We start from the raw sequence: 185,520 nt of genomic DNA on the forward strand, positions 1-185,520 counted from the left end.
CTCCCCCCCTCACCCCCCCCCTCCTCCCCCCCCCCCCCCCCCCTCCCTCCCCCCCCCCCCCCCCCCCCCCCCCCCCCCCCCCGGCACGGGTTCGTCCCGGTGCTCAGGTCACGTCGTCGTAGCCGTTGACCCGCTCCGTGCTCGTCTGCCCGGGCAGCGCCCGGCTCGGGGCCACCGGCTCGACCTCGCCGATGTACTCGGGGGTGAGATCCAGTTGTGAGGCCTCGTCGTCGGCGGGACCCAGGGCGTCCCGGCGGCGCCTGCGGCGGTCGTTCAGCAGGGAGAACGCGGTCGCGAAGAAGTAGAGGATCCAGATCGGCCCGGCGAGCGCCAGCATGGTCAGCGGGTCGGTGCTGGGCGTGGCCACGGCAGCGAAGACGGTGATGCCCATGATCATGCCGCGCCACCAGCTCATCATGCGCCGGCCGGTCAGGACACCGGTCAGGTTGAGCATGATCAGCAGCAGCGGCAGCTCGAAGGAGAGACCGAAGACGAGCACCATGCGGACGATGAGGTCGAGCAGGTCGTCCAACGGCAGCTGGTTGTCCAGATCCGCCGGTGAGAACTCGAGGAGCACCTTGGCCATCGTCGGCAGCGTCTTGTACGCGAAGAAGGCGCCGCCGATGAACAGCGGTACGCCGGTGCCGACGAACGCGTAGGCGTACTTGCGCTCGTGCTTGTGCAGGCCCGGGGCGACGAAACCCCACAACTGGTAGAGCCAGACCGGCGACGCGAAGATCACACCCGCCATCAGGGAGACCTTCAGGGCGAGCGTGAACGGGGTGAGCAGACCGTTCAGAACGATGCGGGCGCAGTTGCCGCTGCGCTGTTGCGCCAGCTCCGAGAAGGTGGAATCGCACCCCACCGCGGTCAGGATCGGGTTCGTGAAGAACTCGATGATGTCCTTGTAGAAGAAGGCGGCGACGATCGTCACGACGACGATGGCCAGCAATGCCTTCGCGAGCCGGTTGCGCAGCTCACGAAGGTGCTCCGCGAGGGGCATCCGCCCCTCTGGGTCCTTCTCCTTCTTGCGGGCAGACTTGAGCAACCCACGTTCCCATCTCGTGCGGCGGGCCGGAGGTCACCGGCCCTGCGTCAGCGCTTGGTCGAATCCGTGGGCTCACTGACCGGGCGCGAGCTGGTCACGTCGCCGGGGGAGGCCTGGATGGTGCGCTGAGCGGGGGGCTGCTCGCCGTCGTTGGGCGGGCCGGCCGGGGTGGCCGTGCTGTTGCCCTCGTCCTTCATGGCCTTCGCCTCGCTCTTGAGGATGCGAGCGGACTTGCCGAGCGAGCGCGCCATGTCCGGAAGCTTCTTCGCGCCGAACAGCAGGATGATGACGACGAGGATGAGAATGATCTCGGGGGCGCCGAGCCTTCCGAACATAAGTCTTTACCTTCTCACCGAGGCGGCTGGGTGGGACTGCTGTCCGACCGGCCGGACAGCAGTCCGAACGATCGTGCTGACAGCGATCGTAACGCTCAGGGGTAAACGTGAGGCAATCCCCGTGCGTACTCCCGGTCCGCGTTCCGGGCCTCGTTCTCCGGACCGCGACCAGCAGCGTACCTGTCCGAACCACCGCGACGGGAGGGCGAAGTGACCCAAAGCGCATTCCTCGGGACTCACAGGACGGCCCCGGCGGTGTTCACAGGGTGTCCACGGCCCGGGCCGCGCTCAGGGACGCCCGCTCCAGCTCCTCGGCGGCCCGGTTGATGCGGTGCGCGGAATCCGAGACCTGCCGGCCGAGGCGCTGCGCCTCCAGGAAGACCCGGACGGCGAACGCCCCGAGGACGGCGAGACCCAGAAAACCCGCGGCTACCGCGAACATCGGCCAGAACATGACGCCGAGCCTAGACCTTTCTACGGCGTGTGCAGCCGCAGGGTCCTGACCCCGCCCCCGGTGAGCAGCTCGACGACCCGCTCACCGGCCGGCTTGCGCACGGCGGCGCCGCAGTCGGGACAGGTGAAGGAGTAGAACGTGGTGCGGCTGGAGGCACCGATGGCCAGGCGCAGCGCCCCGGCGGCGAGTTCGAACCGGCCGCGGCAGTCCGGGCACCCGGCCCTGAAGACCACCGGGGCCACGTTCCTCATCCCCGCGAACGCCGAGGCCACCGAGATGCCCCGCGCCCCGGAGGTCGTCGCCGACTCGCTCACAGCTGCCGCTCCCGCCCGTCGACAAGCCCCCGCACCTGCTCGGCACGCTCCGCACCGCCCCGCCCGCCGGCGGGGTCCGGCGCCCTGCCGTAACCCCCGGCGCCCTCGGCCTCCACCCCGTCGTACGCGGCCAGTGCCTCGCGGGCGGCGCGGCGGGCGCTGTCGGCGAGATCCTTCGGCGAGACGATGCGGCCGTCGCGGCCGAGCCGCAGGGCCAGTCGCCGCAGCGAGGCCGGCTCGGGCGTGCGCAGGGTGATGCGCAAGCCGCCGTCCGGAAGTTCCTCGGCGCTGTCGTGCGGGTAGTACTCGGCGACCCAGCGCCCGCCGGGTCCCACCTCGACGACGACCTCCGGGTCCTCGGCGGCGGGCTGGACCAGGCCTTCCGACAGATCCCGCAGTTCGACCTCGGGCGGCGCGGCGGGCTCGTCGAGGATCCTGATCTCGGCGACCCGGTCGAGGCGGAAGGTGCGGCGCGCCTCGGAGCGGCGGCACCAGGCCTCCACGTAGGTGTGCCCGACGCTGACGAGGCGGATGGGGTCGATCTCGCGCTCGGTGACCTCGTCGCGGGCGGGCGAGTAGTAGCGGATCCACAGCCGGCGGCGCTCGGAGATCGCCCGGTCGACGTCGGCGAAGACGCCGCCCTCGGACTCGAAGGTCACCGACAGGCGGGAACTGGCGCCCGCCGCCTCCCCGGCCGCGGTCTCCACCTTGGCGGTGGCGCGCAGCAGTGCCTGGCGGTCGCTCTCGCGCAGGCCAGGCAGGGTCGCCACCGCGCGGGCGGCCACCAGCAGCGCGGTCGCCTCGTCGGCGGCCAGCCGCAGCGGCTCGGCGGCGTCCGCGCCGAGGGCGGCCGGGTTGTGCCACCAGATCCGCTCGCCGTCGGTGTCGATGTCGAGCAGGTCGCCGCCGCGGAAGCTGGTGCCGCACATGGGCAGCACGTCGAGGTCGGAGACCAGCTCGTCCTCGGTGATCCCGAAGGCGCGCGCCACGTCCTCGATGCGCGCTCCGGGGCGCTCCCGCAGATACGTCACCAGGGAGAGCATCCGCCGGGTCTGGTCGATCGCGTTCGCCGGCCTGACCGGTTTGCCTGCCACTGTGTTGCTCGCTCCCCCTCAGCCCTTGGCCACGGCGCGCAGCCGGTCCACCACGTCGGCCCGCAGCTCCGCGGGCTCCAGCACCACCACGTCCGGCCCGAATTCCACCAGCCAGGCGTCCAGCCCGTGTCCGTACGGAATCTGCAACTCGTCCCAGCCGTCGCCCAGTTCCCGCACGGCCGTGGCCCTCGCCCGCAAGGGGTACCCGCAGCCGCCGCGCAACCGGATCAGCGCGCTGCGGTCCGCGGTCTCCCCCGCCCAGCCGGCGACGGTCTCACGGACGGTGACGACATCGGGCACGGGCGCCGTGAACGCCGTACCGCGCGAGCGCACCTTGCCGGTGATCCGGGACAGCCTGAAGACGCGCTCGGCGCCCCGGTCGCGGTCCCAGCCGGCGAGGTACCAGTGGCCGCGCCAGCACTCCAGGGCCCACGGCTCGACGTGCCGGGCCTCGGGGCGGGCGGCGGTGGCCTTGCGGTAGTCGAAGACGACGGGCCGGCGATCGCGGCAGGCCAGCATCAGGGGCTCGAACGCGGCCTCGTGCACGGGGATGCGTGGTTCCAGGGCGCTGTGCGGCTCGTACGGGTCGACGTCCTCGGGCAGTCCGGCCGCGCGCAGTTTCTGAAGGGCACCACTGGCCGCGCCGGCGAGCCTGGCCTGCTGCCACACCTTGGCGGCCAGCCCCAGGGCCGCGGCCTCCTCGGCGTCGAGGGTGATGGCCGGCAGGCGGTTGCTGTCACGGCGGGCGAGGTAGCCGATCTCGCCGTCCAGACTCTCGACGGTCTCGATGACGAGGCCCAGCTCACGCAGGTCGTCCTTGTCCCGCTCGAACATGCGGTTGAAGGAGTCGTCCGAGCCGGCCGCGCCCCTGCCCGGACCGAACGCCTCGACATAGGCCTCGATGGAGTCACGCAGCTCGCGCTTGCTGAGCGGTCGTCGCGTCCCGAGCAGACACAGCGCCAGGTTCATCAGCCGCTCTGCCTTGGCAATGGCCATCGACGCCCTTCGCCTTCCCTGTGGTGCTTCCGACGGATGACCGTACCGCTCCGCGGCGTCCGGGCAAAAGCCGAAGGCCCATGCCCGGACAGGCATGGGCCCCGGCTGATCGAGACCGGTCGTACGACGATCAGACCCCGAGCAGGTCGACCACGAAGATCAGCGTCTCGCCCGGCTTGATCGCCGGGGTCGGGCTCTGGTTGCCGTAGGCGAGGTGGGCCGGGATGGTCAGCTGGCGACGGCCGCCGACCTTCATGCCCTGCACGCCCTGGTCCCAGCCCTTGATGACCCGGCCGCCGCCCAGCGGGAAGCGGAACGGGGTGCCGCGGTTCCAGCTGGCGTCGAACTCCTCGCCGGTGCTGAAGGCGACACCGACGTAGTGCACTGAGACGGTCTGGCCCGCCTGCGCCACCTCACCGTCGCCCTCCCAGATGTCCTTGATCTCGAGGTCCGCCGGGGGCTCGCCGCCCGGGAAGTCGATCTCGGGCTTCTCGATGCTCACGTCTTACGCTCCTGCTTGTTCGCGGAAAGGCAACAGACACAGTCTTACATCACGGCGGCGTCACATCTTCGCGAGGATGTCCACCGTGAAGACCATCGTGGAGTCCTTCTCGATGCCGCTGCCGGCCGGGGGCTGGTCGCCGTATCCCAGGGCGGGCGGGATGACGATGACGACGCGGCTGCCGACCTTCTTGCCGGTGAGTCCCTGTCCCCAGCCCTTGACGACCTGCTGGAGGGAGAACGAGGTCAGCGCGGACCGCTTGTACGTCGAGTCGAACTCCTTGCCGGTGTCCCAGATGACGCCCTTGTACTGCACGAGGACGGTGTTGTCGGCCGCGACCACCTCGCCGTCGCCCTCGATGACGTAGTTCGCCACGAGCTTCTTCGGCGGATCGGTCTTGGGGATCTCGACGGAGGGCGCCTTGCCGTCGGTGTTGGTCCCCACGGTCGGCAGGGCGGCGTCGTCCTGGGGGACGTCCTTGCCCTTGGCCGAACTCCTGGCGTTGAAGGTGTCCTGGATGTCGAACACGAACACCAGAGTGTCGGTGCCCTTGACGCCCGCCTCCGCGTTGCCCCCCTTGCCGAAGCCCCAGGTGGGCGGGACGGCGAACTCCACTCGGCTGCCGGCCTTCTTGCCGGTGAGGGCGTAGCGCCAGCCCTCCATGGTGCTGCCCTGCGCGATCTGGGTGAGCAGGGGCGACTTGCGCTCGTAGGAGTTGTCGAGGACCTTGCCGGTGTTCCAGACCTGGCCGAGGTAGTGGGCCTGGATGTAGTCGCCCTCCGCGACGGTCCGACCGCCGCCCGCGATGACCGTCCTGACGGCGAGCTGGTCGGAGGGCTCGCCACTGCCCTTGGCGACGGTGGGCTTCTCCCCGAACTTCGTGCCCGCGGTGATGGCCGGCAGCGGCCCGTCGACGATCTTGGGAGCAGGCGCGGCGGAGGGGGCCGAGGCGGAGGGCGACGCGCTGCTGTCCACCTTGCTCGACGAGTCGGACTTGTCGTCCCCGCATCCGGCGAGTGTGACCAGTCCTGCGGGGACGGCGGCGAGAATGAGTGAGCGTCGGCGCACGGTGGGGGCCTCGTAATCGGTTGATCTTGCTGATGGCGTGCGCGCAACTCTACGACGTGAGAAGGGCGCCGTACGGGGAACGTACGGCGCCCGTGTTGCGTTCCGCCATAACCGGGGAACGCGTTGCCCGGTCACATTCCGGCGATCAGCTTCTCCACCCGGTCGTCCACCGAACGGAACGGGTCCTTGCACAACACGGTGCGCTGCGCCTGGTCGTTGAGCTTGAGGTGAACCCAGTCGACGGTGAAGTCCCGCCGCTGTTCCTGGGCGCGGCGGATGAAATCGCCGCGCAGCCGCGCCCGAGTGGTCTGCGGGGGAACCGACTTGCCTTCGAAGATCTTCAAGTCGTTGCAGATCCGGGCGGCTTGTCCCTTGCGCTCCAGCAGGTAGTAGAGACCACGCCGGCGGTGGATGTCGTGGTACGCGAGGTCTATCTGCGCCACGCGCGGGTGCGACATGGTCATGTTGTGCTTGGCCCGGTACCGCTCGATGAGCTTGTACTTCATGACCCAGTCGATCTCGGTGCCGATGCGGTCGAGGTCCTCGGCCTCGATCGCGTCCAGCGTGCGGCCCCACAGCTCCAGGACCTGGTCGACGGTGCCGGTGCGGATGCCGCGCCGCTCGACGAAGTCCACGGCCTTCTCGTAGTACTCCCGCTGCACCTCCAGCGCGGAGGCCTCACGGCCGCTGGCCAGGCGCACCTTGCGTCGGCCGGTGATGTCGTGGCTGACCTCGCGGATCGCCCGGATCGGGTTCTCCAGGGTGAGGTCGCGCATCACGGTGCCCGCCTCGATCATGCGCAGCACCAGGTCGGTGGCGCCGACCTTGAGCAGCATGGTCGTCTCGGACATGTTCGAGTCGCCCACGATGACGTGCAGCCGGCGGTAGCGCTCGGCATCGGCGTGCGGTTCGTCGCGGGTGTTGATGATGGGGCGCGAGCGGGTGGTCGCCGAGGAGACGCCCTCCCAGATGTGCTCGGCCCGCTGACTGACGCAGTAGACGGCCCCGCGGGGCGTCTGGAGCACCTTGCCGGCGCCGCACAGCAGCTGCCGGGTCACCAGGAAGGGGATGAGGATGTCCGCGAGCCGGGAGAACTCCCCGTGCCGGGCCACCAGGTAGTTCTCGTGGCAACCGTAGGAGTTGCCCGCCGAGTCGGTGTTGTTCTTGAAGAGGTAGACGTCGCCCGCGATTCCTTCCTCGTGCAGGCGTCGCTCCGCGTCCACCAGGAGTCCTTCGAGAATGCGCTCGCCGGCCTTGTCGTGGGTGACCAGTTCGGTCACGTTGTCACATTCGGGTGTCGCGTATTCCGGATGCGATCCCACGTCGAGATAGAGGCGGGCGCCGTTCCGCAGAAAGACATTGCTGCTTCGGCCCCATGACACGACACGGCGGAAGAGGTACCGCGCCACCTCGTCAGGCGACAGGCGGCGCTGTCCCCTGAACGTGCACGTGACGCCGTACTCGTTCTCCAGCCCGAAAATGCGGCGGTCCATGAGTGAACATTACGCCCGATCCCCTGAACTGAAACGGGGTTCGGCCGCACGGTTCGGATCATTTTCCGATGAAGCCGCAACAACCCCGCTTCCGGCGGGAACCGCCATTACCCGCCCGGTGGCCAGCAAAACCACCAGGGCCACGGCGCCCGCCGCACTCGGTACGGCGAAACCCCACTGGGCGCCCCCCGCCTCGACGACCGGACCCGCGACCGCAGTCCCGAGCGAGTGGCCGACCGTGAAGGTGGTCACCAGCCAGGAGAACGCCTCGGTGACCGTGCCGCGCGGCGCGTGCCGGTCGATGAGGACGAAGGCGCAGGCGAGAGCGGGCGCCAGGAACACCCCGGCGAGCGCGGTGAGCGCCACCATGGCGACCGCTCCCGGCATCAGCGTGAGCGGCAGGTAACACACCGCGAGGAACGCCACGAGGACCCGCAGTCGCCGCTCCGGCACGCCCACCCACCGTCGCGCCCCGTACGCCACCCCGCCGACGAGCGCGCCGAGCCCCAGGGCGGCCATGAGCCAGCCGTACACCACGTCACCGCCGTGGTCGTCGGCGTACGGCACGGAGGCCACCGTGATGGAGCCGAGGGCGATGCCGACGAACAGGAAGGCGCCGAGCAGCACGAGCAGGCCGGGCGAGCGCAGGGCACCGAGCCAGTGCGCCTCGCGCGGGGCGGACCGCCACGCGCGCGAGGGCGGTGAGATCACCACGGTCAGCGCGCCGAGCACGCCTAGCGCGTTCAGGATCAGCAGTGCGGCCTGCGCCGACCAGAGCGAGGTGCACAGAGTCACCAGCAGCGGTCCGACGGTGAACATCACCTCCTGGGCCACCGCGTCCATGGCGTACGCGGTGTGCACCTGGTCCTCCCGGCGCAGCACCGACGGCCACAGCGCCCGCAGGCCGCCTTCCAGCGGCGGGGTGAACAGCCCGGCGGCCGCGACGGCGACGTAGGCGAGCGGGAGCGGGGCGATGCCCGTGAAGGCGAAGACGCCCATGGCGAGGGCCGCGGCGAGCGCGGCGGGCAACTGCACGCGGGGCTGGCCGCGCAGGTCCACGAGGCGGCCGAGCAGGGGCTGACCGACGGCGTTGGCGACCCCGTACACGGCCGCCAGCGCGCCCGCGAGGGTGTAGCTGCCGCCCTCGGCGCGCACGAACAGCACGATCGCGATGGCGCCCGTGGCGTTGGGCAGCCGTCCCACGAGGGTGCCGACGAGGAGCCGGGCCGCGTGTCGCGCCCTGAGGATCTCCAGGTATCCCGCGGTCATGTCCGCCTCCGTCGGCTCACCCGAGGCGGCCGGAGCCGCTCAGGTTTTACGTATAACGTGTCTCGGTCATACGTACCATGTGCGCTGTTCACGCGTCCAGACGAAAGAGCAGGCCCACGGTGGCACCAGGTAGCACGCGCCCGACGAGTCGCGACGTCGCCCGGGCCGCGGGGGTGTCCCAGGCCGCCGTCTCGCTGGTGCTCGGCGACAAGTGGCGCGGCCGGGTCTCCGAGGCCACGGCGGAACGGGTACGCCGGACCGCGCGGGACCTCGGCTACCGGCCCAACCTGGCGGCCCGCAACCTGCGCCTGGGCCGCACCCGCACGATCCTGCTCGTGGTCCCGGAGCTGACCACGGAGTTCTTCGCCGGCGTCTACACGGGCGCGGCCCGGCTCGCCGCCGCCCACGGCTTCGGCGTGGTGCTGTACCCCTCCCCCGAGGGCATCGGCCCCGCCCCGGACCCCTTCGCCTCCGCCCCGGCCGCCCTGGACGGCGTGCTGGCCTCCTCCATGGCCGCCGACGCCCTGACCGCCATCCGCGGCGACCAGCTGCCCCTCGTCATGCTCGACAGCGACCCCGACGGCAGTCTCGGGGCGGCCACGGTCAACCTGGACATCGCCGACGGCGCCCGCCGGGTCGCCGAGCACCTGCTGGGCCTCGGCCACCGGCACTTCCTGCACCTGGCGTCCGACGTGCCGTCCTGGACCTTCGAAGTACGCGCGCGGGAGCTTGCCGCGCGCCTGGGCGCCGTGCCCGGCACCTCCCTGCGGACCGCCCCCACCCCGATGACCATCCAGGGCGCCCTCACGGCCACGGAGACCGCACTGGAGGCCCCCGGCCCCCGTCCCACCGCCGTCGTCTGCGACGACGACAAGCTCGCCGCCGGCGTCTACAAGGCCGTACGGCGCCGCGGGCTGCGGATTCCCGACGACGTCTCCGTCACCGGCGTGGACGACATCGCGCTGGCCGCCGCGCTCGACCCCGAGCTGACGACCGTGCGGCTGGACGCCGAACTCTTCGGGGAGCGGGGCATGAGGGCCCTGCTGGCGGTCCTGGACGGCCGTACCCCCGAGGCCGGGGAGATTCCGGTCGAGCTGGTCGTGCGGGGCTCCACGGCCCCGCCCAGGGCCTGAGAGGACAGCTGTGCCCCGCCGTGGAACCGGCCGGGGCACAGGCGGGGCGGGTCGGGCTACTTCTCGTCGGGTTCCTCGGCGCTCTCCGCCTCGGTCGACGCTCCGCCGGCCTCCAGCAGCCGCCCCAGCTGCCCGCCGACGATCCGCTTGAACTTGCGCGACTGCGGGCGCGTACGGTCCAGCACCGCGACCTCCAGGCGCTCGGCGGGGATCTCCCGCTGCGTGCCGTTGGTGTCGCGGGACAGGGCCTGGACGGCGAGCTTGAGGGCCTCGGCGAGACTCATGCCGTCCTGGTGGCGCTGGTCCAGGTAGCTGCTGATCTGTTCGGCGTTGCCGCCGACCGCGACCGAGCCGTGCTCGTCCACGATCGACCCGTCGTGCGGCAGCCGGTAGATCTGGTCGCCCTCCGGCGTCTCACCGACCTCCGCCACGACCAGCTCCACCTCGTACGGCTTCTCGCCCGCCGAGGAGAAGATGGTGCCGAGCGTCTGGGCGTACACGTTGGCGAGACCGCGGGCGGTCACGTCGTCCCGGTCGTAGGTGTAGCCGCGCAGGTCCGCGTAGCGCACGCCGCCGATGCGGAGGTTCTCGTACTCGTTGTACTTGCCGGCCGCGGCGAAGCCGATCCGGTCGTAGATCTCGCTGAACTTGTGCAGCGCGCGGGACGGGTTCTCGCCGACGAACACGATGCCGTCGGCGTACTGGAGCACGACCAGGCTGCGGCCACGGGCGATGCCCTTGCGCGCGTACTCCGCGCGGTCGGCCATCGCCTGCTGGGGTGAGACATAGAACGGCGTCGACACCGGTTATCCGTCCCTTTCTGTGGAAGTCACTCGATCACCTTGCCGGGGGGCGGCCGGCTACAGCAGCGCGGCCCGCGGACCGTCCGGCTGCTCGAGACGGCGCGCCAGCACCGAGCGGGCGATCTCGGAGGACTCGTCGTCGGTGAGCCGGCGGAAGCCGTCGTCGGTGATCACGGTGACGATGGGGTAGATCCGGCGGGCGACATCGGGACCGCCGGTCGCCGAGTCGTCGTCTGCCGCGTCGTAGAGCGCCTGGACCACGAGCGTCGTGGCGTCCTCCTCGCTCAGGTCGCGGCGGTAGAGCTTCTTCATGGCTCCGCGCGCGAAGACCGAGCCCGAGCCGGTCGCCGCGAAGTTGTGCTCCTCCGAGCGGCCGCCGGTGACGTCGTAGGAGAAGATCCGGCCCTTGCCGCGGTCCACGTCGAACCCGGCGAAGAGCGGGACGACGGCCAGGCCCTGCATGGCCATGCCGAGGTTGGAACGGATCATCGTCGACAGCCGGTTCGCCTTGCCCTCCAGCGACAGCTGGGCGCCCTCGACCTTCTCGAAGTGCTCCAGCTCCAGTTGGAAGAGCTTGACCATCTCGACGGCCAGGCCGGCGGTGCCGGCGATGCCGACGGCCGAGTACTCGTCGGCGGGGAAGACCTTCTCGATGTCGCGCTGTGCGATGACGTTGCCCATGGTGGCGCGGCGGTCACCGGCGAGCACCACGCCGCCGGGGAAGGTCACGGCCACGATCGTCGTGCCGTGCGGCGCCTCGATCACGCCCTGCATGGGAGGAAGCTGCCGGTTGCCGGGCAGCAGCTCCGGCTGGTGGTCCGACAGGAAGTCCATGAACGAGGAGGACCCGGGCGTCAGGAAGGCTGCTGGCAGACGCCCGATGCCAAGGGAGTTGGCTTCCACGAGGTTCCTTCCGGATAGGCCGAATTCACAGGTGAAGCATCGGTATGCCAGGGACCTTACCCGGCTCGCGGCGGTGATCCACATGTCGCGTGGAACGCTTCCGACGGATCACGCGCCACCCCGTGGGAGCGCGGGGACCGGTGGGCCCGCGACAGGTGGCGGGCCCACCGGGCGGCTCACACCCCGCACCCTTGAACCTTCCGTTCGAAGGCAGGGACGGCCTACTGCCCGCCCTTTTGCACGAAGGAGCGGACGAAGTCCTCCGCGTTCTCCTCGAGCACGTCGTCGATCTCGTCGAGAACCGAGTCCACGTCGTCGCTCAGCTTCTCCTGACGCTCCTTGAGGTCCTCCGAAGCCTGCGTCTCCGCCGCCTGCTCCTCGACCTCCTCGGTGGAGCGCGTCGCCTTCTGCTGGCCGCCGCCGGTGTCCTTGGTCGCCATAACCGTCACCCCGCTCAGTTCGCCCGACATGGTCGACAGGTCGGCATCCTGCCGATCGGTGATGATCAGACCCTACAAGCCGGGTCCGACATCGGCCCCGCAGTTGCCACAACGTGCGGGAGCCACCTCGATGATTCCCGGACTCGGGGGTTTCCACCCCGGCCGTCCGGGCCGGGCCGAGTACCCGTTCAGCCGCCGGACAAGACCCTGACCAGGTCTTCCGCCGTACGGCAGCGGTCCAGCAGCGCCTTGACGTGATTTCGCGTTCCGCGAAGCGGTTCCAGGGTTGGAACCCGCTGGAGGCTGTCGCGGCCCGGCAGATCGAAGATCACCGAGTCCCAGGAGGCCGCCGCGACGTCGTCGGCGTACTGCTCCAGACAGCGGCCGCGGAAGTACGCGCGGGTGTCCTCCGGGGGCTTGCCCACGGCCCGCTCCACCTCCGCCTCGTCCAGGAGCCGCTTCACGCGCCCGCGGGCCACCAGACGGTTGTACAGGCCCTTGTCGGGCCGTACGTCGGCGTACTGGAGGTCGACCAGGTGGAGGCGGGCGGCGTCCCAGTCGAGGCTGTCGCGGCGCCGGTAGCCCTCCATCAGCTCGCGCTTGGCCACCCAGTCCAGCTCGCCGGCCAGGCTCATCGGGTCGTGCTCCAGGCGCGTGAGGGTGTCCTCCCAGCGCGCCAGGACGTCCTTGGTCTGCTCGTCGGCGTCGGCGCCGTAACGCTCCTCCACGTACTTGCGCGACAGTTCGAAGTACTCCATCTGCAACTGGACCGCGGTGAGTGTGCGGCCGCTGCGCAGTGTGACCAGACGTTTGAGGGTGGGGTCGTGCGACACCTGGTGGAGGGTGCGGACGGGCTGGTCCACCGCCAGGTCGACGGCGATGAAGCCGTCCTCGATCATCGACAGCACCAGGGCCGTGGTGCCGAGCTTGAGGTAGGTGGAGATCTCCGAGAGGTTCGCGTCGCCGATGATCACGTGGAGGCGGCGGTACTTCTCGGCGTCGGCGTGCGGCTCGTCGCGGGTGTTGATGATCGGGCGCTTGAGCGTCGTCTCCAGCCCGACCTCGACCTCGAAGTAGTCCGCGCGCTGGCTGAGCTGGAAGCCGTGTTCGTGGCCGTCCTGACCGATGCCGACCCGGCCCGCGCCGGCGAAGACCTGGCGGGAGACGAAGAAGGGCGTGAGGTGGCGCACGATGTCCGAGAAGGCGGTCTCCCGCTTCATCAGGTAGTTCTCGTGCGTGCCGTAGGAGGCGCCCTTGTTGTCGGTGTTGTTCTTGTAGAGGTGGATCGGCTGGGCGCCCGGGAGCGCCGCGGCCCGCTCGGCCGCTTCGGCCATGATCCGCTCGCCCGCCTTGTCCCACAGGACGGCGTCACGCGGACTGGTGACCTCGGGAGAGCTGTACTCGGGGTGGGCGTGGTCGACGTAGAGACGGGCGCCGTTGGTGAGGATCACGTTGGCGAGCCCGATGTCCTCGTCGGTGAGCTGGCTGGAGTCGGCGACCTCACGGGCGAGGTCGAATCCCCGCGCGTCCCGCAGCGGGTTCTCCTCCTCGAAGTCCCAGCGGGCCCGGCGGGCCCGGTGCATCGCCGCCGCGTAGGCGTTGACGATCTGGGACGAGGTGAGCATGGCATTGGCGTTCGGGTGACCGGGGACGGAGATCCCGTACTCCGTCTCGATGCCCATTACTCGCCGTACGGTCATGCGGCCCTCCTTGCCCGGCGGCACCCTCGGTCGTGGGCGCCGCTCAAGTACCGCGGGTGCTCCGGTGCGTGTGCGGTGCCCGTCCCCGCACTGCGCCCGGCGGTACGCAAGAGCCTAGAACGCCTCTGCGCTGGTGGGGAGATCATTTGCGTCATTGCCTGCTCCAGCCGTGGCCCGAAAAGCAGTCGGCTGCGGGTACCCCGAAAAGGGCACCCGCAGCCGCCCTGTTTCTACAGGTACTGTCCGGTGTTCGCCACCGTGTCGATGGAGCGCCCGGTGTCGGACCCCTGCTTTCCGGTGATCAGGGTGCGGATGTAGACGATCCGCTCGCCCTTCTTGCCGGAGATCCGGGCCCAGTCGTCCGGGTTGGTGGTGTTCGGCAGGTCCTCGTTCTCCTTGAACTCGTCCACGCAGGCCTGGAGGAGATGGGAGACGCGAAGGCCCTTCTGGTCCTTCTCCAGGAAGTCCTTGATCGCCATCTTCTTGGCCCGGCCCACGATGTTCTCGATCATGGCGCCGGAGTTGAAGTCCTTGAAGTACAGGACTTCCTTGTCGCCGTTGGCGTAGGTGACCTCCAGGAAACGGTTTTCCTCGGATTCGGCGTACATGTGTTCCACTGCCGTCTGGATCATGCTCTGGACGGTGATGGTGCGGTCGTCGCCGTGCTCGCCGAGGTCGTCCGAGTGGAGCGGCAGACGCTCGGTGAGGTACTTGCCGAAGATGTCCTTGGCCGCCTCGGCGTCCGGACGCTCGATCTTGATCTTCACGTCGAGCCGGCCGGGTCGCAGGATGGCCGGGTCGATCATGTCCTCACGGTTGGAGGCACCGATCACGACCACGTTCTGGAGGCCCTCCACGCCGTCGATCTCGGCGAGCAGCTGCGGGACGATGGTGTTCTCCACGTCCGAGCTGACACCGGAACCGCGGGTGCGGAACAGGGACTCCATCTCGTCGAAGAAGACGATGACGGGCGTGCCCTCGCTGGCCTTCTCACGAGCACGCTGGAAGACCAGGCGGATCTGCCGCTCGGTCTCGCCGACGTACTTGTTCAGCAGCTCGGGACCCTTGATGTTGAGGAAGAAGCTCTTGCCGGTGGCCTGTCCGGTCACCTCGGCGACCTTCTTGGCCAGCGAGTTGGCGACGGCCTTGGCGATCAGCGTCTTGCCGCATCCGGGGGGCCCGTACAGCAGCACGCCCTTGGGCGGCCGCAGCTCGTGCTCCTTGAACAGGTCCGGGTAGAGGTACGGCAGCTCGACCGCGTCGCGGATGGCCTCGATCTGGCCGCCGAGACCGCCGATCTGCTCGTAGCCGATGTCGGGGACCTCTTCGAGGACGAGTTCCTCGACCTCGCTCTTGGGGACGACCTCGTAGACGTAGCCGGAGCGGGGTTCGAGCAGCAGGGCGTCGCCGGGCCGGATGGTGACGTCCAGCAGCGGCTCGGCGAGCCGTACCACTCGCTCCTCGTCGGTGTGCCCGACCACCAGGGCGCGCTCACCGTCCTCGAGGATCTCCTTGAGGGTGACGATGTCGCCGACGCTCTCGTACTCCATGGCCTCGACCACGTTGAGCGCTTCGTTGAGCATCAGTTCCTGGCCGCGTCGCAGCTCGTCAAGCTCGACGCTGGGGCTCACGTTCACGCGGAGTTTCCGGCCTCCGGTGAAGATGTCGGCGGTGCCGTCCTCGTTCGCCTGAAGGAAGACACCGAAGCCGGCCGGCGGCTGTGCGAGCCGGTCGACCTCCTCCTTGAGGGCCACGATCTGGTCGCGGGCCTCACGGAGCGTGTTGGCCAGTCTCTCGTTCTGGGCGGACACGCCGGCCAGATTGGTCTGCAGCTCGACGATCCGCTCTTCGAGAATCCTCGTGTGTCGCGGAGAGTCGGCGAGCTTGCGTCGCAGGACGGCGATCTCCTGCTCAAGGTAGGCAATCTGCCCGGCGGGGTCGTCGGACCCTCGTCCCGGGCGGATGCCGCGGTTCATGTCGTCGTCGTGGGCTGCCACGGTCCTCACCTCCTCCAAGGGGAGCTGGACGCTTCCAGACCCTACCTGGGTGGGTGTCGATTGAAACCCCTAGATCACAAAGACTGTCGGGGTGCGTCCGATCTTCACCCTTGCGCTCTCCCTCACGCCAGGGGAATACCCACCGAACATGATTGGAAAGCTGCCGGAGGTAGGGTCGAAGTGTTCAACACCCGTCAGAGCCCGCATCGTTCCCGCAGGGCTCGGCAGAACGAACGGCAGGAGATATGGGCGTACAGCAGGAAGCCGGTGTCGGCGGCGAGGCACTGGAGGTCTGGATCGACCAGGACCTCTGTACCGGCGACGGCATCTGCGCGCAGTACGCGCCGGAGGTGTTCGAGCTGGACATCGACGGTCTGGCGTACGTGAAGACCCCTGATGACGAGCTTCTCCAGGACAAGGGCGCCACGACGCCGGTCCCACTGCCGCTGTTGACGGACGTGGTCGACTCCGCGCGGGAGTGTCCGGGCGACTGCATCCATGTGCGGAGGGTTTCGGACCGGGTCGAGATCTACGGGCCGGACGCCGAGTGAGCCGTCATTTACGCGCCGTGACGGCTGTCTGATTCCTCACAGCTCTCCGACGGCCTGATTCAGACGCTGTGGGCGCCGACCGGCGCCGAGCGGACGAACGCGTCGTCCTTCCACCGCCACTTGGCGCTCTCCTTCACGTCCGGGCAGCAACTGGGCACGTCGGCCGAGGAGTAGCCGAGGTAGTCGGCGAGGACCGCGCCGTCGTCGACCGACAGGGCGGTGACGGTACGACGGTCCTCGGGGTCGACGAGGGTGGCCACGACCCGCGGACTCGTCGCGTCGGCGGCCTGGGTGAGGACGTAGACGCCGTCGGGCGGGGTGCCCATCGGGGCGTCGCAGTGGACCACCGCGACGGTTTCCGGCCTGCCGTCGCCGTCCAGGTCCCCGGCGGCCTTCCTGATCACCAGGGCCTTCACCGGACCGCACTCGAGCGGGAAGTCGACGTCCGTGGTGGCCGGGGCGGCCGCGGTCACCGGCGCGGGCGGCGCGCCCGGACCGCTCACCTGGGCCGCGGTCGCCGGACCGGGCTGGAGCACCGAGGAGAGGGCCACGACGCCGGCCACGGCGGTGGCCGTCGCGACCCAGTGGATCGGCCGGGTGTGAGTGTGTGCCAGTTCCGGGACGGCGGATTGCTGCACGAGGAGCGTCTCCTGTGAGGGCTGTGCCGGTGGGGGTGGCCTGCATCGTGCCACACGTCACAGTGCGGGGGAACAGCGGGGTCCGGGATCCCGAACAGCGAGCCCGGAGCCCCGTGCCCAACAGGACGACGCCGTGGCCGAGTTCCCGTGAGGTGACGGGAACTCGGCCACGGCGTCGGTTCGTTCATGCGGCACGGAGCCGCTCGGAGCCGCGGCCGGCGGACCGGCTCTAGCGGGTTCCCCCGTCGGCGTTGGGACCGGTGTAGTCCTCGCCGTAGGCGCCCTTGGCGGGGCGGCGGCGGCGCATGGGCGGCTCGACGCCGTCGGCCAGGCGGCGGGCGGTGAGGAGGAAGCCGGTGTGGCCGATCATCCGGTGGTCCGGGCGGACGGCCAGGCCCTCGACGTGCCAGTTGCGGATCATCGTCTCCCAGGAGGTCGGCTCGTTGAAGGAGCCGATCTCGCGGATGGACTCGACGGTCCGCGCGAGCTGGGTGGTGGTCGCCACGTAGCAGCACAGGATGCCGCCGGGGACGAGCGCCTTGGAGACGACCTCCAGGCACTCCCAGGGGGCGAGCATGTCGAGGATGACGCGGTCCACGTCGGTGTCGCTCAGGTTGTCCTGGAGGTCGCCGACGGTGAGCTGCCAGGCGGGGTGCGGGCCACCGAAGTAGCGCTCCACGTTCTGCTGGGCGATCTCCGCGAAGTCCTCGCGGCGCTCGTAGCTGTGCAGCATGCCCTGGTCGCCGATGGCGCGCAACAGGAAGCTGCTGAGCGAGCCGGAGCCGACGCCCGCCTCCACGACGCGGGCGCCGGGGAAGATGTCGGCGAAGGCGAGGATCTGCCCCGCGTCCTTGGGGTAGACCACGGCGGCACCGCGGGGCATGGACAGGACGTAGTCGGGGAGCAGGGGGCGCAGCGCGAGGTAGGCGACGTTCCCGGTGGTGCGGACAACGCTGCCCTCGGGAGCACCGATCAGTTCGTCGTGCGGGAAGGAACCCTTGTGGGTGTGGAAATTCTTCCCGGCCTCGAGCGTGAACGTGTAGTGGCGGCCCTTGGGGTCGGTCAGCTGAACCTGGTCCCCGACCTTGAAGGGCCCGCGCCTGCGGGCGGCACCGGTCGGTTCGGACATGTGAACAGCCTACCGGGGTTTGTGCGGGGCACCGACCACCGGGGCCGACCGCTACGAGGGCCTGGCCATGGCCTTCACGAAGGCGCGCTCGACGTCGGCCGCGGAGAGGACGCCGTAGATCTCGCCGGTCTCCTCGACCACCAGGTACTCGGTGGCGGGGGTGGCGCGCAGGGCGTCCAGGAGGTCCTCGCCGGCGAGTTCGGCGGAGACGCGCATGCCGTCGGTGAGATCCTGGGCGAGGCCGCTGACCGCGACCCAGGGGCGGCGGTGCTCGGGTACGCCGACGATGGCGGCCTCGCGGACCAGGGAGACGGGTTCGCCGTGGGCGTCGACGACGACCAGCGCGCGGGCGCCCGCGTCGTTGGCGCGGCGCAGCGCCTCGGAGAGCGGGGTGTTCGTCTCGACCGGGACGGCGCGGCGGGTGAGGTTGCGGGCGCGCAGTTCGGGGAGGTGCTCGCGCAGGCGGGCCATGCGCAGGCTGTTGCCGGCGCCGGTCCAGATGATGGCGGCGAGGATGGCGGCGAGCAGGGCGTCCAGGACGGTGTCCATGCCGACGCCGTCCACGGCCTGGGAGCCGAGCGCCCCGGACTGGGTGAGCAGCGGAAGGCCGATCAGGACCGAGACGGCGAGGGCGCGGCCGACCCAGGCGGCGGCGATGGTGCCGGTCATGGGCTTGCCGGTGATCTTCCACACGACGGCGCGGAGCATACGGCCGCCGTCGAGCGGCAGTCCGGGCAGGAGGTTGAAGATCGCCACGATGAGGTTGGAGACCATCAGCCCGGCCAGCAGGACACCGGGGACGGTGCCGGGCTCGACGGTCTGCATGGCGAGGTAGAACAGACCGGCCAGGACCAGGGAGAGCAAGGGGCCGACGAAGGCCAGCACGAACTCCCGGCCGGGGGTCTCGGCCTCCTTCTCGATCTCGGAGACGCCGCCGAAGAACTGGAGCTGGATGCGGCGGACCGGCAGCTTGAAGCGGAGGGCGGCGAGGGTGTGCGCCAGCTCGTGGACGAGCACGGACGCGTAGAAGGCGACCGCGAAGAAGAGGGCGACGAGATAGCGGGCGGCGCCCAGCTCGGGCAGCACGCGGTCGAGCTGGCCGCCGAACACCCAGGTGATCAGGGCGGCGACCAGGAACCAGCTGGGGGCCACGTAGACGGGCACGCCGAAGGGGCGGCCCATCAGCAGGCCGCCGCGGGACTCCGGGGGACGCCGCGGGGGGCGGCGGCCCTTGGCCGGAGAGGGGGCGTCGCCGAGGGCGGGGGTGCCGTGGGCGCGGGGGCGGTCGGGGTGCGGGTCGGAGGTGTCCGGGTCCGGGCGGGCCGGCGCGTCCGGGGCGCTCACCGGCTCCGTCCCGGCCGCCTCGGTCCGCTGCCGCTCCGTGTCCTGTCGCCCTGTCTCGTTCGCCGTGTCCTTCGCCGTGTCCTTCGGGGGGTCGTCCTGCTTCCGCGCGGAGGTTGCGGAGACCTCGGGAGAGGTGTCCTCGGGAGCGGCCGGGGGCGCGGGTGTCACGTGGTGCTCGGCCGACTCTTCGCTGTCCGGCCGCGGCCGCCCGCTCCCGCCGCTTTCCACCACGGTGTCCCCTCGTTAGTCTGCGACTCCCGCTCCTGCCGGGCGGAAGGGTCTGGGACCGATGGTATGCGTCCGTCGGGACGCGTTCCGCCCCGCACCCCCTGGGTTTTCCCGGCTGTCGCCCCGGCCGCGGGCGGGGTGGGGTCGCTGTCGGTGGCGGGCCGTAAGGTCTGTGGGCATGGAGAGCAGCAGCGAGGGTGTCGCCGGGTCCGGCGACGAGGACGGCGTGGGGAGCCCGCCGGGGGCGGCGGTCGAGGAGACGGCCGTGGCGTCGGTGGAGGCCGCCGGCGAGAAGGCCGTCACCGCGACGGCGCCCGCCTCGCTGTCTCCCTCGCGCGCCGGCGACTTCATGCAGTGCCCGCTGCTGTACCGGTTCCGGGTGATCGACCGGCTGCCGGAGAAGCCGAGCGCGGCGGCCACCAGGGGAACGCTGGTGCACGCGGTGCTGGAGCGTCTCTTCGACGCGCCGGCCGCGGAGCGGACCGCGCCGCGGGCCAGGTCGCTGGTTCCCGGCCAGTGGGACCGGTTGCGCGAGTCCCGGCCCGAGGTCGTGGAGCTGTTCGCCGACGATCCCGAGGGCGAGCGGCTGGCCGGCTGGCTGTCCGAGGCCGAGCAGCTGGTCGAGCGGTGGTTCACGCTGGAGGACCCGACCCGGCTGGAGCCCGCCGAGCGGGAGCTGTTCGTGGAGACCGAGCTGGAGTCGGGGCTGAGACTGCGCGGGATCATCGACCGGGTCGACGTGGCCCCCACCGGTGAGGTGCGGATCGTCGACTACAAGACGGGCAAGGCGCCCCGGCCCGAGTACGCCGAGGGTGCGCTGTTCCAGATGAAGTTCTACGCGCTCGTGGTCTGGCGGCTGAAGAACGTGATCCCCCGGCGTCTCCAACTGGTCTACCTGGGCAGCGGTGACGTGCTGACGTACGACCCGGTCCTCGCCGATCTGGAGCGGGTCGAGCGCAAGCTGCTCGCGCTGTGGGAGGCGATCCGGCTGGCGACGGAGACGGGCGACTGGCGGCCTCGTCCCACGAAGCTGTGCGGCTGGTGCGACCACCAGGCGCACTGCCCGGAGTTCGGCGGCACTCCCCCGCCGTATCCGCTGCCGGTGCGACCGGCCGGGACGCCGTCGGCCGCGGGCGAGGGGACGGCCCCCGCGTAGGCGGCCGGTGAGGGCGGCCGAGTCCGGCGCGGTCGCGCAGGGCAGAATGGGGCCGGACTACCGAAGGAGACTTACGTGGCCATCCGCGTCCTACTGGTCGACGACCAGCCGCTGCTGCGTACCGGCTTCCGGATGATCCTGGAGGCGGAGCAGGACATCGCGGTGGTCGGTGAGGCCGGCGACGGCCTCCAGGCCCTCGACCAGGTGCGGGCCCTCCAGCCCGATGTGGTTCTGATGGACATCCGTATGCCCCGCATGGACGGGGTGGAGGCGACGCGGCAGATCACCGGGCCGGGCCGGGACGGACCGGCGAAGGTGCTGGTGCTGACGACCTTCGACCTCGACGAGTACGTGGTGGAGGCGTTGCGCGCGGGGGCGAGCGGGTTCCTGCTCAAGGATGCGCCCGCCAACGAGCTGGTGCAGGCGATCCGGGTGGTGGCCGCCGGCGAGGCGATGCTCGCGCCGAGCATCACCCGGCGGCTGCTCGACAAGTACGCCACGCATCTGCCGTCGGGCGACGAACCCGTGCCGGACACCCTGCACACGCTCACCGACCGTGAGGTCGAGGTGCTGAAACTGGTGGCGCGAGGCCTGTCGAACGCGGAGATCGCCGCCGACCTGTTCGTCAGCGAGACGACCGTGAAGACGCATGTCGGGCATGTGCTGACCAAGCTCGGCCTGCGCGACCGGGTCCAGGCCGCGGTGTACGCCTACGAGAGCGGTCTGGTGCGTCCCGGAGCGCAGTAGCCGGGCGTGGACCCACCCGGTACGGCGCGGAGGGCGCCCCTGCCCGGCCAGGGGCGCCCTCCGCGTTCGTGGGGACCGGCCCTCCACGTTCGTGCGGACTCTCAGCCCTCTCCAGCTCCCAGAAGCGGAAGGCGGTGGAGGCGTCGAGGCAGTTCTCCAGGCCGTGGACGTCCTCGTGGACGAGGGCGTACTGCTTGGCCTGCCAGACCGGGAGGACGGGTACCTCCTCGGCGACGATGTCCTGGAGGCGGCCGTAGTCGCGTACTGCCGGTGGTCGACGGTGGAGCCGGCACCTGAGGCGATCTTGCTGGGGAAGGTGGCGTCGGGGGCCTTCAGCTTGAAGACGACCGTCCTCTCGTCAGGCGTCTCGACCTTGTCGAGCATGGGGAACATGATCGCGGGGCCGGCGGGCATCGTCGATGTCCCGCACGCGGTCGAAGGAGAACTTGACGTCCTCGGAGGTGAGGGTGTCGCCGTTGCTGAACTTCAGGCCGTCCTCGAGCGAGCGTGCAGGTGTAGACCTTGCTCTGCGTGTCGCTGAAGCCGCAGTCTTTCGCGGCGTCCGTTTCGGGTTCCGTGCCACCCTTGGGGAAGCTCAGCAGCGACTGGAAGACGTCGTCGGACAACAACCAGGAGCCGGGGTCTTACCCGGACGCGGGGTCCGTGGCCAGGACGTCGTCGGACATCCCGATGACCACCGAGGAGCCGTCGCTCCCGGCGCCTGCCGTCTGCGAGCCGCAGCCGGTCGACAGGCCGGAGGCCGGTCCCGCCACGATGGGCAGGACCGGCCACTGGTTGCGCATGTTCACGTACGAGTGCCTCGTCGTCGTTCTCGCCCGGAGCCGTCGTACGCGGCCCCGGGACGCGGGGTCCGTCAGCCGCTGACGCCGCGGGACAGCTCCCAGAGCTGGAGGGTGGCGGCGGAGTTCAGCACGTAGGACGTGCCGGTGACGTTGTCACGGGAGGCGACGTACTGCTTGCCCTGCCACAGCGGCAGCACCGGGACGTCCTCGGCGACGATGTCCTGAATCTCCGTCAGCGTCTTGCCCGCGGACAGGCGGTCGGCCTCGCGGCGGGACTCCGGGATCAGCTTGTCGATGATCTCGCGGTTCTGGTACGGCGACTTGAGGAAGTTGTCCTTGTCGAGGAACGGCGCGATGAAGCTGTCGCCGTCGGCGAAGTCGGGGAACCAGCCCATGCCCCAGACGTCGTACTCACCCTTGCGCTCGGCCGGGACGAAGGCGTCCCACGTGGCGCCCTCGAGGGAGACGTCGAACAGGCCGCTGCCGTTGAGCTGCTTCTGGAGCAGCTCGAACTCCTTCTTCGTGGCCGGACCGTAGTGGTCGGTCGTGTAATGCAGCGTCAGCTTCACCGGGGTGGTGATGTCGGCCTTGGAGAGCAGGTTCTTGGCCTTGGCGACGTTGGCGTCGCCGTACTTGTTGAAGAACGAGTTGGAGTGGCCGGTGACCGAGGCCGGGACGAGCGAGTAGAGCGGCTCGGCCTGGGAGCCGTACACGTCCGTGACCAGCTCGCCGCGGTTGACGACCTGGGCCATCGCCTGACGGACCGCCTTGTCCTTCACCGACGGGGCGGCGGTGTTGAAGGCGAGGTAGCGGATCTCGAGGCCGGCCAGTTCGACGAGGTCGACGCCGTCGTCGGTGGAGCCCTCGGAGAGCTTCTGGATCTGCTCGGGCGACATGGTGCGGGTCATCACGTCGATGTCGCCCTTGTCGAGGGCGGTGCCCATCTCGTCGGCGTCCGCGTAGGAGACCATCTCGACCTTGTCGTTCTTCACCTCGAGGGCCCCCTTGTAGGCGGGGTTCTTGGTGAAGACGGCCTTCGTCATCTCGTCGCCGTCGGTCTTGGCCTCGAGGGTGTACGGGCCGGAGCCGTCGACCGCGAAGCCGTCGCGCAGTTTGCCCTTGTCGTAGTCGGCGGGGTTGACGATGCCGGCGACCGGCGTCGACAGCTTGAACGGGAAGGTGGCGTCGGCGGTGTTGAGGTGGAAGATGACTTCGTTGTCACCCTTCGCCTCGACCGTGTCGATCGTCGACAGCAGGGCGAAGACGCCGGAGTCGGCCTTGATCGCGCGTGCCCGGTCGATGGAGAACTTGACGTCCTCGGCGGTGATGGCGTCGCCGTTGGCGAACTTCAGGTCCTTGCGGAGCTTGCAGGCGTAACGCTCGTTGCCGGTGTCGGTGAAGCCACAGCTCTCGGCCGCCTCCGGGACGGGGTCGCCCTCCCCCTTGGGCTGGATCATCAGGGTCTGCACGGTCTGACGCAGGATGTTCCAGCTGCCGACGTCGTAGGCGTACGCCGGGTCGAGGGGCGCCGGGGCGTCCTTGGTGGCGGTGAACCGGTCGGTGGTGCCCACGACGATGGCGTCGCCGCTGCCGCTGCCGCTGTCGGACCCGCCACAGGCGGCGAGCACGGGCGCGAGCAGACCTGCCACGGCCGGCAGCACCAAAGTCTTGCGGTTCATGCTCGAGTTTCTCCAGAGCTGTCAGGTCCGTGTACCCGGCATGCAGGGGTGTCGCGGCCGATCACGGGGGTAAGGGCGATGTTCTCGCGACGAGATTAGTCCGCACCTGCACGAGGGTTCACAGCCACCGGAGTTGAAAGCCCATCACGCAGCGAAACCGGGCGTGGACGCACCGAAAACCCGACAGCGGAATGATTCGTGCAGCGTCCCATGAAACGGGACACAAGGGCACCTCCGCACGGCCCGAACGGGGGGGAACTACACACGGAACCGCGCCTGTCGAGCACCTTCGGCGTGGCGAAGGTCACAGGTTCGACGAGGGGGCGCGCAGAACGGAATTCGACCCCTGCGGCGGCGAGAATTCACCCTGCGCACCCGCGCCGAATTCGCCGGCTATCGGCGGTGCACGCTGGGTGAACGGCTATCGCATTCCGTCATCAGGCGGTCACGTCGATCTCCGCGGTGATCATTCGAGCGGCATGAGAGCACGCAGAAATGTCAGGTCGACCTGTTCCAGGGAGGACACGACGGTCCGCCGACGGGCCGGGGCGATGGGCGCCACGGAGGGCACGGCGACGACATGGCAGCCCGCCGCCTCGGCCGCGGCGACTCCGGTCGCGGTGTCCTCGACGACGGCGCATCTGGCCGGATCCACCCCCAGGCCGGCGGCGGCGAACAGATAGGGGTCGGGGTGCGGCTTGGTGCGCGACACCTCGTCGCCGGCCACCGTCAGCGCGAAGTGCTGGGGGCCCAGCGAGGTGAGGACGCGGTCGATGATGCGCCGGTGCGAGGCGGAGACGAGAGCCGTCGGGATCTCGTGCGCCGCGAGCTCCGCGAGCAGCCGGGCGGCTCCCGGCATGAGGGGCAAGTCGCGTCCGATGCGCTCCTCGAACCCCTCGTTGAGCAGGACGCTGAGTTCGTCGAAGGTGATGTCGGCGCCGGTCGCCTCGATCAGGAACCCGGCGCTGCGGCTCATGGGGCCGCCGACCACGACATGGCGCCAGGAGTCGTCGAGGGTGTGGCCGAGCCCGGCGAAGACCTCGGCCTCGACGTCCCACCAGAAGCCCTCGGTGTCCACCAGGGTTCCGTCCATGTCGAGGAGCACCGCCTCCAGGGCCGAGCCTTCGGCCGTCCGGGTTCCGAGCGCGGGGACCGTACTGGTCATCCACGTACCTCCTTGAGGGACGTGCAGGCCGGTTCCCGCGCGGGAACCGGCCTGCAATGGACCGACCAGTGTACGACTTGTCCGATCAATGTGCCGAACGGGACGCACCGCTGTGTGCGTGGGGCCTCACCGTGCGTTGAAGTACTTCGCCTCCGGATGGTGGATCACGATGGCGTCCGTGGACTGCTCGGGATGCAGCTGGAACTCCTCGGAGAGGTGGACGCCGATCCGCTCGGGCCGCAGCAGGTCGGCGATCTTGGCGCGGTCCTCCAGGTCGGGACAGGCGCCGTAGCCGAGGGAGAAGCGGGCGCCGCGGTACTTCAGGGCGAACATCTCCTCGATGTCGGCCGGGTCCTCACCGGCGTATCCCAGTTCCGAGCGCACGCGCGCGTGCCAGTACTCGGCGAGGGCCTCGGCCAGCTGGACGGACAGGCCGTGCAGTTCGAGGTAGTCACGGTAGGAGTTCGACTCGAAGAGCTTGGCGGTCTCCTCGCCGATGCGCGAGCCGACGGTGACGACCTGGAGGCCGACCACGTCGGTCTCCCCCGACTCCTCCGGGCGGAAGAAGTCCGCCAGGCACAGCCGGCGGCCGCGGCGCTGGCGGGGGAAGGTGAAGCGGGTCCGCTCGTTGCCCTGCTCGTCCAGGATGATCAGGTCGTCGTCCTTGGACACACAGGGGAAGTAGCCGTAGACGACGGCGGCTTCGAGCAGGTTCTCCGTCTGGAGCTTGTCCAGCAGCCCGCGCAGCCGCGGCCTGCCCTCGGTCTCGACGAGCTCCTCGTACGTCGGGCCGGCGCCGGTGCGCGCCTGCTTGAGGCCCCACTGGCCCTTGAAGAGAGCGCCCTCGTCCAGCCAGGAGGCGTACTCCTTGAGCTGGATGCCCTTGATGACGCGGCTGTCCCAGAACGGCGGCGTCGGTACGGGGTTGTCGGTGGCGACGTCGGAGCGCACGTGCCCTTCCTCGGGGCGCTCCTCGACCTCGACGGCGGCGGCGCTCGCGCGGACCCGGCGCTGCCTCAGCTCGGGCAGTGCCGCGCCGGGCACGCCCCGCTTGACGCCGATGAGCGCGTCCATCAGACGCAGGCCCTCGAAGGCGTCGCGGGCGTAGCGGACCTCTCCCTCGTAGACCTCGTGCAGGTCCTGCTCGACGTAGGCGCGGGTCAGGGCGGCGCCGCCGAGGATCACGGGGTAGTTCGCCGCCAGGCCGCGCTGGTTCAGCTCCTCCAGGTTCTCCTTCATGATCACCGTGGACTTGACCAGGAGCCCGGACATGCCGATGACGTCGGCGCGGTGCTCCTCGGCGGCCTCGAGGATCGCGGAGACCGGCTGCTTGATGCCGAGGTTGACGACGTTGTAGCCGTTGTTGGAGAGGATGATGTCGACGAGGTTCTTGCCGATGTCGTGGACGTCGCCGCGGACGGTGGCCAGCACGATGGTGCCCTTGCCCTCCTCGCCCTCGACCTTCTCCATGTGGGGTTCGAGGTAGGCGACCGCGGTCTTCATGACCTCGGCGGACTGGAGGACGAACGGCAGCTGCATCTGGCCGGAGCCGAACAGCTCGCCGACGACCTTCATGCCGTCCAGGAGGGTCTCGTTGACGATCTCCAGGGCGGGGCGGGCCGCGAGGGCCTCGTCGAGGTCCGCCTCCAGGCCGTTGCGCTCGCCGTCGATGATGCGGCGCTTGAGGCGCTCGTCCAGTGGCAGAGCGGCCAGTTCCTCGGCCCGGCCGGCCTTGAGGGACTTGGTGGTGGCGCCCTCGAACAGGGCCATGAGCTTCTGGAGGGGGTCGTAGCCCTCCCTGCGGCGGTCGTGGATGAGGTCGAGGGCGGTGTTGACCTCTTCCTCGGTGAAGCGGGCGATCGGCAGGATCTTCGACGCGTGCACGATCGCCGAGTCCAGGCCCGCCTTGACGCACTCGTCGAGGAAGACCGAGTTGAGCAGGACGCGGGCGGCCGGGTTGAGGCCGAAGGAGATGTTCGACAGACCCAGTGTGGTCTGGACGTCGGGGTGGCGGCGCTTCAGCTCGCGGATCGCCTCGATGGTGGCCACACCGTCCCCACGCGACTCCTCCTGACCGGTACAGATGGTGAAGGTCAGGGTGTCGATGAGGATGTCCTCCTCGCGGATGCCCCAGTTGCCGGTGAGGTCGTCGATGAGCCGTTCGGCGATCTCGACCTTCTTCTCCGGGGTACGGGCCTGGCCCTCCTCGTCGATGGTGAGGGCGATCAGCGCGGCGCCGTGCTCCTGGGCCAGCCGGGTGACCTTGGCGAAGCGGGACTCGGGGCCGTCGCCGTCCTCGTAGTTGACGGAGTTGATGACCGCGCGGCCGCCGAGCTTCTCCAGGCCGGCCCGGATGACCTCGACCTCGGTGGAGTCCAGGACGATCGGCAGGGTGGAGGCGGTGGCGAAGCGGCCGGCGAGTTCCTCCATGTCGGCCACGCCGTCACGGCCGACGTAGTCCACGCACAGGTCGAGCATGTGGGCGCCTTCGCGGATCTGCTCACGGGCGATCTCCACACAGTCGTCCCAGCGGCCCTCCAGCATGGCCTCGCGGAACTTCCTGGAGCCGTTGGCGTTGGTGCGCTCACCGATGGCCAGGTAGGCGGTGTCCTGGCGGAACGGCACGTTCTGGTAGAGCGAGGCGGCGCCCGGCTCGGGGCGCGGGTCGCGCTCGGCGGGGGCGAGGCCGCGGACGCGCTCGACGACCTGGCGCAGATGTTCGGGGGTGGTGCCGCAGCAGCCGCCGATCAGAGAGAGGCCGTAGTCGCGGACGAAGTTCTCCTGGGCGTCCGCCAGCTCGGGGGCCGTCAGCGGGTAGCTGGCGCCGTCCTTGCCGAGGACCGGCAGGCCCGCGTTCGGCATGCAGGCCAGCGGGATGCGGGCGTTGCGGGCCAGGTAACGCAGGTGCTCGCTCATCTCGGCGGGGCCGGTGGCGCAGTTCATGCCGATCACGTCGATGCCGAGCGGCTCCAGAGCCGTCAGGGCGGCGCCGATCTCCGAGCCGAGCAGCATGGTGCCGGTGGTCTCGACGGTGACGGAGACAATCAGGGGCACGTCCAGGCCGGCGTTGCGACGCGCGCGCTGGGCGCCGAGCACGGCGGCCTTGGTCTGGAGCAGGTCCTGGGTGGTCTCGACGATCAGGGCGTCGGCACCGCCGGCGATGAGGCCCTCGGCGTTCTCCTGGTAGGCGTCGCGCAGGGTCGTGTAGGCGACGTGCCCGAGGGTGGGGAGCCTGGTGCCGGGGCCGATCGAGCCGAGCACCCAGCGGGTCCGGCCGTCACGTGCCGCGAAGGAGTCCGCCGTCTCGCGGGCGATGCGGGCGCCCGCCTCGGACAGTTCGTGGACCCGCTCCGGGATGTCGTACTCGGCCATGGCGGCGAAGTTCGCGCCGAAGGTGTTCGTCTCGACGCAGTCCACTCCGGCGGCGAAGTACTCCTCGTGCACCGAGCGCACGATGTCGGGCCGGGTGACGTTGAGGATCTCGTTGCAGCCCTCGAGGTTCTCGAAGTCCTCGAGGGTGGGGTCCTGGGCCTGGAGCATCGTGCCCATCGCTCCGTCGGCCACCACCACTCGGGTGGCGAGGGCCTCGCGTAGCGCGGACACACGGGTCCGGCTGTCGGCGGAAGGGGTCGGCGGCACAGAGGCCATGTATGGGCTCCCTCGGGTGCGACGGCTGTCGGCTTCACGGCGCCCGCGGTCGCTCCCGGACCGTCCCTGGGGACCGGCCCTGGAGCGTCCCGTGGAGGGCGCTCGCCGCCAGACTAGCCGGGACCGGGGGCTTATGGTCAGGGCGTCCACGGGACGGACCGGGATGTCCCGTGTGTCACCTCCGTGGGACGAGTGACGTAACAGGAATCGACCGACCATTAGCGGGAGGTCGGCATGGACCGGTAGTGTTCGACAATGCCGAACGACGGCAGCACTGGCTGCGCGTGGACGGCCCAAGGGGACGGAGGCGGAACGGCGATGGCACGGAACATCCAGTCGCTCGAACGGGCGGCCGCGATGCTGCGACTGCTCGCGGGCGGCGAGCGGCGGCTGGGCCTGTCGGACATCGCCTCGGCCCTGGGCCTGGCCAAGGGCACCGCCCACGGCATTCTGCGCACCCTCCAGCAGGAGGGGTTCGTCGAACAGGACGACGCCTCCGGCCGCTACCAGCTGGGCGCGGAGCTGCTGCGTCTGGGCACCACCTATCTGGACGTGCACGAGCTGCGCGCGCGTGCCCTGGTGTGGACCGACGACCTGGCCCGCTCCAGCGGCGAGAGCGTCCACCTGGGCGTGCTGCACCAGCAGGGCGTGCTGATCGTGCACCACGTCTTCCGGCCCGACGACAGCCGGCAGGTCCTGGAGATCGGGGCCATGCAGCCACTGCACTCCACGGCCCTGGGCAAGGTGCTGTCGGCCTACGACCCGGTCGCGCACAGCGAGGCCATGGAGGCCGACCGGAAGCCCTTCACGGAACGCACGGTGTGCGAACTGGAGGACTTCGAGCATCTCCTCGACCTCACGCGCGCGCGGGGGTACGCGGCGGACGTCGAGGAGACCTGGGAGGGCGTCGCGTCGATCGCCGCGCCCATCCACGACCGGCGGCGCATGCCCGTGGGGGCCGTCGGCATCACCGGCGCGGTGGAGCGCGTGTGCCCGGACGGCGAGGTACGTCCCGAGCTGATCGCTGCCGTACGCGACTGCGCCCGCGCCGTCTCGCGGGACCTGGGCGCCGGGCGGTTCTGAGGCCCCCACGCAGGCAACCGGGACGTCGGCACGGCGTTCCGGGTCTCGTCGTACCGGGACAGCGGCATTCAGGGCGGGACGGCCACTCCCCCCGCGCGGAGAGCCGGTCGCCCGGACCGATCGGCGACAGCGATCAATAACGATCGTGCTTTCGATAACAGAACTCTTGACGCACCCATAACGCCAGAGCAAGACTCCCGTCCATCGGTCGGCATTGTCGAACACCTACCGGCAATACGCGCTAGAGTGTGACAACGCCAAGGGCCGGCATCGCTCTCACCCCGAGGGCAGCTCGAACTCCCGGAGGGACCCGGGGTTCGGTCCCCTGGACGAAGGACAAAGGAGTCGCGGGTGTCCAGCTCCGACATCTTCATCGGCGAGACCATCGGTACCGCCATACTCATCCTGCTCGGCGGCGGAGTCTGCGCCGCCGTCACGCTGAAGGCCTCCAAGGCCCGAAACGCCGGCTGGCTCGCCATCACCTTCGGGTGGGGCTTCGCCGTTCTCACGGCGGTCTACACCTCGGCGCCGCTGTCCGGTGCCCACCTGAACCCGGCCGTGACCCTCGCGCTCGCGATCAAGGACGGCGACTGGAAGAACGTCCCGGTGTACTGGGCCGGTCAGCTGGTCGGCGCCGCCATCGGCGCGACCCTGGTGTGGGTCGCCTACTACGGCCAGTTCCACGCGCACCTCACCGACAGGGAGATCGTCGGCGGCCCGGGCGCGCAGGCCACGACGGCCAAGGCCGTGGAGGCGCGGGAGAAGGGCGCCGGCCCGGTGCTCGGCGTCTTCTCCACCGGCCCGGAGATCCGCAACGCGGTGCAGAACCTCGCCACGGAGATCATCGGCACCGTCGTCCTGGTGCTCGCCGTCCTCACGCAGGGCCTGAACGACAAGGGCAACGGCCTCGGCACCCTGGGCGCGCTCGTCACCGCGCTGGTGGTCGTCTCGATCGGTCTGTCCCTCGGCGGTCCGACGGGCTACGCGATCAACCCGGCCCGTGACCTCGGTCCGCGCATCGTGCACGCGCTCCTGCCCCTGCCCAACAAGGGTGGCTCCGACTGGGGCTACGCCTGGATCCCGGTGGTCGGTCCGCTGATCGGCGGAGCGATCGCGGCAGGCATCTACAACGTCGCATTCGCTTAGGAACAGGCTCGGAACGATGAGCTTCACGTTGCACACCGAGCACGCGCCGTACGTACCGCCCCTCAACCACGGAATCCCCGGGAGCACACTGTGACCGACGCCCACACCGCCGGCCCGTTCATCGCCGCGATCGACCAGGGCACCACCTCCTCGCGCTGCATCGTCTTCGACCGCGACGGCCGGATCGTCTCCGTCGACCAGAAGGAGCACGAGCAGATCTTCCCGAAGCCGGGCTGGGTCGAGCACGACGCGACCGAGATCTGGACCAACGTCGAGGAGGTCGTCGCCTCCGCCATCGCGAAGGCCGGCATCACCCGCGACGACATCAAGGCCATCGGCATCACCAACCAGCGCGAGACCACCCTCCTGTGGGACAAGAACACCGGTGAGCCCGTCCACAACGCGATCGTCTGGCAGGACACCCGCACCGACGCGCTGTGCCGGGAGCTGGGCCGCAACGTCGGCCAGGACCGCTTCCGCCGCGAGACCGGCCTGCCGCTGGCCTCGTACTTCGCCGGGCCGAAGGCCCGCTGGCTGCTCGACAACGTCGAGGGCCTGCGCGAGCGCGCCGAGGCCGGGGACATCCTCTTCGGCACCATGGACAGCTGGGTCATCTGGAACCTGACCGGCGGCGTCAACGGCGGCCGGCACGTCACCGACGTCACCAACGCCTCGCGCACCATGCTGATGAACCTCCACACGCTGGAGTGGGACCCGAAGATCGCCGAGTCCATCGGCGTGCCGCTCGCGATGCTCCCCGAGATCCGCTCCTCCGCCGAGATCTACGGCGAGATCACCGGCGGCAAGCTGGGAGACCTGCTCGGCGGCATCCCGGTCGCCTCCGCGCTGGGCGACCAGCAGGCGGCCCTGTTCGGCCAGACCTGTTTCGCGGAGGGCGAGGCCAAGTCGACGTACGGCACCGGCACGTTCATGCTGATGAACACCGGTGACAAGATCATCAACTCGTACTCCGGCCTGCTGACCACCGTGGGTTACCGCATCGGTGAGAACAAGCCGGTCTACGCCCTGGAAGGCTCCATCGCCGTCACCGGTTCGCTGGTGCAGTGGATGCGCGACCAGATGGGCCTGATCTCCACCGCCGCCGAGATCGAGACCCTCGCGCTGTCGGTCGAGGACAACGGCGGCGCGTACTTCGTGCCGGCCTTCTCCGGACTGTTCGCCCCCTACTGGCGGCCGGACGCCCGCGGAGTGATCGCCGGCCTCACCCGGTACGTCACCAAGGCGCACCTCGCGCGCGCCGTCCTGGAGGCGACCGCCTGGCAGACCCGCGAGATCAGCGACGCCATGACCAAGGACTCCGGCGTCGAGCTGGCGGCCCTCAAGGTCGACGGCGGCATGACCTCCAACAACCTGCTGATGCAGACGCTCTCGGACTTCCTGGACGCGCCGGTCGTGCGTCCGATGGTCGCCGAGACGACCTGCCTCGGCGCCGCCTACGCCGCCGGCCTCGCCGTCGGCTTCTGGACGAGCACCGACGACCTGCGCGCCAACTGGCGACGGGCCGCCGAGTGGACCCCCCGCATGGACGCGGAGACCCGCGACCGTGAGTACAAGAGCTGGCTCAAGGCCGTCGAGCGGACCATGGGCTGGCTCGAGGACGAGGAGTAAGAACCGCAATGACCACTGAGTCCACCCTGAAGTCCGTGCCTGCCCTGGGTACGCGCCCGGCCTTCGGCTCGAACCCGAGCCGTGCCGAGACCCGGGAGCAGCTCGCCAAGGCGTCGTACGACCTCCTCGTGATCGGCGGCGGCATTCTGGGCATCTCCACCGCCTGGCATGCCGCGCAGTCCGGCCTCAGGGTGGCAGTGGTCGACGCCGGCGACTTCGCCGGCGCCACCTCCTCCGCCTCCTCCAAGCTGCTCCACGGCGGTCTGCGCTACTTGCAGACCGGCGCGGTGAAGCTGGTGGCGGAGAACCACTTCGAGCGCCGTGCGGTCTCCCGTCAGGTGGCCCCCCACCTGGCGAACCCGCTGACCTTCTACCTCCCCGTGTACAAGGGCGGGCCGCACGGCGCGGCGAAGCTCGGGGCCGGCGTCTTCGCCTACTCCGCCCTGTCGGCCTTCGGCGACGGCGTGGGCCACCTGCTGTCACCGGCCAAGGCCCAGCGGGACGTGCCCGAGCTGCGAACCGAGAACCTCAAGGCCGTGGCCGTGTACGGCGACGACCAGATGAACGACGCCCGGATGGCGCTGATGACGGTCCGGGCGGCCGTCGAGGCGGGCGCGGTGGTGCTCAACCACGCCGAGGTGACCGGACTGCGCTTCACGAAGGGCCGGGTGACCGGTGCCGAGCTGCGCGACCGTCTCTCCGGTGACGAGTTCGGCGTCAACGCCCGGCTCGTGCTCAACGCGACCGGACCGTGGGTGGACCACCTGCGCCGCATGGAGGACCCCGGCGCCGCCCCGTCGATCCGGCTGTCGAAGGGCGCGCACCTGGTCCTGAAGCGGACGTCCCCGTGGAAGGCGGCGCTGGCGACCCCGATCGACAAGTACCGGATCACCTTCGCCCTCCCCTGGGAGGACATGCTGCTGCTCGGCACCACCGACGAGGTCTACGAGGGCGACCCGGCGGATGTCGCGGTCACCGAGAAGGACACCGCCCAGATACTCGACGAGGCCGCGTTCTCCATCCGTGACCAGCAGCTCGACCGTGATCTGATCACGTACGCGTTCGCCGGGCTGCGGGTGCTGCCGGGCGGCCCCGGCGACACGGCGAAGGCCAAGCGGGAGACGGTGGTGACCGAGGGCAAGGGCGGGATGCTGTCGGTCGCGGGCGGCAAGTGGACGACCTTCCGGCACATCGGGCGGACGGTCATGCAGAAGCTGGAGGCGCTGCCGGGCCATCCGCTCGGCGACGACCTCGAGCCGATCTCCTCGCTGCCGAAGAAGCTGCCGCTGCCGGGTGTCGCCAACCCGCGCGCGGTCGCCCACCGGCTGCTGGTCGACCACCCGACGTCGGGTCCGCGGATGGCGGCCGACACCGCCCGGCACCTGGCCACGCACTACGGCTCGCTGGCCTTCGACATCGCCCGCCTGGCGAACGAGAACCCGGAGCTGGGCGAGCGCGTCCACCCCGACGCCCCGGAGATCTGGGCGCAGGTCGTGTACGCCCGCGACAACGAGTGGGCCCAGACGCAGGACGACGTGCTGCGCCGCCGCACGACCCTGACGATCCGCGGCCTGGCCACGGACGAGGTCCGCGCGAAGGTGCAGGACCTGCTCGACAAGAAGTAGCAGGCCACGACCGGAAGGGGACGGCTCCTCGACGAGGGGCCGTCCCCTTCGCGCGGGGGGCGCGCGCGACCGCGATTTCTCCTGCTGGAGCGGACCGCGCCGATCCGGGCCCGCGCGTCGGCTCCGGACGGACCGTCGAGTCGGCTGCACAGCACCGGGTCGCCGCCGCGCACGATCCCGCGGTGGAACTCCGGGTCGCCGGCGACGAGTTCCCCTGCCGGGGGTGCGGCGCCGTGCTCGTCCGACCGGGCGTCGAGCGTGTCCGGCTGGTGCCCGCTGATGCCCGGGGCCGCCGTCGCCGTGGCGCCCGACTCCAGGACGCGGCGCACCGCCAGGACTCCAGGACCGTGGCGTGGCGGTGGAGGTCGACGCGGAAGCTCTGTGTCTCCGGCGGCAGTTGGGGATCGAGGCCGGTCGCACACGTGTGGGCGTCGCCCCTCCCCCCGTCCGGGATCCGGATCGGCGGCGGGCACTCGCCGACTCGCGCGGGGAGTTGCGGGACGGGCCCGGCTCGGCAGCCGGTGCGCTCCCTGAGGAGCCGGTCGCCCGGGGCGCCGCGCGACCGGGGCGCGGAAGCGGTGAGAGGGCGGGCGCCGGTGTCCACCGCGAGCGGGGAAACAGCGGCCGGGGTCGAGCCGTTGAGCGGCTTCGGGCGAAGGGTGTCCGGGGGCGGTGAACGGGGCAGTGATCCGTTCACCGCCCCCTGCGAGGGGGCTGCGGACGCCCCCGCCGGACGCCGTAAGGTTGGGTGGTCAGGCGAGGGCACGTCGGAAGGAGGCGCTGGGTGATCGAGCTCGAGGGGGTTCCCGAGCTGATCGACCCGGTCATGGTGGCCGCGTTCGAGGGCTGGAACGATGCCGGCGACGCCGCCTCCACCGCGGTCGCGCATCTGGAGCGGGAGTGGAAGGGCGAGGTGTTCGCGGCGCTGGACGCCGAGGACTACTACGACTTCCAGGTGAACCGGCCCACGGTGTGGTTGGACGCAGGAGTGCGCAAGATCACGTGGCCGACGACAAGGTTGTCGGTGGTGCGTGTCGGCGGGGAGAAACCGCGCGACCTCGTGCTCGTCCGCGGCATCGAACCGTCCATGCGCTGGCGCTCGTTCTGCAACGAGCTGCTCGGCTTCGCGCACGAACTCGGCGTGGAGCTGGTCGTCATCCTGGGCGCCCTGCTGGGCGACACCCCGCACACCCGCCCGGTCCCGATCAGCGGGACCACGTCCGACGCCGACCTGGCCCAGCGCATGGACCTGGAGGAGACCAAGTACGAGGGCCCCACGGGCATCGTCGGAGTCCTCCAGGAGGCGTGCACGCACGCGGGTGTGCCGGCGGTCAGCCTCTGGGCGGCCGTACCGCACTACGTGTCGCAGCCGCCGAATCCGAAGGCGACGCTGGCCCTCCTCAACCGGCTGGAGGACCTGATCGACGTGCGCATCCCGCTCGGCGAGCTGCCCGAGGACGCCCGCGCCTGGCAGGTCGGCGTGGACCAGTTGGCCGCGGAGGACAGCGAGGTCGCCGAGTACGTCCAGACGCTGGAGGAGGCCCGCGACACCGCGGAGCTGCCGGAGGCCTCGGGCGAGGCGATCGCCCGGGAGTTCGAGCGCTATCTGCGGCGCCGGGACGGCGGCGGCCCGCCCGGCCCCGGCGAGCGGACCCGGCCCCCGAAGCCGCCGAAGCCGAGCGGGGAGAACGCCGACGAGGACGATTCGCCGGAGGACTGACTCGAAGTCTCGCGAAGGGGGCGGTGCGCCGAGCGCACCGCCCCCTTCCCGTCCGCTCGCGCCCCGTCCACCCCCGTCGCACAGCGGGGCCGCCCGAGCCGAACACAGGAGCGGGGCGCTTCCTCGCGAGGAGGAAGCGCCCCGCTCCTCGAGGCTCCCGCCGGCTACAGCGCCACGCCGAGCAGCGCGTCCACCGTCCGCGACACCACGCCGGGCGCCCCGATGTCCGTGCCGCCCCGCTCCTGCTGGAGCGCGGCCCAGCGGTCGACGGCGGCCAGCGCGGCCGGGGCGTCCAGGTCGTTCGTCAGGGCCGCGCGGATCTCCTCCACGAGGCCGTCGGCGGGCGGTCCGTCGGGCCGGGAGACGGCGGCGCGCCAGCGTCCGAGCCGGTCCAGGGCGTCCTGGAGCACCTGGTCGGTCCACTCCCAGTCGGCCCGGTAGTGGTGGGCGAGGAGGGTGAGCCGGATCGCCGCGGGGTCGACGCCGTCGCGGCGCAGCTGGGAGACGAAGACGAGGTTGCCCTTGGACTTGGACATCTTCTCGCCGTCCAGCGCGACCATGCCGGCGTGGACGTACGCCTTGGCCATGGGGAACTCGCCGGTGAGCACCTGGGCGTGCGAGGCGCCCATCTCGTGGTGCGGGAAGGCGAGGTCGGAGCCGCCGCCCTGCACGTCGAAGCCCATGCCCAGGTGGTCCAGGGCGATGGCGACGCACTCGATGTGCCAGCCCGGCCGGCCGAGGCCCAGTGAGCCGCCGTCCCAGCTGGGCTCGCCCTCGCGGGCCGCCATCCACAGCATCGGGTCGAGCGGGTTCTTCTTGCCCGGTCGGTCCGGGTCCCCGCCGCGCTCCGCGGACAGCAGCCGCATGGCGGCGGCGTCCAGGCCCGAGACCTTGCCGAAGTCCGGGTCGGACTCGACGGAGAAGTAGATGTCCCCCTCGATGTCGTAGGCGGCGCCGAGGTCCCGCAGTCGCTCGACGAGCGGGACGATGCCTGGTATGGCCTCGACGGCGCCTATGTAGTGCCGCGGCGGCAGCATCCGCAGGGCCGTCATGTCCTCGCGGAAGAGGGCCGTCTCCTTCTCGGCGAGGGCGACCCAGTCGAGGCCGTCCCGCTGGGCGCGCTCCAGGAGCGGATCGTCGACGTCGGTGACGTTCTGGACGTAGTGAACCTGCCGCTTGGTGTCGAGCCACACGCGCTGGACCAGGTCGAACGCGTTGTAGGTCGCCGCGTGACCTATGTGGGTCGCGTCGTAGGGCGTGATGCCGCAGACGTAGATACGGGCGACGGGACCGGGGTCGAGGGTGACGAGGCCGCCGGTCGCGGTGTCGTGGATCCTCAGGTCGCGGCCATGACCAGGCAGGGCGGGGACCTCGGAAGCGGGCCAGGCATGCATGTCATGAGCCTAACCGGAGGGATCTCCCGGATACGAACCGGAGCGGGCGGGATGACCGGGAAGACACCGTTGCGCGGCTCCGGCCGACGTGCCGGGAACCGCCCGGACGGGACGTGAGCGGCCCGAGGGGGACCTGACTAGACCGGCGGCCAGGGAATGGCCGGCCAGTCGCCGCCGGGCTCCGGGTGTCTGCCGGACTCCAGCAGTGCGCCGACCCGCGCGCGGGTGGCGTCGATCTCGGCCGGGGTGATGAGCGCGGCCAGGGTGGCGGCGAGCGTCCCGCCCGGCGCCAGGGCGCCCCGGAGCCCCTGGAGCACCTCGACGGCCTCCCCGGTCAGCGGCTCCCCCGCCCAGCCCCACAGGAGGGTGCGCAGTTTGTCCTCGGCGTTGAAGGTGACGCCGTGGTCGATGCCGTAGAGCCGCCCGTCGGCGGTGGGCAGCAGGTGGCCACCCTTGCGGTCGGCGTTGTTGATGACGGCGTCGAGGACGGCGAGGCGGCGCAGCCGCTCGTCGTCGGCGTGCACCAGCAGCGCGGACCGCCCCTCGCCGACCTCGGCGAAACCGATCGCCTTCCAGCCCGGCTCCGGCTCCTCGGCGTCGACCAGGGCCAGCAGCTCGGCCTCCGGCGACACCTCGATCCACAGCTGGCACATGCCCTCGCCGTACGGCCCGTCGCGCAACACCGTGGGCGGGACGAGCCCCCAGCCGGTCGCCTCGGACACCGCGTACGCGGCGACCTCCCGCTGGGCGAGGGTGCCGTCGGGGAAGTCCCACAGGGGCCTCTCCCCGGCGACCGGTTTGTAGACACAGGCGGCCTCGCGGCCCTCGTGCGCGACGGTGCAGTACAGGGCCGCGTTGGAGGCCTCGCGGATGCCGCCGCGCACGGTCAGCTCGCCCTGCGCGAGGAGGTCGGCGTCGGCCTTGTCGGTGGTCGTCACGCCCCGCGGCGGTATCCGTTCTGGCGCGGACATACGTGTCCTTCCGGGTCGAGCGGCAGACTGCACAGCGGGCACGGCGGCCGGCCGGCGTTGACGACGTCGAGGGCGCGCTTGGCGAAGGCTCTGGCCTGCGCGCCGGTGAGCCGGACCCGCAGCATCGGGGGCCCGTTCTCCTCGTCCTGGAGCAGCCGTTCCTCGGCCTCGGCGAGGTCCTCGTCGGTCTCGGCGTCGAGTTCCACGAGGGCCTGCGCCTCGACGATCATGCGTTGTTCCTCGCCGTCCCAGGCGAGGGCCATCGTGCCGACCCGGAACTCCTCCTCGACGGGGGCCTCGAGGGGGGCGGAGTCGGCGATCTCGGTGGGCGCGACGGCGGGCACCGCGGCGCTTCCGCCGCTACGGCGTACCACCTCGTCCAGCAGTTCGTCCATGCGTTCGGCGAGCGCGGCGACCTGGGTCTTCTCCAGAGCCACACTGGTCACGCGGGAGCCGGCCGTGGCCTGGAGGAAGAAGGTACGGCGCCCGGGCAGTCCGACCGTACCGGCCACGAAGCGGTCCGGGGGGTCGTAGAGGAACACCTGACGGGACACGTCCTGTCTCCATGGGAATCGTGGGTACGGAACGTCCATGCCTGAACGCGCGTATGCGGACCGCTTCACCCTACTGCGGCCGACGATCACGGTGCGCCCGCATCGCCCCCGACCGTGGCGTCCTGCTGCGGAGGCTCCTCGCGCGGCAGGAGAGAGGCGAAGTCCCCGGTGTCGCCGAGGCGCACGAGGAAGGGCCGAAGGCGGGTGTAGCGGATCACCGTGACGGAGCAGGGTTCGACGGAGATGCGCTGGAAGAGGTCGAGATGCAGTCCCAGCGCGTCCGCCACGAGCGACTTGATGATGTCGCCGTGCGAGCACATGAGGTAGACGGCGTCGGGGCCGTGGTCGCGCTCCACGCGCGCGTTCCACTCGCGGACCGCCTCGGCGGCGCGGGTCTGCATGGCCCGCATGGACTCGCCGCCGGGGAAGGCGGCCGCCGAGGGATGCGCCTGGACGATCTCCATCAACGGATCGTCGTTCAGCTCGGCGAGCTTGCGTCCGGACCAGTCGCCGTAGTGGGCCTCCCCGATCCGCTCGTCGGAGTGGACGGACAGGTCCGGGCGGGCCTCCATGAGGGGCCGGATCGTCTCCTGACAGCGTTGCAGCGGGCTCGCGACGACCTCGGCGATCGGCAGTCCACGGAGCCTCCCCGGCAGCGCGGCGGCCTGCTCGGCGCCGCGCTCGTCGAGGGCGACGCCGGGCGTCCAGCCGGCGAGCACTCCGGAGGTGTTGGCGGTGGACCGACCGTGCCGGACCAGGATCAGCGTGGGCATGCCGCCCAGGGTAGGGGTACTCCTGGCCGCACGGGGCACGGGGCACGGGAACGGTGGAAGGGAGAATGGGCTTCGTGATCGTCGACTGTGCCATCTATCGCGACGGGCGCCGGAGGGAGGGGCCGGAGGACTTCTCGGACGCGCTGGACGACGCGCGTGCCGCGGGCGGCTTCGTCTGGATCGGGCTGCACGAGCCCTCGGAGGAGGAGTTCGCCCATGTCACGCAGGAGTTCGCGCTGCACCCTCTGGCGGTGGAGGACGCCCTCAAGGCCCATCAGCGGCCCAAGCTGGAGGTGTACGACGACTCGCTGTTCCTGGTGCTGAAACCGGTGGTGTACGAACCGGAGAGCGACACGGTGTCCTCCGGCGAGGTCATGGTCTTCCTCGGCGACTCCTTCGTGCTGACCGTCCGGCACGGCGAGGGCGCGCCCCTCAAGGCGGTCCGGCAGCGGCTCGAGCGCGAGCCGGAGATGCTGGCGAAGGGACCCACCGCGGTGGTCTACGCGATCGCCGACGCCACCGTCGACCACTACCTGGACGTGGCGACCGAGTTGCAGACCGACCTGGAGGAGCTGGAGGCGGAGGTGTTCTCGCCGGACGGCGGCGGCTCACGGAACACGGCGTCCCGGATCTACACCTTCAAGCGGCAGGTCCTGGAGTTCCGCCGGGCGACCGTCCCGCTGACGCCCCCGGTGTCCTGGCTGGCCGGCACCGGCGGCCACGGGGCGGCCCTGCCGTTCGTCAACGACAAGGCGCGGCCGTTCTTCCGCGACGTCGGCGACCATCTCGCGCGCGTGAACGAGTCCGTGGAAGGTCTGGACCGGCTCGTGTCGGACATCCTCTCGGCGCACCTGGCGCAGATGAGCGTCCGGCAGAACGACGACATGCGGAAGATCTCCGCGTGGGCGGCCATGGCGGCGATCCCCACGATGATCGCGGGGATCTACGGCATGAACTTCGAGCACATGCCGGAGCTGCGCTGGACGTGGTCGTATCCCGCGGTGATCGCGCTCATGGCCGCCCTGGAGGTGGTCCTGTACCGGATGTTCAAGCAGCGGGGCTGGTTGTAGCGGCGCCACCCGCACGCATGCGTGCGACTCGGGGTCCACGCCCGTGCGGCGGACTCGGGTCCACCCCCATGCGGCGGACTCGGGATCCATTGGCGGTGCGGCTGACGGGGGTCCACGCCCGCGTGCCGCGGGCCGAGGCTCCGCGCGCGTGGGTGCCGCGCCGCCACGGCCCGAGGGACCCCGGCGGCGGTCGAGGCTCCGTGCCCAGGCGGCGGCGACCGGTTCGCATGGGCCCTCGGCGCGCGGGAAGGCCGCTCAGACGAACTCGGGAGCCGGTGTGGCCGGGCCGCCCAGGGCGTCGCGGCGCTCGGGCATCCTCAGGGTGACCATGCGGCGCCAGCCCGCGAGCCGCTCCCACGCGTACAAGGCGTGGATGCCGCCGGCGAGAAGGGCCGCCTTGGGCCGGGACCAGCCGAGGATACGGCCCATACGGGACATCACGGCGAGGCTGACGTCGCGGTAGACGCGGATCTCCGCGAGCGCGGCCTCGCGCAGTGTCCGCTGGATGGCGCGGCCGTGCCCCGCGCGCGCGAAGCGCAGCAACTCCTCGTGGCAGTAGGCGAGGTGGTTGTCCTCGTCGTGGGAGATCATCCGCACCGCGCGGCCCAGGTCGGGGTGGTCGGTGAAGTGCCTGCGCAGCAGCTTCATCTGCTCGGAGGCGCGCTGCTCGGTGACCCGGCTGTGGGCGAGGTAGGTGACGACGTCCTGCACGGTCAGCGGCCTGTCGGCCTTGAGCTTGTCGTGCGCCAGGCCGATCCCGCCCCGCTCCAGGAGCATCGTGTAGTCGGTGTCGGGCGGAACCGGGACGGGCTGGAGGCCACGCTTCTTCAACAGGGCGTTGAAGATCCGCCCGTGCTTGTCCTCGTCCGCGCCGTGCCGTGTGATCTTGGGGGCGAGATCGCGCTGGTCGGGCGGGACGAGCGCGGCGATCCGGGCGTTCTCCCAGCCGCCCTGCGACTCCCCGCTCGCGGCGATGGAACAGAACAGCCGGAAGGACTCGTCGTTGTCCAGGATCTCCTGGAACAGACTCTTGGCCGAAAGCATCGTGAGACACCTCTCCGCAGCGCGGGGAATTCCGCGGGTTCCGCGAAGAACGAGTCAAGTGCGCGACGGGAGGCACTGCAACAGGTGCGTCGGACGACTCCGCCGAACGGATGACCCGAGAAGCTCGCGGCGAAGGCGTAACCGCGCGCCCGCCGACGCGTTGTTCCCGGTGACGGCCGTGGCGGGGAAGACCCCCGAGCCCCCACCACGGCCGCTGAAAAGCTCCCTCCCCGCTACCAGAGGCCCTACGCGAGTCCGGCCAGCTCCAGCGCTTCCGCGCCCGCCCGCAGCGAGGCGAGCCGCTCGTCGAGGGTGAAGCCCGCGGGTGCGAGGGTGAGGGTGGTGACACCGGCCGCCGCGTAGGCCTTCATCCGGTCGGCGATCCGCTCCCTGGAACCCAGCAGCGTGGTCCGGTCGATCAGCTCGTGCGGTACGGCGGCCGCGGCGCCCTGCTTGTCGCCGGAGAGGTACTTGTCCTGGATCTCGTCGGCGGCCTGCTCGTAACCCATGCGCCGCGCGAGCTGGTTGTAGAAGTTCTGCTTGCGGCTGCCCATCCCGCCGACGTACAGCGCGGTGTAGGGGCGGAAGGTGTCCGCGAGCTGCTCGACGTCCTTGTCGGCGCCGACGGCCAGCGGCAGCGTCGGGCAGACGTCGAAGCCGTCCAGCGACTTGCCGGCCTTCTCGCGTCCCGAGCGCAGGTGCTTGATCGCGGTGTCCTCGATGTGGTCGGCGGACGGGAAGATCAGCAGGGCGCCGTCGGCGATCTCGCCGGTCTGTTCCAGGTTCTTCGGGCCGATGGCGGCGATGTAGAGCGGGATGTGCTCGCGTTCCGGGTGCACGGTCAGCTTGATCGGCTTGCCCGGACCGCCCGGCAGCGGCAGCGTCCAGTGCTCGCCCTCGTACGACAGCCGCTCGCGCGTCATCGCCTTGCGGACGATCTCGACGTACTCGCGCGTGCGGGACAGCGGCTTGTCGAACTTGACGCCGTACCAGCCCTCGGAGACCTGCGGGCCGGAGACACCGAGGCCGAGGCGGAAGCGGCCGCCCGACAGCGAGTCGAGGGTGGCTGCGGTCATCGCGGTCATCGCCGGCTGGCGGGCCGGGATCTGGAAGATGGCCGAGCCGACGTCGATCCGCTCGGTCTGGGCGGCGACCCAGGTGAGCACGGTGGCGGCGTCCGAGCCGTAGGCCTCCGCGGCCCAGCAGACGGCGTACCCGAGCCGGTCGGCCTCCTGTGCCACGGCCAGGTTGTCCCCGTCCATTCCGGCACCCCAGTAGCCGAGGTTGATCCCGAGCTGCATGGCCGATTCCCCTTACTGATCAGTAACGACGCTGTTCCGGAGACAGTAGCGCGGGGGTGGCCCCCGGGGGAGGGCGCTGTGGCGAGGGTCGCGTCGGCCCGCGGGGCCCCCGGCCTGCCGCGGGCCGGTCGCGACCGGCCCGGAACTCGGTTGTCCACAGGCAACCCACGGCCCAGTTCCGGCCAGTAATCTCGGCGTCCATGGAGCAGAGGCATCTCGGCCGCACCGGCCTGCGCGTGTCCCGCATCGGGCTCGGCACCCTGACCTGGGGCCGCGACACCGACGAGCACGACGCCGCGGACCTCTTGAAGACGTTCTGGGAGGCGGGCGGCACCCTCGTCGACACGGCGGACGTGTACGGCGACGGAGAGGCCGAGTATCTGCTGGGGCGGCTCATGGAAGGCCTGGTGCCGCGCCGGGACCTGATCATCTCCACGAAGGCCGGCGGCGTGCCCGACCCGGACCGGCGCTTCGACTGCTCCCGCGGCCATCTCCTCGCGGCCCTGGACGCCTCGCTCGGCCGGCTCGGGACGGACCACGTCGACGTGTGGCACGTGCACGCCTTCGACCCGGACACCCCGCTGGAGGAGACTCTCCAGGCCCTCGACATCGCGGTCGCCAGCGGCCGCGCCCGGTATGTGGGAATCGCCGGGTTCTCCGGCTGGCAGCTCGCCAAGGCCGCCACCTGGCAGCTCGCGGCGCCGGGCACACGCACCCGGCTGGCCAGCACGCAGATGGAGTACTCCCTGCTCCAGCGCGGAGTGGAGCGCGAGGTGCTGCCGGCCGCGCTCGACCTGGGCATCGGCCTGCTGCCGGCCTCCCCGCTCGGCCGGGGCGTCCTCACCGGCAAGTACCGGAGCGACGCCCTGCCGCCGGACTCCCGCGCCGCCTCGGACCACCTCGCGCCGTTCGTCGAGCCCTACCTCGACGACACCGCGAGCCGCATCGTGGACGCCGTCGCGACCGCGGCGGACGGGCTCGCGGTGACCCCGCTCCAGGTCGCCCTGGCCTGGGTCCGCGACCGGCCCGGAGTGGCCGCCCCGATCATCGGCGCGCGCAACGCGCAGCAGCTCACGGCGGCATTGTCAGTGGAGGCCCTTAGTCTTCCTGACGAGATCTGCCGGGCGCTCGACGACGTGTCGGCGCCCGTGCACCGTTATCCCGATCCCGACTGGAGCACGCTGTGAGCACGGAGCCGGAGCCCCCCAGCACCATGGAGAACACCGGGCCGGGCACCCCGGACGAGGCCCCGCCCGCCGAGGACTCACCGGAGAACGGCTCCGTGCCGGCCGCGGCCGACGCGACGACGGCCCGGTCCGCGGCCGGTGAGTCCGCGCCGGCCGACGCGGCCGTGCCGGAGTCCACGGCCGACGAGACCGCCCGCAAGCTCTCCGAGGCCGAGGCGGAACTCGCCGCTCAGAAGCTGGAGCGTGAGCGGATCGAGCGGCGCAAGGCCGAGAAGCAGGGTCCCATCCCCGCCGGGACCAAGCTCAGCGGCAGGGCCGCCGACCTCCTCGCGGCCGTACGGGCCGTGGAGAGCGGGGAGAAGCCCACCGCCACCGTGTTCGCCGATCCGGAGCCCGCCCCACGCCGCGCCGCGCCGGAGCCCGTGCGGCGCCCACAGCCGGTCGCCGCGGAGCCCCTCGCCACGGCACCGACACCGGACACCGTCGAGGCCGTACGCCGTGTGCTGGCCGGTGGCGGTGCTCCCGAGACGCTGGCGCCGCAGGTCGCCACGGCTCTCGGCGAGGTCGCCGCGGAGGCCCTGGGCGAGGACCCCTGGCAGTTGCTGCGCGTCCCCGGCGTACGGCCCGAGCAGGCCGACGGTTTCGCGCGGGCGCTGCTCGGCGCGGAGTGCGCCCCGGACGACGAGCGGCGGGGCCGGGCGGTCACGGTATGGCTGCTGGAGCAGGCCGCCCTGGCCGGGCACACCGCCCTGGAACTGCCGGCGTTGACGGCCGCGCTCGCCCAGCGGGGCGTACCGGACGCGGACGAGGCCGTGCAGAGCACCCTCGCCGAGGGCGAGGCCCTCGCCTTCCAGGACGCCCTGGACGAACCCGGAACCCCCGCGGCCGCGGCCGCCACGACCGAGACGTCCGAGGAGGAGGACGACGGGGAGGAGAGCGGCCCGGTCCGGGTCCTCGTCGGCCTGGAGCGGTACGCGCTCGCGGAGGAGAGCCTCGCCGACGGTCTGGCCCGCGTGGCCAATTCCCTGGCCAAGGAGACCTCGGCGCGGTGGGAGTCCGCCGCCGCCTCGGCGTCCGGCAGCACCGCCGAGCTGATCCGCGCGGTCGCCGGGCACGGTCTGGTCCTGCACACCGGTGGCGAGGCCGCCCGCGCCGAACCGGCCGCCCTGCTCGCCGCCGCCCGGTCCCTGGGCCTGCGCGCGGTCGCCGCCTGCCACACACCCGACGGGCGGCACCGGCTCGCGGCACACCTGGCTACGGCGGACGCGGGGGACGGATCCGTCGTCACCCTCCCCGGTCTGCTGGCCGGCGCCGAGGGCCCCGGCCGGGACGCCGAGGGCGCCTTCGCCCTCGACCTGCTGGTCCTGCTGGACGCGCCGCAGCTGGACGTGGAGACCGCCGCGATGGTCGTGGAGTCGCTCCCGGACGGCGCCCGGCTGGTGCTCAGCGGCGACCCGGCGCTGCTCTGGTCGGCCGGGCCCGGCCGGGTCTTCGCCGACCTGCTCGCCGCCCGCGTGTGCCCCCAGGTCGCCTCTCGCACGCCCGATCCGGGGCCGCTCGGCGAGCTGGTTTCCGGGGTCGGCATCGGTGAGCTGAACCAGGTCGACGCGCCCGGCAAGGAGATCGTGATCGTGCCCGTGCGGGACGCCGGGGAGGCGGTGCACCGGACGGTGCAGCTCGTCGCGGACTCCGTGCCGCGGGCCTTCGGCATCGCCGCCGAGCAGACGGTGGTCGTCACCCCGGGCCACGGCGGCGCCGCCGGCACCCGCGCGCTGAACGCCGCGTTGAAGGAGCGCCTCAACCCCGGCCCCGGCCGCTTCGGCGGCTTCGACCCCGGTGACCGGATCGCCTACTCCCCCGCCCCGGGCCGTACGGTGCCGGGCCGGGTGGTGACGGCCGACGCGGAGGGGCTGCACCTTTCCTGCGCGGGTGCCGCCGTGGTCGTACCGAGGGAGCGGGTGGAGCAGTCCGTCCGGCACGGGTGGGCGCTGACGGCGCACCAGGCGGCGGGGAGCCGGTGGCCTGCGGCGGTCGTGGTGCTGCCCGGGGACGCCGCGCAGGTCCTCTCCCGACCCTGGGTCTACACGGCCTTCAGCCGGGCGGAGCGCCACCTGTCCGTGGTCCACGGGGTCGAGCAGGCGCTGCCCCGAGCGGTCGCCGAGGTCCTGGCGAAGCCCCGCACGACCCGGTTGCCGGCCCTGCTGCGCACGCAGGTGCCGACGGCGGGCTGACGTCCGGGGACAGGCGAACGGCGGCGGGGCTCGGCGGGGGGATCGTTTCCCCGCCGAGCCCCGCCTCTCACCGCCTACCGCCTGCCGCCGTCCACCGGCCTGTCCGGGGCGTCCAACGGCTCCAGGTCTTCCTCCTCGTCCTCCTCGTCATCCGTCAGTCCGCCCTCGATGTCGTCGTCGAAGACCGAGCTGACGTCGAAGCGGCACACCACCTGCTGCGGGTCCGGCAGCTCGAAGGGCGTCTCCAGCCACTCGCCCGGCTCGGCGGGCTCGTCGGCCGCCAGTACCCACAGGGTGGAGTCGCCCTCCTCCAGGCCGAACTCCTTGTGCCGGGAGGCGATCTCGTCGGGCTCGAACTCGCCGAAGAGCAGGCCCAGCGCGCCGTGAACGGTCCCGGAGGCCTCCGCGTCCACGACGTCCTCGAACTCCGCCGCCTCGACCCGCTGGGCCTGCGCCAGCAGCCGCTGCGGTTCCACCACGGCGTAGTCGCGGCGGATCAGCACGCTCAGGGCATTGGGCTCCTCGGGGCCCGCGTAGGGCGGCAGCGAGTCCTCCGCGCCAGGGATCTCGAAAGGGGTGACCTCGTCATAGCGGTCGTAGAGCAGCTCGTCGTACGCCTCCGCGGCCGCGGCCAGCTCGTTGAACGCCTCGTAGACGGCCGGGTCGTCCTCACCCGTCCTGCGTTCGACCGCAGCCAGGTGGCGGTCGAGCGCGGTCTTGACCGCCTCGGCGGCGGCGCGTACCTCGGCAGCGGTGGGCTGCGCAGCATCAGACATAGTGCAGACGCTATCCGTACCGGGCCCCAGCCCGCACAATAGATGCGATGCCGGAATACGAATTTGTCGACGTGTACGTACCGCGCGGTGTCTCCCGTAAGGACGCGACACGTCTGCTGACCGACCATGCGGAGTACGGACACTGGGAGTTGGACCGTCTGAGCCTGCTGCGGGACGGCAGCCGACGAGTGCGGCTGCGTCGGCGGATCATCCGTCAGGTACGCGCCACGTGGTGAGCTGAACATGACGGAAACGGAGCGGGCCCCGCCGAGGCGGGGCCCGCTCCGTTGTGCGATGCCAGAGGGCTCTCACACCGAGGCACGTGCCTTGCGGTAGAGGACCGCGCCCGCGAGCAGCGCTCCCGCGCCGACCGGGAGGGCGAGGCTCAGCGGCAGGTCGCTGCCGGTCTGCGCGAGCTGCGGGGAGTGGACGGCGGAGGCGCCGGCCGGGGTCATGTGACCCGGCTTGGAGGGGCCCCCGACCTCGGAGTGGCTGGACTTTCCGGGGCCGGCCGGCTTGCCGGGGCCCTCGCCGCCCGGCGCGCCGGGCGTCTCCTCCTGGCCGCCGGGAGGAGTGCCGTACTCGCGGCCGGGGCCGCTGACGTTGGCGCAGTCGTTGCCCGTGGCCGGGTTGAGGATCCCGACGATGTCGACGCTGTTGCCGCAGACGTTGACCGGCACGTGCACCGGCACCTGGATGTTGTTGCCGGAGCCGAGGCCGGGCGAACCGGCGGTGTGGCCGACCGCCTGCGCACCCCCGGAGCCGCCCTGCGAGCCGGAGCCGCCCTGCGAGTGGGAGCCGCCGCGGCTGCCGCCGTACCCGGTGTCGCTGTCGCCGCCGCTGGGGCCCGTGCTGCGGTTGGCACAGGAGTTGCCCATGGCCGGATTGAGGACGCCGACGACGTCGACGGTGTTGCCGCAGACGTTGACCGGCACGTGCACCGGCACCTGGATGTTGTTGCCGGACAGAACGCCGGGCGAGTTGGAGGCGAAGCCGGTCGCACCGGAGTCGGCGTGGGCGTACCCTCCGGCGGCCGCCATCACGCCCGTCGCCGCCGCCATGGTCATGAGGCCTTTACGGGTGACCTGTCGCATTCCTGAATCCCTGCTTTCGATCTCGTCCCGAATTGCTCGCATCCTTCCAGCAGCGCGAGGCCTCCGGGTCCCATTACTTCTTCGGCTTTCCTTTCTCACTCCCTCGACTTTCGTGCGAAGGGACATGAGAAAAGACCCGACGGCCCCGGAGCGCATGGCGTGCACTCCGGGGCCGACGGTGGACGACCCCTCAGCGGGTCGACGTCACTTGTTGACGCAGGCGTTGCCGAAGGCGGGGTTCAGCAGCCCGATCACCGAGATCGTGTTGCCGCAGACGTTCACCGGGACGTGGACCGGCACCTGGATCACGTTGCCGGAAACGACGCCCGGGGACTGCACGGCGGCACCCTGGGCACCCGAATCGGCGACGGCCATGCCCGCACCCGCGAGAACCAGACCACCGGTGGCAGCCGCCGCAGCGACGATCTTCTTGATCATTATTCCTCCTTGTTGGCAATGCGATCCCAAGCAACGGATCGCACCAGCAGTAACGAGGAGGGAGTAATGGGGCTACGTGCTTATCGTCGCATTCACCCATCTCAGTGATGCCCGCACAGGATGGCGAATACGGGCCCTACCGATCAGGAAGCGTCGATGAAGCGGTCGAGCACGCGGACGCCGAACTGGAGGCCGTCCACGGGCACCCGCTCGTCGACGCCGTGGAACATGCCGGCGAAGTCCAGCTCCGGCGGCAGCTTCAGCGGGGCGAAGCCGAAGCCGCGGATGCCGAGGTCGTCGAAGGACTTGGCGTCGGTACCCCCGGAGAGCATGTACGGGATCGCCTTGGCGGTGGGGTCCTCGGCGAGCAGCGCGGACTGCATGGCCTCCACCAGCGGCCCGTCGAAGGAGGTCTCCAGCGCCTTGTCGGAGTGCACGTCCTCGCGGCGCACCTTCGGGCCGAGGATCCGGTCCAGGTCGGTGAGGAACTCCTCCTCGTGCCCCGGCAGGAAGCGCCCGTCGACGTTGGCGGTGGCCTCGCCGGGGATGACGTTGACCTTGTATCCGGCGTTCAGCTGGGTGGGGTTGGCCGTGTTGCTCAGGGTGGCGCCGATCAGCTTGGCGATGCCGCCGAGCCGGGCCAGGGTGGACTCCATGTCCTCGGGGTCCAGCGGGGTGCCGAGCGCGTCGCCCAGTTCGTCGAGGAAGGCCCGGGTGGTCTTGGTGACCCGGACCGGGAACGTGTGGCGGCCGAGCCGGGCCACCGCCTCGGAAAGTTCCGTGATCGCGTTGTCCCGGTGGATCATCGAGCCGTGCCCGGCGGTGCCGGCCACGGTCAGCTTCATCCAGTGCATGCCCTTCTCGGCCGTCTGGATCAGGTAGAGCCGCCGCTCCTCGCTCACCGTGAAGGAGAACCCGCCCACCTCGCTGATCGCCTCTGTGACGCCGTCGAAGAGGTCGGGGTGGCGGTCGACGAGGTGCCGGGCGCCGTAGGTGCCACCCGCCTCCTCGTCGGCGAGGAAGGCGAGGACGATGTCGCGCGGCGGCCTGCGTCCGGAGCGCAGCCGGTCACGGACCACTGCCAGGGTCATCGCGTCCATGTCCTTCATGTCGACCGCGCCCCGGCCCCACACGCATCCGTCGGCGACCTCGCCGGAGAAGGGGTCGTGGGTCCAGTCGGCCGCGTTGGCGGGGACGACGTCGAGGTGGCCGTGGATGAGCAGCGCGGGCCGGGACGGATCCGTGCCCTCGATGCGGGCCACGGTGGAGGCACGCCCCGGGTGCGACTCGTAGATCTTCGCTTCGAGTCCGACCTCGGCGAGCTTCTCGGCGACGTACTCGGCCGCCTTGCGCTCGCCGGGACCCGAGTGGTCGCCGTAGTTGCTGGTGTCGAACCGGATCAGCTCGCGGCAGAGGTCCACGACCTCGTCCTCGCCGGTGACGCTCCTGGCCCTGTCGTCCGTCGCGCTCACGCTGGTTCCTCCCGCTGTCACTGCTGCTGGTCCCCCTCATCCTCCCCCTCCCCGCCGCCCGCGCCCAAGACCGGTCCCGGCCCGTCACACGCCGTTCGCGGCCGCTGCGGCGGACGACGGACGGACAGCAGTCGGACGACGGACGCACGGCAGTCGGGCTGTGATCGGGCACCTCGGAAAGCCTGGTAATGTTTGCGTCGTCGCCGCAGGGGAGACCCGCGCGACAGACACCTTGTCCGGGTGGCGGAATGGCAGACGCGCTAGCTTGAGGTGCTAGTGCCCTTTATCGGGCGTGGGGGTTCAAGTCCCCCCTCGGACACGTGAGATGAGCGAGGGCCCCGACCGTGAGGTCGGGGCCCTCGCTCGTTGGTGTGGGGCATCTCTCCCCCGTCCGAAGATCACCAGGTCACGGCACCCCCGCGACCGCTCGGCGGCCGTCCCGGGCCGGCCGACGGCAGGGCTCGACCCTGGCGTCGTACTAAAATTTCCGGCTTGTCACGGGCTGGAACCACCGGCTTGTCACGGGCTGGAGCCGGACAACCCCAGGCGGACCTGCGGGCCCGCCAGCGCCCCGGAGGTCTCCGGGCACGAGACGCGAGGACCCCATGGCAGCCATAGACGAGAGCAGCGCTCTCGGCCTGCTCGACGAAGAGACCCGCGGACGACTCGGCGACACGGCGTGTTTCTCCGGCGGTCCGGCCCCCTCGCCACGCACCCTCGTCGACGTCCTCGACGCGTCCGTGCGCTCGTACCCCGACGAGCCGGCCCTGGACGACGGCACCACCCAACTGACCTACCGCGAGCTGGCCGTGGAGGTCGAGCGGCTGCGCCGTCGGCTGGCCGGCGCCGGGGTCGGCCTCGGCGACCGGGTGGGGGTCCGGGTGCCGTCCGGGACCAACGACCTGTACGTCGCGATCCTCGCCGTCCTGGCCGCCGGGGCGGCGTATGTGCCCGTCGACGCCGAGGACCCCGACGAACGGGCCGAGCTGGTGTTCCGGGAGGCCGAGGTCAGGGCCGTCGTCGGTGCCGGGCACGAGCTGACCGTCCACGGCCGCTCCGACGTGCCGGCCGCGCGGCCCGGCGCCGGAGACGACGCGTGGATCATCTTCACCTCCGGCTCCACCGGGAAGCCCAAGGGCGTCGCCGTCAGCCATCGCAGCGCGGCCGCGTTCGTCGACGCCGAGGCCGCGCTGTTCCTCACCGAGGAGCCGATCGGGCCGGGCGACCGGGTGATGGCGGGGCTGTCCGTCGCCTTCGACGCCTCCTGCGAGGAGATGTGGCTGGCCTGGCGGTACGGCGCCTGCCTGGTGCCGGTGCCGCGTGTGCAGGTCAGGAGCGGTACCGACCTGGGGCCCTGGCTGGTGGAACAGGAGATCACCGTCGTCTCGACCGTGCCCACGCTCGCCGCGCTGTGGGAGCCCGAGACCCTCAACGACGTGCGTCTGCTGATCTTCGGCGGGGAGGCCTGCCCGCCCGAGCTGGCGCAGCGGCTGGTGACCGAGGGACGCGAGGTCTGGAACACCTACGGGCCGACCGAGGCGACCGTGGTGGCCTGTGCCTCGCTGATGAGCGGGGCCGAGCCGATCCGGATCGGGCTGCCGCTGCGCGGCTGGGAGCTGGCCGTCGTGGACGAGGCCGGTGCCCCGGTGCCGATGGGCGGCAGCGGGCAGCTGGTGATCGGCGGCGTGGGGCTCGCCCGGTACCTGGACGCCGAGAAGGACGCGGAGAAGTACGCGCCGCTGGAGTCGTTGGGCTGGGAGCGGGCGTACCGCAGCGGTGACCTGGTGAAGGCGGAGCCCGAGGGGCTGGTCTTCCTCGGGCGGGCCGACGAGCAGATCAAGCTCGGCGGGCGACGGATCGAGCTGGGCGAGGTCGACTCGGCGCTCCAGGCGTTGCCCGGGGTCGCGAGCGCGGCCGCCGCCGTGCGCACGGCGCGCAGCGGCAACCAGCTCCTCGTCGGGTACGTCGTCGTCCAGGACGGCTGGGACCAGGCCGCGGCCGTGGCCAGGCTCCGTGCCGAGCTGCCCGCCGCGCTCGTGCCGCTGCTGGCGCCGGTGGCCGACCTGCCGACCCGGACGTCGGGCAAGGTGGACCGGGCCGCGCTGCCGTGGCCGCTGGAGGGCCTGGAGACGGGCGGGCCGGCCGAGCCGCTCTACGGCACCGAGGCATGGCTCGCCGAACAGTGGACGGAAATCCTCGGCATCCCGGTCGGCGGCGCCCGTGACGACTTCTTCGCGATCGGTGGCAGCAGCCTCGCCGCCGCGCAGCTGACGACGCGGCTGCGCACCCGTTATCCGAGCGCCGCCGTCGTCGACGTCTACCAGCGGCCGACGCTGCGCAAGCTGGCCCGGCACCTGGAGGAGTCCGCGCAGGACGACGGTTCCCGGCGCACCGTCGCGCCGGTGCCGCGCCGCGCCCAGCTGGCGCAGGTTCTGCTGCTGCTGCCCCTCTTCACCCTGCTCGGGCTGCGCTGGACGCTGGTCCTGGCCGCCGCCGGCAATGTCCTGCCCGCCTACGGCCGGCTGCCGACCGCGCCCTGGTGGGTCCTGGTCGCGGGGGCCCTGCTGTTCTTCAGCCCGCCGGGCCGGCTCGCGCTCGGCGCGGGCGGGGCACGGCTGCTGCTGCGGGGGGTGAAGCCCGGCCGTCATCCGCGCGGCGGCGGGGTGCATGTGCGGCTGTGGGCCGCCGAGCGGCTCGTCGAGTTCACGGGGGCGACCTCGCTGACCGGCTCCTGGCTGGAGCGGTACGCCCGCGCCCTGGGCGCCAAGATCGGTCCGGACGCGGATCTGCACGCCCTGCCGCCGGTCACCGGCATGCTGAGGCTGGGCCGGGGTGCGGCCGTCGAGTCCGAGGTGGACCTCTCCGGCTGGTGGCTGGACGGCGACCGGCTGGAGATCGGCCCGGTCAGGATCGGTGCGCATGCCGTCGTCGGTACGCGCAGCATCCTTTTCCCGGGCGCCCGCGTCGGCAAGCGGGCCGAGGTGGCACCGGGTTCGGCCGTCACCGGCCAGGTCCCGACCGGACAGCGCTGGGCGGGCGCCCCGGCGGGCAAGCTCGGCAAGGCCAAGCGGAACTGGCCCAAGGAGCGGCCGGCCCGGGGTCGGGTGTGGCGACTGATGTACGGGGTCGCGGGGGCCGGGCTGACGCTGTTGCCGGTGCCGGCCGCCGGAGCCGCGCTGCTGGTGGGGTACGCCCTCGTCCCGCCGGACGCCCCGTCGACGGGTGCCGCCCTGGCCCTGGTCCCGGCCACGCTCGCCTACGGGCTGACGTACGCGCTGCTGATCCTGGTCGCCGTGCGGCTGCTGAGTCTGGGGCTGCGGGAGGGCACGCATCCGACGCACAGCCGGGTCGGCTGGCAGGCCTGGACGGTCACGCAGCTGATGGACCGCTCGCGAGAGACGCTCTTCCCGCTGTACGCGGGGCTGGCCACGCCGGTGTGGCTGCGGCTGCTGGGGATGCGGATCGGGAAGGGCGCCGAGGTGTCGACCGTGCTCGCACTGCCCAGCCTCACGACGGTCGGTGAGGGCGCGTTCCTGGCGGACGACACGCTGACCGCGCCGTACGAACTGGGCGGCGGCTGGATGCGGATCGGGCGGGCGCAGATCGGGCGGCGGGCCTTCCTCGGGAACTCGGGGATGACCGGGCCGGGGCGGAGCGTTCCGGACGGCGGCCTCGTCGGGGTGCTGTCGGCGACGCCGAAGAAGGCCAAGAAGGGCAGCTCCTATCTGGGACTGCCGCCGGTGAAGCTGCCGCGGGCGGCGGCCGGCGGCGACCAGAGCCGGACGTACGAGCCGCCGGCGCGGCTGCTGTGGGCGCGCGCGCTGGTGGAGCTGTGCCGGATCGTGCCGGTGTTCTGCTCGGCCGGTCTCGCGGTGCTGACCGTGGCCGCGCTGTGCGCGCTGGGGACGTGGGCGCCCCTGCTGTCCGGCCTGGTGCTGCTCGGGGCGGGCGGGGCGGCGGCCCTGGTGTCGATCGCCGCGAAGTGGCTGCTCGTGGGGCGACACCGCAGCGGGGAGCACCCGCTGTGGAGCGGTTTCGTGTGGCGCAACGAGCTGGCGGACACCTTCGTCGAGGTGGTGGCCGTGCCGTGGCTGGCCGGTTCGGTGCCGGGTACGCCGGTGCTGTCGGCGTGGCTGCGCGGGCTGGGCGCGCACATCGGCCGGGGCGTGTGGGTGGAGAGCTACTGGCTGCCGGAGACGGACCTGGTGACGCTGGAGGACGCGGCGACGGTCAACCGGGGCTGTGTGCTCCAGACTCACCTCTTCCACGACCGGATCCTGCGGACGGATACTGTGGTCCTCCGTGAGGGTGCCACGCTGGGCCCTGGCGGGATCGTGCTGCCCGGCAGCACGATCGGGGCCCGGACGACCCTGGGTCCGGCGTCGCTCGTGATGGCCGCGGAGTCCGTCCCGGACGACACCCGCTGGCTCGGCAACCCGATCGAAGCGTGGCGTCCCTGAACGCCGGCCGCTCGGACCCGGACGAGGGCACACCGGCGGGCAGTGGCAGCACGGCGCAGGGAGCGGACGCGGAAGTGGCAGTTCAGCATGCAGGTGGGTCGGACCCGTACTTCCCGGCCAACGGTGATCCCCGGTACCGGGTGCATCGCTACGAGCTGACGCTGGACTACCGGCCCGGACCGAACCGGCTCTCGGGGACGGCCCGGATCAACGCCATAGCCGGGCGCTCGCCGCTCGCCGAGTTCCAGCTCAACCTGGCCGACTTCAAGATCGGACGGGTCCGGGTCGACGGCCGGCAGGCGCACTACACGCACCGCGGCGGCAGACTGCGTGTGCGCCCCGCCAAGCCGCTGCGGGCCGGGGCCGCGTTCACCGTCGAGGTGCACTGGGCGGGCAACCCCACGCCGGTCAGCAGCCCCTGGGGCGGGATCGGCTGGGAGGAACTGGGCGACGGGGCGCTGGTGGCGAGCCAGCCCGTCGGTGCCCCCTCCTGGTACCCGTGCAACGACCGGCCCGCGGACAAGGCGTCGTACCAGATCTCGGTCACGACACCGTCCGCGTACTCGGTGGTGGCGGGTGGCCGGCTGCTGACACGGACGACGAAGGCGTCCACCACGACCTGGGTGTACGAGCAGTCCGCGCCGACGTCGAGCTACCTGGTCGGGCTGTCGATCGGCAAGTACCAGACGGTACTGCTCGGCGATCCGGGACTCGGCGGGGTGCCGCAGCACGGGCACATCCCGGCGGACCTGCTGCCGCGGTTCTCGCGGGACTTCGCGCGCCAGCCTGGCATGATGCACCTCTTCCAACAGCTCTTCGGACCGTATCCGTTCGACGAGTACGCGGTCGTGGTGACCGAGGAGGAACTCGATGTCCCCGTCGAGGCCCAGGGGTTGTCGCTGTTCGGCGCCAACCATGTGGACGGGGCGCGGGGTTCGGAGCGGCTCGTGGCGCACGAGCTGGCGCACCAGTGGTTCGGCAACAGCGTGTCCATCGCCGACTGGCGGCACATCTGGCTGAACGAGGGCTTCGCCAAGTACGCGGAGTGGCTGTGGTCGGAGCGCTCGGGCGGCCGTACGGCGCAGCGACTGGCCGCCGCCGCGCACCGGTCGCTGTCCGCCCTGCCGCAGGACCTGAGGCTGGCGGATCCCGGACGCAAGTCGATGTTCGACGACCGCGTCTACGAGCGGGGTGGACTCACCGTGCACGCGCTGCGCTGCGCGCTGGGCGACGACGCGTTCTTCCGGATGCTGCGCGCCTGGCTCGGTCTGCACCGCGGCGGGGCGGTCACGACCTCCGCCTTCACGGCACACGCGGCACGGTTCGCGGCCGAGCCGCTGGACGACCTCTTCGACACGTGGCTGTACGGGACGGCGCTGCCGCCGCTGCCGCCGCCGCAGACGCGGACGGCCGTCTAGGGTGTGTTTCCAGCGGTACGACCGCTGAGCGTGCGTGCCGGGCGTCGCGGGGGCAGACGGGACTCCCGAAAGACGCCTAGCACAATGGCGGACATGACCATGCGTTCCTGCCCCTGTGGGCTGCCCGAGCCGTACGAGGGGTGCTGCGGCCGTTTCCACACCGGCGCCGCCGCGCCGACCGCCGAGGCGTTGATGCGGTCGCGGTACTGCGCCTTCGTGCAGGGGGACGCGGGGTATCTGCTGCGGACCTGGCATCCGCGGACCCGGCCGGAGCGGCTGGACCTCGATCCGCGGATGCGGTGGACGGGGCTCGAGATCCTCGACACGGTCGACGGGTCCGGGTTCCACGCCAGGGGGATCGTGGAGTTCCGGGCGTCCTACCGGGGCGGCGCGCTGCGGGAGCGGAGCCGCTTCGAGCGGGTGGAAGGGGCGTGGGTGTACGTGGACGGGAAGTTTCCGCAGCAGTAGGGCGCGGGCTACGGCGCCAGGATGTCCAGTTCCTCGAGGGCGCCGACCGTGATCTCGCGGGTCAGCTTCTCCGCGCGGTCCGCGTCGCCCTCACGGACCGCCTCGGCGAGCCGCACGTGCAGGCTGACGGCGGTCGGGTCGGGGTCCTCGAACATGACCTCGTGATGGGTGCGGCCCGCGAGGACCTCCGCGACGACGTCGCCGAGGCGGGCGAACATCTCGTTGCCGGAGGCCGTGAGGATCACGCGGTGGAAGGCGACGTCGTGGACGAGGTAGCCCTCCAGCTGGTGGCCGCGGGAGTTGGCCACCATGCCGAGCGCGCACTCGGTCAGTTCGGCGCACTGCTCCGCCGTGGCGTTGCGTGCCGCCAGGCCCGCCGCGACCGGCTCGATCGCCGAACGCAGGACGGTGAGCGAGCGCAACTGGTGGGGGCGGTCGGCGCCGGCCAGCCGCCAGCGGATGACCTGCGGGTCGTAGACGTTCCACTCGGCCTTCGGGCGCACCGTCACGCCCACCCGGCGGCGGGACTGGACCAGGTGCATCGACTCCAGGACCCGGACCGCCTCGCGCATCACGGAACGGGAGACGTCGAAGCGCTGGGCGAGTTCGTCGGTGCGCAGGACGCTGCCCGGAGGGCACTCGCCCGCGGTGATCGCGGGGCCGAGGGTGTCGAGTACATGGCCGTGCAGACCCCGGCCCGGAGTGGTCATGCACTCAGCGTACTGGGGCGGATCACCGAGCCGTAAAGTCAGACTTATTTGTCACAGACTCTTGAATTCGTCGTACCTAATGGGTTTCAGTGTCGTCGACATCAGGTGTCGACGAAGACAGCGAGGCAGAGATGCGTACCCCCCATGTCGTCGTGGTGATGGGCGTCGCCGGCACGGGCAAGACCACGATCGGTCCCCTGCTCGCCGCCCGGCTGGGCGTTCCCTACGCGGAGGGCGACGACTTCCACCCGCCGGCCAACATCGCCAAGATGTCGGCCGGCACCCCGCTCGACGACGCCGACAGGGGGCCGTGGCTCGACGCCATCGGCGACTGGGCGCACGGGCGGGCCGGGCTGGGCGGGGTCGTCAGCTGCTCGGCGCTGAAGCGGTCGTACCGCGACCGGCTCAGAGCCGCCGCCCCCGAGATCGTGTTCGTGCACCTCGCGGGCGACCGCTCGCTGATCGAGGACCGGATGGCGCACCGGCAGGGTCACTTCATGCCGACCGCACTGCTGGACTCCCAGTTCGCCACGCTCCAGCCGCTCGGAGCGGACGAGACGGGGGTCGCGGTCGACGTGACCGGGACGCCCGAGGAGATCACCGCACGGGCCGCGAAGGCACTCGACGGGCTTCCCGACGCCCGGCGGTAGCCGCTCCGCTCCGGCGGCGGTCCCCGGGCATGCACCCGCAGTACCACCCCGCTCCCGCGGCGGCTCCGCGGCAGCGCCCGCAGTACCCCACAGCGGTGCGCCACCGCAGCACCCGCGGTCCGCCACAGCAGTGGCCCCCCGCAGTACCCGCAGTACCCCTCTCCCCATCCCCCGTACGTGTAAGGGACCCCCGTGACCAGACTCAGCGTCGAGATGCTGGCGGCGGACAGTGTCGAGCCGATCACCTCGGCCGGCCATGCCCAGTTGGGCATCGCCGTGCTGGCGGGTATCGCCGTCATCGTCCTGCTCATCACCAAGTTCAAGCTTCACGCCTTCCTGGCGCTGACCATCGGCTCGCTCGCGCTGGGCGCGTTCGCCGGGGCGCCCCTCGACAAGGCGATCGCCAGTTTCACCACCGGTCTCGGCGCCACGGTCGCCAGTGTGGGCGTGCTCATCGCGCTCGGCGCGATCCTCGGCAGGCTGCTGGCAGACTCCGGCGGCGCCGACCAGATCGTGGACACGATCCTCGACAGGGCGGGCGGCCGCTCGATGCCGTGGGCGATGGTGCTGATCGCCTCGGTGATCGGTCTGCCCCTGTTCTTCGAGGTCGGCGTCGTCCTGCTGATCCCCGTCGTCCTGATGGTCGCCAAGCGCGGCAACTACTCACTGATGCGCATCGGCATCCCGGCGCTGGCCGGTCTGTCCGTGATGCACGGCCTGGTCCCGCCGCACCCCGGCCCGCTGGTCGCGATCGACGCCGTGGACGCCAACCTGGGCGTGACGCTCGCGCTGGGCGTGCTGGTCGCCATCCCGACGGTGATCATCGCCGGTCCGGTGTTCTCCCGGTTCGCCGCCCGCTGGGTGGACGTCCCGGCCCCGGACCGGATGATCCCGCAGCGACCCTCGCAGGACCTGGCACGGCGTCCGGGCTTCGGCGTCACCCTGGTGACGATCCTGCTGCCCGTCGTGATGATGCTGGCCAAGGCGCTCGTCGACATCGTCGTGGACGACCCCGAGGCCACCGTGCAACGCGTGTTCGACGTCGTCGGCTCCCCGCTGATCGCCCTGCTCACCGCCGTCGTCGTCGGTATGTTCACCCTCGGCCGGGCGGCCGGCTTCACCAGGTCGCGGATCTCCTCCACCGTCGACAAGTCCCTCGCTCCCATCGCCGGAATCCTGCTGATCGTCGGCGCGGGCGGTGGCTTCAAGCAGACGCTGATCGACTCCGGTGTGGGTCAGATGGTCCTGGAGATCTCCGAGGACTGGTCGATCCCGGCCCTGCTGCTGGCCTGGCTGATCGCGGTGGCGATCCGGCTGGCGACCGGTTCGGCGACCGTGGCGACGATCTCGGCCGCCGGTCTGGTCGCGCCGCTCGCCGCCGACATGTCGACCGCCCACACCGCCCTGCTGGTCCTGGCGATCGGCGCGGGCTCGCTGTTCTTCAGCCATGTCAACGACGCCGGCTTCTGGCTGGTGAAGGAGTACTTCGGCCTCACCGTCGGCCAGAACATCAAGACCTGGTCGGTGATGGAGACCCTCATCTCGGTGGTCGCCGGCGGTCTGGTCCTGCTGCTCTCCCTAGTCATATAGAAGTACTCGGATGACGCACCCGCTGTTCGGAAGGTGCTGTCGGCCTTCGGCACGTCCTCGGTCGGCACGTTCCGCCCTCCGGTTCGCCGCTCAGCGGCGCCACAGCGGGTGCTCCCGGTCCGCCCAGTCGGGGCGCACCGATCCGGTGCGCATGCCCCGGCGGGCCTCCGGGTCGCCCAGGGCCATGCCGATGTGGCCGGCCAGGACGATGCCGACGGTCAGGGCCAGCCAGTCGTGGACGAAGGTCGCGCTGGTCCGCCACATGATCGGGGTGAGGTGGGTGAACCACATGAGCAGTCCGGTGCCCAGCATCACCAGGGTCGCCCCGGCGATCCACGCCGCGTAGACCTTCTGACCCGCGTTGAACTTGCCGGCCTGCCTGGACCCCCTTCGCTCGGCCCGGCGCAGCGCGGCGCGCAGCCAGCGGCGGTCGTGCGGGCCGAAGCGGTTGAGCTGGCCGAGGTCGGCGCGGAACGCGCGGGAGGCGAGTCCCGCCAGGACGGGGGCGGGCAGTGCGAGGCCGGCCCACTCGTGGACCCGGACGACCAGCTCACGGCGGCCGACGAGCTGCGCGAGCTGGGGGACGTAGAGGAAGGCCGCCGTCAGCACGCACACGCCCATGAGCTGGGCGGTCGTGCGGTGCACCCACCGTTCGGCCCGGCTGAAGCGGCGGATCCGGGTGGGGGCGGGCGGGCCGTCAGCTCGTGGGCTCATCGTCCCGCCCGTTCGAACGGCCCACCCAGGCGTCGACGTCGTAGCCGCGCCTCTCCCAGTAGCCGGTCTCCACCTTCTCCGTGACGGTGATGCCCGAGAGCCACTTGGCGGACTTGTAGAAGTACATGGGTGCCACGTACAGGCGGACCGGGCCGCCGTGGTCGTGGCCGAGGTCCTCGTCCCGCATGCGCAGGGCCACCAGGACGTCGGAGCGGCGGGCCTGGGCGAGGGTGAGGCTCTCGGTGTAGGTGCCGTCGAAGCAGGTGAAGCGGACGGCGCCGGCCCGCGCGCGCACCCCGGCCGCGTCGAGCAGGGCGGACAGTCGCACGCCTTCGAAGGGGGTCTCGGGCACGCGCCAGCCGGTGACGCACTGGACGTCCTCGACCATGCGGGTCTGGGGCAGCGCCCGCAGGTCGGCCAGGGTGTAGGCGCCGGGGTGGTCGACCAGGCCGTCGACGGTGAGGCGGTAGGTCTCGGCGTTCCTGTGCGGTACGGAGGAGGCCACCGAGTAGTAACGGAAGCCGCCCCCGTTGGGGAGCAGGCCGGTGAGGCCGGTGGGGTCCTTGTCCGCGGTGCCGCCGAGGAAGTCCTCCAGACCGCGCTGGAGGACGGGGGCGGCGACGACGCCGAGGGCGCCCAGGCCGAGCGTGCCGAGGAGGACGCGGCGGCCGACGGGGGCGCCGCGTTCCTCGGGCGGTTCCGATGTCACGCACCCATTCGAACACTCGGGGCGCGGGCGGGACCAGGGGTCCGGGGCGGCCGTCGGGATTCCGTCACCACGTCACGCGCTCCCGCGCACGTGATCCCCCGGTGGCGCTTCGCCTCACTCCACCGGCTACTCGTGGCCGAGCGCCGCCCTCCGGGCCGCGTGGAAGGCGGTGTACGGGTCGCGGTCCGGGTAGGACCAGGGGGCCGGGGTGACGTGCTCGCCGATGCGGTGGAACAGGGTGGCGGCCTCGGCGGGCCGGCCCTCGCAGAACGTGGCGTGGGCGAGGAAGTTCAGGTCGACCAGGCGGCGGGGGTGGCCGTCGTGCTCCCACTCCAGCCACCAGTCGAAGGCCGCCCTCAGCACGTCGGCGGCCCCGTGGTCGCGCCAGTGCAGGGCGGTCGTCGGGTCGGCGGGGGCGTGGCCGCGGACGGCCAGGGCACGGTAGCGCTCGGCGTGCGCGACGATCGGGAGGATGGCCAGCGGGGAGTCGGCGGGCGCCCGCTCGGCCGCCCAGGCGGCGAATTCGTAGACCTCGTGCAGCGGGTCCGGGCCGGCGTCGGCGCGGCGCTCGGCGAGCAGGGCGACCATCAGGTGGTGGGCGTGGTGGTGGTCCCGGTGGCGGGCCCGGATTTCCTCGAAGATCCGGACGGCGTCAGGGGTGCCCTCGCGCTCCAGCATGAGCAGACCGAGCCAGGGCGTCGGGTCGGCGGGTGCGGCCGCGGCGGCGTCCCGGCAGGCCGCGCGGGCGGTGTCGGGGGTCTCCCTGCCGCGCAGGGCGCGCCGGACCTGGGCCATGGCGAGCAGGACGGCGGCGTCGCCGGAGCCGGGTTCGGCGACCAGCCACGCCCGTGCCCAGCCGGCGGCGCACGGTTCGAGGGCCAGGACGGTGATCCGGTGTCCGCGCCGGTCCCAGTCGTCGCCGGTGTTGGCGAGCAGCGAGCGGGCGGCCTGCCGACGGCCCTGGACCAGCGCGGCGCGGGCGCCGGCCAGCGCGGTGTCGTCGAGCGCGGCGTCGACGGGCGGGGCGTCGACGGGCGGGGCGTCGAGGGTCACGGCCGGACGCTCCGGGCTCCGGGCCGCAGACAACGGGGGTGGGGGCACCGCGGGACTTCCTCATCCTCCTCGGTGACGGGCCGGGCAGGGGCCGCGTACGTCTCGGCGGCGGGCTCGTCATCGGCCCGCAATCGACCGATCACCCACAGCAAACCCTCAGCCGACGCTCACCGTCAAGCGCCGAGGTCACATGACAGGGATCAAGTACCGCCTCGCGAGAGGCACTTGGCCCACCCAGCGGCTGGTCGGGGCGGGTCCGCGCGAGTGAATGTGGCGTACGCCATGGCGCGGCCGCGCGCCGTCCCGCAGCATGGCCGTACGGTCGCTCCGCGCCGCCCCCGGTGCCGCGACCGCGTCAGGCGCCTGAAACCGGGGACCCCCGAGGCGCATTCTCCGGGCACTTGCTGGGGCGTTCGAGCGCGCCAGGAGGCCACAGTCGGCCACTATCCACCCGTGGCCCGACCCGATCATCGAGGTACGCAGCGTGTCGGTTCTGGTCCTGGTTCTCGCCGTGAGCGCCGCCTGCTGCCTGGGCTTCGGATTCGTCGTCCAGCAGAGCGTGGCCCAGAAGGCTCCCCTCGGCGACTTCCTCTCGCCCCGGCTGCTGCTCGACCTGATGCGCGTGCCTCGTTGGCTCGGGGGCATCGGGCTGATGGTGGCCGGCATGGCACTCGGCGCGATCGCCCTCGGCCAGGGTCAGGTGTCCCTGGTCGAGCCGCTGCTCGCGACGAACCTCCTGTTCGCCCTCGCCCTCTCCCGCCGCCTGACCGGCCAGCCGCTGGGGCGCCAGGGCTGGGCGGGCCTGCTGCTGCTCGCGGGCGGGGTGAGCGCGTTCATCGTGGCGGGCGAGCCGCGCGGCGGCACGGCAGTCGCCGACCCGCTGCGGCACTGGCTGATCATCGGCGGGATGGTCGGACTGGCCCTGCTGCTCACCGCGTACGCCAGACGCTCCCGGCTGTCCTCGGGCCCGGTGCTGCTCGCCCTCGCGGCCGGGCTGCTCTACGGCGTCCAGGACGCCCTGACCCGGGTCAGCGGGGAACGCTTCTCGGACGGCGGCCTCGTCGAGCTGCTCACCGGCTGGCAGCCGTACGCCGTGCTGGCACTCGGGGTGACCGGCCTGGTGCTGGTGCAGAGCGCCTTCGAGACGGCTTCGCTGCGGATGTCGCTGCCCGCGCTGACCGCCGCCCAGCCGCTGGCCGGGATCATCTGCGGAGTGGGCTTCCTCGGGGACCGGCTGCGCACCGACGCGGGCGCGCTGGCCTGGGAGGCGGCGGGGCTCGCGGCGGTCGTCCTGGGCATCGTGCTGCTCGGGCTGCATCCGGCGATGCCGCAGGGCGCGGCGCCGCGCGAGCGGGTGCCCGCCCTCCTGCCGCGCTGACCTCCAGCCGCGCCGACCTCTCCACGGAACCGACCTCTCCGCCGCGCTGGGCTCCGGCCGGCCGCCCGGCCCTGGTTGGATGGGCGGATGAGCGCTGCTGACGAGATCCTCGACGTCGTCGACGAACACGACCGGGTCGTGGCACGGCTCCCGCGCGGGCAGGTGTACGCCGAGAGCCTGCGCCACCGCTGCGTCTTCGTCCGGGCCAGGGATGCCGAGGGCCGCCTCTTCGTCCACCGCCGCACCCCCACCAAGCTGGTCTTCCCCTCGCTCCACGACATGTTCGTCGGCGGGGTGGTCGGCGCGGGCGAGAGCTACGACGACGCGGCCCTGCGCGAGGCCGAGGAGGAACTCGGCGTGAGCGGGCTGCCGCGTCCGGAGTTCCTCTTCAAGTTCCTCTACGACGGCGGCGCCCGCGGGAGCTGGTGGTCGGCCGTGTACGAGGTGCGCTGCGAGCTGCCGGTGAGCCCCCAGGCGGAGGAGGTCGCCTGGCACGCCTTTCTCACGGAGGAGGAGGTCGAGAGCCACCTGAGCGACTGGGATTGGGTGCCGGACGGCCTCGCCGCGTACGAACGGCTGCGGGCGCTGCGGGCCGCGGACTGAGCGCGTCGGGCAGGCGGACGGACGCCGGGTAGGGTCCGGGACGTGAGCGAGTTCGTGCGGAACGTCCGGTTGTGGTTCGCGCCCGAAGGGGTCCGGCAGGAAGGGGTGACGCCCGACTACCGGTTCTCGCTGGCCAACGAACGCACCTTCCTGGCCTGGCTGCGGACCGCCCTCGCGCTGATCGGAGGCGGGTTCGCGGTGGACCAGTTCCTGCCGGACCTGCGCTGGGGCTGGCGGGTGGGTCTGGCCCTCGCGCTGCTGGCGGCGGGCGTGCTGTGCTCCCTGCGGGCGGTGAACCACTGGGTGCGCTGCGAGCGGGCCATGCGGCGGGGCGAGGACCTGCCCGTCTCGCGCTTCCCCGCGCTGCTCGGCGTCGTCGTCGCCGTGGTCGCCGTCGCGATGGTCGTCGTGGTGCTGGCCGGGTGGGAGGGGTGAGCGGCGACCGCGATCCGGGGCTCCAGCCGGAGCGGACCCGGCTCGCGTGGCGGCGTACGACGCTGTCGGGCACCGTGGCCGCCGTGCTGGGCGTGAAGGCGGCACTGCACGGCGGTGTGTCGACGCCCGCGATCGCGGCGTGCGTGGCGTGCTGCGCGCTCTGGCTGGGATTCCTCGTCCTCGCCCACCACCGCATCCGCGTCCTCGCCTCGACGCCGGTACCCCCGGTCCTGCCGGCCGGGCGCGCCACCGCGGCGGTGCTGTGCACGGTGGCGCTGGCGGTGTGTGCGGCGACACTGGTGGTCTAGCGTCTCGTCACCGCCGCGGGTGTCACTCCGCCTCGTCCGGCCAGTCCACCGTGACCGCGATCTTTCCGCGGGTGCGGCCCTCCTCGCTTCGCCGGTGGGCGTCCGCCGCCCGTTCCAGGGGGAAGGTGTCCGACACGTGGACCGACACCACGCCTTCTTCGGCCAGTTCGGCCAGGCGGGTGAGGTCCTCGGCGTCGGGGCGGACGAAGGAGTAGCGGCCGCCGTAGTCGACGACGTCGCTGTCGGCGATCGACACCAGCCGCCCCTCGGGGGCCAGCAGGTTGGCGGAGATCTTCAGGGTGTCGCCGCCGATCGTGTCGAAGACCGCGTCCACGCCCTCGGGGGCCAGCCCGCGCACCCGTTCGGTCAGGCCGTCGCCGTAGGTCACGGGCTCGCCGCCCAGGGACCGTACGAAGTCGTGGTTGGCCTCGCTCGCCGTGCCGATCACGCGGGCACCCAGATGGCGGGCGAGCTGTACGGCGATGGAGCCCACGCCGCCGGCGGCCGCGTGGATCAGTACGGTCTCGCCGCGCTTGACCTGGAGGGCCTTGTGGAGGACCTGGTGGGCGGTGAGGCCGGCCAGCGGCAGGCCCGCGGCCTCCTCCCAGGTGAGGTTGCGCGGCTTGCGGGCGAGCGTGCGCACCGGGGCGGCGACGTACTCGGCGAAGGTGCCGCGGGAGAGGAAGTCCTCGCGGACGTAGCCGATCACCTCGTCGCCGACCGAGAACTCGGTGACGGACGCGCCCGGCTGCACAACGACGCCGGAGACGTCCCAGCCGGGGATCACCGGGAAGACCGCGTCGAGGGCACCGTCGAGATAGCCCGCGCGGCACTTCCAGTCGACGGGGTTGACGGCCGCCGCCCGCACCTTGACCAGCACGGAGTCGGGGCCGACCTTGGGGTCGCGGACCTCGCCGTACTCGAGGACCTCGGGACCCCCGTACCGGCTGTAGCTGATGCCCTTCATGCGACCGACCCTCCGGGGTGCTCGTTCGCCACGCAAGCCGGATGCCCGGATGTGCGCCGGTTCGCGTGGCCGCCTGTCCGACGTCATGCCCGTACCCCCGAAGGCGAGCGGCATGACCACCCTTCACCAGGAGCACCCCGCCCCGCACACGTCCGGGAGACGTGCTCCACCGGTCTTCGACGGCTCCCCGGGGCAAGTCCGGGGAGCCGCCGTCCTAGGGTGGCCCCGATCACTTTGGGTGCCCCCTCTGGACGTACATACCGACCGGTCGGCATCATAGGCGGGTTACCGTTCACCCGTCCGTAGGAGCGATGATGACCCCCGACCACCCGCCCGGACTCGACCTCGACCGGCTGCGCGCCCTGCTCGACCGGGAGCGCCCCGGTCTGGTCGACGGCCCCCTCACCGGTCGGTTGATCGAGGGCGGACGGTCGAACCTGACCTACGCGGTGACCGACGGCGCCTCCCGGTTGGTCGTCCGGCGGCCCCCGCTCGGCCACGTCCTGGCCACCGCGCACGACATGCGGCGCGAACACCGGGTGATCGACGCCCTGCACCCGACCAGTGTGCCGGTGCCGCGCCCGGTGCTGCTGTGCGAGGACGAGGAGGTGCTGGGGGCACCCTTCTACGTCATGGAGTTCGTCGAGGGCACGCCCTACCGCACGGCCGACCAGCTGCTCCCACTCGGCCCGGAGCGCACCCGAGGCGCGGTGCTGTCCCTCGTGGACACCCTGGTGGAGCTGCACGCGGTGGACCCGGCCGAGGTGGGCCTCGCCGACTTCGGTCGCCCCGACGGCTTCCTCGACCGGCAACTGCGCCGCTGGGGCAAGCAGCTCGACGCCTCCCGCAGCCGCGACCTGGCCGGCATCGACGAGCTGCACGCCGCGCTCGGCCGGTCGCTGCCCTCCTCCCCCGCCCCGGCGGTCGTGCACGGCGACTACCGGCTCGACAACGTCCTGATCGGCGAGGACGACACGATCAGGGCGATCCTCGACTGGGAGATGTCGACGCTCGGCGACCCGCTGACCGACCTGGGCCTGCTGGTGATGTACAGCGTGCCGCTGGAAATCCCGGACTCCCCCGTCTCCACCACCGCCTCGGCCCCCGGCCACCCGACGCCGGCCGAGCTGGTCGAGCGGTACGCCGCACGCTCGGGGCGCGACGTGTCGGCTGTCTCCTGGTACACGGCGTTCGCCTGGTTCAAGCTCGCCGTGATCCTGGAGGGCATCCACTACCGCTACACGCTGGGCCGGACGGTGGGCCGCGGCTTCGACCGCATCGGTGAGCTGGTCCCCGTCTTCATCCACCACGGACTGACGACCCTTCAGGAAGGCTGACGCCATGGACTTCGCGTTCGACGCGCGCACCGAGGAACTGCGTGCCAAGCTGCTCGCCTTCATGGACGAGTACGTGTACCCGGCCGAGCCGGTCGCCGAGGAGCAGCGCGCCCGGCTCGCCTCGCCGTGGGACACCCCCGCGGTCGTGGAGGAGCTGAAGGCCGAGGCCCGCCGCCAGGGACTGTGGAACCTCTTCCTGCCCGACTCCGAGTACGGCGCCGGCCTCACCAACCTCCAGTACGCGCCGCTGGCCGAGATCACCGGCCGCTCCCCGCAGCTGGCACCGACCGCGCTGAACTGCGCCGCCCCGGACACCGGCAACATGGAGGTGCTCTCGCAGTTCGGCAGCGAGCAGCAGAAGAAGCAGTGGCTGGAGCCGCTGCTCGCGGGTGAGATCCGCTCGGCGTTCGCGATGACCGAGCCGGAGGTGGCCTCCTCCGACGCCACGAACATCACCACCCTCATCGAGCGGGACGGCGACGACTACCTCGTCACCGGGCGCAAGTGGTACATCTCCGGGGCGATGAACCCGGACTGCACGATCTTCATCGTGATGGGCAAGACGGACCCCGACGGCTCCGACATCCGCCGTCAGCAGTCCATGGTGCTGGTGCCGCGTGACACCCCCGGTGTGACCGTCAGGCGGGCGATGAAGGTCTTCGGGTACGAGGACCACTCCCACGGCGGCCACGCCGAGGTGATCTTCGACCACGCGCGCGTGCCGGTGACCAACCTGATCGGCGAGGAGGGCGGCGGTTTCGCCATCGCCCAGGCGCGGCTCGGCCCCGGCCGGATCCACCACTGCATGCGGCTGATCGGCATGGCCGAGCGGGCGATCGAGCTGATGTGCCGCAGGGCCGTCTCACGGGACGCGTTCGGCAAGGCGCTGGCGCAGCAGGGTGTCGTGCACAACTGGATCGCCGACGCGCGCGTGACGGTCGAACAGCTGCGGCTGCTGGTGCTGAAGACGGCCTGGATGATGGACACGGTGGGCAACCGGGGGGCCCACACGGAGATCCAGTCCATCAAGATCGCGACGCCGCGGGCGGTCGTGGACATCATCGACCGGGCCATCCAGCTGCACGGCGCGGGCGGTGTCAGCCAGGACTTCCCGCTGGCCGAGCTGTACGCCGGGGCGCGGACCCTGATGATCGCCGACGGTCCGGACGAGGTGCACCAGCGGTCGCTGGCGCGGCGGGAGCTGAAGAAGTACGTGTGAGGGGACGGGGTGCGGCGGGGTTTCCGCCCCGCCGCCCGTTCCCGGCACCGGTTCCCGGACCCGGGGCCGCAGCGCCGGATTCCCGGCCCGAGCGGGGTGTCCCGCACTCCCCCGCCGGGGGCCGCGCGGACGGGCGGGCGTACGCCCGGCGGGCTCTGGGATCCTACGGACGCAGCGCCCGCAGCAGCAGGTCGGCCAGGTGGTCGGCGACCTCCTGGGGGCTCATCGGGCCGTCGGGCCGGTACCAGGTGGACAGGTGGTGCACGGACCCGAAGTGGTAGTCCACGATCAGGTCGGCCGGGGTCGCCTTCGAGAAGACGCCGGCCCGCTGGCCCTCCTCGATGAGGGCGCGGAAGCGCTCGTGGTAGCGGCGGCGCTCGGCGCGGACCTGCTTGTTCTTCTCGGGGCTGAGGTGGTGCATCGAGCGGAAGAAGATCGAGGCGTCGTCCAGGTTCTCGATCGTCGTGACGACCACGTCGGCCGCGGCGCCCCTGAGCCGCTTCTCGATCGGCTCGTCGGCGTTCGCGAAGGCGTCCAGGCGTTCCTGCTGGATGCGCAGCACGCGCGCGTACACCTCGTGCAGGAGGTCGTCCTTGGAGCCGAAGTAGTGGTACAGCGCCCCCTTGGTGACCCCTGCCGCCTCGACGATCTCCTGCACCGAGGTGCGGTCGTAGCCCTGCTCCGCGAAGAGCCGGGTGGCGGCGGCCAGCAGCCGCTGCGGCACGGGCGTCCCGTCGCCCTCCGTCGTCCTGGGCACTGCCGCCACCTGCCTTCCGTTCGTCCTACCTGCTGTCGTGCCGGCGGGAACGCAGTTCCCGCCGGAGGATCTTCCCACTCGCCGTCTTGGGCAGGTCGGGCAGGATCTCCACCTGCCGCGGGTATTTGTAGGCGGCCAGTCTCTCCTTGCAGTACACCGCCAGTTCCTCCGGGTCCGGGTCGGTGCCCGGACGCAGGCTGATGTAGGCCTTCACGGTCTCCCCGCGGTACCCGTCGGGCACCCCGACGACGGCCGCCTCGCGCACCGCCGGGTGGGTGTACAGCACGTCCTCGACCTCGCGCGGCCAGACCTTGAAGCCGGACGCGTTGATCATGTCCTTCTTCCGGTCGACGACGTACAGCCAGCCCTGTTCGTCCATGAAGCCGATGTCGCCGGTGCGCAGCTCGCCGTCGGGGAAGGTCTCGGCGGTGGCGTCGGGGCGGCGCCAGTAGCCGGGGACCACCTGGGGGCCCCGTACGACGATCTCGCCCTGCTCTCCGAAGGGCACCTCCGCACCCTGGTCGTCGACGATCCGTACGACCGTGTCGGGGCCGGGCACGCCGACGGCGAGGGTCCCGGAGGCCGGGTCGACGGGTGCCTCCCGCTGGGGCGGGACGGAGGCGCAGGGGGCGGTGCACTCGGTGAGGCCGTAGCCGTTGCGGATGTACGGCCCGAAGCCCGCCCGGAACTTCTCCACCAGGGCCGGCGGCAGCGGGGCGCCGCCGGAGGAGATGTTCACGAACGAGGAGAAGTGCTCGCGCGTGGCGGCCGGGTGGGCGGCCAGTGCCATGAACGCGGTCGACGGCCCGACCGTGTAGTGCGGGCGGTGCTCGGCGAAGGCCTCCAGGACGACGCCCGCCTCGAACCGGTAGGTCAGGACCAGCGTGCCCGCGCTGTTCAGGCAGGCGCCGAGCTGGCACACCATGCCGGTGATGTGGAACAGCGGCGCGAGCGCGTAGTACACGGGTGCCTCGGGCAGGCGCAGACCGGTGCGCTGCCGTTCGGCGTTGTACATGATGTTGGCGTGCGTGTTGGTGGCGCCCTTGGGTGCGCCGCTGGTGCCCGAGGTGTAGCTGATCAGGGCGGTGTCGGCGGCGGCCGGGTCACGGCCGGCGGGCGCCGGGTGCCCGGCGCGGGCGACGGCGGTGAGGTCGTCGGCGTCCGCGGCCCGCGGCAGCCGTTCGAAGGTGAGCACACGCGCGTCGCCGCGCGTCTGGAAGTCCAGCTCGCACGCCGTCAGCACGATCCGCACCGGCGAGTGGGCGGCGGTCTCCCGCAGGTACGACTCCCAGGCGCGGTCGGCGCAGATCAGCGCGGCCACCTCGCCGTCGCGCAGGACGTGGGCGACCTCGCCCGACTTGTACATGGGGTTGACGGGGACGACGGTCGCGCCCGCCTTCCACGCACCCAGCACGGCGAGCACGAACTGCGGGGAGTTCTGGAGCAGGACGGCGACCCGGTCGCCCCGCTCCAGACCGCGGGCCGCCAGGTGCCCGGCCACCGAATCGCTCAGCTCGTCCACTTCGCGGTAGGTGAGGCGGCCGTCGAAGTAGGCGAGGAAGGTGCGCTCCGGCGCCTCGGCGGCACACCGGCGCAGTGCGTGCACCAGTGAGCCGGTCGGGTCGACAGGGCGACGCTGGGCCTCGTCGAGGAGGTCCAGCCAGGGCTTGGCGGCGTAGCGTGAGGCGGTCACTCGGCGGCCTCCCACTTCTGCTGGATGTGGTTCATGGTGGCCAGCCAGCGGTCGGGGTCACCGGCCCGCGCCTGGTAGTACCCGGCGACCTCGGGGTGCGGCAGGATCAGGAAGCGGTCCCGCGCGATCCCCTCGAACAGGGCGTCCGCCACCTCCCGCGGCTCGATCGCGGTCGGCTTGAGCACGAGGTCGCCCGCGGTGCCGGTGGCGTCGAGCATGTCGGTGCGGACACCCTGGGGGCAGATGGCGTGGACCTTGATCCCGCGGTGCCGGTAGGTCAGCGACAGCCACTCGGCGAAGGCGTACGCGCCGTGCTTGGTCACGCTGTAGGGCGCGGCGCCGATCATGGTGAGCAGTCCGGCGGCGGAGACGGTGGAGACGAACCGGCCCGAGCCGCGCTCCAGCCAGTCGGGGATCAGGGCCTGCGCGGCGCGGACATGGGCCATCACGTTGACGTCCCAGGCCAGCGCCCATATGGACGCGTCGGCAGCCTCGGAGCCGCCCGAGGCGACACCGGCGTTGGCGCAGTAGACGTCGACGGTGCCGCCGAGTGCCTCGCGGGCGTCGGTGACGATCGCGGAGGCGTCGCCGGGTACGGCGATCCCGCCGATCTCCTCGGCGACGGCCTTCGCCCGGTCCGCGTCCAGATCGTTGACGACGACCCGCGCCCCCTCGGCGGCGAAACGCCGGGCGAGCGCGGCCCCGATTCCGCCTCCCGCCCCGGTGACGACGACTCCAGCACCTCGAACGGCTTCCACCATCGATCTCCTTCGACCCGGATCGGGCGCGCAGCCCTGCTTTCCGGCGCCAGACTAACTGGTCGGTATGTTTCAGAGAAGGGGAAGTGCCACACGGTTAAGGGGCGCGGGACCGTATCGGCATGCGGCTTCCGTCGTGCAGCGCGACCAGCCACGCACCCAGGGAGCCGGCATGCATCTGCCCAGACGAACCCTGCTGGCGGCGACGACGGCAGCCGCCGTCCCGCCGGCGACGGCGCGCCCCGCCACCGCCCAGGCGGCCCGGCGCACGCGAACCGGCTTCGAGCGTCTCCGGGCGACCGGTTACGCCCAGCTGGGCGGAGAGCGGACCGGCATCGTCACCAACCCCACCGGCGTCACCCGCGACGTACGCCACATCGTCGACGTCATGCACGCCGACGACCGGGTGGACCTGGTGGCCGTGTTCGGCCCCGAGCACGGCTTCCGGGGCACCGCGCAGGCGGGCGGCTCCGAGGGCCGCTACGACGATCCGGCGACCGGCCTCCCCGTCTACGACACCTACCTCAAGAGCGGACAGCGGCTCGCGGACGTGTTCACCGCCTCCGGCGTCGACACGGTCGTCTTCGACATCCAGGACGTCGGCGCCCGCTTCTACACGTACATCTGGACCCTGTACGACTGCATGGAGGCGGCGCGGCTGGCGGGGAAGCGGTTCCTGGTGCTGGACCGGCCGAACCCGGTGACCGGGCGGGCGGCCCTGGGACCGGTGCTGCACCCGGAGTTCGCGACGTTCGTGGGGCGCGAGCCGATCGCACAGGCGCACGGGATGACGGTGGCGGAGCTGGCCCGGCTGTTCAACGGGGAGTTCCTGGCCGCCCCGGTGGAGTTGGAGACCGTACCCATGAGCGGGTGGCGGCGGACGGACTGGTACGACGCCTCGGGACTGCCGTGGGTGCCGGCCAGTCCGAACATGCCGGCGCCGGACACGGCCCTGGTGTACGCGGGGACGTGCCTGTTCGAGGGAACGAACCTGTCCGAGGGGCGGGGCACGACCCGCCCGTTCGAACTCCTCGGCGCGGAGGGCGTCGACGGGCGGTGGGCGGCGGCCGTGAACGAACTCGGTCTGCCGGGCGTGCACTTCAGGGAGGCGTACTTCACGCCTACCTTCTCCAAGTTCCAGGGCCGGACGGTCGGCGGGGTGCAGATCCATGTGCACGACCGGGACGCCTTCGATCCCGTCCGCACCGGCATCGCCCTCCTGGTGACCGCCAAGCGGGTCTGGAGCGGTTTCGGCTGGCGTGCCGACCAGTGGATCGACAAGCTCACGGGGTCGACGTGGGTGCGGACGGCGATCGACAGGGGGGCGGGAGTCGACGAGGTGGTGGCGGGCTGGCAGGAGGAGCTGGCCGCGTTCCGGCGGGTGCGACGGGAGTACCTGCTGTACCGGTGAGCCGGTGAGCCTGGCATCTGGCCGACTCCCGCCGCCCGCGGGGTGATGTGCCCGCCTGGCGGGCGGCTGCGTGGACGCGGACGCGTCGGCGATGGTCCGGCGGGGCGGTCCGGCGTCCGGGGCACACGGCGACACCGGGCACCCCGGACTGGGCGAGTGGTACTGGCGGCGGGCCGCGTCCACCGAGGGCCGCGGCCGGCCGCGGCGGTGACCGCCGGTCGGTCGGCCGCGGTCACCGCAGGTCGGCCGCGGTCACCGCAGGTCGGCCGCGGTCACCGCAGGTCGGCCGTGGTCACCGGTGGGAGGTGAACTCCACGACCTGCTGGTAGGTGGGCCGGTTCTGCCAGCTGATGTTGCCGTGCTTGATGCCGCCGAGGGTGCGCTGGACGATCGAGTCGGCGCACCACTGGTTGCCCGCCGCGCACAGCGTGTCGCCGGGGTACACCTGGGCCGCGGTCCGGCCGGCCGCCTCCTTCAGGGTGCTCAGGAGGATGTCGCGGCAGGCGCTGAGGGTGCCGCCGCCGCAGTACTCGCGGCCCAGCGCGCCCCGCACCGGCTCACCGAGCACCGCCCGGATGTCCTTGTCGACATAGCTCCACCAGCCGTACTGGAAGGAACTTCCGGCATGGGCGCCGGTCGGGCCGTGCGCGGACGACGGGCTCTCGTCGATGGGGAGGTTGTCCGTCATGGCGGTGTACAGCGCGGTGCCGAGACCGGGTTCGAACTGCGCCTTCACCAGCAGCGGCCACCAGGCGTCGAGGACACGGATGGCGTCCGCGTCGGCGTACGTCTTCGAACCGGCCGTGGTCTCCGTACGTCTCCCGCCCGCCGCCAGCCAGGTCCGGAGCTTGGCGACCGCGGCCGAGGCCGTGGCGTCGGTGACCGGGGACGTGCCGATCACCTTGAGCAGGTCGGGCAGGACGTCCTGGGCACGCAGGTCGGCGAGGGCCGCCTCCGCCATCGCCCCGGTCAGCGACGCGCGGGTGACGCCACCGGCATTGACCAGCTTCTTCACCCGGTCCTCCAGCAGGTTGCCGCGGTGCACGGAGCCGTTGCCCCACGGCGCGGTCGCGTAGTCCTTGGCCTGCTTGTTGTTCCAGGAGACGTAGTAGTCCTGGTCGACGGAGTTGGGGTGGGCCGAAGCCGGGGTGTAGGCGGCCGTGTTGGTCGCGGGATCCCAGTTCCGCCACTCGTAGGCCGGCTGCGCCCAGACCGGGAACTCGGCGTCGACGCCGCTCGCCCGCACCGGGTTGTCGCCGCTGTTGTAGTAGGCGGTGTGCTCGGAGTCGGCGTAGAACCAGTTGAAGGTGTAGTTGATGTGCTGCACCGCGCTCTGGAAGGACTGCGGTCCGGTGACGTAGTCCGGGTCGTTCAGCATCTGGAAGCCGATGATGGAATCGGCCTCGTGCAGGAACGACGAGCGCAGGGTGGTGTAGGCGACCTTCTTGCCGCCGACAGTCGCGCGGTACTCGACCGGGCCGTACGCGGTGCGCCAGACGCGCATCGTGTACGAGCCGGCCGGGGTGCCGTCGGCCGTGGTCGGCTTCCAGGCGTTCTTCTGCTCGATCTTCTCCATCGGCGTGCAGGTGCCGCGGTGGAGGTAGTGGAAGTCGTCCTGGCACAGCTCGACGGCGTAGGTGTCGATGATGTCCTGACCTGAGGTGGTGGCGCTCCACGCGTAGTCCTGACCGCGCCCCAGCTCGACGTACATGCTGAGGCCGGCGAAGGAGGCGCCGCGGGCGCTGATGCCGGGGCCCTGGAGTTCCTGGAGCAGCAGGAGCTGCGGGGCGAAGTAGCCGGTCTGCGGGCCGAACACGGCGACGGGGTGGCCGCTCGCCGTGTGATCGCCGCTCACCACGAGGGCGTTGGACATGCCCCGCCTGGCGGAGGTCATGGCGGTCCTGGCGGCGGCGGCGGAGGCACCGGTGGCGCTCGTGCCGACGGCGCTGCCCGTACGGTCGTGAACCAGGGGTTCCTCGACCACCGAGCCGGGGTCGGGCAGTGCCTCGCCCCGCGCATCCTCGGGCTTGACGGCGTAGGGGAAGCTCTTGCCGTCGTGGAGGGTCATGACGGCCTCGGGGTCGTTGCGCTCGCGGAAGGACTCCCAGACCGCGGTGCCCTGTTCGACGCCGTACTTCTCCTGCGCGGCGAGCAGCGACATCGCGTTGTGGACCTCCCCGCCGCCCCCGGAGCCGAAGAGGGCGCCGACGACCGAGCCGAGCGCCACCAGGTCGGTGATCTTGAAGTGGGCGATGGTTCCCGCGTTGGTGACGGAGTCCTTGTGGCCCGTCAGGACGTATTCACCGGGGAAGTAACGGCCTCTGTCGGAGGCGTCGATGTAGGCGTTGATGCCGGCCAGATAGGCGTTGGCGTCGGCCAGTGCCCGCTGCCCCCGGGCGCCGTTGGCGGCGATCGCGTTGTCGATCTGCGCCTGGAGGTCCGCCTCGGAATAGGGGGCGTGGCGCCAGAACTGCTGTTCCAGGCCCTGGTTGGAGGGGTCACCGCCCGCGAAGGAGGTGAGCCGGCCCCGGCCGACGTGCCGGAAGACGTCCATGAGCCACAGCCGGTCCTCGGCGGCCGCGTAACCGGCGCCGAACTCGGTGCCGTATCTGGTCGTACCGGTGATGTGCGGTATGCCCGTCTTCTTGTCGCGCACGATCGTGACGTCGCCGCGGCCCGCGGGCTTGACGGTGGAGGCGACTTGATCGGCGGGGACCCCGAAGGACGCGTCGTTGAAGAACGTGTTGATCGTGGAGTCGGTGAGCGTCGCGTAGCCCTTGGCCAGGTTGGCGTACGGGCCGAGCTGGTCCTCGGCGTGCGCGGGCTGGGTGCCGAAGGCCTGGTTGAGCAGGATCTGGGCCAGCGTGGCGTTGCCGTTCTGGCCGGGCGGCAGGATGTCGGAACACTGGTTGCCGCAGTAGTCGTTCGCGGCTCTGACCTCGGCCGCTGCGGCCGTCGGGGAAAGAGGCGACAAAACTCCGGCAATGAGGGCGCATACGGATGCGTTCTTCAGGAACCCGGGGATTCTGCCGGGAGTTCTCAGTCTGTCGAGTGCGGTGCGGGAGGTTCGCCGTGACATCGGCAACTCCTAGCGACGGGGGTGGCGGAGAAGTTACCGCCGGTATCCCCGCGATTGAAGATGAACATGCGTCACTTCTTCGGGTCGCCTCATGGGGCTCAGGGACGGCATCGGAGAACGGATCGAGCGGGAAGGGAGCCGAATCGCGTGTCGCTACGTCTATTCGGGGACGTCCGTACGACGACGCCGAAGTGACCGAAGTACAGGTGCAGATGTGACGGAGGTGCAAGGCGATGGCCGGTTTCCGGAGTCTGGCGAGACAGGTGCGCGACCCGCGGTGCGATCTGGCACTGCGGCGGTACTCGCTCCGCAAGTGCCTTGAACGGTTCGCCCCCTACGGGCACAGGGCGACCTGGGACCATCTGTGCTCGCGTGCCGGGTTCGGTCCCGAGGACCGCTCTCCCGATCCGGCGCGGCTCGTGGCCGCACTGGACGAGCTGGAGGAGGCGCGGGCGGTGTGGCTGGCGTACGAGGTCGAGTTCGCCGACCGCCGCAGGAAGGAGAAGCACGACGGGCTGCGCCGGCCGGGCAGCGTGGACGACTGGCACCGGATGACCTGGGGCGGATTCGGCGTGGCCTGGTGCGACGACCCTCGGGTCCACCCCCGTGAACCGCTGGCCGAGGTGCTGCGCAGACTGATCGCCGCGCTGGAGCGCGAACCGGGCTCCACCTGCCCGGTGTGCGACGGCGAGCGGCTCCTGTGGAGGGACGACCTGGACCACGAACCGTCGGCGGGACCGGTCTGCGCGGACTGCGGGATACTCGTCCCGCGCCCCGTGCTCACGTCGGAGGCACTGGCGTACGCCAGGCGCGGACGGCTGCTCGTGTCGGCCTGACCGCTCAGGGACCGAGGGGACGGCGGGGGTGCGCCGGGGATGCCGCACCCCTGTTTCTTACCGGGTTTCACCCTGTTCGAACTGGTGTCAGGGGCGGGTGGCATCATCGGAATCATGGTGCAGGTCTGTCTGAACGGGTCGCGGGAAGCCGCCGACGGCGTGGTGGTGCCGCTGTCGCCGGAAGCACTGGCCGAGTCCGCGGCGCGGGCCGTCGCGGCCGGGGCCACGGAGGTGCATGTCCATCCCAAGGCACCGTGCGGGCGGGACAGTCTGTCCCCGGGCGCGGTCGAGGCCACCGTCGACGCGATACGGCGGCGGGTGCCGGTGCCGGTCGGGGTGACCACGGGCGCCTGGGCGGAACCCGACCCGGCGGCGAGGCTCGCCAGCGTGCGCGGCTGGACGGTGCTGCCCGACCACGCCTCTGTCAACTGGCACGAGTCCGGGGCGGAGGAGGTGGCAGCAGAGCTGATCGCCAGGGGGGTCGGGGTCGAGGCCGGCATCTGGTCCGGGACGGACGGGGCGGCGCGGTTCGCCGTCTCGCCCCTCGCACCTCGGGTGTTGCGGGTGCTCGCCGAGGTGACCGACCCGGAACCGGGCACCGCGCGCGAGTCGGCGCGGGCCCTGCTGGCGGACCTCGGTCCCGTCCACGGCCTGCCCGTACTGCTGCACGGGGAGGAGGGCGGGACCTGGCCGGTGCTGCGGCTGGCCGGGCGGCTCGGACTCGCCACCCGGATCGGCCTGGAGGACACGCTCGTCCTGCCGGACGGACGGCGGGCGCTGTCCAACGCCCAGTTGGTGACCGAGGGGTTGCACCAGTACGGGTGCGCCCGGCGATCGCCGTAGGGCAGGGCGAGCGGGGCGGGAGGCGAGGCCGGGGCCGCCGCCCTCGCGCGGACGGGCACGGGGCTCGGCGCGCCATGTCCGGTGCCGAGCGGCGAGGACGGCCTCGTCCGCACCGTCCCCATGGGGGAACGGCGCCTCGCCTCCGACGTACTCACGGCTCCGACCGGCCTCGTCCGGGCGGACGAGGCCGTGGAAGGCCGTGCCGATCACCGCGCGGGCCACGGCAAGGGGGTCCTGGTAGGGGAGTTCGTCCCGTCATGACTTCGTGCACGGCGTCGCCGCCGGCCGAGGGGGGTGACGCTACCAGCGGCAATTCGCTCGCTCCAGTGCTTTCCCGCAAGGACAGTTGGGGGTGATGAGACACCCCTGAGGTTCTGGAGGAGCCCCGCATGTCGACGCTGCGCGTCACCGCCGAAGTGCTGACCGTCCATGAGCACCCCCACGCCGACGCCCTCGAACTGGCCCAGGTCGGCCTGTACCGGGCGGTCGTCGCCAAGGGTGCCTACCGCACGGGAGAGGCGGCCGTGTACATCCCCGAGCAGTCCGTGCTGCCGGCCGAGCTGATCGAGGAGCTGGGGCTCACCGGGCGGCTGGCCGGCGGCAACGCGGACCGGGTCAAGGCGGTACGGCTGCGGGGCGAGCTGTCGCAGGGGATCGTCTGCCGGCCGAAGGCACTGGCGGACGTCGACCTCGCGCGGGCGGCACGGGAGGGGACCGACTTCGCGGAGCGGCTCGGCATCGTCAAGTGGGTGCCGCCGATCCCTCCCACGATGAACGGGGAGGTGGAGCCGGCGCCGGACCTGCTGCCCTGGGTCGACATCGAGAACATCCAGCGGTACCCCGACATCTTCCCGCCCGGCGAGCCGGTGGTCCTCACCGAGAAGCTGCACGGGTCGGCGTGCCTGATGACGTATGTCGCCGACGAGGAGCGGGTGTACGTCACCTCGAAGGGCTTCGGCTCGAAGTCGCTGGCGTTGAAGGAGGACCCGCGGAACCTGTACTGGCGGGCCGTTCGCGGCCATGGCGTCGCCGTGGCGGCGGCCCGTCTCGCCGAGCGGCTGGGCGCACGGCGGGTCGGCATCTTCGGGGAGGTGTACGGCGCGGGCGTGCAGGACCTGACGTACGGCGCCGACGGACGGCGGGACACCCTCGGCTACGCGGTGTTCGACGTGTCCGCCGAGATCGGGGGTGTGGTGCGGTGGCTGGACGCGGAGTCCGTACTGCGGGGTGAACTTCCGCTGGTTCCACGGCTGTTCGAGGGACCGTATGACCGTGCGCGGGTGCTGGAGCTGGCCGGTGGGCGGGAGACCGTGTCGGGGCGGGGGCTGCATCTGCGGGAGGGGGTGGTGATACGGCCGGCCGTGGAGAGGTACAGCCCGGTGACCGGGGGCCGGGCCATCGCCAAGGCGGTGAGCGCGGGATATCTGACGCGGAAGGGAGGGACGGAGTACGAGTAAGGGCTCACGGGTCGGCTGGTGCCCGGCGCGGGTGGTCCCGGCGCTTCCGGGGCGCCCCCCACCCGTGCCTTCGCCCGGGCGGGGCTCCGCCTCCGCGCCGACGTGTCGGTGGGGCGCCGCACCGACGTGTCGGTGCGGCACCGGCGCCTCCGCCGGGTGCGCCGGGCCCGCCTCCCCGGGCGCCACGCGTGCCCGCAGCCGGACGGCGGGCCGTGCGTGTCGGCCGGAGGGTGGCGCGGGCCAGGAGGCTCGGCGGGTGGGCGCAGCGGGGGGTTGCCGCGGGTGGCCGCAACAGGGGCCGGCGGGTGGCCGCACCAGCCGGGCCCGCAGGGCTCGACCATCCGCAGACTGACTGAAGAACGGGCAGCCGCAGGGCGAGGGCGGAAAGGCCGGCCGCAGGCCGGGCGGGGCCCGCCGGGGCCCCGCCCGGTTGTCAGGCGCAGCGGTCTTTTGTCGGGGGCGGAGCGGAGCGGGGACCCCTGGGGGACGGGGATTCGCGTTCCGCCAGGAGACGGGAGCCCGTGATGCGGTCGCCGGTGGTGTCGTTCGGGTTGGAGAGAACGCAGGAGTCGAGGGAGAGGCAGCCGCAGCCGATGCAGTCGGTGAGGTGGTCGCGGAGGCGGTTGAGCTGCTTGATGCGTTCGTCGAGTTCGGCTCGCCAGGTCTCCGAGAGGCGGGCCCAGTCCTCGCGGGTCGGGGTGCGCTCCTCGGGGAGTTGGGCGAGGGCCTCCCGGATCGTGGCCAGGGGGATGCCGACGCGCTGTGCGGCGCGGACGAAGGCGACCCGGCGGAGCGTGTCGCGGGTGTAGCGGCGCTGGTTGCCCGGGGTGCGCCGGCTGCTGATCAGGCCCTTGGACTCGTAGAAGTGCAGGGCGGAGACGGCGGCGCCGCTGCGGGCGGCGACCTGGCCGACCGTGAGTTCTTGGATCGTCTCTGGAATCTTCGGCACCCCTCGGAGCCTACCCATCCCGCCGGACACCCGATCCGTTGACATGACTCCCCGGGCACACCATGCTAAGCAGTTGCTTAGGCATTCCGTGAGCGCGAGAGAGGCCGCAGAGATGGCAGAGCCGAGGATCTTCACGTCCCCCGACGAGCTGAGGGCGGCGGTGGGTGAGCAGCTGGGACACACCGACTGGCTGGAGGTCGACCAGAAGCGGATCGATCTGTTCGCGGAGGCCACCGGCGACCACCAGTGGATCCATGTGGACCCCGAGCGCGCGGCCTCGGGCCCGTTCGGGACCACGATCGCGCACGGCTATCTGACCCTGTCGCTGCTGCCGCTGTTCGGCCCCCAGCTGATCGCGGTGGAGGGCGTCAAGATGGGCGTCAACTACGGGACGAACAAGGTCCGTTTCCCCGCGCCCGTTCCGGTCGGCTCGCGGCTGCGCGCCACCGCTGCCATCTCCGCCGTCGACGACGTCAGCGGAGGCGTCCAGGTCACCGTCGCGTTCACCGTGGAGCGCGAGGGCGGGGACAAGCCGGTGTGCGTGGCGGAGTCGGTGTCCCGCTACTACCTCTGAACGTCCCCCGTCCGAGCGGCGGGCCGCCGCCCGGCTACTTCGCCGCCCCCACCATCCGCAGCACGAGGTCGGCGTACAGCGCGCCGACCTCGTCGGGCGTGCGCGGACCGTCCACGTTGAACCAGCGGGCCACGTCGATGCACAGGGACAGAACCGCGAGGGTCGTCCCGTGCACGTCGATGACGTCGAACTCGCCGCTCGCCACGCCCTCCTCGATGATCCCGCGCACCTCGCCGTCGACCTGCCGGCGCAGGGCCAGGATCTCGGCGCGGGCGTCCGGGCCGAGAGCGTCCAGTTCGTACTGGACGACCCGCGCGGTGGTGCGCCGGCCCGCGTGCCAGCGGACGAAGGAGCTGACGGCCTCCGCGAGCCGGTCCGTCGCACTGCCCTCGCCGCGCGCGGCCGTGCGCAGGATGTCCAGCGCCCGGTCGTGGCCGATCCGGCTGATCCGGTGGAGCAGCTCTTCCTTGGTCTTGTAGTGGATGTAGAGCGCGGCCGGGCTCATCCCGGCGCGACCCGCGATGTCACGGGTCGTCGTCGCGTGGTAGCCGCGCTCGGCGAAGGCCTCCACGGCGGCGACGAGCAGTCGCCGTGCCGCGTCAGGGGTGACCTCTTCCCACGGCTCGATCTCGCCGCCGGCCGTCTCCTCCGCCGTACTCATCGCTCGTTCGCCCCTCTCGGTACCGGAGCTCCACCATACCGCCGAAGGTGAGCGCCCGCTTAGAGTGCCCGTTCAGGGCGCGGCGTCGGCCGCCCCGAAGGGCTTTCAGGGCCTGTCCAAGGTGTTCTAGAGCTTCTCGAAGGGGCTGTAGACCCGGGCCGCGACGTCCTGCCGGTCCCTGATCACCTTGGCCAGGGTGAAGGCGGACGTGACGAGGTACAGGACGGCGATGCCGAGGAAGGCGCGCACCCAGGAGTCGGCGTGCAGCCGGTAGATGCCGATGGCGGTCGCCGCCATGGCGACGGCGAAGGACGCGACCGCCTGGCCGTAGAAGGCGGCGGTGTTCTGCTTGACCGGTGTGTCGCTCATGGGAGAAGGATCCGCCCGGTGAGGCCCGCGCCACATCCGTCCGGCTACTCAGGACGTACTCAGAAGGCCGAGACCCCCGTCAGCGCCCGCCCGATCACCAGTTTCTGGATCTGGCTCGTGCCCTCGTACAGGGTCATCACGCGGGCGTCGCGCAGCAGCTTGCCCGCCGGGTACTCGTCGATGTAGCCGTAGCCGCCATAGACCTGGAGGGCGTTGTTGGCGGCCCGGACGGCCGCCTCCGAGGCGAAGAGTTTGGCCTTGGAGGACTCGACCGCGAAGGGCAGCCCGCGGTCGACGAGATCCGCGACCCGCCAGGTCAGCAGGCGGGCGGCGTCGACGTCGACCGCGATGTCGCTGATCAGTTCCTGGACGAGCTGGTGGTGGGCGATGCTCTTCCCGAACTGCTCGCGCTCCCCGGCGTACCGCACGGCCGCGTCCAGCGCGGCCTGGGCTATGCCCACGCAGCCCGCCGCGACCGACATCCGGCCCTTGGCCAGGGCGGACATCGCGACGGAGAACCCCTTTCCCTCCGTGCCGAGCAGTGCGGACGCGGGCACCCGGACGTCCTCCAGCACCAGTTCGGCGGTGGCCTGGCCGCGCAGACCGAGCTTGCCGTGGAGGGTGCGGCGGGTCAGTCCCGGGGTGTCGGCGGGCACGAGGAAGGCGGAGACGCCCTTGTGGCCGGGGGCGTCCGTGGAGCGGGCGAAGAGCAGCACGACGTCGGCCCAGGTGCCGTTCGTGATGAACATCTTGGTGCCGCTGATGACGTAGTCGTCGCCGTCGCGGACGGCGCGGGTGGTGAGGTTCCCGGCGTCGGAGCCGGTGCCGGGCTCGGTGAGGCCGAAGCAGCCGACGTACGCGCCGGAGGTCAGCCCCGGCAGCCACCGGCGCTTCTGCTCCTCGTCCCCCCAGGCCGCGACGGTCTTGGCGACCAGGCCCAGGGAGACGGAGACGATGCCGCGCACGGAGGAGTCGCCGCGGCCCAGTTCCTCCGTGACGAGGCAGTACGCGAGATGGTCGCCGCCGGAGCCGCCGTACTCCTCGTCGATCGTCAGGCCCAGGAAGCCGACCTCACCGAGCTTCTTCACGATGGACCGGTCGACCTCCTCGGCGCGGTCCCAGGCCACGGCGTGCGGGGTGATCTCGCGGTCCACGAAGTCCCTGGCGAGCCGCCGTACGGCCTCCTGCTCCTCACTGAGCCCCAGATGCATGACGCGTCACCCCACGGAGGTTAAATTAGCACTGCTAGTTTCTTGTTCGCAGCCCTACTATGTGCGCCATGGCCCGACCGCGCAAGCCCTTGCTGAACACCGACCGCATCGTCGAGACGGCCCGCGCGCTCGTGGACGCGGAGGGTCTCGCGGCGCTCTCCACCCGACGGCTCGCCGCCGAACTCGGCGTCAGCGGGCCGTCGCTGTACAACCACTTCCGCACCAAGGACGAGATCCTGGAGGCGGTCGCCGACTCGGTGAGCGCCCAGGTCGACCTGTCGGTGTTCGAGGACGGCCGGCAGTGGCGGACCGCGCTGCACGACTGGGCGGTCTCCTACCGGGCCGCCCTGCGCGACCACCCGAACATCGTCCCGGTCCTCGCCCGCGGCCCCGGCCGCCGCCCGGCCGCACTGCGGCTCGCGGACGCGGTCTACGGCGCGATGGTCGCGGCCGGCTGGCCGCCCGCGCAGGCCACCTCGATCGGTGCGCTGATGCGGTACTTCATCATGGGCTCCGCGCTCGGCTCCTTCGCCGGTGGCTTCGTGGACGACGAGAGCGCCTACGACCCGGCCGACTATCCGCACCTCGGACAGGCGCATCTGCTGGCCGAGCAGCAGGAGAAGGTCGACGAGCGGGCCTTCGAGACGGGCCTCGCCGCCCTGTTGGACGGGCTGGCGCAGCAGTACGAGCGGCTGGGGCGCACGGCGTGAGTGTCGCCGCGGACACTTCGGTGCCCGCCGAACCGTCCGTGTCCCATGCTGGGAGCCATGACCACGAGGGATCCCCGCGCACCGCTGCTCGCCCGCCTTGCCGGCCTGATCGCCGACGAGACACGTGCCGCGTGCCTGCTGGCGCTGCTCGACGGCCGGGCCTGGACCGCGGGCGAGCTGGCCCGGCACGCGGGCGTCGCCGCCTCGACGCTGAGTGAGCACCTCGGCAGACTCGTCGCCGGCGGGATGCTCACCGAGGAACGGCAGGGCCGCCACCGGTACGTACGGCTCGCCGACGCAGGGGTCGCCCAGCTCGTGGAGGACCTCGCCGCCCAGGTCGCCCCGGCCGACACCGTACGCCCCCGAACCCTGCGCGAGTCGAGCGCCGGGTCCGCCATGGCACGCGCCCGGACCTGCTACGACCATTTCGCCGGGCGGCTGGGCACCGCCGTCACCGACGCCCTGACCGCCCGCGGGCTGCTCGTCCAGGACACCGGGTTCGCGCTGACGGAGGCGGGGCTCGGGTGGTTCGCGGACACCGGCATCGCCCTGGACCGCGGGGGCCGCCGTCCGCTGGCCCGCGCCTGCCTCGACTGGACCGAGCGCCGCCCGCACCTCGCCGGGGCCGCGGGCGCGGCCCTGTGCCGGCACGCCCTCGACACGGGGTGGTGCGAACGCATCGGCTCCGAGCGGGCGGTGCGGGTGACGGCGACCGGTGAGCGGGCGCTGGGCGAGTTTCTCGGCATCGACGCGGCGGGCCTGCGGTGAGCCGCCCCGCCGTACAGCGCCCGTACCCACCGTCCGCGGACGCCGGCGGGTTCGCCGGAGATCCGCGAGCGCCCCTCCCCCGACTTCCCAGCCTCAGGAGCTCGATGAACACCGCCCGCCGCCCGGAGCGTCGTACGGAACTGCTCGCCGCCGGTGCGGCCTCGGTCACCGTCGTGCTGTGGGCCTCCGCGTTCGTGTCGATCCGCAGTGCCGGCACCGCGTACTCCCCCGGCGCGCTGGCCCTCGGCCGGCTGCTGGCCGGTGCCCTGACCCTGGGGGCGATCTGTCTCGTACGGCGGGAGGGGCTGCCGCCGCGGACCGCCTGGCGCGGGATCGCGGTGTCGGGGGTGCTGTGGTTCGGCTTCTACATGGTGGCGCTGAACTGGGGCGAACAGGAGGTGGACGCCGGGACGGCGGCCCTGGTCGTGAACATCGGTCCACTGCTCATCGCCCTGCTCGGCGCGCGGTTCCTCGGCGACCGGCTGCCGCCGCGGCTGCTGGCCGGGATGGCGGTGTCGTTCGCGGGCGCGGTCACGGTCGGGCTGTCGATGTCGGGCGGGGGCGGCTCCTCGCTGCTCGGGGTGGTGCTGTGCCTGCTGGCCGCCGTCGCCTACGCCGGTGGCGTCGTGGCACAGAAGCCGGCGCTGGGGCGGGCCAGTGCCTTGCAGGTCACGACGTTCGGATGCCTGGTCGGTGCGGTGCTGTGCCTGCCCTTCGCCGGGCAGCTGGTCGGCGAGGCCGCCGACGCGCCGCTGTCGGCCACGCTCAACATGGTCTACCTGGGCGTGTTCCCGACCGCGCTGGCCTTCACCACGTGGGCGTACGCGCTGGCCCGGACCACGGCCGGACGCATGGGCGCGACGACGTACGCCGTGCCCTCACTGGTGGTGCTGATGTCATGGCTGGCCCTGGGCGAGGTACCGGGAGCGCTCACCCTGGCGGGCGGGGCGCTGTGCCTGGCGGGGGTGGCGGTGTCCCGGTCGCGGGGGCGAGCCGCGGCGGCGGAGGAGCTACGCCCCGAGGAGAGCGAGGCGCCGAGGTGACGGGGCCGAGCGAGTGCAGGTCCGGGACCGCGTGCCCGGGGGAGAGAGACCGCCGCGGCCGGGCCCCGAACCCGGACCGCCCCGAAGCGCCCGGTCGGCAGGGCCGCGGCCCGAGACGGCCTTGTGCCGGAGTCACGGGGCCGCGGCCCGGAGAGTCCGGGGCCGCCGCGGGTCGACGAGGTCCCCGGGCCGCCGGCCGGGAGGGGGTGGTGCACCAGGGGGGTCAGAAGATGATCAGCGCCCGGCCTCCCTTGCCCGCGAGCATGTTCTCGAAGGCGGTCGGGATGTCCTCCAGGGCGATGTGTTCCGTGACCAGGGAGCTGAGGTCCAGGCGGCCGGCGCGGACGTGTTCGGCCAGTACCGGGAGGTCGCGGGCGGGATCCGAGTTGCCGTAGACGCAGCCGGAGAGGGTGCGGCCCCAGTGGAAGAGTTCCAGGGCGTTGAAGGTGACCTGCTGGTCCTTGCCGCCGATGCCGACGACGGTGGTGCGGCCGCCGCGGCGGGTGGACTCCCACGCGGTGCGGATGGTGACCGCCCGGCCCACGCACTCCACGGCGACGTCGACGCCCTGTCGTCCGGTGAGGGCGCGGATCTCGCGGGCGGTGTTCTCGGACGCGACGACGTACTCGGTGGCGCCCGCCGCGCGGGCCAGCCCCTCCTTCTCCGGGGAGACGTCGACGGCGACGATCGCCGAGGCGCCCGCGATCCGGGCCGCCTGGAGGGTGGCGAGGCCGACCCCGCCGACGCCGAACACGGCCACCGTCTCACCGGGGCGGACCTGCGCGCTGTGGTGGACGGCGCCGTAGCCGGTGAGGACCGCGCAGCCGAGGAGGGCCGCGTCGGTCAGCGGGATGCCGTCGGGCAGGGGAAGGGTGCAGGAGGCGGGGACCACGGTCTCCTCGGCGAACGCGGCGACGTTCAGGCCGGGATGGAGGTCGGTGCCGTCGGCCGTGCGGGCGTACACGTCCGCGGAGCCGCTGAGCGCGTTGGCGCACAGCCAGACCTCGCCGAGCGAGCAGGCGTGACAACCACCGCAGGAAGGCGCCCAGTTGAGGACCACGCCGTCACCCGGCGCGAGGTCGGCGACGCCCTCGCCGACGGACACGACGGTGCCCGCCCCCTCGTGGCCGAGGACGGCCGGTACGGGGACGCGCATGGTGCCGTCGGACAGGGACAGGTCGGAGTGGCAGACCCCGGCAGCGGCGAGCCGGACCCGGACCCGGCCCGGTCCGGGATCGGGCAGCTCGATCTCGGTGATCTCCAGCGGGGCGCCCACGGCGGGGAGGACGGCGGCACGTACCACGGGGAAGCTCCTCAGAACTGAAGGGACTTGGTCTGGAGGTACTCGGCGAGACCGTGCGTGCCGAGTTCCCGGCCGACGCCCGACTGCTTGTATCCGCCGAAGGGGGCGAGGGGATTGAAGCGGCCACCGTTGATGTCGACCTGCCCGGTGTCCATCCGGCGGGCGAAGGCCACCGCCTCCGCCTCCTCGCCGGCCCAGACGGCGCCGGCCAGGCCGTAGACGGTGCCGTTGGCGATCCGCAGGGCGTCCTCCTCGTCCTCGTAGCGAAGGATCGACAGGACGGGGCCGAAGATCTCCTCCTGGGCGATCGTCATCTCCGGGGTGACGTCGGCGAACACGGTCGGGCTGACGAACCAGCCCCGCTCGTGCGGGGTTTCGGTGCCTCCCGCGACCAGTCGCGCGCCCTCCGCGACGCCCTGCTCGATGTAGCCGCGCACCCGCGCCTGCTGCTTGGCGTTGACGACCGGGCCGATGCGGTCGCCGTACTTGGCGGCGGCGGCCGCGGCCAGTTCCACGGCCTCGTCGTACTGGTCGCGGTGGACCAGCATCCGGGTCCAGGCGCTGCACGTCTGGCCGGAGTTGGACATGACGTTGGCGACGCCGACGTTGACCGCGCGGGCGAGGTCGGCGCTGGGGAGGATGACGTTGGCGGACTTGCCGCCGAGTTCGAGGGCCACCTTCTTGATCGCGGCACCGGCGGTCGCGGCGATCCGCTTCCCCACGGCGGTGGAGCCCGTGAAGGAGACCAGGTCGACGCCGGGGTGCTCGGCGAGGGCCTGTCCGGCGACCGGGCCGAGGCCTGTGACGAGGTTGAAGACACCGGCCGGGACGCCCGCCTCGTGGACGGCCTCGGCGAAGAGTTGCGCGACGAGCGGGGTGTCCTCGGCGGGCTTCAGTACGACCGTGCAGCCGGCGGCGAGCGCCGGGGCGACCTTGGCGACGATCTGGTGCAGCGGGTAGTTCCAGGGGGTGATGGCACCGACCACGCCGACCGGCTCGTGGTGGACGATCGAGTTGCCGACCTTCTCCACGAAGGAGTGGGTGGCGGCCAGTTCGGCGTAGGAGCCGGCGACCGCGATCGGTACGGCCGCGTGGACCGCCTGCGAGAAGCCCGGCGGCGAGCCGAGTTCGGCGGTGACGGTCTCGGCGATCTCCTCCTTGCGGGCCGCCAGCACGTCCCGGAGGGCGCCCAGGCGCGCGGCGCGCTCGGCGGGCGCCGTCGCCGCCCACGCCGGGAGGGCGGCACGGGCGGCCCGTACCGCCACGTCGACGTCCTCGGGTCCGGCCGCCGGGATCCGGCCGATGACCTGTTCGTCCGCCGGGTTCACCACCTCGATCACGTCCTGGCCGGCGGCGGGGCACCAGGCGCCGTCGAGATAGATGCCGTCGTGTGCCTTCATCGCGTTCCCTCCGGGCGGTCGTCGTCCTCCGCGCACTAAACTAGCGCCGATAGTTTTCCGGCACCAGGGGCGTCCGCCGTACGGCGCCCCACTCCGGCACGGCGGCCCGCCGCGGGTGTCACTCGTCGAGGTCCGGCAGCCGGTCCGGGGCCGGACAGATCCGCCGGCCGTGCTGGTCGAAGACGAACAGGTGGGCGAGGTCGACGAGGAGCGGGACCTGCATGCCGTACCGCAGGTCGAAGTCGGGGGTGGTCCGCACGACCAGGTCGCCGGGCTGGCGGCCGTCCGGGGAGGCCACCGCGGAGGGCTGTTCCTCGGGCTCGTCCAGCACCACGACCGGCCCGGCCCGCCGACTGCCCGCCCGCCGCCGGAGCCGGTCCAGCACCCCGGCCTCCCGCCGGCGCCGCCGGCTCGGCCGCACCGGCTGACGCGGCGCCTCCAGATCCGGTACGACAGCGGGGCGCGAGCCGGTGTTGAAGTGCACGAGCACCTCGTGGCCCTGGAACTCCACATGCTCCACCAGGCCGGTGATGTGCGTCTCGCCGGGACGCGCCTCGGCGAGGCCGCCGATGCGGACGGCCTCCGAGCGCAGGCCGACGATCACCTCACGGCCCTGCTGCACCCGCAGCAACTTGTGGTCCAGGCAGAGCGGTTCGGGCAGCCGCAGGGCCTGCTTGCCGAGGCTGATCGTCATCGCCCCGTCGAGCGGGGCACGGACCACTCCGCGCAGCAGATTGATGCGCGGGGTGCCGATGAACGCGGCCACGAAGATGTTGCGGGGCAGGGCGTAGACCGAGCGGGGCGTGTCGATCTGCTGGAGGACACCACCGCGCAGGACCGCCACCCGGTCGCCGAGGGACATGGCCTCGGCCTGGTCGTGCGTGACGTACACCGTCGTCACGCCCAGCTTTCGGGTCAGGGAGGCTATTTCGGCCCGCAGCCGGTTACGGAGCTTGGCGTCGAGGTTGGACAGCGGTTCGTCCATCAGGAAGGCGGACGGGTGGCGGGCGATGGCCCGGCCCATGGCGACACGCTGGCGCTCCCCGCCGGAGAGCCGGCCGGGGTAGCGGTCCAGGAGGTCCTCGATGCCGAGCATCCTCGCGGTGGCGTCCACGCGAGGACTCGGGTCGGCGCTGGGGGACTCGATGCGCAGCGGGAACCCGATGTTGTCGCGGCCCGTCATGGTCGGGTAGAGCGCGAAGTTCTGGAAGACCATCGCGATGTTCCGGCCGGACGGCGGCAGATCGTTGGCGTACTCGCCGTCGAGCAGCAACTGCCCCTCGGTGATCTGCTCCAGCCCGGCGATCATCCGCAGCACGGTGGACTTGCCGCAGCCGGAGGGTCCGAGCAGCACGAGGAATTCGCCGGGCGCGATGTCCAGCGACAACCGGTCCACCACGCGCACGGTGCCCGCGTGGTAGGCCTTGCTGACGTCGTGCAGGGAGATGGCGCGTGTCATGAGAGGAGTCCCCGGGGCTCACGGACCCGCCCGCCGCCCGTCCCGCGCAAGGACGGTACGAGCGCCGGGCGGTTCCTCGGCGCGTGTGCTCGACAGCCTCCGACGGGTCGAACGAGGCTGTGAGTCACGGAAGTTAACGGACTGTGCGCGCCCGGGGAAGGGAACCGGCCAGATCCGTGGCTCCACGGGGCGGGAACCCGCTCGCCGCCGGCCGGTCCGACTCAGCGTGCCGGACCGGCCGGGCCCCGGATCTGGGTCAGGTGGGCGAAGACCACCAGGTTGCCCGAGTAGCCGGTTTCGCGGTCGAAGGTGCCGCCGCAGGTGATGAGCCGCAGTTCGGGACGGCCCCGGTAGCCGTACACCTCCTGGTCGGGGAAGCGGGCCTTGTCGTAGTCCTTGATCCGGTCGACCCTGTAGACGGCGGTGTGCCCGTCGGCCCGGCGGACCTCGATGCGGCGCCCGGGCGTGAGTTCGGACAGGCCCGAGAAGACGGCCGGTCCGGTGTCGGTGTCGAGGTGGCCGACGGCGACGGCGGTGCCCGGTCCCCCCGGGGACGGGCCGTCCGCGTACCAGCCCACCAGTTCGGGGTCGTCCTCCGGGGGCGCGGGCAGCCTGCGCCTGCCGTCCAGGTGGAGGTCCATGACCGGGGCGTCGAGGCTGAGGAACGGGATCGCCAGGCGGATCGCGCGCGAGCGGGGGAGGACGCGGGGACCCTCGGGGGTGGGACGAGGGCGGGGCTTGGCCGCCTGGGGGCCGCCCGCGGCACCGGGGCGCGGCGCGGCGGGACGGAGGTGGGACGCGCCCGCCCTGCTCGGCACGGGCGCCTTGCCCGTCAGGCCCGCTCTGCCCAGCGCCGGCGTGTTGCCCGGCACGGGCGCCTTGCCCGGCGCGGGCACCACTGCGGACGCCGACGGGAGCGGCCGGGTCGGCCTCGGACGTGACGGGGACTCCCCCGGCAGGGACTGTCGAGCACGGGCCGCCGACGCCCCCGGCGCGGGCTTTCGCGCGCGCACCGGCGCCGTCCCCGGCGGGATCTCTCCGGTGCCTGCCGACGGCGTCCCGCGACGCGGCGGCCCCGAGCGGGCCGCAAGCGCTCCCGGCCGCGGCTTCGCCGGGTGCGACCCCGACCTGGACCGCGAGGACCCGGACGACGGCGCGCCCTGCGGCGGCCGCGCCGGCCCCGACAGGCCGGTTCCGTACCGGGGTTGCTCCGATCCTGACCCGGGCTGTCCCTGACCGGGTCTGTGCGCCGGGACGGACCGCGAAGACGCCTGCCGGCCGGGACCCCGGACATCCCCTGCCTCGCCCGTCGATCCGGCGGAGCCGGCCGCGGAGCCCCTCGAGGAGCCCGCAGGGGCGGTGGAGACCGCCGTGCCGGAAGGCTCCTCGGCCTGGCCCCACCAGACGGCGCCTGTCACCAGCGTGACGGCCAGGGCGGCCGTCCTCGTCAGGCGGTAGGCGCGCGTCCGGTACCAGGGTCTGCGGATCCGCCTACGCGGCGCCATGCGAGCGGCGGCGCAGCCGGAACCATGCCGCTCCGCCGACCGCGGCCACTCCCACCGCCGCGGCACCGGCGACCGGCGTGAACGCGGCGTCGCGGGCCAGACCGCCGCCGCCGGCCGGCGGGCCGCCGTTGGGGCCGCCGGGGCCGCCCGGCCGGTTCGGGCAGTCGACCCTGAAGACCTTTTGCTTGCCCGCTCCGTTGCCGCCGACGACGGTCCAGGTCAGCTTGTACTGACCGGTGGGCAGCAGCAGGTTCTCCGTGACGCCGGCGCCGTTGGCGAGGGTGACCACGCCGGAGAGAGTGGCGGTGGTGCCGGCCTGCGCGGACTGCGGCGCGATGGTCCAGTTGATTCCCTGGGCGACATCGAAGTTGAAGGCGTCGAGGTAGAACCGGCAGACCTTGGGCTGGTTGGCCTGCGCGTTGACGGCGGTGCCCACCGTGTGCACCTTGACGTCTCCGTTGTCCCCGGGGGCCGCGACCGCGGCCGGTGCTCCGAGGAGAACGGCTCCACCGGCGGCGAGAGCCGTCAGCGTGGCCACCCTGCGTGGACGGGACGAGGTCGGCATCAGAGAACCTCCGAGTCAGATGATTTTCATACAAATCGGCTTGCACCTGACTGGATGTCATATAACGCCCCGCGGTGCACGGAAGCACCGCGCACGGCGCCTCAGATATCGCTCTTACGGCCCAACGGCGACCCGGTTCGCCGGACTCCGCCCCCACCCCCACCCTCGGCCTCGGCTCCGGCCCGCGGGGCGCCACCGCCGTGCGCCGCGCGCTCCGGCGAGCGCAGCGCCACCACCGACGACAGCAGCAACAGCCCGCCCAGCATCACGAACGGCGCCGCCACGCCCGCCACACCTGCGACCAGGCCCGCCGCGGCCGGCGCGGCGACCTGGCCGAGGCGGTTGCCCGTCAGCCGCAGCGCGAGGGCCGTGGAGCGGACCCCGTCGGGCGCGGCCTGGACGACGGTCGTCATGGACAGCGGCTGCCCGACCCCGAGACAGAAGCCGAGCGCCGCGAGCATCACCGCCAGCGCCCCCACGGGCACGGGCAGCGCGAGCCCGGCGCACAGCAGGGCCGCCGCCAGACAGGTCACGGTGAGCAGCGTGGTCCTCCCGAGCAGCCGCAGCAGGGGCGTGAGGACCAGGCGGCAGGCGATGGTGGCCGCGGCCCGCAGACTCAGCAGCAGGCCGATCACGGACGGGGCGATGCCCCGGTGCTCGCCGACCACCGGCAGATAGGCGGTGAGGATGTCGGTCGCGGACAGCACGGAGAGACTGACGAGGATGCCCGCGGGCACGCCCCGGGCGCGCAGGATGCGGACGACGGGGACGTGGTCGCCCTGCGCCGCCGTACGGGACCTGGCGGCTGTGTCCGGGTGCTCCGTGCGCCACAGGGAGGTGAACGCCACCGCGGCGCCCGCTCCGGCGACGAGCAGTGCCCGCGCGCTGGTGCCGGCCATGTCGGAGCCGCCGATCAGGGCCCCCGCGGACATCGGGCCGACCAGCTGGCCGAGGGAGGCGCCGATGGTGAAGTGGCCGAAGTTGCGGTCCTGTTCGTGCGGCGCGGACTGGCGGGCGACGAGCGACTGGGCGCCGATGACGAAGCAGAGGTGGCCGAGGCCCATGACGCCGCTCCACAGGGCCATCGTCCACAGGGAACCCGCGACGCCGCTCAGCGCGCAGCCGCCGGCTATCAGGACCACGCCGAAGGGCAGCAGGGGCGCGCACCGGCCGTGGTCGGTACGGCGCCCCAGCGGGACGGCGGCGAAGAGGGGGAGCAGGGCGTACACGCCGGCGATGACGCCGACCGCCCGCTCGTCCGCACCCAGTGCGAGGGCCCGGTAGGAGACGGCGGGCCGGGCCATCGACACCGCCCCCTGCGCGAAGCCGAAGGCGATGACGAGGCGGAGCAGCCAGCCGCGGTTCCCACCGGGCCCCATGGTGTTTCCCTCCCGAGCGGATGAGACGAAGGAAGCGCAACGGTCCGAGCCGACCTGATCCGATCCGAGGTGATCAGTTCTGATCTGATCTGCTCTCATCTGATCGCGGATCAGATGATGCCGAACAGCATTCCCGCCGCGAGGATGACCAGGCTGGTCAGGGCCGCCCACTTCACGACGAACCGGGTGTGGTCGCCGAACTCGACCTTGGCCATACCGACGAGGACGTAGACGGCCGGGACGAGCGGACTCGACATGTGCAGGGGCTGACCGACCAGGGAGGCGCGGGCGATCTCCAGCGAGGACACCCCGTGCGCCTGGCCGGCCTCGGCGAGGACGGGCAGGACGCCGAAGTAGAAGCCGTCGTTCGACATGAAGTAGGTGAGCGGGATGCTCAGGACGCCGGTGACGAAGGCCATGTGCGGGCCCATGCCGTCGGGGATGTTGTCCACCAGCCAGGTGGCCATGTGGTCGACCATGCCGGTACCGGTGAGGACGCCGGTGAAGACGGCGGCGGCGAAGACCATCCCGGCGACGTTGAGGACGTTCTCGGCGTGCGCGCCGAGGCGGGCCTTCTGGTCGGGCATGTGCGGGAAGTTGACGGTGAGCGCGAGCGCGGCGCCGAGCAGGAACAGCACCGGGATCGGCAGCCACTCCATGATCATGGCGGTGAGCAGCGTGACCGTGAGCAGCGCGTTGAACCAGTACAGCTTGGGACGCAGGGTGGCGCGGTTCGGGTCCAGCCCGGCCAGGCGCTCGTCGTCCTCGGGCTCGTCGGCGTCCGCCTCGGCGTCGGTACCCGAACCCGCACCGCCCGCGGGGGCGGCCTTCAGGCCGGTTCCGGTGCCGTCACCGGCACCCGTTCCGGCGCCCACGAGCACCGTCTCGGTCTCCTTCTCCTCCACCAGGACCTCGTCCAGCGTCAGCACGCCGAGCCGCTTGCGCTCGCGGCGGCCGAGGACGTACGAGAGGGCGAAGACACCCAGCAGGCCGACGGCCAGGGCCGGGATCATCGGGACGAAGATGTCGCCCGCGTCGAGCTTCAGCGCGGTGGCGGCGCGGGCGGTGGGGCCGCCCCAGGGCAGCGTGTTCATCACGCCGTTGGCCATCGCGGCGACACCCGTCATCACGACCAGGCTCATCTTCAGGCGCTTGTACAGCGGGTACATCGCCGAGACGGTGATCATGAAGGTGGTCGAGCCGTCGCCGTCGAGCGAGACGATCGCGGCGAGGATCGCCGTGCCGACGACGATACGCAGCGGGTCGGCCTTGCAGAACTTGAGGATGGCCCGCACGATCGGGTCGAACAGGCCGACGTCGATCATCACTCCGAAGTAGACGATCGCGAACATGAGCATCGCCGCGGTGGGGGCGAGGCTGGTGACGCCGTCGAGGACGTAGTCGCCGAGCTTGGCGCCCTTCCCGACGAAGACACAGAAGAGTGCCGGGATCAAGACGAGCGCCGCGATCGGCGACATCTTCTTCAGCATGATCAGGACCAGGAAGGTCGCGATCATGGCGAAGCCGAGGATGGTCAGCATGAATGGATACCTAACGTTCGCCCTTGAACATCCCACCTGAGGGTCGGCGGTGCGTTGACGTTAGGACCGTTCAAACGGTGTTAACAAGACGTTGACCTGCGAGCAATAAGCGCAAAACTCCAGGTCAGCCCGCTGGGCCGAGTTCGACGGGTACGCCGTTGAGGACGGCGTTGCCGGACAGCGGGTCGAGCAGGCTGCCGTCGAGGAGCTGGTTGACGTTGACGCCCGGGTCGGCGGAGGCATGACTGAGGCGGGTGCCTGGGCGGTCGTGGCCCCAGCCGTGCGGGATGCTCACGACACCCCGGCGCACGCCCTCGGTCACCTCGGCGGGGGCGGTCACCTCTCCCCCGGCGCCCTTGACCCGCACCGGCTCCCCGTCGCGCAGCCCGAGCCGCTCGGCGTCCTCGGGGTGGACCTGCACGGTGCAGCGGTTGGTGCCGCCGGTGAGTGCGGGGACGTTGTGCATCCAGCTGTTGTTGGACCGCAGGTGCCGGCGTCCGACGAGGACCAGCCCGGTGGCACGCTCGCCCGCCGCCCGCCGCAGACGTGGAAGATCGTCGACGATCGGCTGGGGCAGCAGCTCGATCTTTCCGCTGCCGGTCCTCAGCGGCTGCGGCAGGCGCGGCCGCAGCGGCCCGAGGTCGATGCCGTGCGGAGCGGCGAGCAGCCGCTCCAGGTTCAGGCCGTCGGGCCGCGCGCCGAAGCCGTCGCCGTAGGGGCCGAGGCGCAGCATCATGTCGAGCCGGCGCTCGGGTCCGCTCCGGCCGGCGAGCCGGGCCGCGAGGTCCTGGGGGTCCCGGCCGTGCACGGGTGAGTGCGCGTCCTCGACGGCCTTGCCGAGGGTCTGGCCGATGACCAGGTCGTCGACGGCGCAGGGGTCGGCGCCGTGCATCCCGGTGACCGCCAGGGTCAGCCGGGCGAGGATCTCGGTCTCGGGCATCCTGCCGGGCTCCAGGGGGACGGCGGGGCGCGTGTAGCGGACCTGGTTGCGGACGGCGAGGGTGTTGAACGCGAAGTCGTGGTGGGGGCTCTGGGAGGGCGGGGGCGGCGGCAGGACGACGTCGGCGTGCCGCGAGGTCTCGTTGAGATACGGGTCGACGCCGACCATGAAGTCGAGCGCGTCGAGTGCCTTGTCGAGCCGGTTGCCGTCGGGCGCGGAGAGCACGGGGTTGGCGGCCACGACGATCAGCGCCCGGACCGGTGTGCCCTCGTCCGTCGCGGTGTCGATCTCCTCGGCGAGCGCGGAGAGCGGCAGTTCGCCCTTGGCCTCGGGGTGCCGGCTCACACGGGAGTGCCAGCGTCCGAGCGCGAAGCCCCGGCCGGGGCCGGCCGGCCGGGGTGTCCGGTCCGTGGCGGCCTGCGGGAAGAGGGCGCCGCCGGGTCGGTCGAGGTTGCCGGTGAGGATGTTGAGGACGTCGACGAGCCAGCTCGCGAGGGTGCCGTAGGGGACGGTGCAGCTGCCGATGCGGCCGTACACGGCGGCGGTGGGGGCGGCGGCGAGTTCGCGGGCGAGGGTGCGGACGACAACGGCGTCCACGTCGCAGGCGGCCGCCACGGACTCCGGGGTGAAGTCACCCATGGCTTCGCGCAGTTCGTCGACGCCCTGCACATGCGGGCTCAATTCCCCCAGTTCGACCAGGCCTTCCTCGAACAGCACGTGTGTCATCGCCGCGAGCAGCAGGGCGTCGGTGCCGGGTCGGATCGCGATGTGCCGGTCGGCGAGTCCGGCGGTGCGGGTGCGGCGCGGGTCGATGACGGTCAGGGTGCCGCCGCGGGCCTTGAGCGCCTTGAGCTTGCCGGGGAAGTCGGGGGCGGTGCACAGACTCCCGTTGGATTCCACGGGGTTGGCGCCGATCAGGAGCAGGTGGTCGGTGTGGTCCAGGTCGGGCACGGGGATGGCGTTGGCGTCGCCGAAGAGAAGTCCGCTGGAGACGTGCTTGGGCATCTGGTCGACCGTGGAGGCGGTGAAGAGGCTGCGGGTGCCGAGCCCGGCGAGCAGCACCGGCGGGTAGAGCGCGCCGGCCATGGTGTGCACGTTGGGGTTGCCGAGGACGACGCCGACCGCGTGCGGACCGTGGCGCTCGACGACCGGCCGGATCCCGGCGGCGACGGCGTCGAAGGCCTCCGTCCAGGTGGCCTCCCGCAGTTCGCCGTCCCGGCGGACGAGGGGCGCGCGCAGCCGGTCGGGGTCGCCGTCGACGGCGCCGAAGGAGGCGCCCTTCGGGCAGATGAACCCCTTGCTGAACACGTCGTCGCGGTCGCCGCGGGCGCTGGTGACCCTGGTTCCCTCGATGGTCAGGGTCAGCCCGCAGGTGGCCTCGCACAGGGGGCAGATTCGCAGGGCGGTGCGGGACACGGGTCCTCCTGGGAAGGCGGCGGCTGTGGCGCTCTCGTCCCGCGAGCATACCGACCGGTATGCATGCTGGGGAGGCCCTGGCCGTGCGGATCCGGGGGGCGGGTCAGTCCAGCACGCGCCCCAGGTAGGCCCGCAGCAGCTCCCGCGTCTCCTCGATGACCTTCGGCTCGCCCTCCGGCGCCATCCGAAAGGCCAGGTGGACGAGGGTGTCCGCGGTCTCCACAGCGATCAGGAAGCTTCTGCGCAGGTCCTCGTCGGGGGTGCGGCCGAGATAGTCGGAGAGGAGGTCGGTGAGGCGGTCGGCGACCCGGTGGTTGGGTTCGGCGCGGGAGCCGACCGGAATCTGGTTGCCGAAGTCGACGAGGGAGAAGCCCGGCGCGGTGCGCTTCATGGCCAGGTACTCGTCGAGCACGGCGTCCATCGCGGCCCGCCAGTCTCCTCGTCGGGCGCCCTTCAGCCGCTCGGTGACACGCTCGGCGTAACGCTCCAGGTTGCGCTGGGCCAGAGCGTCGGCCATCTGCTTCTTGTTCCCGAAGAAGCGGTAGACGGACCCGATGGGGACGCCGGCGCGCTGGGCGACGGCACGGGTGCTCAGGGCGTCGTAGCCGACCTCGTCCAGGAGGTCGGCGCAGGCGTCGAGGATTCTGGTCAGCCGTTCGGCGCTGCGCCGCTGCACGGGCGCGCGACGGAGCGATGTCGCGTGGGGCACGGGTTTCATGATGCCTTTCCGCCGTGGTCCGGTGAAGCTCGCCCCCCGGTACGGAGAGAGGCGCCCGGCGCACTCGGCGCGGAGGGGGACGACGAGCCCGCGTCGCCCGCGGGGTCCGACCCGGACCCCGGGTCCGGCTCCGGCTCCGGCTCCGGCTCCGAGGCCGTGATGTCCGCCGTGCTCTCCACCGGCTTCCCGTCGACCGCCCACACCGTGCCGTCGTCCGCGTACAACCGTGCGGTGACCTGGTGCGTGCCGTGCGCGAGGTAGCCCTCCGGGATGCGGTAGGAGGGGTCGCGCAGATCGGCGAGGGGCAGGCCGTCCACGAAGAGGCGGGCGATGCCCCGGCCGGTGACCGCCCGCGACGTCGCGCCGGACGGCGAGAGGCGGAAGTCGCGCAGCTTCAGGCGCACGTCCCAGCCGCCCCCGGCGTCGGGCTCCACCTCGAGACCGACCTGGGGCGCGCCCTTCCTGCCGACCTCCCGGTAGTGGCGCCCGTCGTCGTCCGTGTCGTCGAGCACCTTGCCGACGGGCGAGGGCGAGAGCGCGCTCTCCGGTCCGGACGGCGCGGGCGCGTCATGGGATCCGCAGCCCGCGGATCCGGTCACCAACAGGACACAGACCGCGAGCGCGGGCAGGGTTCCACGCGTCCACGACATGCTCGGGAGCGTAGAACACCGGTACGACGCGGGGATCCCCCTGTGGTCTGGTTCTCGCCATCCGTGATCGTCCTCCGCGAGGAGGACCCGCGTCCCTCTTGCGTCCGGGAAAACGCAATCCTACGGTGATGCAGAGGAATCGGCGGTCGAGGGAGCACGCATGAACAGCGGGGACGCACGCAAGACGGCGGAGGGACTCACGTACCTCACGGGATTCGGCAACGAGCACGCCTCCGAGGCCGTGCCCGGCGCCCTGCCGGAGGGCCGCAACTCCCCTCAGCGCGCCCCCCTCGGCCTGTACGCGGAGCAGCTCAGCGGTTCCGCCTTCACCGAACCGCGCGCCCACAACCGCCGCTCGTGGCTGTACCGGATCCGCCCCTCGGCGGCGCATCCCGCGTTCACCCGCGCGGACAACGGCGCCCTGCGCACCGCCCCCTTCTCGGACACGGTCCCGGACCCGAACCGGCTGCGCTGGAATCCCCTGCCCGACCCCGCGCCGGGAACGGACTTCGTCCGGGGCCTGTGGACCCTGGGCGGCAACGGCGACGCCGCGCAACGCGCCGGCATGGCCGTGCACCTGTACCACGCCAACGCGCCCATGGAGCGGGTGTTCAGCGACGCCGACGGCGAGCTGCTGATCGTGCCGGAACGCGGCGGGCTGCTGCTGCGCACGGAGTTCGGCCTGCTGCACGCCGAGCCGGGGCACATGGCGCTGATCCCGCGCGGGGTCCGTTTCCGGGTGGAACCGCTCGACGGGACGGCCCGCGGTTACGTGTGCGAGAACTACGGGGCCCCCTTCCGCCTCCCCGACCTCGGCCCCATCGGCGCCAACGGCCTGGCCAACCCGCGCGACTTCCGCGCGCCCGTCGCCGCGTACGAGGACGCCGAGGGCCCGGTGGAGGTGGTGAACAAGTACTGCGGCAACCTCTGGACGGCCACCTACGACCACTCACCGCTCGACGTCGTCGCGTGGCACGGCAACCACGTCCCGTACGTCTACGACCTGCGCCGCTTCAACGTCATCGGCACGATCTCGTACGACCACCCGGACCCGTCGATCTTCACGGTGCTGACGTCCCCGTCCGACACCCCCGGCCTGGCCGGCGTGGACTTCGTGGTCTTCGCACCGCGCTGGCTGGTGGGCGAGGACACCTTCCGGCCGCCGTACTTCCACCGGAACGTGATGAGCGAGTACATGGGTCTGATCGAGGGGGCCTACGACGCCAAGGCGGAGGGTTTCGTGCCGGGCGGCGGCTCGCTGCACAACATGATGTCGGCGCACGGCCCGGACCGGGAGACGTTCGACCGGGCCAGCGCGGCGGAACTGGTGCCGCACAAGGTCGACGACGGGCTGGCGTTCATGTTCGAGACGCGGTGGCCACTCGCCCTCACCCCGCAGGCCGCCGACGCGGACCATCTGCAACAGGGCTACGACGACGTGTGGTCGGGCCTCGAACGCCACTTCCGCCCCTTGCACTGAGGATTCCCGCCAGGTACGGATGGCCCCGTGACCTCCTTCGCGCCGGACTCGATCGTCCTGAACCGCAAGCTGCCGCTCTGGTACCAGGTGTCGCAGTCGCTGCGCGCCTCGATACTCGGCCGCTCGCCCAGGGACCCCCTGCGGCTGCCCACCGAGGAGCGGTTGGCCGGGCACTACGGGGTGAGCGTGCTGACCATGCGGCAGGCGCTCAAGGAGCTGGAGGACGAGGGGCTGATCACCCGGCACCGCCGCCGGGGCACGTTCATCGAGCCGACGGCCCGACGGGGCGCCCCGGTGCGGCTGCTGGGCTCGGTCGACGCGATCGTGGCCCAGCAGTCGGGCATGGCGACGGAACTGCTCTCGCACGGCGGGGCGCCGGTCCCGGCCGAAGTCGCCGAGTACTTCCCGGACCTGGCGGAGGTGGCGACGTACCACCGGCTGCGCGGCGACGAGACGTCGGGCGAACCGACCAATCACGCCCGCAACTACGTCCGTCCGGAACTCGCCGCGGTGATCGACCCGCAGGACCTGGTGCGCTGGCCGATGACCAAGGTGCTGCGGGACGTCGTGGGCGCCGACATCAGCCGGATCACCGACACGGTCGAGGCCCGGCTCGCGGACCCGGAGACCGCCCGGCTGCTCGGAGTCCCGCTGCTGAGCCCGATCCTGCACTACACGGGCGTCACCTACGACAGCGGAGGCCGCCCACTGGACGTGGCCGTCATCCACTACCGCGGCGACCGATTCTCCTTCACGGTCACCCTCGACGCCCACTGAGCGCGCCGTCATACGATGCCACGCGTGACGCACGACGACGCTCCGCCGCTGGCGGACCTCATGCCGTGGTCCGTCGCACCGCCGCGGCTCGGCCGGAGGTGGCCGACGGCACCCGATCCGGCCTCCCTGAAGGCCCGTTGGAACGCCCTCCTGACAGCGGAGGGAGCGGCCCGCGAGGCCCTTTTCGAGCCGACCCGCTCGCGCACCACGCACACGGCGGTCGGACAGCTGCCCGGCAGTGCCGCCGGCACGCAGAGACTGGTCCGCGCCGGCGGCCCCTGCCCGGAGCCGGTGCGGGTCCTCGCGGCCCCCTTCGACGAGCAGTGGCTCATCCCCGACCACCGGCTGATCGACGTGGCCCGCCCCGAGCTGTGGCGGGTGACGGACGCGCGTCAGGTCTTCGTGGTGGAGTCGCCGGACGCCCCGTACCTGCTGGCGACCTCCCTCTTCCCGACGCTCCGCGCCGCCCGGATCCGTCCGCTGTACCGCCGCCCCGGCGCGAAGGATCCCAACCTCACGCCGGGCCTGCTGGAGTACCTCGGCCACTCCCGCGACCCGCTGGACCTGCTGGCCTGGACCCTCGCCACCGTCCGCCCCGACCTCACCGTCCCGCTCTGCCGGGACCCCGGAGTGTGGTCGCGCGGGGTCGAGCTGGGCCACCGTCTTCTCCGGCTCCAGCGCCACGACGGCGAACGCCCCAAGCTCCCCGGCGGCCGGCGCCCCTACGTCCGCGCCTCGCTCCCCGCCCTGCCCCTGACCGTCCGCTACGACCCCGACGAGGAGGCCCTCCACCTCGACGGGGGCCGTATCTCCCCGGTCCCGCCGCCGGCCTGGGACTTCGAGGCGGGCGGCGTACGGGTCCTGGAGCAGTGGATCACGGCCCGCACGGCACCGGGCGAACCCGGCACCCTGTCCGCCGTCCGCCCGCGGACCTGGCCCCAGCCCTGGACCTCGGAACTCCTCGAACTGATCACGGTGTTGACCCTGCTGGCCGAAGTGCGTTCCCAGCAGGAGGCGTTGGAGGTGACGGACCCCGTGACGGCGACGGACCTGCGTGCGGCGGGCGTGCTGCCGGTACCGCACCGGGCGCGCCGCCCGGCCTCGGTCCTGCCCCTGGGCGAGGAGGGCCCGGAAGGCCAGTTGGCGCTCCTCTAGGGGGCCTCGTCGCGCGGGCGCGAAAGCGTCGAGCACCCCTCGATCGCGCACTCGACGGCGGCCTCAGGATCGGTCGGGCGGCCGGGGCGAGGCCGGTGGTCGGCCCGTCGGGGAACAGCGATTCGCGGACGGGCCGCCGTCGCCGCGGTCCCCGCGACACCACGCTCACCCAGCCCCGGCCGGTCGCCGGATCGCCGGCCCGGTGCGCACCGCTGACCGCGGTGGTCGCGCCGCTCGCCGGGCGGCGGTACGCGCGGCCATGACAGACCGGGGCCGCTCGGGACATGATCCACCCCATGGACCAGCAGCCCCTGCCCTCGCCCTCGCCCCTGTCCTCACCCCTGCCCCTGCCCCTGGAGGGCGTCACCGTCGTCGCCGTCGAGCAGGCCGTCGCGGCCCCGTTCGCCACCCGGCAGCTCGCCGACCTCGGCGCCCGGGTCATCAAGGTCGAGCGGATCGACGGCGGCGACTTCGCGCGCGGCTACGACACCGCCGCCCGCGGCCTCGCCTCGCACTTCGTGTGGTGCAACCGCGGCAAGGAGTCGATCGCGCTGGACCTGAAGGACCCGCGCGGTCTGGACGTCGTACGCCGGCTCGTCGCCGACGCGGACGTGTTCGTGCAGAACCTCGCGCAGGGGGCGGCGGCCCGGCTCGGCCTGGACGCGGACACCCTGTGCGCGGCGCACCCGCGCCTGGTCGCCGTCGACATCTCGGGCTACGGCGCCTCGGGACCGTATGCGGACAAGCGGGCGTACGACATGCTCGTGCAGTGCGAGGCGGGGCTGGTGTCGGTGACGGGGACGCCCGGACAGCCGGTGAAGGCGGGCATCCCCGCGGCGGACATCGCGGCGGCCATGTACGCCTTCTCGGGCGTGCTGGCGGCGCTGGTGCGGCGCGGGACGACCGGGCGGGGCGGTCCGGTGGAGGTGTCGATGCTGGAGGCGCTCGCCGAGTGGATGGGACACCCGCTGCACCACACGATGCACGGCGGTGCGGCACCCGCGCGCACCGGTCTCGCGCACGCCGTGATCGCGCCCTACGACGCCTATCCGACGGCCGACGGCGGGCGGGTGCTGCTGTCGGTGCAGAACGACCGGGAGTGGCGCCGACTGGCCGAACTGGTCCTGGAACGACCGGATGCGGGGAATGATCCGGCGTACGGGACGAACGCGGCACGGGTCGCGCACCGGGAGCGTACGGACGCCCTGGTGGCGGAGGCGCTGGGCGCGCTGGACGCCGACGAGGCGCTGGCGCGGCTGGAGGCCGCGGGCATCGCGTGCGCGCGGCTGCGGGATCTGCACGAGGTGGCGGACCATCCGCAACTGGCGGCCCGTGAGCGCTGGCGGGAGGTGGACTCGCCGGTCGGGCCGTTGCGGGCGCTGCTGCCACCGATCACACTGCCGGGCGGGACGGAGGCGCGGATGGGGGCCGTGCCCGCGCTCGGCGAACACACCGAAGCCTTGCTGCGTGCCGTGGGGATGACGGACGAGGAGATCGCAGCGCTGCGCCGGGACGGTGTGGCCGCCTGAGCGCGGGCCTCAGTGCTTGTTGTTGCTCCCGAACAGCGAGCGGCGCAGCCGGCGCAGTGGCGCGAACAGCGAGACCCGGCTGACCCGGGCGCCCCTCGGACTGCGGCGGGCGGGCTCGCGCGAGGTCAGTTCCCGCATCAGTGAGGTCGCCTCGAGCGTCTCCCGCTGCGGTATGGCGGGACCCGCCAGCACCGAGAGATGGCGGTCGAGCCGCGAACTGGTCGCATTGCTCCCGCAGGTGATCGCAGGGACCCTCGCCCTGGTGTGCACTGCTATCTGTTCCATGTCACTCCCCACCCGTACGAGTCCACCCGGCACGGGCAGGGTAACCCTATCGTCCCGGCGAGGCACACATGTATCCCGGTCACAGGAATCACCTTCCCCGTAAGGGGGTTGACGATCCCTCGGCCATCACTCTCCGAATCCGACCGATTTCAGGGCGAGTTGGACAACCGGCCGAGTAGTGGGCCGCGGTGACCCTCCGTCCGGTTCGACGGTTACGGCCAGTGACGCCGACGAGGGGTCGAGGCCGGTGGCGACCAAGGGCGTGTCGCCCTCGAAGAGGCCGAGGGAGCGCGGTTGCGCGCCGGGCCGCATGACCCACAGCTGGCGCACCTGCCCGCCGGGCAGCGCGTCGTATCCGCTCAGCGTGACGACCGCCTCCCCCACCGAAGCGGAAGCGATCACTCCGATCGTCCGGCCCCGGGCGTCCTCGCCGGTGCTCGCGCGGGCGTCCGGCGCCGCGAGAACGTGGGCGATCTCACGTGCCTGGGCCCGCTCGGCGTCCAGCCGGTCCTGTGTGCGACCGGCCTCGACCGCGAAAAGGGCGGCCACGACGAGAGCGGCGGCGGCCGTCACCGTGGCGAACGGCGCGAACAGCGGGCGGCGCGCACGGGAGCGGGCGGGCGGCGGCCGCGTGCCCCAGACATGCGGCGGCAGTCGGGGCACCCGCTCCCGCAAGGGATCACCAGCGGGCTCCTGCGGCGTCGTCCGCACGGCGGCCAGGACCCGGTCACGCATCGCGGCCGGGGCGGGGGCCGCCGTCGACCAGGCCAGCCGAACGGCGTCCTCGGACAGGGCGCGCACCTCCGTGGCACAGCGGTCGCAGCCGCTGAGGTGTCTTTCGAAGCGGCGCCGCTCGTCGGCGTCGAGGGCGTCGAGGGCGTAGGGGGCGGCCAGCGAGTGCGGGTCCTCGCGGCGGAGGAATCCGAGGATGCTCATGCGGCCCCTCCCAGGCAGTGGCGCAGCCGCGTGAGTCCGTCGCGCATCCGGGTCTTGACCGTGCCCAGCGGCAGCGAGAGCCGCTCGGCCACCTCACGGTACGTGTAGCCGTCGTAGTAGGCGAGGGTGACGCTCTGGCGTTGCAGGGCCGTCAACCGGTCCAGACAGCGGCGTACCCACTCGCGTTCCAGGCCCGCCTCCACCTCCTCGGTCACCTGGTCGAAGGCGGGGTGGTGGGCCCGCCGGGCCTCGCGCTGCTCGCGCTCGCCGGCCGCGCGGGCGCTGCGCACCCGGTCGACGGCGCGGCGGTGGGCGAGGGTGAGGATCCAGGACAGGGCGCTGCCGCGCCGGGGGTCGAACCTGGCGGCGCAGCGCCACAGTTCGAGCAGGACCTCCTGTGAGACCTCCTCCGACTGCGCCGGGTCCCGCACCACGCGCCGCACCAGTCCGAACACCGGCCCGGACACGATTGCGTAGAGCCGTTCGAACGCGTTCTGGTCGCCTCCGGCGACGAGCACCAGCAACTCGTCCGCCTCCATCCGGTCCCCCTCCCCGCGGCCGCATCCCGGCCGTCCCGTCATCCCAGGCACTCGCAACGCACACACCTCCGTGGGTGGTACGGATCAGGGGGGTGAAAACGCGGGTGAGCAGGAAAGAAAAAGTTTTTGGGTTCCGACCAATCCGATCGGCTCCCCGGTTCCGTATCTCTGTCCGTCAGGCAAGTTGGCACTGAGGACGGACGGCATGACAGCTATCTCCAGGAGCGGATCCGGACGCAGGGGCGTCGCGACCCTCATATGCGGGGCGCTGGCCGCCGGGGGGCTCGCAGCCGCCGGCGTCGCCTCGCTGGTACCGGGTGAGGCGGCCGCCTCCAGTCACCGGGAGGCCCCGCTCATCTCGGGCACCCCGCAGTACGACAACACCGACGTGTACGCCTTCGTGAGTCCGGACAAGCCGGACACGACGACGATCGTCGCGAACTGGATCCCGTTCGAGGAGCCGGCCGGCGGCCCGAACTTCTTCCCGTTCGCGGAGGACGCCCAGTACGACATCCACATCGACAACAACGGTGACGCACAGGACGAGCTGCTCTTCCGCTACACCTTCAGGACGCACGTCAAGAACAAGAAGACGTTCCTGTACAACACCGGGGCGGTCGAGAGCCTGGACGACCCCGACCTGAACGTGACGCAGACGTACGACCTCGAGCTGATCAAGCTGAAGAAGCGGAAGGTCGTCCACACGACGAAGCTCGCGGACGACGTGCCGGTGGCGCCGTCGAACGTCGGCAAGGCGTCGATGCCGGACTACGCCAAGCTGCGCAGCCAGGCGATCTACAAGCTCTCCAACGGCGCGCAGACCTTCGCCGGCCAGGCCGACGACCCGTTCTTCCTCGACCTGCGCGTCTTCGACCTGCTGTACGGCGGGAACCTCTCCGAGGTCGGCAACGACACGCTCAAGGGCTACAACGTCAACTCGATCGCCCTCCAGGTGCCGACGGACCTGATCACCGAGTCCGAGCACCAGCCGGTCGTGGGCATCTGGTCGACCACCCAGCGCCGTAACGCGCAGGGCTACCACTCGCAGGTCTCGCGGCTGGGCAACCCGCTGGTCAACGAGGTCGTCAACCCCATCAAGGACAAGGACAGGTTCAACGCGTCCGCGCCGCGGGACGACGCCCAGTTCCTGAAGAACGTCACCAACCCGGAGCTGCCGAAGCTCATCGAGGCGATCTACAAGATCAAGGCGCCGGCCGAGCCGCGCAACGACCTGGTGGACGTGTTCCTCAAGGGCGTGAAGGGCCTCAACCAGCCGCCCCACGTGACGCCTTCGGAGGAGCTGCGCCTCAACACCTCCATCAAGCCGGCCGCCTCCCCCAAGCGGCTGGGCGTGCTGGACGGTGACAACGCGGGCTTCCCGAACGGGCGCCGGCTCACCGACGACGTGATCGACGCCTCGCTCCAGGTGGTCGAGGGCGAACTGCTCGGGGCCAAGAACGACCTGGGTGACGCCGTCGACAAGAACGACAAGCAGTTCGAGAAGGCCTTCCCCTACGTCGCGCTGCCGACCGAGGGTTCACGCGGCCCGGTCGCCAAGGGCGTCAGCACCGGCAACGACGTCCGCAACCAGCTCGGTGACGCGCTCCGGCCGGCGGGCACCACGTCCGGCACCGACACCACCCTGGTCGCGACCTCGGCGGGCGCCGGCGCCGCCGCGGTCCTGCTCATCGGCGGCGGCCTGATGTGGTGGCGCCGGACGAGCGGCGGCAACGGCCGCCGGGCGTACCGCGGTCGCTAGGCCCACGGTCGGGCCCTTCGTACGGCCCACCCGCACGGCCCTTCGTCCGGGCGGGTGGGGGAGAATCCTGCACTCCTCCACCCGCCCCACCGACCGGCGCGGCCCGCGATCCCCCACGGCGCGGGTCGCGCCACCCCCACGCACCTCAGCAGGACGATTCACCCCAGGCGACCGAGGAGAGGGCATGTCCCCGCGTACGAACGACGGCGAACCGCGGCGCGAACGGCCGGCCTCCGGGGCGGCCCGGACCGCCGGCCCGGTGGAGGAAACCGCGTCCGGCAAAGCGGCGGACCCGCCCACGGACCAGCCCGACGTGGCCGGGGCGGCCGGCCCCGGCGAGAGCTCGGCGGCCGACGAACGGGTCGCCGCCGTCCGCCGGGTCGCCGCCGCGGGGCGCCGTTGGCGTGCTGTGCGGCTCGGGGCGTGTACCGCCATGCTGGCCGTCGGCCTCACCGCCGGGGCGATCGCGTTCGGCGCGGTGCGGGACGGCAAGGACACGCCGGTGGCCACCGCCGCCGCCCTCTCCCCCGGCCTGCTCGCGGGCGCCGACCTCGGCACCGGCATCGCCTCGCTCCAGGCCCATCTCCACGACCAGCCCCGGGACTTCGGCGGCTGGGCCACCCTGGGCCTCGCCTACGTCGAGCAGGCCCGCACCCAGGGAGACCCCTCCCGCTACCCGCAGGCCGAGCAGGCCCTGAAGCGCTCCCTCGCCCTGCGCCCGGACAACGACCAGGCCCTGTCCGGGCGTGCCGCGCTCGCCGCGGCCCGCCACGACTTCACCGACGCGCTCACCTACGCCGACCGGGCCCTGAAGCAGAACCCCTACAACGAGCGTGCCCTGTGCTCCCGCATCGACGCGCTGGTCGAGCTGGGCCGGTACGACGAGGCGGCGGAAGCTGCCCGTACGGCCGACGAACGCCGTCCCGGCGTACCGGTGTTCACGCGCTACGCGTACGTCCATGAGCTGCGTGGCGACGTCACCACCGCCCGCCGGGTCCTGGACCGGGCCCTCGCGGCCTCGACCACGCCGGGCGACATCGCCTATGTGGCCACCCAGCTCGGCCAGCTCGCCTGGAACCAGGGCGACCACGACACCGCCCTCACCCACTACTCCCGAGCCCTCGCCGCCGACGAGAACTACCTCCCGGCTCTGGAGGGCCGCGCCCGCGCCCTGGCGGCGAGCGGCCGTCGGGCCGAGGCGATCGAGGGGCTGGAGGACGTGGTCGCCCGCTTCCCGCTCCCCGGCCCGCTGGTAGAGCTGGGCGAGCTGTACGAGGTGCGCGGCGGCCCGGGCGACGCGGCGAGGGCCCGGGCCCAGTACCGGCTCGTCGACGCCTGGACGGCACTCGCCCGCGCCAACGGCGTCAACGCCGACCTGGACACCGCGCTCGCCGCAGCCGACCACGGCGACAAGGCGGCGGCACTGCGCGCGGCCCGCGCCGAGTGGGACCGCCGCCGGACCGTGCACACCGCGGACGCCCTCGCCTGGGCGCTGCACGTCAACGGCAAGGACGACGAGGCCCTCCGCCACACCCGCCGAGCCACGGCGACCGGTTACGGCAACGCGGCCTTCCTCTACCACCGGGGCGTGATCGAACGCGCCACGGGCCGTCCGGACGACGCCCGCGCCCACCTCACCGCGGCCCTGAAGCTCAACCCGGGCTTCTCGGCCCTCGGTGCCCGCGAGGCCCGTACCGCACTGACGACGCTGGAGGCGGCCAAGTGAGGTTCCGTCGCGTGCTCGCCTCCTGCGCGGCCGTCCTGACGGCCGGTTGCGCGCTCGCCCTGCTCCCTTCCGCCAGTGCGAGCGCGCACCCCTTGGGCAACTTCACTGTCAACCGTTACGACGGCCTCGTGACCGCCCCTGGACAGCTTCGTGTCGACCATGTGGAGGACCTCGCCGAGATCCCGGCGACCCAGGCGAGGCCGGACGTCGAACGGCTCGGCCTGACCGAATGGGCCCGGCGGCGCTGCGCGACGGCCGCCGAGGAAAGCCGCCTCTCCGTGGACGGCCGTGCGGTCGCTCTCGCGGCCGGCGCCGCCGAGGCGGACGTGCGGCCGGGCCAGGCCGGGCTCGACACCCTGCGCGTGCGGTGCCGGCTGACCGCGCCGCTGCCCGAGGACGCGTCGTTCTCCCTCTCCTTCCGCGGCGCGGGCGCCTCCGCCGGCCCCGGCTGGCGCGAGATCACCGCGCGCGGCGACCGGACGACGCTCACCGACTCGGACGTACCGCGGGAGTCGGTGTCGCACGAACTCGCCGACTACCCGGCCGGGTTGCTGTCCTCCCCCGCCGACACGGCCACCGCTTCCCTGCGCGTGCGGCCCGGCGGCCCGGCCCTTGCCGACGAAGGGAGCGACGCGCCCGCCGCGTCCGTGCTGCCCCGCGGCGCCGACCGCTGGACGCGGGCCCTGGACGACCTGGTCGCCCGGCAGCACCTCACCCTCGGCTTCGCCGCGCTGGCCCTGCTCCTCGCGGTCGGCCTCGGCGCGACGCACGCCCTCGCGCCGGGACACGGCAAGACCCTCATGGCGGCGACGGCAGCCGCCCGGGGCGACCGGGCCCGGTTCAGGGATGTCCTGCCCCTGGCCGCGTCGGTCACCGTCACCCACACCCTCGGCGTGGTCGCCCTCGGGCTCCTGGTCACCGCCGGTTCGGCCGCCGCGCCCTCGGTGGTCGCCTGGCTGGGCCTGGCCAGCGGCGTCCTGGTCCTGTTCGCGGGCGCCACCCTCGTACGACGGGCCTGGCACCACCGCGGTCACGGCCCCGGTCCCGGAGACCCGCCTCCTCACCCCCGTCCGCGCGAGCGGGCGAAGCCGCCCGCCCGTCAGCTCGCCCTCGTCGGCGCGGCCACGGAACACCGCCGCCAGGCCCACGAGCACCCGCGAGACCACGAGCACGGCCACGATCACGAGCACGCCGGCGACCATGATCACGAGCGTGGCCACGATCACGAGCGTGGCCATGACCACCACAGCCACGACGCCCGCCACAGCCACGACGGCGAGCACCGCCACGACCACGGGCACACGCACACGCACGGCGGTGTGACCCACAGCCACCCCACCGCCCCGACCCTGCGCGGCACGATCCTGCTCGGCTTCGCCGGGGGGCTGGTCCCCAGCCCCTCCGCCGTCGTCGTGCTGGTCGGTGCGGCGGCGCTCGGGCACGCCTGGTTCGGCCTGCTGCTCGTCGTCGCGTACGGGGTCGGGCTGGCGCTGACGCTGACGGCCGCCGGGTTCGCCGTCGTCCGTCTGGGCACCGGCGCGGCCCGGCTGCTGGACCGGGGCCCGCGCTGGACCGGCCACCCGGCCGTGACCCTGATCCGCCGGAACCTGCCCGTGTGGTCGGCGCTGGTGGTCGTGGCCCTCGGGGTCGGGCTGGTGCTCAAAGGGGCCGCGTCCGTACTGGTCTGAGCTACGTTGGGGAGGTATTCACCCGGATGCGAAGGGGGAGTGGGGTGCGCGGTGACCGAAGGACCGGGCAGTGAGCGTCTGATCGCGGGCCGCTACCGTCTGCTGTCCCCGCTCGGCCAGGGCGGCATGGGCACGGTGTGGCGGGCGCGGGACGAGGTGCTGCACCGCGAGGTCGCCGTCAAGGAGGTCCGTGCCCCGGCCGGTCTGCCGGACCCGGACGTGGAGCGGCTCTACGCCCGGCTGGAGCGGGAGGCCTGGGCCGCGGCCCGGGTCGCGAACCGCAATGTCGTGACGGTGTACGACGTGGCCATGCAGGACGGCCGGCCGTGGATCGTGATGGAGCTGGTGCGCGGCATCTCCCTGGCCGAACTGCTCGACGCCGAGGGCCCGCTGGAGCCGGCCCGGGTCGCGCACATCGGAGCCGAGGTGCTGGCCGCGCTACGGACGGCGCACGAGGTGGGCGTGCTGCACCGGGATGTGAAACCGGCCAACGTGCTGATGTCCAACGACGGGCGGGTGGTCCTCACCGACTTCGGGATCGCCTCCGTCGAGGGCACCTCGGCGATCACCATGACCGGCGAGGTCATCGGCTCTCCCGAGTTCCTCGCGCCGGAGCGGGCGCTGGGCCGCACACCGGGCCCGGAGTCGGATCTGTGGTCGCTCGGCGTGCTGCTGTACGCGGCGGTCGAGGGCTACTCCCCCTTCCGGCACGACACACCGCTGAGCACCCTGCGGGCGATCGTCGACGAGGAGTTGCCGCCGCCGCGCCGGGCGGGCGCGCTGGCCCCCGTGATCGAGGGGCTGCTGCGCAAGGATCCGGCCGAGCGGGTACCGGCCGAGGTGGCCGAGGCTGACCTGCGGGTCGTCGCCTCGGGCGGGACCTCCCGGTCCGGCCCGCTCCGGGCGACGCCGTACCCGGCGACGGCCGACGGGCATCCCGCGGCCTCGCGCACCGCGCCGGTCCCGGAGTCGGCTCCGTCCTGGACGGGTTCGCAGGAGGCCACCCCCCGGACCGGGCCGGGCCGTGACCGGCGTACCGCCGGGGTGCTGATCGCCGGCGTGACGGCGTTGGCGCTGGCGGTCGGCGGGCTGACGTACGCGCTGCTGAGCCGGGGGGACGGGGACGGCGGTGGCGGCGGAGACGTCGTCAGCAGCCGGTCGCAGGGCGTGAGTCCGTCGGCGACACCTCGGGAGAGCGAGAGCTCGGCGAGCGAGAAGCCCTCTCCGAGCGCGAGTCCGAGCGAGAGCGAGAGCGCCACGAGTGAGGCTCCGCCGCAGTCCGTGGCGGTCACGGTCACCGGCTCGCACACGGTCTACTCGGGGTCCTGTCCGCCGCCGGGTGCGCAGGCGCCGGCCTTCACGGCGACCATCACGGTGGGCCGGCTGCCCGCGCAGGTGTCCTACCGCTGGGTGGCGCGGGACGGTGAGCTGGCGGACTCGGGCTGGAAGACGCTGGACTTCCCGGCGAGCGGTGGCAGATCACGGCAGGACCGGGTGACCGTGACGACGTACTCCGAGAGCGGGACGTACCGCAACGCGATCGGTGTCGAGGTGCGTGAGCCGAGTCGCACGACGTCGAACACGGTGCCGTTCTCGGTGACGTGCGAGACGGAGGCCCCGTCGGGCGAGGCCTCCCCCTCCGCGTCACCCTCGCGGTGACCGCGGTGACCGCGGTGACCGCTCAGGCGGCGCTGTTGAGGACCGGCAGGTAACCGCCCGACTGTCCGGAGGCGGTCGGGTGGTAGGACTCGCCGATGTTGAGCCAGTTGACGCTGTGCAGCCAGGAGCTGCTGGAGCAGATCTCGTGGCCGGTGAAGGTGGTGCGGACGTCGCCGAAGGCGAAACCGTGGGCGGCGGCGCGCTGGGCGATGGCGGTGTTGAGGTGGTCGGAGGCGTTGTTGATGGCGGCGCGCTTGGTCTCGGACAGGCCGAGGCAGGTCGTGCCGAGCTGGTAGAAGCGGGGGTAGCCGATGACGACGACCCGGGCGGCGGGTGCCTTGGAACGGATCGCCGAGTAGACGCTGTCGAGCTTGCCGGGCAGCGTGGAGTCGACGTAGGCGCGGGCGGTGTTGACGCGACTGACGCAGGTGCTGTCGGAGCTGGTGACGCAGGTGGTCATGACGTCGGCGAAGCCGGCGTCGTTGCCGCCGACGGTGATGGAGACGAGGCCGGTGGAGGAGTTGAGCGGGCCGAGCTGTCCGGCGAGAACATCACCCGTTCGAGCGCCCGAGCAGGCGGTGAACGAGAACGAGGTGGGACCGTGCGCGGCGTTCCAGAGGTACGGGAACGCCTTCGTGCTGCGCTTGCAGTCGCCGCTGGAGCTGAGGTAGCTGCCGGCTCCGACGCCTGAGGAGTAGGAGTCGCCGAGGGCCACATAGCCGCCGGCCGCGGCGAGTTGGGCTCCTTGCGCCGAGGTCGCCCCGGTGAGGGCGGCGCCGGCGGCGAGGAGGATCGAGCTGACGAATACGGCGATTCGGGAACGTCTCATGCAACCTCCCTTAGCAGGATCTCTGCCACAACCGTCCTAGCAACTACGCGGGTTGACGGGAAGTGTTCATGCCAAGTCTGTTTCCGCGCAGCCGGTGGCCGATCACCCGCCTTTTATTACGTGGCCATGTCAAATTTGTTGACCGTGCTTCAACACCCTTGTCCCGCGCGGGTGGATGGCGGAAGCTTTGCCTCGGCCGAGAGCGGCACGCCGCGACGCTCGACGCCGTGTGCGCCGACTCCGCGCACACCCCCACTGACGCGCGCCCCACCCCGCGCGCGCCGCCTGGAGGAGGACTCCCTCGTAATGGCACACCTTCGCAGCAACAAGGTCCGCGTCTCCGCCGCCGCCACCGTGGCGGCCGCCGCCCTCGCCGGCGGGCTCACCGCGCTCCCCGCCCAGGCCGCCCCGGCCGAGGGCAGGGTCCTCGCGGCCGGCTCCCCCACCGCCGTCAAGGACAGCTACATCGTCACCCTCGAGCAGGACGCCGGCTTCAAGGCGTCCTCGGCGACCGGCAAGGACCTCATCAAGAGCTACGGCGGCACCGTGAAGAAGACGTTCGGCGCCGCGCTGAACGGCTACACCGCGACCCTGTCCGCCACCGAGGCGAAGAGACTGGCCGCCGACCCGGCGGTCGCCGCGGTGGAGCAGAACCAGACCGTCCACGTGGACGCCACGCAGTCCAACGCCCCCTGGGGCCTGGACCGCATCGACCAGACCTCGCTCCCGCTGTCCGGCACCTACACCTATCCGGACACCGCCGGCAGCGGCGTGACGGCCTACGTCATCGACACCGGCGTGCGCATCACGCACACCCAGATCAGCGGCCGGGCCACCAACGGCTACGACGCCGTCGACGGCGACAATGTCGCCCAGGACGGCAACGGCCACGGCACCCACGTCGCCACCACGATCGCGGGCAGCACGTACGGCGTCGCCAAGAAGGCGAAGATCGTGGCCGTCCGGGTGCTGAACAACTCCGGCTCCGGCACCACGGCCGGTGTCATCGCGGGCATCGACTGGGTCACCGCGAACCACTCCGGCCCCTCGGTCGCCAACATGTCCCTCGGCGGCGGCGTCTCCACCACCCTGGACGCGGCCGTGCGCCGCTCCATATCCAGCGGCGTCACCTACGCCGTCGCGGCGGGCAACAGCAGCACCACCGCCACCTCGTCCTCCCCGGCCCGGGTCACCGAGGCCATCACGGTCGGCGCCACCACCAGCACCGACGCCAAGGCCGGCTACTCCAACTACGGTTCGGTCCTGGACATCTTCGCCCCCGGCTCCTCCATCACGGCGGGCTGGTACACCAGCGACACCGCCACGAACACCATCTCCGGTACGTCGATGGCCACCCCGCACGTCGCGGGCGCGGCAGCGATCTACCTGGCGAGCCACCCCTCGGCCACCCCGGCCCAGGTCGCCGCGGCGCTCGTCGGCGGCGCGACCACCGGCAAGGTCACCAGCGCCGGCACCGGCTCCCCCAACCGGCTGCTGAAGATCGTCCCGTGATCCGACACCGCTGAGACGGCAACCGGTTCACCCCGTTCCCCGGAGGCCCACCCGGCCTCCGGGGAACGTTTGTGTCAGGTCCCTGATCATCAATGTCTGTCCTGACGGCAGGACGACCCGTTCGGTATCGGTCAAACGAACAAAAAAGTGAGGCCTCGTTCCAGGTCTTGCCATACAGGCGTATTCGTCAATACCGTCAGACATCTCACCCGCATCGGACCGTCGGTAAGCGGCTCTAGGGGAGGGCTCAAGGACCGCGACGGGTTCCGGCGCGGGGCGCGGTAGGGGGGTGCCGTGCCCGGTGGCCGCACATGGGCGACCGGGTCGTGCCGCGCAGTCGGCTGCCGTCTTTTCCGGTGACCGGCCAGCTTTGCCAGCTCACCCGGCGTGCGCGGAGACGTCTTCCGCCATGCCGAGTCGCAGGACCGGCGGAGAGTGCTTCCGCCATGCCGTGCGGCCGGGGTGACACAACAACCCCCCTTTCGAACCGGACTTACATCCGGGCCGCCCAGGGGCGGGCGGTCCACCGGACGAGAGGGACCACAGTCATGAGTTCCGTTCTTCAACCGGCGACACCGGGCCAGGATCGTCAGGCTCCGTCGACCGCCGGAAAGTACCGGCCCATCTCCTCCCACCTGGCCATCACGCCGCCGGTGAGCGTCGTGATCCCGGCGATGAACGAGGCCGAGAACCTTCCGTACGTCTTCAAGACCCTGCCGGACTGGATCCACGAAGTGGTGCTGGTCGACGGCAACTCCACCGACGACACCGTCGCGGTCGCACGTGAACTGTGGCCCGGCGTCAAAGTCGTCGGACAGCGGGGCCGGGGCAAGGGCGACGCCCTGATCACCGGCTTCGGGGCGTGCAGCGGCGACATCATCGTGATGGTCGACGCGGACGGCTCGGCCGACGGCGACGAGATCGTCTCGTACGTCTCCGCCCTCGTCTCGGGCGCGGACTTCGCCAAGGGCTCCCGCTTCGCCAACGGCGGCGGCACCGACGACATGACTTTCGTCCGCCGGCTCGGCAACCGCGCCCTGTGCGCCCTCGTCAACCGCAAGTTCGGCGCCCGCTACACCGACCTGTGCTACGGCTACAACGCGTTCTGGCGGCACTGCCTGGACAAGATCGAGCTGGACTGCACCGGCTTCGAGGTCGAGACCCTGATGAACATCCGGGTCGTCAAGGCCGGCCTCAGGGTGCAGGAGATCCCCAGCCACGAGTACCTGCGCATCCACGGCGTCAGCAACCTGCGCGCCGTGCGCGACGGCCTGCGGGTGCTGCGGGTCATCCTCGGCGAGCGGTCCAACCGGCGGGCGCTGCGCCGTGTCGACCGCCGCTCACGGATGCTCGACTCGGCGCGAGGAGAGGTGTCTTGAACACCAGTGACCCCTCGTCCGGTCCTTCCCTGCGCGTCTCCGTCGTCGTCTGCGTCTACACCGAGGATCGTTGGGAGGACATCCTCGCGGCGGTCTCCTCGGTGCGCGACCAGAGCAGGCCGGCCCTGGAGACGCTGCTGGTCGTCGACCACAACCCGGTGCTCCTGGACCGGCTGACCGAGGAGTTCAAGGAGGTCGCCGGGGTGCGGGTGCTGCCGAACGCGGGCCCGCGGGGCCTGTCGGCCGGCCGCAACACCGGCATCGCGGCCTCCCGCGGCGAGGTCGTCGCCTTCCTCGACGACGACGCCGTCGCCGAACGCGACTGGCTCAGCCGGTTCGCCGCCGCCTACGACGACCCCCGGGTGATGGCCGTCGGCGGCCGGACCGAGCCGGTATGGGCGTCCGGGCGGCGACCCGACTGGTTCCCCGACGAGTTCGACTGGGTGGTGGGCTGCTCCTACCGGGGCCTGCCGCCCGGCCTGATCCGGGTGCGCAACGTCCTCGGCGGCAACGCCTCGTTCCGGCGGACGGCGTTCGACCTCGCGGGCGGCTTCGCCACCGGTATCGGCCGCGACGGCGACCAGCGGCCACTGGGCGGCGAGGAGACCGAGCTGTGCATCCGGCTCAGCCGCGCCAGACCCGACGCGATCCTGCTCCTCGACGACCGCGCGGTCATCCACCACAAAGTGCCGGAGGCGCGCGAGCACTTCGCGTACTTCCGCACCCGCGCCTACGCCGAGGGCCTGTCCAAGGCACTCGTCGCCCGCAGCGTCGGCGCCGGCAAGGGCCTGGAGTCGGAACGCCGCTACGCCACCCGCGTACTGCCGGCCGGGGTGGCCCGAGGGCTGCGCGACCAGGTGCTGGCCCGCCGCGGCGGGGCCCGCCGCGCGGGCGCGATCGTCGCCGGGGTGCTCACCGCCGCCGGCGGCTACGTGGTGGGCAGCGTGCGGGCACGGCGGAACGGGACGACGTTCTCGGTGGTACGGCTCGACGCGCCCGCCGAGGCGGACGCGGAGGCCGCCGCATGACGGAGGCGCGGATCCCGATCCTCATGTACCACGCGGTCGCGGCCGACCCCGGCGACGCGACCCGCGCCCTCTCGGTCTCCCCCGCGGCGTTCGCCCGGCAAATGGCGCTGATCGCCGACCGGGGCCTGACCCCGCTCACCACCGCGGACCTCGCGGCCCGCTGGCGCTCCGGCCGGCCGCTGCCCGCCCGGCCCGTCCTCATCACCTTCGACGACGGCTACGAGGGCGTGCACCGCCACGCCCTGCCGACCCTGGCCCAGCACGGCTTCCCGGCCACCCTGTTCGTGTCCACCGGCTGGCTCCGGGGCGCGTACGACACCGGCGGCGGCCTGGACACCATGCTGGACTGGGGACAGGTGCGCGAACTGGCGGACGCGGGCGTCGAGATCGGCGGCCACAGCCACACCCACCCGCAGCTCGACCAGCTCGACGACAGCGGGCTGCGCGCCGAGCTGACCCGCTGCCGGGACATCGTCGCCCACGAACTGGGCGCCCTACCCCTGTCGTTCGCATACCCGTACGGCTACTCCAGCCGACGGGTGCGCACGGCCGTACGGGAGAACGGGTTCGCCCAGGCGCTCGCCGTCGGCAACGCGCTGGCCCGGCGCGCTCAGGGACCGTACGCCCTGCGGCGGGTGACGGTGCGGCGCGGCACCGGCCCCGAGGAGTTCGAGGCGCTGCTCGACGGCCGCGCCGTCGCCCGCACCTTCGCGCGGGACCGCGCCCTCACCAAGGGGTACGCGGTGGTGCGCAGGATTCGGCAGATCCACCCCAGGACGGTCGACGTCCTGGTCCGAACGGGAGGGCGCGACAGGGCGAGCAGCACCTGAACCGGGGGACGAGGCCAGGTGATGAAGCCGGGGAACGAGGCCGGGGCGAACAGACCCCCAACCGGGACGCACGCCCATGTTCCACCCGCCACCCGGTCCTTGCGGCGGCCGGGCCGAACGGGTCTCGGCCTCGTCCCCCGGCGCACCGGGCCCACCGGACAGATCCGACACACCGGCGCGCAGTGCGGAAACCGGGTGCACACGGGCCGCCCGTGCCGGATCATGGCGGACATGTCCGCGCACCCACACGACGCCCTGCCGATGCGGCTCAACGTCGACGACTCCGACTCCCCGTCCGATGTCGTCGACGCGCTGTTCCTCGGCCGCTTCGCGACGGGCGAGCAGCCGTACTCCCACGCGGTGAACATCGACCGCGTCCGCTCCGGCGCCGACCTGGTGCCGCCCCACGCGCGCGTGCTGCGCGTCGCCCGCGACGACGACCGCAGCGCCACCCTCGCCGAGGGCGACGGCTGGACGCTGCTGGTCTCCCGCTGGAACCGCGGCGCGGACGTCACCGTCACCGCGACCAGCGCCGAACTCGCCGCGAAGGTGCTCAACGAGGCGACCGACGGCGCGGCGGACGAACCGGAGCCCCAGCCGGAGAACGTGACCATGGGCTTCTGGTACGTCTCCCCGCGGCGCGGCCCGCACCGCACCACCCGCCAGATCTCCGCGGGCACCTGGGACGAGATCCGCCCGAACTACACGGCTCCCGTCGCCGAGGCGTTGGACCACCTGATGGGGACGACCCCCGACCACATCGCCGGCCGGCTGCTCCTGCTGCACGGCCCGCCCGGCACCGGCAAGACGTCCGCACTGCGCACCCTGGCCCGCTCCTGGCGGGACTGGTGCCAGGTCGACTGCGTCCTCGACCCCGAGCGCCTGTTCTCCGACGTCGGCTATCTGATGGACATCGCCATCGGCGAGGAGGACGGCCCCGGCAAGGGCCGCTGGCGGCTGCTCCTGCTGGAGGACTGCGACGAGCTGATCCGCGGTGAGGCCAAGCACACGGCCGGCCAGGCCCTCTCCCGGCTGCTCAACCTCACCGACGGCCTGCTCGGCCAGGGGCGCAACGTGCTGGTCGGAGTGACCACCAACGAGGATCTGGAGCGGCTGCACCCGGCGGTCGTGCGGCCCGGCCGCTGCCTGGCCCGGATCGAGGTCGGCCCACTGACCCGCCGGGAGGCGGTGGACTGGCTCGGCACAGAGGAGGGTGTCGGCCGCGACGGCGCGACCCTCGCCGAGCTGTACGCACTGCGCCGGGGCATCTCCCCGACCTCGCTGCCGGAGCCCCGCGGCGGGGTCGACGCGGGACTGTACCTGTAGTGCTTTGATGGATTCATGACCCTCTTCGTCGGCACGTCGGGGTGGCAGTACAAGGACTGGAAGGGCGTCCTGTACGCGGCCGACGTGCCCGTGCGGCGGTGGCTGGAGCAGTACACGGCGCACTTCGCCACCGTCGAGGTCAACAACGCGTTCTACCGGCTGCCCTCCCGACAGACCTTCGCGTCCTGGGCCGAGCGGGTCCCGCCGGACTTCGTCGTCGCGGTCAAGGCGAGCCGCTACCTCACGCACATCAAGCGGCTGCGGGACCCCGAGGAGCCGGTGCGGCGCCTGATGACCCACGCGGCCGGACTCGGCGACCGTCTCGGCCCGGTCCTCCTCCAGCTGCCTCCGACCCTGCGCGCCGACCCGGACCTGCTGGACACCTGCCTGGCCTGCTTCCCGTCCGGCACCCGTGTCGCGGTCGAACCCCGCCACGACTCCTGGTGGACGTCCGAGGTCCGCACGGTCCTGGAGCGCAGGGGCGCGGCCCTGTGCTGGGCCGACGTCCGGTCCCGCCCGGTGACCCCGCTGTGGCGGACCACCGCCTGGGGCTACGTCCGCTTCCACCAGGGTCGCGCCCACCCGTGGCCGCACTACGGCCGGCGCGCGCTGGAGACATGGATCGACCGCATCGCCACGACCTGGCCGGCCGGCGCGGACGTGTACGCGTACTTCAACAACGACCCCGGCGGCGCGGCGGTGGAGAACGCGGTGCTGTTCGGAAGACTCGCGGAACGGGCGGAACTGCGACCGACGCGAGCGCTCGCCGCGACGACGACGGGCTGAGGGCGGGACCCCCGCGGCAACGCGCGCGCCTGCCGTGCCGACCGCCCCTGGGACGTCCGCGTCCGTTGCCCCGTCGGCTCGTGGCAACGCGGGCGTCCGGCGCCGGGCGCGCTTCGGGCAACGCGGGCGCCCGGCGCCGGGCAGCCGCGGGCGGCGCGGGTGCCCGGTGCCGGGTGCGCTCAGGGCAGCGTGGGCGCCCGGCGGTGAGCCGGACGGGGACGGGGTCGCGTCTCTCAGGCGTTGGCTGCCCGCAGGGCGTCGCGGACCGCCGCCAGGGCCTCCTGCTCGCCCAGGCCCAGCCGACGGGCCCGCTCCGCGTAGGCCTGCGCGGCGGTGGCGAGTTCGCGCTCCGCCGCAGAGCCCGCGGCGGCGACGAACGTGCCGTTGCGACCGCGGGTCTCGATCACACCGTCCGTCTCCAGCGCCCGGTAGGCCTTGGCGACCGTGTTCGCCGCCAGGCCCAGCGACTCGGCCAGGCCCCGCACGGTGGGCAGCCGGTGGCCCACGGGCAGCGCCCCCGACCGTGCCTGTTCCGCGATCTGCGCCCTCACCTGCTCGTACGGCGCGACGCCCTCAACGATGTCGATCTTCAAGGTCACGGCCCGATTGTCCCGCACCCGCGGGAAAATGGGAGGCGTCCCGGCAGTCCGGACGCATAGCGTGCGCCGCATGACCGTCATCGTGCGCGACCTGCGTCCCGGGGTTCCGGCGGACGTCGAGGGCTTCGTCCGGGTACGGCGGGCCGCCCTGCCGTTCATGGTGTCCACCCCGGACTCCGTGATCCACGACCTCACCCGCAGCCATCCCGACGCCCGTTTCCGGCAGCTGCTGGCCGAGGCGGACGGTGAGATCGTCGGCACGGCCCAGGTGGGCCTCGCCCACGACAGCCCCGAGCCCGGCCAGGGCTCCGTCAACGTGTACGTGCACCCGGGGCACCGGCGCCGGGGTGCCGGATCGCTGCTGGCCCGCGTGGGCGAGGAACATCTGGCGGCGCAGGGGGCGAGGCGGCTGTTCGCCTGGGTCCTGGACGAACCGGACAACCGCGGCTTCGCCGAGCGGCGCGGCTACCGGGCGAGCCGTTCCGCGCACTTCCTCCGCCTGGACCTGGCGAACGGCACGCTGCCGCCGCTCCTGGACCCCCCGCCCGACGTCGAACTGCGCACCGCCGCCGACTTCGCCGACGACCCCCGCCCGATGTTCGAGCTGGACGCCGAGACGACCGCGGACGAACCGGGCGACGTCGGCGCCGAGTTCACCGACTACGAGGCCTGGCTCGAGGAGACCTGGCGGCATCCGCTGCTCGACCTCGGCCTGACCACGGTCGCCGTCGTCGACGGCCGGCCCGCCGCGTTCACCGCGGCCCGAACGGACGGCGCCACCCGCTACACCACCGGCATGACGGGCACTGCCCGCGCCCATCGCGGCCGGGGCCTGGCCAAACTCGCCAAGAACGTTTCCCTGCACCGCGCCCGCGCCGCGGGGTACCGGGAGGCTTTCACCGGCAACGACACGGGCAACGGCCCGATGCTCGCGGTCAACAAGTGGTTCGGCTACGAGATCTGTGCGACAGAGGTGCGCCATGCCCGTGAGCTCGACTGACCCCGCCCGGCTCGTGGACGTCGTCCTCGTCAAGGGCGGGCGGACGAAGATCCGTTATCCCGCCGAGCTGCTCTCCGACGACGGAACGAGGATCACCGTCCGGGCCCCCTGGGCGGGCGAGGGCGTACGGGACTTCGGTTTCGTGCGGTTCGAGCCGGGTGACGTCTTCACGGAGTACTACTGGCGGGACCGCTGGTACTCCGTGAAGGAGGTCCGCGGCGCGTCCGGCACGCTGAAGGGCTGGTACTGCGACATCACCCGCCCGGCGACCCTCACCGGCACCGAGCTGGTCGTCGAGGACCTCGACCTGGACCTGTGGCGCTCCGCCGACGGCAGTGACGTACGTCGGCTGGACGAGGACGAGTTCGCGGAGAGCGGGCTGGCCGAGCGGGACCCGGGGGCGGCGGCCGCCGCGATGACGGCGCTCGACGAGCTGGAGGCACTGGCCCGCGGCGACCGGTTCGGGGAGCCGGCCGGCTGGGGCGCGTTCCGAAAGTAGCGTCGTCCGCCCGCAGGGCGGGCCCGTGGCGTCCGGTGTGTGCGACCCCGGCAACGCGGGGGGCGCGCGTGCCAGGCGTCGCCGGGCGGGCGGGACCTCGAAACCCGTCCTAGGACGGCACGTCCGCCACCACCGCGTACCGCTCGTCCTCCACCGCTCTCCCCCACAGCCGCGGGTCGTCCGACAGCCGTTCCACGCGCGCGTGGGCGGTGAGCGGGGTCAGCAGGGCGGTGAGCCGGTCCGCCGGTATGCCGACGGGGCTGACGGTGCCCCACACGCCCTCGACCAGCACGAGCCGCCCGCCGGGGCGTACCAGGTCGCGCCAGTGCCGCAGGGCGCGGCCCGGGTCGGGCAGTGCCCACAGGACATGCCGTACGAGCACGGTGTCGAAGCGCTCCTCACCGACGGGCGGTGCCGCGGCGTCACCGACCAGGAACACGGCGTCACGTCCGGCGAGTTTGGCTCGGGCCCGGTCGATCATGGCCGGGGAGAGGTCGACACCCGTGACGCGGTGTCCGCGCTCGGCGGCGAGGAGCGACAGGCTGCCGGTGCCGCAGCCGAGGTCCAGCAGCTCGCCCGGCCGGCCCGGAAGCCAGTCGCGCAGCCGGTCGGCCCAGGCGCCACGGACGTCGGGGTCCCGCAGCCCGTGGTCCGGTTCCTCGTCGAAGGTCGCGGCCCGCGCGTCCCAGTCGACACGCGCCGAAGATTTCCCGTCCCCGTGGTTTGCCATGCCCCAAGAGTGACACCCACCACTGACAACCGAATCGTGACAACCGCCACTGACAGAACGGGTGGCGACGGGGAATTCTCCCGGAACGGGTCGGCCTCCGTGAACGCGGAACTCGGTGGGCCCCGAAGGAGGCAGCCATGCGCCGTACGACCGTGCAGAAGCCTTTGAAGAAGACGGAATCCCGCAGGATCCGTGAGGAGGCCGACGAGCGTCCTGCCGGCCGTCCCGAGGTGCGCAAGGACATCGCGCGCACCTGGTGGCCGGACGGGTGAGACCCGCTGCTGCCCGCCTCAGTCGAGCCGCTTGCGGTAGTGGATGCGGTCGTAGGGTCCGTCGACCCGGCGTTCCACGACGTCGTAGCCGTACCTGGGGTAGATCCGCTGGTTCTCCCACATCAGCGCGTTCGTGTAGAGCCTGACCTCGGACAGGCCGAGCGCACGCGCGTGTGCGTCGACGAAGTGCAGCAACCGCCGCCCGACGCCCGTGCCGTGGGCGTCGGGGTGCACGGCGATGCTGTCGAGCAGCAGATGGCCGCCCGGCCTCTCCCGGAACTCCTCGACCACGACCAGGCCGATGACGGGTTCTCCGGTGACGAAGACCTTCCCGGCCCTCACGTTCGCCGCGTGGTCCGCCTCCATGGGCTGCGGCACGACGCCGATGCGCTCGATGTAGTGCCGGTACGCGGCATCGGTCACGGTCTTCACGGCCGGCACGTCGGCCTGTGTCGCGGGCCGGATCTCGTCGCTGGTCATGCCGTGCACGCTACCTACCTGATCTCCGCCTCAGGAGGTCCTTAAGGGGACCCTAAAGATCGCGCACGGCGGTCCCCGGCGGGCGATTCCGGGGTTTCTTGGTTCCGGCACGCATCAGCACCGGTTCCGAGGAGATCCCCCATGCCCGCACGCCGCAAGGCCGTCGCCGCCCTGGGCCTGGCCCCGCTGGCCCTGACAGCGCTGTCCGTGAGTCCCGCGGCCGCGCACGGCTCGATGGGCGATCCGGTCAGCCGCGTCGCGCAGTGCTACGCGGAAGGCCCCGAGAGCCCGAGGTCGGACGCCTGCGGGGCCGCGGTCGCGGCAGGCGGGACGCAGGCGCTGTACGACTGGAACGGCATCCGCATCGGCGACGCCGGCGGCCGGCACCGGGAGCTGATCCCGGACGGCAAGCTGTGCAGCGCGAACAACGCCGAGTTCAAGGGCCTCGACCTGGCTCGCGCGGACTGGCCGGCGACGAGTGTGCGCGGCGGGTCGTACACGTTCAAGTACCGGGTGACCGCGCCGCACAAGGGCACCTTCACGGTGTACGTCACCCGGGCAGGTTACGACCCGGCGCGGCCGCTGGCCTGGGCCGACCTGGATCTGGAGCATCCGGTGGCGACGGCCACCGACCCGGTCGCGGCAGGCGGCTTCTACACGTTCTCCGGCTCGCTGCCCGAGCGTTCGGGGCGGCATGTGCTGTACGCGGTGTGGCAGCGCTCGGACAGCCCGGAGGCGTTCTACTCCTGCTCGGACGTCACCTTCGGCGGGACGCAGGGCGCTCCGACAAGCGGTGCGGCAAGCGGTTCCGCGGACGGCACCCCAACCGGTGCCACGGGCGGTTCCGCGGACGGCACCCCAACCGGTGCCACGGGCGGTTCGGCGGACGGCACCCCAACCGGTTCCACGAGCGGTTCGACCGGTGGCTCCGCGCCGGCGCCGTCCGTGCCGTCGGCGTCCGCGCCGTCCGAGGAGCAGATCGAGGACGGTGCCGACAAGTCGACGATCGAGCACCACGGCCACGGCGACGACGACCCCGCCACCACGACGGCACCGTCGCCCGAGCCTGCCGCCGAGACCGACGAGCCCAAGGCGGACGGGGTCGGTGAGAGCCTCGCGGAGACCGGCGGCGACGGCGGCACGCCGTACCTGGCGGTCGGCGGAGCGGCCGTACTGGCGCTGGGGGCGGGCGTGCTGTTCGCGTCGGCGCGGCGGCGCGCGGTGGGCGGTGGCCGGGGCGGTCGCTGAACCGGCGGACTCCGGGGCCTGACCGGCGGCTCAGGCCGGACAGGCCCCGGCGGGACCGCCTCTGTCAGCTGAAGACGGACGCGCAGGTGGTGGGGGTGGCGTGGGTCGGGTCGAGCGCGTTGGCCACCTCGTGGAAGGCGATCCGGTCGGTCAGTCCGAGCAGCGCGTGCTCGGACAGGTCGAGCGGGCAGAGGTCCTGGATGAGGATGTTCCTCACGTTCGCCCCGCTCAGGAACTGCGTCCGGTGCGGCGTCACCACCTCGTCGTAGCGGGTGGCGATGACCGTGTAGCGGACGCCGGGGACGGTGTCGCCGCCCTCGTTCAGTTTCGTCATGAAGTCGGAGCCGACGATCTGCTGGGCGAGGCCGGGGGTGGCTGCGGTGAGGAGGTCCTCGGCGCCGGGGAAGAAGGGCAGCAGGTTGGTGAGCCCGCCGAGGGTGGTGCCGTGGTTGTTGGGGGCGATGCCGACGAGGGCGTTCACCTTGGCGGCTCCGCCGAGGAACTTGAGGTAGTAGCGGGGCATCATGCCGCCCTGGGAGTGGCCGACGAGGTCGGCCCTGGCGGCACCGGTCGCGGCGAGCACTTTGTCGACGTGGGCGGACAGTTGTTCCGCCGACTTGTCGATGGGGCCGAGGCCGTGGAAGAACGGCACGCCCGGCAGTTGACCGTAGTCGAGGGAGAAGACGCAGTATCCGCGGTGCTCCAGGTACGGCGCGAGGCCGAGCCAGTTGTCGACGGAGTTGCCGAGGGTGCCGTGGACGAGCACGACGGGGCGGGGGTGCGCGGCGGAGGGCTTGCAGGTGTAGTCGTTCCAGCCTCCCCCGCCCGGGACGGTGGTGGGAGCGGCGGTCGCGGCGGTGGCGGCGGGGACGGCGGTGACCGCGATCGCCAGCAGCAGGGCGGTGAGCGGTCCGAGCAGGCGCTTCCAGGGCAGCATCGCGTGATCTCCTCGCGGCTCAAGGGAGGTTCGACGGCCTTACGCCTGGTGATCCGGATCACGAGGATGCTGTTCACTCGTCAAGTTACGGGCGAGTAGGTGAAGTGTGAAGTTACGCGTCGGTAAAAACTTCCGGTGCCGGCGGCGACGGCCAGGGCGCCTGACGCCAGGTCACCAGGCGGGTCGCAGCGGACCGTGGGGAGCGATGCGCGCCAAACGGTCGTACAGCACGCGCACTTCGCCCTCGCCGAGGATCGCCACCCATGCTCGTACGGCTTCGGCCGCGGCCTCCTCCGCGGCATGGGTGCACTCCCAGCCGCGCTCGGTGAGGACGACCAGCCGGGCCCGCGCGTCCACGGGATGCGGACGCCGCTCGGCATACCCCTTGCGGACCAGCTCCTCGACGAGCTGACTGGCCGCCTGCTTGGTCACCCCCAGGTGCGCGGCCAGCTCGGTGACGGTCGCCCCGTCCGGGGCGAGGCGCGCGAAGGCGAAGCCGTAGGCGGGCCGCCCCTCGAACCCGCGGGCCACCACGCCGTCGTTGATGCGTTGCGTGAGGTCGCCGGCCGCGGCGAGGAGGGCGGCGGACAGGGCAAGGGCTTCGGAGTTCTGCACGCCCGCATTGAAACATCCTTGACTTTTTGGTCAAGCTGCTTGACTATAATCCTACCAACCAGTCAAGCAGCTTGACCAAAAGCTCGGGAGGCACCCATGCCGTTCGTCCGCTCCTCCGACGCCGTGACCCACGAGATCCACGGCGCCCGCTTCGTCTCGTACGCCACCCCCGGCACCGGCAGCAAGGAACTGGCCGCATGGCGGGGCGAGATCCCGCCGGGGACGAAGGCTCCCGCGCACACCGTCAGCCGGGAGGAGATCCTCCACGTCCTCGTCGGCGAGCTGGCCCTCACGCTCGACGGCCGTACCGAGCGGATCGGCGCGGGCGACACCGTGATCGTCAACGCCGGATCGACCCTGCGTGTCGAGAACCCGACGGATCACACCGCCATCACCTGGGTCACCACCTCCGTCGGACTGACGGCGGAACTGTCCGACGGAACCCTGATCACTCCCCCGTGGGCGAACTGATCCCGGCGTCGAACGGCTCGGAGCGGTCCAGCTCCGGCGGACACCCCACCCCCACCCGGTTGCGCCCTCGGCGTCGCGGGCGGTCCTCCGGTACGGCTCCTCGTGGCCGGTCCAGCTGATCCACGCGTCCCGGGCGCCGAACACGGGGCGGGGGTCACCCCCCCCGAGGACCGGCACGGCATTCCGCCGCCTGGAGCTCTCACGCCGCCAGCGCCCCCGGCATCACCGCCCTCGGCCCGAACTTCGCCCGCGCGCGGTCGGCGACCTCCTCGATGCGGCGGGCCTTCTCGTCGACCGGGTCGAAGGTGAGCTGGTGGGAGGCCTGTTCGGCGGGAGTGAGGCCCTCGGCGCGCAGGGCGATCGCGCGGACGCGGGCACGCTGGAGGCCGAGTGCCTCGTACAGGGCGTACGCGGTCCTCGTCAGGTCCGCCGAGTGTGCGGTCGGCTCCCCGAGGGTGCGGCTGCGGGTGGTGGCGGAGCGGTCGGCGTAGCGGACGGTGAGGGTCAGGGAACGGCAGACCTTCTCCACGGCCCGCAGCCGGGATCCCAGCTCCTCGGCGGCCGACAGCAGCGCCCTGCGGTGCCGGCGGGGGTCCACCTCGTCGCGGCCGAAGGGGCGTTCCGCCGCGAGGGAGCGGGAGACGGCGTTCGGGACGACCCGGCCCCGGTCGACGCCGTTCGCCTTCTCGTGGAGTTCGCGGCCCGTCTTCGCGCCGACCAGCCGCTGGAGGGTGGAGAGCGGCGCGGCGGCGACCCGACCGAGGGTGTCGAGGCCGTACTCGCACAGAGTGCGGGCGGTGGCGGTGCCCACACCGGGGAGCGCGGCGACGGGCTTCCCGGCGAGGAACTCCCGTGCCCCGTCCTCGGTCACGGCACAGGTCACCCCCGGCCGGGCGTCGCGCAGCGCCATGCGGGCCAGCATCGGGCCCGGCCCGGAGCCGATCGCGCAGTCGACCCCGTGCAGGGCGAGCGACCGCACCCGGATCACCGACGCCAGCTCGACCGCGCTGCGCCCGAAGTACCTTTCGGCGCCCCGCAGATCGGCCAGTGCCCTGTCCGGTGGCAGCGCCTCGACGACGGGGGTGAACTCCTCCAGGAGGCCGAGCAGCCCCGGCAGGGCGGCCTCGTACATCGGAGGCAGCTGGAAACGTACGCAGAGGATGGTCATCCCGCACTCCCCGGACTCTGGTGCCACAACTTCCTTCCCACCGCGGGGCCCTCACCCGCGGGGCGCAGATCGGCCCAGGGGTGCATCTCGTACCCCGTGGGCATGCGGACGCGCCGGCGCTCCATCGCGTCCTGGGCCGCGGAGCCGGCCGGCGCGGGCAGCCCGTCCGAGCCGGCGAGCCGCCTGCGCGTCGGCCCGTCGCGGTCGCCGTCGCGGTCGCCGTCGCCGCCGCCGGGCGGGGAGCCGGGGCCGACCGGACCGGCCAGCCGGGCCGCGACCTCGTCGAGGCCTCCTCCGGCGCGGAGTTCGACGAGTTCGGCGAGGTTCCAGGCGGCGGCGCCCACCACGCTGAGGCTGCGCGGCCCGCGCCGCTGCACCACTCCGCGCACCAACAGCAGCCAGGAGTGGAAGACGGTGTGGGCGCAGGCGTCGTGGGAGTCGTCGAAGAAGGCGAGGTCGACCAGTCCGGTGCCGTCGTCCAGGGTGGAGAAGATGACCCGCTTGCCGGATCGGATCGGCGGGGTCTGAGTGGCCGCCTTGGTGCCCGCGACCAGCACCGTCTCGCCGTGCCGCGTCTCGCGCAGCTGCCGCGCCGACACCACGCCCAGCTCACTCAGGAACTCCCGGTGGTCGTCCATCAGATGGTGTGAGGCGTCCATGGACAGCACTCCCAGCTCGGCGCTGAGCCGCTCCGCCGAGGAGAGGTCGGGCAGTCCGGCGGGGGCGGTCCTGCGGCCTCCCGCCAGGGGGAGTTGGCCACCGCCGCCGCTCCGCGAACCCCGGTGCAGTTCGGTCAGGTGCAGTTGCAGATCACGCCGGTTGGCGCCGAAGGCGTCCAACGCGCCGACCTGGGCCAGCCGCTGGGCGAGCGGACGGCTGGGCCGGGCCCGTTCCCAGAAGTCGAGCAGCGAGGCGTACGGCTGTCCGTCCGCGATCCGCCTCGCCTCGGCCTCGCTGATGCCGTGCACATCGGAGAGGGCGAGCCGCAGCCCCCAGACAGCCGACGGTGATTCAGACACCAGTTCGATACGGTGGGCGACACCCGACCGGTTCACGTCCAACGGCAGGATCGGCACCCCCCGCCGCCGCGCGTCCGCCAGCAGCAGCCGCTTCGGGTACATCCCGGGGTCGTGCGTGAGCAGTCCGGCGTAGAAGGCGGCCGGGTGGTGCGCCTTCAACCAGGCCGACTGGTACGTCGGCACGGCGAAGGCGACCGCGTGCGCCTTGCAGAAGCCGTAGGAGCCGAAGGCCTCGACGATCTCCCAGGTCCGCCGAATCGTCTCCGCGTCATAGCCGTTCGCCGCCGCCCGCTGCCCGAACCACACCTTGATCCGCCCTTGCGACTCCGGGTCGGACAGCCCGCGCCGGATCCGGTCGGCCTCGCCGCGCCCACAGCCGGTCATGATCGCTACGATGTCGATGATCTGCTCGTGGAACACGACGACCCCGTACGTCCCCTTCAGCGGCTCCGCCAGGTCCGGGTGCGGATAGCGGACGGGCGCCCGGCCGTGCCGCGCCTCGATGAACGGCCGCACCATGTCGGCGGCGACCGGTCCCGGCCGGAACAGCGAGATGTCGACGACCAGGTCGTGGAAAGTGGCCGGCTGGAGCCGCCCGACCAGATCGCGCTGCCCCGGCGACTCGATCTGGAAGCAGCCCAGCGTCTCGGTGGAACGGATCAGCCGGTATGTCGCCGGGTCACCGGGGGCCACCGCGTCCAGGTCGATCCGCTCCCCTGTCGCGCGCTCCACCTCCGTGACCGCATGCGCCATCGCCGACTGCATCCGCACCCCGAGCACGTCCAGCTTGAGCAGCCCGAGATCCTCGACGTCGTCCTTGTCGAACTGCGCCATCGGGAACCCCTCGCCGCTGGTCGGCATGACCGGCGTCCGGGAGAGGAGGGAGGCGTCGGAGAGCAGGACCCCGCAGGGGTGCATGGCCACTCCGCGCGGAAGGGCGTCGAGGGCTTCGACCAGCTCCCACAGCTTCCCGTACTTCTCCCGCTCCGCCGCGAGCGGCTTCAACTCGGGCAGCTCGGCGAGGGCCGCGCGGGCGTCCCGCGCCCGGATGTGCGGGAAGGACTTGGCGACGCGGTCGATCTCGGCGGGGTCCATGGACAGGGCCGCGCCGACGTCCCGGATCGCGTGGCGGACCCGGTACGTCTCCGGCATCGCGACCGTCGCGACCCGCTCGGTGCCGAACCGGCCGATGATCGCGCGGTAGACCTCCAGCCGTCGCGCGGACTCCACGTCGATGTCGATGTCGGGCAGTACCACCCGCTCCTTGGACAGGAAGCGTTCCATCAGCAGCCCGTGCTCGACCGGATCGGCGTGGGCGATCCCCAGGAGGTGGTTGACCAGCGAGCCGGCGCCGGAGCCGCGTGCGGCGACCCGGATGCCCATGTCCCGTACGTCGTGCACCACCTGAGCGACCGTCAGGAAGTAGGACGCGAAGCCGTGGTGGGCGATGATGTCCAGCTCGTGGTGCATCCGCTCCCAGTAGTCGCGCCGGCCGGCGTATCCCCGCCGGACCATCCCCGCCACCGCCCGCGAGGCCAGCGTCCGCTGGGCGGTACGGCGGCCGGCGCCCACCAGGTGCGGTTCGGGGAAGTGGACGGTGCCGATGCCCAGGTCGTCCTCCGGGTCTACCAGACACTCGGCCGCCGTCGCCCGGGTCTGTTCCAGCAGCCGGTGTGCGGTGTCCCGCCGGAAGCCCGCGGCCTCCACGATCCGCTCGGCGGCCCGCAGCATGGCGTCCGCGTCCTTCAGCCAGGCCTCACCGGAGTCCAGCTCCTTGTCCGGGTCGATGGGCACCAGCCGACGGGCGGCGTCCAGAACGTCGGCGACCGGGCCCTGGCCGGGGTCGGCGTACCGGACACCGTTGCTGAGCACCGGGCGGATCCGCTGTTCGGCGGCGAATCCGACGGTACGGGCGGCAAGGCGCAGGGAGCCGGGTCCGGTGCCCGTCCGGCCGTGCCAGACCGCCTCCAGGCGCAGGGCGTCGCCGTAGGCCTCCCGCCAGGGGACGAGGAGCCCGGCCGCGCGGTCCGGCCGGCCGGCGGCGAGGGCGCGGCCGACGTCGGAGCCGGGCCCGAGCAGCACGGTCAGACCGTCTCCATGATTGTCTTCCCAGGTCAGCAGGGGTGTGTCCGGCGCCGTGTGGGCGGCGGTGACGAGTCGGCACAGGTCCGCCCAGCCCTGGGCGCCGTCCCGGGCGAGGAAGGTGACACGGGGTGTCGACTCGTCGACGAAGGCACCTCCCCGCACCGGGGTGCGGCGCCTCTCCTCGCGCACCGGGTCGGGGGCCGCCACCGCCAGGTCCACCCCGAACAGCGGACGTACGCCTGCCTTGGCGCAAGCCTTGGCGAAGCGGACCGCCCCGGCGAGGGTGTCGCGGTCGGTGAGGGCGAGAGCGTCCATGCCCCGCTCGGAGGCGCGCTCGGCGAGCCGCTCCGGGTGGGATGCGCCATACCGCAGGGAGAACCCGGAGACGGTGTGCAGATGCGTGAAACCCGGCATACGCACCTCCCGCACTCACGAGTCCGACGAGCCCGCCGGGTCCGGGCCACAGGCCCGGAAACAGGCTCTCGAACATCTGTTCCCAACTCTCTCACCCCACCATAGACCAAATCCCGAACGTATGTACGACACGCCTCCGACGGCCTCCCTCTCACCTCCCGCCCACCTCCCACCTGCGCAAACGCGGACGCCCCGCCTCACGCAGGGGCGGGACTTCTCGACCGCGGAGGACGGACTCGCCGTCGGGCCGGGGGTGGCGGCCGGGGCGGGGAGCCAGGGGGGCGGCCGGGGGCCGGGAGTGGTGGCCGGGGGCAGGGGGCCAGGGGGGCGGCCGGGGGCCGGGAGTGGTGGCCGGGGGCAGGGGGCCAGGGGGGCGGCAGGGGGCCGGGAGTGGTGGCCGGGGGCAGGGGGCCAGGGGGGCGGCCGGGGCAGGGGGTGGCGGCGGGGGGCGTCAGCCGATCCGGGCGCCCGCCAACGCCTCCGTCACCGCCAACGCCTCCGTCACCGGCTGGAAGAACGTCTCCCCGCCCGAGGCGCAGTCGCCGCTGCCACCGGAGTGAGGCCGAGCGCGTGCGGCCCGAGAAGAGGAAGCCGCCGCTGTCTGTCGCGGGGACGCGCACAGGGTCAGGACGGCGCGCCCCTCACCTCTTCACCACCACGAGGCCGCCTCGGAGGCGGAGCCTGTGAACCCGCGGGGAGGCTCAGGCGGTTCGGACGCAAATATCCACCGGCCTGCACGGATCGAGCGGAGCACGCGCGTCATCGGGGCAGGAGTGAGCCCCCGCACGCCGATCGCGTGCGGGGGCTCATTCCTGGGACGCTCCGAGCTAGAACACGCTGACGCCGTACGCGTTCAGCGCCTCCACCACGGGCTGGAAGAACGTCGTGCCGCCGGAGCTGCAGTTGCCGCTGCCGCCGGAGGTCAGACCATAGGCCACGCCGTTGCTGCCGTAGAGCGAGCCGCCGGAGTCGCCGCCCTCGGCGCAGACGTTGGTCTGGATCATGCCGTAGACGATGTCGCCGCCGCCGTAGTTGACGGTCGCGTTGAGCGCGGTGACCCGTCCGCTGTGGGTGCCGGTGGTCGAGCCGTCACGGTAGACGGTGGTGCCCACGGTCGGGTTCGCCGCGCGGGTGATGTCCACACCGCCCGCGGTGCCCGCCTTGGCGATCGAGGTGTTGGTGTACCGGACGATTCCGTAGTCGTTCGTCGGGAAGCTGGAGCCCGCCGTGGTGCCGAGCGTCGTGGTGTGGGACGAGTTGGACCACCACGTGCCCGCCCCGTCGGTGCAGTGACCGGCGGTGAGGAAGTAGTAGTTGCCCGCGCTGTCACGGACGTTGAAGCCGAGGGAGCAGCGCCAGCTACTCGCATAGATGGCGTCGCCGCCCTGGATGTACTTCTGGAACTTGCCCTCGGTGCGCTTGATCGTCAGGGCGTCGGCGTTACCGCCGGCCTGCTCCTTGATCTTCGCGATCTCGGCCTGGGACACCGTGCTGTCGACGGTGACGACGAGCCTGTTGGTCTTGCTGTCGACCGCCCAGGCGGTGCCCGGGACGTCGGCCTTGAGCACCGAGTTGCCGGCGCTCTTGAGTTCGGCGGCGCTGAAGGGGGTGGAGTCCGCGGCGTTCGCGTGGGGGATGGCGATGGCGGCGGCGGCCACGAGGCCGGTGGAGACGGCGATCAGCCGGGTGCGTCTCGTGATGCCGCTGGTGGGGGTGGTGCGCTTGATCCTCACGTTTCGTTCCCTCCCAGGGGAAATCGGGGGCCCGCGTGGGGTCGGGGCCCGTGAGGCGCAGTCAGGGACCATATCGATGTCCGGATTCCGAACAAACCATGCCCCTGACAAGCGCTGAGGGGGAGTATTCGGCCGAACGGCCGGTCGGCGCAAGGGTGCCTTTCGGCCGTCAAGCTTTGAATCACCCGCGCTGGTCGGGCACTGGTGGCCTGCGTGGCGCGGGACTCTCCGTACGGTCGTCAATCACCTCGGTACAGACCAACTCGGCTCGCAGGGACCGCCGTCGACGCCCCGCAGCCGGCGCCGCGAGGACCACCCCCGCACCTTCGGCCACCCAGGCCCCGGATGTCCGGAAGTCGCCCCTCCGGGACGTCACCTGGGCCCTCGTGCGTACTGCCCGACCGGCCCGCCCAGACCCAGGTGCTCCCGGAGGGTGCTTCCCGGATAGAAGGTGCGGAACAGACCCCGGTGTTGGAGGAGCGCCACCGTGCCGTTGACCAGCCGCTCCAGATCCCGACGCGGTTCGACGGGGGTGAGGTGGAAGCCGTCGACGGCACCGTCCTGGTGCCAGGAGGCGACCAGATCGGCGAGGTCGACGGGACCGCCCCGGTAGAGCGGCCCGCGCGCGCTCCGCCGGGGACCGCCCCCACCATGGCCGGGCTCCGCGGCGCGCTCACCGTCGCCGAGGTCGATCAGCAGCGCCGCCAGGACCCGCAGGGAATCCGGCTCCCGGCCGAACTCCGCCGCCGCGGACCGCAGTCGCTCACGCACCGACCGGGCCTGTGCGCGACTCGTCACTCGCGCCAGTACGACGTCGGCGTGCCGAGCGACGGTACGGCGGGCGTGGCCGACGCCGGCGCCGACGTCGGCCACGCGCACGGGGTGCCCCTGCGGGGAGAAGCCGGCGAGGCCGGCGCGCCGGCGCTTCTCGTCGCTGGACACGTCGGTCCACCAGCCCGCCCGGCCCCGGCTGACCCGGTCCAGGGCGGCGACGGCGGCCTCGCCAGGGAGGGGCCGCCCCACGCGCGGGACGGTGACCGTGGGCACCAGGCCGACTCGGTGGGTGGCGGGCGCCGCCCACGACAGCACGGCCACCGCGTCAAGTCCGGGCCCGGCTTCGAGAACGGGCCCGGGCCCGGGCCCGGATCCGGTTCCGGCCCCAGGTCCCACTCCACCCCCTACCCCGCCTTCGACCCCACCTCCAGCCCCAGCCCCGACTTCGGCACCCACCCCGGCACCCGGCCCAGCCCCAGCCCCAGCCCCAGCGAAGGTGTCGCCCAGGGTGACGAAGTCGAGCCCGCCGCGCTCGGCGAGCCGGATCAGCTCGACGTAGGAGCCGACGTCGTACACCCCCGGCTGGTCGACGGCGGCGGCCAGATGCGGCAGGCCCCGCCCGGTTGATGACGTCATCGGCACACTCCCCTTCCCCGGCACGCGCACTTCCCCGGCACGCGTGACCCCGGCTCACAAGACCTCCTCGGCGCACCGGCCGAGGTCGCGCAGGAAGACCAGTGCGGCCCGCGCGGTGGCGTCGTTCTGCCGGAACGCGGGCCCGCCCGTGCGCGGCCGGGTGAACGCGCCCGGCGTCCGCCCGTCGGTGTGCGGCCCGAGCGCGAAGCGCCGGGGATGCGGCGCACCGTCGCGGGTCAGGATCCGCCCGTCGAGGCGGTCCACCCGCAGCAGCCCGTCCGGGGTCTCGGCGACGCCCTCCTCGTGCAGTTCGCGCAGCAGCGGGTCGCGGGAGCGCCGGACCGTCGGCTCGGGCAGCCGGGCCTCGACCAGCGCCCGCGCCTCGACCGTGAACCCCGGCACGGTCGGACTCGACGCCCGGAACACCCCGCCCTCGGCGCGTACGGCCATGTCGGCGCCGACGAAGCGCAGCACCCCCGCCCGGGACAGTGCGAGCAGTTGCCGCAGCCGGGGTCCGGGTGGGCCGGAGGCCAGGTAGCTGAAGAAGCCGTGCCACCGGGGCCCGATGTCCCCGAGCCTTGCGAGCTGCCCGTAGACGGACAGGAGCCCGAGGAAGACCGCCAGGTCAGGGCTGCGGGACGGGTCGTGGCGGCGGTTCAGGTCGGCCTCGACGTACTCGCGCAGCCCCTTCTGGAAGTCCTCGGCGGACCCGTAGCGCACCCCGGCCAGCGGCCGGTCGAGCACTGTCAGGTCGAGCCGGTCGCCCGGATCGGGCACGGCGGCCGCCACGAGGGTCTCCCGCTCGGCGGTGTCCCCGGCGGCGGCGTACTTCTCCTCGAAGTCGGTCCAGGCCATCGCCGTGCGCTCGGCGTGGGCCGTGAACAGCCGGTGGTAGTGGGCGAACCCCAGCTCCTTCTCCACCAGCGGCCATACGTCCCGCCGGAAGTCGAACCCGTGCGGCCGGGCGAGCAGTTCAGCGGTCTCGGCGGGCCCGAGGAACCTCGGCAGCGGCGGCCGCTCCCCGCTCCAGTCGTACCCGATCTTCGCGTGGTACGGCACTCCGCGCCGCGAGCCGACGTACAGCACCGGTTCCCGACCCGAGGGGACGTAGGTGTCGCCCTCGTACCGGCCGCCGCGGCCCTCGGTGAGCAGCACCATCAGGTCGACGAAGGCTAGGCCGAAGCCGCGGACGAGCACGGGTTCGCCGGACCGGAGCGCGGAGAGGTCACTGTCGGCGGTGAAGTCCGGCGGCAGGTGGAGCAGGCCGTGCTCGCCCGCGTACGCGGTCAACGCCCGCTGTTCGCGGTCGGGTTCGGCGTCGAGATGGCCGAGGGCGAGGACGACGAGGTCGGCGAGGAGCGGCCGGGGACGGCCCTCCAGCCACACCTGCTGGCGGGCCGTGCGCGGCCCGCTGACCCGCAGGGCGCGGCGCGGGTGGTGGTGGACGGTGACGGACGGGGGCAGCGCGGCGACCGCCCGCTCGTGTACCCAGCGCAGGTAGCCACCCTGGAGCTGCCGGTCGGCGAAGGTGCGGCCGTCGATGCCGGCCCACTCGTGCAGGGTGGGCCCCTCACGGACGGGTCCGGCCATGTCCACGGTGTCGTCGGTGAACATGGTGACGTCCTCGGCGTGCGAGTTCATCCACAGCAGCGGTGACTGCGCGGCCCGCCAGATGCGTCCGGCGCCCGGCGGATGCGGGTCGACGAGATGGATGTCCAGGCCGAGGCCGTCGTACAGCTCGGGCACGTTGGCGGCGATGCGCTCGATGAGACCGGTACCCCGCGGTCCGGCGCCGACGATCACCAGGGAGTGTCTCATCGGGTGCGCTCCGAACCGCGCGCGTGGTGCTTCTCCCCGTGGTACCGGCCGATGCCGAGCACGGAGGTGACGACCGTGCACCGGACGGTGGCCACCATCAGCAGTGGGATCACCGGGTAGGCGAGCCACAGCCCGCGCGGCACGGGGTGGGAGGTGGAGTGGTCCGCGACGACGTGCCGCCGCGACGCCTCGTCGCGGGGGACGGAGTTGACGGCGAGGCCGATCAGGACGGCGACGGTGACGGCGGCCGTCCGCTGGTCGACGCGGCGGCGGGGGACGATCCTCAGGGTGTCCGCGTGCTCCGGTGTGTCCGGTGCGGCGGAGACTTGGGCGAGGGTGCCGGAAGACATGCGAAGGCTCCGTGACTTCGTGTCGAACACGGGTGGGTGCCTTCACACCGATGCGCCGCGCGGCGCAGTGCGGCCGAGCCCCTCAGCAGGGCCGCCGACCGAGAGTACGGCGGCGCTTCCCGTCGCTGTCAAGGCCGTCCACACTGTGAGCCGTACGTCTCACGTCAGTTGACGCGCCACCGGATGCCTGTTCCACTTGGCCCATGCATCCACAGCAGTGGCTGGTCACGCGCTCCCACATCGACTTCGGTCGAGTGTGGTCCTCTTCCTGTTGAGCTGACCCCCTGCGTGCCCTGACTCCAGGGCACCCCTTTCGCGTTCCCCCTCCCCCAGCCCTGCCTTCACCCCGCGCCCCTCCCCTCGGCTCGCGCCTTCCTCCCCTCTTTCCGCTTTCCTGAAGTCCGCTGTCCTGGAGACCGCACACGACGCGTACGTCCACGCCCTGCCGAGGGCGCGTCCACGACCTCGTCCGCCCTCATCACGTCGGCGGTCCCGCCGGTCACCGCCCGCGGCCCCGGTTCGGACGGCACCGGTCCGGGCGACACCGCCCGGACCGCGCCACCACCGACGGACTGCGCCACCGCGTCGCCCGCCAGGACGGCGAGACGTTCCTCGCGTTCCACCGCCTCGACGTCGGCTTCGCCGTCGACAGGGCACGAAGCCGTCCCCGCCTGCCAGGCGGCCGTCGACAAGCTCATCGCCGACGGCCGCCTACGCCAGGAGCGTCGAGACATGGGGCACGACGGACTCGGCGATCGAGAAGTCGCGGGTCTCCCCGCCCGAAGCGAAGACCTGACCGCGCAAGGGCCGGCTCAGCAGTCGCAGCCGCAGCCGTCGCAACAACAGCCGTCGCAGCACTTCCCGCAGCAGTCACAGCCGTCGCAGCAGTCGCCGCAGTCGCAGCGCTGGCACAGGCCCTCCTTGGGCTCCCGGGTCCACGGGTCCTCGTAGGTGCCGCAGCACATCTGGCACGTGCAGGCGAGACCCGACCACACCAGGCATCCGGCGACGAGGCCGCGCCGGTCGCGGGGCGGCGGGGGCGGCGGGCTGCCGGGATTCGACGGGGCGTAGGGGTTGCCCGGTGGCGGCCCGTACTGCTCCGGCGCGTGCGCGTGTCCGCACGAGGCGGTGCCGAAGGCCCGGTCCACGGAGGTGCGCAGCTCGTGCACGAGCAGCACATGCGCCAGTTCGGCGTCCGTGAACTCGGCGTCGCGCAACGCCAGCCTTATCCCGTGCACGGCGTCGTCCGCGAGCCGGCGGGCCTCCGTGAGGGAGGTGCCGGTGGCCGTGAGCGGGTTCCAGGCACCCGACGCGGCGTCGGCCTCCCGGTCCTCCACGGCGTCGAGGAGATGCGCGAGCCGGCCGAAGAGGCGGCCGGCCTCGGCGAGCGGCTCGGCGTTGCCGGGCCGGCCCGCCAGGATCGCGGTGTGCGCGAAGGCCGCGGCGGTGGCCGTCTCGGTGGGCTCGGTGACGGTCAGCAGCGGTGTGCCGGGGGCGGCGAGCGCCTCGATGCCGACCTGCCGGTCCACGGCGTCCACCAGGACGGCCGTGTCGAACCCGACGGCTGACCCGCCGCGCGCACCCGCCCGTCCCCAGCTCGAGGCCACGCGGCGGGCGGCCAGGGCGACCGGACGGCGTGCCAGCAGTCCGTCCCCGTCGGCGACGTGGTCACGCACCTTGGCGGCGGCCAGCACCAGCGAGACGGCCGCCGCGAGCCGAGCCCCCTCGCCCTGGGCCACGGACGCGGAGCGCATACCGCGCAACGGACAGGGTCCCGCCGTACGCCGTGATCTTTCGGCCCGTACTGTCTGAGCCTCCGTCAGAACCGAGACGAGGAGACCGTCGTAGTTGGTGACGATCCGCGCGAACTGTCCGTGGTCGCGCCGCAGAGCGAGGCAGAGCCCGCACAGGTGCGCCATCCACTGGGTCTTGAGCCCCTCACCGAGCCGGTGCCGGCACGGCCTGACGATCCCGAACATGTCCATCCCCCGTGGTTTTCGTCGATCCCTGCGACGTCGAGCGGCCGAGCCTCACGACATCGAGCGGCCGTGGACACCGCCGTGAGCTGCCGCATCGTATCGACTGATTGTCACGCGGGAACGGCGCGCCCGGTTCACCCATCCGCTCCGCCGCTCACCCGTCCGCCGCGAAGAATCATATTTCACTCACAGTCAGCAGCCGTGTAGGTCACGACCCTTGGGGCACACGGTCTCTCGACGGATCCGCTGTGCACCAGTACCGTCACAAACCCCCCGCGCGGCGTCTATCCACTTGGCGCGACATCCGCATCATGGACGACCATGGGGAATGCGGATAGCAAGAATGACCGCTGTGAGAGGAGGCGTCCATGGGATCGGTACGCAAGGCAAGTGCCTGGCTTGGCCTCGTCGACGACAACGATGACGAGCGTTACTACGACGACGACTATTCCGAGGGGACCGACGCCGGCGACGCCTGGGTCACCGACCCGAGGGTGAAGGTCGCCACCGACACGGCCGAGGAGAAGGGCCGCCGGATCGGCACCGTGACCCCGGACAGCTTCCGGGACGCACGGGCGATCGGGGAGCTGTTCCGCGAGGGCGTCCCGGTCATCATGAACCTCACGGCCATGGAGGCCGCCGACGCCAAGCGCGTCGTCGACTTCGCGGCCGGGCTGATCTTCGGCCTGCGGGGTTCGATCGAGCGGGTGTCGACCCGGGTGTTCCTGCTCAGCCCGGCCAACACCGAGATCGTCAACGGCGACCCGGCCGCGCACCGCGCGGACGGCTTCTTCAACCAGAGCTGAGGCAGGGCCGCTCTCCGGCCCTGCCCCTCCCCGGGCTCAGCGGAAGGCGTCGAGTCCGGTGAGCGCCTTGCCCAGCACGAGCTGGTGCATCTCGACGGTGCCCTCGTAGGTCAGCACCGACTCGAGGTTGGTCGCGTGCCGCATGACGGGGTATTCGAGGGAGATCCCGTTGGCCCCGAGGATCGTCCGCGCCGTACGGCAGATCTCGATCGCCTCCCGTACGTTGTTCAGCTTGCCGAAGCTGACCTGCTCGGGGCGCAGGCGGCCGGCGTCCATGCGCCGCCCCAGATGGTGGGCGAGCAGGATCCCCTTGTGCAGTTCCACCGCCATGTCGGCGAGTTTGGCCTGGGTGAGCTGGAAGCCGCCGATCGGCCGTCCGAACTGCTCGCGCGACGTCGCGTAGTCGACGGCCGTCTCGAAGCAGGAGCGCGCCGCCCCCATGGCGCCCCACACGATCCCGTACCGGGCGTGGGAGAGACAGCTGAGCGGGCCCTTCAGTCCGACGACCTCCGGCAGTACGGCGTCGGCGGGCAGCCGTACGTCGTCCAGCACGAGTTCGCTCGTGACGCTGGCCCGCAGGGACCACTTGTGCTTGATCTCGGGCGCGGAGAACCCGGTGGCGTCGGTGGGCACGACGAAGCCCCGGATGCCGTCCTCGGTCTGTGCCCAGACCACGGCGACGCCCGCGACGGATCCGTTGGTGATCCACATCTTGCGCCCGTTGAGGACCCAGTCGGTGCCGTCCTTCTTGGCGTGGGTCCGCATGCCGGCGGGGTCCGAGCCGTGGTCGGGCTCGGTCAGCCCGAAGCAGCCGATGACCTCACCGGCGGCCATGCGCGGCAGCCAGGTCCGCTTCTGCTCCTCGCTGCCGAACCGGTGGATCGCGTACATGGCGAGGGAGCCCTGGACGGAGACGAGCGAGCGGATGCCGGAGTCGGCGGCCTCCAGCTCCAGACAGGCCAGCCCGTACTGCACGGCGGTGGCACCGGCGCACCCGTATCCCGTGAGGGACATCCCGAGCGCCCCGATCCCGCCCAGCTCGCGGGCCAGTTCCCGGATCCGGGGCAGCTCGCCCGTCTCGTACCACTCGGCGACATACGGCAGCACCCGGTCGCCGGCCCAGCCCCGCACGGTGTCCCGTACGGCGAGGTCCTCGTCGTCCAGGAGATCGTCGATCCCGAGCGGGTCGGAAGGATCGAAAGGAGGCGGCACGGACCCCGAGGACGACGACATGATTCCCTCCGAAACCTGAAAACTAGCACCGCTAGTCACGCGGTTCCCCCGACGTTACGACGGCCCGCGAACCCCGTCCAGCCCCCACCCCGACGATGCGCCGAGAGCCGACGCCTCCGCGGCACCCCCACCGGCGTCGGGCGACGGTCACGGACGGTGTGCGGGCGGGAGGGGAACGACCCTCAGGCCGAGACCCGCGACTGCACGGCCTCCCGGGGCGACGGCAGTTCCACCGCGGGTGCCTCGCACTGCATCTCCCGCGGCAGCCGCAGCGCCATCACCGCGCCCAGCAGCAACAGCCCCGCGCTCACCAGCAGCGTCACATGCAGCCCGTGCACGAAACAGTCCCGCGCCGTGCGCCGCAGGGCTTCCCCGGCCGGGCCGCCGAGGCGCCCGGCGACCTCGTAGGCCTCGCCCAGCGAGTTCCCCGCGGCGGCCGACGCCGCGGCCGGTACCCCCGGCACGGACGACAGCCCCGGGGCGTAGGCCGCGTTCATCACGCTGCCCAGCAGGGCGATCCCGATGCCCGCCCCCAGCTGGTACGACGTCTCGCCGATCGCCGCCGCCCCACCCGCCTGCTCCGGCGGAGCCTCGCTCAGCATCGACTCGTACGCCCCGAACAGCGTCGTCTCCAGCCCGAATCCCAGGAGCAGGAACCCGACCAGCAGCAACCCCGTGTTGTCCGCCCCGCCCATCGAGGTCAGCGTGACGACCGCGGCGGCCGTGAGGCAGAACCCGGCGCACACCATCCGCCGTGGCCCGAATCGCCGCAACAGCCGCGCCCCGGCGAGCCCGGCCGCCATCGCCGCGAAGGTCAGCGGCAGCAGCCGCAGCCCCGTCTCCAGTGGGGACAGGTCCAGCACCAGCTGGAGGTACTGCGCCGCGATCAGTTCCAGACCCACCAGCGCCAGCATCGCCAGCACGATGCACCCCACGGCCGTACTGAACGCGGGCCGCGCGAACATCCGCAGGTCGACCAGGGGATGCGCGCGCCGCCGCTGGCGCCGTACGAACAGGGCGATCAGCAGCGCGCCCAGGACCAGCGGCACCAGGGTCAACGGACCCGGTTCGCCGCCGCCCAGCCGCTTCACGCCCAGCACGGCGCCGAACAGTCCGGCAGCGGCCATCAGCGCGCCCACGACGTCCCAGGGCCCCTCCCCCGTGCCCTTGGACTCGGGCAGCAGCAGTCGCCCGACCGGCAGACTGACCAGCATCAGGGGGATGTTGACGAGGAAGACCGAACCCCACCAGAAGTGCTCCAGCAGGAAGCCGCCGAGCAGCGGGCCGACCGCCGCGCCGACCGCGGCCACCGCACTCCAGATGCCGATGGCGAGCGCCCGCTCCCGCCGGTCGGGAAAGACCTGGCGCAGGATCGACAGGGTCGCGGGCATGATCATCGCGCCGCCCACGCCGAGCAGCGCCCGCGCGACGATGAGCACCTCGGCACTCCCGGCGAACGCGGCCATCGCCGAGGCCACGCCGAACAGCGCGTAACCGAGCAGCAGCACCTTTCTGCGACCGACCTTGTCGCCGAGCGTGCCGAAGAGGATCAGCAGCGCGGCGCAGACCAGGGGATAGGTGTCGACGATCCAGAGCAGTTCGATCGCGCCGGGCCGGAGGTCCTCGGTGACGGCGGGCACCGCCACGTGCAGCACGGTCGCGTCCACGGCGACCAGGAGCAGGCTGACGCACAGCACCACCAGCACGACCCAGCGGTCGGCACCGGCCCCGGCCGCCCGACGGCGCAGCCGAACGGCGGCCGTGGTCGTCCCGGACATGAACGTACCTCCCAGAGTTTCCTCGGGTCCGGCGGGCTCGCGGGGTGGGGACTCCCCGGGGCTCGGCCGGAGAGAAGCGGTGGTCTCCGGCCCGCGCAGCGAACGACGAGTGACACGCAGCGTACGCGAGTTCGCCCGTCGTCCACGTGGCGGACCTCTCACGGTCCCCGGCCAACCATGTGGCGTACGCCACTCTGCTCACGGCCCGTCGCACCCCGGCGCACCCTCCGCTTCCGGGCCCCGCCGATAATCGACGCGTGACCGATCTCGACACCCGGGTGGCGCCGCCCGGATCCGCGGCCCTGCGCCGGGCGGCCCCCGCCCTCCTGGGCTACGCGGCCGTGCGCGCCCTGGGGCTGCTCGCCCTCGCCGTGTGGAGCGCCGCGCGCGACAAGAGCGCGTACACCTTGCTGACGGCCCGCTGGGACTCCTTGTGGTACGCGCGGGTCGCGGAGCTGGGCTACGGCTACGAGGTGCGCCTGCCGAACGGCGACGTCCACTCCAACCTGGCCTTCTTTCCGCTGCTGCCGTGGTTGGAGCGTCTGGTCGGGGCCGTGACGCCGCTGTCGTACGCCGACGCCGGTTTCGCCGTCTCCCTGGTCGCCTCGCTCGCCGCGGCCTGGGGGATCTTCGCGGTCGCCGATCGCCTTCACGGGCGACGGGCCGGGGTGTGCGCTGTCCTGCTGTGGGCGGTGCTGCCGGTCGGGATCGTGCAGTCGATGGCGTACAGCGAGTCGCTGTTCACCGCGCTGGCCGCCTGGTCGCTGTACGCGGTGCTCACCGGCCGCTGGGTGACCGCGGGTCTGCTGGCGTCGCTGGCGGGGCTGACCCGACCGGTGGGCCTCGCCGTGGTGGCGGCGGTGTGGGTGGCGGGCGTGGTCTCGTTCGGGCATGAGCGGAGCACGGCGCCCGAGGGAGGCGCGCGGGCGGATGCGCACGCCCCTCGACTGCGGGCCGACCGGCGCGAGGGCGCCTTTCGGGGCGTGGACGGCGAGGGGGAGGGCGCGAGCATCGCCACTCGCGCCCTCGGTCTTCTCCTCGCCCCCCTGGGCACCGCCGGCTACGTCCTGTGGGTCGGCCACCACACCGCGAAGGGTCCGCTCGGCTACCTCGACGTCCAGGCGGGGTGGCGCAACGGATTCGACGGCGGTTACGCCTTCGCCCGATTCATCGCCGGCAGGTTCACGTCGATTCCCTCGGCCTTCGCCGGTCTCGCCCTGATCGTCGGCGTCGCCCTGCTGATCCGGCTGTACGTAGCCGGTGTGCGCGGGCGCCAGCCGCTCCCCCTGCTGGTCTACACGGGGATCGTCCTCGCCCTCGCGCTGTGCGCCTCGAGCTACTTCGGCTCGAAACCGCGTCTGCTGCTGCCCGCCTTTCCGCTGCTGTTCCCCCTCGCCCCTGCCCTCGCCCGGCTGCGGCCCTCGCGATCGGCTCTGGTCGTGGGCGGGGCGGCGGTCGCTTCGGCCGTCTACGGCGCGTGGTGGCTGAACGGCTCCGGTCCGCCCTGATCCGCCCGGGCGGTCCGGTGAGCGGGCGGGGAACGGCGGCCATGCATTCGCTGAACGCATTCATAAGTCAGCCAAAATCGCCTCCCGGAATGATCAAAGTAATGGAAGGAAACCGTGTTCGGCGATTACTCATTCCGGAGAAATAGGCGCCCTCCTGAGAGCAATCCCACATCACATCGTCATCACAAATCCGTGGATTCGGCGGGGAACTGCACTCACTCGCTGTAACGTCGATTGGGTGCGTACCGAACGAAACCTCACCCGTCTGGACCGGGTGTTCGCAAGGCTCGACCGTGAGCCGGAACGACCGGCCCACATCGATGTGCCGCAGATGAGCAGGCACCGGGTCGCGCTGTTCTCGGCGACCCTGGCCTTCTACCTGGCCATCGTCTGGCTCGTGGTGACCACCTCATGGCTGGTCCGCCTCGACTGGCAGGTCATGTTCTTCCGCCCGTACCAGCAGTGGTCCGAAATCCACTGGTTCGTCGACTACTACGTCGTCCTCGGCCAGCGCGGACCCACCGCCGTCATGGTCTGCGCCTGGCTCGGCTGGAGATCCTGGCGCCAGCACACCCTGCGGCCGTTGCTCACGCTCGGTACGTCACTGCTGCTGCTGAACATCACGGTCGGCGCCGCCAAGATCGGCATGGGCCGTCTGGGACCCCACTACGCCACCGCCATCGGCTCGAACGAGATGGGTCTGGGCGGCGATATATTTCCCAGCGGCCACACCGCCAACGCGGTCGTGACCTGGGGAATCCTGGCGTATTTGGCCTCCACCCCACGAGCCCGCCGCTGGCTGTCCGCCCTCTCCGCGGTGACGTCGCTCGGCGTCGGCCTGGCCACGGTCTACCTCGGTACGCACTGGCTGAGCGACGTGGTCCTCGGCTGGGCCGCCGGCCTGCTGATCCTGCTGGCACTGCCCTGGTTCGAGCCGCTGATCGCCCGCACCGAGGTCTGGATCTTCACCCTGCGCGACCGTCTGCGCGACCGCCGCCCCGGTACGGTGCCCGCGCCCGCTCCGGTCACGGTGGCTGTGCCGCTCAAGCAGCGCACCACGGCCGGTCAGCAGAACGAGACCCTCGCGGCCCGCGAGGCGGCGGCCCGTCCGTCCAGGGCGCCGCTCTACCTCGCCCCCGGTCCGCACACGGCCCGCGCGGAGCGCGCCCCCGTCACCCCGGGCGGGAGCCGCCGTCCGCCGCACGCGGACCGGCTCCCGCACGGCTCGACCACCCCGGCCGCCCGCCCCCTGACGGGCGGCTGACCGGCTCGCGGGGCCTTCCGGTACGCACCCGCCCCGGCCCCGCGCACCTCAGCCCTTCCAGGCCCGCGTCACCTGCCCGTCGCGCACCTCGAAGTTGAGTCGGCCCACGCGGTACTCCATGGTGATGATCGTCCCGGGCGCCAGCGAGCGCACCGTCGACCACCCCCGCTCACGGGCGAGCCGCTCGGCCCGGCCGCTTTCGAGGCCGACATATCCGTCCGGACTGTCCTGGGGCTCCGCTGGCGGAGTGGGAATCGGTGACATACCCGCAACGCTAGGCCGGGGCCGCCGTTCCCGGAACCCCGAACGGGAGATGTGGATCACTACGGTCACACTTCTGTCACAGGATCACGACACGCGTTTCGATTCGAATCCGTCACACGAACGAGCGGTTCCCTACGCCTCCCGCACCTTTTCGATCGCCATTTCCGTGTGTCGTACCGAGCCCCTCTATTACCCGGCGGAAAGCTCCCGGAGAATCGTTCCTGGATCCCGTTCCCTTTCGATTCCGCAGGCGCCCGAAGAAGCCGGATATTCATAGGAAATACACGGCTTCCCCACACAACCTCCCTACGCCCTCTGTCGGGCACGCGGCGGCGCGAGCCGTGAGCGGGCGGCGGGGCCGGGTGGTCGTCGACTGGCTGACCACCATCGACCACAAGAAGCTGGCTGGGCGCCGAGGGCATGCCACGCCGCTACCCGGACTATCCGGCCGCGGACGGCTTCACCGCCCTCAACACCGTCTCCACGACGGCGCGTTCCTGCTCGGCCTGTCGACGCTTCCGTTCCTCTACAACGTCTGGAAGACCGCCAAGTACGGCGAGAAGGTCGAGGTCGACGACCCCTGTGGCTTCGGCCGCTCCCTGGAGTGGACGACCTCCTGCCCGCCGCCCCGGCACAACTTCACCGCGCTGCCCCGGATCCGCTCGGAGTCCCCGGCGTTCGACCTGCGCCATTCCGGATCCGCAGCGCAGACCCCGCAGCCGGAGCCGAAGAAGCACCAGGCGGGCTCGTGAACGAGGGGCCCGTGGCCCGGTGCGGCGGGCAGGCCGGACCGGGCCACGGGGCCGGGCCGCGTCAGAAGTTCAGCCGCAGGCCGGGGACGATCAGGTCGGGGTTTCCGCCGATGACCGCCTTGTTCGCGGCGTAGAGGCGCTGCCAGGTGGTTCCGTGACGCGCGGCGATCGTGCTGAGCGTGTCGCCCGCCCGGACGGTGTGGTCGCCGTCACCGCGGGTAGCCGTGCCGCGGGAGCTGAGCCCGGCGGCGTCGGCAGCCTCCGAGGAGCCGTGCACGGCCGAGCCGTCGGTGGCGGAGCCCCTCCCCGACGACCGGTTCGTGGCCGATCCGCCCTTGTCGGAATCGCTCGGAGAGGCACCGCTCCCGACCGAACCGCTCGCGGCCGTGGGTGCGGTGCCGAGAGCGCCCGCGCGCGACGAGCAGGTCGGCCACGCGCCCCATCCCTGGGAGCGCTGGACCTTGGTGGCGACGGCGATCTGCTGTTCCCTGGTGGCCTGGTCGGCGGTCGGCGCGTAGGCCGTGCCGCCGTAGGCGCGCCAGGTGGAGGCGGAGAACTGAAGTCCGCCGTAGTAGCCGTTGCCGGTGTTGATGTGCCAGTTGCCGCCGCTCTCGCACCGGGCGATGCGGTCCCACACTCCGGCGTCCGCCGCGGCGGCGTTGCCGCCGGCGGCCAGCAGTCCGAGGGGGGCGAGAAGCGCCGCCCCGGCGAGGACCGCCGTCGTGCGCGCCTTGGCGGCGCGAGCGTCGACGCGGGTGTCATGGGCACATTCGGACATGTAGATCCCTCTCTACGGACCCGGGTCTCCCCCTGGGCGGAGCGCGCCGCCGCGCGGGAACGCGGTCGTCGTACTCCACCCCGTCCGCCGGCGGTGGTGCTGCGCGATGTCGGACTCTGCGCGGCCGGCGGACGTACCCGGGCGGTGCTCGCTGCACACGGCCGAGCAATCTAGGGAATCCGACGGCCCGTTATCAATGAACTCGTCGTCGTCGCAGACCAGTTCAGTGTTACCGCCAGTATCAGCGAATTCCGGACACCCACTTCATCACTCGATTTCCGAATTTGTCGACCGTCGCCCCGGCTGACCTGTGTTCCACCTCACGCGACCAACTGCTCTCGTTACTTGACGTTGAGTGGCCCATTCCGGACGTCATGTGACCGTGCGCGCAGGCCGGTTCGATTCGCTTCGCCGTGCAGCGTGACCCCCACCACAACTCGCCCGTTGTCTTCTGCATGAGCCGGGGAGCCGCCCGGCCCGCCCACGCACCGCATCCGAGGGAGTCACCCGTGCCGCGCATGCTCGACGTCAGCGACGAGGTACGCGCCGAGATCGGCGCCGAAGAAGCCGACCGGCTGCTCGCCGGAGGAAACACCCCGGGCAGTTACGACTGCACGTCCTGCCGCACCCCGGGCGACTCCGAGCACGAGTACACCAGCACCGTCCTGTTCGTCGGTGACGAGACCGCCGTCCTCGCCTTCGCCCACGCCACCTGCCTGCCCTCGCAGGTCGTCCAGGTCACCGAGGAGCAGCTCCAGGGCGCCGTCCGCTCCATCAGCGGCGACACCGTCGACCTGGAACCCGAGAAGGTCGTCCCCGAGCAGGCCGTACTCGGCGTGACCAGCGGGCTCGTCCTGATCGCCGGGGAATTGCACCCGGCCCTGGTCGTCGAGCCCACCGCGCCCATCGTGCGGCCCGGCGCCACCGACGCCGGCGACGACTTCCTGCCGCTCCTCATCGAGCAGGGCTTCATGCCGCTGTCCGAGCTGTCCGAGGTGCCGCCGGTGCAGCACGGCTGGTCCGTGCTGCTGGCGATGGGTCAGCTGCACGCGGTGCTCCAGCCCTCGGTCAACGGCGGTCAGCCGGTGGCCTGGTGGCAGGCCCACCAGCCGTTGCAGGTGACAGAGGGCTGGCGGACCGCCGCCAACAAGCACCAGCAGGTACTGATGTTCGCGGCACCGGTGGGGTCGATCGGCCGCCAGCCCAGGGAGGACCTGCTGCGGGGCGCGCTGGACACGGCGGCGGCGAACGGAAAGCTGGTCGGGGCGGCACTGCCCCTCGCCGGAACCTGAGGCCGGAGGGTGGGCCCGCGGGGCCGACCCCGCGCCCCCGAAGGCCGGCCACCGGCCGCATCCCCTGACCCCACACGTCGTTTGGACATACGTGCACACCTACGACGTTCCCCGCCGCCAGTCCTACCCGATCCCGTCCGCGCGACCGGCCCAGGACTCCCAGGGCGGCCCATCGGCCACGCCGATCTACGACGCGCTCTACGCCGAGTACGTCAAGTCGTTCCGCTCGCTGCCGGGTGACCGCAGCGGCGAGGACGACCTGGGGTTCACCGCCTTCGGGAACATCCCGCACGGCACGGGGTCGTACACGGTGCCGCGCCCGGGGTCGTTCAGCAGTTCCTACAGCGCCTACAGTGCGGGCGCGCAGGCCGCACGGGTCGGCCAGCCGTCGCAGACACAGGCGCAGTCGCCACCGCAGTGGCAGCGGGTCGGCCCGCTCGGGCCGGTCGGCCAGCAGCACACGCCCACCGGGACGCACCACATCCCGGCGGCCCTGCCCCCGGCGCCCCGGCGCAGCGGCCGAGGCACCCACCAGGCGTGAAACGGCCGGAGGGCGGCACCCACTCGGGTGCCGCCCTCCGGCCGTGCCGTCAGGTCACTTCTTCTTGCCGCGCTTCTCGCGCACCCGGACCGAGATGTGGATCGGCGTGCCGTCGAAGCCGAACTCCTCGCGCAGCCGGCGCTCGACGAAGCGCCGGTAGCCCGCCTCGATGAAGCCGGAGGCGAACAGCACGAACCGCGGCGGCTTGGTGCCGGCCTGGGTGCCGAAGAGGATGCGGGGCTGCTTGCCGCCCCGGATCGGGTGCGGGTGGGCCGAGACCAGCTCGCCGAGGAAGGCGTTCAGCCGGCCCGTGGGGACGCGGGTCTCCCAGCCGGCCAGGGCCGTCTCGATGGCCGGGACCAGCTTCTCCATGTGCCGTCCGGTGCGCGCCGAGACGTTCACCCGCGGCGCCCACGCCACCTGGGCCAGCTCGGTCTCGATCTCCCGCTCCAGGTAGTAGCGGCGCTCCTCGTCGAGGGTGTCCCACTTGTTGAAGGCGAGGACGATCGCGCGGCCCGCCTCCACCGCCATGGTGACGATCCGCTGGTCCTGCACGGAGATCGACTCGGAGGCGTCGATCAGGATGACCGCCACCTCGGCCTTCTCCACCGCGGCCGCGGTGCGCAGCGAGGCGTAGTAGTCGGCGCCCTGCTGGAGGTGGACCCGCTTGCGGATACCGGCCGTGTCGACGAACTTCCAGGTGATGCCGCCGAGTTCGATCAGCTCGTCGACCGGGTCACGGGTGGTGCCGGCGATCTCGTTGACGACGACGCGCTCCTCGCCGGCCACCTTGTTCAGCAGCGAGGACTTGCCGACGTTCGGGCGGCCGATCAGGGCGATGCGGCGCGGGCCCCCGACCGCCGTGCCGAAGGTCTGCGCGGGCGCCTCCGGCAGCGCCTCCAGGACGGCGTCCAGCATGTCGCCGGTCCCGCGGCCGTGCAGCGCGGAGACGGGGTGCGGCTCGCCGAGGCCCAGGGCCCACAGGTAGGCCGCGTCCGCCTCGCCGCTCTGGCCGTCCACCTTGTTGGCGGCGAGCACGACGGGCTTGCCGGCCTTGCGCAGCAGTCGTACGACCGCCTCGTCGGTGTCGGTGGCGCCGACCTTGGCGTCGACGACGAACACGACGGCGTCGGCGGCCTCGATCGCGTACTCGGCCTGCGCCGCCACGGAGGCGTCGATACCGAGGACGTCCTGCTCCCAGCCGCCGGTGTCGACGACCTTGAAGCGGCGGCCCGCCCACTCGGCCTCGTAGGTGACCCGGTCGCGGGTGACGCCGGGCTTGTCCTCGACGACCGCCTCGCGCCGCCCGATGATCCGGTTGACGAGTGTCGACTTGCCGACGTTCGGACGGCCGACGACGGCGAGGACCGGCAGCGGCCCGTGCCCGGCGGCCTCGATCGCCCCCTCGACGTCCTCGGCGTCGAAGCCCTCGACCGCGGCGAGCTCCATGAACTCCGCGTACTCGGCGTCACCGAGCGCCCCGTGATCGTGCTCGAAGGAGTCCGAGCCGTCGGGCTGGATGTGGTCGTTCATGAAGTCCGTACCTCTGCGTTCATTCGTGGTGATCGGTGGAGCACCCGTTTTCGGCGGTTTGATCCACTACTCAGTGTCGCCCAGTGCCCGTCCGGACGCCCGGCGTTTTCGTTGTGCTTCTGTCCGTCTGTGCTTGTGTCCGTCGGGTGCCGCTATCCCTGGTCCGTCAGCCGGCCGGTGAGCCGTCTGGCGTGGGCCAGGTGGGCGGCCAGTTGCTTCTGGATGCGCTCGGTGGCCTCGTCCAGCGCCGTCCGCGTACGTCGCCCGCTGCCGTCGCCCGCCTCGAACGGGTCGCCGAAGACGACGTCGACGCGGGAGCGCAGCGGGGGCAGCGCCTTGAACAACCGTCCGCGCCGCTCGGTGCTTCCCAGTACGGCCACGGGGACGATCGCCGCCCCGCTGCGCACCGCGAAGTAGGCGAGCCCCGCGCGCAGGGAGGCGAAGTCGCCCTCGCCCCGCGTGCCCTCCGGGAAGATCCCGAGGACACCGCCCGCCTCCAGCACGCCCAGCGCACGGGTGATGGCCTTGCGGTCGGTGGTGTCCCGGTCGACCTTGAGCTGCCCGATGCCGGTCAGGAACGGGTCGAGGGGACCGATGAACGCTTCCTTCTTGATCAGGAAGTGCGTCGGCCGGGGCGCCACCCCCATGACCATCGGCCCGTCGATGTTGTGGGAGTGGTTGACGGCGAAGATCACCGGACCGGTCGCCGGAACCTTCCAGGCGCCCAGCACCCGCGGCTTCCACAGCCCGTACATCAGACCGACGCCGATGCGCCGCCCGACCTCCGCACCCCTCTCCGAGGGCAGCTCGCTCACTCGGCCGCCCGCTTCTCCCCGACGAGGGTGACCACGCACTCGATGACCTGGGCCAGCGTCAGCTCGGTGGTGTCGACCTCGACGGCGTCGTCCGCCTTGGCGAGCGGAGAGGTCTTGCGGGAGGAGTCGGCGGCGTCCCGCTTGATCAGCGCCTCGCGGGTGCTGTGCACGTCGGCACCCTTCAGCTCACCGCTGCGACGGGCGGCGCGGGCCTCGGGCGAGGCGGTGAGGAAGATCTTCAGGTCGGCGTCGGGCAGCACGGTCGTCCCGATGTCACGTCCCTCGACGACGATGCCCTGCTCGGCGGCGGCGGCCAGCGACCGCTGAAGCTCGGTGATCCGCGCCCGCACCTCGGGGACGGCGCTCACCGCGCTGACCTTGGAGGTGACCTCCTGGGTGCGGATCGGGCCGGCCACATCGGTGCCGTCGACCATGATCGTCGGGTTGGCCGGGTCGGTGCCGGAGACGATCTCGGGCTTGCCGGCGACGGCGGCGATCGCCGTGGGGTCCTCGATGTCTATCCCGTTGCTGACCATCCACCACGTGATCGCCCGGTACTGGGCACCGGTGTCCAGGTAGCTCAGCCCGAGCTGGGCGGCCACGGCCCTGGAGGTGCTCGACTTGCCCGTGCCGGAGGGACCGTCGATGGCGACAATCACGGGCTGGGCGACGCCGTTTTCCACGGGAGGACACCTTCCTGGTGCGAGGCGGTGGGTGCACGGGGCGCGAGTGTGCCCCGCACAAGGTTACCGGGCACGGGTCACTCGTCCGGCCGCGGCTTCTCGGCACCGGCCAGGGCCCCCTGCCCGACCCCACCGCCCGACACCACCCTAGGCCCCTGCCCGACCTCACCCGTCGACACCGGCCCGGCCCTCCCTGCCCGACCCCACCGATCGACACCGGTCGGCCCGCGCCGCACCCCGGCCTCGCCTCTCGGGCCGGGCAGCATCATCCAGGCCGTCCGGCGATCGAGGACGAGGCCCGTTCAGGGCCGGGAGCGGGGGTCGGGGGCGGCAGCCCCCGGGGACGGTCGCACCGGCGCCGGGTGCCTACTGCCGGAGAGCCCACCCTCGCTCCCGCAACGCCGACGACAACGCCCCCGCGGACTTCGGCTCGACCATCAGCTGCACCAGACCCGCCTGCTGCCCCGTCGCGTGCTCGATGCGTACGTCCTCGATGTTGACCCCCGCCCGACCGGCGTCGGCGAAGATGCGGGCGAGCTGCCCCGGCTGGTCGTCGATGAGCACCGCCACGACCTCGTAGACCCGCGGAGCGGACCCGTGCTTGCCGGGGACCCGGACCTGGCCCGCGTTGCCCCGCCGCAGGACGTCCTCGATGCCGTCGGCGCCCTCACGCCGCTTGTCCTCGTCGGAGGACTGGAGGGCCCGCAGCGCCTGCACCGTCTCGCCGAGGTCGGTGGCGACGTCCCCGAGCAGGTCGGCGACCGGACCGGGGTTCGCGGAGAGGATGTCGATCCACATCCGGGGGTCGGAGGCGGCGATCCTGGTGACGTCCCGGATGCCCTGCCCGCACAGCCGTACGGCGGCCTCGTCGGCGCTCTCCAGGCGTGCGGCGACCATGCTGGACACCAGGTGGGGCATGTGGGAGACGAGCGCCACGGCCCGGTCGTGGGCGTCGGCGTCCATGACGACGGGGACGGCGCGGCAGTGCGAGACCAGTTCCAGGGCGAGGTTGAGCACCTCGGTGTCGGTGTCGCGGGTGGGCGTCAGCACCCAGGGGCGGCCCTCGAAGAGGTCGGCGGTCGCGGCCAGCGGGCCGGACTTCTCGCGGCCGGACATGGGGTGGGTGCCGAGATAGGCCGACAGGTCGAGGCCGAGCGCCTCCAGCTCCCGGCGCGGTCCGCCCTTGACGCTGGCGACGTCGAGGTAGCCGCGGGCCACGCCCCGTCGCATGGCGTCGGCGAGCACGGCGGCCACGTGGGCGGGCGGGGCGGCGACGATGGCGACGTCGACCGGGCCCTGGGGGGCGTCGTCGGTGCCGGCGCCGAGCGCGGCGGCCGTACGGGCCTGCTCGGGGTCGTGGTCCTCCAGGTGGACGGCGACGCCACGTTGGGTGAGGGCGAGGGCCGCGGACGTACCGATGAGTCCGGTTCCGATGACGAGCGCCGTTCTCACTGGGCGATGTCCTTGCGCAGGGCGGCCGCGGCGCCGAGGTAGACGTGGTCGATCTCCGAGCGGGGCCTGTCCGACTCGATGTGGGCGAGGACGCGCACGATCCTCGGCATGGCGCCCTGGATGTCGAGTTCCTGGGCGCAGATCAGCGGCACGTCGACGATGCCCAGCTTGCGCGCGGCGGCTGCCGGGAAGTCGCTGTGCAGGTCGGGTGTGGCCGTGAACCAGATGCTGATCAGGTCGTCGGCGCTGAGGGAGTTCCGCTCCATGACGGCGGTGAGCAGGGCCCCGACGCGCTCGTCCATGTGCCGGGCCTCGTCCTTGTCCAGTTGGACGGCCCCCCGGACCGCTCGTACCGCCACGGCACTGCTCCTCGCTCACGTAGGTGACCACTCTTCGTCATCCAGCGTAGTCAGCAGGGACCGGCCCGGAGCACGGCGCCCGCCCGCTGAGACGCGTGCGGCACGCGCACGGCGTCCCTGGGCGCGGGTCGCGTGTGCTGTGTCACTCTGTTCTCGAGTTTCCGCCCTTCGCTTCCTCCGCACTCCCGGGAGTGACCACATGACCCTCCCCGCCTCGCGCCGGACGGTTCTCCTCGCGACGGGCGCGGCGGCGCTCGCCGTCGGCTGTGGCGATCAGGACGCCGACGGCGACCCGCCCGGTCCGGCCACCGCCGCCGCCGGCCGGGAACTGGCGAACACGGCCGACATCCCGGTCGGCGGCGGCAGGATCTTCCCGGCCGAGAAGGTCGTGGTCACGCAGCCGACGCGGGGCGACTTCAAGGCGTTCTCGGCGGTCTGCACCCATCAGGGCTGCGTCGTCGCGACCGTCGCCGACGGCACCATCAACTGCGCCTGCCACAAGAGCAGCTTCGGCATCGCCGACGGCGCGGTGGCGCGCGGCCCGGCGACCGAGCCGCTGCCCGCGGAGAAGATCACGGTCAAGGGGGACGCCATCACGCTGGCGTGATCGGGATCAGTGGTCCCACAGCGCCCCCAGGGTGACCAGCTCGCTCTCGTGCTCGATCCGGTCCGTCCACTGCGCCGGCCAGGCGTCGGCACCGGCGTACGCGCCCGCGAAGGCGCCGGCCAGGCAGGCGATGGAGTCGGAGTCGCCGGCCGAGCAGGCGGCCCGGCGCAGTGCGGTGACCGGTGCGTCGGGGAAGAGCAGGAAACACAGCAGCCCGGTGGCCAGCGCCTCTTCGGCGATCCAGCCCTCTCCGGTCGCCAGGCACGGGTCGGTCTCCGGCGAGGGAGTGCGCAGAGCGTCCTGGAGCCGCTCCAGGACGCCGAGGCAGTCGTCCCAGCCCCGCGCGATGAAGTGTTCCGGCGTCGGGTCCTGGGAGCGGGTCCACAGGTCGCCGAGCCAGCGGTGGTGGTAGCGGGTGCGGTTGTCGAGGGCGTACGACCGCAGCAGCCCGACGAGGCCCGCGGGGTCGGCGCCGTCCGCGAGCAGCCGTACGGCGTGGGCGGTGAGGTCTGAGGCGGCGAGCGCGGTGGGGTGGCCGTGGGTCAGGCCGGACTGGAGCTGGGCGGCACCGGCCCGCTGCTCGTCGCTGAGGCCGGGGGCGAGTCCGAGGGGCGCGACGCGCATGTTGGCACCGCAGCCCTTGGAGCCGATCCGACTGGCGTCCTGCCACCGCCGTCCGTCGTCCGTGAGCAGGTCGCAGGCGGTCAGGCAGGTGCGACCGGGAGCCCGGTTGTTCTCGGGTGACCGGTACCAGTCCACGAACTCCCGGCGCAGCGGCCCCTCCAGCCGGTCCGGCACGAGCAGCCCGCGGTCCATGGCCGTGCGCAGGGCGCGCGCGACGGCCAGCGTCATCTGGGTGTCGTCGGACACGAGGGCACGCGTGGGCAGCTCCATCTCCCGCCAGGGGCCGCACTTGGCGAGGATGGAGGGGACGTCGTCGAACTCGGTCGGGAACCCGAGCGCGTCCCCCAGCGCGAGGCCCAGCAGGGCCCCCGTCGCGGCGCGCTTCCTGACGGTCGTGGTGGTCATGCGGTACGTCCTTCCCGAGGCGGTCGCAACAGGGGTGGGTGGAGCGTGGCGGCGGTGCCCGCGCGGTAGAGGGCGGCCGGTTTGCCGCGGCCGCCGGTGAGCCGTGCGGCACCGCCGGGGACGGGCTCGACGAAGCCGGGGGTGGCGAGCACCTTGCGGCGGAAGTTGGGGCGGTCCAGGCCGGTGCCCCAGATCGTCTCGTAGACCTGTTGCAGCTCGCCGAGAGTGAACTCGGGCGGGCAGAAGGCGGTGGCGAGGCAGGTGTACTCGAGCTTGGCGCCGATCCGCTCGTGGGCGTCGGCCAGGATCCGGTCGTGGTCGAAGGCGAGCGGCTCGGCGTCGTCGTACGGCAGCCAGCGCGCCCGGGCCGCGTCGCCGCCGCCGCGCGGTTCGGGTGCGTCGGGCAGCAGTGCGGCGAAGGCGACGGAGACGACCCGCATCCGGGGGTCGCGGTCGGGTTCGCTGTAGGTGCGCAGCTGCTCCAGGTGGAGTCCGGAGATGTCGGTGAGGCCGGTCTCCTCGGAGAGTTCGCGCCGGGCGGCGGTCTCGGCGGACTCGTCCGGCAGCACGAACCCGCCGGGCAACGCCCAGCGGCCGAGGTAGGGCTCCTGCCCGCGCTCGACGAGCAGGACGTGCAGGGCGCCCGCGCGCAGGGTGAGGACGGCGAGGTCCACGGTGACGGCGAAGGGTTCGAAGGCGTACTTGTCGTAGGCGCGCATCCACTCACCCCCTTAATGGTCTCTGCGACTATAAACCTGGCCGGTGTCCGGGCACAAGAAAGCGGCCGGTCCGGAGATCCGGAACCGGCCGCTCCCGCAAGGCGCTCTACAGGTCGACTTCCTTCATCAGCATGCCGACCTCGGTGTTGGACAGCCGGCGCAGCCAGCCCGACTTCTGGTCGCCCAGGGTGATCGGGCCGAAGGCCGTGCGCACCAGCTTGTCGACCGGGAAACCGGCCTCCGCGAGCATCCGGCGCACGATGTGCTTGCGGCCCTCGTGGAGGGTGACCTCGACGAGGTAGTTCTTGCCGGTCTGCTCGACGACCCGGAAGTGGTCCGCCTTCGCGTACCCGTCCTCCAGCTGGATGCCGTCCTTGAGCCGCTTGCCCAGGTCGCGCGGGATCGGGCCGACGATGTGCGCGAGATAGACCTTCTTCACGCCGTACTTCGGGTGCGTCAGCCGGTGCGCCAGCTCACCGTGGTTGGTGAGCAGGATGACGCCCTCGGTCTCGGTGTCGAGCCGGCCGACGTGGAAGAGACGGGTCTCACGGTTGGTGACGTAGTCGCCGAGGCACTGCCGGCCCTCGTTGTCCTCCATCGTCGAGACGACACCGGCGGGCTTGTTCAGCGAGAAGAACTGGTACGACTGCGTCGCCACGGTCAGGCCGTCGACCTTGACCTCGTCCTTCTCCGGGTCGACCCGCTTGCCCTGCTCCAGGACGATCTCGCCGTTGACCTCGACGCGCGCCTGCTCGATCAGCTCCTCGCAGGCCCGGCGGGAGCCGTAGCCCGCGCGCGCGAGGATCTTCTGGAGCCGCTCGCCCTCCTGCTCGGCGCCCGGGAAGGTCTTGGGCAGCTTGATGTCCTTCTTGGCCGCGTAGCGCTCACGGTTGCGCTCCTCGGCCCGCGTCTCGTACTCGCGGGAGGTCGCCGGGGCCGACGGCCCGCGCTGCTGGGGCTTCTTCGGACCGCCCTTGGCACCGCCGCGGGCCGCGCCCCCGCGCCCCGCCTTCGGCCCCTCGTGAGACGCGCCGGGGCCCACGTCGTAGCGGCGCTCCTCGGGGCGGGGCTTGCTGGGACGGCCCTGAGCCTGGCCCTGGCCGCCCCGGCCCTGCGCCTGACCCCGGCTCTGGCCCTGGCCCTGCTTCTGGCCCCTGTTGTTGCCGGCGCCGCGGGGGTTGCCGCGCCCACCGCTCTTGCCGCTACCGCTACCGCTGCTTCGCATCAAATTTCCGTCGTCGTCGTGTCCGTCGTGGGACCGCCGTCCGCATCCGGGGCGTCCGGATCGAACGACGGTACGGCTTCCTGGGTCTCGGCCTCGATCGCCTCCGCCTCCGGGAGGAAGGGCGCGAGCTCCGGGAGCTCGTCCAGACCGCGCAGGCCCATCCGCTCCAGGAAGTAGTTCGTCGTCCTGTACAGGATCGCACCTGTTTCGGGTTCCGTGCCCGCCTCCTCGACCAGACCGCGCTGGAGGAGGGTGCGCATCACGCCGTCGCAGTTCACTCCGCGCACCGCGGAGACCCTGCTGCGGCTCACCGGCTGGCGGTAGGCGACCACCGCCAGGGTCTCCAGCGCGGCCTGGGTGAGGCGGGCCTGCTGGCCGTCCAGGACGTACCGTTCGACGGCGGGGGCGTACTCGGCACGGGTGTAGAACCGCCAGCCGCCCGCGACGAACCGCAGCTCGAAGCCGCGCCCCTGCACGGTGTAGTCGTCGGACAGCTCCCGTAGCGCGTCCGCGACCTGGCGGCGCGGGCGCTCCACGATCTTCGCGAGGTGCTCCTCGGTCGCGGGCTCGTCCACGACCATCAGCACCGCCTCCAGGGCGGGCTTGAGGTCGAGGCCGGCGACGGCAGGCGGCCCGGCCGGGGCCGCCGAGGCCTCCACGCTCTCCTCGCTCACGGCTTCCTCTCCTCCTCGGTCCTCTCCGGCGGCCGGTCGAACTCGTCGGTGACCCTGGGCTGGTCGTCCCCGTCCCCACCGGTCCAGCGCACCAGCAGCTCCCCCAGCGCGGTCTCCTGGTCGAGGGCGACGGCCTTCTCCCGGTACAGCTCCAGCAGGGCCAGGAACCTCGCTACGACGGTGAGTGTGTCATCGGTGTCCTCGACGAGCGTGCGGAAGCTGGCCTCGCCGAGCCGCCGCAGCCGTGCGACCACGATCCCGGCCTGTTCCTGCACGCTGACCAGCGGGGCGTGGATGTGGTCGACGTACACCTGCGGCTCGGCTCTCGGCTGCATCGCCTTGACCGCGAGCTGCGCGAAGCGCTCCGCGCCGATGGAGATGACGACCTCGGGCAGCAGCTCGGCGTGGTGCGGTTCGAGGCCGACGGTCCGCGGATAGCGGCGGGCCTCCACCTCCAGCCGGCCGTGGAGGATGTCGGCGATCCGCTTGTAGGCGCGGTACTGCAACAGCCGGGCGAACAGCAGGTCGCGAGCCTCGAAGAGGGCCAGGTCGGCCTCGTCCTCGACCTCCGCGGCGGGCAGCAGGCGGGCCGCCTTCAGATCGAGCAGCGTCGCGGCGACGACGAGGAACTCGGTCGTCTGGTCCAGGTCCCAGTCGGGGCCCATCGCCCGGATGTGGGCCATGAACTCGTCCGTGACCTTCGACAGCGCGACCTCGGTGACGTCCAGCTTGTGCCGGGAGATCAACTGGAGCAGCAGGTCGAAGGGGCCCTCGAAGTTGGCGAGTCGCACCTTGAAGACACCGTCGGAGATCTCCTGCGCACTGTCCGTCGTGCGGTCGGAGGGCTCAGCGACCGGCGTGGGCACTGGCACCGCTTCCGGGACCGGTCCCGGTACTGGTGCCGACTCCTCTGCCGCGTCCGGTACCGGTGCGGACGCCGGCACTGGCGCTGGTTCCGGCGCGACCGCGTCGGACTTCCCCGGTTCGGCGGGTGCCGCCCCCGGTCCGCGCCCCAGCGCGCGCCGACGGCCGGCTGGTGCGCCGGAGCCGGAGCCGGAGCCGGAGGCAGGATCGTTCGAGGTCATGACCCCCGCAGGCTACCGCTACCGCCCGCGAAGCCGTCGTACGAGGATGCTGGCGTCCCCACGGCTCTCGAGGTCGGCGAGGACGACGGCGACCGCCTCACGGACGATGCGCCCGCGGTCGACCGCCAGCCCGTGTTCGCCGCGGAGCACGAGACGGGCGTGCTCCAGGTCCATCAGTTCCTCGGCGGACACGTACACGGTGATCTTCTCGTCGTGCCGCTCCCGGCCGCTGGGCCGGCGGGCTGAGGCCCGTCCGCGCTTGCGCGACTGTGCGTCACCCTGGGCGGCAGAACCTTCCTGCGGGCCCTGACGCGGACCGGAGCGCTCCCCGGTGCCCCGGGTGCCGCCCTGCTCGGCGCCGGCCGCCGCGTGTTCGGCGCCCTCGCCGTCCCCGCCCTGTGCGGGCACGGCGTGCGGCGCGTCCTCGGAACCGGCCGCCGTCCTCCCGTCGCTCTCCCCCGCGGGAGCGGGTACCCGGGCCTCGCCGTTGGCGGGGCGCCGGGCCGCGGACGGCTGGAGCGCCATTCCCCCTGTCGTACGGAAGAGTTCGTCGGCCCCGGGCAGACTCACTCGGCGTGACACCGGGCGAGCACCTCCCTGGCGAGCTGGCGGTAGGCGGCGGCACCCACGGAGTTGGAGGCGTACGTGGTGATCGGCTCACCGGCGACCGTGGTCTCCGGGAAGCGGACCGTGCGCCCGATGACCGTGTGGTAGACGTGGTCGTCGAAGGCCTCGACGACCCGCGCGAGCACCTCACGGCTGTGTACCGTGCGCGAGTCGTACATGGTCGCCAGGATCCCGTCGAGCTCCAGCTCGGGGTTGAGCCGCTCCTGGACCTTCTCGATGGTCTCCGTCAGCAGGGCGACGCCACGCAGCGCGAAGAACTCGCACTCCAGCGGCACGATCACCTTGTGGGCGGCGGTGAGCGCGTTGACGGTGAGCAGGCCCAGCGAGGGCTGACAGTCGATCACGATGTAGTCGTAGTCGTCCATCAGCGGCTTCAGGGCCCGCTGCAACGTCGACTCGCGCGCGACCTCGGAGACCAGCTGGACCTCGGCGGCGGACAGGTCGATGTTGCTGGGCAGCAGGTCCATGTTGGGGACCGCCGTCTTCAGGAGCACCTCGTCCGCCGACATGCCCCGCTCCATGAGCAGGTTGTAGACCGTGAGGTCGAGCTCCATGGGGTTGACGCCCAGACCGACCGACAGCGCGCCCTGCGGGTCGAAGTCCACGAGCAGTACCCGGCGTCCGTACTCCGCGAGCGCGGCACCCAGGTTGATGGTCGACGTGGTCTTGCCGACGCCGCCCTTCTGGTTGCACATCGCGATGATCGTCGCGGGACCGTGCTGGGTCAGCGGTCCCGGGATCGGGAAGTACGGCAGCGGGCGACCGGTCGGGCCGATGCGCTCGCGGCGCTGGCGGGCAGCGTCGGGCGCGAGTGTGGCCGCGTACTCGGGGTCGGGCTCGTACTCGGCGTCGGGGTCGTAGAAGTGCCCTTCGGGCAGTTCGTCGTAGTCGGCGAAGTGGTTGCGGGGCGCGCCACTTCCGTCGCCGGCCATGGCGTTCACGTGATGGCCATCCATGCTCTGGTGTGCTGACAGAGCCGTGTGGGGGCTTGACTGGCTCTGGTGGGCTGCGAAGGTTCGGACAGCGACGGAGCCGACAGCCTCGAGCCCCGTGGAGCCCTGACTCCGCGTAGGCATTCCTGGTTGACCACCCCCGGGAGAAAATGTCGACTCATTCACAAGTCGTCTTACCTCCTTGGTGACCAGGAAACTTCTAGACAAGGTCAGCGTGGCACCATGCCGACGGTTGGCGACTCTATGGCGTGTCGGGTGCTCGCAGCAACACAATCCGCCGGACCCGACTCGATGTGTCGACAATGAAACATCCCGCTGTCAAGGGCGTACGGCCGTCGCACAGCAGGTTTCACCGGTGTGCGAATCGGTCGAAGGGTTACGTTCGAGGCGAGTTGACCGAGAACCGCAAAGTGACCATACACACATCCGGCCGGACCTTGTCGGGCAAGGTCCGGCCGGATGTGTGTGATTGACGCGTCATGTTGACGTATCGCCTTTACGGGAAGGTGACTTGCCCGGGCGCGTCAGCCGAGGAGCGTCTCCAGCTCGACGTGCGCCAGGCCGTGTGCCTCGGCGACCTCGCGGTAGACGACCTGACCGTCGTGGGTGTTGAGTCCCTTGGCCAGCGCGGGGTCGCGGCGCAGCGCCTCGACCCAACCGTTGTTGGCGAGCGAGACGATGTACGGCAGCGTGGCGTTGGTGAGGGCGTTGGTCGAGGTGTTGGGCACCGCGCCCGGCATGTTGGCGACGCAGTAGAAGACCGAGTTGTGCACCGGGAAGGTCGGCTCGGCGTGGGTGGTCGGGCGGGAGTCCTCGAAGCAGCCGCCCTGGTCGATGGCGATGTCGACAAGGACACTACCGGGCTTCATCCGGGACACCAGCTCGTTGGTGACCAGCTTCGGGGCCTTGGCTCCCGGGATGAGCACGGCACCGATGACGAGGTCGGCGTCGAGGACGGCCTTCTCCAGTTCGAAGGAGTTGGACATCACGGCCTTGACCCTGGTGCCGAAGATCTTGTCGGCCTCGCGCAGCTTGTTGATGTCGCGGTCCAGCAGGGTCACGTCGAAGCCCATGCCGACGGCGATCTGGGTGGCGTTCCAGCCGGACACGCCGCCGCCGATGACGACGGCCTTGGCCGGGGTGACGCCGGGGACGCCGCCGGGCAGGACGCCACGGCCGCCGTTGGCGCGCATCAGGTGGTAGGCGCCGACCTGCGGGGCCAGCCGGCCCGCGACCTCGGACATCGGGGCGAGCAGCGGCAGGGCGCGGTTCGGCAGCTCGACGGTCTCGTAGGCGATGGCGGTGGTGCCGGACGCGACGAGGGCGTCGGTGCACTCCTTGGAGGCGGCCAGGTGCAGGTAGGTGAAGAGCGTCTGGTCCTTGCGGAGGCGGTGGTACTCCTCGGCGACCGGCTCCTTGACCTTCAGCAGCAGGTCGGCGGTGGCCCACACCTCGTCGGCGGTCTCCAGGATCCGCGCCCCGGCGGCGACGTACTCGCCGTCCGTGATCGACGACCCGACACCGGCGTCGCGCTCGATGACGACCTGGTGGCCGTTACGCACCAGCTCGTGCACGCCGGCGGGGGTGATGGCCACCCGGAACTCGTTGTTCTTGACCTCGCGGGGGATGCCGACCTTCACGTCGATCACGGTCCTTGGCTCAGAGGGTGTGGGGAAACAGCAACGCATACCCGGAGGTAGCGGACGCACCGGGATGCACCGCAGGAGAACGTGCGGCAGAGCCAGTCTAATGAAGGTGTTCCCGCTGTCTAGCCTTTCATTGCATCAATCTTCAGCGGGTGCACTGCGGATTTCGCAGGCGTTAGCACCATGTTCCGGCTCCGGATCACGGTCTGCGGCCTCATCTCCCAGGATGCGCTCGGCCGCGCCGCGGTGCAGACGGGCGGCCGCGGGGTCTCCTAGGTGCTCCAGGGTGTCGGCCAGCCGTAGCTGAAGAGCGGCCTGGAGACGGGCGTCGTCGGCGCGCCGGGCCCACTCCACCGCCTCCTGGCAGGTGCGCAGCGACTCCTCGGGCCGGCCCGCGTACTCCTGCACCCGAGCCAGTTCGCTCAACGCCCGGGCGGACGCGGCCACATCGCCGGCCTTGCGGTGCCCGGCGACCGCGGCCCGCCAGCCCCTTTGCGCCTCTCCGTACCGTCCGGCGTAGGTGTGGGCGGTGGCGATCCGGCCGTACAACCGGGCGGCGTCCGCGCGCTCGTCGCGGGCCAGCCGCTGGGCGAGAGCGCGGCCGAACCAGTCGGCGGCCCGGTCGTAGTCCCCCAGCTCCAGGTGCGCGCCGCCTACGGATTCCATCGCCCGCCCGGTCGCGTACGGGTCGTTCGCCCGGCGTCCGGCGTCCAGCGCGGCCCGGTAGCGCACCAGGGCCTCCGCCGTCCGCCCGGTGCGCGCGTCCACGTCGGCCAGATTCAGCAGGGCGGCGGCTTTCTCACGGGGCAGGTCGCGGCGCTCGGCCACGTCCAGCACGAGCTGGTGGACGCCGTACAGGTCGGGCGCGGCCCCCTCGGTGCCGAAGTGCGCGACCATCGCCCTGACCAGCTGGGACATCAGTCGCCTGGCCAGGGTGTCCAGCTCGCCGTCGGCGACCGCGAGGCGGGCGGAGGCGAGCAGCGCGGGCCGGCGGACGCGCAGCCAGTCGGCGGCCGCCCGCGGGGTGGCGAAGCGCAGGGCGCGCGGCAGGCCCTGGAGCTTCTCCCGGGCCTGCGGGTTGTCCGTCTCGGTGATCGCCCGGCAGGACTGGAGGAGCCGCACCGTCCGCTCCAGCAGGCGGGCGCGGGCCAGTTGGAGTTCGGCGGGTCGCTCGTGGGCCTCGGCGGCCGCCCGCAGCAGGGGCTGGAGACAGCCGGGAACCTCGTACTGGGACAGCGGCGACGGCACGGCCCGCAGCAGGCCCAGGGCGACGAAGTCGTCCAGGGCGGTGCGCGCGGCGCCGATCGAGCAGCCGGCGAGCGCGGAGGCGGTGTGCGGGTCGACGAGGCCGGCCGGGGCCAGGCAGAGCAGTCGCAGTATCCGTGCGGCGGCCGGGGGCAGCGTGGCGTGTACGAGCCGGAAGACACGGCTGAGGGGGGTTCCGTCGTCACCCTCGGCGTGGAGCTGCCTGGCAAGGTCGGCGACCGCGGACTTGGGCCGGGCGGCGAGCCAGCCGCCCGCGAGGATCAGCGCGGCGGGGTGTCCCTGGCAGGCCTCGACGAGGCCCTCGGCGGCACGCGGGTCGACGGTGATGCGGACCGAGCCGGTGAGGCGGGTGAGCAGGTCGAGGGCGGACTTGGTGTCGAGTCCGCCCAGGGTGCAGGGCCGCACGTCGGAGATCCCGGTGAGCGGGCCCGCCGAGACGGCGACGACCAGGCAATCGGGGGTGTCCGGAAGAAGCGCGTCGACCTGGTCGGCGCCGGCCGCGTCGTCGAGCAGGAGCAGCGTGCGACGCTCGGCGAGGGCCTCGCGCAGAGTGGCCGAAAGCTCCTCCTCACCGGCGCCGGCCGGGACCGGCCGGCCGAGCGCGGTGAGCAGTTCGCGGGCCGCGCGTTCGACGGGAACGGGCGTGCCGTCGGGTTCGCCGAGCCGGACGCGCAGCACGCCGTCCCGGTAACGCTCGGCGACCTGCCGGACGAACTCCTCGGCCAGTGCGGTACGGCCGGAACCGGGCCGTCCGGCGATGAGGAGCACGCGCGCGCGGGGCGCCTTCTTCCCCGAGAGGGTGTCCAGTCCCGTGCGTTCGATGTCGGCGCGCAGTTCCTTCAACTCCCGGGTACGGCCCAGGAAATGGCCCTTCGTCGCAGCGTGTCCGGACAGCTGCACGCCGCCTGTGTCCACTGCCTGATCCGTCACGGGCCACACTCCCGTCCCACCGCACGCGCAAGCCCGCCGGGACTCCGGATCGGGCGTTTCCAGAGCCTAGTTCACGCTCTGCGACGTTCCGGGAGGAGCGCGGCGGTGGCGTCCCCCGTTCGGATCAGCCGATCGTCACATCGCGCATGCCCGCGCGCGGGTCTGCCGGCGGGGTCACGCCTCGAAGGGGCGGGCCGGCCACGGCGCCTGCGGCGGACGCAGCGCGTCGAGCCCCTCGCCGCTCCGGGCGGCGACCAGCGCGAGGACGCCCACGACGAGGCAGTTGTTGTGCAGTTCGCCCGCGAGCACTCCCCGGACGAGTTCGTCGACCGGCACGCGCGCGTGTTCCATGTCGGCCTCCTCGTCCTCGACCTCGAAGCGCGCTCCCTCGGCCTCGGAGAGACCGCGGGCCAGGAAGACGCGTACGGCCTCGTCGCAGCCGCCGGGAGTGGTGTAGACGTCGGTCAGCACGCGCCAGTCCTCGGCCTTGACGTGCGCTTCCTCGTACAGCTCGCGCTGGGCGGCGTGCAGCGGGTTCTCGCCGGGCACGTCGAGCAGGCCGGCCGGGATCTCCCACAGCTTCTGGCGCACGGGGTGGCGGTACTGCTTGATCAGCAGGACACGGTCCTCGTCGTCGAGGGCGAGGACGGCCACGGAGCCGGGGTGGACCTGGTAGTCACGGCGGACGACGGAGCCGTCGGGCATGACCACCTCGTCCGTGCGGACGGAGGTCTTCTTCCCCACGAAGGGGGTCTCCGTCGCCCGGATCTCCCACGCCTGCGCGGTGTCCTTGATCGTCATGCCCTGTCCTCCACACGTACAAAAGGAATCCGGCCAGAGGAAAACCGGCCAAACCGAACCGACAAAAAGAGGCCGGGGTGCTCACCTTTGAAGGGATGCACCCCGGCCACCGTACAACTGGTGTGTTACTTCGAAGTCTTCCGCTCCACCGCGGCCTTCACCAGCCCGGCGAACAGCGGGTGCGGACGCGTCGGCCTCGAGCGCAGCTCGGGGTGGGCCTGCGTGGCGACCAGGTACGGGTGGACGTCGCGCGGGTACTCCACGTACTCCACGAGCTTGCCGTCCGGCGAGGTGCCGGAGAACAGGATTCCCGCCCTCTTCTCCAGCTCCCCGCGGTAGGCGTTGTTGACCTCGTAGCGGTGACGGTGCCGCTCCTCGACGTACTCCTTGTCGTCGTAGACCTCGCGCACGATCGAACCCTCGGCCAGTTTCGCCGGGTACATGCCGAGCCGCATGGTGCCACCCATGTCACCCTCACCGGCGACGATGTCCATCTGCTCGGCCATGGTGGAGATGACCGGGTGCCCGGTGGCGGGGTCGAACTCGGTGGAGTTGGCGTCGGAGATGTCGGCCAGGTTGCGCGCGGCCTCGATCACGATGCACTGGAGGCCGAGGCAGAGGCCGAGCAGCGGCACCTTGTTCTCGCGGGCGTAGCGGATGGCGCCGACCTTGCCGTTCACGCCGCGCTCGCCGAAGCCGCCGGGGATGCAGATGCCGTCGACGTCGCCGAGCTGCGCCGCGGCGCCGGCCGGGGTCTTGCAGTCGTCCGAGGTGACCCACTTGATCTTCACGCGGGCCTTGTTGGCGAAGCCGCCGGCGCGCAGCGCCTCGGTGACCGACAGATAGGCGTCGGGCAGGTCGATGTACTTGCCGACCAGGGCGAGGGTGATCTCGTGGTCGGGGTTGTGGACGCGGTCGAGCAGGTCGTCCCAGGTCGTCCAGTCCACGTCACGGAAGGGCAGGTCCAGCTTGCGGACGACATAGGCGTCCAGGCCCTCGCCGTGCACGGTCTTCGGGATGTCGTAGATCGAGCGGGCGTCGGGGCAGGCGACGACGGCGGCCTCGTCGACGTCGCACATCAGCGAGATCTTCCGCTTGATCGCGGTGGGGACCTCGCGGTCGCAGCGCAGCACGATCGCGTCCGGCTGGATGCCGATGTTGCGCAGGGCGGCCACGGAGTGCTGGGTGGGCTTGGTCTTCAGCTCGCCCGAGGGACCGATGTAGGGCAGGAGCGAGATGTGAACGACGAAGACGTTGTCCCGGCCGACTTCGTGGCGGACCTGGCGGACGGTCTCCAGGAACGGCAGCGACTCGATGTCGCCGACCGTGCCGCCGACCTCGGTGATCACCACGTCCACCTCGTCCGTCGCCATGCGCCGGATGCGGTGCTTGATCTCGTTGGTGATGTGCGGGATGACCTGCACGGTGTCGCCCAGGTACTCGCCGCGGCGCTCCTTGGCGATCACGGTGGAGTAGATCTGGCCGGTGGTGACGTTGGCGGAGCCGTCGAGGTCGCGGTCGAGGAAGCGCTCGTAGTGACCGATGTCCAGGTCGGTCTCGGCGCCGTCGTTGGTGACGAACACCTCACCGTGCTGGAAGGGGTTCATCGTGCCGGGGTCGACGTTGAGATACGGGTCGAGCTTCTGCATCACGACGCGCAGGCCCCGCGCCTTGAGCAGCATGCCGAGGCTGGAGGCGGTCAGCCCCTTGCCGAGCGAGGAGGCGACACCCCCGGTGACGAAGATGTGCTTGGTCGTCGTGGCGGAGCTGTTTCGGAAAGCAGCGGGCGGCATGGCCAAGAGGGGGCTCCCGTGGTCGCGATCTGGGGGTGCGGTGCGGCTCCCGGAGGCTTTCACCAGCGGTTCGTGCCGGAATTCTCCGGGGGTGCCGTCGCTGCGGTTCGGGGGTTTCGTGCCCACCGGTCCACGGGCTACCAGGGTATCAGCGCCTCGGGGGGATGGCTTCCGGCCACGCTCCGCGCACGGACCGACACCCCCGGGCACACCCCTACCGTGTCCTCACCCACTGCTCACCCGTTCGGCCCACCCATGTTGCCCGGAGCGGCACGCAGATCATCTACGTGCGTCGTATCCTGCTCGGGCACTCGCTGCCGAGCCCGGCCGGCCAGACGGCACACCCCAGCCCGTACCGACCGGAACAATGAGAGCTCGTCAGTTCGTTGAGCAAGAATTGGCGTTTTGCCAACACGGCTGAGCGACTGCTTTGCTTCACCGCTCAACGACGCATGACAACGTCCCCCTTGACCGCACCAAGCGACTGCCCCCGCTCATGGGGGCTACGTGGCCGTTCGACTGGAGTTACACGTGGCCGGGCGCATCGAAGACTACGCACTCATCGGAGACATGCAGACCGCCGCTCTGGTCTGCCGCGACGGGACGGTGGACTGGCTCTGCCTGCCCCGCTTCGACTCCCACGCGATCTTCGCCGGGCTGCTGGGCACCGAGGAGCACGGCTTCTGGCGGCTGGGCCCGGCACACGCCTCCGACGCCGAGCCGCCGCGAGCCGCCCGGCGCGGTTACCGGGGTGACTCGCTGATCCTGGAGTCCGAGTGGGACACCCCGCGCGGCACGGTCCGCGTGACGGATTTCATGCCCCCGCGTGACGGCGCCCCCCAGCTGATCCGGATCGTCGAGGGCGTCTCCGGCCGCGTCCCCATGCGCTCGACCCTGCGCATGCGCTTCTCCTACGGCCGGGTCGTGCCGTGGGTGCACAAGCACGAGGGCCGCACCGTCGCCGTCGCGGGCCCCGACTCCGTGTGGTTCGACACGGAGGTCGAGACGTACGGAAAGTCGCTGACGACGTACGCCGACTTCACGGTCGCCCCCGGTGACCGGATCGCGTTCACCATCTCGTGGGAGCCCTCGCACAAGGAGCCGCCCGCGCTGCCGGAGCCGGAGCAGTCGCTCCAGGCCACGGAGGACTTCTGGCGCGAGTGGGTCGAGCACTGTACGTATCACGGGCCCTACCGCGAGGCGGTGATCCGCTCGCTGATCACGCTGAAGGCACTGACGTACGCCCCCACCGGCGGCATCGTCGCGGCCCCCACCACCTCCCTGCCCGAGGACATCGGCGGCGTCCGCAACTGGGACTACCGCTACACCTGGCTGCGCGACGCGGCCATCACCCTGTCCTCGCTCCTGCGCACCGGCTACCGCGAGGAGGCCCGCGCCTGGCGCGAGTGGCTGCTGCGCGCGGTCGCGGGCGACCCGGAGAACCTCCAGATCATGTACGGCATCGCCGGCGAGCGTGAGCTGGGCGAGGCGGAGCTGGACTGGCTGCCCGGCTACGAGAGCTCCGCCCCGGTCCGGGTCGGCAACGGCGCTGCGCACCAGCTCCAGCTGGACGTGTACGGCGAGGTCACCGAGGCCCTGCACCTCGGCCACATGACCGGGCTGGCCCGCAACGACTACGCCTCGCTGCTCCAGCTCAAACTGATTCGCTACCTGGAGCGGCACTGGGACGAGCCGGACGAGGGCATCTGGGAGGTGCGCGGACCGCGCCGCCACTTCGTGCACTCGAAGGTCATGGCCTGGGTCGCCGTGGACCGCACCATCAAGCTGATCGAGTCCGGTGACGCGGACGGTCCGCTGGAGCGCTGGCGCGAGCTGCGCGACGACATCCACCGGGACGTCTGTGAGAAGGGTTACGACAAGGAGCGCAACACCTTCACGCAGTCCTACGGCTCGAAGGAGCTGGACGCGTCCCTGCTGCTCATCCCGCAGATGGGCTTCCTGCCGCCGGACGACAAGCGCGTGATCGGCACCATCGAGGCGATCCAGCGCGAGCTGTCCACGACGGACGGCTTCATCCTGCGCTACCCGACCGAGGGTGAGAGCGAGGGTGTCGACGGCCTGCCCGGCGACGAGGGCGCCTTCCTGGCCTGCTCGTTCTGGATGGCGGACGACCTCGCGATGATCGGCCGGGTGGACGAGGCCCGCAAACTCTTCGAGAAGCTCCTGTCCCTGCGCAACGACCTCGGGCTGCTGGCGGAGGAGTGGGACCCGCGCCTGCAACGCCAGGTGGGCAACTTCCCCCAGGCCTTCAGTCACGTCCCCCTGATCGACACGGCCCTGCGCCTGACGGCCTCCGGGGCGTACGGCGGCTGAGCCGTCTTCGGACCCGGCCCCGGTGGGAGATGCTGCCGGGCCGGGTCCGCAGGTAGCGTCCGCCTCATGGACAGCCGCGCGGACCACCGATTCGACAGCCGGGGCGCCGGCATCACCGTGCAGCGGGCGCTGGAGCTGCCCGGCCTGCGCAGCGGGCTGCCCGAGATCCTGGCGGGCGCGGAGCGGCTGGGCCGCACGGTGCGCTGGGTGCACGCCGGAGAGGTTCCCAACATCGCCTCCCTGCTCAAGGGTGGCGAGCTGCTGCTCACCACCGGTTACGGCCTCGGCACCCGGCCGGCCGAGCAGCGGGCGTTCGTGCGCACCCTGGCCGAGCGGGGCATCGCGGCTCTGGTGATCGAACTGGGCCCGCGCTTCGACCGGCTGCCCGCGGCGCTGGTGGAGACGGCCCGCACGACAGGTCTGCCGCTGGTCCAGCTGCACCGCGAGGTGCCTTTCGTGGCCGTCACCGAGGAGATCCACACCGAGATCGTCAACGGCCACTACGCGCTGCTCCAGCAGGCGGAGGAGGTGCACCGCCGCTGCACCCGGGCGCTGCTCGGCGGCGGCGGCATCCCTCAGGTGCTGGGCATTCTCGCGGACTTCAGCGGCAACCCGGTGTTCCTCGAGACCACCGAAGGCCAGCTGCTGTACGCCGCCGGGGCCGGCCCCGAGGGGGCCGAGCCGCTCCAGGTGTGGGAGGGGCTGCGCGGCCCGCACAAGGACGCGCCCGCCGGTTCGGTGCTGGTGGACGTGCCCGGCGGTGGTCCGGGGGCGGGTGCGGTGCGCGCCCGGCTCGTGCTGCTGCCCGTACGCGGCGCGCTCGCCCCGGTGCACCGGATCGCCGCGGAGCGTGCGGCCGGGATCCTGGCCGTGGTGCTGATGCAGGCCCGCCAGGAGGAGGAGGTGGCGGCGCGCGGCCGGGGCGACTTCCTGACCGACCTCGCCGAGGGCCGTATCGCGGCGGAGGACGCTCCGGCGCAGGCGCGCGTCCTCGGGTTCAAGCCCGGTGACAGCCCGTTGCTGCCGGTCGTCATGCGCCTGGGCGACACGCTGTCCCCGGGCGGCGGCTGGGCGGTGCTGGCGCGGGCGGTCGCGGAGGAGCTGGCGTCCGTGGGGGTGCCGGTCCTGCTGGGTGTACGGCCGGTGGAGGGCCGCGTGCCGTTGCTGCTGGGCCTGCGATCGGAGTCGGAGCGGCCGGCGGTCGCGGACCGGGTCGCGGCGGCCCTGCGGGCCGGGGTGGAGCGGGCCGGGATCCAGCGGCCGGGTGCTCAGCCGCCGGTCGTGGTGGTCGGCGTCGCGGGCGGCTGGGCGGCGGCCTCGGCGGGCCTCAGACACGCGGCGGAGACGGCGACGGCCGCGCAGGGCCTGTCGGACCGGCCCTGGTACGACGCCCGCCGGCTCGACATCGACCTGCTGCTGTGGCGGCTGCGCGACCATCCCGACCTGGCGGCCTTCGTGGACCGCGCGATCGGCCCGGTCCGCGACCACGACCACCGCTCCAGGCCGCCTCTGCTGCCCACCCTGGAGACCTACCTGGCCCACGCGGGCCGCAAGGCGGAGACGGCCCGCGAACTGCACCTCAACCGGCAGACGCTCTACAACCGCCTCGCCCGGATAAGCGAGTTGCTGGGCACCGACCTCGACGACCCGCAGACGGTCCTGGCATTGAGCCTGGCGCTGAGGGCCCGACGGCTCGTCCCGTGACACTTCCGCGGCCGTGCGCGGGCGGAGCCGGCTCGCCAGGAACGCGTCAGATCAACGGCAGCGGCCGCGTCAACTCGTCGTAGACGCTGAGGACCTGGGCGACCGTCTCGTCCTCGCTCGGCCAGGTGGCCGCCTGCCGGATGCCCGACTCGCGGAGCCGCTCGCGGTGTTCGGGTGAGGCGAGGAGGCGGACGACGGCGTCGGCGAAGGCCTCCGCGTCGCCGAGCGGGACGAGTTCGGCCGCGTCGCCGACGAGTTCTCGGACCGCGCCGGTCAGCGCCGCGACGAGCGGAACGCGCGCGTGAAGGGCCTCCTGTGCCAGCACCGAACGCGACTCCCCGGCACCCGGCAGCAGGGCGAGGTCGGCGGCGGCCAGCAGTTCGCCCACGTCGTCCCGCCGCCCGAGGAGCCGGACGGGCAGGCCCTCGGCCTCGATACGGCGCTGGAGCTCCGACCGCAGCGGTCCCTCCCCCACGACCACGACCAGCGGCAGGGGGGCCAGCCGGACCCACACCCGGGCGGCGTCGAGCAGGACGTCGTAGCGGCGGAGCCGGTCGAGGGAGCCGACCGCCATCAGCAACGGGCGGCCGATCGCACCGAGTTCGGCCCGAAGCTTGGCACGCGGCCGCTCGGGGTCCTCCTCGGCCCCGCGGGCGCCGGGAAGTCCCACCGCAGCGAGCCGGGCGTCCCGTGCGCCGGTCCGGCGCGCCCGGTCCACGAGGTCGGAGGTGGTGCCGAGCACCACGGCGGCCGCCCTGGCGACCCGCCGCTCCAGCAGGCGCCGGAGATGGGCGCGGGCGCCCTCGGCGTGCGCCCGGTTGTGCCAGGTGACGACGAGCGGGGTGGGCCGCCCACTGAGCGCGAGCACGGCCCGGAAGGAGGCGTGCAGTCCGTGCGCGTGGACGAGGTCCGCGTCCGTGCAGGCCACCCGCAGCGCCGCCACGGACGCGGGATCGCTGCTGCGCGGCACGGGCACGTGGTCGGCTCCGGCGCCGGTGAAGTCGTAGGCGTGGGCGCACTCGGCGGGGGCGCACACCGTCACCCGCACGCCCCGCGCGACGAGCCCGGCGGCCAGGGAGCGCACATGGGCGCTGCTGCCGGCGTTGCCGCCGCCCAGCACCTGCACGGTGCGCAGCGGCGACTGGCCGTGCGGTGAGTGGCTGCTCACGTGGCCGGGGCTCCTGGTTCGGCATTGGTCCGTCACGAAGGAACGTACAGAAGGGACTCGGGCGCAGGGGCGGACCGCTCGCGCTCCTCCGCGTCCCGCGCCCAAGGATGCCAGGACGTACGGGTGTTCCGTGCCGCCGAGCACCCTGGGCCCCGGCAACCCGCCCCCGTGTGTCACCCACACGAGTGAGGGAGGGCAGGGTCCCGTTCGACGGGCGGGCGTGTCGGCGGCGCCCGGTGGCGGCCTGTCAGGAGGCGGTCGAGGCGCTCCGGCGGGCGAGGCGGGAGCCCGGCCGGCGCGTGGGGCGGGGCTGGGCGCGGATGGGGCCGCTCGGCGCGCGGGGTGGGGCCGCTCGCCGGCACGTCGGGGGCCTCTCGGGCTGTCCGACGCGCCTTCACGGCGTGTCCCGCCGGCCAGCCGGCGTCCGGAGGTCCCTGCTGTCGCGTTCGACGCAGAAGTGTCCGGCGGCGTAACCGGGCGACGCCCCGTCGGCGCGGTGCACCGTCGGCCCCGCCCCGTCCGCGCCCCCTCACACCGGCGTGCGCGGCCCCCGTGTCCCCGGCCGCCAGGCGCTCCGCGCCAGTCCGCTCACCCGCTCCCCGCACACCGCCGTGCCCACCACCGCGGCCGCGTGCGCCACGAGCCCCGCCCGCCCGTTGCCCACCACGACCGCGGCACCCAGGAGCGCGCCCAGCGCGTGCGCCCCGGTGTCACCGAGCATCGCGCGCTCCCCCAGGTCGTCGGGGAGCACGGCCGCCGCGACCCCCGTCGACACCGCGGCCAGCTCACCGCCGGGCCCGGCGCGCAGCAGCCCCGGCGCGCCCAGCGCGAGCACGGCACCGGCGGCCCGTCCGGGGCGTACGTCCACGAGGTTGACGAAGTGCGCCGCGCCGGCGATCACGACACCCGCGAGCACCTTGTCCACAGGCCGCTCCTTCAACAGGGCCCCGGCCAGCAGCCCCGCAGCGCCGATCCCGCCCAGCTTCACGGTTCCGCTGGTGACCTCCCCCTGCCGCAGGGCCCCCAGGTGCGCCCGGAAGCCCCGCCGCGGATCACCGGCGCCGACCAGGTCGTCGTACGCCCCGCAGGCTCCGGCGGCGAGTACGGCCCCGGCCGCGGCCGGGCTCACCCGCGCCGCCCCGAGCGCCGCCGCGAGGACGGCCGCCGGACCGGCGTACAGCTCCACGGTCCGCCCGGCGAAGTTGATCCGCTCCCAGCGCTCCCGCCCACCGGACGCCGCTCCGCGCAAGGCCGCCGCTCCCGCGCGCGTGAGGCCGGCCGCCACCGCGAACGCGGTGCTCCTGCTCCTTCGTGTGATCATCAGGCAAGCCTAGGGATGCCGACCCGGGGAGAGCCGAAAGGGCGGGACCGACCCGTGGGTCGCCGTCCCGCCCTCCGCCCGCACCGCTACGCGTCCGCGTGCCGTCTCCAGCAGTTCCTACGCGTCCGCGCGTGCCGTCTCCAGCAGTTCCTCCGCGTGCGCGCGTGCCGTCTCCGAGTCCTCCTGACCCGCGAGCATCCGGGACAGCTCCCGGATGCGCTCCTCGCCCTCCAGCACCTTCACGCCGGACCGGGTGACGGACCCGTCGTTGGTCTTCTCGACCAGCAACTGCCGGTCGGCGAAGGCCGCCACCTGCGGCAGGTGGGTGACGACGACGACCTGCGCGGTCTTCGCGAGCCGCGCCAGGCGCCGTCCGATCTCCACCGCCGCCTTGCCGCCCACGCCCGCGTCGACCTCGTCGAAGAGATACGTCGGCACGGGGTCCGTCCCCGCGAACACGACCTCCACGGCCAGCATCACGCGCGACAGCTCACCGCCGGACGCCCCCTTGGCGATGGGCCGCGGCGGCGCTCCCGGATGCGGAGCGAGCAGCAGCTCCACCTCGTCGGCGCCGGACGGCCCGTAGGCGACGGAACGTCCGCCGACCTCCACACCCTCCGTGTCCTCGGTCTGCCGGATCTCGAACGACACGCGCGCGTGCGGCATCGCCAGCGAGGCCAGCTCGGCCGTCACGGCGGCGGCGAACCGCTCGGCCGCCTCCGTCCGCGCGTCGGTCAGCGCCTGCGCCAGCCCGCCCAGCTCGGCCCGCAGCACGTCCCGCTCGGCGGTCAGTTCGTCGATCCGCTCGTCGTCGCCGTCCAGCTCGCCGAGCCGCGCGGCACCGCGCTCGGCCCAGTCGAGAACCGCGTCGACGTCCTCGCCGTACTTCCGGGTCAGCGCGGTCAGCGCGGCCCGCCGCTCCTCGACGGCCGCCAGCCGCAGCGGATCGGCGTCGAGGTCGTCGGCGTACCCCGCCAGCTCCCCCGCCACATCGCCCAGCAGGATCCCGATCTCCCCGATCCGGTCGGCGAGCGCTGCCAGCGCCGGATCGTGCGAACGTACGGCCTCCAGGGCCCGCTGGGCGCCCGCGACGAGCGTGGCGGCGTCGATGCCCTCGGGGTCCTCGGGGTTGCCCGCCAGCGCTCCGTGGGCGGCCGTGGCGGCCGAGGACAGCGCCTCCGCGTGGCCGAGCCGTTCCGCCTCCTCGGCCAGCTCCGTGTCCTCGCCCGCGCGCGGTTCGACGCCGGCGATCTCGTCGAGGCCGTAGCGCAGCATGTCGGCCTCCTGGGCCCGTTCCCGCGCGCGCGTGGTGATCTCGTCGAGCTGACCGGAGACGGCCCGCAGCCGGCGGTACGCCTCCGTGTACTTGGCGAGCGGCACGGCGACCGCGTCGCCCGCGTACCGGTCGAGGGCCTGCCGCTGCCGGGACAGCTTCAGCAGCCCCTGCTGGTCGGTCTGGCCGTGCACGGCCACCAGCTCGTCCGCGAGTTCGGCGAGCACCCCGACGGGCACACTCCGCCCGCCCAGATGCGCCCGCGACCGCCCTTCGGCGGAAACGGTACGGCTGATCAGCAGCGCCCCGTCGTCCAGTTCGGCCCCGGCCTCCTCTGCCCGTACGGCCACCGAGGCGCCCGCGGGCACGGTGATCCGCCCCTCCACGACCGCTTTGTCGGCGCCGAGCCGCACCAGCGCGGCGTCGGCGCGCCCGCCCAGCAGCAGCCCGAGGCTGGTGACCACCATGGTCTTGCCCGCGCCCGTCTCACCCGTGACCGCGGTGAAGCCTGGCGACAGCTCGACGACCGCGTCGTCGATGACTCCGAGCGACCGTATCCGCATCTCCTCCAACACGGACACGACCTTACGAGGTCGGGAGGAGGAAGTGCGAGGCGCCCCGTCAACCGGACGAGCGGACGTCCCTCCCCCGACACCGTGCGTACGGCTAGTGCCGAGCTCCGCGCCACCCCGAGACCGGCAGCGCGAACTTGGCCACCAGGCGGTCGGTGAACGACGCGTGGTGCAGGCGCGCCAGCCGCACGGGCACGGCACCCCGCCGCACTTCGACCCGGGCCCCCGGCGGCAGGTCGAAGGTCCGCCGCCCGTCGCACCACAGGACCCCCGGCGGGATGTGCGGCAGCAGCTCCACCGCGAGCACCGAGTTCGGCGAGGTCACCAGCGGCTTGGCGAACAGGGCGTGCGCACTGATCGGCACCATCAGCAACGCCTCGACCTCGGGCCACACCACGGGCCCTCCCGCCGAGAACGCGTACGCGGTGGACCCGGTCGGTGTGGACAGCACGATCCCGTCACAGCCGAACCCGGTGACCGGCCGCCCGTCGATCTCCAGCACCACCTCGAGCAGCTTCTCCGCACCGGCCTTCTGCACGGCCGCCTCGTTCAGCGCCCAGTCCGTGTGCACGATGTCACCGTTGCGGTGCACGACGACGTCGACGGTCATCCGCTCCTCGACCTCGTACGACTTCGTCACCACCCGGTCGACGACCTTGTCGAGGTCGTCCCGCTCGGCCTCCGCCAGGAAGCCGACGCTGCCGAGGTTCACACCGAGCATCGGCACCCCGGACGCCCGCGCGAACTCCGCGCCGCGCAGCAGCGTCCCGTCACCGCCGAGGACGATGAGCAGCTCACAGCCCTCCAGGCACTGCGGGGTGGCCTCGCAGACCAGCTCCACCTCGTCCGGCAGGGGCAGGTCGGCGGCCTCGTACTCCAGGACGCGCACCCCGATGCCCTCGCGCAGCAGCCCCTTCACCACCAGCTCCGCGCTGCGGATCGCGGCGGGCCGCCCGGTGTGAGCCAGCAGGAAAACGGTTCGAGCTAGGTTCTGGGTCAACGCGGCCCCTCCGCCACTGCACGGTCGACATCGGCCGGATCCAGAGCAGGCGCCCCGGCCCGGAGCCACAGAAAGTACTCGACGTTGCCCGAGGGTCCCGGCAGCGGACTGGCGGTGACACCCTGCACGCCGAGACCCAGCTCCCACGCCTTGTGAGCCACGCCCCGCACCGCCTCGGCCCGCAGCTGCGTGCTGCGCACGACACCCCCGCTGCCCAGCCGTTCCTTACCCACCTCGAACTGTGGCTTGACCATCATCACCAGGTCGGCGTCCGGCTTGGTGCACCGCGTCAGGGCCGGCAGCACCAGCCCCAGCGGAATGAAGGACAAGTCTCCCACGACAAGATCCACTGGCTCCCCATCGATCGCTTCGAGCGTCAACTCGCGTACGTTCGTACGGTCCTTGACGGTGACGCGTTCATCGCTCTGAAGAGACCAGGCGAGTTGCCCGTAGCCGACGTCGACCGCGACCACGTGCGCGGCCCCCGCCCGCAGCAGCACATCGGTGAAGCCGCCGGTGGACGCGCCGGCGTCCAGCGCCCGCCGCCCCTCGACGAGGAGCCCCTGCGGCCCGAACACCTCCAGCGCACCGGCGAGTTTGTGCCCGCCCCGCGACACGTAGTCGGGGTCGCTGTCGTCGACGGAGACGACGATCGCCGCCGCCGTCTCCACCTGTGTGGCGGCCTTGGTGGCGACGGTCTTCCCGACCGAGACCCGCCCCGCGGCGATCAGCTGACCGGCGTGCTCACGCGAGCGCGCGAGCTTCCGGCGCACCAGCTCCGCGTCCAGACGACGACGTGCGACTCCTGCCACGTTGGGTTCAGCTCCTACTGCCATGCGTCGAATCAAAGGGGGACCTGAAGGGTCTCATTCAGGGGTGGTGGTCGGGTGACGGGTGGGGAACCGCAGGTTCGGGGCGGGCGTCGAGCGCGGTGAGCGCGTCACGCAGTCCCCGGTGTACATCCTCGTACACCTCGAGGTGTCCGTCCGTGGTGAGGTGGTCGGCGTCGGCCAGCCGGTCCAGGTGGGTGTCCACCCCGGCGTCGCCGGTGGGGGTGCGGGGCACCTGGAGCGGGGCGGGAGCGCAGGAGTCGTCCGCCTGCTCCTGGGGCGCGGCCTCCGTCTCCGGAACTGTGTCGCTCATGCCCCGACGCTACCTCGAACCGCTGCGGTACGGTCGAGCGCGATGGCCACGATCGAGGAGTGCCGAGCCGCACTCGAGAAGCTCTCGGAGAACATGGGCAGCGCCGAGGGGGACGTCCGCGCCGCCGCGGCCCTGGACCGCTCGGTGAGCTGCTGGATCACCGACCTGGACATCACGTTCGTCGGCCGGATGACCGGCGGCCGGATCGTCGTGCGGGACACCTTGCAGGGCCCGCCTCGGGAGAAGGCGGGGATCAGGCTGCGCATGACCGGCGACGACCTGGTCGCGCTCGTCGACGGAGAACTGAACTTCGCGAAGGCGTGGGGTTCGGGTCGGGTACGGCTGGAGGCGGGCCTCAGGGACCTGCTCCAGCTCAGAAAACTCCTGTGACCGCCGGGTGGCCCCTGCGGCCCCGGAGGGCTCCCGCGACCGTCGGACAGCTCCGGTGGGACCCGTCGGCGGGCTCAGTGGCCGTCAGAAGGTGACGGGCACGCGTGCGCGTGCCTTGCGCGCGGCCGGCACCACCAGCGGCGTCCCCGTCTCCGGGTCCTCGATGACCTGGCAGCGCAGCCCGAAGACCTCCTCGACCAGACCGGCCGTGACGACGTCGCCGGGCGCGCCCTGCGCGAGGACCGTGCCGCCCCTCAGCGCGATGAGGTGGGTGGCGTACCGGGCGGCGTGGTTGAGGTCGTGCAGGACGGCGACGAGTGTGCGGCCCTGCTCCTCGTGCAGCTCGGCGCAGAGGTCGAGGACGTCGATCTGGTGCTGGATGTCGAGGTAGGTGGTCGGCTCGTCGAGCAGCAGCAGCGGGGTCTGCTGGGCGAGGGCCATCGCGATCCACACCCGCTGGCGCTGACCGCCGGACAGCTCGTCGACGTACCGGTCGGCGAGTTCGGCGACTCCGGTCTGCGCCATCGACTGCTGCACGACCCGCTCGTCCTCGGTCGACCACTGGCGCAGGATGCCCTGGTGCGGATAGCGACCGCGGCCCACCAGGTCGGCGACCGTGATGCCGTCGGGCGCGATCGAGGACTGCGGCAGCAGGCCCAGCGTCCGGGCGACCTTCTTGGCGGGCATCGACTGGATCGCCTGCCCGTCGAGCAGCACCCGGCCCTCGCTCGGCTTCAGCATCCGCGACAGCGCCCGCAGGAGCGTCGACTTGCCGCAGGCGTTGGGGCCGACGATCACGGTGAACGAGTTGTCGGGAATCTCCACCGACAGCTGCTCGGCGATCACTCGCTGGTCGTAGGCGAGGGTGACGTTCTCGGCGGACAGACGGTTCACGGTGCTCCTTCGGTTGTTCGGCCCGCGGCTGACACGGGTGGTGGCGCTGCTCATATCCGACCCGCCTTGCGCTCGGCGACCAGCAGCCACAGCAGGTAGACACCGCCGAGCACGCCCGTGACCACGCCGACGGGCAGCTGACCGTCACCGAACAGCCGCTGCGCGGCCCAGTCGGCGGTGACCAGGAGGGCGGCGCCCATGAACAGGGCGGGCACCAGGTTCGGCCCGGGTGAGCGGGTCAGGCGCCGGGCGAGCTGGGGCGCTGTGAGCGCCACGAAGGCCACGGGCCCCGCGGCGGCGGTGGCGGAGGCGGTGAGCAGGACGGCGCACACCATGAGCAGCAGCCGTACACGCTCCACGCGCACCCCGAGGGCGTTGGAGACGTCGTCGCCCATCTCCATCATCCGCAGCCCGCGCGCGTTGGCGAGGACGAGCGGGACGAGCACACAGCACAGGACGAGCAGCGGCCAGACCTGCTTCCAGTCCCGGCCGTCGAGCGACCCGGTCATCCACACGACCGCGCGGGCCGCGTCGACGAGGTCCGCCTTGGTGATCAGATAGCCGTTGACGGCGGTCGCGATCGCCGACACGCCGATCCCGACGAGGACCAGCCGGTAGCCGTGCACACCCCGTTTCCAGGCGAGCAGGTAGATGGCGGCGCCGGTGACCAGTCCGCCGACGAGGGCCCCGACGGCGACCTGGTTGGCGGAGCCCGACATCAGCACGATCACCACGAGCGCGCCGGCCGTCGCTCCCTGCCCGAGCCCGAGCACGTCCGGACTGCCCAGCGGATTGCGGGAGACGGCCTGGAACACCGCGCCGCCGAGCCCCAGCGCGGCGCCGACCAGCAACCCCACGACGACCCGGGGCAGCCGCAGGTCCTTGACGATGAACTCCTGGCCCTCGGTGCCGTTGCCCGCGAGCGTCTTCAGGACGTCCTGGGTGGAGATCGGGAAGTCGCCGGTGCCGATCAGGACCACGCTCGCGGCGAACGCGGCCAGCGCCAGCGCGACCACGACGATCAGGGCGCGCGGGTTCACCCGGAGGGACAGCCCGCCGGGGGTGCGCAGGGCCCGGCGGGTGCCGGTGCCGCGACGCACGGCTTCCGTGGTCCGCTCGGGGGCGGACGTGGATGCGGTCTTCACAGCTGGGCCGTCCTCCGCCGTCGTACGAGAAAGATGAAGACCGGGCCGCCGATGATCGCGGTGATGATGCCGACCTGGACCTCCGAAGGGCGGGCGACGACCCGGCCGATCACGTCGGAGCCCAGCAGCAGCACGGGCGACAGGATCGCCGCGTACGGCATGATCCAGCGCAGGTCGGGCCCGGTGAAGGAGCGGACCACGTGCGGGACCATCAGCCCGACGAACACGATCGGCCCGCAGGCGGCGGTCGCGGCCCCGCACAGCACGGTGGCGGCGAGCATGGACAGCGCCCGGGTGCGGTTGAGGTGCGCGCCGAGGGCCTTGGCGGTGTCGTCGCCCATGGCCATGGCGTTCAGCGGCCGGGCGAGGGCGAACGCGAGCAGGGTGCCGGCCGCGAGGAAGGGCAGCACCTGCCAGATCATGTCGTCGGACGCCGAGCTCAGCGAGCCGACCGTCCAGAAGCGCATCCGGGCGAGCGCCGCCTTGTCCATGATCATCACGGCTTGGACGTAGCCGAAGAGTGCGGCGCTCAGCGCGGTTCCGGCGAGCGCGAGCCGCACCGGTGTGGCCCCGCGGCTGCCGCCCAGGAACCAGACCAGTGCGCCGACGGCCGCCGCGCCGAAGAAGGCGAACCACACGTAGCCGCTGAGGCTGGTCACACCGAAGTAGGTGATGGCGGTGACCACCGCGGCCGAGGCGCCCGCGTTGATGCCGAGCAGTCCGGGGTCGGCGAGCGGATTGCGCGTCAGGGCCTGGAGCACCGTTCCGGACAGCCCCAGCGCGGCGCCGACCAGCAGCCCGAGCACGGTCCGCGAGACCCGCTCCCCCACGACGACATCGCCGTACGTCCCCGTGTCCTGGAACAGACCGTGCCACACCTGGTCGAGGGACAGCTCCTTGGCGCCGACGGCGATGCTCGCCACCGCCACCAGCAGCAGGACCGTGACGGAAGCGAGCAGCCCGACGGAACGTATCGCCCGGCGGGTCGGGGGCGCGGCGGCGGTCTCCGCGCGTTGTTCGGGAACACTGTCGACCAACACGCGGTTAGGTTAGCCTACCCTGCATCCCTCCTGGATCTCCTGGTCTCGACCGCGCTGCGCGGAGAAGTCGCGCTCGACCTTCGCCGGCACCACGTACGGAGCCGGTCACGGGCGCCGCCCGGAGGTCGCGGCCGTCGAAACGATCGCCGCGCTCCTGGATCACAGCGGCGGACACGCCGCCGGACTCACAGCCCCAGCCGATCGAGCGCCTTTCCCCCGTCCAGTCCGCACGCCCCCTCGCCCGCCGCGGTCCAGGCCGCCGCGCACAGCGCCCGCAGCCCGTCCAGGACGGCACCCTCACCGTCGAGTTCCAGCCGCTCCGCTCCCGCCGACGCGGTCCATCCCCCGCACCGGAAGCCACGTCCTTCCTCCGCGACCTGGGGTTGTCCGGTCAGCAGGCCGCGCAGATCGGCGTCCACGTACGTCGGCCGGTGCTGCGGCGGCGCCGCGAGGAGCTGCGCGCCGTCGGTCACCCCGGTCAGGACGAGAAGCGAGTCGACCTCACCGTTGAACGCGCCCTCGATGTCGGTGTCCAGCCGGTCCCCGACCACCAACGGCCGCTCGGCGCCCGTCCGCAGGATCGTCTCGCGGTGCATGGGGGGCAACGGCTTGCCCGCGACCTGCGGCTCTGCACCGGTCGCGATCCGTACGACCTCCACCGCCGCGCCGTTCCCCGGCGCGATGCCCCGCCCGCTCGGAATCGTCAGGTCGGTGTTGGACGCGAACCACGGCACACCGCGTGCGACGGCGTACGAGGCCTCGGCGAAGCGCCCCCAGGCCAGGTCGGGTCCGCCGAACCCCTGCACCACGGCCGCCGGATCGTCGTCCGCCGACTCGACGGGCTCCAGCCCCCGCTCGCGCAACGCGACCCGCAGTCCTTCCCCGCCGATCACCAGGACCCGCGCCCCCGCCGGCACCTGCTCACTGATCAGCCTGGCGACGGCCTGCGCCGAGGTGATGACGTCGTCCGCCCCGGTGGGTATGCCCAGCTCGGTGAGGTGATCCGCCACCGCGTCGGGCGTGCGCAGCGCGTTGTTGGTGACGTACGCCAGCCGCATCCCGCCCCCGCGCGCGGTCGCCAGCGTCTCGACGGCGTGCACGATCGCGTTCCCGCCCGCGTACACCACCCCGTCGAGGTCGAGCAGCGCCGTGTCGTACGCCTCGTTCAGGGCCTGCCCACTGCCCTCGGGCCTCGTCCTGACACTTTGGCTCATTCCACATCGCTCCTCGTTCGATCGCTTTCCCCGATCATCGCGCATGCCACCGACACACGTACGATGCCGGGATGAACTCAGCAGGTCACTCGGAAGCGACGGCGCCCCGAGGCCTGGAACTCACCCCGTTCCGAGGCCTGCGCTACGACCCCGACCGGGTCGGAAGTCTCGCCGCCGTCACCTCCCCGCCGTACGACGTCGTGGTCCGCCCCGACGGCCTGCACCACCTCCAGGACGCGGACCCGTACAACATCGTCCGACTGATCCTCCCTCAGGCCACCACCCCCAGCGCCCGCAACGAACAGGCAGCCGACACCCTCCGTCGCTGGCTCGACGAGGGCGTCCTCACGACCGACTCGACACCGGCCCTGTACGTCTACGAGCAGCGGCACGCCGACGGCATGCTCCAGCGCGGCCTGATCGGCACCCTGCGCGTCTCCGAGCCGTCGGCCGGAGTCGTCCTCCCCCACGAGGACGTGATGCCGCACATCGTCGCCGACCGCGCGGCCCTGATGCGCGCCACCAGGGCCAACCTCGAACCCCTGCTCCTGACCTACCGCGGCAACGGCACGGCGGCGGAGATCATCGACCACACCGCGGATCTGGACCCGCTCCTGTCGACGACCACGGAGGACGGCTTCAGCCACCGCCTCTGGTCGATCACCGACCCCGCCGAGGTCACCCGCGTCCAGACCGACCTCGCCCACCACCAGGCCCTGATCGCCGACGGTCACCACCGCTGGGCGACGTATCTGCGTCTACGCGCGGAGCACGGCTCCCCCGGCGCCTGGGACGACGGCCTCGTGCTCCTGGTGGACACGGCCCGCTACCCGCTGCGCGTCCGCGCCATCCACCGCCTGCTGCCCGGCCTCCCGGTCGACGACGCCCTGTCCGCCGTGAGGAACCTGTTCCGTGTCCAGCGTCTTGAGACGCCCCTGCCCCGGGCCCTGGACGCCCTCGCGGAGGCGACCACCGAAGGCAACGCCTTCCTGCTGGCCGGCGACGGTGCCTTCCACCTCCTGGACCGCCCGGACCCGGCCCTGCTCGCCCGTACGGTCCCCGCCGACCGCCCGCAGGCCTGGCGCACCCTGGACGCGACGGTCCTGCACGCCACGCTTCTCGCGCACGTGTGGCACGTCCCCGAGGACGACCCCACCCGCATCGCCTACATCCACGACACGGCCGCCACGGTCGAGAAGGCGGAACGCGACGCCGGTACGGCCGTGCTGATGCACCCGGTTCGCGAGGAGGTCGTCCGCGACCTCGCCCGCCAGGGCGTCACGATGCCCCGCAAGTCGACGTCGTTCGGCCCGAAACCGGCCTCGGGCCTGGTCCTGCGCGCACTGGACCTCTGACCGGGATCCTGACCGGTTTCCCGACCGGGAAAGCGATCCGGATGAACGTGAAAAGGGGCTCGGCTCCGGTGGAACACCGGAGCCGAGCCCCTTTCACTCGCGCGCGTCAGTCCTGGTCGTCGGTCTTGCCCTCGACCGGCTGCTCATCCTGGACGACGACGCCCTCGTCCTCGTCGGCCAGCGCGTCGACGAACTCCACGCCGTCCAGCTCGGCCAGCCGGTCCGAGGCGTCGGTGCTGCTGTCCCGGTCGGCCTCGACGGCCTTCGCGAACCACTCCCGTGCCTCGCCCTTGCGGCCGGCCGCCAGCAGCGCGTCGGCGTACGCGTACCGCAGCCGCGCGGTCCACGGCTGTACCGAGTTCGAGGCCAGCTCAGGACTCTGGAGCGTCACGATGGCCGCGTCCAACTGGTCCATGTCACGCCGGGCACCGGCCGCGACGAGCCGCATCTCGACCTGCCCGGCCTTGTCGAGCTTGTGCACCTCGGGCGCGCCGGCCATCTCCAGCGCCTTCTCCGGCCGCCCGAGCCCACGCTCACAGTCGGCCATGACGGGCCACAGCTCCACGGTCCCGGTCATCCGCCGGGCGGCACGGAACTCGGCCAGCGCCTCGCTGTACTTCTGGGTGGCGTACGCCGCGAATCCGGCCGCCTCCCGTACGGCGGCGACGCGCGATGCCAGCCGCAGAGCCACCTTCGAGTACTCGTAGGCGCGCTCGGGCTCCTCGTCGATGAGCCGCGCGACCATCACCAGGTTCTTCGCGACGTCCTCAGCGAGCCCCTTGGGCAGGCTCTGGAGCTCCTGCCGTACGTCCTTGTCGATCTCGTCACCGGTGACGTCCTCGGGGATCGGCAGCCGCCTGATCGGCTCCCGGTCCCGATCCCGCTCATCACGGAACCGGCCACCGCCGCGCCGGTCGTCGCGACGGTCGTCGCGCCCGCCGCGGTCATCCCGACCACGGAAGCCACCGGGCCGCCCACCGCGGTCGTCACGACCCTGGAAACCACCGGGCCGCCCACCACGGTCGTCACGACCCTGGAAACCACCGGGCCGCCCACCACGGTCGTCACGACCCTGGAAACCACCGCGCTCGCCGCCGCGGTCGTCACGACCGCGGAACCCGCCGCGCTCGACGGCGCGGTTGTCATCGTGCTGCCGGAAGCCGCCCCGATCCCCGCGGTCATCGCCCCGGCGGTCGTCACGCCGGTCGCCGGGACGGTCGTCGCGGCGGAACGCGGGCCGGTCGCCTCGATCATCGCGGCGGAAGGGGGGCCGCTCACCGCGGTCGTCGCGGCGGAACGCGGGGCGGTCACCGCGGTCACCGCGGTCATCGCGACGGAACGCGGGGCGGTCACCACGGTCATCGCGGCGGAACGCGGGGCGGTCACCACGGTCGTCGCGACGGAACGCGGGGCGGTCACCACGGTCGTCGCGACGGGGGCCACGGTCTCGGTCGTCACGCTGGAACGCCGGACGAGAACCCCGGTCACCTTCACGCCGATCATCACGACGCCCGTAACCACCACGGTCACGATCGCCCTGGCCGGCACGGTTGTCATCACGCCGATCATCACGGCGGTCGTCACGTCGGAAACCGCCACGGTCCCCACGGTTGTCGTCACGCCGGACGAATCCCCCGCGGTCGCCGCCCCGACGGTCGTCCGGACGGTCGTCGCGGCGGAACGCGGGACGGTCGCCTCGATCATCGCGGCGGAAGGGGGGCCGGTCACCGCGGTCGTCGCGACGGGGGCCACGGTCTCGGTCGTCACGCTGGAACGCCGGACGAGAACCCCGGTCACCTTCACGCCGATCATCACGACGCCCGTAACCACCACGGTCACGATCGCCCTGGCCGGCACGGTTGTCATCTCGCCGATCATCACGCCGGAAACCACCGCGGTCACCACGGTTGTCGTCACGCCGTGCGTAACCGCCACCGCCACTGGTGCCGCCGCCACCGCGATTGTCGTCGCGGCGGCCGGCACCGGGGCGGTCGTTGTCGCGACGGAAGCCGCCACGGTCACCGCGGTCGCCGCGGAAGCCGCCGCGCTCGCCACGGTCTCCGCGGTCCCCACTGTCCCGTCGCCGCTGGTCGCGCTCCGGTCGATCGTCGGGAGAGTTGGTGGACATGGGTGACTCCTGTCTTCGGTACCGCAAGTCATTCTCACGCAGCCGGGTACCCGGTGCTTCCTGAAAAAACAAAAGGACCCCTGGTCCCCAGCTGAACGCTGGGACCAGGGGTCCTTCCAAATATTGTTCGGCGGCGTCCTACTCTCCCACAGGGTCCCCCCTGCAGTACCATCGGCGCTGTAAGGCTTAGCTTCCGGGTTCGGAATGTAACCGGGCG

At 72.2% G+C, this 185,520-nt stretch carries 163 protein-coding genes, 1 tRNA gene, 1 rRNA gene and 2 pseudogenes; 64 read left to right on the top strand and 103 right to left on the bottom strand.

The window, feature by feature from the left end; all coding sequences use genetic code 11:
* Window positions 1-103 precede the first annotated feature (103 nt).
* The 10 genes from tatC to ACZ5Y0_RS17470 form a co-directional block, all read right to left on the bottom strand.
* Window positions 104-1,048 carry a twin-arginine translocase subunit TatC gene (gene tatC / locus ACZ5Y0_RS17425; protein ID WP_469129529.1) on the bottom strand — a complete coding sequence of 315 codons (945 nt, stop codon included), beginning with the start codon at window positions 1,046-1,048 and terminating at the stop codon, window positions 104-106.
* 47 nt (window positions 1,049-1,095) lie between these two features.
* A complete protein-coding gene (gene tatA, locus ACZ5Y0_RS17430) occupies window positions 1,096-1,383 on the bottom strand; it encodes a Sec-independent protein translocase subunit TatA (protein ID WP_469129530.1) in 288 nt (95 codons plus the stop codon).
* 259 nt (window positions 1,384-1,642) lie between these two features.
* Entirely contained in the window at window positions 1,643-1,837 is a 195-nt protein-coding gene (locus ACZ5Y0_RS17435; RefSeq protein ID WP_469129531.1) for a hypothetical protein, read from the bottom strand.
* A gap of 20 nt (window positions 1,838-1,857) precedes the next feature.
* Entirely contained in the window at window positions 1,858-2,151 is a 294-nt protein-coding gene (locus ACZ5Y0_RS17440) for a hypothetical protein (protein WP_469129532.1), read from the bottom strand.
* Window positions 2,148-3,245 carry a helix-turn-helix transcriptional regulator gene (locus tag ACZ5Y0_RS17445; RefSeq protein WP_469129533.1) on the bottom strand — a complete coding sequence of 366 codons (1,098 nt, stop codon included), beginning with the start codon at window positions 3,243-3,245 and terminating at the stop codon, window positions 2,148-2,150. The genes ACZ5Y0_RS17440 and ACZ5Y0_RS17445 overlap by 4 nt, the downstream gene beginning before the upstream one ends.
* Before the next feature lie 18 nt (window positions 3,246-3,263).
* Complete coding sequence (locus ACZ5Y0_RS17450) at window positions 3,264-4,241, bottom strand: helix-turn-helix transcriptional regulator (RefSeq protein ID WP_469129534.1); 978 nt, start codon at window positions 4,239-4,241, stop codon at window positions 3,264-3,266.
* Window positions 4,242-4,371: 130 nt separating this feature from the next.
* Window positions 4,372-4,743 carry an FKBP-type peptidyl-prolyl cis-trans isomerase gene (locus ACZ5Y0_RS17455; protein ID WP_073495330.1) on the bottom strand — a complete coding sequence of 124 codons (372 nt, stop codon included), beginning with the start codon at window positions 4,741-4,743 and terminating at the stop codon, window positions 4,372-4,374.
* Window positions 4,744-4,803: 60 nt separating this feature from the next.
* Window positions 4,804-5,811: an FKBP-type peptidyl-prolyl cis-trans isomerase gene (locus ACZ5Y0_RS17460; RefSeq protein ID WP_469129535.1), complete on the bottom strand. Its 1,008-nt coding sequence runs from the start codon at window positions 5,809-5,811 to the stop codon at window positions 4,804-4,806.
* A 131-nt stretch (window positions 5,812-5,942) separates the two neighbouring features.
* Complete coding sequence (gene pafA, locus ACZ5Y0_RS17465; protein WP_020117715.1) at window positions 5,943-7,304, bottom strand: Pup--protein ligase; 1,362 nt, start codon at window positions 7,302-7,304, stop codon at window positions 5,943-5,945.
* Window positions 7,305-7,313: 9 nt separating this feature from the next.
* Window positions 7,314-8,573 (bottom strand): MFS transporter, encoded by a 1,260-nt coding sequence (locus ACZ5Y0_RS17470; protein WP_469129536.1) that lies wholly within the window; start codon window positions 8,571-8,573, stop codon window positions 7,314-7,316.
* Window positions 8,574-8,692: 119 nt separating this feature from the next.
* Between ACZ5Y0_RS17470 and ACZ5Y0_RS17475 the strand changes: the two genes are divergently transcribed.
* Window positions 8,693-9,706: a LacI family DNA-binding transcriptional regulator gene (locus tag ACZ5Y0_RS17475; protein WP_469129537.1), complete on the top strand. Its 1,014-nt coding sequence runs from the start codon at window positions 8,693-8,695 to the stop codon at window positions 9,704-9,706.
* A 56-nt stretch (window positions 9,707-9,762) separates the two neighbouring features.
* Here ACZ5Y0_RS17475 and prcA read toward each other — a convergent pair whose 3' ends face one another.
* The 5 genes from prcA to arc form a co-directional block, all read right to left on the bottom strand.
* Complete coding sequence (prcA, locus tag ACZ5Y0_RS17480) at window positions 9,763-10,509, bottom strand: proteasome subunit alpha (protein ID WP_469129538.1); 747 nt, start codon at window positions 10,507-10,509, stop codon at window positions 9,763-9,765.
* Window positions 10,510-10,566: 57 nt separating this feature from the next.
* The gene (prcB, locus tag ACZ5Y0_RS17485) at window positions 10,567-11,412 is read right to left on the bottom strand and encodes a proteasome subunit beta (RefSeq protein ID WP_467514987.1); all 846 of its coding nucleotides are present in this window, start codon (window positions 11,410-11,412) and stop codon (window positions 10,567-10,569) included.
* 221 nt (window positions 11,413-11,633) lie between these two features.
* Complete coding sequence (locus ACZ5Y0_RS17490) at window positions 11,634-11,852, bottom strand: ubiquitin-like protein Pup (RefSeq protein WP_019757212.1); 219 nt, start codon at window positions 11,850-11,852, stop codon at window positions 11,634-11,636.
* Window positions 11,853-12,040: 188 nt separating this feature from the next.
* On the bottom strand, window positions 12,041-13,552 hold the full coding sequence (gene dop / locus ACZ5Y0_RS17495; protein ID WP_469129539.1) for a depupylase/deamidase Dop: 1,512 nt from the start codon (window positions 13,550-13,552) through the stop codon (window positions 12,041-12,043).
* A 230-nt stretch (window positions 13,553-13,782) separates the two neighbouring features.
* Window positions 13,783-15,549, bottom strand: a complete 1,767-nt coding sequence (gene arc, locus ACZ5Y0_RS17500; protein ID WP_469129540.1) for a proteasome ATPase — start codon at window positions 15,547-15,549, stop codon at window positions 13,783-13,785.
* 245 nt (window positions 15,550-15,794) lie between these two features.
* On the opposite strand from arc, the gene ACZ5Y0_RS17505 reads away from it, so the two are divergent.
* On the top strand, window positions 15,795-16,100 hold the full coding sequence (locus ACZ5Y0_RS17505; RefSeq protein ID WP_469129541.1) for a ferredoxin: 306 nt from the start codon (window positions 15,795-15,797) through the stop codon (window positions 16,098-16,100).
* Between the two features lie 59 nt (window positions 16,101-16,159).
* Here ACZ5Y0_RS17505 and ACZ5Y0_RS17510 read toward each other — a convergent pair whose 3' ends face one another.
* The 3 genes from ACZ5Y0_RS17510 to ACZ5Y0_RS17520 all read right to left on the bottom strand — a co-directional run bounded on the left by ACZ5Y0_RS17510 (window position 16,160) and on the right by ACZ5Y0_RS17520 (window position 19,442).
* On the bottom strand, window positions 16,160-16,738 hold the full coding sequence (locus tag ACZ5Y0_RS17510; RefSeq protein ID WP_469129542.1) for a hypothetical protein: 579 nt from the start codon (window positions 16,736-16,738) through the stop codon (window positions 16,160-16,162).
* Window positions 16,739-16,967: 229 nt separating this feature from the next.
* Entirely contained in the window at window positions 16,968-17,867 is a 900-nt protein-coding gene (locus ACZ5Y0_RS17515) for a tRNA (adenine-N1)-methyltransferase (protein ID WP_469129543.1), read from the bottom strand.
* 51 nt (window positions 17,868-17,918) lie between these two features.
* Window positions 17,919-19,442 carry a site-2 protease family protein gene (locus tag ACZ5Y0_RS17520; RefSeq protein WP_469129544.1) on the bottom strand — a complete coding sequence of 508 codons (1,524 nt, stop codon included), beginning with the start codon at window positions 19,440-19,442 and terminating at the stop codon, window positions 17,919-17,921.
* A gap of 175 nt (window positions 19,443-19,617) precedes the next feature.
* On the opposite strand from ACZ5Y0_RS17520, the gene ACZ5Y0_RS17525 reads away from it, so the two are divergent.
* Together ACZ5Y0_RS17525 and ACZ5Y0_RS17530 are read left to right on the top strand one after the other, a co-directional pair.
* Window positions 19,618-20,595: a RecB family exonuclease gene (locus tag ACZ5Y0_RS17525; RefSeq protein WP_469129545.1), complete on the top strand. Its 978-nt coding sequence runs from the start codon at window positions 19,618-19,620 to the stop codon at window positions 20,593-20,595.
* A gap of 75 nt (window positions 20,596-20,670) precedes the next feature.
* Window positions 20,671-21,342: a response regulator gene (locus ACZ5Y0_RS17530; protein ID WP_020141342.1), complete on the top strand. Its 672-nt coding sequence runs from the start codon at window positions 20,671-20,673 to the stop codon at window positions 21,340-21,342.
* 261 nt (window positions 21,343-21,603) lie between these two features.
* Here the strand turns inward: ACZ5Y0_RS17530 and ACZ5Y0_RS17535 are convergent.
* The 4 genes and pseudogenes from ACZ5Y0_RS17535 to metH all read right to left on the bottom strand — a co-directional run.
* Window positions 21,604-22,151: pseudogene (locus tag ACZ5Y0_RS17535) on the bottom strand (ABC transporter substrate-binding protein); the annotation flags it as partial.
* 65 nt (window positions 22,152-22,216) lie between these two features.
* Entirely contained in the window at window positions 22,217-23,824 is a 1,608-nt protein-coding gene (locus ACZ5Y0_RS17540) for an ABC transporter substrate-binding protein (protein ID WP_469129546.1), read from the bottom strand.
* 466 nt (window positions 23,825-24,290) lie between these two features.
* Complete coding sequence (locus tag ACZ5Y0_RS17545) at window positions 24,291-24,989, bottom strand: HAD family hydrolase (RefSeq protein WP_469129547.1); 699 nt, start codon at window positions 24,987-24,989, stop codon at window positions 24,291-24,293.
* Between the two features lie 126 nt (window positions 24,990-25,115).
* Window positions 25,116-28,637, bottom strand: a complete 3,522-nt coding sequence (gene metH / locus ACZ5Y0_RS17550) for a methionine synthase (protein WP_469129548.1) — start codon at window positions 28,635-28,637, stop codon at window positions 25,116-25,118.
* 318 nt (window positions 28,638-28,955) lie between these two features.
* Between metH and ACZ5Y0_RS17555 the strand changes: the two genes are divergently transcribed.
* The 5 genes from ACZ5Y0_RS17555 (at window position 28,956) to ACZ5Y0_RS17575 (ending at window position 35,840) form a co-directional block, all read left to right on the top strand.
* The gene (locus ACZ5Y0_RS17555) at window positions 28,956-29,720 is read left to right on the top strand and encodes an IclR family transcriptional regulator (RefSeq protein WP_469129549.1); all 765 of its coding nucleotides are present in this window, start codon (window positions 28,956-28,958) and stop codon (window positions 29,718-29,720) included.
* A gap of 351 nt (window positions 29,721-30,071) precedes the next feature.
* Window positions 30,072-30,866 (top strand): MIP/aquaporin family protein, encoded by a 795-nt coding sequence (locus ACZ5Y0_RS17560; RefSeq protein ID WP_469129550.1) that lies wholly within the window; start codon window positions 30,072-30,074, stop codon window positions 30,864-30,866.
* 90 nt (window positions 30,867-30,956) lie between these two features.
* A complete protein-coding gene (gene glpK / locus ACZ5Y0_RS17565) occupies window positions 30,957-32,495 on the top strand; it encodes a glycerol kinase GlpK (protein ID WP_469129551.1) in 1,539 nt (512 codons plus the stop codon).
* 8 nt (window positions 32,496-32,503) lie between these two features.
* Complete coding sequence (locus ACZ5Y0_RS17570) at window positions 32,504-34,120, top strand: glycerol-3-phosphate dehydrogenase/oxidase (protein ID WP_469129552.1); 1,617 nt, start codon at window positions 32,504-32,506, stop codon at window positions 34,118-34,120.
* A gap of 784 nt (window positions 34,121-34,904) precedes the next feature.
* Entirely contained in the window at window positions 34,905-35,840 is a 936-nt protein-coding gene (locus tag ACZ5Y0_RS17575) for a PAC2 family protein (protein ID WP_469129553.1), read from the top strand.
* 164 nt (window positions 35,841-36,004) lie between these two features.
* Here ACZ5Y0_RS17575 and mshC read toward each other — a convergent pair whose 3' ends face one another.
* The 4 genes from mshC to ACZ5Y0_RS17595 all read right to left on the bottom strand — a co-directional run bounded on the left by mshC (window position 36,005) and on the right by ACZ5Y0_RS17595 (window position 39,532).
* Complete coding sequence (gene mshC, locus ACZ5Y0_RS17580; protein ID WP_469129554.1) at window positions 36,005-37,234, bottom strand: cysteine--1-D-myo-inosityl 2-amino-2-deoxy-alpha-D-glucopyranoside ligase; 1,230 nt, start codon at window positions 37,232-37,234, stop codon at window positions 36,005-36,007.
* A gap of 137 nt (window positions 37,235-37,371) precedes the next feature.
* Entirely contained in the window at window positions 37,372-38,205 is an 834-nt protein-coding gene (locus ACZ5Y0_RS17585) for an SCO1664 family protein (protein ID WP_469129555.1), read from the bottom strand.
* On the bottom strand, window positions 38,169-38,759 hold the full coding sequence (locus ACZ5Y0_RS17590) for a DUF3090 domain-containing protein (protein ID WP_469129556.1): 591 nt from the start codon (window positions 38,757-38,759) through the stop codon (window positions 38,169-38,171). Before ACZ5Y0_RS17590 ends, ACZ5Y0_RS17585 begins: the two co-directional genes overlap by 37 nt.
* A gap of 86 nt (window positions 38,760-38,845) precedes the next feature.
* Window positions 38,846-39,532, bottom strand: coding sequence for a histidine phosphatase family protein (locus ACZ5Y0_RS17595; protein ID WP_469129557.1), 687 nt, complete (start codon window positions 39,530-39,532; stop codon window positions 38,846-38,848).
* A gap of 74 nt (window positions 39,533-39,606) precedes the next feature.
* On the opposite strand from ACZ5Y0_RS17595, the gene corA reads away from it, so the two are divergent.
* A complete protein-coding gene (gene corA / locus ACZ5Y0_RS17600; RefSeq protein WP_469129558.1) occupies window positions 39,607-40,602 on the top strand; it encodes a magnesium/cobalt transporter CorA in 996 nt (331 codons plus the stop codon).
* Between the two features lie 255 nt (window positions 40,603-40,857).
* On the opposite strand, the gene ACZ5Y0_RS17605 is transcribed toward corA, so the two are convergent.
* Both ACZ5Y0_RS17605 and ACZ5Y0_RS17610 read right to left on the bottom strand, forming a co-directional pair.
* Entirely contained in the window at window positions 40,858-41,646 is a 789-nt protein-coding gene (locus tag ACZ5Y0_RS17605; RefSeq protein WP_469129559.1) for a ferritin-like domain-containing protein, read from the bottom strand.
* A 245-nt stretch (window positions 41,647-41,891) separates the two neighbouring features.
* A complete protein-coding gene (locus tag ACZ5Y0_RS17610; protein ID WP_469129560.1) occupies window positions 41,892-42,947 on the bottom strand; it encodes an LLM class F420-dependent oxidoreductase in 1,056 nt (351 codons plus the stop codon).
* A 200-nt stretch (window positions 42,948-43,147) separates the two neighbouring features.
* On the opposite strand from ACZ5Y0_RS17610, the gene ACZ5Y0_RS17615 reads away from it, so the two are divergent.
* Both ACZ5Y0_RS17615 and ACZ5Y0_RS17620 read left to right on the top strand, forming a co-directional pair.
* On the top strand, window positions 43,148-44,134 hold the full coding sequence (locus ACZ5Y0_RS17615) for an aldo/keto reductase (RefSeq protein WP_469129561.1): 987 nt from the start codon (window positions 43,148-43,150) through the stop codon (window positions 44,132-44,134).
* Window positions 44,131-46,365: a helix-hairpin-helix domain-containing protein gene (locus ACZ5Y0_RS17620; RefSeq protein ID WP_469129562.1), complete on the top strand. Its 2,235-nt coding sequence runs from the start codon at window positions 44,131-44,133 to the stop codon at window positions 46,363-46,365. Before ACZ5Y0_RS17615 ends, ACZ5Y0_RS17620 begins: the two co-directional genes overlap by 4 nt.
* A 74-nt stretch (window positions 46,366-46,439) precedes the next feature.
* On the opposite strand, the gene ACZ5Y0_RS17625 is transcribed toward ACZ5Y0_RS17620, so the two are convergent.
* A complete protein-coding gene (locus ACZ5Y0_RS17625) occupies window positions 46,440-47,141 on the bottom strand; it encodes a hypothetical protein (RefSeq protein ID WP_469129563.1) in 702 nt (233 codons plus the stop codon).
* 47 nt (window positions 47,142-47,188) lie between these two features.
* Here ACZ5Y0_RS17625 and ACZ5Y0_RS17630 point away from each other — a divergent pair, with 47 nt between their 5' ends.
* Window positions 47,189-47,377 carry a DUF5703 family protein gene (locus tag ACZ5Y0_RS17630; RefSeq protein ID WP_005485166.1) on the top strand — a complete coding sequence of 63 codons (189 nt, stop codon included), beginning with the start codon at window positions 47,189-47,191 and terminating at the stop codon, window positions 47,375-47,377.
* Window positions 47,378-47,449: 72 nt separating this feature from the next.
* Here the strand turns inward: ACZ5Y0_RS17630 and ACZ5Y0_RS17635 are convergent, their stop codons facing one another.
* The 3 genes from ACZ5Y0_RS17635 to ACZ5Y0_RS17645 form a co-directional block, all read right to left on the bottom strand.
* On the bottom strand, window positions 47,450-48,235 hold the full coding sequence (locus tag ACZ5Y0_RS17635) for a chaplin (RefSeq protein ID WP_469129564.1): 786 nt from the start codon (window positions 48,233-48,235) through the stop codon (window positions 47,450-47,452).
* Between the two features lie 204 nt (window positions 48,236-48,439).
* Entirely contained in the window at window positions 48,440-48,673 is a 234-nt protein-coding gene (gene chpH, locus ACZ5Y0_RS17640) for a chaplin ChpH (protein ID WP_469129565.1), read from the bottom strand.
* A gap of 143 nt (window positions 48,674-48,816) precedes the next feature.
* Window positions 48,817-50,145: a M20/M25/M40 family metallo-hydrolase gene (locus ACZ5Y0_RS17645; protein ID WP_469129566.1), complete on the bottom strand. Its 1,329-nt coding sequence runs from the start codon at window positions 50,143-50,145 to the stop codon at window positions 48,817-48,819.
* Between the two features lie 234 nt (window positions 50,146-50,379).
* Between ACZ5Y0_RS17645 and ACZ5Y0_RS17650 the strand changes: the two genes are divergently transcribed.
* The 4 genes from ACZ5Y0_RS17650 to ACZ5Y0_RS17665 all read left to right on the top strand — a co-directional run bounded on the left by ACZ5Y0_RS17650 (window position 50,380) and on the right by ACZ5Y0_RS17665 (window position 56,491).
* Window positions 50,380-50,464 (top strand) — tRNA-Leu (locus tag ACZ5Y0_RS17650).
* A gap of 286 nt (window positions 50,465-50,750) precedes the next feature.
* Window positions 50,751-54,605 (top strand): Pls/PosA family non-ribosomal peptide synthetase, encoded by a 3,855-nt coding sequence (locus tag ACZ5Y0_RS17655; RefSeq protein ID WP_469129567.1) that lies wholly within the window; start codon window positions 50,751-50,753, stop codon window positions 54,603-54,605.
* Between the two features lie 74 nt (window positions 54,606-54,679).
* Window positions 54,680-56,023 (top strand): M1 family metallopeptidase, encoded by a 1,344-nt coding sequence (locus ACZ5Y0_RS17660; protein ID WP_469129568.1) that lies wholly within the window; start codon window positions 54,680-54,682, stop codon window positions 56,021-56,023.
* A gap of 93 nt (window positions 56,024-56,116) precedes the next feature.
* Entirely contained in the window at window positions 56,117-56,491 is a 375-nt protein-coding gene (locus ACZ5Y0_RS17665; protein WP_469129569.1) for a YchJ family protein, read from the top strand.
* 8 nt (window positions 56,492-56,499) lie between these two features.
* On the opposite strand, the gene ACZ5Y0_RS17670 is transcribed toward ACZ5Y0_RS17665, so the two are convergent.
* Entirely contained in the window at window positions 56,500-57,201 is a 702-nt protein-coding gene (locus ACZ5Y0_RS17670) for a FadR/GntR family transcriptional regulator (protein WP_469129570.1), read from the bottom strand.
* A 131-nt stretch (window positions 57,202-57,332) separates the two neighbouring features.
* Between ACZ5Y0_RS17670 and ACZ5Y0_RS17675 the strand changes: the two genes are divergently transcribed.
* Both ACZ5Y0_RS17675 and ACZ5Y0_RS17680 read left to right on the top strand, forming a co-directional pair.
* Window positions 57,333-57,851, top strand: coding sequence for a gluconokinase (locus tag ACZ5Y0_RS17675; protein ID WP_469129571.1), 519 nt, complete (start codon window positions 57,333-57,335; stop codon window positions 57,849-57,851).
* A 192-nt stretch (window positions 57,852-58,043) separates the two neighbouring features.
* A complete protein-coding gene (locus ACZ5Y0_RS17680; RefSeq protein WP_469129572.1) occupies window positions 58,044-59,441 on the top strand; it encodes a GntT/GntP/DsdX family permease in 1,398 nt (465 codons plus the stop codon).
* 90 nt (window positions 59,442-59,531) lie between these two features.
* On the opposite strand, the gene ACZ5Y0_RS17685 is transcribed toward ACZ5Y0_RS17680, so the two are convergent.
* The 3 genes from ACZ5Y0_RS17685 to ACZ5Y0_RS17695 form a co-directional block, all read right to left on the bottom strand.
* Window positions 59,532-60,155 carry a cytochrome b/b6 domain-containing protein gene (locus tag ACZ5Y0_RS17685; protein WP_469129573.1) on the bottom strand — a complete coding sequence of 208 codons (624 nt, stop codon included), beginning with the start codon at window positions 60,153-60,155 and terminating at the stop codon, window positions 59,532-59,534.
* On the bottom strand, window positions 60,139-60,864 hold the full coding sequence (locus ACZ5Y0_RS17690; protein WP_469129574.1) for a molybdopterin-dependent oxidoreductase: 726 nt from the start codon (window positions 60,862-60,864) through the stop codon (window positions 60,139-60,141). Before ACZ5Y0_RS17690 ends, ACZ5Y0_RS17685 begins: the two co-directional genes overlap by 17 nt.
* Before the next feature lie 126 nt (window positions 60,865-60,990).
* Window positions 60,991-61,917, bottom strand: a complete 927-nt coding sequence (locus tag ACZ5Y0_RS17695) for a hypothetical protein (protein ID WP_469129575.1) — start codon at window positions 61,915-61,917, stop codon at window positions 60,991-60,993.
* A 484-nt stretch (window positions 61,918-62,401) separates the two neighbouring features.
* Between ACZ5Y0_RS17695 and ACZ5Y0_RS17700 the strand changes: the two genes are divergently transcribed.
* The 4 genes from ACZ5Y0_RS17700 to ACZ5Y0_RS17715 all read left to right on the top strand — a co-directional run bounded on the left by ACZ5Y0_RS17700 (window position 62,402) and on the right by ACZ5Y0_RS17715 (window position 64,641).
* Window positions 62,402-63,295, top strand: a complete 894-nt coding sequence (locus ACZ5Y0_RS17700; protein WP_469129576.1) for a DMT family transporter — start codon at window positions 62,402-62,404, stop codon at window positions 63,293-63,295.
* Between the two features lie 87 nt (window positions 63,296-63,382).
* Window positions 63,383-63,898, top strand: coding sequence for an NUDIX hydrolase (locus ACZ5Y0_RS17705; protein ID WP_469129577.1), 516 nt, complete (start codon window positions 63,383-63,385; stop codon window positions 63,896-63,898).
* Window positions 63,899-63,940: 42 nt separating this feature from the next.
* A complete protein-coding gene (locus tag ACZ5Y0_RS17710) occupies window positions 63,941-64,333 on the top strand; it encodes a YidH family protein (RefSeq protein WP_469129578.1) in 393 nt (130 codons plus the stop codon).
* A complete protein-coding gene (locus tag ACZ5Y0_RS17715) occupies window positions 64,330-64,641 on the top strand; it encodes a DUF202 domain-containing protein (protein WP_469129579.1) in 312 nt (103 codons plus the stop codon). The genes ACZ5Y0_RS17710 and ACZ5Y0_RS17715 overlap by 4 nt, the downstream gene beginning before the upstream one ends.
* Before the next feature lie 22 nt (window positions 64,642-64,663).
* Here ACZ5Y0_RS17715 and ACZ5Y0_RS17720 read toward each other — a convergent pair whose 3' ends face one another.
* Window positions 64,664-65,608 carry an NADP-dependent oxidoreductase gene (locus ACZ5Y0_RS17720; RefSeq protein WP_469129580.1) on the bottom strand — a complete coding sequence of 315 codons (945 nt, stop codon included), beginning with the start codon at window positions 65,606-65,608 and terminating at the stop codon, window positions 64,664-64,666.
* Between the two features lie 314 nt (window positions 65,609-65,922).
* On the opposite strand from ACZ5Y0_RS17720, the gene ACZ5Y0_RS17725 reads away from it, so the two are divergent.
* Window positions 65,923-66,945, top strand: coding sequence for a phosphotransferase family protein (locus ACZ5Y0_RS17725; RefSeq protein WP_469129686.1), 1,023 nt, complete (start codon window positions 65,923-65,925; stop codon window positions 66,943-66,945).
* A 4-nt stretch (window positions 66,946-66,949) separates the two neighbouring features.
* A complete protein-coding gene (locus ACZ5Y0_RS17730) occupies window positions 66,950-68,164 on the top strand; it encodes an acyl-CoA dehydrogenase family protein (RefSeq protein WP_469129581.1) in 1,215 nt (404 codons plus the stop codon).
* 163 nt (window positions 68,165-68,327) lie between these two features.
* On the opposite strand, the gene ACZ5Y0_RS17735 is transcribed toward ACZ5Y0_RS17730, so the two are convergent.
* From ACZ5Y0_RS17735 to ACZ5Y0_RS17745, 3 genes are read right to left on the bottom strand one after another with little or no spacing between them, the layout of a single operon-like run.
* Window positions 68,328-68,921: a TetR/AcrR family transcriptional regulator gene (locus ACZ5Y0_RS17735; RefSeq protein WP_469129582.1), complete on the bottom strand. Its 594-nt coding sequence runs from the start codon at window positions 68,919-68,921 to the stop codon at window positions 68,328-68,330.
* Between the two features lie 25 nt (window positions 68,922-68,946).
* The gene (locus ACZ5Y0_RS17740) at window positions 68,947-70,614 is read right to left on the bottom strand and encodes a class I adenylate-forming enzyme family protein (protein WP_469129583.1); all 1,668 of its coding nucleotides are present in this window, start codon (window positions 70,612-70,614) and stop codon (window positions 68,947-68,949) included.
* Window positions 70,611-71,375, bottom strand: a complete 765-nt coding sequence (locus tag ACZ5Y0_RS17745; RefSeq protein WP_469129584.1) for an SDR family oxidoreductase — start codon at window positions 71,373-71,375, stop codon at window positions 70,611-70,613. The genes ACZ5Y0_RS17740 and ACZ5Y0_RS17745 overlap by 4 nt, the downstream gene beginning before the upstream one ends.
* A 169-nt stretch (window positions 71,376-71,544) precedes the next feature.
* Between ACZ5Y0_RS17745 and ACZ5Y0_RS17750 the strand changes: the two genes are divergently transcribed.
* Complete coding sequence (locus tag ACZ5Y0_RS17750; RefSeq protein WP_469129585.1) at window positions 71,545-72,783, top strand: exo-beta-N-acetylmuramidase NamZ family protein; 1,239 nt, start codon at window positions 71,545-71,547, stop codon at window positions 72,781-72,783.
* 292 nt (window positions 72,784-73,075) lie between these two features.
* Here the strand turns inward: ACZ5Y0_RS17750 and ACZ5Y0_RS17755 are convergent, their stop codons facing one another.
* Entirely contained in the window at window positions 73,076-75,862 is a 2,787-nt protein-coding gene (locus tag ACZ5Y0_RS17755; RefSeq protein WP_469129586.1) for a penicillin acylase family protein, read from the bottom strand.
* Between the two features lie 233 nt (window positions 75,863-76,095).
* Between ACZ5Y0_RS17755 and ACZ5Y0_RS17760 the strand changes: the two genes are divergently transcribed.
* From ACZ5Y0_RS17760 to ACZ5Y0_RS17770, 3 genes are all read left to right on the top strand, one after another.
* Window positions 76,096-76,698: a hypothetical protein gene (locus ACZ5Y0_RS17760; protein WP_469129587.1), complete on the top strand. Its 603-nt coding sequence runs from the start codon at window positions 76,096-76,098 to the stop codon at window positions 76,696-76,698.
* A 114-nt stretch (window positions 76,699-76,812) separates the two neighbouring features.
* On the top strand, window positions 76,813-77,541 hold the full coding sequence (locus ACZ5Y0_RS17765; protein ID WP_469129588.1) for a 3-keto-5-aminohexanoate cleavage protein: 729 nt from the start codon (window positions 76,813-76,815) through the stop codon (window positions 77,539-77,541).
* Between the two features lie 389 nt (window positions 77,542-77,930).
* Window positions 77,931-78,998 (top strand): RNA ligase (ATP), encoded by a 1,068-nt coding sequence (locus ACZ5Y0_RS17770; protein ID WP_469129589.1) that lies wholly within the window; start codon window positions 77,931-77,933, stop codon window positions 78,996-78,998.
* Window positions 78,999-79,431: 433 nt separating this feature from the next.
* Here ACZ5Y0_RS17770 and soxR read toward each other — a convergent pair whose 3' ends face one another.
* Entirely contained in the window at window positions 79,432-79,947 is a 516-nt protein-coding gene (soxR, locus tag ACZ5Y0_RS17775) for a redox-sensitive transcriptional activator SoxR (protein ID WP_469129590.1), read from the bottom strand.
* A gap of 112 nt (window positions 79,948-80,059) precedes the next feature.
* On the opposite strand from soxR, the gene ACZ5Y0_RS17780 reads away from it, so the two are divergent.
* Complete coding sequence (locus ACZ5Y0_RS17780) at window positions 80,060-80,521, top strand: MaoC family dehydratase (RefSeq protein ID WP_469129591.1); 462 nt, start codon at window positions 80,060-80,062, stop codon at window positions 80,519-80,521.
* A gap of 34 nt (window positions 80,522-80,555) precedes the next feature.
* On the opposite strand, the gene ACZ5Y0_RS17785 is transcribed toward ACZ5Y0_RS17780, so the two are convergent.
* The 3 genes from ACZ5Y0_RS17785 to ACZ5Y0_RS17795 form a co-directional block, all read right to left on the bottom strand.
* The gene (locus ACZ5Y0_RS17785) at window positions 80,556-81,182 is read right to left on the bottom strand and encodes a TetR/AcrR family transcriptional regulator (protein WP_469129592.1); all 627 of its coding nucleotides are present in this window, start codon (window positions 81,180-81,182) and stop codon (window positions 80,556-80,558) included.
* Between the two features lie 126 nt (window positions 81,183-81,308).
* Window positions 81,309-81,551, bottom strand: a complete 243-nt coding sequence (locus ACZ5Y0_RS17790) for a YiaA/YiaB family inner membrane protein (protein ID WP_469129593.1) — start codon at window positions 81,549-81,551, stop codon at window positions 81,309-81,311.
* A 59-nt stretch (window positions 81,552-81,610) separates the two neighbouring features.
* Window positions 81,611-82,762, bottom strand: coding sequence for an acyl-CoA dehydrogenase family protein (locus ACZ5Y0_RS17795; protein WP_469129594.1), 1,152 nt, complete (start codon window positions 82,760-82,762; stop codon window positions 81,611-81,613).
* 68 nt (window positions 82,763-82,830) lie between these two features.
* Here ACZ5Y0_RS17795 and ACZ5Y0_RS17800 point away from each other — a divergent pair, with 68 nt between their 5' ends.
* From ACZ5Y0_RS17800 to ACZ5Y0_RS17810, 3 genes are all read left to right on the top strand, one after another.
* Entirely contained in the window at window positions 82,831-83,472 is a 642-nt protein-coding gene (locus ACZ5Y0_RS17800) for a TetR/AcrR family transcriptional regulator (RefSeq protein WP_469129595.1), read from the top strand.
* Between the two features lie 57 nt (window positions 83,473-83,529).
* Window positions 83,530-84,240, top strand: a complete 711-nt coding sequence (locus ACZ5Y0_RS17805) for an ArsR/SmtB family transcription factor (protein WP_469129596.1) — start codon at window positions 83,530-83,532, stop codon at window positions 84,238-84,240.
* Between the two features lie 104 nt (window positions 84,241-84,344).
* Complete coding sequence (locus ACZ5Y0_RS17810) at window positions 84,345-85,283, top strand: DMT family transporter (RefSeq protein WP_469129597.1); 939 nt, start codon at window positions 84,345-84,347, stop codon at window positions 85,281-85,283.
* Between the two features lie 223 nt (window positions 85,284-85,506).
* Here ACZ5Y0_RS17810 and ACZ5Y0_RS17815 read toward each other — a convergent pair whose 3' ends face one another.
* The 10 genes from ACZ5Y0_RS17815 to ACZ5Y0_RS17860 all read right to left on the bottom strand — a co-directional run bounded on the left by ACZ5Y0_RS17815 (window position 85,507) and on the right by ACZ5Y0_RS17860 (window position 98,159).
* Window positions 85,507-86,586, bottom strand: a complete 1,080-nt coding sequence (locus ACZ5Y0_RS17815; protein WP_469129598.1) for a Zn-dependent alcohol dehydrogenase — start codon at window positions 86,584-86,586, stop codon at window positions 85,507-85,509.
* 11 nt (window positions 86,587-86,597) lie between these two features.
* Window positions 86,598-87,986, bottom strand: coding sequence for an aldehyde dehydrogenase family protein (locus tag ACZ5Y0_RS17820; RefSeq protein WP_469129599.1), 1,389 nt, complete (start codon window positions 87,984-87,986; stop codon window positions 86,598-86,600).
* 118 nt (window positions 87,987-88,104) lie between these two features.
* Window positions 88,105-89,445 (bottom strand): ABC transporter ATP-binding protein, encoded by a 1,341-nt coding sequence (locus ACZ5Y0_RS17825; protein ID WP_469129600.1) that lies wholly within the window; start codon window positions 89,443-89,445, stop codon window positions 88,105-88,107.
* A gap of 221 nt (window positions 89,446-89,666) precedes the next feature.
* Entirely contained in the window at window positions 89,667-90,317 is a 651-nt protein-coding gene (locus ACZ5Y0_RS17830; RefSeq protein WP_469129601.1) for a class F sortase, read from the bottom strand.
* Between the two features lie 619 nt (window positions 90,318-90,936).
* Window positions 90,937-91,515, bottom strand: a complete 579-nt coding sequence (locus tag ACZ5Y0_RS17835) for a hypothetical protein (protein WP_469129602.1) — start codon at window positions 91,513-91,515, stop codon at window positions 90,937-90,939.
* A 101-nt stretch (window positions 91,516-91,616) separates the two neighbouring features.
* Complete coding sequence (locus ACZ5Y0_RS17840; protein WP_469129603.1) at window positions 91,617-92,894, bottom strand: MFS transporter; 1,278 nt, start codon at window positions 92,892-92,894, stop codon at window positions 91,617-91,619.
* A 110-nt stretch (window positions 92,895-93,004) separates the two neighbouring features.
* The gene (locus ACZ5Y0_RS17845) at window positions 93,005-94,435 is read right to left on the bottom strand and encodes a CitMHS family transporter (RefSeq protein ID WP_469129604.1); all 1,431 of its coding nucleotides are present in this window, start codon (window positions 94,433-94,435) and stop codon (window positions 93,005-93,007) included.
* 124 nt (window positions 94,436-94,559) lie between these two features.
* Window positions 94,560-96,791 (bottom strand): molybdopterin oxidoreductase family protein, encoded by a 2,232-nt coding sequence (locus tag ACZ5Y0_RS17850; protein ID WP_469129605.1) that lies wholly within the window; start codon window positions 96,789-96,791, stop codon window positions 94,560-94,562.
* A 103-nt stretch (window positions 96,792-96,894) separates the two neighbouring features.
* Window positions 96,895-97,509, bottom strand: coding sequence for a TetR/AcrR family transcriptional regulator (locus ACZ5Y0_RS17855; RefSeq protein ID WP_469129606.1), 615 nt, complete (start codon window positions 97,507-97,509; stop codon window positions 96,895-96,897).
* A complete protein-coding gene (locus ACZ5Y0_RS17860) occupies window positions 97,506-98,159 on the bottom strand; it encodes a hypothetical protein (RefSeq protein WP_469129607.1) in 654 nt (217 codons plus the stop codon). Before ACZ5Y0_RS17860 ends, ACZ5Y0_RS17855 begins: the two co-directional genes overlap by 4 nt.
* A gap of 160 nt (window positions 98,160-98,319) precedes the next feature.
* On the opposite strand from ACZ5Y0_RS17860, the gene hmgA reads away from it, so the two are divergent.
* The 4 genes from hmgA (at window position 98,320) to ACZ5Y0_RS17880 (ending at window position 103,100) form a co-directional block, all read left to right on the top strand.
* Window positions 98,320-99,639, top strand: coding sequence for a homogentisate 1,2-dioxygenase (gene hmgA / locus ACZ5Y0_RS17865; RefSeq protein ID WP_469129608.1), 1,320 nt, complete (start codon window positions 98,320-98,322; stop codon window positions 99,637-99,639).
* Window positions 99,640-99,666: 27 nt separating this feature from the next.
* Window positions 99,667-100,416 carry a GntR family transcriptional regulator gene (locus ACZ5Y0_RS17870; RefSeq protein WP_469129609.1) on the top strand — a complete coding sequence of 250 codons (750 nt, stop codon included), beginning with the start codon at window positions 99,667-99,669 and terminating at the stop codon, window positions 100,414-100,416.
* A 15-nt stretch (window positions 100,417-100,431) separates the two neighbouring features.
* The gene (locus ACZ5Y0_RS17875; protein WP_469129610.1) at window positions 100,432-101,571 is read left to right on the top strand and encodes a type ISP restriction/modification enzyme; all 1,140 of its coding nucleotides are present in this window, start codon (window positions 100,432-100,434) and stop codon (window positions 101,569-101,571) included.
* Window positions 101,572-101,855: 284 nt separating this feature from the next.
* On the top strand, window positions 101,856-103,100 hold the full coding sequence (locus ACZ5Y0_RS17880) for a CaiB/BaiF CoA transferase family protein (protein WP_469129611.1): 1,245 nt from the start codon (window positions 101,856-101,858) through the stop codon (window positions 103,098-103,100).
* A 9-nt stretch (window positions 103,101-103,109) separates the two neighbouring features.
* On the opposite strand, the gene ACZ5Y0_RS17885 is transcribed toward ACZ5Y0_RS17880, so the two are convergent.
* From ACZ5Y0_RS17885 to ACZ5Y0_RS17895, 3 genes are all read right to left on the bottom strand, one after another.
* Window positions 103,110-103,385, bottom strand: coding sequence for a hypothetical protein (locus ACZ5Y0_RS17885; protein ID WP_469129612.1), 276 nt, complete (start codon window positions 103,383-103,385; stop codon window positions 103,110-103,112).
* Between the two features lie 126 nt (window positions 103,386-103,511).
* Window positions 103,512-104,321, bottom strand: coding sequence for an anti-sigma factor (locus ACZ5Y0_RS17890; RefSeq protein ID WP_469129613.1), 810 nt, complete (start codon window positions 104,319-104,321; stop codon window positions 103,512-103,514).
* The gene (locus tag ACZ5Y0_RS17895) at window positions 104,318-104,860 is read right to left on the bottom strand and encodes a sigma-70 family RNA polymerase sigma factor (protein WP_469129614.1); all 543 of its coding nucleotides are present in this window, start codon (window positions 104,858-104,860) and stop codon (window positions 104,318-104,320) included. Before ACZ5Y0_RS17895 ends, ACZ5Y0_RS17890 begins: the two co-directional genes overlap by 4 nt.
* A gap of 205 nt (window positions 104,861-105,065) precedes the next feature.
* Here ACZ5Y0_RS17895 and ACZ5Y0_RS17900 point away from each other — a divergent pair, with 205 nt between their 5' ends.
* The 4 genes from ACZ5Y0_RS17900 (at window position 105,066) to ACZ5Y0_RS17915 (ending at window position 111,692) form a co-directional block, all read left to right on the top strand.
* Complete coding sequence (locus tag ACZ5Y0_RS17900; protein ID WP_469129615.1) at window positions 105,066-106,619, top strand: DUF4331 domain-containing protein; 1,554 nt, start codon at window positions 105,066-105,068, stop codon at window positions 106,617-106,619.
* Between the two features lie 184 nt (window positions 106,620-106,803).
* Entirely contained in the window at window positions 106,804-108,345 is a 1,542-nt protein-coding gene (locus tag ACZ5Y0_RS17905) for a tetratricopeptide repeat protein (protein WP_469129616.1), read from the top strand.
* On the top strand, window positions 108,342-110,033 hold the full coding sequence (locus ACZ5Y0_RS17910) for a nickel transporter (protein WP_469129617.1): 1,692 nt from the start codon (window positions 108,342-108,344) through the stop codon (window positions 110,031-110,033). Before ACZ5Y0_RS17905 ends, ACZ5Y0_RS17910 begins: the two co-directional genes overlap by 4 nt.
* A 51-nt stretch (window positions 110,034-110,084) precedes the next feature.
* Entirely contained in the window at window positions 110,085-111,692 is a 1,608-nt protein-coding gene (locus ACZ5Y0_RS17915; protein WP_469129618.1) for a serine/threonine-protein kinase, read from the top strand.
* 22 nt (window positions 111,693-111,714) lie between these two features.
* Here the strand turns inward: ACZ5Y0_RS17915 and ACZ5Y0_RS17920 are convergent, their stop codons facing one another.
* Entirely contained in the window at window positions 111,715-112,521 is an 807-nt protein-coding gene (locus ACZ5Y0_RS17920) for an SGNH/GDSL hydrolase family protein (protein WP_469129619.1), read from the bottom strand.
* Window positions 112,522-112,827: 306 nt separating this feature from the next.
* Between ACZ5Y0_RS17920 and ACZ5Y0_RS17925 the strand changes: the two genes are divergently transcribed.
* The 6 genes from ACZ5Y0_RS17925 (at window position 112,828) to ACZ5Y0_RS17950 (ending at window position 119,382) form a co-directional block, all read left to right on the top strand.
* Complete coding sequence (locus ACZ5Y0_RS17925) at window positions 112,828-114,033, top strand: S8 family peptidase (RefSeq protein ID WP_469129620.1); 1,206 nt, start codon at window positions 112,828-112,830, stop codon at window positions 114,031-114,033.
* 548 nt (window positions 114,034-114,581) lie between these two features.
* Window positions 114,582-115,412 carry a glycosyltransferase family 2 protein gene (locus ACZ5Y0_RS17930; protein ID WP_469129621.1) on the top strand — a complete coding sequence of 277 codons (831 nt, stop codon included), beginning with the start codon at window positions 114,582-114,584 and terminating at the stop codon, window positions 115,410-115,412.
* Window positions 115,409-116,440, top strand: a complete 1,032-nt coding sequence (locus ACZ5Y0_RS17935) for a glycosyltransferase family 2 protein (RefSeq protein ID WP_469129622.1) — start codon at window positions 115,409-115,411, stop codon at window positions 116,438-116,440. The genes ACZ5Y0_RS17930 and ACZ5Y0_RS17935 overlap by 4 nt, the downstream gene beginning before the upstream one ends.
* Complete coding sequence (locus ACZ5Y0_RS17940; protein ID WP_469129623.1) at window positions 116,437-117,270, top strand: polysaccharide deacetylase family protein; 834 nt, start codon at window positions 116,437-116,439, stop codon at window positions 117,268-117,270. The genes ACZ5Y0_RS17935 and ACZ5Y0_RS17940 overlap by 4 nt, the downstream gene beginning before the upstream one ends.
* 231 nt (window positions 117,271-117,501) lie before the next feature.
* Complete coding sequence (locus tag ACZ5Y0_RS17945; protein WP_469129624.1) at window positions 117,502-118,596, top strand: DUF5925 domain-containing protein; 1,095 nt, start codon at window positions 117,502-117,504, stop codon at window positions 118,594-118,596.
* Window positions 118,597-118,611: 15 nt separating this feature from the next.
* Window positions 118,612-119,382: a DUF72 domain-containing protein gene (locus tag ACZ5Y0_RS17950; protein ID WP_469129625.1), complete on the top strand. Its 771-nt coding sequence runs from the start codon at window positions 118,612-118,614 to the stop codon at window positions 119,380-119,382.
* A gap of 233 nt (window positions 119,383-119,615) precedes the next feature.
* On the opposite strand, the gene ACZ5Y0_RS17955 is transcribed toward ACZ5Y0_RS17950, so the two are convergent.
* Window positions 119,616-119,981 (bottom strand): GntR family transcriptional regulator, encoded by a 366-nt coding sequence (locus ACZ5Y0_RS17955; protein ID WP_469129626.1) that lies wholly within the window; start codon window positions 119,979-119,981, stop codon window positions 119,616-119,618.
* A gap of 70 nt (window positions 119,982-120,051) precedes the next feature.
* On the opposite strand from ACZ5Y0_RS17955, the gene ACZ5Y0_RS17960 reads away from it, so the two are divergent.
* Both ACZ5Y0_RS17960 and ACZ5Y0_RS17965 read left to right on the top strand, forming a co-directional pair.
* A complete protein-coding gene (locus ACZ5Y0_RS17960; protein ID WP_469129627.1) occupies window positions 120,052-120,981 on the top strand; it encodes a GNAT family N-acetyltransferase in 930 nt (309 codons plus the stop codon).
* Window positions 120,962-121,480 carry a ribonuclease FAU-1 family protein gene (locus ACZ5Y0_RS17965; protein ID WP_469129628.1) on the top strand — a complete coding sequence of 173 codons (519 nt, stop codon included), beginning with the start codon at window positions 120,962-120,964 and terminating at the stop codon, window positions 121,478-121,480. The genes ACZ5Y0_RS17960 and ACZ5Y0_RS17965 overlap by 20 nt, the downstream gene beginning before the upstream one ends.
* Before the next feature lie 109 nt (window positions 121,481-121,589).
* On the opposite strand, the gene ACZ5Y0_RS17970 is transcribed toward ACZ5Y0_RS17965, so the two are convergent.
* Complete coding sequence (locus ACZ5Y0_RS17970) at window positions 121,590-122,210, bottom strand: class I SAM-dependent methyltransferase (protein ID WP_469129629.1); 621 nt, start codon at window positions 122,208-122,210, stop codon at window positions 121,590-121,592.
* A 137-nt stretch (window positions 122,211-122,347) separates the two neighbouring features.
* On the opposite strand from ACZ5Y0_RS17970, the gene ACZ5Y0_RS17975 reads away from it, so the two are divergent.
* Window positions 122,348-122,482, top strand: coding sequence for a hypothetical protein (locus ACZ5Y0_RS17975; protein ID WP_403835982.1), 135 nt, complete (start codon window positions 122,348-122,350; stop codon window positions 122,480-122,482).
* Between the two features lie 18 nt (window positions 122,483-122,500).
* Here the strand turns inward: ACZ5Y0_RS17975 and ACZ5Y0_RS17980 are convergent, their stop codons facing one another.
* Window positions 122,501-122,962, bottom strand: a complete 462-nt coding sequence (locus ACZ5Y0_RS17980; RefSeq protein WP_469129630.1) for a GNAT family N-acetyltransferase — start codon at window positions 122,960-122,962, stop codon at window positions 122,501-122,503.
* Window positions 122,963-123,103: 141 nt separating this feature from the next.
* On the opposite strand from ACZ5Y0_RS17980, the gene ACZ5Y0_RS17985 reads away from it, so the two are divergent.
* Window positions 123,104-124,210 (top strand): lytic polysaccharide monooxygenase auxiliary activity family 9 protein, encoded by a 1,107-nt coding sequence (locus tag ACZ5Y0_RS17985; RefSeq protein WP_469129631.1) that lies wholly within the window; start codon window positions 123,104-123,106, stop codon window positions 124,208-124,210.
* Between the two features lie 64 nt (window positions 124,211-124,274).
* On the opposite strand, the gene ACZ5Y0_RS17990 is transcribed toward ACZ5Y0_RS17985, so the two are convergent.
* Both ACZ5Y0_RS17990 and ACZ5Y0_RS17995 read right to left on the bottom strand, forming a co-directional pair.
* Complete coding sequence (locus ACZ5Y0_RS17990) at window positions 124,275-125,147, bottom strand: esterase/lipase family protein (RefSeq protein ID WP_469129632.1); 873 nt, start codon at window positions 125,145-125,147, stop codon at window positions 124,275-124,277.
* A 171-nt stretch (window positions 125,148-125,318) separates the two neighbouring features.
* Window positions 125,319-125,762 (bottom strand): MarR family winged helix-turn-helix transcriptional regulator, encoded by a 444-nt coding sequence (locus ACZ5Y0_RS17995; RefSeq protein WP_469129633.1) that lies wholly within the window; start codon window positions 125,760-125,762, stop codon window positions 125,319-125,321.
* A 96-nt stretch (window positions 125,763-125,858) separates the two neighbouring features.
* On the opposite strand from ACZ5Y0_RS17995, the gene ACZ5Y0_RS18000 reads away from it, so the two are divergent.
* Entirely contained in the window at window positions 125,859-126,233 is a 375-nt protein-coding gene (locus ACZ5Y0_RS18000) for a cupin domain-containing protein (protein ID WP_469129634.1), read from the top strand.
* Window positions 126,234-126,432: 199 nt separating this feature from the next.
* Here the strand turns inward: ACZ5Y0_RS18000 and ACZ5Y0_RS18005 are convergent, their stop codons facing one another.
* The 7 genes from ACZ5Y0_RS18005 to ACZ5Y0_RS18035 all read right to left on the bottom strand — a co-directional run bounded on the left by ACZ5Y0_RS18005 (window position 126,433) and on the right by ACZ5Y0_RS18035 (window position 138,209).
* Complete coding sequence (locus tag ACZ5Y0_RS18005; protein ID WP_469129635.1) at window positions 126,433-127,401, bottom strand: DNA polymerase Y family protein; 969 nt, start codon at window positions 127,399-127,401, stop codon at window positions 126,433-126,435.
* Window positions 127,398-130,919 carry a DNA polymerase III subunit alpha gene (locus tag ACZ5Y0_RS18010; protein ID WP_469129636.1) on the bottom strand — a complete coding sequence of 1,174 codons (3,522 nt, stop codon included), beginning with the start codon at window positions 130,917-130,919 and terminating at the stop codon, window positions 127,398-127,400. Before ACZ5Y0_RS18010 ends, ACZ5Y0_RS18005 begins: the two co-directional genes overlap by 4 nt.
* Before the next feature lie 827 nt (window positions 130,920-131,746).
* Window positions 131,747-132,652 carry a S1 family peptidase gene (locus tag ACZ5Y0_RS18015; protein WP_469129637.1) on the bottom strand — a complete coding sequence of 302 codons (906 nt, stop codon included), beginning with the start codon at window positions 132,650-132,652 and terminating at the stop codon, window positions 131,747-131,749.
* 372 nt (window positions 132,653-133,024) lie between these two features.
* Window positions 133,025-134,062, bottom strand: a complete 1,038-nt coding sequence (locus ACZ5Y0_RS18020; RefSeq protein ID WP_469129638.1) for an LLM class oxidoreductase — start codon at window positions 134,060-134,062, stop codon at window positions 133,025-133,027.
* A 54-nt stretch (window positions 134,063-134,116) separates the two neighbouring features.
* A complete protein-coding gene (locus tag ACZ5Y0_RS18025; RefSeq protein WP_469129639.1) occupies window positions 134,117-135,880 on the bottom strand; it encodes an FAD/NAD(P)-binding protein in 1,764 nt (587 codons plus the stop codon).
* A complete protein-coding gene (locus ACZ5Y0_RS18030; protein ID WP_469129640.1) occupies window positions 135,877-136,230 on the bottom strand; it encodes a hypothetical protein in 354 nt (117 codons plus the stop codon). The genes ACZ5Y0_RS18025 and ACZ5Y0_RS18030 overlap by 4 nt, the downstream gene beginning before the upstream one ends.
* Window positions 136,231-137,042: 812 nt before the next feature.
* Window positions 137,043-138,209: a DUF5685 family protein gene (locus tag ACZ5Y0_RS18035; protein WP_469129641.1), complete on the bottom strand. Its 1,167-nt coding sequence runs from the start codon at window positions 138,207-138,209 to the stop codon at window positions 137,043-137,045.
* Window positions 138,210-138,577: 368 nt separating this feature from the next.
* Here ACZ5Y0_RS18035 and ACZ5Y0_RS18040 point away from each other — a divergent pair, with 368 nt between their 5' ends.
* Window positions 138,578-139,015 carry a cell division protein SepF gene (locus tag ACZ5Y0_RS18040; RefSeq protein ID WP_467520551.1) on the top strand — a complete coding sequence of 146 codons (438 nt, stop codon included), beginning with the start codon at window positions 138,578-138,580 and terminating at the stop codon, window positions 139,013-139,015.
* Window positions 139,016-139,051: 36 nt separating this feature from the next.
* On the opposite strand, the gene ACZ5Y0_RS18045 is transcribed toward ACZ5Y0_RS18040, so the two are convergent.
* Both ACZ5Y0_RS18045 and ACZ5Y0_RS18050 read right to left on the bottom strand, forming a co-directional pair.
* Complete coding sequence (locus ACZ5Y0_RS18045) at window positions 139,052-140,248, bottom strand: acyl-CoA dehydrogenase family protein (protein WP_469129642.1); 1,197 nt, start codon at window positions 140,246-140,248, stop codon at window positions 139,052-139,054.
* Window positions 140,249-140,430: 182 nt separating this feature from the next.
* The gene (locus ACZ5Y0_RS18050) at window positions 140,431-142,026 is read right to left on the bottom strand and encodes an MFS transporter (RefSeq protein WP_469129643.1); all 1,596 of its coding nucleotides are present in this window, start codon (window positions 142,024-142,026) and stop codon (window positions 140,431-140,433) included.
* Window positions 142,027-142,283: 257 nt separating this feature from the next.
* Here ACZ5Y0_RS18050 and ACZ5Y0_RS18055 point away from each other — a divergent pair, with 257 nt between their 5' ends.
* Complete coding sequence (locus tag ACZ5Y0_RS18055) at window positions 142,284-143,534, top strand: mannosyltransferase family protein (protein WP_469129644.1); 1,251 nt, start codon at window positions 142,284-142,286, stop codon at window positions 143,532-143,534.
* Between the two features lie 238 nt (window positions 143,535-143,772).
* The gene (locus ACZ5Y0_RS18060; RefSeq protein ID WP_469129645.1) at window positions 143,773-144,798 is read left to right on the top strand and encodes a phosphatase PAP2 family protein; all 1,026 of its coding nucleotides are present in this window, start codon (window positions 143,773-143,775) and stop codon (window positions 144,796-144,798) included.
* A gap of 48 nt (window positions 144,799-144,846) precedes the next feature.
* Here the strand turns inward: ACZ5Y0_RS18060 and ACZ5Y0_RS18065 are convergent, their stop codons facing one another.
* The gene (locus tag ACZ5Y0_RS18065; protein WP_469129646.1) at window positions 144,847-145,062 is read right to left on the bottom strand and encodes an I78 family peptidase inhibitor; all 216 of its coding nucleotides are present in this window, start codon (window positions 145,060-145,062) and stop codon (window positions 144,847-144,849) included.
* A 402-nt stretch (window positions 145,063-145,464) separates the two neighbouring features.
* Here ACZ5Y0_RS18065 and ACZ5Y0_RS18070 point away from each other — a divergent pair.
* Window positions 145,465-145,814: pseudogene (locus tag ACZ5Y0_RS18070) on the top strand (aa3-type cytochrome oxidase subunit I); the annotation flags it as partial.
* 61 nt (window positions 145,815-145,875) lie between these two features.
* On the opposite strand, the gene ACZ5Y0_RS18075 reads toward ACZ5Y0_RS18070, so the two are convergent.
* Window positions 145,876-146,592 (bottom strand): transglycosylase family protein, encoded by a 717-nt coding sequence (locus tag ACZ5Y0_RS18075; RefSeq protein WP_469129647.1) that lies wholly within the window; start codon window positions 146,590-146,592, stop codon window positions 145,876-145,878.
* A 509-nt stretch (window positions 146,593-147,101) separates the two neighbouring features.
* Here ACZ5Y0_RS18075 and ACZ5Y0_RS18080 point away from each other — a divergent pair.
* Together ACZ5Y0_RS18080 and ACZ5Y0_RS18085 are read left to right on the top strand one after the other, a co-directional pair.
* On the top strand, window positions 147,102-147,884 hold the full coding sequence (locus ACZ5Y0_RS18080; RefSeq protein ID WP_469129648.1) for a hypothetical protein: 783 nt from the start codon (window positions 147,102-147,104) through the stop codon (window positions 147,882-147,884).
* 91 nt (window positions 147,885-147,975) lie between these two features.
* Entirely contained in the window at window positions 147,976-148,425 is a 450-nt protein-coding gene (locus ACZ5Y0_RS18085; protein WP_469129649.1) for a hypothetical protein, read from the top strand.
* Window positions 148,426-148,479: 54 nt separating this feature from the next.
* On the opposite strand, the gene der is transcribed toward ACZ5Y0_RS18085, so the two are convergent.
* The 5 genes from der to aroH form a co-directional block, all read right to left on the bottom strand.
* Window positions 148,480-149,958 carry a ribosome biogenesis GTPase Der gene (gene der / locus ACZ5Y0_RS18090; protein ID WP_469129650.1) on the bottom strand — a complete coding sequence of 493 codons (1,479 nt, stop codon included), beginning with the start codon at window positions 149,956-149,958 and terminating at the stop codon, window positions 148,480-148,482.
* Between the two features lie 152 nt (window positions 149,959-150,110).
* Window positions 150,111-150,773, bottom strand: a complete 663-nt coding sequence (locus ACZ5Y0_RS18095) for a lysophospholipid acyltransferase family protein (RefSeq protein WP_469129651.1) — start codon at window positions 150,771-150,773, stop codon at window positions 150,111-150,113.
* Complete coding sequence (cmk, locus tag ACZ5Y0_RS18100; protein ID WP_469129652.1) at window positions 150,770-151,456, bottom strand: (d)CMP kinase; 687 nt, start codon at window positions 151,454-151,456, stop codon at window positions 150,770-150,772. Before cmk ends, ACZ5Y0_RS18095 begins: the two co-directional genes overlap by 4 nt.
* A 366-nt stretch (window positions 151,457-151,822) precedes the next feature.
* Window positions 151,823-152,908 carry a prephenate dehydrogenase gene (locus ACZ5Y0_RS18105; RefSeq protein WP_469129653.1) on the bottom strand — a complete coding sequence of 362 codons (1,086 nt, stop codon included), beginning with the start codon at window positions 152,906-152,908 and terminating at the stop codon, window positions 151,823-151,825.
* The gene (gene aroH / locus ACZ5Y0_RS18110; protein ID WP_469129654.1) at window positions 152,905-153,267 is read right to left on the bottom strand and encodes a chorismate mutase; all 363 of its coding nucleotides are present in this window, start codon (window positions 153,265-153,267) and stop codon (window positions 152,905-152,907) included. The genes ACZ5Y0_RS18105 and aroH overlap by 4 nt, the downstream gene beginning before the upstream one ends.
* A 199-nt stretch (window positions 153,268-153,466) precedes the next feature.
* Between aroH and ACZ5Y0_RS18115 the strand changes: the two genes are divergently transcribed.
* A complete protein-coding gene (locus ACZ5Y0_RS18115) occupies window positions 153,467-153,874 on the top strand; it encodes a Rieske (2Fe-2S) protein (RefSeq protein ID WP_469129655.1) in 408 nt (135 codons plus the stop codon).
* A 6-nt stretch (window positions 153,875-153,880) separates the two neighbouring features.
* On the opposite strand, the gene ACZ5Y0_RS18120 is transcribed toward ACZ5Y0_RS18115, so the two are convergent.
* The 11 genes from ACZ5Y0_RS18120 to ACZ5Y0_RS18170 form a co-directional block, all read right to left on the bottom strand.
* Entirely contained in the window at window positions 153,881-154,903 is a 1,023-nt protein-coding gene (locus ACZ5Y0_RS18120; protein WP_469129656.1) for an ADP-ribosylglycohydrolase family protein, read from the bottom strand.
* Window positions 154,900-155,622 carry an NUDIX hydrolase gene (locus ACZ5Y0_RS18125; RefSeq protein WP_469129657.1) on the bottom strand — a complete coding sequence of 241 codons (723 nt, stop codon included), beginning with the start codon at window positions 155,620-155,622 and terminating at the stop codon, window positions 154,900-154,902. Before ACZ5Y0_RS18125 ends, ACZ5Y0_RS18120 begins: the two co-directional genes overlap by 4 nt.
* Before the next feature lie 106 nt (window positions 155,623-155,728).
* Window positions 155,729-156,847, bottom strand: a complete 1,119-nt coding sequence (locus ACZ5Y0_RS18130; protein ID WP_469129658.1) for a pseudouridine synthase — start codon at window positions 156,845-156,847, stop codon at window positions 155,729-155,731.
* Window positions 156,847-157,521, bottom strand: coding sequence for an SMC-Scp complex subunit ScpB (gene scpB / locus ACZ5Y0_RS18135; RefSeq protein WP_469129659.1), 675 nt, complete (start codon window positions 157,519-157,521; stop codon window positions 156,847-156,849). The genes ACZ5Y0_RS18130 and scpB overlap by 1 nt, the downstream gene beginning before the upstream one ends.
* On the bottom strand, window positions 157,518-158,606 hold the full coding sequence (locus tag ACZ5Y0_RS18140) for a segregation/condensation protein A (RefSeq protein ID WP_469129660.1): 1,089 nt from the start codon (window positions 158,604-158,606) through the stop codon (window positions 157,518-157,520). Before ACZ5Y0_RS18140 ends, scpB begins: the two co-directional genes overlap by 4 nt.
* Before the next feature lie 18 nt (window positions 158,607-158,624).
* Window positions 158,625-159,188 (bottom strand): hypothetical protein, encoded by a 564-nt coding sequence (locus ACZ5Y0_RS18145; RefSeq protein WP_469129661.1) that lies wholly within the window; start codon window positions 159,186-159,188, stop codon window positions 158,625-158,627.
* The gene (locus ACZ5Y0_RS18150) at window positions 159,173-160,309 is read right to left on the bottom strand and encodes a ParA family protein (RefSeq protein WP_469129662.1); all 1,137 of its coding nucleotides are present in this window, start codon (window positions 160,307-160,309) and stop codon (window positions 159,173-159,175) included. Before ACZ5Y0_RS18150 ends, ACZ5Y0_RS18145 begins: the two co-directional genes overlap by 16 nt.
* A gap of 401 nt (window positions 160,310-160,710) precedes the next feature.
* Window positions 160,711-161,835, bottom strand: a complete 1,125-nt coding sequence (gene ald / locus ACZ5Y0_RS18155) for an alanine dehydrogenase (RefSeq protein ID WP_469129663.1) — start codon at window positions 161,833-161,835, stop codon at window positions 160,711-160,713.
* Window positions 161,836-161,970: 135 nt separating this feature from the next.
* Window positions 161,971-164,028 carry a tetratricopeptide repeat protein gene (locus ACZ5Y0_RS18160; protein WP_469129664.1) on the bottom strand — a complete coding sequence of 686 codons (2,058 nt, stop codon included), beginning with the start codon at window positions 164,026-164,028 and terminating at the stop codon, window positions 161,971-161,973.
* Window positions 164,029-164,202: 174 nt separating this feature from the next.
* Complete coding sequence (locus ACZ5Y0_RS18165) at window positions 164,203-164,829, bottom strand: NUDIX domain-containing protein (protein ID WP_469129665.1); 627 nt, start codon at window positions 164,827-164,829, stop codon at window positions 164,203-164,205.
* A 125-nt stretch (window positions 164,830-164,954) separates the two neighbouring features.
* On the bottom strand, window positions 164,955-166,622 hold the full coding sequence (locus tag ACZ5Y0_RS18170; protein WP_469129666.1) for a CTP synthase: 1,668 nt from the start codon (window positions 166,620-166,622) through the stop codon (window positions 164,955-164,957).
* Between the two features lie 531 nt (window positions 166,623-167,153).
* Here ACZ5Y0_RS18170 and ACZ5Y0_RS18175 point away from each other — a divergent pair.
* Together ACZ5Y0_RS18175 and ACZ5Y0_RS18180 are read left to right on the top strand one after the other, a co-directional pair.
* The gene (locus ACZ5Y0_RS18175) at window positions 167,154-168,956 is read left to right on the top strand and encodes a glycoside hydrolase family 15 protein (protein ID WP_469129667.1); all 1,803 of its coding nucleotides are present in this window, start codon (window positions 167,154-167,156) and stop codon (window positions 168,954-168,956) included.
* Between the two features lie 66 nt (window positions 168,957-169,022).
* Entirely contained in the window at window positions 169,023-170,660 is a 1,638-nt protein-coding gene (locus ACZ5Y0_RS18180; RefSeq protein WP_469129668.1) for a PucR family transcriptional regulator, read from the top strand.
* Between the two features lie 46 nt (window positions 170,661-170,706).
* Here the strand turns inward: ACZ5Y0_RS18180 and ACZ5Y0_RS18185 are convergent, their stop codons facing one another.
* The 6 genes from ACZ5Y0_RS18185 to ACZ5Y0_RS18210 form a co-directional block, all read right to left on the bottom strand.
* Entirely contained in the window at window positions 170,707-171,828 is a 1,122-nt protein-coding gene (locus ACZ5Y0_RS18185) for a glycosyltransferase family 4 protein (RefSeq protein WP_469129669.1), read from the bottom strand.
* A 529-nt stretch (window positions 171,829-172,357) separates the two neighbouring features.
* Complete coding sequence (locus ACZ5Y0_RS18190) at window positions 172,358-173,149, bottom strand: hypothetical protein (RefSeq protein ID WP_469129670.1); 792 nt, start codon at window positions 173,147-173,149, stop codon at window positions 172,358-172,360.
* 117 nt (window positions 173,150-173,266) lie between these two features.
* Complete coding sequence (recN, locus tag ACZ5Y0_RS18195) at window positions 173,267-174,985, bottom strand: DNA repair protein RecN (RefSeq protein ID WP_469129687.1); 1,719 nt, start codon at window positions 174,983-174,985, stop codon at window positions 173,267-173,269.
* A 103-nt stretch (window positions 174,986-175,088) separates the two neighbouring features.
* The gene (locus ACZ5Y0_RS18200; RefSeq protein WP_469129671.1) at window positions 175,089-175,994 is read right to left on the bottom strand and encodes an NAD kinase; all 906 of its coding nucleotides are present in this window, start codon (window positions 175,992-175,994) and stop codon (window positions 175,089-175,091) included.
* Complete coding sequence (locus ACZ5Y0_RS18205) at window positions 175,991-176,806, bottom strand: TlyA family RNA methyltransferase (RefSeq protein WP_469129672.1); 816 nt, start codon at window positions 176,804-176,806, stop codon at window positions 175,991-175,993. Before ACZ5Y0_RS18205 ends, ACZ5Y0_RS18200 begins: the two co-directional genes overlap by 4 nt.
* Window positions 176,807-176,864: 58 nt before the next feature.
* On the bottom strand, window positions 176,865-177,137 hold the full coding sequence (locus tag ACZ5Y0_RS18210; protein WP_469129673.1) for a hypothetical protein: 273 nt from the start codon (window positions 177,135-177,137) through the stop codon (window positions 176,865-176,867).
* Window positions 177,138-177,179: 42 nt separating this feature from the next.
* Between ACZ5Y0_RS18210 and ACZ5Y0_RS18215 the strand changes: the two genes are divergently transcribed.
* Window positions 177,180-177,527 (top strand): sterol-binding protein, encoded by a 348-nt coding sequence (locus tag ACZ5Y0_RS18215; RefSeq protein ID WP_469129674.1) that lies wholly within the window; start codon window positions 177,180-177,182, stop codon window positions 177,525-177,527.
* 84 nt (window positions 177,528-177,611) lie between these two features.
* Here the strand turns inward: ACZ5Y0_RS18215 and ACZ5Y0_RS18220 are convergent, their stop codons facing one another.
* The 4 genes from ACZ5Y0_RS18220 to ACZ5Y0_RS18235 form a co-directional block, all read right to left on the bottom strand.
* Window positions 177,612-178,475 (bottom strand): ABC transporter ATP-binding protein, encoded by an 864-nt coding sequence (locus tag ACZ5Y0_RS18220; RefSeq protein WP_469129675.1) that lies wholly within the window; start codon window positions 178,473-178,475, stop codon window positions 177,612-177,614.
* The gene (locus tag ACZ5Y0_RS18225) at window positions 178,472-179,521 is read right to left on the bottom strand and encodes a FecCD family ABC transporter permease (protein WP_469129688.1); all 1,050 of its coding nucleotides are present in this window, start codon (window positions 179,519-179,521) and stop codon (window positions 178,472-178,474) included. Before ACZ5Y0_RS18225 ends, ACZ5Y0_RS18220 begins: the two co-directional genes overlap by 4 nt.
* A 41-nt stretch (window positions 179,522-179,562) precedes the next feature.
* A complete protein-coding gene (locus tag ACZ5Y0_RS18230) occupies window positions 179,563-180,606 on the bottom strand; it encodes a FecCD family ABC transporter permease (protein ID WP_469129676.1) in 1,044 nt (347 codons plus the stop codon).
* Between the two features lie 185 nt (window positions 180,607-180,791).
* The gene (locus ACZ5Y0_RS18235; protein WP_469129677.1) at window positions 180,792-181,820 is read right to left on the bottom strand and encodes an HAD hydrolase-like protein; all 1,029 of its coding nucleotides are present in this window, start codon (window positions 181,818-181,820) and stop codon (window positions 180,792-180,794) included.
* 71 nt (window positions 181,821-181,891) lie between these two features.
* On the opposite strand from ACZ5Y0_RS18235, the gene ACZ5Y0_RS18240 reads away from it, so the two are divergent.
* The gene (locus ACZ5Y0_RS18240; RefSeq protein WP_469129678.1) at window positions 181,892-183,175 is read left to right on the top strand and encodes a DUF1015 domain-containing protein; all 1,284 of its coding nucleotides are present in this window, start codon (window positions 181,892-181,894) and stop codon (window positions 183,173-183,175) included.
* A 106-nt stretch (window positions 183,176-183,281) separates the two neighbouring features.
* On the opposite strand, the gene ACZ5Y0_RS18245 is transcribed toward ACZ5Y0_RS18240, so the two are convergent.
* On the bottom strand, window positions 183,282-183,920 hold the full coding sequence (locus ACZ5Y0_RS18245) for a hypothetical protein (protein ID WP_469129679.1): 639 nt from the start codon (window positions 183,918-183,920) through the stop codon (window positions 183,282-183,284).
* A 402-nt stretch (window positions 183,921-184,322) separates the two neighbouring features.
* Here ACZ5Y0_RS18245 and ACZ5Y0_RS18250 point away from each other — a divergent pair, with 402 nt between their 5' ends.
* Window positions 184,323-185,309 (top strand): hypothetical protein, encoded by a 987-nt coding sequence (locus ACZ5Y0_RS18250; RefSeq protein WP_469129680.1) that lies wholly within the window; start codon window positions 184,323-184,325, stop codon window positions 185,307-185,309.
* 119 nt (window positions 185,310-185,428) lie between these two features.
* Here ACZ5Y0_RS18250 and rrf read toward each other — a convergent pair.
* Window positions 185,429-185,520 (bottom strand): 5S ribosomal RNA (rrf, locus tag ACZ5Y0_RS18255); the annotation flags it as partial.

This window comes from Streptomyces sp. NPDC033216 (assembly GCF_055577115.1).

What these genes read in the sequence shown, in the direction of transcription:
- tatA (WP_469129530.1), bottom strand. Translation starts at nt 1,383, where the DNA reads ATGTTCGGAAGGCTCGGCGCCCCCGAGATCATTCTCATCCTCGTCGTC.
- ACZ5Y0_RS17435 (WP_469129531.1), bottom strand. Translation starts at nt 1,837, where the DNA reads ATGTTCTGGCCGATGTTCGCGGTAGCCGCGGGTTTTCTGGGTCTCGCC.
- ACZ5Y0_RS17450 (WP_469129534.1), bottom strand. Translation starts at nt 4,241, where the DNA reads ATGGCCATTGCCAAGGCAGAGCGGCTGATGAACCTGGCGCTGTGTCTG.
- pafA (WP_020117715.1), bottom strand. Translation starts at nt 7,304, where the DNA reads ATGGACCGCCGCATTTTCGGGCTGGAGAACGAGTACGGCGTCACGTGC.
- ACZ5Y0_RS17470 (WP_469129536.1), bottom strand. Translation starts at nt 8,573, where the DNA reads ATGACCGCGGGATACCTGGAGATCCTCAGGGCGCGACACGCGGCCCGG.
- ACZ5Y0_RS17490 (WP_019757212.1), bottom strand. Translation starts at nt 11,852, where the DNA reads ATGGCGACCAAGGACACCGGCGGCGGCCAGCAGAAGGCGACGCGCTCC.
- dop (WP_469129539.1), bottom strand. Translation starts at nt 13,552, where the DNA reads ATGACCGTACGGCGAGTAATGGGCATCGAGACGGAGTACGGGATCTCC.
- ACZ5Y0_RS17505 (WP_469129541.1), top strand. Translation starts at nt 15,795, where the DNA reads ATGGGCGTACAGCAGGAAGCCGGTGTCGGCGGCGAGGCACTGGAGGTC.
- ACZ5Y0_RS17515 (WP_469129543.1), bottom strand. Translation starts at nt 17,867, where the DNA reads ATGTCCGAACCGACCGGTGCCGCCCGCAGGCGCGGGCCCTTCAAGGTC.
- ACZ5Y0_RS17525 (WP_469129545.1), top strand. Translation starts at nt 19,618, where the DNA reads ATGGAGAGCAGCAGCGAGGGTGTCGCCGGGTCCGGCGACGAGGACGGC.
- ACZ5Y0_RS17540 (WP_469129546.1), bottom strand. Translation starts at nt 23,824, where the DNA reads ATGAACCGCAAGACTTTGGTGCTGCCGGCCGTGGCAGGTCTGCTCGCG.
- ACZ5Y0_RS17545 (WP_469129547.1), bottom strand. Translation starts at nt 24,989, where the DNA reads ATGACCAGTACGGTCCCCGCGCTCGGAACCCGGACGGCCGAAGGCTCG.
- metH (WP_469129548.1), bottom strand. Translation starts at nt 28,637, where the DNA reads ATGGCCTCTGTGCCGCCGACCCCTTCCGCCGACAGCCGGACCCGTGTG.
- ACZ5Y0_RS17555 (WP_469129549.1), top strand. Translation starts at nt 28,956, where the DNA reads ATGGCACGGAACATCCAGTCGCTCGAACGGGCGGCCGCGATGCTGCGA.
- ACZ5Y0_RS17570 (WP_469129552.1), top strand. Translation starts at nt 32,504, where the DNA reads ATGACCACTGAGTCCACCCTGAAGTCCGTGCCTGCCCTGGGTACGCGC.
- mshC (WP_469129554.1), bottom strand. Translation starts at nt 37,234, where the DNA reads ATGCATGCCTGGCCCGCTTCCGAGGTCCCCGCCCTGCCTGGTCATGGC.
- ACZ5Y0_RS17585 (WP_469129555.1), bottom strand. Translation starts at nt 38,205, where the DNA reads ATGTCCGCGCCAGAACGGATACCGCCGCGGGGCGTGACGACCACCGAC.
- ACZ5Y0_RS17595 (WP_469129557.1), bottom strand. Translation starts at nt 39,532, where the DNA reads ATGCCCACGCTGATCCTGGTCCGGCACGGTCGGTCCACCGCCAACACC.
- ACZ5Y0_RS17605 (WP_469129559.1), bottom strand. Translation starts at nt 41,646, where the DNA reads ATGCTTTCGGCCAAGAGTCTGTTCCAGGAGATCCTGGACAACGACGAG.
- ACZ5Y0_RS17610 (WP_469129560.1), bottom strand. Translation starts at nt 42,947, where the DNA reads ATGCAGCTCGGGATCAACCTCGGCTACTGGGGTGCCGGAATGGACGGG.
- ACZ5Y0_RS17615 (WP_469129561.1), top strand. Translation starts at nt 43,148, where the DNA reads ATGGAGCAGAGGCATCTCGGCCGCACCGGCCTGCGCGTGTCCCGCATC.
- ACZ5Y0_RS17625 (WP_469129563.1), bottom strand. Translation starts at nt 47,141, where the DNA reads ATGTCTGATGCTGCGCAGCCCACCGCTGCCGAGGTACGCGCCGCCGCC.
- ACZ5Y0_RS17630 (WP_005485166.1), top strand. Translation starts at nt 47,189, where the DNA reads ATGCCGGAATACGAATTTGTCGACGTGTACGTACCGCGCGGTGTCTCC.
- ACZ5Y0_RS17635 (WP_469129564.1), bottom strand. Translation starts at nt 48,235, where the DNA reads ATGCGACAGGTCACCCGTAAAGGCCTCATGACCATGGCGGCGGCGACG.
- chpH (WP_469129565.1), bottom strand. Translation starts at nt 48,673, where the DNA reads ATGATCAAGAAGATCGTCGCTGCGGCGGCTGCCACCGGTGGTCTGGTT.
- ACZ5Y0_RS17655 (WP_469129567.1), top strand. Translation starts at nt 50,751, where the DNA reads ATGGCAGCCATAGACGAGAGCAGCGCTCTCGGCCTGCTCGACGAAGAG.
- ACZ5Y0_RS17665 (WP_469129569.1), top strand. Translation starts at nt 56,117, where the DNA reads ATGACCATGCGTTCCTGCCCCTGTGGGCTGCCCGAGCCGTACGAGGGG.
- ACZ5Y0_RS17670 (WP_469129570.1), bottom strand. Translation starts at nt 57,201, where the DNA reads ATGACCACTCCGGGCCGGGGTCTGCACGGCCATGTACTCGACACCCTC.
- ACZ5Y0_RS17675 (WP_469129571.1), top strand. Translation starts at nt 57,333, where the DNA reads ATGCGTACCCCCCATGTCGTCGTGGTGATGGGCGTCGCCGGCACGGGC.
- ACZ5Y0_RS17685 (WP_469129573.1), bottom strand. Translation starts at nt 60,155, where the DNA reads ATGAGCCCACGAGCTGACGGCCCGCCCGCCCCCACCCGGATCCGCCGC.
- ACZ5Y0_RS17705 (WP_469129577.1), top strand. Translation starts at nt 63,383, where the DNA reads ATGAGCGCTGCTGACGAGATCCTCGACGTCGTCGACGAACACGACCGG.
- ACZ5Y0_RS17720 (WP_469129580.1), bottom strand. Translation starts at nt 65,608, where the DNA reads ATGAAGGGCATCAGCTACAGCCGGTACGGGGGTCCCGAGGTCCTCGAG.
- ACZ5Y0_RS17725 (WP_469129686.1), top strand. Translation starts at nt 65,923, where the DNA reads ATGACCCCCGACCACCCGCCCGGACTCGACCTCGACCGGCTGCGCGCC.
- ACZ5Y0_RS17730 (WP_469129581.1), top strand. Translation starts at nt 66,950, where the DNA reads ATGGACTTCGCGTTCGACGCGCGCACCGAGGAACTGCGTGCCAAGCTG.
- ACZ5Y0_RS17745 (WP_469129584.1), bottom strand. Translation starts at nt 71,375, where the DNA reads ATGGTGGAAGCCGTTCGAGGTGCTGGAGTCGTCGTCACCGGGGCGGGA.
- ACZ5Y0_RS17750 (WP_469129585.1), top strand. Translation starts at nt 71,545, where the DNA reads ATGCATCTGCCCAGACGAACCCTGCTGGCGGCGACGACGGCAGCCGCC.
- ACZ5Y0_RS17755 (WP_469129586.1), bottom strand. Translation starts at nt 75,862, where the DNA reads ATGTCACGGCGAACCTCCCGCACCGCACTCGACAGACTGAGAACTCCC.
- ACZ5Y0_RS17760 (WP_469129587.1), top strand. Translation starts at nt 76,096, where the DNA reads ATGGCCGGTTTCCGGAGTCTGGCGAGACAGGTGCGCGACCCGCGGTGC.
- ACZ5Y0_RS17765 (WP_469129588.1), top strand. Translation starts at nt 76,813, where the DNA reads ATGGTGCAGGTCTGTCTGAACGGGTCGCGGGAAGCCGCCGACGGCGTG.
- ACZ5Y0_RS17770 (WP_469129589.1), top strand. Translation starts at nt 77,931, where the DNA reads ATGTCGACGCTGCGCGTCACCGCCGAAGTGCTGACCGTCCATGAGCAC.
- ACZ5Y0_RS17780 (WP_469129591.1), top strand. Translation starts at nt 80,060, where the DNA reads ATGGCAGAGCCGAGGATCTTCACGTCCCCCGACGAGCTGAGGGCGGCG.
- ACZ5Y0_RS17785 (WP_469129592.1), bottom strand. Translation starts at nt 81,182, where the DNA reads ATGAGTACGGCGGAGGAGACGGCCGGCGGCGAGATCGAGCCGTGGGAA.
- ACZ5Y0_RS17790 (WP_469129593.1), bottom strand. Translation starts at nt 81,551, where the DNA reads ATGAGCGACACACCGGTCAAGCAGAACACCGCCGCCTTCTACGGCCAG.
- ACZ5Y0_RS17795 (WP_469129594.1), bottom strand. Translation starts at nt 82,762, where the DNA reads ATGCATCTGGGGCTCAGTGAGGAGCAGGAGGCCGTACGGCGGCTCGCC.
- ACZ5Y0_RS17800 (WP_469129595.1), top strand. Translation starts at nt 82,831, where the DNA reads ATGGCCCGACCGCGCAAGCCCTTGCTGAACACCGACCGCATCGTCGAG.
- ACZ5Y0_RS17805 (WP_469129596.1), top strand. Translation starts at nt 83,530, where the DNA reads ATGACCACGAGGGATCCCCGCGCACCGCTGCTCGCCCGCCTTGCCGGC.
- ACZ5Y0_RS17810 (WP_469129597.1), top strand. Translation starts at nt 84,345, where the DNA reads ATGAACACCGCCCGCCGCCCGGAGCGTCGTACGGAACTGCTCGCCGCC.
- ACZ5Y0_RS17820 (WP_469129599.1), bottom strand. Translation starts at nt 87,986, where the DNA reads ATGAAGGCACACGACGGCATCTATCTCGACGGCGCCTGGTGCCCCGCC.
- ACZ5Y0_RS17825 (WP_469129600.1), bottom strand. Translation starts at nt 89,445, where the DNA reads ATGACACGCGCCATCTCCCTGCACGACGTCAGCAAGGCCTACCACGCG.
- ACZ5Y0_RS17835 (WP_469129602.1), bottom strand. Translation starts at nt 91,515, where the DNA reads ATGCCGACCTCGTCCCGTCCACGCAGGGTGGCCACGCTGACGGCTCTC.
- ACZ5Y0_RS17840 (WP_469129603.1), bottom strand. Translation starts at nt 92,894, where the DNA reads ATGGGGCCCGGTGGGAACCGCGGCTGGCTGCTCCGCCTCGTCATCGCC.
- ACZ5Y0_RS17845 (WP_469129604.1), bottom strand. Translation starts at nt 94,435, where the DNA reads ATGCTGACCATCCTCGGCTTCGCCATGATCGCGACCTTCCTGGTCCTG.
- ACZ5Y0_RS17855 (WP_469129606.1), bottom strand. Translation starts at nt 97,509, where the DNA reads ATGAAACCCGTGCCCCACGCGACATCGCTCCGTCGCGCGCCCGTGCAG.
- ACZ5Y0_RS17860 (WP_469129607.1), bottom strand. Translation starts at nt 98,159, where the DNA reads ATGTCGTGGACGCGTGGAACCCTGCCCGCGCTCGCGGTCTGTGTCCTG.
- hmgA (WP_469129608.1), top strand. Translation starts at nt 98,320, where the DNA reads ATGAACAGCGGGGACGCACGCAAGACGGCGGAGGGACTCACGTACCTC.
- ACZ5Y0_RS17875 (WP_469129610.1), top strand. Translation starts at nt 100,432, where the DNA reads ATGCCACGCGTGACGCACGACGACGCTCCGCCGCTGGCGGACCTCATG.
- ACZ5Y0_RS17880 (WP_469129611.1), top strand. Translation starts at nt 101,856, where the DNA reads ATGATCCACCCCATGGACCAGCAGCCCCTGCCCTCGCCCTCGCCCCTG.
- ACZ5Y0_RS17885 (WP_469129612.1), bottom strand. Translation starts at nt 103,385, where the DNA reads ATGGAACAGATAGCAGTGCACACCAGGGCGAGGGTCCCTGCGATCACC.
- ACZ5Y0_RS17890 (WP_469129613.1), bottom strand. Translation starts at nt 104,321, where the DNA reads ATGAGCATCCTCGGATTCCTCCGCCGCGAGGACCCGCACTCGCTGGCC.
- ACZ5Y0_RS17895 (WP_469129614.1), bottom strand. Translation starts at nt 104,860, where the DNA reads ATGGAGGCGGACGAGTTGCTGGTGCTCGTCGCCGGAGGCGACCAGAAC.
- ACZ5Y0_RS17900 (WP_469129615.1), top strand. Translation starts at nt 105,066, where the DNA reads ATGACAGCTATCTCCAGGAGCGGATCCGGACGCAGGGGCGTCGCGACC.
- ACZ5Y0_RS17905 (WP_469129616.1), top strand. Translation starts at nt 106,804, where the DNA reads ATGTCCCCGCGTACGAACGACGGCGAACCGCGGCGCGAACGGCCGGCC.
- ACZ5Y0_RS17920 (WP_469129619.1), bottom strand. Translation starts at nt 112,521, where the DNA reads ATGAGACGTTCCCGAATCGCCGTATTCGTCAGCTCGATCCTCCTCGCC.
- ACZ5Y0_RS17925 (WP_469129620.1), top strand. Translation starts at nt 112,828, where the DNA reads ATGGCACACCTTCGCAGCAACAAGGTCCGCGTCTCCGCCGCCGCCACC.
- ACZ5Y0_RS17930 (WP_469129621.1), top strand. Translation starts at nt 114,582, where the DNA reads ATGAGTTCCGTTCTTCAACCGGCGACACCGGGCCAGGATCGTCAGGCT.
- ACZ5Y0_RS17940 (WP_469129623.1), top strand. Translation starts at nt 116,437, where the DNA reads ATGACGGAGGCGCGGATCCCGATCCTCATGTACCACGCGGTCGCGGCC.
- ACZ5Y0_RS17945 (WP_469129624.1), top strand. Translation starts at nt 117,502, where the DNA reads ATGTCCGCGCACCCACACGACGCCCTGCCGATGCGGCTCAACGTCGAC.
- ACZ5Y0_RS17950 (WP_469129625.1), top strand. Translation starts at nt 118,612, where the DNA reads ATGACCCTCTTCGTCGGCACGTCGGGGTGGCAGTACAAGGACTGGAAG.
- ACZ5Y0_RS17960 (WP_469129627.1), top strand. Translation starts at nt 120,052, where the DNA reads ATGACCGTCATCGTGCGCGACCTGCGTCCCGGGGTTCCGGCGGACGTC.
- ACZ5Y0_RS17965 (WP_469129628.1), top strand. Translation starts at nt 120,962, where the DNA reads ATGCCCGTGAGCTCGACTGACCCCGCCCGGCTCGTGGACGTCGTCCTC.
- ACZ5Y0_RS17970 (WP_469129629.1), bottom strand. Translation starts at nt 122,210, where the DNA reads ATGGCAAACCACGGGGACGGGAAATCTTCGGCGCGTGTCGACTGGGAC.
- ACZ5Y0_RS17975 (WP_403835982.1), top strand. Translation starts at nt 122,348, where the DNA reads ATGCGCCGTACGACCGTGCAGAAGCCTTTGAAGAAGACGGAATCCCGC.
- ACZ5Y0_RS17980 (WP_469129630.1), bottom strand. Translation starts at nt 122,962, where the DNA reads ATGACCAGCGACGAGATCCGGCCCGCGACACAGGCCGACGTGCCGGCC.
- ACZ5Y0_RS17985 (WP_469129631.1), top strand. Translation starts at nt 123,104, where the DNA reads ATGCCCGCACGCCGCAAGGCCGTCGCCGCCCTGGGCCTGGCCCCGCTG.
- ACZ5Y0_RS17990 (WP_469129632.1), bottom strand. Translation starts at nt 125,147, where the DNA reads ATGCTGCCCTGGAAGCGCCTGCTCGGACCGCTCACCGCCCTGCTGCTG.
- ACZ5Y0_RS18000 (WP_469129634.1), top strand. Translation starts at nt 125,859, where the DNA reads ATGCCGTTCGTCCGCTCCTCCGACGCCGTGACCCACGAGATCCACGGC.
- ACZ5Y0_RS18005 (WP_469129635.1), bottom strand. Translation starts at nt 127,401, where the DNA reads ATGACCATCCTCTGCGTACGTTTCCAGCTGCCTCCGATGTACGAGGCC.
- ACZ5Y0_RS18010 (WP_469129636.1), bottom strand. Translation starts at nt 130,919, where the DNA reads ATGCCGGGTTTCACGCATCTGCACACCGTCTCCGGGTTCTCCCTGCGG.
- ACZ5Y0_RS18020 (WP_469129638.1), bottom strand. Translation starts at nt 134,062, where the DNA reads ATGACGTCATCAACCGGGCGGGGCCTGCCGCATCTGGCCGCCGCCGTC.
- ACZ5Y0_RS18025 (WP_469129639.1), bottom strand. Translation starts at nt 135,880, where the DNA reads ATGAGACACTCCCTGGTGATCGTCGGCGCCGGACCGCGGGGTACCGGT.
- ACZ5Y0_RS18030 (WP_469129640.1), bottom strand. Translation starts at nt 136,230, where the DNA reads ATGTCTTCCGGCACCCTCGCCCAAGTCTCCGCCGCACCGGACACACCG.
- ACZ5Y0_RS18035 (WP_469129641.1), bottom strand. Translation starts at nt 138,209, where the DNA reads ATGTTCGGGATCGTCAGGCCGTGCCGGCACCGGCTCGGTGAGGGGCTC.
- ACZ5Y0_RS18040 (WP_467520551.1), top strand. Translation starts at nt 138,578, where the DNA reads ATGGGATCGGTACGCAAGGCAAGTGCCTGGCTTGGCCTCGTCGACGAC.
- ACZ5Y0_RS18045 (WP_469129642.1), bottom strand. Translation starts at nt 140,248, where the DNA reads ATGTCGTCGTCCTCGGGGTCCGTGCCGCCTCCTTTCGATCCTTCCGAC.
- ACZ5Y0_RS18050 (WP_469129643.1), bottom strand. Translation starts at nt 142,026, where the DNA reads ATGTCCGGGACGACCACGGCCGCCGTTCGGCTGCGCCGTCGGGCGGCC.
- ACZ5Y0_RS18065 (WP_469129646.1), bottom strand. Translation starts at nt 145,062, where the DNA reads ATGTCACCGATTCCCACTCCGCCAGCGGAGCCCCAGGACAGTCCGGAC.
- ACZ5Y0_RS18075 (WP_469129647.1), bottom strand. Translation starts at nt 146,592, where the DNA reads ATGTCCGAATGTGCCCATGACACCCGCGTCGACGCTCGCGCCGCCAAG.
- der (WP_469129650.1), bottom strand. Translation starts at nt 149,958, where the DNA reads ATGAACGACCACATCCAGCCCGACGGCTCGGACTCCTTCGAGCACGAT.
- ACZ5Y0_RS18115 (WP_469129655.1), top strand. Translation starts at nt 153,467, where the DNA reads ATGACCCTCCCCGCCTCGCGCCGGACGGTTCTCCTCGCGACGGGCGCG.
- ACZ5Y0_RS18120 (WP_469129656.1), bottom strand. Translation starts at nt 154,903, where the DNA reads ATGACCACCACGACCGTCAGGAAGCGCGCCGCGACGGGGGCCCTGCTG.
- ACZ5Y0_RS18125 (WP_469129657.1), bottom strand. Translation starts at nt 155,622, where the DNA reads ATGCGCGCCTACGACAAGTACGCCTTCGAACCCTTCGCCGTCACCGTG.
- ACZ5Y0_RS18130 (WP_469129658.1), bottom strand. Translation starts at nt 156,847, where the DNA reads ATGCGAAGCAGCGGTAGCGGTAGCGGCAAGAGCGGTGGGCGCGGCAAC.
- ACZ5Y0_RS18140 (WP_469129660.1), bottom strand. Translation starts at nt 158,606, where the DNA reads ATGACCTCGAACGATCCTGCCTCCGGCTCCGGCTCCGGCTCCGGCGCA.
- ACZ5Y0_RS18150 (WP_469129662.1), bottom strand. Translation starts at nt 160,309, where the DNA reads ATGCCTACGCGGAGTCAGGGCTCCACGGGGCTCGAGGCTGTCGGCTCC.
- ACZ5Y0_RS18165 (WP_469129665.1), bottom strand. Translation starts at nt 164,829, where the DNA reads ATGACGATCAAGGACACCGCGCAGGCGTGGGAGATCCGGGCGACGGAG.
- ACZ5Y0_RS18170 (WP_469129666.1), bottom strand. Translation starts at nt 166,622, where the DNA reads ATGCCGCCCGCTGCTTTCCGAAACAGCTCCGCCACGACGACCAAGCAC.
- ACZ5Y0_RS18180 (WP_469129668.1), top strand. Translation starts at nt 169,023, where the DNA reads ATGGACAGCCGCGCGGACCACCGATTCGACAGCCGGGGCGCCGGCATC.
- ACZ5Y0_RS18190 (WP_469129670.1), bottom strand. Translation starts at nt 173,149, where the DNA reads ATGATCACACGAAGGAGCAGGAGCACCGCGTTCGCGGTGGCGGCCGGC.
- recN (WP_469129687.1), bottom strand. Translation starts at nt 174,985, where the DNA reads ATGCGGATACGGTCGCTCGGAGTCATCGACGACGCGGTCGTCGAGCTG.
- ACZ5Y0_RS18210 (WP_469129673.1), bottom strand. Translation starts at nt 177,137, where the DNA reads ATGAGCGACACAGTTCCGGAGACGGAGGCCGCGCCCCAGGAGCAGGCG.
- ACZ5Y0_RS18215 (WP_469129674.1), top strand. Translation starts at nt 177,180, where the DNA reads ATGGCCACGATCGAGGAGTGCCGAGCCGCACTCGAGAAGCTCTCGGAG.
- ACZ5Y0_RS18220 (WP_469129675.1), bottom strand. Translation starts at nt 178,475, where the DNA reads ATGAGCAGCGCCACCACCCGTGTCAGCCGCGGGCCGAACAACCGAAGG.
- ACZ5Y0_RS18235 (WP_469129677.1), bottom strand. Translation starts at nt 181,820, where the DNA reads ATGAGCCAAAGTGTCAGGACGAGGCCCGAGGGCAGTGGGCAGGCCCTG.
- ACZ5Y0_RS18240 (WP_469129678.1), top strand. Translation starts at nt 181,892, where the DNA reads ATGAACTCAGCAGGTCACTCGGAAGCGACGGCGCCCCGAGGCCTGGAA.
- ACZ5Y0_RS18245 (WP_469129679.1), bottom strand. Translation starts at nt 183,920, where the DNA reads ATGGTCGCGCGGCTCATCGACGAGGAGCCCGAGCGCGCCTACGAGTAC.